The organism is Bradyrhizobium sp. GW821-FHT13H05, from assembly GCF_058804065.1.
Genome location: NZ_JBXAPO010000001.1, coordinates 230,687 through 459,043, shown reverse-complemented (window position 1 = coordinate 459,043; position 228,357 = coordinate 230,687). Strand labels below are relative to the sequence as shown.

The window sequence follows — 228,357 nt, the reverse complement described above, 5'->3', positions numbered from 1 at the left end:
GACGACGTCGAGCGCGAGCTCCTCGGGGAAGATGCCGAGCACGCGTGCCGCATGTTCCGGCTTCAGCTTCGACAGCACGACGGCGATGGTCTGCGGGTATTCGTTCTTGAGATAGTTGGCGAGGACCTCTTCCTGCACGTTGGAGAGCTTCTCCCACATGTTGCGCCCCGCGGGGCCGCGGATCTCGTCCATGATGCCGTTGACGCGCTCCGGCGGCAGGTACTGCTGGAGCAGGCGCTCGGTGGCGTCGAAATTGCCCATCAGCGCGCCCGAAGCCGACATGCGCGAGACGAATTCCAGCAGCATGTCCTCGACGGTGTCGACCTCGACGGTGCCGAGCGTCGACATCTCCAGCGAGAGCTGGCGCACCTCGTCGTCGTCGAGCAGGCCCCAGATCTTGCCGCCATATTGCTCACCGAGCGCCAGCATCAGGATCGCGGCGCGCCGCGGTCCGGACAATTGCTCGGCCCCCTTGCCGTTCTTGGCCCGGTCGCCGGCACGCTGGCCGAGAGTGGAGATGACGCTGGTGATGTCGTTCGAATTGGCGTTTTGCAATGCGGCGGCCATGTCAGGTCACTTCTCGATCATTTCGTGGGTTCGGTCAGCCATTGGCGGATGATGGCGACGGTTTCGTTGGGGTTGCGCTCGGCGAGCTCGCCGACGCGATGAACGGACTGGGCGTGGACCTGACCCTGCACGGTGGCGACGTCGATCGCGCTGGCGGCGCCGCTCGGCAGCAGCTGCTGGCCGGCCGGCGCGGCGTCATCGCTCGTGGACGGGCCGGTGAGAACGCCCGAGATCGCCGCGGCGACTTCGTCGGAAGCGAGGATGCGCTTGACCAGCGGGCGGATCACCATGAACAGCACGACCAGGCCGAGCAGCATCATCACGCCGAGCTCGACGAAGTACATGACGTCGTCCTTGGTGAACTGGAGCATGCCGAGGAAGCCGGAGGGCTCGCTGATCGGGGCGGTGGACGGCGCGTCGGCAAAGCGGAGGTTGACGACCTCGACCTGGTCGCCGCGCTTCTGGTCGAAGCCGATCGCCGAGCGCACCAGGGTGGCGATGCGGTCGAGCTGCTCCTTGGTGCGATCCGTGTAGGCGAGCTCGCCCTTGTCGTTCTTGGTGTAGATGCCGTCGACCAGCACGGCGACCGAGATGCGGTTGACCCGGCCGGCCTCGGTCACCTCGGTCTTGGTGGTGCGGGAGATCTCGTAATTGTTGGTCTCCTCGGTCTTCTTGCTCTGGTCCTTGGCCGCGACGCCGCTGTTCTGCTGGTTGCCGGGCAGCTCGTTGTTGACGGTGACCTGGCCGTTGTTGTCGGCGGTCATGCTGCTTTCTTCGCGGGTCTGGCTCGAACGCAGCACGCGGCCCTCGGGGTCGAACTTGTCCGAGGTCTGGGTGATCTTGTTGAAGTCGAAATCGGCGGAGAGCTGGACGCGGGCGCGGCCCGAGCCGACCACCGAGGAGACGATGTCCTCGACCTGCTTGCGGATGCGCTTCTCGAAGGCGGTACGGCGCTCGTCGCCGACCGCCTGCTCCGGATCGGTCGCAGCGCCGTCGGCGAGCAACGAGCCGGCCTCGTCCACGATCGAGACGCGCTGCGGCTTCAGCCCGTTGACGGCGGAGGCGACGAGATGGCGGATGGCGCGGATCTGCTGGGCTTCGAGCGCGCCCCGGACGCGGACCACGATCGAGGCCGACGGCTCCGGCGCCTCACGCGAGAACAGCGGGCGCTCCGGCAGCACGAGGTGGACGCGGGCGGCCTGGATGCGGTCGATGGCGCGGATGGTGCGGGCGAGCTCGCCTTCCAGCGCGCGCAGATGATTGATGTTCTGGACGAAAGAGGTGGTGCCGAGCGCGTCCGACTTGTCGAACACCTCGTAGCCGACGCCGCCGCCCTTGGGCAGGCCGCCCTCGGCGAGCTTCATCCGCAGGCGGGTGACCTTGTCCTTGGGCACCATGATGATGCTGCCTTCGTTGCGCAGCTCGAACTGGATGCCCTGACGTTCCAAGTCCTTGATAATACCGGAAGAATCTTCGACGCTGAGGTCGGTGAACAGCGTCGTCATCTGCGGCGTCGTGACCCGCATGATGACGAACGCGAAAAAGCCGATGAGCGCGGCGGTGACCGCGATCATCGCCCCGAACCGGGCGGCGCCGATACCTTTTAAGAAGTCCGCAAGACCTTGCAAGCAACCGCCCCGACAGATTCGATCCGCATTCCAGAGCGGTCGAGTGGGCAATTATTGCCTAGGTGATGGTTTCGATATGGTTAACGAAGGTTAAGAGCTCAGACAAAAGTCGCGTCATGAAAAAAATCGGCCTCGCAGGGCGAGGCCGATTTTCGTAAAAAGCCGCAGTTTTCCGGATCGCTTACTGGCGATATTGCTGGATGCGGGTGGTGCGAAGACCCGCCAGACCGTGCTGGTCGATGGAAAACTGCCAGGAGAGGAATTCGTCGACCGTCAGGGTATAACGGCTACAGGCCTCCTCGAGGGAGAGAAGTCCGCCACGCACAGCGGCGACGACTTCGGCCTTGCGGCGGATGACCCAGCGTTTGGTGCCGGGCGCGGGCAGATCTGCAATCGTCAGCGGACTGCCGTCCGGCCCGATGACGTATTTTACCCTCGGGCGATGGGGTTCTGTCATGGCGTACTCACAAACTCTCAACCACTGAACTCACGCCATGAACCTACGCGTGCCGGCTTAAAAATCCGCTAAGCCTAAGGCTTCAATACAATTCTCGTTGAAACTTGCGGGAACGCGACCGGCCCGAAGGGCTGAAAGCGCGTTTCAGCCGGCCGAGCGGGGCGGAAAGTAAATACTTTACTAACAAACAGAGCGTGCAAGCCGCGCTCGAGACGTGCGCGCGGGTCTCAATTGCTGCTGGTGGCGATGATGCTCTTCACCTGGCTCATCGTGTAGCTGGCGCCGTCGATGGTCAGCAGCGGCGGCGACTGGGTCAGGTCGACCGAGGACACCACGCCCTGCACCTGCGCGGCGATGCCGACATTGTTGTTCGCGACATCCTTGCCCGTGGCCGAGATCGTGTACTTGCCGTCGGGCCATTGCGTGCCGTCATTGCCCTGGCCGTTCCAGGTGAAGGGAACGTCGGTGCCGGCGCCGGCGGTATATTTGCCGGTGAACACGGTCTGGCCGGTGGAGTTGGCGACGGTGATGTCGACGGTCGCGTCGCTGGGCACGTTGAGATGCCAGGTCGCCGACGAATTCGTCATGGTCGCGGTGGTGCCGTCGACCAGCGCGGTCTTGCCGACGAAGCCCAGCGCCTGGGTCGCCTGCGTGGTCTGCTGCAGGGTGACGAGCTGGGACAGCGAATCGTTGGTCTTGAGCTGCTGCTCGACGCCGGCGAACTGCACCAGCTGCTGGGTGAACTGGTTGGTGTCGAGCGGGTCGAGCGGGTTCTGGTTCTGCAGCTGCGTCGTCAGCAGCGTCAGGAAGGTCTGGAAATTGCCGGCGAGCGTCGCGCCGGTGGACGAGCCCAGCGAGTTCGACGAGGACGACGATGAAGAAGACGTCTGCGTCGTGCCGGAGACGACGGATGGGGCGGTGGCGGCATTCGTGGTGGTCATATGCGAATACTCCTCACACTCTGATGTCGACGCCGCTGCTCGATCCGAGCATGCGGCCGTAGCCGCGCCCGACGGGCGCAGCGGCAACGGTCTCGTCCTCGCTGATGATCAGCCGGCGGGCATTGCCGCCATTGTCGTTGTTCTGGCCGGAGTTCTGGCCCGATGAATTCTGGTCGCGCAGGCTGAAGGAGAGCCCGTTGCTGCCGGTCTTGAGGCCGGCATCGTCGAGCGCGCGCTGCAATTGCGGCGCGTCCTGCCGCAGCATCTGCAGCGTCTCCGGCTTCTCGACGGTGAGATGCGAGGTGACCTGGCCGTTGCGGTCGACATTGATGCGGACGTCGATGCGGCCGAGGTCGAGCGGATCGAGGCTGATGTCGAAGCGGGTCTTGCCGGCGCGCGCGGCCGCCGCGATCTCGATCGGCACGGCGTTGATCGGCACGGCCGTGGAGGTGGCCGCGGTCGCGGTGAGCGTTGCGGTGGACGCTGTGGCGGCCGAGGTCGTATTGGTCACCGGCGCCTGCACGGCCGAGGCGGCCTGCGCGCTGGTGTCGGCCTGCGTCGCGACGGCTTGCGTGCCGGCATGGGCGTGCGTGGTCGCGGCACTGGGCGCAGCGTCAGCGGCGCCGGCCTTGGCGTCGGCCTTCGCATCGGTCGCGCCGGCATCGGCCTGCGGCTTGGCGGCTTGCGCATGAGCGGCGTTGGCGGGCGTTGCCGTTGCCTGCGCCGCGTTCGCCTGGCCCGCATCCTGGCCGATATTGGCGACGTCGGCCTGTCCTTGCGCGGTGGCGGCGGCCTTGAATGAGGTCTTTGGCGTGCCCTGGTCCACGGCGGCGAGCAGCCCGCCATTGGTCTTGGCCTCGGTCGCGGTCGCGTCGGTCGTGCCGGTGGCGGCATCGCCCAGCGTTCCCGTGGTGTCGGCAGCGACCTTCGCGCCGGCGGTCTTGGCACTCTTGTCGCCGGTCGTGGCCGTGTCGGTCTTGCCTGCGATCTGCGCCGCGGTGGAGGCGCTGGCGGCGATGCCGGCGGCAGCGATCGTCAGCGGGGAAGCAGCGGTATCCGTGGCCTGGTTTGCGGCCGCGTTCGGATCGACCGGCACGACGGGTGCGGCAACCACGACGCTGGGATCGGGCACGGCGGTCTGCGTCGGATCAATTTGCGCGGTCGCCGCGGCATCGACGGCGGCGAGCCCGTCGGTGGTCTTGTCGCCCTTGGTCTCGTCTGACTTGTCTGCCGATTTGGCGTCGGAGGTCTCGGACTTGTCCTTGGTCTTGCTGTCCGTCTTGGCCGCATCCTTGGCGGCATCCTTGGCCGGATCGGCCGCCGCGTCGTTGTTGGCGGGCGCGGATGTGTCGGTGTCGTCGCTCGCCCTGCTCTGCGAGGCGGAGTCGCTGGCGGAGGTGTCGCGCGTGCTCCGGTCGGACGCGGAGGAGGACGACGAGGAATCGCTCCGGCGCGGCGCGCTGTCCTGCGCCGAGGACGAGGCATTGTTGCTGATCGCCTGGGTGGTGCTGTCCACCAGCGAGCCGAAGGCGTCGTTGGTGGTGTCTTTCGAGCTCTGCGAGCGCGCAGGCTTTTGCTGCGTGCTCGAAACCTGCACGCTGGCAGCTAGATCTGACGACACACCGACCACAGGCGACCCCTTGGAAACATCTTCGGTCAAGGGGTAGCAAGGAGCGGGCCAGCCCCGCGCGAGAGTATTTTATAAAGCAAAATCAGTATCTTGAATGTTTCGGGCAGGGGTCCCGAAGCGGTCCGGGACACCGCCATTTCTGCCTCCCCGGCAAGAATTGCCCTAAGCGGGCCGCCCCCGTGATTGCTTCACCGGGATGCCCCCTATATTAAAGAGACCGCTCTCAGCCGCTTTCGACCGGGCCAGCCGCGCCTCTCGGGAACTGAAGTTCCCTGGAGCTGCTGATGTCCCGGCCAGAAGCAAATCGCGGATCGCCGAACGCCGCCGTCACACCTTGAAAGCCATGCTCAACAGTCTGGATCTCGAAGGCCGTCCCGAGGACACCAGGGTCGTCGTCGCCATGTCGGGCGGCGTCGATTCCTCGACGACGGCTGCGCTGCTCAAGGCTGGAGGCTATGACGTCGTCGGCATCACGCTCCAGCTCTACGACCATGGCGCCGCGACCCACCGCAAGGGCGCCTGCTGCGCCGGCCAGGACATCCACGACGCCCGCGACGTTGCCGCCAAGCTCGGCATTCCCCATTACGTGCTCGACTACGAGGACCGCTTTCGCGAGTCCGTCATCGACAATTTCGCCGACTCTTATGCTCTTGGTGAAACGCCGGTGCCGTGCATCGAGTGCAACCGCTCCGTCAAATTCCGCGACCTGCTGAAGACCGCGCGCGAGCTCGGCGCCCAGGCGCTCGCCACCGGCCATTACGTCGCCTCGCGCCGTCTCGCTAGTGGCTCGCGCGCGCTGGTCTGCGCCGCCGATGCCGACCGCGACCAGAGCTATTTCCTGTTCGCGACCACGCAGTCACAGCTCGACTATCTGCGCTTCCCGCTCGGCGACATGACCAAGCCCGAGACGCGCGAGCTCGCGCGCCGCTTCGGCCTGTCCGTCGCCGACAAGCACGACAGCCAGGACATCTGCTTCGTGCCGACGGGCCGCTACACCGACATCATCACCCGCCTGCGGCCGAACGCGATGGACCCCGGCGACATCGTCGATCTCGACGGCCGCGTGCTCGGCCAGCATCACGGCATCGCCAATTTCACCATCGGCCAGCGCCGCGGCCTCGGCATCGCCGCCTCCGCGCCGCTGTTCGTGGTGAAGCTGGAGGCCGCCAATCGCCGCGTCGTCGTCGGCCCGCGCGAGGCCTTGAAGATGCACCGCATCACCTTGCGCGACGTCAACTGGATCGGCGACGGCGATATCGATCGCGCCATCGGCAGTGGCCTCGAGATGTTCGTGCGCGTGCGCTCGACCCGCAGCCCCCAGCCGGCCTGGCTGCGCGGCGCTGATGGCCATTACGAGGTCGAGCTCGTCGCCGGCGAAGAGGGCGTCTCGCCCGGCCAGGCCTGCGTGTTCTACGACGCGCCTTCGGGGCAGGCGCGCGTGCTGGGCGGCGGTTTCATCCAGAGCGCGGCCGCCAAGGTCGCAAGCAGCACGGCAAGGCCGCTCGCTGAAGCCGTGCGCGGCTAAAAAAACTTCAGGGCAGGGCAGGGGGCATGGCAGCAGACATCTCGCGGGCCGGGGTCGAGAAGGCCTATGGCCGCTGGGCGCCGGTCTATGATCTCGTGTTCGGCAAGGTCTTCGATGCCGGACGGCAGTCCACCATCGCCGAGGCCGACCGCATCGGCGGCCGCATCCTCGATGTCGGCGTCGGCACCGGGCTCTCGCTCTCCGATTATTCGCGCACCACGAAGATCTGCGGCGTCGACATTTCCGAGCCGATGCTGCGCAAGGCGCAGGCGCGCGTGCGGAGCTTGCGCCTCTCCAATGTCGAAGTGCTCTCGGTGATGGACGCGAAGAATCTCGCCTTCCCCGAAAACTTCTTCGACGCGGTGGTCGCGCAATATGTCATCACCGCCGTGCCCGATCCCGAAGGCACGCTCGACGAGTTCGTGCGCGTGCTCAAGCGAGGGGGCGAACTGATCCTGGTCAACCACATCGGTGCCGAGAGCGGTGCGCGAAAACTGTTCGAGCTGGCCTTCGCCCCGATCGCCCGCCGCCTCGGCTGGCGCCCGGAATTCCCGTGGGACCGCCTCGTCAACTGGGCGGCAAAGCACGGCGGCGTCACGCTGACCGAGCGCAGGCCCATGCCGCCGATGGGGCATTTTTCGCTGATCCGCTACCGCAAATCGTGATCGCGCAGCGGGAACGCGGGACCTGATCCGCGCGTTTCCCTCCCATGCGCACCACATCAAACATCATCCTGGCCAGCCTCCTGATCGCCGCCTCCGGCAGTGCGATCGCGCAGGCCCCGCCCGCCCCGGCAACGCCGCCGCAAGCGACCGCGCCGCCCCAGACTCAGCGCGCCGCCGGCTGCGCGCCCTCGGACCGGCTGACGACCACGCCCGGCGGCACCACCACCACCGGCCAGTCCCGGGAACCGCTCGGCGACAAGCTGGCCAAATCCGACGGCGTACTCTGCCCGCCCTCGGGCGTTGACCCCGACATGCACGCCCCGGCCCCCGACACTGGCGGCAATACCCCTGTCATCCCGCCCCCCGGCAGCCCCGGCGGCGACCCGACCGTCCGGCCGAAATAGCTCTTTTTTCGCTCGTTCTTCCTTCGCCTCTCCCCGCCCGCGGGGAGAGGCCGGAGCGCATCGCAGATGCGATCCGGGTGAGGGGGACCCTCCACGAGTCCGGTCCAAAAGGACGGATTCCGGCGCCAAATCGGACCGAACAGAACCCGGCGACCTTGGCTTGACAGCCCGCCGCCCCCTTCCTTATATGCCGCGCGTTCGCGAGATCGGCCGTAACAGCCGTTCGCGACCCTGTGGCGGGGTAGCTCAGCTGGTTAGAGCACGGGAATCATAATCCTGGGGTCGGGGGTTCGAGTCCCTCTCCCGCTACCAATTCCCCCGATCCTCCTCCCCGACATCTCGGCAGAACTGGGGATGAAGCTTCCTCATCGGACAGATCCTCGACGGGTTTCGCTCAACTGTACCCATCTTACGGGCTCGCCCGAAAGTTGTGGATTATTGGCTCCGCGATCAGCTTCTACTTTTGGTAGCGACGATGTGTCGCTACCCTTGTCGGAGGAATTTTGAAAGCCATTGTGTGGATGCCATGGGTATTTCAAAAGGCGTCGCCTTCGAGATGACCGCTTTCATTCTGCTGTCGGTCGGTTCAGCTCACGCCTGTGACGTTTGGGTCCAGATTGGACCCAAAAAGGTCTGCCAGCAGCGCGTCGTCGATCCCACATTTCTGCTGGAGGGGAAAGACCTGCTGACTCTGCAGCGTCTTCAGACCACATCGGACGACAACAAGAAGAAACTGAACGCGATGCCGCCCAATGCGCTGTCGCCCAATGCGAAGTAGTTCGGATATTCGGAGGCGTTTGCATCTGGCACTCGCATCGTTTCTGCTGCTGAGCGGCTGCGGACTGCATTCGCCCGAGATCAGCGAAGCCTTCGATGGTCCAGGCGAACCCGAAGATCGAACCACCAATCCGAAGACGCCGCCGTTTTCGGCAACCATGCAGATCGAGTTCGAGATCAGAAAGAGGATCTACTGCGAGTTGAAGAAGGCCGTTCAGCACGTCAACGAATATCCGCAAACGCTGATCTATCGCGACGGCACGAAACAGACGCTACCTATGCTGCCGAAGGAATGGGTCGCGCTTACGAGCCTCAGCCTTCAAGTTGATGAATCGAGCGCGCTTTCACCGGGTGTGACCTACAATGAGACGCTGAGAAATGCGGCCGCGATCTTCGGGGTCGGCAGCGCAAATACGATCAGCGTCGGCCAGTCATTTAACTTAGGGTTCGGTGGGACGCTGTCATCGACCGCGACCCGGATTGATAAATTTAATCCCACCTATTCCATTGAATATCTAATGAAGAGGCCTACGGAGGAGAGTATCTGTCTCAACGACTACGCCTTCGCGAACCCGCCTCACAGTTCGCCGTTCCTAATCGAAAGCGATCTCGGTATCGACAAGTGGCTCATGGGCGCCATGCTCACGCAAAGCTTTCTACCGTCTCATCCGCCAATCAAGCTGGACCCATCGCGCGGGGCGCCTCCGGACGGCAAGAAAAAAGCCCTCCAAGGCAAAGGCGGAGCTGCCGATACCGGTGGTGGGGCGCAAAACACCCCGGCTGGAGCTAGCGACAAAGGCGGCGGCTCCCTGGGTCCGCTGTCCGTGTCGCTGGAGTTGAAGTTCGTCATCGTGTCCAATGGCAGCGTCACGCCGACCTGGAAGCTGCTTCAGGTCTCAGCGAATTCTAGCGGATCATTCTTTGCGACGGGTCGCACCCGCACCCATGACCTGATTATTACGATTGGTCCGCCGGACCAGAACACAACGAACGCCTATCTTGCGCAAACGATTGGAAGCGCTGTCGGCAATCGCGGTCTGTAGCGCGTCGCTTCAGTGTGTAGGATGGGTAGAGCACTTGCGAAACCCATCGTGCTTGTTCTCGAACGAGAGTTGATGGGCGCGCGTCGCTCCACCCATCCTACGGGCCTTTGATCATGGGGGAGGCTTACAAATGCCGACAATGACGTGGGACGAGGCGGTCCAGATCGTATTGAGTGAGGCCGGCGAAGCTCTTCACTATACGGAGATCACAGAGCGTATCATCGCAAAAGCCCTCCGCGGTGAGGAGGTGGGAGCGACGCCAGCGCAAACTGTCAATGCCACGATCAATAGCTCGCTAAATCGGCCAAACTCCCCGTATGTGCGTGTGAGGATGGGAGAGTTTGCACTGAGGAGCGAATTGAGCATTGAAGCCACTTCGAGTCCCACACTGGTGGTTGAAGAAGCTTCGACGGGCGCGCTCAAGGCATTCGGCATGTACTGGCGGCGCGAGTTAGTTATTTGGGCGCGCGGGACTCGCATGCTCGGAAGACAAAGCGGAGGTTCGTCGGATGTAGATTTTGGAAGTCAACAAGGTGTTTATCTCCTTCACGACCGCGACCGAGTAATCTACGTCGGTCGCGCTGACGATATGATGTTCGCTCGCCTCAAAGCTCATACTACCGACCGTCTCAGTGGTCGATGGGATCGATTTTCGTGGTTTGGTCTGCGAGCTGTCCAGCCTGACGGAATGCTATCGTCCGTCGCTGCGGACTGGAAACACCCTATCGTTCTGGAAACATTGGAGGCCCTCTTAATTGAGAGCCTTGAGCCACCACTGAATAGGCGGCGAGGGGACAATTTGTCCGCAATAGAATATTCGCAAGTCGAAGACCCTGATCTTGAAACGTTACGCAGACAAGATTTAGCCGCTCGCATTCTTGGTCAACGCTAGAGAGTTAGTGCGGCTCGGCGGTCGCGGATTTGAATGCTTTACCCGTCGGGCAAAACACCCGCCACCCCGTCAACCCCTCCTCACAAAAATATTCCACTTTACCGAAATTCGGAAATGTCGTATGTCTTGCCCATCCCGGCTCATCCTTGAGGGGCGATCGTACGTCGTCACGATGCGCGAGCCGGGCTTGCGGTGGACGCGGCAGCGTCGGCATGAACAGGTTGCGGGCAGGGCGGGTAGTCCCTGTGAGCCCGTGGCCGCGTGCGGACGACGGCGCTGCTGGGCTTCGTCTCGTCTGTAAGTTTCCGGCTTCGTCGACAGGGCCGGGAAAACTGCGGCGACATGGCAGGCCGTGCGTACGGCAAAACCGTGTGGTCCTGGCCGTCGTTGCTACGGTCAAGCTTTCGCGGAGGTGTGTGCGAGCCCAACCGGGCGGACAGCATCGTCAATTCGTGGAAGCGAGGGAGGCCAGAAGGAAAGTTCGGCTCCCGGGAGAGCACGGCATAAGCCGTCCGACCATCGCGCAGGGAAGGCCGGGTTTCGGCTGCCCTGTGTCTCCCCTGTGCATTGCGTGTGCATTCGTTCAGCGCAGGGGTCTTATGGGTGCCAGCCGGCGCCCGGTCTTCCCTGCGCCCTTTCTTTCGAGAGGGTGAAGCGAGAAGCATAGCTCGGGCAAATCATGCCGCGGGGATGCGCGCGCATGCCGATCGGATCGATGAATTTAGGCCACGGCGTTGTTGCGCTCCGGTCCCGATACACTCTCTGCGTTTGCCGGCCTTACATGCAAGCATGCTGCATCGGCATCGACGGAGGTGGTCGTTCCCCCAAAAATCTGCATCTATGCGCGCCGAGACGGCGCGGGATGCGGCCGCTCTTACGCCTCCGAAGCTGCTGCCGGGCCTTTGGAGATTTTGGCAATGGCTTTTCGGAGTGACGATATGAGCGGTTTGGTGATCTCTGGCGGCCGGGTGGTGGATCCCGCGAGCGGAATGGACGCCGTTGGCGATGTGGCGGTGGTGGACGGCAAGATCGCCGCGGTCGGCACGGGCCTCGGCGGCGCCGAGCGGGTGATCGACGCCACCGGCCTCGTGGTCGCCCCCGGCTTCATCGATCTGCACGCCCATGGCCAGTCGATCCCGGCCGACCGCATGCAAGCGTTCGACGGTGTCACGACGACGCTCGATCTGGAGGCCGGTGTGCTGCCGGTCGGGTCGTGGTATGAGCGCCAGGCCAGGAAGGGCCGCGTGCTGAACTATGGCGCCGCCACCAACTGGGCCTTTGCGCGCATCGGCGCGATGACGGGCTCCAATGCGGAGAGCTCGCTGGAGGCGTTCGGCAATGCCATGCGCGACCGCCGCTGGATGGACAATGTCGCAACCGATGCGGAGGTCTCAGGCGTCCTCGAGCGCCTGACGCGCGGCCTCAACGAAGGCGGCATCGGCATCGGCATCCTCAACGCCTATGCGCCGGGCGCCGGTGTGCAGGAGCTGACCGCGGTTTGCCAATTGGCCGCCGCCAAGGACGTGCCGACCTTCACCCATGTCGCCTTCATGTCGCGCATCGACCCCGAAAGCGCGGTGGAAGCCTATATCCGCCTGATCGGCTATGCCGGCGCCACCGGCGCGCATATGCACATCTGCCATTTCAACTCGTCGAGCAAGACCGACATCGAGCGCTGCCGCGTGCTGATCGCCAAGGCGCAGGCGCAGGGCCTGCCGATCACGGTCGAGGCTTACCCTTACGGCACCGGTTCGACCGTGCTGGCCGCCGCCTTCTTCAGCGATCCCCAATTCGTCGAGCGCAACGGCACCGGCTACGATTCGGTGCAGCGGGTGACCGACGGCTACCGCTTCCACGACCGCGAGGAGCTGCTCAAGGCACAGGCCGACGAGCCGTCTTCGCTGGTGCTCTGGCACATTCTCGACACCGAGAACAATGCGCATCACCGCGATCTCCTCGACATGTCGGTGCTGTATCCCGGCGGCGCGATCGCCTCCGACGCGATGCCGTGGACGACGTCGGACGGCAAGACCTACACCGGCGACGCCTGGCCGCTGCCCGATGACGCCACCTCGCATCCGCGCTCGGCCGGCTGCTTCACAAAGTTCATCCGCGAATGGGTGCGCGAGCGCAAGGCGGTGTCGCTGCTCGAAGGCGTGCGCAAATGCGCACTGATCCCGGCGGAGATTCTGTCGCAGAGCACGCCCGCGATGCGCGCCAAGGGCCGGCTTGCGAAGGACGCCGATGCCGATATCGTGGTGTTCGACTACGAGAAGCTCAGCGACCGCGCCACCTTCACCGCGATGAACCGGGCGTCCGAGGGCGTGCGGCATCTCGTCGTCAGCGGTCAGCCGCTGATCAGCGATGGTGTGCTGGACGTGGCGGCGCGGCCCGGAAAGCCGGTCCGCCGCCCCATCGTCGAGAGCTGATACATGCCGGTCCCCGTTCTCCTGGTCACGGGCTTTCTGGGGGCTGGCAAGACCACGGTCGTCAACCGTTTGCTGGCGAACGCAGAGGGGCGGCGGATCGCTGCCGTCGTCAATGATTTCGGCGCGATCAACATCGATGCGGAGCTGATCGCGGGCGCGAGCGACGGCGTGGTGAGCCTTGCCAATGGCTGCATCTGCTGCTCGCTCGAAGGCGATCTCTTGCGCACGCTTTCCACGCTGCTGCGGCGTGATCCGCGGCCGGAGTACATCGTCATCGAGACCAGCGGCGTCGCCGATCCCTCCGACATCGTACGCAATCTGTTGGACCCCGTGATCCTGCGCGAAGCGCCGCTGGAAACGGTGCTCTGCGTGATGGATGCCGCGACACCGTCGGCCACCCTGGATGATGCGTTGGTGCGCGCGCAGCTGCGCGTCGCCGATATCGTGGCCCTGAGCAAGCTGGATCTCGCGGACGAGGGGGCAGGTGGGCGGATGCGCGAGACCATCCGCGCGCTGCGCATCCCGGCCGTGGTCGTCGATGCGAAACACGGCGAGATCCCAGCCGCACTGCTGTTTCCCGCGAATGCCGATCGCGCGCCCACGCCACGTGAGCCGGGACCGAAACGACCGGCAGAGGAGCGCTTCGAGACGCTGAGCTGGACGTCGGACCAGCCAATCTCGCTGCCGCGCTTGCAACAGGCCATCGGCCGGCTGGCGCCAAAACTGGCGCGCGCCAAGGGCCTGTTCGAGACGGTCGAGCAGCCCGGGCGCTTGACGGTGTTCCAGTTCGCCGCCGGCCGCGCGACGCTGGCCCCCGGTGAGGTGCCGGCACCAGGCGCGCCGCGGGCAAGGATCGTCTTCATCGCCGAGCTCGGCGTGCTCTCGAAGGACGAGCTCGACGGGATCATGGAGGGGTGCGTTGGCTAAAACGATGTCGTCCAAAACCCCACCCGCCCCCACTGACGCCGCCGCGCGCCGCGCCGCCAAACCGACCATCGTCTATCCGGCCGGCACGATGCCCGGACCCGACCTGGCCGCGCTCGAGCAGGCTCGCCGCACGATGGTCAAAACACACGAGCTCATCGTCCCGCCGCGCGACGCCAGAACATTCCGCGTGGCGCGTGGCCAGTTCTTCCGCATCGTCAGCATCGAGGGCCCGCAGGTCGGTGACCTCAATCTCTGGAATGCGGACGATCTCTCCGAGCGCTTCTTCAGCGGCAAGACACGGGCACTCCATGGCACGCATGTCGGCGTCGGGGCCCGGCTCTGGAGCAGCATGCCCTACCTTCGGCCGATGGCGACCATCAGCCACGACACGCTCGGCTGGTATGGCTTTGACGAGGACGGCGCCGGAATTCATGATGTCATCGGCACGCGCTGCGATCCCTATACAAATCTCCTGTTGAACGGCGCAGCTTATGATTTCTGCTGCCATTCCAACCTGTCCCGCGCGCTTGCCGCCGAGCTGAAGATGGAGCCACGTGCGATCGAGCATCACGTCCACGATGTGCTCAACGTCTTCATGTGCACCGGATTCACGAAAGACACGCACCAGTATTTCATGAAGGCAAGTCCGGTTCGCCCCGGCGACTTCATCGAGTTTCTCGCGGAGATCGACCTGCTCGGCGCGCTGTCGGCCTGCCCCGGTGGAGACTGTAGCGCAACCCATTCCAGCGATGACGCGGCATGCCATGCGCTCAAGATTGAGATTTTCGAGCCGGATCGAACGACACTGAAGGACTGGAGCTGGCCGTCGCCAAGTGCGTATCACCGCCGCCACGGTGGGCATGGGCAAAGCTGAGCCTCAATCCTCCGTCGGCAATCCGTCGCCGTGCACGTACCACTCCGCGCGCGACGCCCATTGCACATGCCGGTCGGGCGTCGCGCCCAGCGGCTCGTCGAATGCGCCGGCGTGGATAATGGCCTCGCGTCCGCTGCGGGTGAGGTGCGGCATCGGGCTGCCGCAAGTCTTGCAGAACGCTGTCGCAAAGCTTCGCGCATGGGGCAGATCGAAGCGCGCGACGGACGCTTCGCCGCGCAGCCAGCGTAGCGCTTCCGCCTTCACGATCACCTCGCAGGAATGCGCGGTGCCGGTCGCCTTGCGGCAGCGCGAGCAATGGCAGTTGAGAAAGTGGTCGAACGGGCCCTCGATCTCGAACGCGACCTCGCCGCACAGGCAGCTCCCCCGGAATGCGGCCATGTCACTCTCCCTCCGGCCCGGCTGGTTGGCCGATCGCATTGAGCTCTCTATCAGACCCTTCCGGCCAGCAATTCTCAAGAGGGCATCGGCGGGTCCGACACGCTCACGCGAACTGCGCGAGGCCGTTCCCGACGGACCAGTTCTCCTTCGGCGCGTCGAGCACGTTGACGAACACGTCCTCGGGCCGGATGCCCGGGTTGTCACCGAGCAGCTCCGCGATCCGACGATACAGCGCCTTCTTCTGCTCTGGGGTGCGCGAGGCAAACACGGTGATCTGGATCAGCACGGCGTCGTCGCTGCGCTTGACGCCGTAGGCGTTGCCGCAGCGGAAGTTTGCGGGCGACAGCTCGCTGATGGTCATGAACTCGTCGCCTTCGGGCACGTTCAGCGCCTCGCGCATGGCGCGATAGAGGCCGTCGAGGATCGCCTGCCGGTAGGCGTCAGACTTTCCGGCGCGCATCGAGATGTGGAGGAGGGGCATGAGCGGATCCCTTTGCATGCGGGCGCGACCGGCCGAGGCGCATGCATCCGCCGGCCGTTCGGCCCATTGACGAAACGGGCTATCAATCCCGATTAGTTTTTGACACGATGTTTAGAAATCATGTTCTTGACGGTGTGTCAAATATCTTCAGAGGAGCAGAATTTGAGGCCGCGCGAATTCGACCACGACGATGTCCTGCGCATCGCGTTCGACCAGTTCTGGCGCAAGGGCGTGCGCGGCACCTCGCTGTCGGACATCGCGCGCGACGCCGGCGTCCAGCGCGGCAGCCTCTACAACGCCTTCGGCAGCAAGGAGGCTTTGTTCCTCCAGGCCTATGAGCGCTATGCGGGCGACTATCTTCTCGCCCTGCAGAAGGCGCTCAGCGCGGGCTCGTTGCGCAAGCGCCTCACCGCGTTCTTCGACCTGACCATCACGAACTTCCGCTCCGGCTCGCCGCCGCGCGGCTGCCCGACCACACGCGGATTGATGGAGCTCGGTGCGGCCGAAGGCGAGGGGCTCGATGACGACGCGCGCCAGGCCTTTGCGAACCTCGTGTCACGCATCACCGGGCTGGTTCAGGACGCGTTGTCGGCAGCCGCGACGCGCGGCGAGTTCAACGGCAACGCTGCCGCAGCAGCGCTGCACATCATTACGGTGACGCGCGGGCTCGCCGTGCTCGAACGCGCGTTCGGCGACGAGGCGCAGCTGCGCAAGATCGCCGCACACACGATCGATCTCGTGCTCGACAAGAAGGGCAGCTAGGTCATGTCGCGAAACGACGACCCCAGCGGTGGTGATCGCTGGAGCCGTCTGGAGGTTTCATGGAGGGCATCGAGCACTGCGCCGCCATGACGTGTCAATACAGCAAGACCGCTCTCGTTGCGAGTAGAACCCATCAAAGCATCAGCACAAGGCGAGTGCATTGACGGCCCGCGTTGTCGCAATCTCGATCTCGTTGCCGACGAACTGGCAGACGACTGACTCGAGCTCGCCGGGCTGCTTGCTGCGTGCCACCGCCAGCAGCCGCATCAGCTCCGCCTCGTCCTTCGACAGGCGCCGGCACGAGGGCGGCATGAAGCACAGCTCGCATGGCCGGCCGCTGCGCAGGATCCGGACGAGCGCAGCCGCGCGCGCAACCAGCAGCGGACTGTCTGCAACGCCCGGTGCTTCGTCGGCGAAACGATAGGCCGCTTCCCAGCAATCCGACGCGCCGGTCGTATAGGCCGCACCGATGAAGCGGAACAACGACAACGCGACGCGGCAAAAATCATCGTAGCTTTCGACGCTTCGCGGCGTCGAAAGCACGGCCTGGAGCGGGCAGAGCCGCGGCTGGCCGGCCTCCGGAGAAACCGGCACGGCGCCGCAAATATCCTGCGTCATGAACGATCCCGTCAGTGCAACGTAGGACTTCCGACAAGCCAGCTCTTCATCGCCATCATCCGATCGTGGTTCAGCGACTGGACGTGCCGGTCAGGCAGAATGAGGCCGGCCATGCGGAAGATCGTCGCAAGTCCCCTGACCGGCGCCAGCGCCCAATCCGCGCCCACCGGCGGCAGCCAGGCCTCGAACTGCTCGCGCGCGACATCGTCGCGCTCCTTCTGTGCTGCGGCGATCGCACGCAAAATGCCGTGCTCGCTCTCCGACATACGCGGACAAGTGGGGCAATGGACCTCGATGGCCGTATGTGCCGTGCACCCAAAGATCTCGATGATGGAGTCCAGCGACGGCACGGCATCGCCGACGCGAAAGTGGTCGTACACCTGCTGGATATCGGTTGCGGTCGGAACGGCGGTCCCACTGCGTGCCTTTGCCCGAAATCCCCAAATGAAGAGCCGCTCCGCCGCGCTCAGCGCTGGCAGTTCGAGGGGTCTTGCGTATGTCGATTGCTGCATTGAGCCTCTGGCCTTCGGCTGCACGCACGCCACATCCGGCGCAAAATCTCTGTGCGATCGTTCCGCCAGAGGCTCGCGCAAGTCAACGCTTCGAGGAGCGATATCGAGGTCTTCTAGATCTAAAGAGGTTGGATCTCGGATGCGGCTGGCCTCGCAAACCTGCCAAGTCGCGCGCGGCATGCCCGCCGCCTACTCACCCAATTTCGTGGGGCTTTGGCGAACCCGAATGCTTAAAGCTTTGCTAAGGCGTTCGGGATAAAATGGCATATCAGCCTTTACAATTTTGCGAGCCCCGATGATTTTCTCCCGCATCAGTTTCAAGCTGGTTCTGATTGTCGGCATCAGCCTCCTCGGCATGGTCGCGCTGGCGCCGATCTCGCTTTCGACCCTGCGCACACAGATGATCGCCGATCGCCAGGCCAAGACGCAGCACATGGTCGACGTTGGCTACGGCATTTTGGCGCACTACCAGAAGCTCGAGAGCGAGGGAAAATTGCCGCGCGAGCAGGCCCAGGCCGCCGCGGTGGCGCAGATCAAGAGCCTCCGCTACGACAAGGTCGAGTATTTCTGGCTCAACGACATGGCCGCGAAGATGATCATGCATCCGATCAAGCCCGAGCTTGACGGCAAGGATCTCTCCGACATGAAGGACCCCACGGGCAATCGCCTGTTCTCGGGTTTCGTTGACGTCGTCAACAAGCAGGGCGCGGGCTTCTACAGCTACCTCTGGCCGAAGCCCGGCTTCGACCAGCCGGTCGGGAAAATCTCCTATGTGAAGGGCTTTGCGCCCTGGGGCTGGATCATCGGCACCGGCATCTATCTTGACGACGTCGACGCCGTGTTCCGCCAGGATGCGATGACGTTTGCGCTGGTGGGGCTTGCCGTGCTCGTGCTCGTGCTCGGCGCCTCCTTCGTGATCGGCCGCAGCGTCACAAGGCCGCTCGCGAAGATCACCGCGCTGACCGAGCGCCTCGCCGCCGGCGACAGTGCCTTCGAGGTGCCCTATACCGATCGCAACAACGAGGTCGGTGCGCTTGCCAAGGCGCTCGCCGTGTTCAAGGACAATGCGTCGGCCGTGGGCCGGATGCACGCCGAGCAGCAGGAGGCGAAGCAGCGGGCCGACGACGAGAAGCGCAAGACGATGGCCGATCTCGCCGGCAAGTTCGAGGCGAGCGTGCAGGGCGTGGTCCGCGACGTCTTCGACGAAGCGCGCGCGATGCAGCAGGCGGCCCAGGGCATGTCGGAGACCGCGAACAAGGCGACCGACCGCGCGAGCCTGGTCGCAACCGCATGCCAGCAGGCTTCGAGCAACGTTCAGACGGTGGCTTCCGCCGCCGGCGAGCTGTCGTCCTCGATCACCGAGATCAGCCAGCGTGTCGCGCAGGCAGCAAACGTGGCCGACAGGGCCGCCGCCGACGGCCAGCGCACCAACGACACCGTGCAGGGGCTCGCCGCTTCCGCGCACAAGATCGGCGAGGTCATCGACCTCATCAACCAGATCGCCTCGCAGACCAACCTGCTCGCGCTCAACGCCACCATCGAGGCCGCGCGTGCCGGTGAGGCCGGCAAGGGCTTCGCGGTGGTCGCGAGCGAGGTCAAATCGCTGGCGAGCCAGACCGCGAAGGCGACCGACGAGATCGGCGCGCAGATCAACGCGATCCAGGCCGAGACCAATCAGGTCGTCGGCAACATCGAAAGCATCCGCGCCACCATCATGGAGGTCAACGAGATCTCCTCGTCGATCGCCGCCGCGGTCGAGGAGCAGGGCGCCGCGACCGCGGCCATCGCTCACAGCGTGCAGGAGGCGGCCTCCGGCACCGACCAGGTCTCGCAAAACATCTCCGGCGTCACCGAAGCGACCGCCGAGACCGGCCAGGCCGCCGGCCTCGTGCTGCAGTCGAGCGGCCGCCTGACCCAGAAGCTGCAATCGCTTCAGGACGAGGTCAGCACCTTCGTTGCCGGGGTGCGCGCGGCCTAGCGCAAGGAAATATTCACAGCCTCGCGAAAATGCGCCGCGATGTCGGCGCGTGTTGCGATCCAGACGCGGCCGTCGAGCCGCGCAAGCTCCGCGAGAATGGCTTTCACGGCGCGGAAGCGTGCGGGCCGGCCACATATACGCAAGTGAAATCCGATCGACAGCATCGAGGATTGGCCGCGCTCGGCCTCTCCGATCAAGGTCGCGAGGGCAGCGCTGACGTAGTTCGAAAAGTCCTCCGGCTGCACGAAGCCGTTCGGATGGAAGAACTTCATGTCGTTGGTGTCGAAGCCATAGGGCAGGATCAGGATCGATCCCTGCGGCGATCGGCTCCAATACGGCAGGTCGTCATCGAGCGCATTGCTGTCGTAAGCGAAGCCAAGCTCGGTCAGCAGGTCGCGCGTCCAGGCGCTCTGGCTGCCCCGGGTCATGAAGCCGACTGGCGTAACGCCGGTCGCGCGGGCAATGACGTCGCGCGTCTTCTCGATGTCGCGACGCTCGGTCTCGGCATCGCGATAGAGCGCGTGCGGCAGCCAGCGCCAGCCGTGCACGGCCGGCTCGTGCCCGGCTTCGACGACGGCGCGGGCAAGCTCCGGCACGCGCTCGACCGCGCGGCCGCACATCATGAAGGTCGAGCGGACATCGGCCTCAGCGAAGGCGTCGAGGAAGCGCCACAGGCCGGCGCGTAGGCCGTAGTCGAACACCTGTTCCTGCACGAGATCGCGGACACCAGGCGGCGACGTCGAGGCGACCTCGCCATAGCGTTCGGTCTCCGCGTCGCCCTGCTCGACGGCGAGCTCGGCGCCTTCCTCGAAGTTCACCACCAGCGAGACTGCGACGCGGGCGCCGTTGGGCCAGACGATATCCGGGCGTGTCCTTCCATATCCGCGAAGGTCGCGTTCGATCGGCATCGTCAGCGGCTCCCGATCTGGCGGCTGACGCCGCCGAAGATCTCGGCGCAGACGAGGCCGGTCAGCGTCACCAGCACGATCACGCCGGAGACGGCGGCCACGCGCACGTCGAGGCTGCCTTCGAGAATCGCCCAGAGTTTTATTGGCAGCACTTCGGTGCGCGCGTCGGCCAGGAACAGCGACACCGGAACGTTGTCGAACGAGGTCAGGAACGCGACAAAGCAGCTGGCGACGATGCCGCGGCGGATCAGCGGCAGCGTGATCCGGCGGAAGGTGTACCAGCGGCTGGCGCCCAGGCTGAGCGAGCAGGTGATCAGCACCGGATTGAGCTGCTGCACCGAGGCGCCGACCATTCTGATCACGAAAGGCACGCAGATGATGGTGTGGCCGAGCACCAGCGTCGCCGCCGACAGGCGGATGCCGAGCAGGTTGAACACCAGCAGCAGCGACAGGCCGAACGCCATCGCCGGCAGCACCATCGGCGACATGAACAACGCATCCAGTGCGCGTGCGATCTTCAGCCTGCTCCGGGCGAGGCCCAGCGCCGCCGCTCCGCCCAGCACCGCGGAGAGAACCGTCGCGGCCGCAGCAACCTTGAGGCTGGTCAGCGCGGGCTCAATGATCTCCTGCGATTGCAGCAGCTCGACATACCAGCGCAGCGACCAGCTCGGCGGCGGAAACTTCAGGGTGATGCCGCCGGTGAAGGAAATGATGACGACGACCAGCGTCGGCGCCAGTAGCAACAGCATGCCGAAGCCGGTGATCGCACCGATGACGGCCGAATAGACCCGATCGACGAGGCTACGCTGCATCGACGCCTCGCACGACGCGGCGGGACAGCGCGCCGATGGCAAAGACGATGCCGGTCACGGCGAGCGTGAAGATCAGCGACAGCGCGGCCGAGAACGGCCAGTCCTGCACGCCGACCGCCTGCTGGTAGATATAGGACGGCATCAGGATGATGCGACCGCCGCCGACCAGCGTCTGGGTGATGAAGGCGGTTGCGGCCGCGGCAAAGACCAGCAGCCAGCCGGCGATGGCCCCCGGCAGCGTCAGCGGCAGGATGACGGTGACGAAGATGCGGGCGCGGCTCGCACCCAGCCCTTCCGCCGCCCGCGTCAGATTGCCGTCGAGCCGCAGCAGGCTATTGATCACAGGTAGCGCCATCAGGGGCAACTGGATCTGGGTCAACGCCAGAACCATGCCCTCCCAGGTGTAGAGCAGCCGGGCCGGCGCTTGCCACAGCCCGAGCGACAGCATCGCCGAGTTGATGATGCCGTCGCGGCCGAGAATGACGATCCAGGCAAAGGTGCGCACCACCGTGCTGGTCAGCAGCGGCAGCATGATCAGGAACGTGATCAGGGTGCGCATGACCTGGCTGCTCGCGACATAAACCAGTGCGAGCGGGTAGGCGAGGATCAGCGTCGCCAACGCGACCTCCGCTCCCAGCAGCAGCGTGTCCGACAGCACTTTAAGGCTGAACGGATCGGCGAAGAAGCGCAGATATTGCACCGCCGACAGGTTCGAGAATTGTGGATCGCGGAACAGGCTGACCAGCACGAGCGCGGCCAGAGGCAGCACGAAGGCTGCGAAGAACAGCACTGCCAGCGGAACCACCGGCAGCAACTGTCTGGATGCGCTCGTGCTGGCCGGACTCATCTAGATCTTCACTTCCTTGCTGAAGCGGGTGATCCATTCGCCGCGCATCGCCTGGAATTTGGTCCAGTCGAGCAGGACATTGTTGGCGACGAGATCATCGACGCTCTTGGCGACGGTGAGGTTCGCGCCTGTCAGAGCCACCTTGCTGTTGGTCGGCATCATCACCCAGGGCGAGGCTTCGAGCCCCTTTTGCGTATCGACCGACATCACCGTGTCGAGATAGTCCAGCACCGCCTTCGAATCCTGGTTGTTTTTCACGATCTGTGCGCTGGTGCGGATCACGACGGCGCCAGACTTCGGCTTGGCGAAGGCGATGTCGACGCCCTTGGCGGCGAGCAGCGCCACGTTGTTCCAGAAATTGAATGCGATATCGATCTCGCCCTGCTGGAACAGTGCCGCCAGCGCACCGGGCGAGGCCGCGATCGCGCCGACATTCGGCAGCAGCTTCTTGACGGCGTCGAAGGCCGGCTCGATATTGGTCTCGGAGCCGCCGTTTAGTTTTGCGATCTCGACCATGAAAGCCGTGCCGAGGCTCGAGCCGAGCCCGGTGATGCCGACGCGGCCCTTGTATTCCGGCTTCCAGAGATCCTCCCACGAGGTCGGCGGCGTCGTGATTTTCTTCGGATTGTAGGCGATGCCGATCAGCTGACAGGTGATCACGGGCGCATAGCCGTCGGGATGACGGAATGCGCTTGGAATGTCGGCATACGACTTCGACTGCTCGACCGGGAATTTTTCCAGCACGCCGCTCGCGATCGCCGGGATCAGCGGGCCCTCGTCGAACAGCACCACGTCGAACGGCGGCGCATTGCGCGAGGCCTGGATCTTGCCGATCTGGTCGACACCCAGCAGAGGCGTGAAGGTGACACCGCCGTCGCTGGTCTTCTTGAAAGCCGGCCCGACCACGGCGCGGAAGGCCTCGTCAAAGCTGCCGGGATAGGTCGTCGCCACGATCGAGGAGGCGGCGCGCGATGATGTCGGCCATCCCAGGCTGGCTGCCGCCAGCGCGGCCGAACCTGAGGTGAGCAGCGATCTCCTGTTTAGGCTCATGTCAAACACTCCTTTGCTGATGGTCTGGACCGCCGTCGACCGGCGTGCTGAAGACGCTGACGCGCGAGGTGTCGGTGATCGCGAGCCAGGCCGCTTCTCCGGCTTGCGCTCTTGCGATGCCTGCGGCGCGGGCCTGGCTGATCTTCACGGCCTCGCCGCTCGCGGTGACGCCCTCGGTGACGCTGACGGCGCCGAGCGGCACGGTGGCGCGGATCGTGACGGGAATGGCGCCGGGTCGTTCAGCGCCGAATGCGATGTTCTCGGGCCGCACCGAGATCGTCACCGGCGTGCCGCGACGTCGCTGCACGGAGCGGCCGAGATCGATCTCGGGGCCAGCATCGAGCTGCACGCGGTCGGTCTCGGTCACCGTTCCGCGCAGGAGATTGGTGTGGCCGATGAAGCTCGAGATGAAGAGGCTTGCCGGGCGATCGTAGAGTGCGTCCGGGCTGTCGATCTGCTCGATCCGACCCTTGTTGAGCACGACGATGCGGTCGGCCATCGACAGCGCCTCTTCCTGGTCATGCGTGACGATGATGGAGGTGACGCCAAAGGTCTTCAAAAGGCTCTTGATCTCGATCTGCATGTCGAGACGCAGATTCTTGTCGAGCGCCGAGAACGGCTCGTCGAGCAGCACGAGGCCCGGATCGATCGCAAGTGCACGCGCCAGCGCCACGCGCTGCTGCTGTCCGCCGGACAACTCCCCCGGAAGCCTGCGCGCGTACGCGGCCATCTGCGCGAGCCCGAGCATCTGCTCGACCTTGGCGGCGACCACGTCCTTCGCCGTCTTGCGCGCCCGCAATCCGTAGGCGACGTTCTCGAACACGGTGAGATGCGGAAACAGCGCATAGTTCTGGAACACCATGCCGATGCGGCGGCGGTTGGCCGGGATGTGCTCGACCCGCGCGCCGTCGAAACGAACCTCGCCTTTCGACGGGCGCAGGAAGCCGGCGATGATCTGGAGCATCGTGGTCTTGCCGCAGCCGGACGGACCCAGCAGCGCGATCAGCTCGCCGGCTGCGACAGCGAGATTGATCTCGTCCAGCGCAACGGTCGCGCCGAAGGCATGGCCGATGCCCCTCAGATCCAGCGAATGTCCGCGCACGTCACTCAACGTCAGCTCCATCCTTCGCATTGTCTCAGCGCGAGGAGGGTTAGCAATCGCCGTGCCAGAGCGGGCTCTTCGTTAAGATCTTGTAGATGCTGGGTTAATTTTTAGGCGCCAAAAATTGGCGCCAATTTATTGGTTATATTGTAAACAGCCTTGTGGCCAGTTTGTGCAAAAAACGGGCTCCGGCAACATTCCAGAATCCTGTAAAAGCGAGACATGAAGCGAAGCCGCCCTCTCAAGCGCAAGCCAAAGCGTCCTGAGCCGAAACGCCCGGAGCCGGAAGCCGTCGACCTGCGCAGCATCGACGACGATCCGGTGGTGCAGGGCATTTTGACCGCGATCAGCCAGAAGCGGCTCAAGCCTGGCGCCAAGCTCGGCGAGGACAAGCTCGCCGCTGCGTTCGGCACCACGCGGATTCACATCCGCCAGGCGCTGTCCCATCTCGCTTCGCGCAAGGTGGTGATGCAGATCCCCAATCGCGGCGCGTTCGTGTACCGGCCGAGCTGGGAGGAGGCCCAGGATATTTTCGCCGCCCGTCGCCTCATCGAGACCGCCACCGTCGCTGCTGCGATCGATCGGCTGGATAAGGCCGGCAAGGCCGCGCTGAAGGCGCATATGGAGCTCGAAGCAAAGCACGATCGCAACGATCGCTGGGCCTCGCTGTCGCTCACGGCGGAATTCCACATCCTGGTCGCCAAGCTCGCGGGCAACAAAGTGCTGCTCGACATGTCGCGCGAGCTGATGCTGCGGACCTCGCTGGCGATCGCAACCTTCGAGCAGCCCGGCGAGCCGGACTGCTCGCCCGACGCGCATCCTGATATCGGCGCGTTGATCCTCGCCCGCGACAAGGCCGGCGCGATCCACGCCATGTATCATCACATCGAGGAGATGGAGCAGCGGATCAGGCCGAAGGAGGGCGAGGACGAGGTCGACGAGCTCACCGCGATCTTCCAGGAAATCGGCGCCCGCGCGCGGGCGGGCGGATAGCATGGCCGCACGCCGCATTCTCCTGATCAATCCGAACAGCAACGAGACGACGACCGCGATGATGGTCGCGATCGCGAAGTCTGTGGCCGGCGACGGCTTCGACATCGCCGGCGCCACGGCAACGCGCGCGCCGCAGATGATCGTGTCCGCGGAGGCGCTGGACGCGGCCGCGCCCGAGGTCGAGGAGATCGCGCGAGCCCGTCAAAGTTCCTGCGACGGCATCATCGTCTCGGCGTTCGGAGATCCCGGCCTCGCGGGAATCAAGGCAGCGATGAAACTGCCTGCGGTCGGCATCGGCGAGGCCTCGATGCTGGATGCCGCCGAAGAAGGCCGCCGCTTCGGCGTCGCAACCACGACGCCGCTATTGGAGGCGAAGATCGACGCATTGCCGGAGGCGCTGGGATTGCGTTCGCGTTACACCGGCACGCGCTTTGCCGCGGGCGATCCGCAAGAGCTGATGCGCGATCCGGCACAGCTGCGCGCAGCTCTTGCGGGCGCGGTCGAGGCCTGCATCACGCAGGACGGGGCGGAAGCGGTCATCATCGGCGGCGGGCCACTCGGCGAGGCCGCGCGCGAGCTTCAGCCGATGTTCACTGTCCCGGTCATCGCGCCGATCCCGTCTGCCGTGGCGCGGATTATTCGCCTCGTCGAAGCGCAATCGCCTTACTGATATTCCGGCCCGCGGCACCGGCCATCGCGACGGCTTCCTCTCCCTTGACGAGTGCGGCTAAAGTGAAGAAGCAGGATCATCGAACCTGCCGACCCGCGCCAGGGCCTCGCGGGCATGGAGACGCCGCATGTCGTTCAAAAAGCTCCTGATTGCCAATCGCGGCGAGATCGCCATCCGCATCGCGCGCGCGGCGGCCGACGCCGGCATTACGACGGTTGCGATCCATCCCGCTGACGATGCGTTGTCGCTGCATGTGCGTGTTGCCGACGACGCGGTCGAAATCCCCGGCCGCGGTGCGCGGGCCTATCTCGACATCGAGGCCGTGGTGAAGGCGGCGAAGGCTGCCTCCTGCGATGCCGTGCATCCCGGCTACGGCTTCCTGAGCGAGAATGCGGCGTTTGCGAAAGCCTGCGCTGATGCAGGCATCACCTTCGTCGGGCCGAAGGTGACCGCGCTCGAATTGTTCGGCGACAAGGTCGCGGCACGGCAACTGGCCAAGCGCTGCGGCGTGCCGATCATCGCCGGCACCAGCGGGCCGTCAAGCCTCGAGGAGATCACGGCGTTCTTCACCTCGCTCGGCGGCCATGCGGCGATTGTGATCAAGGCGATGGCCGGCGGTGGTGGCCGTGGCATGCGCGTGGTGGAGAACGCTGCCGATCTCGCCGAGGCCTATGCGCGCTGCCAGTCCGAGGCCAAGGCGGCATTCGGTTTCGACGGCGTCTATGCCGAGCGGCTGATCCGCCAGGCGCGCCATATCGAGGTGCAGATCATCGGCGACCGCCATGGCGCGATCTCCCATCTCTGGGAGCGCGAATGCACCATCCAGCGCCGGCACCAGAAGCTGGTCGAGGTGGCGCCGAGCCCCTCGCTGGGCGACAGCTTGCGCGGCCGCATCATCGAGGCGGCGAAGCAGCTTGCGACGGCGGCCTCTTACGACAATCTCGGCACCTTCGAGTTCCTGGTCGACGGCACGGCGGAGGACAGCTTTGCCTTCATCGAGGCCAATCCCCGGCTCCAGGTCGAGCACACCGTGACGGAGGAAGTGCTGGGCCTGGACCTCGTCCGTGCCCAGCTCGCGGTCGCCGCTGGGAGCACGCTGGCCTCGCTCGGCCTTGCGCAGGGATCGATCCCGAAGCCGCGCGGCTATGCCATGCAGCTCCGTGTCAACATGGAGACGCTGGACGAGACGGGCGCGACGCATCCGACCGGCGGCGTACTCGCGGTGTTCGAGCCGCCGTCGGGGCCCGGTGTTCGCGTCGATAGCTTTGGCTATGCCGGCTACAAGACCAGCGCCGCCTTTGACTCGCTGCTCGCAAAAGTCATCGTGCATACGCCGGGCGAGGCCTGGCACGACGTCGTCGCAAAAGCATCGCGCGCCTTGCGTGAGTTCCGGATCGACGGCGTTGTTACCAACGTCACGTTCCTCCAGGCGGTGCTGGCGCATCCCGATTTCAAAACCAACCGCATCGCGACCGATTTCATCGACCGCAATATTGGCAAGCTTGTGGAAGCGGCGGACGGTGCGGCCAAGCCGCTCTACTTTGCGGCGGCCGAGCGAAGTGGCGGCTACAGCGCTGAGGCCCACGTTACGCAGATCGTGCCCGAAGGTGCGGTGATGGTTGCCGCGCCCTTGCAAGGAACCATCGTCACCATCCAGGTGAAGGAAGGCGAGATCGTGCGCCCCGGCCAGCAGCTCGCCGTGATCGAGTCCATGAAGATGGAGCATCTCGTCATGGCCGAGCAGGGCGGCCGGGTCATGAGGCTCGTCGCGAGCGACGGCGTCACGCTGATGCATGGCGAAGCGATCATGTATCTCGAGCCCCTCGATGTCGCGGCTGACGCATCGGCTGCGGAAGCGGACATCGATCTCGACCACATCCGCCCCGATCTCGCCGAGCTGATCGCGCGCCAGGCCAACACCCTCGATGCGAACCGCCCGGCCTCGGTCGAGCGCCGCCGCAACACCAACCAGCGCACCGCGCGCGAGAACGTCGCCCAGCTCGTGGACGACGGCTCGTTCATGGAGTACGGCAGCCTTGCGATTGCGGCGCAGCGCCGCCGGCGCAAGCTCGACGACCTCATCAAGAACACGCCGGCCGATGGTCTCGTCATGGGCGTCGCCACGGTCAATGCCGGGAAGTTCGGACCTGAAGGTGGCCGCTGCATCGTGGTGGCCTATGACTACACCGTGCTCGCGGGCACGCAGGGCCATATGAACCACAAGAAGATCGACCGCATGCTGACGCTGGCGGAAGACTGGCGCGTGCCCCTGGTGTTTTACGCCGAAGGCGGCGGCGGCCGTCCGGGCGACACCGACCGGCTCGGCATGACCGGTCTCGACGGCCCGTCCTTCGTGCAATTCGCACGGCTCTCCGGTCTCGTGCCTATCATTGGCGTGGTCTCCGGCTATTGCTTCGCCGGCAATGCCGCGATGCTCGGCTGCTGTGACGTCATCATCGCCACCAAGAATGCCTCGATCGGCATGGGCGGCCCGGCAATGATCGAAGGTGGCGGGCTCGGCGTCTATCATCCGGCCGAAGTCGGTCCTGTTACGTTCCAGTCGCCGAACGGCGTCATCGACATCCTGGTCGAGGACGAGGAGGAAGCGACGTCCGTCGCGCAAAAATACCTGTCCTACTTCCAGGGCGCAGTGACGGAGTGGCAAGCCGCCGATCAGCGCCTGCTTCGCCGCGCGATCCCGGAGAATCGCCTGCGCGTCTACGACATCCGCAGCGTCATCGATCTCGTCGCCGACAAGGATAGCGTGCTGGAGCTGCGCCGTGACTACGGCGTCGGCATGATCACCGCGCTGATCCGCATCGAGGGAAAGCCGTTCGGCTTGATCGCCAACAATCCGCGCCATCTCGGCGGCGCGATCGATGCGGATGCCGGCGACAAGGCCGCGCGCTTCCTCCAGCTCTGCGACGCTTTCGACTTGCCCATCGTCTCGCTCTGCGACACGCCGGGCTTCATGGTCGGCCCGGAAGCGGAGAAGACCGCGATCGTCCGCCACGTCTCGCGCATGTTCGTGACGGGGGCGAGCATCACCGTGCCGCTGTTCGGCATCGTGCTGCGCAAGGGCTATGGGCTGGGTGCGCAGTCGATGATCGGCGGCGGTTTCCACGCCTCGTTCTTCACCGCGGCCTGGCCGACCGGCGAGTTCGGCGGCATGGGCCTGGAGGGCTATGTCCGCCTCGGCTTCCGCAAGGAGATGGAGGCGATCGCCGATCCTGAGGAGCGCGAGACCTATTACCGCAACAAGGTCGCCGAGCTCTATGCCAACGGCAAGGCGGTCTCGATTGCGTCCGTGTTCGAGATCGACAACGTGATCGATCCCGCCGAGACGCGGCGCTGGATCATGGCGGGGCTCCGTTCGGTGCCGAAGCCGCCGGCGCGGACGCAGAAGAAGCGGCCGTGTATCGATACGTGGTGAGGGCGGTGCAGCAATCTTAAGTCTCTCCGTCATTTCGGGGCGATGCGAAGCATCGAACCCGGAATCTCGAGATTCCGGGTTCGGCTCTTCGAGCCGCCCCGGAATGACAGCGAAATCGGTTCCCGATTGACATCCCCGCCTGTGGTGCCAGACTTTGCACAATAATACAGGGTGGAGACGTCCGCGATGGCCAGCCTTTCGGCCTCGAACCATGTCGCCCGTGTCTTGTCCGTCGCCAATCATGTGGCCGACGTCGACGCTTCGTCGCGGATCGCCAATTCCTGGCGGCGCTGCCTGATCAGTCACAAGCTCGATCCCGCCCGCCAGGGTCCGCCGCAGACGCTCACCGAGGCCGAGATCCGGCATGTCGCCGAGCCGATGGAGGAGACGATCCGGCTTGCGATGCCCGAGCTCGACGATCTCGCCCGCGTGCTGCGCGACGCCGGCTACTGCGTCAACCTGGCTGACACGAACGCGACCATGCTGTTCAGCCGCTTGCCGGGCGAAGCCGACGCCAGGATGTTCCTGGACTGGAAGATCTACACCGGCTCGAACTTCGCCGAGACCTTTGAGGGCACCAACGGGCTCGGCACTGCGCTCGCCGAAGAGAAGCCGATCCTGGTGCATCGCGACGAGCATTTCCGGGCGCAGTGGCACATGTTCTCCTGTGCCGTGGCGCCACTGTTCGACCAGGCCGGGCGGCTTGCGGGAGCCATCAACATCACCTCCTGCCGCGAGGATCTCGAGCGCGCCGCGCATCAGCTTGCGCTCGCGGTAACGATGAAAGCGACGCGGCGGATGGAGGGCGCGATCTTCCGCGGCCATTTCCGCAACGCCTGGATCGCCACCGTGCCGGGTGATGGCGGCAGCGGCCTGCTCGCCTATGACGACGACCGCCGCATCGTCGGCGCCTGCCGCTCCGCGCGTGCGCTGCTCGGCCTCACCGACGGCCTGATCGCCTCCGGCATCGATCTGTCGCGCTACATCAAGTTCGATCATCACGCTGCGCGCAGTGCCGACGATGTTGTCGAGCTGCGTCGCGCCGACGGTAGCCCGCTCGGCCAGGGCCATGTTGCCCCGCCGCTGCGCGCAAGGCCGTCCACGCAGCGTCGTGATGTCCCTGTTGACCGTTTCGACGCCCTGCATCGGCTTGCCGGCCGCGATCCCGGCTTGATTAGAAGCGTAAAACGGCTCAGGAGCGTCGGCGATCACAATCTGCCGGTGCTGCTGTGTGGCGAAACCGGTGTCGGCAAGGACGTGTTCGCCCGCGCCATCCACGCCGCGAGCAACCGGGCGCGCAACAATTACGTCGCACTGAATTGCGCGGCGATGCCGGAGAGCCTGATCGACGCCGAGCTGTTCGGCTACGAGGCCGGCGCTTTCACCGGCGCGCGGCGCGACGGCTCCAAGGGCCTGATCGTGCAAGCCGACGGCGGCACGTTGTTCCTCGACGAGATCGGCGACATGCCGATCGCGTTGCAGACGCGCCTGTTGCGCGTGCTGGAAAACCGTGAGGTCTGGCCGCTCGGCGCGCTCAAGCCGGTGCCGGTCGACATCCGCCTGATCAGCGCCACGCATCGCGATCTCGGTCGCATGGCGGAGGAGGGCGCGTTCCGCGCCGATCTCTATTTTCGTCTCCGCGGCATGGAGGTGAAGCTGCCGGCCCTGCGCGACCGCGCCGACCGGGACGACATTATCCGCCAGATCGCACGCGAGGAGGCGCCGGATTGCCGCCTGTCGGACGAAGCGTGGGTGTTGCTCGCGGCCTATCCATACCCCGGCAATATGCGCCAGCTCCGCCACGTGCTCAGGCTCGCCGGCTGCACGGTGGAGGACGGCGTCATCACCGATGCCGATCTCGATCTGCCGCCGTTTGGTGGACGTGCCCAGGAGCCCGATCTCGCGGCGGCCGAGCGCACGACGATCATCGATGCCCTGCGCAAGCATGGCGGCCGGGTGACGGAGGCAGCGCGAGCGTTGAAGCTGAGCCGTGCGACGCTGTATCGCAAGATCAAGGCGATGAAGATCGAGACTGCGCAGTAGCGCTCAGCTGCATGCGGCGAGTGTTCTTACCCTCTCCCCTTGTGGGAGAGGGTGGCTCGTCGCGAAGCGGCGAGACGGGTGAGGGGTATCTCTCCGCGATTCACCGCCATTTGTGTGTGCGGAGACATACCCCTCATCCGGCGCTTCGCGCCACCTTCTCCCACAAGGGGAGAAGGGAAAGGCACTGCCGATGTCTACACTTCACGAAAAATCGCTCCAGCTCAGGTGCCGCGAATCGAGGTCGCCGACTGTCACGGTGCCGCGGATTTCGCGAGGAACGTGGAAGCTGCTGCGCAGATACACCAGCGGCGCGGCCCCGTCGGAATGCGAGACGCCGCGCACCTCGCCGACGAAGATCGAATGCGTCTTCGTCTCGAACTCTTGCGCCAGCTCGCAATCGAAGGCCGCGACCGCATCCGTCAGCACCGGCGCGCCTGTGGCTCCCCGTGTCCATTGCCCGAACGCAAAGCGATCGTCGCCGTTCACGCCTTTCTGGCCGCTGAAGGTGAGCGCCAGCAGCGCGTGGTCCTCGTGCAGAAAGTTGATCGCGAAGGCGCCTTCCTCGCGGATGCGCTCATGCGCGCTGGCGTTGCGATTGACGCACACGATCAGGGACGGCGGATTGTCCGACAGCGAGCAGGCCGACGTCACCGTCAGGCCCGTGCGCTTGCCGTGCTCGGCGCCGACCGTGACCAGTGCGACCGCGCCGGCACATTGGCGCATCGCCTGCTTGAAATCCTTGGCGTCGAAAGGACTGGCGTCGACCGTCACGCGGAAATCTCCGAAACAGGTGCAGGTGCGGCACGTTCGCGCCGCACCCGCGCCTCCGTCAAGCGGCCTTCTTTGCGGAGCCGAGATGCTTCAGGCGCGGCATCACCTCGTTGCTGAGCAGCGAGAGCGAGTGGTGCCAGGCTTCGGCCTTGTGCTTGTAGTCGAAGCCGAACACCAGCAGCACGCCGAAGCCGCCGACCTCGTCGTAGATCTTCTCGATCTTCTCGGCGACGGTCGCGGGCGAACCGACGATCCAGTTCCGCTTGGCGCAATATTCGACCGTGACATCGCTGTCGGGCACGTCGGGTGCGTGCTTGAGATAGTCCTTGAAGCCGAAATGGCCGAGCAGGGGCAGGAAGTACTCGCTCATCATCCGGCCCATCATGTCGCCGGTCGAGAGCTTCCAGGCCTCCTCGTCGGTATCGGCAACGAAGACTTCGCGCACCAGCCGCCAGTCCTGGCGGTTCGGCTTGCGCCCGGTCTTGGCGGCACCGATCTCGACCGAATCCCAGTGGCTGCCGACATAGGCCGGATTGAGGTTGAGGCTCATCGGGATGAAGCCGCGCTCGCCGGCAAGCTTCAGCGTGTCCGAGTTCTTCGACAGCCCCGCAACGCCGATCGGCGGATGCGGCGCCTGCAACGGCTTGATGTGGGGCTTGAGGAAGTCGAACATCGTGTCCGGTTTGGTCACCGTCCAGAACTTGCCCTTGTAGGTCCAGGGCGCAGGGTCGGTCCACATCTTCAGGATGATCTCCAGCGCCTCGCGGGTCATGTCGCGGTTCTGCCCGCTCATGCCGTCGACGTTGAACATCGCCCAGTCGCTCGGCAGGCCGCTAGCCGCGACGCCGAAATTGAGCCGGCCCTCGGAGAGATGGTCGAGCATCGCGACGCGGTTGGCGAGCTCGGCCGGGTGGTGATAGGGCAGCAGGAAGCCGCCCGGCCCGATGCGGATATTCTTGGTCTGCATCAAGGCCTGCGCAATCAGAAGGTCCGGCGTGGGATTGGGTTCCCAGGGCGCGGTGTGGTGCTCGCCGACCCAGGCCTCCTGGTAGCCGAGCTGGTCGAGCCAGCGCATGACCTGCAGGTCCCAGTCGTTCCCTTCCTTCAGGCCGCACTCCGGCGGATGCGAAGGCATCGTGAAATAACCGATCTCCATGGGTTTCCTCTCCACAATTGACGCGTCTTGTTGCGCGGTTCACAGATGTGAGCGGAGACGCTTCAGCAAGCGCTGTGCCAGCAGCCCAGCGCCTTAGCCTTGCGAGAAAACGCTGGTTTGCGGCCACAATAGCCGATATCCCGGGGCGGAGTTTCGAGGCACCGTCTCATTGTCGTGAGACGGCGTCTTGCCGGTGAGACGAAGGATGCGCGCCACGATGACTGAACCCGCCTATGTCGCGGTGGACTGGGGCACCAGCAGCTTTCGGCTCTGGCTGGTTGATCGCGCCGGCCAGGTGCTGGCCGAGCGCCGCAGCGATGAGGGCATGCTGGCCGCGGCCAAGACCGGCTTCGCGGCCGTGCTGCAAGCGCATCTTGCCGCCCTCGAAGCACCCGATCATCTGCCGGTTCTCGTCTGCGGCATGGCCGGCGCCAAGACCGGCTGGGTCGAGGCAGGCTATGTCGACACGCCGGCGCCGCTCTCCGCGATCCTGAGGCAGGCCGTGCGGGTGCCGGGCCAAACACGCGACATCCGCATCCTGCCGGGTATCGCGCAGCGCGACGCCAGGGCGCCGGACGTGATGCGCGGCGAGGAGACGCAATTGCTCGGCGCGCTTGGCCTGGATGCCGCAGGCGAGACGCTGGTGTGCATGCCCGGAACGCATTCGAAATGGGTGCGCGTGAAGGGCGGCGGGGTCGAACATTTTTCCACCTTCATGACCGGCGAGCTCTTCAGCGTGGTCTCGCGCGAGACGATCTTGTCGCTCGCGGTCGCCGGCGCCGATGACGCCGATGACGTCGCGAGCTTCAAGGCTGCCGTCACTGCCGCATACGAGGCACCTGCTTTCGCCGCCAATCTCCTGTTTGGCGCGCGGTCGCGACAGCTCCTGTTCGGCGGCACGCCGTCCGCTGCGCGCGAAAGGCTGTCGGGTACCTTGATCGGCGTCGAACTCGCGGCAGGACTGTCCGGGACGTTACCGAAAGCGGGCGTCACGCTGATTGCGTCGGGACGGCTCGCGATGTTGTACCAGCTTGCCTTCGACGTGCTGTCGGTCGCGGTGACCCCGATCGATGCTGACGAAGCCGTTCGTCGCGGCCTGTCGATGGCGGCGGCCGCGATCTGGGCGAAATAGAAGGACTCCCGAGATGAGCATTCCCTTTCCGCCGATGAAGCGTCCGCTGGTCGCGATCCTGCGCGGCATCAAGCCGGAAGAAGCCGAGGCCATCGTCAGCGTGCTGATCGAGGCCGGCATGACCGCGATCGAGATTCCCCTGAATTCGCCCGACCCGTTCCGCTCCATCGCGACAGCCGTAAAGCTCGCGCCGGCCGGCGTGCTGATCGGCGCCGGCACGGTGCTGGCCACCGCAGATGTCGATCGCCTCAACGACGTCGGCGGCAAGCTGATGGTCTCGCCGAATGTGGATACGCAGGTGCTTACGCGCGCGCATCAATACGCCATGATCACATTGCCGGGCGTGTTCTCGCCGACCGAGGCGCTGCTGGCCGCACGCTCCGGCGCATCGGGCCTGAAATTCTTTCCGGCCAGCGTGCTCGGCGCATCCGGCATCGCCGCGATTCGCGCCGTGCTGCCGGCCGGTGTGATGATCGCCGCCGTCGGCGGCGTGTCCGACCAGAATTTTGCGGAGTACATCAAGGGCGGCGTCACCGCGTTCGGGCTCGGTTCCAGCCTCTACAAGCCCGGCATGTCGGCGGCCGACGTTGCCGCTCGCGCAAAGGTGACGATCGCGGCCTATGATCGGGCGATTGTGAAAGACTGATCAGGCAATAAACAAGCCGTGATGCCGTCACGGTCGCCTTCTATCCTATCTTGCGTGACTTGCGAGATCAGGAGACCGACATGGCGATCAACAACGTGGCCGATCTGTTCGTGGCAACGCTCGAACAGGCCGGCGTCAAGCGCATCTACGGCATCGTCGGCGACAGCCTGAATGCTTTTACGGAGGCGCTGCGTCGCCGCGGCACCATCGAATGGATCCATGTCCGGCATGAGGAGGTTGCGGCGTTCGCAGCCGCCGGTGAGGCCGAGATGACCGGGAGTCTCGCGGTTTGCGCCGGTTCCTGCGGTCCCGGCAATCTGCACCTCATCAACGGCCTGTTCGATGCGCATCGCAGCCGGGTTCCCGTGCTGGCGATCGCGGCGCAGATTCCCTCGGCCGAGATCGGTGGCGGCTATTTCCAGGAAACCCATCCGCAGAATCTTTTCCGCGAATGCAGCCATTATTGCGAGATGGTCTCGGATCCGAGCCAGCTGCCCTACGTGCTGGAGAACGCGATCCGCGCGGCCGTGGGCCTGCGCGGCGTCGCCGTCGTCGCCATGCCCGGCGACGTTGCCTTCCGCAGCCCGCCCAAGCGCGCGCTCTCCACGACGCGCGGGCTTGCGCTTGCTGCCCCGAAGGTCGTGCCGCAGGCCGATGAGCTGAAGGCGCTTGCGGACCTTCTGAACGGCGCCGAGCGCATCACCCTGTTCTGCGGCCGCGGCTGCGCCGGCGCGCATGCGCCGCTGATGCAGCTGGCCGAAGCGCTGAAGAGCCCGATCGTGCACGCGCTCGGCGGCAAGGAGCATGTCGAATACGAGAACCCTTATGATGTCGGCATGACCGGCTTCATCGGCTTCTCCTCGGGCTACGCCGCCATGCACGCCTGCGACGCACTGGTGATGCTGGGCACTGATTTTCCCTACAAGCAGTTCTTCCCTGCTGATGCGAAGATCGCCCAGATCGACATCCGTCCGGAAAATCTTGGCCGCCGCGCCAGGATCGACCTCGGCCTGGTCGGCGACGTCAAGCTCACCATCGAGGCGCTGCTGCCGCTGCTCAAGACAAAGACACAGCGCAAGCATCTGGACGACGCCATCGCGCATTACAAGAAGGCGCGCGAGGGCCTCGACTCGCTCGCCAAGGGCACGCCGGGAGCCAAGCCGATCCATCCGCAATATCTCGCAAAGGTCATCAGCGACCACGCCTCCGACGATGCCGTGTTCACCGCCGATGTCGGCACGCCCACGGTGTGGGCCGCGCGCTATCTCGATATGAACGGCCGCCGCCGGCTGGTCGGCTCCTTCGTGCACGGCTCGATGGCCAATGCGATGCCGCAGGCGATCGGCGCGCAGGCTTCGCAGCCCGGCCGTCAGGTCATCTCACTGTCCGGTGATGGCGGCTTCACCATGCTGATGGGCGATCTGATCACGCTGACGCAGATGAAGCTGCCGGTGAAGGTGGTCGTCTTCAACAACGGCGTGCTCGGCTTCGTCGCGCTGGAGATGAAGGCCGCCGGCTTCGTCGACACCAATGTCGATCTGGAGAATCCGGATTTCGCCGCGATGGCCCGTGCGATGGGGATCTTTGCGAAGCGCGTCGAGGACCCCGGCGAGCTTCCGGGCGCGATGAAGGAGATGCTGGCCCATAACGGGCCGGCGCTGCTCGACGTCGTCACCGCCAAGCAGGAGCTGTCGATGCCGCCGACCATCACGACCGAGCAGGTCAAGGGCTTCAGCCTGTGGGTGCTGCGTGCCGTGATGAGCGGCCGCGGCGACGAGGTCATCGATCTTGCGAAGACCAATCTGCTGTCGCGTTAGCCCCGCTTCGCCGACGGCGCGGGCAGCTGTTCGTGGCGGCGCTGGAAGCGCTGCCAGTGCAGCACGAGGCCGATCAGCAGGGCCGGGACGAAGCCGAGCGCGATCAGCCAGTGCGGCAGTTCTTTCGGCGAGATGAACGCGATGGCGATGTCGGAGATCAGCCAGAGCGCTGCGAACATCACCGCGAAATCGGTGCGCGGGCAGCGCAAATAGTAAAACACGGCGGTGATGATGATGGCGGGCCCGATGGCGATGCCGATCATCACCGCCGTCAGCTCCTTTGGCGTCAGCGCGTCGAGCACCATCGATGCCAGCAGCCAGAGCGCGGCGAACATGGCGACGATGTCGAGCGGATGCCGCAACCCAATACCTCTCGCGGGGAACGCGCTATCGTTGTGACCTGCGCCCCGGCCGTCAAGTAAAATACGCCTACTCCTCGTCGTTTCCAGGCATCTGGCGCAGCATGAAATGGCCGAAGGCGGTGGCGATCGGCTTGTCCGCATCGTCCTGCCAGGCGCGCGCCTCGAAGGCGACGATCCGGCGGCCCTGCTTCACGATCGACACATTGGCAAAGGTATCGAGCGCGCGGCCGGAGCGTAGGTAGTTGACCGTGAGTCCGATCGGCTTGGGCGGTGCGGCGGCGCCGAGCTCGCGCGCCACGCCGATGATCGCCGTGGTCTCGAGGAAGGCACCGGTCATGCCGCCATGGATCGCGGGCAGGATCGGATTGCCGATGATCTTTGGCGAGAACGGCATCGTCAGCGTGCCGTCGTCGTTGACGCGGATGCCGAGACAGCGCGCGAACGGACTGTGCGCGAACGGACCGTCCGGATCATCAGGCGCCTCCAGCATCGGGATGCTGCGCGCATCCATCCTGCGGTCGGCGAGCATGTTGGTGCGGTTGGCGCCGATCATGAAGCAGGCGGTTGCGGTTGCGACCGGATCGTCCTCGGACTCCTGATAGGCGGTGGAGCGCACGAAGGCGATCGAGCGCGTGGTGCGGTAGCAGACCGAATGCGCCTTGATGTCGAGGCCGGGTGTTGCCGGCTTCTGATAGTCGATACGCAGATCCAGGGTTGCGATCGCACTTGTGCCGTCGAGCGCGAGTTGCACCGCCATGCCGCAGCTTTCGTCCAGCATCGCGGTGACGACGCCGCCATGCAGCACGCCGGTCTCGGTGTCGCCGACGAAGACGGGACGATAGGGCAGGCTGGACCACGCTTCGCCGGGGGCGAAGCGGTCGAGCTGGAGCCCGCTGATATGGCCGTAGTCGGAACGGCGGCCCTTGATGGCCTCGGCGAGTTCCTCGAACGGGAGCGTGGCAGGTAGGCTGGTCGTCGATGAGCTGGACATGGCGATGTTCTAGACCAGTGCCGGGCGCCGCGCAAAACCCCGAATGGGCTTGGCGGGACGGTTTAACCTCGACAGGGCGGTCCGAAGCAACGATGGTGGGCGCTTCGTCCGTCCAATGCCCGCAAGGAGCGCCCATGACCGACCCTGAAACACCCGCGACCGGCCAGGGGCCCGTCATCATTTCGAGCTCCAGCTCCGAGCGGGCGCCGATCATCTATTTCGACGGCGCATCCTGCTTCGGCCATCACAACGGCGCGATCCAGATCGAGCTTGCCGCGAACCTGCTGATGCCGGTCGGCGCCGCCGTCCGGGTCGACGTGGTCCAGACTGCGCACTTGCGCTGTAGCGTGGCCGCGGCGCTTGCCTTGCGCGAAGCGCTCGACAAGGCGCTCGCGATGTACAAGCAGGGGCAGCAGCAGCCGGCCGAGGAGATCCCGACGGTGAAGAATTGAGATCCCGATTGACAGCCAACTGTCTTTGCGCCAATTTTTGTGCAGGTTGATACGACCTGCCGGTTGCCCCCTCCGTGGAATGGTGAACGTATCGAGCCCTTGATCGGCCCCCTTTGCCCGAGCGACCGGGTCAGCAACGCAACCACCTGACACTCCTGGATCGCTCATGCAGAGGACGAACCGATGCGCGATTTTCGCGATGCCAAGGCTATGGCGCAGACGCTGCGCCAATCCCTGACCACCAAGGATGTCACCATCAGCCACAGCGAGAGCCTGGAGCTGGTGTCGAAAATGCTGGGGGTTGCCGACTGGAACACATTGTCGGCGCTGCTTCAAAGCGAGCGCCGCGGCACGGTTGCGCCGATTGCGCAGATCAAAACGACAACGGCGTTCTATCCAGCCATTCCCTTGCGCGATCTCGTTCCATTTCCGAACGCGACCTACCCGCTGTTCGTGGGCCGCGAGAGGACCGTTCGGGCCTTGAACCAGGCCTTTGAAGGTGGGCGGGAGATCGTGGTGGCGATCCAGCGGGAGGCGGCCGTCGATGATCCCCGATTTTCCGATGTTTACGAGATCGGCATATTGTCCCAGCTGCTTGAGCTCGAAACGCTCCGCGATGGCACACTCAGGGTGCTGACCCGAGGTCTCCGGCGTGTCGCGCTACGCAGCTTTGCTGCTGAATCGGTCGCCTATCAGGCCGAGGTCGCTGACGTCGCCGAGGGAGCCACCCGCGATGCGCGGGATCTGATCAGAAGGATCTATCAGCGTTTCGAGGACTACACGGCGGCTCACGGAATCCTGGTGCCGGACATCTGGCTGTTCTTCGACCAGACCCGTGATCCCGGGCAGATTGCCGACACTGTCGCGACGCGGATGAAGTTGCCTATCAAGGACAAGTACGAGTTATTGGCAATGCTCGATCCCATGAAACGGCTCGAGCGGATCGAGGCGCTCCTCGACCAGTCGCAACGGCCGGTCTCGGTAGATTACGCGGCCACGAAACGGCGGGCGCTTGATCATGCTGACCGGCGCCGCCATCAATACGCGACGCTTGAGCATTTGCTGCTTGCTCTGACCGAGGATGCGAACGCGTCCGCCGTCATGCGCGACTGCGACGCCAATCTCGGCAAGCTGACGCAAAGCCTCGTGCAATATCTCGACAACGAACTCAAGCACACGGTGATCGAGACCGGAAGTGCCGAGCCCACGGCTGCGTTCAAGCGTGTCGATCAGCGCGCCGCGTTCCTTGCCCAGGAGGTTGGATATCCTGAAGTCACCGGCGTTAATGCGCTCGTTGCCTTGTTTGCAGAAACACGAAGTCCAGCGGCACGTCTGCTCGCAGAGCATGGCGTCTCGCGCGGGCGTGCTGACAAGGCGATCGGGCGCGGCGTTGGCAAAAGCGGTTAGTCGAGCCTAGCTCACATGCACCTTCGGCTTCTTCCCGCCGTTCCATTTGCCGTCGAGCGCGCGCTCGATCTGGGCGGCGAGTTGCAGGAGCAGGCCGTCATTGGCCTGCTTGGCGATGGCCTGGATGCCGAGCGGCAGGCCGTGGTCCTGCGCTGCCATCGGCATCGAGATCGCGGGCATGCCGCAGAGATTGGCGAGCGGCGTGAAGGCGAAGAAGCGCCAGAGATTGCCGAACCAGTCGAGCACATCAGGATTGTCGGAGATGGTGAGATATTCCTTCGTGCCGACCTTGGGTGTCGGCAGCGCGGTGATCGGCGTCAAGATCACGTCCCACTGCTCGAAGAACGCGCCGAAGCCGCGTGACGTCGTGTTAAATACGCCTTGCATCTTTGCACGCTCGGCAAAAGTCGTGTGGCGGCCGGCTTCCCAGATCCTGATGTTCATCGGCTCGATCAGGTCTTCCGGTGGCTTTTCCAGTCCGCGCGCGGCCAGCATGTTGGAGATCACCACGGCGAAGTTCGAGATGTAGCACATCGTCTGCGCGGCGAACGCGGCGCGGAAGTCGAGCTCGGGCAGCGCATAGTCGACGTGATGGCCGAGGCCTTCGAGGAAACGGCCGGTCTTCTCCAGCTCGGCGGCGATCTCCGGCGTCGCGGTGTAGTCGCCCCAGCTGTGCGACAGCGCGATGCGGAGCTTGCCTGGATCGCGCTTGATCATCTCCGAATAGGGCTGCGCCGTGGTCCAGAACGGCATGAACTCGCCGGGCGCCGGTCCCCTTGCGTGATCGACGAAGGCGGCGGTGTCGCGCACCGAGCGCGACTGGCAGCCCTGGATCGAGACGAGGCCGGTGAGGTCGGACATGTGCGGCGCCAGCGAGAACACGCCGCGCGAGACCTTCAGCCCGATATTGCCGTTGACCCCGGCGGGAATGCGGATCGAGCCGCCGCCGTCGGTCGCATGCGCGATCGGCATCACGCCGGCGGCAACCATCGCGGCGCTGCCAGCGGACGAGCCGCAGGTGGTGTAGTCGGTGTTCCAGGGATTGCGCGTGACATAGACGGCCGGATTGTCGGCCGAGCTGCACACGCCGAATTCCGGCGTCGTGGTGCGTCCGATCAGGTTGAGCCCGGCCTGGCGGAGCTTTCCGGTCAGGAACGTGTCGGCCGCGGCGCGATTGCCGCGCATCAGCAGCGAGCCCATCTCCTGGAGCCGGCCCTTCATGGTCGGTCCCAAATCCTTCATCAGGAAGGGCAGGCCGGCGAACGGACCGGCGAGGTTGGCGCCGTCCCTGGCAGGATCGGCGATCACGTCCTCGAACAGCTCGACCACGCCCGACAGCGCCGGATTGACCTTGGCCACGGCAGCGCTGGCCTGGCGCGCCAACTCCTTGGGCGTCAGCTCGCCCTTGCGGACGCGCGCCGCGAGGCCAACGCCATCGTGTTGCGTCCATTCATTCCAGCTCATCGGCAAAGTCATGAAGTCAAAATCCCCTCAAGGTGTGGCGTCACCTTTTTCGCAAGGGCCGGCGTGAATCAACTGAGCCGGCGCGAGGGGCAGGGTTGCGCCGGGCGGAGAGGTCGCACGATCCGGGATGTCGGGCTTATCAATCCGACAGTCGCGCAATCACCGCAACCGGTCCGCCGCCGGCCGGGCCCTGATGCTCGGCGCCGCCGGACACGTAGACCGCGCCGGTGCCGGCAAGGCCCGCGATCAGGCCACCGACCGCCGCGCGGGCGTGGCGCGTCGAGCTGATGTCGGTGTCCTCCAGCATGGTGTGGCGGAAACCGCGCACATTGCCGTTTGGTGAAGCCTCGGCCTTGGCGAAAATGTTGACGAGCTTGCGGCCCGGCTGCGGCGTCGTGCCAAGCCCAACGCTCGTCAACGCCGACATCACCGCCGCGGAATCGATCGCATCGTTCATCACCGCATGCCCGATCTCGAATTCGCTCGCTGACGAAGCCGAATTGCCGAGCACGATGACGACATTATGCATCAGCTCGATCCCGGACGAGGTCGACGCCACCTTCGAGAACAGATCGTAGCGCCGCAGCACGTCCTCGTCGCCGAGGTCGGGGCCGATCTCGCCGAGCGCGACCGCAACCCCGAGCGCGGAAGCCCCGCGCGAATAGGCCATCGAGCTGTAAGCGCTGGTCGTGGCCGTCTTGTTGCCGCGCGCGACTGCCGCCTCGACGCGGTCGCTGGTGAGCAGCGGGCATTTGATCTGCACGAAATGGACGTCGGCGGGATCGGTGATGCCTGCATCTTCCATCGCGGCTCTCACGGCCTTGGCCGTCTCCATGATCTGCGCGGAGCGGCCGAGCTCTTCGGGCAGGAAATCCCGGGTGTGCGCCATGCCGATGCCCAGTCGCTTGCCGGACATGCCTGCCGGTCGCTGCGGGACGTCCAGGCGCGTGAACACCGTAATATGCGGGCTGAGCACGCCTTCGGTGCCGCCGGACATCACGAAGGCGATGCGCTGCTCGACTGCTTCCGGTGAAAGGCCGAGCTTGGGCGCCAGCGCCGTGCACAGCGCGGCGACGGCATATTCCCGCGTGAAATCGTTGACGCCGCCATTGCCCTCGGTCTTGCCGAGGATCGCCAATATCGATGCCGGATCGATCGCGCCGGAAACGATCATGGCCATGAGGCCGGACACGTCGCCGGGTCCCCTGGTGGCAATCCTGACGACGCCGACGGATGAGGTACGCATTTCAGTCCCCGCTTGCCCCCGCGATCAAGCTCGCGCGTGACGGTCCAGGCTCATCCTCGCCCGATCCGGAAAAGTGCGGAGATTCGCTGCGTCCACGCACGGTTTTCGGCAACGCATTGATCTGGATCAATCGGGATGGACCGTACTCGTCCGGGTTCCAATGTTCAAGGCGGGTTAAGCAGACGCAAAGGATAGTCCGGCGCACCGTGAAATTGCAGGCGCACCGCATTTTCCCAAGGATATCGATATGCGCAAGAATCTTCCCGTCACCGACAAGGAATACGAGATCGGTGAAGACGTCTTCATCGTGTCGAAGACCGACGTCAAGGGACGACTGACCTATTTCAACGAGCAGTTCGTTGTGGCCTCGGGCTTCACGGAAGATGAACTACGGATGCAGCCGCACAACATCGTGCGCCATCCCGACATGCCGCCGGAGGCCTTCGAGGATCTCTGGAGCACCATCAAGGCGGGAAAGCCATGGGCCGGTGCGGTGAAGAACCGCCGCAAGAACGGCGACTATTACTGGGTCATGGCGAGCGCGACGCCGATCTGGGAAGGCGGCAGGATCAACGGCTACATGTCGATCCGCTCCAGGCTTCCGGTCGAGCAGCGCCGGGACGCCGAGCGCATCTACGCCCTGTACCGGGCGGGCAAGGCGCAAGGCTATCGTCTTCAAGCCGGAGTTGTCCGGCGCCGCTCGTTGTTCGACGTCCTCAAGGTCTTCAGCGGCACGCTGAAGGCGCGACTCGCGAGCCTCGTTGCCCTTCAATCGGTCTTCCTGGTCGTGATGGGCCTGGTCGGCCTGATGGCCGCCTATGACAGCAACAAGCGGTTGACGACCATCTACGAGGATCGAGCCGTCCCGCTCGCCCAGCTGTTCGAGATCAACGACCGCATGAAGGAAGCTTCCATCATGCTCTACCAGGCCGCGGTCGACGGCCGTGCGGGCAGGCCGGTGGCCGAGGTCGAAGGCAGGGTCCGCAAGAATTCCGAGGCGATCAACAAGGTATGGGCCGAGTATATCGCGACCTACCTCACTCCCGAGGAGAAAATTGCCGCGCAGGCATTCACCGAAAGACGCAAGGACTACCGCGACGTCGGCATCGACGCGGGTCTGCCGTTGCTCGCGGCCGGGAAATTCGACGAGCTGGCGACCCTCCAGGCCGGAAAGACCAGTGAGCTGTTCGCGCGCGCCAAGGCCGAGCTGGACAAGCTCGTCGCCATCCAGATCGACGTGGCGAAGTCCGAATATGACGCCGCCGAGCGCGGCTATCGCTTGATGCTCGGGGTGGCGCTCGGTCTCGTCGTGCTGGCGCTGGTCGCCTGCGCCTGGGGCGGCCTGCGCGCGATGCGGGCAATCACCGCGCCGCTGAAGCAGCTCAACGCGACCATGGACGGCATCGCGCAGGGCAAGTTCAACAATCGCATCGAGATCCAGCGCGACGACGAACTCGGCGCGGCGCTACGCAACATCCAGGCGATGCAGGCCAAGCTCGGCTTCGAACTCGTGGAGCGGATCGACCGGGCCAGGCTCGCCGATCAGGAGAAGTTCGGCGCCCTCAACGAAATGGCCAACACGGTCGAACGCGAGACGCTCGCGGCCGTCGATGCCGTCTCGGGGCAGATGGAGAAGATGGCCGAAAGCGCCGCGCTCATGAACGACAGTGCCGGCACGGTCAGGTCCAACAGCAGCAACGTCGCCGCAGCGGCCGAGCAGTCGCTTGCCAACGCACAGACCTTGAGCCAGGCCGCATCCCAGTTGAACGGCTCGATCGCCGAGATCGCCAAGCAGATCAGCTCGTCCCGCAGGCTGACGACCGACGCGGTCGAGAGTTCGGCCAAGGCCCAGACGTTGGTCGGAGCACTGTCGGATGCCGCGCACCGGGTCGGATCCGTCACCAGCCTGATCAGCGAAATCGCGGAGCAGACCAATCTGCTCGCCCTCAACGCCACGATCGAGGCGGCGCGGGCGGGAGAGGCCGGCCGGGGCTTTGCCGTCGTCGCCTCGGAGGTGAAGTCGCTCGCGGAGCAGACCACGAAAGCGACCAGCGAGATCGCGCAGCAGATCACCGAGATCCAGAACGTGACGCGCGATTCCGCGGATTCCATCGCGGCCATCGGCGAGGTCATCCGCGGCGTCGATGCGGTGTCCGCCGAGATCTCGGTGTCCATGGACAAGCAGAGCCAGATGACCGCCGAGATTTCGCGTACCGTGGCGGAGTCTTCGGAAGCCGCGCGCGAAGTGGCGTCACAGATCGTCGGTGTGTCCAGCGAGGCGGCAGAAACGGGGCGCAGGGCCTCGGAGATATCGCAAGGATCACTCGAAATTGCCGGCAAGATGGGCGACCTCAGGGAGACGCTGGTGCGGGTGGTCCGGACCTCGACGTCCGAGGTCAACCGGAGAATTGCCGGCCGCGCGCAGCTGGATCGCAGCGGCACCGTCGAGGCGGGCGGCCAGGTGCATCGGGTCCACGTCCGCGATCTCTCCGAGAGCGGCGCCGTTCTCGTCGAAGACGTTTCCGGCATCGATCTCCACCAGAACGTCGTCGTCGCCATCGATGACCTTCCCGCGCGGCTGAAAGGCGTCGTGGTCCGCAAGAACGATCGTGGCACGCTGGTGCGATTCGAGCTCGACGAAGCCGCCAACGAATTGATCCGCAGCGTCATGGGCACACGGCGCGCCGCGGCCTGAGGGATCGCGGGGACGGCGAAGGGCGGATTTGTCCCCTCGTCGGACGTGACGTCGTAGCCCTGCATTGCCCGGCGGGCAAAACACCCGCGACGGCTGTCAAGCCGCTTTGACAAAAATATTCCACTTTACCGAAATTCGGAAAGGGCGTATGTGTCGCCCATCCCGGCTCATCCTTGAGGGGCGATCGTACGTCGTCACGATATGCGAGCCGGGCTTGCGGTGGACGCGGCAGCGTCGTGCGCGAGAGGTGCGGGCAGGGCGGGTAGTCCCTGTGAGCCCGAAACCGCGTGCGGACGAGCGACGCTGAAAGCGTACGGCAAAACCGTGTGGTCCTGGCCGTCGTTGCTACGGTCAAGCTTTCGCGGAGGTGTGTGCGAGCCCAACCGGGCGGACAGCATCGTCAATTCGCGGAAGCGAGGGAGGCCAGAAGGAAAGTTCGGCTCCCGGGAGAGCACGGCATAAGCCGTCCGACCATCGCGCAGGGAAGGCCGAGTGATTGGCACCACCTGTATGCTGCTGTGCGGTTCTTCCTGCGTGTGCGTTTCGCGCAGCGGACCGCGGGTGCGAGGTCAGCACCCGGTCTTCCCTGCGCCCTCTTGGACAAGAGGGTGGAGAGACGAAGCAAAACTCGGGCGAAATCAGCCGCGAGGGCGCGAAGCTGTGTCTGCGATTCGAAATGCAAGCCAAAAGAGCGGCGTTTCCGCCTCATACTCCGTCATTGCGAGCGCAGCGAAGCAATCCAGACTGCCGCCGTGGAACGACTCTGGATTGCTTCGCTGCGCTCGCAATGACGATCCTGGAGGCACCGGTGCATCACACGCCAATCTCGTGCTTCGGACCCCGCGCATCCCCACGATTGTGGCGAGAACGCATCGGTTCAACAAAAAATCCTCTGTCGACGGTTGCGCGCCGCACCTTGATGAATCAACCTCGGTTGGTCCATAAGCGGCGTCCCGCTGCCGGTGGTTCGCCGCCGCGTCGCGTGCTTGGATAGAGGGATTCTCGCGTGGCAAATATCAACCAGAAAATTGCGCTGGAGCTTGGGGTACGGGCGGAGCAGGTCGAGGCGACGGTGGCGCTGCTCGACGGTGGCGCCACGGTTCCCTTCATCGCCCGCTACCGCAAGGAAGCGACCGGTGCGCTCGACGACGCGCAATTGCGCACCCTGGAGGAGCGCCTGGGCTATCTGCGCGAGCTCGAAGACCGCCGCAAGGCCATCCTCGAATCGGTCCGCGAGCAGGGCAAGCTCGATGCCGCGCTCGAAGCCACGATCATGGCCGCCGACAGCAAGGCGCGCCTGGAAGACATCTATCTGCCGTTCAAGCCGAAGCGCCGCACCAAGGCGGAAGTTGCCAAGGAAGCCGGCCTCGAGCCGCTCGCCAACCAGCTGATGGCGGAGCCCGGCAACGACCCCAAGGTCGTGGCAGAAAGCTATGTCAACGCCGAGAAGGGCGTTGCGGATGCTGCCGCCGCACTCGACGGCGCCCGCGCCATCCTGGTCGAACGCTTCGATGAGGACGCGGATTTGATTGGCGCGTTGCGCGAGGAGATGTGGACCAATGCGCGCATGGCCTCCAAGGTGCGGGACGGCAAGAAGACCGAAGGCGAGAAGTTCGCCGACTATTTCGAGTTCTCCGAGCCGCTGACAAAACTGCCGTCGCATAGAATCTTGGCGATGTTCCGCGGCGAGAAGGAAGAAATCCTCGATCTCCAGATCCAGGCCGAGGCCGAAGCGCCGCCACCGGGCGTGCCGAGCGCCTATGAGCTGAAGATCATGAAGCGGTTCGGCATCGCCGACCTCAAGCGCGCCGGCGACCGCTGGCTGGTCGACACCGTGCGCTGGGCCTGGCGCACCAAGATCCAGGTGCATCTCAACATCGACTTGCGGATGCGTCTCTGGAATGCGGCCGAGACCGAAGCCGTGCGCGTGTTCGCCTCGAACCTGCGCGACCTGCTGCTGGCGGCGCCCGCCGGCACCCGCGCCACCATGGGGCTCGATCCCGGCTACCGCACCGGCGTCAAGGTCGCCGTGACCGATGCGACCGGCAAGGTGGTCGATACCGCCGTGATCTATCCGCACGAGCCGCAGCGGCAGTGGAACGAGGCGCTCGCGATCCTCGGCAAGCTCGCGCTGAAGCATCGTGTCGAGCTGATCGCGATCGGCAACGGCACCGCCTCGCGCGAGACTGACAAGCTCGCGGGCGAGTTGGTCAAGGGCTTGCCCGACTTGAAGATGAACAAGATCGTGGTGTCGGAAGCCGGCGCGTCGGTCTATTCGGCCTCGGCCTTTGCCTCGGAGGAACTGCCCGGTCTCGACGTCACCTTGCGCGGCGCGGTCTCGATCGCGCGGCGGCTCCAGGATCCGCTCGCCGAGCTCGTCAAGATCGAGCCCAAGGCGATCGGTGTCGGCCAGTACCAGCACGATCTCGGCCAGGCCAAGCTCGCCAAATCGCTCGATGCCGTGGTCGAAGACTGCGTGAACGCGGTCGGCGTCGACGTCAACACCGCTTCCGCACCGCTTCTCGCGCGCGTGTCGGGCGTCGGCTCGGGTCTTGCCCAGAGCATCGTCGCGCATCGCGACGCCAACGGCCCGTTCAAGTCGCGCAAGGCGCTCAAGGAGGTGCCGCGGCTCGGCCCGAAGGCGTTCGAGCAGTGCGCGGGCTTTTTGCGCATCCTCGGCGGCGAGGACCCGCTCGACGCCTCCGGCGTGCATCCGGAAGCCTATCCTGTGGTGCGGCGGATTCTCAGCGCCACCAAGAGCGACATCAAGGCGCTGATCGGCAGCAGCGAGATCGTGCGCACGCTGAAGCCGAAGGATTTCGTCGACGAGACCTTCGGTCTGCCGACCGTCACCGACATTTTGAAAGAGTTGGAAAAGCCGGGCCGCGACCCGCGTCCGGCGTTCAAGGCCGCCGTGTTCAAGGAAGGCGTCGAGGAGATCAAGCATCTCCAGAAAGGCATGATCCTCGAGGGCACCGTGACCAACGTCGCCGCCTTCGGTGCCTTCGTGGACATCGGTGTGCACCAGGACGGGCTCGTCCACATCTCCGCGATGTCCAAGACCTACATCAAGGATCCGCGCGAGGTGGTGAAGCCCGGCGACATCGTCAAGGTCAAGGTGCTGGACTTCGAGGTCGCCCGCAAGCGCATCTCGCTGACGCTGCGCCTCGACGACGAGGTCGGCGCCAAGAAGGACGCCCCCGGCATGCAGCGTGACAACAGCCAGCGCAGCCAGGCCCGCATGACGTCTTCGGCGCCGCGCAAGCAGGAATCTTCCGGCGGCGGTGCGCTGGCCGAAGCGCTGCGCCGCGCAGCCGAGAAGAACAACGGCAAGCGGGCGTGATACCTTAACCTCTCTCCGGCCCCTCTGCGGGGAGAGGTCGGAATTCGCGCGAAGCGCGGATTCCGGGTGAGGGGCAACGCTTCCGCGGATCGCGCTGGTTGGCGCATGGAGGGCTCCATCCACGTCATTGCGAGCGCAGCGAAGCAATCCAGACTGCCTCCACCGAGACAGTCTGGATTGCTTCGTCGCAAGGGCTCCTCGCAATGACGTGGGGAGAGCGATGTCTCCCTAACACCCGCGTCAGAATCTGGCGCATTTGTAAGTTGAAGGAGGGAGCCCGTTCTCCTCATCTGATCGTCCTCGTGCGGCGCGGTGATCGCCGCACTGCAAGGAGGATGCTTCGATGAACAACAGGCTTCTCAAAGGCCTCACCGCGGTGACGATCGCCACGGCGATGGCGCTCGCTTCACCGGTGCTCGCCCGTGGCGGCGGTGGCGGAGGTCACGGCGGCGGCTTTGGCGGCGGTGGCCATTTCGGCGGCGGCGGCATGCACGCCGGTGGCTTTGGCGGCATGCATGTCGGCGGCATGGGCGGCGCGCGCTTTGCGCACGCGGCGATCGGGCCGCGCTTCGCCGGCGCGGGCTGGCACGGCCATCCCGGCTTCTTCCGTCACGGTCACTTCCGCCGTTTCGCCGTGTTCGGCGCGCCGTATTACTACGCCGGCTACAACGACGGTTGCTGGCGCAGGAGCCTGACGCCCTATGGGTGGCAATGGGTCAATGTGTGCGGAGACTATTGGTAGTCGCATCGCCGTACCGCACCATTGTCGCGATCGCCATCGGGCGGTTCCGCTCAGCCCCGGAACGGGATAGTCTGATGGCGATCGTCGCGCGGAGTTTGTCATGACCGGAGGTCACCGCCGCATTCTGGTCGTCGAAGACGATCCGGAAACCGCAGGCCAGCTCGTCGAGGAATTGACGACCTCTGGCTACGACGTCGATCTCGCCGCGACGGGGCGCGAAGCCCTCAGCCACGGCGCCGCGCGGGACTACGCCGTGATCACGATCGACCGCATGTTGCCCGACCTCGACGGCATCGCCGTGATGCGCCAGTTGCGCGACGACGGCATCGCGGCGCCCTTCCTGATCATCTCCGCGCTCGGCGAAGTCGACGACCGCGTCCGCGGCCTGCGCGCCGGCGGCGACGACTATCTGGTCAAGCCGTTTTCCTTCGTCGAGCTGCTGGCGCGGCTGGAGGCCCTCGGCCGCCGCAGCGAGACCATCGCCAAGGAGACCGTGCTGCGCGTCGGCGACCTCGCCATCGACCTGATCGCGCGCAACGCCAGTCGCCGTGGCCGCAAGATTCCGCTGCTGCCGCGCGAATTCCAGCTGCTCGAATATCTCGTCCGCAACGAGGGCCGCGTCGTCTCCCGCGCGATGCTGCTCCAGCACGTCTGGGACCTGCATTTCGATCCCTCCACCAACATCATCGACGTCTATGTCGGCCGAGTCCGCCGCAAGGTCGACGATGCGCAGGCCTATCCGCTGATCCATACCATCCGCGGCATCGGATATTGTCTCCGTGCTCCTGGCTAAGACGCTCCGCTCCTCGACCTTCCGCCTGGCGCTGATCGCGATCGCGGCGTTCGGGCTGATTGTCGCGGCCATCATGGCCTATGTCTATTTCGGCACGATCGCCTATGTGGAGAGCCGGGTCGGCGACGCCGGCGATCACGGCGGCTTCACCACCATGATCGAGCTCGCGATGGTCGCGGTCGCGCTCCTGCTTGCTGTGCTCGCTGGTCTCGCCGCCGTGCTGGTGACGCGCCGCACGGTCGGGCGGATCGAGGAGATCAACGCGACCAGCCGCGCCATCATGCTGTCAGGCCTCGACCGGCGCATACCCCTGCGCGGCAGCCACGACGAGTGGGACCGCGTCGCCGAAAACCTCAACCAGATGCTCGATCGCATCGAGACGCTGATGGGCGAGGTCAAGCAGGTCAGCGACAACGTCGCCCATGATCTGCGCACGCCGCTGACCCGGATGCGCGGCCGGCTGGAGAAGGCCTATCATCACGAGCGCAACAGCGAGGCCGACGCTGAGCTGATCGGCGACACCATCGCCGATCTCGATGCCGTGCTCGGCATGTTCGCCTCCATCACGCGGATCTCGGAGATCGAGACGCGCGCCCGCAGGAGCGCCTTTCGTGCGCTGAACCTGACTGAAATCGCCGGCGAGGTTGTCGAGCTTTACGACGCCGCGGCCGAGCAGGTCGCAACCCGCCTCAGCATCAGTGGCGACCGCGAGGTCGCGATCACCGGCGACCGCGACCTGCTGTTCGACGCCGTCGCCAATCTCGTCGACAACGCGATCAAGCACGGTCGGGCCGGCGGGCAGGTCACGGTGACTTGCCGCAGCGCCGGCGGCGGCGCTGACATCGCGATCGCCGACGATGGTCCCGGTATCCCCGCTGCGGAGCGCGACCACGTCTTCAAGCGCTTCTACCGGCTCGAGCAGAGCCGCTACACGCCGGGCAACGGCCTCGGCCTCAGTCTGGTCGCGGCGGTCGCACGCCTTCATGGCGCCGAGATCGCGCTGCATGACAATGCGCCGGGCCTGACGGTCCAGCTCCGGTTTCCGCCGCCTGCGCAGGGCGGCACCCAACTTGCATGATTGCACTGGTACCGAGTGGAAGTCCTGCAATGTCCCGTCTGCCAGACCTCGTCATCACCAATGCCCGCACGCGCAGCCGCGAGATCGTCGACATCGCCATCACCGACGGCGTGATCACCGCGATCGGAAGCCGGCTGGAAACCGGCGCGCAATCCTTCGTCGATGCCAAAGGCGGCCTGGTGACGCCGGCCTTCGTCAATCCGCATCTGCATCTCTGCAAGGTCTGGACCCTGCCGATGATGTCGGAGGCGGCACTCCAGGCCTATCAGGGCGGCGACATGAGCGAGGCGGCGAGGGCGATCGAGCTCGCCGCGGTGGTGAAGAGCAATTACGACGCCTCCTGGATCGTTCCGAACGCGCGCCGCGCGATGGCGCTTGCCGCGCTCCATGGCAACCTCCACATCCGCGCCTTCGCCGATGTCGACACCAAGGCCAGGCTCGAGGGCGTCAAGGCACTGCTCGCCATCCGCGAGGAGTTTCGCGGCATCGTCGACATCCAGGTCGTCGCCTTTCCGCAGGACGGCCTGCTTCGCGAGCCGGGCGCCGACGGCCTGATGCGCAAGGCGATGGCGCTCGGCGCCGACGTCGTCGGCGGCATTCCCTGGATCGAAGCCGATGAAGAGGACATGCGCCGCCACATCGACTTCTGCTTCGACCTCGCCGCCGAACACGGTGCCGATGTCTCGATGCTGCTGGACGATGTTGGCGATGCCGATATGCGCACGCTCGACATGATGGCGCGCGCGGTGATCGCCCGCGGCATCGAGGGCCGGGCGCTCGCCCATCACTGCCGGGCGATGGCGCTCTATCCCGAAAATTATCTGCGCGAGCTGATGGCGCTGCTCGGGAAGGCCCGCATCAGCGTCGTCAGCAATCCCCATAACGGCCCGCTGCATGCGCGGGTGAAGGAGCTGCTCGCGGCCGACATCAATGTCTGCCTCGGGCAGGACGATATTTCGGACGCCTATTATCCGCTTGGCCGCAACAACATGCTGGAGGTCGCCTTCCTGGCCTCGCATCTGTTGTGGATGACCGGGAAGAGCGAGCTCGAGACGCTCTACGACATGATCACCACGCGCGCCGCCACGGCGATGAACCTGGAGCGCTACGGCCTCGGGCTCGGATGCGCGGCGAATCTCGTCATCCTCGACCAGGGCGATGTCACCGAGGCGTTGCGTTTCCACACCCCGCCACGTGTCGTCATCAGCCATGGCCGCGTGGTCGACACCGCGCGCATGCGCGCGCTGGCGCAGGCCGCGCCCGGTGATTGATGTGCGCCGTCTAGAGCTCGATCACCCCGCGACGGGCCGCATGCGCCACCGCATCGGTGCGGCCGGTCGCATCCAGCTTGTCGAGCAGCGAGCCGACATGGAATTTCACGGTGTGCACGGAGATGCCGAGCTGGCGCGCGATCATCTTGTTGGAGGCGCCTTCGGCCATCAGCGCCAGCACGTCGAGCTCGCGCTGCGTCAGCGCGATGTCCGCCGGCATGCTGCGCGGATCGCGGGCGACGACCATTGCCGTGGCGCTCTCGCCGGGCGCGGCAAGGCGAAGCCCGGCGACATTGCCGAGCAGCGCCGCCAGCCGATCGGCCAGCGCAGGATCGTCGATCTCCAGCGACAGTACGATCTCGGTCGCCCTGTCCGCGCTCACGCCTCCGGCCTCTCGCCGACCGTGACCTTGAAGCTGACCGGTTCGCCGCCGCGGCGGACCGCAACATCGACCACCGCGCCGACGCTCGAAGGTCCCAGCGTCCGCGACAATGCACGCACGCCCGAGAGCTTCTGGTCGTTGACCGCGACGATCACGTCGCCCTGGCGGATGCCGGCCGCCGCCGAAGGCCCGGCCTTGTCGACATTCATCACCATCGCGCCGATGCCATCGTCGAGCCGCACCGGCTGCAGTCCGAGCCCGAGATATCCGCGCGCGATGCGGCCGCGTGCCTCGAGCTGCGGTGCGATGCGCTCGATCGTCGCCGTCGGGATCACCAGCACGCGCCGCGGTCCGAGCACGGCCATGCCGAAGGCGTCGCCCGAAGCATCGAGCGCGAGGCCGCCCTCCTGGCTCGGACGCAGGCGAACATCGAGCTCGATCCGCGCATCGATGTCGCCGCCGCGCAAGGAACGCCAGCTCTTGCCGGATGCCGAGACCATCCCGAGTGCCGCGCTCGGCGTCTCGCGATTGGTCGCGACCACCACCGACAACGCGCCGAGTGGCGGGATCGTCGCGGCGAGCTTGGCCGGCGCGACATCGGCATCCGTACGCAGCAGCGCGATATCGGTGGTGTGGTCGCGGCCCGCGATCGTGGCGGCGACCTGGCTGCCGTCGGGAAGGCCGATCTCGACCTCGCCCTCGTCGGCCAGCGTCTCATCTGCGGTGACGACCAGGCCGGATTTCCAGACAAAGCCGGTTGAGCGGGAGCGATGCGAATGCACGGAGACGATTGAGGGCGCGGTGCGCGCCACGACATCAGCGAGCGCGGACGACAGTGAGGACAGGGTCGAATCGGTCATGGCAGGCTCCTGTAAGCTGTCCTCAATCTGGGATGTCGCGGGCGATTGCGAAACTGGCCGGGTGGGCAGGACCGCGAGGGGCCTCCGGTGGCCGACGGCCGACGAACATGTGATTGGGAGCTGCTCACGGGAACGTGTAGCAACGGCGAAATTGCGCCGCACGGCCCAAAACGTTTCCAGTGAGCCCTGACCGATGACCATCGATCTCACCCGTCGCACCCTGCTTCGCCTCGCCGGCGCCACCTCGCTTGCGATGGCGGCTGCGGCCGCGGCGCGCGCCGAGGGTAACTTGCAGGGTACCGGGCCGACCTATGCCAGCCGTACGCCGATGCGGGTCGGCATGGTGACGCTGCGTGTCAAGAACCTCGACAAGGTCGCAGACTACTATCGCGACGTGATCGGACTGACGGTGATGGAGCGCTCGGCTGCCGCCGCAAGGCTCGGCACCGCCGGCATCACGTTGCTCGTGCTGGAGGCTCGTCCCGATGCCGAGATCGAGCCGCGCAATGCCGCCGGCCTCTACCACACCGCCTTCCTGATGCCGTCGCGAAAAGACCTCGCGCGCTGGCTGGTCGCAGCTGCCTCGCATCGTGTGCCGCTGTCGGGCTTTGCCGATCATCTCGTCAGCGAGTCCGTCTATCTCGACGACCCCGAAGGTAACGGCATCGAGGTCTATGCGGACCGCGATCCCTCGCAATGGCAGTGGAGCGAGGGCAGCGTGAAGATGGCGACCGACGAGCTCAACATCCCCGACCTGCTGTCACTGACGAACACGCGCGTGGCTGACTATGCCAAGGCGCCGGACGGACTGCGCGTCGGTCACATGCATCTGCGCGTCGGCGATCTCGCGCAGGCGCAGAGTTTTTACCACGGCGCGATCGGCCTCGATCCGACCCGCAGCCGCAACGGCGCGGCGTTCCTGTCGTCGGGCCGCTACCATCATCATCTCGGCATGAATGTCTGGCAAAGCCAGGGTGCCGGCCGGCGCGACGATCAGGCCACGGGTCTTGCCTGGTTCTCGCTGGTGACGGCGAAGCAGGATATCCTCGCCGCCCAGGAGGAGCGCCTGCGCAAGGGTGGTGCGCAGGTCACGACGCTTGCGGGTGGGGTGGAGGCAATCGATCCCTGGGGAACGCGGGTGCGGCTGCTCAGGGCGTGATCGAACGGGCTATTTCAGCCTGCCGCGCGTTCGACGACGGCTTCCTCGTCCGACCAATTCCATCGTCCGCCCCCGGCGCGCTTGGCCACGTAGAGGGCGCGGTCGACTCGTTCCAGCAGTTGCGGGGCCTTGCCTGCGGACACGGCACCGGTGCTGACGAGAATTCCGGCGCTCGCGCCGATGCGGATCGGAATGTCCGACAGCAGGAAGGGCATGGAGAGGTCAAGAATGGCCTGGCGCGCCAGCACGAGCGCTTCCTCGCGCCCGTCGTCGCCGATCGAGATTGGCTTGAGCATCATGAACTCGTCGCCGCCGAAGCGCGCGGCAAGACCGGTATTGCCGATGCAGAACGACAAGCGCTCCGCCACCTGCCGCAGCAGATCGTCACCGGCGTGATGGCCGTGGCGGTCGTTGACCGGCTTGAAGCCGTCGAGGTCGATGGCGATGATCGCGAAGTCGTCGCGCGTCTCCGCCAGGGCCTGGAGAAACGCGGCCCGGTTCGGCAGTCCCGTCAGGAAATCATGGGTCGCCTGCCGCGCCAGCCGATGCTTGGCCTCGAGGCGTTCGATGAAAGCGGCGCTGAGATGCTTTGAGGCTTCGCGCAAGGTCAGCCAGAAGAACATCAGCATGACCGCGCCGAGCTTGTAGGCGATCTCCGGCCGGAGCAGGCCGGCCGTGATGGTCGGCGTCAGCAGCACCGCGGCGGTGGTCAGGATGATCCAGGGGCGGATCGCCGCGCGTGAGACCATGCCGACGCAGAAGGACATCGAGAGCCCGAACGCGATCCAGGCGCCCGGCGCATCATCGAGCTGGAGCGCCCGATACGACAGCATGCCCAGCGCTAGGGCGAAGGCCGAGGCGCCCGCGCCATAGAGCCGTTCCCAGCACACCACGTCGGCATCGGAGAATTGCGCGGCGCGGGACTTGTAGCGAAACAGCGAGAAGATGCGGGCCGCTGCCGTGATGAAGATGAATGCCGTGATCACGGCGTAGCCGGTATCGCCGCTCATGACCGCCAGCGTCGCGGCGCCCGTCACGGAGGTGACGCCGATGGCGGACACCTGCGGCAGCGATGTGTACAGGAGATCGACGAGCTCGCGCCGGATGCGCGGATCGGGATGCAGGAACCTGGACAACAATGTGTGCGGCATGCCGGCACCATCGCCGCCACTCCCTAACAAGAAGTTCGGCGCGAGGCGCGACATGATGGCCGGGCGCGCAACGTCCTTAAGAAGTGGTCAATGCCCAACTTGCTGGCCATTTTTCTGCGTGTTAGCACCCAATTCGGGGCGCGCGGCGCCCGCTATTTCGGAGCGCTTCCTGGCATGTCCGATTTTCACGGTGTCTTCCCCTATCTCGTCTCGCCCGTCGATGCCGATGGTGCGGTACGCACGAACGTGCTCGCAAAGCTCTGCGACGACCTGATCGGTGCCGGCGTGCACGGGTTGACGCCGCTCGGCTCGACCGGCGAATTCGCCTATCTCAGCGTCGCGCAGCGGTCGGCGATCGTGCAGACCACGATCGAGGCGGCGAAGGGCCGCGTGCCCGTGGTGGCCGGCGTCGCCTCCACCTCGACGGCGGATGCGGTGGCACAGGCGAAGGCCTATCAGAAGCTCGGCGCCAACGGCATTCTGGCGATCCTGGAGGCCTATTTCCCGCTCGCCGACGCCCAGGTCGAATCCTACTTCCGCGCCATCGCGGACGCCGTGGACATTCCCGTCGTCATCTACACCAACCCGCAATTCCAGCGCTCCGACCTCACCCTCGACGTGATCGCGCGCCTCGCCGAGCATCCGCGCATCGGCTACATCAAGGATGCCTCGACCAACACCGGCCGGCTGCTCTCGATCATGAACCGCTGCGGCGATGCCCTGCGCGTGTTCTCGGCCTCGGCCCACATTCCGGCCGCGGTGATGCTGATCGGCGGCCTCGGCTGGATGGCGGGCCCGGCCTGCATCATCCCGCGCCAGAGTGTCGCGCTCTACGATCTCTGCAAGGCCGGCCGCTGGGACGAGGCCATGGCGCTCCAGCGCAGGCTCTGGCGCATCAACGAGGCCTTCGCCCGCTTCAACCTCGCGGCCTGCATCAAGGCCGGGCTCGCGATCCAGGGCTACGACGTCGGCGACCCCGTCCCGCCGCAGGCCGCGCTGACCGCCGATGCCCGCAAGGTCGTGGAAGCGGCGCTGCGGGAGCTGGGCTAGCCGTCACCGGGCATGACAAATCCATGGTCCCGCCGCCCAAAACCGCGGCTGGTACGCCCCCGGTCGATCCGCTAAAAGGCTGCCCGCAGTTTCGAAAAGACCCTGAGGACCCAGCGGAATGAACATTCTTCCCGGCAATTTGCGTTTCGGAGCGGGCCAGCCCGTCAAGCGTTTGGAAGACCAGCGGCTGCTGACCGGGAAGGGGCAGTTCATCGACGACAAGCCGCAAGACGGCGCGCTGTGGTTGCACGTGCTGCGCTCGCCGCATGCGCACGCCAGGATCGTTTCGATCGACACCAGTGCGGCGGCCGGCATGCCCGGCGTCACCGCGGTCTATACCGGTGCCGACCTCGTCAAGGACGACATCGGCACCATCCCGACCTTGAGCATCTTCAAGCGCCCCGACGGCAAGCCGATGACAGTGCCGCCGCGCCGGCTGCTCGCCCATGAGGTCGTGCGCTACACCGGCGAGGCGGTCGCGGCGGTGGTGGCGTCGTCACGTGCAGAGGCCCAGAGCGCGGCCGAGGCGATCGTGGTCGAGTACGATGTGCAGCCCGCGGTGGTCGATCCCGTCGAGGCGGTGAAGCCCGGCGCGCCCGTGGTGTGGCCCGACGCGCCCGATAACATCGTGGGCGCGATGAGCTATGGCGATACCGCCAAGGTCGACGAGGCCTTCGCCAAGGCCGCGCACACGGTCGAGCTCGACATCGTCAGCCAGCGTCTCGTGCCGTCCGCGATGGAGCCGCGCTCGACCATTGCCGAGATCGACCAGAAGACCGGCCGTCTCCTGCTGCACGTGCAGTCGCAGACGCCGGCCTCGACCCGCGACGTGCTGGCGGAAGCCGTGCTCAAGCGGCCCAAGGACAGCGTCCGCGTGCTGGTCGGCGACATCGGCGGCGGTTTCGGCCAGAAGACCAACCTCTACCCGGAAGACGGCATCGTCGCCTACGCCGCGACCAAGCTGAGCAAGAAGATCCGCTGGCGCGGCGACCGCACCGACGAATTCGTCGGCGGTACCCATGGCCGCGATCTCACCTCGACCGCGTCCTTCGCGCTCGACGAGAAGGGCAAGGTGCTGGCCTATCGCGTCAAATCGATCGGCTGCACCGGTGCGTACTCCTCGGGTGCGGCCAACATCATCCCGCTGGTGCTCGGGCCGTTCGTGCAGACCGGCGTCTACGATCTGCCGCTGGTGCATTTCGAGGTGAAGTCGGTGATGACCCACACCGCGCCCGTCGGCGCCTATCGCGGCGCGGGCCGCCCTGAAGCGGTGTTCATCGTCGAGCGCCTGTTCGACGCCGCCGCGCGAAAGATCGGCATGGATCCGCGCGCGATCCGCAAAGCCAACTACATCAAGCCGGCGCAGCTGCCCTATACCAACGCGGCCGGGCAGGTTTACGATTCCGGCGCCTTCGCCCACATGCTCGACCGCGCCGTCAAGCTTGCCGATTGGGACGGTTTTGCCGCGCGCAAGAAGGCCGCGAAGAAGAAGGGGCTGCTCTACGGCCGCGGGCTCACCTCCTACATCGAATGGACCGGCGGCCGCGCCCACACCGAGAAGGTCAGCCTGCACGCGACCTCGCAGGGCCGCGTCGTGCTGCATTCCGGCACCATGGCGATGGGGCAGGGGCTGCAGACCACCTACACCCAGATGATCTCCGACACGCTCGGCATCCCCATGGAGAAGATCGATGTCGTGCAAGGCGATACCGATCTCGCCATGGGCTTCGGCAGCGTCGGCTCACGCTCGCTGTTCGTCGGCGGCACGGCGGTGGCGGTCTCCTCCAATGACCTGATCCAGAAGGCGCGCGAGAAGGCGGCGAACGTGCTGGAGACCTCGATCGAGGACATCGAATATCAGGGCGGCATGCTCACGGTAGTCGGTACCGACCGTCGCATCAGCCTGTTCGATCTCGCCGAGAAGGAAGGCGGCGCCAAGCTCAGCGTCGATTCCGAAGGCGAGGTCGATGGTCCGAGCTGGCCGAACGGCACGCATATCTGCGAGGTCGAGATCGATCCGGAGACCGGCGTTTCCAAGGTCGTGCGCTACACCACCGTTGACGACGTCGGCGTTGCCGTGAACCCGATGCTGGTCACGGGGCAGATCCATGGCGGCGTCGCGCAGGGCATCGGCCAGGCGCTCTATGAGGGCGTCTCCTACGATGCCGACGGCCAGCTCCTCACCGCGAGCTATCAGGACTATTGCATCCCGCGCGCCGACGACGTGCCGCCGATCGTGGTGACGCTGGATGATTCCGCGCCCTGCCGTACCAACCCGCTGGGCGCCAAGGGCTGTGGCGAATCCGGCGCCATCGGCGGCCCGCCCTGTGTCACCAACGGCGTGATGGACGCGCTCGCCGAGCTCGGCATCACCCAGCTGAACACGCCCCTGACACCGCAGAAGATCTGGCAGGCGATCAGGGACGCGAAGGTGGGCTAAGACTTTCAATTACACCGTCATTGCGAGCGCAGCAAAGCAATCCAGAGTCCCTCCGCGGAAGCGGTCTGGATTGCTACGTCGCAAGGGCTCCTCGCAATGACGAAGGAGAGAGTCACAGTCCTTCAAATCCCCAGCATCATCTTCGCGATGATGTCGCGCTGGATCTCCGAGGTGCCGCCGAAGATCGTGTAGGCGCGCCCGTTGAGATATTCCGGCACCACTGTCAGCATATCCTCAGGCGTCGCCGGCGCATGGTTGAGCTTGTAGAGCGGGCGCATCGGCTCGACCGCGAGGGCGTCGTGGCCGATCACGTCGACGCCGAGCCGCGTTACGGCCTGCCGGATCTCGCTGTTGCGCAGCTTCAGGATCGACGACACCGCGCCGGGATTCTGCCCGGTCTGGAGCGCCGAGAGCACGCGGAGCTCGGTCATCTCCAGCGCGTCGATATCGACCTCGACCTCGGAGATGCGCGTCGCGATGTCAGGACTGTCGATCGCGCGGCCGGTCAGATCCGACTCGGCGAGCCCCGCGATCGCCTTCAACCCCTCGCGCAGCTTTGCCGATGCAATGCCCGAGCCGCGCTCGAACTCGAGCAGATATTTGCCGTAGGTCCAGCCCTTGCCTTCCTCGCCGACACGATTGGCCACGGGTACCCGCACATCGTCGAAGAACACCTGGTTGACCTCGTGGTCGCCGCCGATGGTCAGGATCGGGCGCGTCGTGATGCCAGGGGTCTTCATATCGATCAGGATGAAACTGATGCCGTCCTGCTGCCGCGGGCCGTCGCTGGTGCGCACCAGCGCGAACATGCGGTTGGCGTGGTGGGCATGCGTGGTCCAGATCTTGGTGCCGTTGATGATGTAGTCGTCGCCGTCGCGCACCGCGCGCGTTTTCAGCGAGGACAGGTCGGAGCCTGAGCCCGGCTCCGAATAGCCCTGGCACCAGTAATCCTCGCCGGAGAGAATCCGCGGCAGATAAAAGTTCTTCTGCTCGGGCGAGCCGAAGCCGATGATGACGGGGCCGACCATCTTCACGCCCATCACGTTGACATTCGGCACGCCGGCCCGCGCACTCTCGGTCTCGAAAATCCAGCGCTGCGCCGGTGTCCAGTCCGGCCCGCCATGTTCGACCGGCCAGCCCGGTGCGCCCCACCCCTGCCGGTGCAGCGCGCGCTGCCAAGCCATGCCGATGTCAGGGTCGGAGAACACCGACGGCGTCAGCGCGGTCGCGCGCTTCATCTCCTCGGTGAGGTTCCTGGCGATGAAGCCACGCACCTTGTCCTGGAACGCGCGCTCTTCGGCATTGAAGGATAGGTCCATGATGCGCTCCTTTGTCAGGCCGTGCGGCCAAGCTGGGCATGCCGGCCATAATGATGGGCGCTGCCGCCGAACAGTGTGTCGAAGGCGACCAGCCGCTTGAAATAGGCGCCGACCTCCAGCTCCTCGGTGACGCCCATGCCGCCGTGAAGCTGGATCGACTGCTCGCCGACGAAGCGCGCGCATTTCCCGATCTTGGCCTTCGCGCCTGACGCAGCCCGCGCGCGCTCGACCGACGGGCTGTCTGCCTTCAGCGCCGCCCGCAGCGCCATCGAGCGTGACTCGTCGACCTGCATCGCCATATCGGCGAGGCGGTGGCGGATCACCTGGTTGGCGGACAGCGGCCGGCCGAACTGCTTTCGGATCTTGGTGTACTCAAGCGTGGTGTCGAGCAGCGTCTGCATGATGCCGACAGCCTCCGCACCGAGCGCGGCCATGGCGCGATCGACCGCCCATTCGATTGCAGGCATGGCGTCGTGGCCGTCGCCGAGCAGGGCGTCCTCCGGCAGTTGCACGTCGGACAGTTCGACGTTGCAGGCCCGACCGCCGCCGAGGCGCTGATAGTCGTTGATGGCAACGCTTGGCGTCGTCGCCTGAAGCAGGAACAGGCCGATCCGCCCCGAAGGTCCCTGATGATCGTGGATATGCGCGGAGACGATGATCTCGTCGGCGGCGTGGCCGTCGAGCACCGCGATCTTGCTGCCGGACAGGCGCCAGCCCTGGGCCGTCCTGTTGGCGATGGTCGCGACCTTCGCCAGGTCGAAGCGCGCGGCGCGCTCGGAATGCGCAAAGGAAAGCTTGAGCGAGCCGTCGGCGACCCTGGGCAGCATCGCCTGTTTCTGCGCGGTGCTGCCGCATCGGTCGATCAGTGCAGCCCCGAGCACAACGGTCGCGACATAAGGCTCCGACACCAGCCCGCGGCCGAACGCTTCCATCAAGATGCCGATCTCGACCGCGCTGCCGCCGAGCCCGTCGAACTCCTCAGGAATAGGCAGCGCCAGCCAGCCGAGCTCGGCAAATTGCTTCCACACCGCGGGGCTGTATCCGAGCGGATCGTTCGCCATCCTGCGGCGATGGTCCGCATCGTAGCTCTCGGCCACGAAGCGCTCGGCGCTTTCGCGCAGCAGCCGTTGCTCGTCACTGAGATTGAGGTCCATGGCGTTACTCCGCAGCCGACGGTGGCTTGCGCACGGAGGGATGCAGGCCGGATGGATCGACGATCATGCCGAACTCCTGGAGATTGTGGGCGTGACAGAGCTGATGCAGCGCAAAGGCCTGGTCGATCGCGGCGGGTTGGCCCATCACGTCGACGGAGCGGTTCACCGCCTCCTTGGTCAGCTTCAGTGCGAAGGACGGCTTTGACGCGATTTTGCGCGCCAGCTCCAGCACTGACGCCGAGAGCTCCGCACGCGGCACGACCCGATTGACCATGCCGAGCTGATGCGCCTCCTGCGCGCTCCAGCTGTCGGCGGTGAACAGAAACTCCTTGGCCTTGCGCGGCCCGAGTTCCCAGGGATGCACGAACCATTCGACGCCGCAGACGCCCATGGTGACCACGGGATCGCAGAACTGCGCATCGTCGCTGGCGACGATGAGGTCGCAGGCCCAGGCCAGCATCAACCCGCCGGCGATGCACCTGCCGTGCACCTCGGCAATCGTCGGCTTGGCGAGATTGCGCCAGCGCCGCGTGATCTGGAGATATATTTCCTGCTCGCGTGCGAAGCGGCCATGGGCGTTGGCTTCCGCGAAGCCGCCCCAATTTCCGATCGGCGGAAAATCTGTGCCTGCTGCATTCTTGCCGCCCGGGCGAAGATCATGGCCCGAGGAGAAATGCGGACCGTTGCCGGCGAGGATGATCACCTTGACCGCATCGTCCTGCACCGCTTCGTCGAAGGCGGCGTTGAGGTCGTAGGTCATTTGCAGGTTCTGCGCGTTGCGCGCCTCGGGCCGGTTCATCACGATCCGGACAATCGCCGGCTCCGGCCGCTCCACGAGGATGGTCTCGAACGAGGACATGGCGCGCTCCCCTGTATTTTTCGTCTTGTTTGCTTCGAGTTGACTATGTCGCCCGCTGATAGGCAAGAGGCTTGCGTCAGTCGGCTGCTTTTCGCGCCTCGCCAAGGGCGCAAGATCGCTGGCGTCACGCGCGCGCAATCTGGTAGTTTGCGCCAGATTCCACCGGGAGAAATTTGATGCGCAAGATCCTGACCGTGCTGGCGGCGCTGGCCTCGCTGAGCCTGACCAATTGTGGCTACAACGCGATCCAGAGCGAGGACGAGCAGATCAAGGCCAACTGGTCCGAGGTCGTGAACCAGTATCAGCGCCGCGCCGATCTGGTGCCCAACCTCGTCAACTCGGTGAAGGGCTTTGCGCAGCAGGAGAAGGACGTGCTGCTCGGCGTGACCAATGCCCGCGCCAAGGTCGGCAGCATCCAGGCGACGCCGGAGGTGCTGAACGACCCGGCCGCTTTCCAGAAGTTCCAGGCCGCCCAGGGCGAGCTTTCCAGCGCGTTGTCACGGCTGCTGGTCGTCACCGAGAACTATCCTCAACTGAAATCGGACGCGCTGTTCAAGGATTTGATGTCGCAGCTCGAGGGCACCGAGAACCGCATCACGGTGGCGCGCAACCGCTACATCAAGTCGGTGCAGGAATATAACGTCACCGTCCGCTCGTTCCCGTCCAACCTTACCGCGATGATGTTCGGCTACAAGGAGAAGCCGAATTTCACGGTCGAGAACGAGAAGGAAATCTCGACCGCGCCGAAGGTCGATTTCAATCCTGCGCCAGCGCCGTCGAAGTAGGTGCGCGCCGTTTTGCGAATGCGCTTCGCCCCGCCCACCGCCGTCATTCCCCGCGTAAGCGGGGAATCCAGTACGCCGCGGCTTCACCGTGGTCCTCTGGCGTCTCTGGAATACTGGATCGCCCGGTCGAGCCGGGCGATGACAGCGGGGGCGTGGCGAGTGGTAGCCGTATTCGCACTCCTCCTCGCCTTCGCCTTCCCAGCCTTCGCCGACGTCGCCGTCCCGCAGCTCACCGGCCGTGTCGTCGACCAGACCGGCACGCTCTCCAGCGGCGATATCGCTTCGCTGACGCAAAAGCTGCGCGACTTCGAGACGCGCAAGGGCAGCCAGATCGCCGTCCTGATCGTGCCGACGACGGATCCGGAGACGATCGAGCAATTCTCGATCCGCGTCGCGGAGGCCTGGAAGGTCGGCCGCAAGAAGGTCGATGACGGCGCGATCCTCGTCGTGGCCAAGAACGACCGGCATTTGCGCATCGAGGTCGGCTACGGCCTCGAAGGCGCACTCACCGACGTCACCTCGCGGCGCATCATCGACGAGGTCATCACGCCGAAATTCAGGGACGGCGATTTCGCCGGCGGCATTTCCGCCGGCGCCGACCGGATGATCCGCATCATCGATGGCGAGCCGCTGCCGGTTCCCTCGCGCAGCGTGAATTTTGGCAATCTGGACGACATCGGCCCGCTTCTCCCGGTCACGCTGTTCGGCTCGCTCGTCATCGGCGGCTTCCTGCGCACGCTGCTCGGACGGTTGCTGGGCTCGGCCGCGACCGGCGGCCTGATCGCCGTGCTGGCGCTGCTCTTGATCGGATCGGGCGGGATTGCCTTGCTCGCCGGGATCATCGGCTTTGTCCTGTCCTTCATCGCCGATCTCTTCCCGGCGTCGACGGGACGATCGCGTGGCGGCTCGTGGTCGAGCGGCTCCTCGTCCGGCGGCTGGAGCAGCGGCTCGTCGTCCAGCGGCAGCTTCAGCGGCGGTGGTGGCAGCTTTGGTGGCGGTGGCGCCTCGGGGAGCTGGTAATCATGAGCCTCAAACGCATCACCCGGCATCTCCTGCAACATCATTGGCGTGCCAAGCGGGTGTTTCCGCAAGCCGTGCTGGCCCGCATCGAGCAGGCCATCCGTCAGGGCGAGGCCACGCATTCCGGCCAAATCCGCTTCGTCGTCGAAGGCGCGCTCGACGGCGGCCCGCTGTTCCGCAACCAGCCGGCGCGCGAGCGCGCGCTCGACGTGTTCTCGCAACTGCGGATCTGGGACACCGCACACAACAACGGCGTCCTGATCTATCTCCTGCTCGCCGACCGCGATGTCGAGATCATCGCCGACCGCGGTATCGACGCGAAGGTGGGTGCTGCGGGATGGGAAACCATCTGCCGCGCCATGGAGGCGGAGTTCAGATCGGGCCAGTTCGAGCACGGCGTGATCCGCGGCATCGCGGCGGTGTCGGGCGAACTTGCGAGGCACTTTCCGCCGGGCGGTCCGCATCGCAACGAGCTGCCGGATGCGCCAGTGGTGATGTAGCCTCGCTGGAGCCGCCCACTCCGTCATTGCGAGCGCAGCGAAGCAATCCAGAATCCCTCCGCGGAGACAGTCTGGATTGCTTCGTCGCAAGGGCTCCTCGCAATGACGGGGCTGGCGGTGGTGCTCAGCCCTTCAATCATCCAGCTTGTTCAAATCCCGCACCGACTGCATGATCGGCTCGAAATTCGAGCGCGCGTCCAGCGCGTCGAACAATTGCGCGGTGTCCTCCAGCAGGCCATGCGACCGCGCGATCGCGATGCGGACGTCCTCTTGCGGCGTGTCGGACAGCCGTCCATGGCCGGATAGCAAGATCTTTGAATCCAGTCCCTTCAGCCGCTCCAGCGACTGGATGTAGTCGGAGATGCTGCCCGAGCCGAACACGCCGCCCATCACGCCGCCGGGCATCAAGGTGTCGGCGGCGAACAGCAGGCCCTTGTCCTGGTCGAACAGCGTGATGCAGGCCGAGGTGTGGCCCGGCGTGTACATCACGTTGAGACGGAAATTGCCGAGGTCGATCAGATTGCCTTCCTCGAGCCAGATGTCGATGTTGATTGGAACGTTCGGCTCGTTGAACATCTTGCGCAGCATCGAGAAATCGTCGCGCAGCATGATCTTGTTGGCAGCGAGGCGATGGGCGGCGACGAAGGTGCGGCGCTCGTTGAAGTGCCAGGCGGCGCCGATATGATCGAGATGCTCGTGGCTCAGCACCACCATGTCGATCTTTTCCGGCGGACAGCCGGCGAAGGTGAGGCACTCGACCATCGCCGGATAGTTCGAGGACAGCCCGACATCGATCAGGATGGTGCGTGCCGAGCCGCGCACGAGATAGGCGTTGGCGGCGCGGTTGGTGAAGCGGATCTGGTAGACGTCGTCCGTCGCCTGGATCAGCGAGCAGATGTCGTTCTTCATCAGCACCGGAAAGGCCGTCGGCTTGCGGTCGCTCATGATTGCGCCGCCCGGTAGGTGACGGCGTTGGACGCGCGCAATCGTTTCGAAAGCGCATCCATCACCATCAGCGCGAACGCCGGCTGCTGGCTGACGAGGTAGACGAAGCGGGCGTGGTTGATCCGCATCACCTTCGTGTTCGGTACTGAGGCGATCGCGGTCGCCGAGCGCGCCGAGCCGTCGATCACGGCCATCTCGCCGAAGAACTCGCCCTTGCCGAGCTTGATGATGCTGGTCTTGCTGGTGCCGTTCATCTTGGCGATCTCGACCTCGCCGTCGAGCACGACGAACAGCTCGCGGCCGGTCGAGCCCTCCTCGAAGATGACGTCATCGACACCAAACACGTTGATGCATTTCTCGATCGTCATGGCACTCCCTGGCCTTCTGGCTGACGGGATGGGCCATGTTAGCCGGTGAGCCGTCACAGGCAAACAACCGGTTTGCCGGGCCCGTTGCTCCGCCGTTCATCTTCCCCCGATTACAATTTGTTTCACGCCCGCCACACCGGTTCCACTTTCCCGGCCCAATTCGGCCCCGGATGACTTCCTAAAATTTCGGTAAGCGGGTCCCGAGGTAAGGATTTCGCAAGCAATGAAAGTTACCAAAAGGTCAATCCAGACTGGAGTATTTGAGCCGTGAGCGAACCAATGGCTGAGCAGGCTGCCCAAGAGACCGGTGAACAGACGAGCGTCGTCGACGCCGCCGCGACCGCGCCGCAGGCCGTCGAGGCTGCCGGGATCGAGGCTCCCTCGATCGCCCCCGACCACGAGGCGCCGCCCAAGCCCGATCCGGTCAAGGTCGAGCCGCCAAAGATCGAGGCCAAGGTTGAGCCCAAAGCCGAGACCAAGCCCGAGCCGAAGCCCGGCAAGCTCATCGTCATGGCACCGTCAGAGCGCTCCTGGGACCGCGAAGAGTTTGCCCCGCACGTGAAGACGGACGAGCCGCGCGAGACCGGTGGCAAGCGCCGCCTGTCGGCGATGGCCGCCGTGGTGGCGATCGCCGCCAGCGTCGGCGCCATCAGCGGCGCGCTGGCGACCGCCGGGATGATGCACTTCGCGGCGCCCGCGCCGGCGCAGGTCGCTGACACCAGCGCACTGGATGCTTCTGTCGCCCGGATCGATGCCGATGTCGTCGCGCTGAAGGCGAATGTCGAGCACACCTCCAAGACCGGCCTTGGCCAGTTCAACCGGACCAACGACCGTCTCGACAAGCTCGAGAAGGCGCAAGCCGAGCCGATGGCCAAGATCGCAAAACTGTCCGAGACCGTGGACAAGCTCCGCGCCACCCCGCCGGCTGCCCCTGCGCAGGCCGCCGCCGCGGCGCCCAAGGAGACCACCGGCTCGATCGCACCGGCCCAGGTTGCGACCGCTGCCGCCGCACCGGCTCCGGCACCCGCCGCGCCCAGGACCGAGGTCGGCCGTCTGCCGACAATCGAGGGCTGGAGGCTGCGTAGCGCCGCCAATGGCGGTGCGCTGATCGAGGGCCGTGACGGCCTCTACGAAGTTTATCCCGGCGACCCCATCCCCGGGGTCGGTCGCGTCGATGCGATCCGCCGCCAGGACGGCCGCATGGTCGTCGTCACCAGCAAGGGTTTGATCGTCGGGCGCTGAGCTGTCGACATTCGACTTTCGAAGAGGCGCTTCACCACCATGTGAAGCGCCTTTTTGCTTGAATAGATATCCCCGCGCGGTGTTACCTCAGGCATGAGCCGCGTGTTGCGAATTCTCCTTGCTGTCGTCGTATTCATCGGCGGCGTCACGTCGCTTTTCGCCGCGGAGAACGCGCAGCTGACGCGCGGCACCGCGATCACCGATCCCGATGTCCTGCGCAAGCTCGACCAGAACGATGTGCTGACGATCTCGCGGCTGCTTTGGCCGGAGCGCAACGCGAACTTTCCGCTCACGACCGATCTGCTGTTCTCCTCGCTGCCGCAGCTTGCGCCAATTCCGCCGGCGATCGATGCGGAGTTCGATCGCTATGTCGCGCAGCAGAAGGCGACATGGCCGACGGAGACCATCGGCGTCGGCGAAGGTTTTGACCTGCAGTTGTTCGACCGGGCCAATCTTAAATCCCCCAAGACGCGTTTCGTCCTGACCGGCATCGTCAACCGCATGGACCGGGCCTATGTCTCGGAAGAGTCCTGCGGCGAGATCCGGCTGATCTACCGGTTGGCGCGCTTCGACGTCGGTCCGGATGGAGCCAAGACGGCGACGCGCCTGCCGATGACGTTCAACCTGGTGATGAAGGCGCGCGATGCGCGGCAGATGGATGCCAGCGGCCAGCCCGTCACTTGCGCCGAGGTCGCGCGGCGCTGGCTTGGCAATGGCGACTGGCAGGGGCTGATCGGTGGTGGCTTCTTCCCATACGATGCGATGCTCGACCGCATCGAGACCAATATCCAGATCTCCATTGCGCCGAAATCGGCGCTGCACGATTTCCGTTCGGACTATCTGCTCAAGGTGTTCAAGTACGACGCCGCCACAAAGACGTTCGAGGAATCGACGCTGGAGAACCAGATCGATCGTCACAGGATCATTGCCGACAATGATCTCCGGCACGATTTTAGGGACTGGCTGCTCGCGCCCGAGCATCTGCGCGAGTTCGATCGCGGCACGGTACTGATCCCCGAGAAATTTCTGGCCAAGGCCGCGGTGGTGCCGACGCCGGCGGGCCTCGATGCTTCGGCCTTGCAGCCGGAATTCGGCATGATGCAGGGAGAAGGCAAGGGCGATCCCGTCTTCACCGACAACGACGTGGTCGGTGCGCTGAAGCAGGCGGCTGCGCGCGGGGACATGCAGAACATCCGCTCGGTGGCGGGCTTCCAGCGCCGTCTCAACGACGTCACCTGCGCCGGCTGCCACCAGACCCGCGGCATCGGCGGCTTCCATTTTCCGGGCGTGGATTGGCTGGCGGACAAGCCGTCCAATTCCACCATCGTGCCGGCCTCGCCGCATTTTGTCGGCGACCAGGTCCGTCGCCGCGACATCCTGACCGCGTTCGCCGCGGGCAAACGCCCTGATTTCTCACGCGGATTTGCCAGCCGGCCGCAGACCCGCGGCAGCCGGGAGCTCGTCGGCACCGAATATCAGGACGGCTGGGGCGCGCATTGTTCTTTGCAGGATGCGGGATCGGAATCGGGCGACAGGAGTTTCATGTCATGGAGCTGTGCTAAAGGTCTCGCCTGTCAGGCTGCCGCGGCCTCGCGCCGCATCGGCATGTGCTTCATCAAGACGCGTTAGCAAGAAAACCGATTTGGATGACCCATGACGGATACAAGCGACGCCAACAAGGAGCGCAATCTCGAGATTGCGCGCAATGAGGAAGCCAAGCAGGTCGCCGGCAGCGTTCGCGTCAGCACCTGGGCAGTTGCGGTCGTGGTGATCGTCGGCGGGATCCTGTTCACGCTCGGCTGGCTGGCGCTGCGGTAGCGGCGCTCTCACTTCGTGTAGTTCGTCATCCGCTGTCCCGGCAGCAGCTCATAGGCCGGTTTCCAGCCGGGCAGTGCGGCCATGCGGCCGAGCCAGGCGTGGATGGCGGGATGGCTCACCGCGAAATCAAAACCGTGCTCGTCGCTCGGGTAGTGCAGATAAGCCATCATCGAGATGTCGGCGACCGTCGGCTCGGCACCGATCGCGAAGGTATTGTGCTGCAGATGGCCGTCGAGAATGCCGAGGAAGTCCTCGAGCCGCCGGCGGAAATGCTTCAGCACCTGCGGATCGTTCTTCTCGGTGAAGGCGCGCATGAAGCGGTAGGTCGCCATGTAGCCGGTGAGCTTGTGGTTGTCCCAGAACAGCCAGCGCAGCAGCTCGAAGTTTTCCTCCGCCGTCTCGGCGCCGAAACGGCCGTACTGATCGGCGAGCTTGAGCAGGAGCGGCGCGGTCTGCGTCATCTTCACGCCGTCGACCTCGAGCACGGGAATCTCGCCCATCTCGTTGACGGCCTTGCGCCACTCCGCCGTGCGCGTGACGCCGCGGCCAAAGTCGGTCCACACCGGCTCGAACGTCTCGCCGCAAAGCGTCAGCATCAGCGCCAGCTTGTAGCTGTTGCCGGATTCGGGGAAGTAGTGCAGGCGGTAGCTGGGCATGGGACCTCACGCGGCGGGATGCAGACGTGAGGTTATAGCGAGATCGTTCGACATCGTCATTGCGAGCGCAGCGAAGCAATCCAGAAATGCATCCGCGGTGGGATTCTGGATTGCTTCGTCGCTTCGTTCCTCGCAATGACGGAATGTGTGGCGCCGCCTTACCCCACAGCCCCCGACCCCCGCAGCTGCTTGATCGCCTGCTCGTCGTATCCCGCCCCGCGCAAAATCTCGTCACTGTGCTCGCCGACGCCGGGCGGTTTGCGTGGCTGCACCTTCCTGGCGCCGTCGATCCAGATCGGGCTGGAGATGGTCAGCATGGTGTCGTTCTCGAACGGCACCAGCACCTCGTTGTCGAGCATCTGCTTGTCGTTCGGGATGTCGTCGAGAATGCCGACGATGCCGAATACGAGGCCGTTGCCGTCGAGGATTTTTCGCCATTCGGCGAGATCCCTGGTCGCGAAGGTCTCGTCGAAAATCTTGATCAGCTCGACCGAGCGGGCGTGGCGGTCGGGTTTGGTGGCGAAGCGCGGATCGGTGATGAGGTCTTCGCGTCCCAGGCACTTGGCCAGCGTCGGAAACTGCTTCTCCTCGCTGAGCAGCGACAGGATCAGCCAGCGGCCGTCCTTGCACTGATAGTGATTGGCGACCGCGTTCAGCGCGCGCTCGCGCGGGCGCCGCTCGGCGAACTTGGCGCCGCAGAGCTTGGCCTGCGCCAGCACGCTCGCCGCCCACACGCCGTTCGCCATCAGATTGGAGGCGACATGCGAGCCCTTGCCGGTCTTCTCGCGCTGATACAACGCGGTGACGATGGCGCCATAGAACGCCATGGCGCAGGGATGGTCGCCCATGCCGGCGACCGAGCGGGCCGGCGTCGTGTCAGTGTCGGCGCGGACGAGGTCCATCAGGCCGGAGCGCGCCCAATAGGCGTTGCTGTCGAAGCCGGGCTTGTTGGCCTCCTCGCCCTTTTCGCCATAACCGGTGAACGAGGCGTAGATCAGCCGGTCGTTGAGATGGGCGAGATGGTCATAGGTGATGCCGAGCTTGGCGCGCACCGGCGGCGGCATGTTGGTGATGAAGACGTCGGCCTCCTCGACCAGCTTGTAGAGCACGGCCTGCGCCTCCGGCTTTGCGAGGTCGAGCGCGATGCTCTTCTTGTTGCGGGCCTCCAGCAGCCAGGCGAAATTGTGCTCGCTGCTCGGATAGCCTGGAATGTTGGGCAGATTGCGGTAGGGGTCGCCGGCGCCGGGCGGCTCGATCTTGACGACGTCGGCGCCGAAATCCGACAGCACGGTCGCAGCGGCAGGGGCGGCGATGAAGCTCGCGCAGTCCAGAACCTTGAGCCCTGCAAAAATGCCCTTTTCCATCGCGGCGTCGCTCCCTTGGTCTTGTTGTTTCCGCGCGCTGGAATTGGCGCGGGCCAGATCATGGAAGCATTAGACCGATGTTTTGCCGGGATGCAACGGCACCAGGCGCAGGGCTTCACTCCTCTCCCGCAAGCAAGGCGGCGTTGCCGCCGGCTGCGGCTGTGTTGATCGTCACGGTCTGCTCGGTCGCAAACCGCGCGAGATAATGCGGGCCGCCGGCCTTGGGGCCGGTTCCGGACAGGCCGTTGCCGCCGAATGGCTGCACGCCGACCACGGCGCCGATCATGTTACGGTTGACGTAGATGTTGCCGACCTGGACCCGGTCGATGATGGCCTCGACGGTGTCGTCGATGCGGGAGTGGACGCCGAGCGTGAGGCCGTAGCCGGTGCGCTCGATCGCTTGCAGCACGCGTTCGAGATTCTCGGCACGGTAGCGCACGACATGGAGGATCGGCCCGAAGACTTCCTCGGTGAGCTGGCCTGCGTCCTTGAGCTCGAAAATGTGGGGCGCGACGAAACAGCCCTGCGGCGCGGAGCCGGCAAAGTGCAGCCGCGCCTCGCTCTTCATCCGCACGATATGCGCATCGAGGCGCTGCTTGGCCTCCTGATCGATCACCGGGCCGACATGGGTCGCGACATCGTTTGCATCACCGATCTTCAGCTCCCGCGCTGCGCCCGCGATCATCTCGATCATGCGCTCGGCGACGTCCTCCTGCACGAACAGGAGCCGCAGCGCCGAGCAGCGCTGGCCGGCGGAACGGAACGCGGAGGTCACGACGTCGTCGGCGACCTGCTCGGGCAGCGCGGTGGCATCCGCGATCATGGCGTTGATGCCGCCGGTCTCCGCGATCAGCGGCACGATCGGCCCGTCCTTGGCGGCGAGCGTCCGGTTGATCGCCCGCGCGACCTCGGTCGAGCCGGTGAAGACGACACCGGCGATATCCCGGTGCGCGGTCAGGACCGCGCCGATGCTTCCGTCGCCGGTGACCAGATGCAGCGCGCTCTTTGGGATACCGGCCTCGTGCAGCAGGGCCACGGCCTCGCGCGCGATGCGCGGGGTCTGCTCGGCAGGCTTGGCCACCACGCTGTTGCCGGCCATCAGCGCCGCCGTGACCTGGCCGAGGAAGATCGCCAGCGGAAAATTCCACGGCGAGATCGCTGCGAACACGCCGCGGCCGCGCATGGCGAGCGCGTTGCTCTCGCCGGTCGGGCCGGGCATCGCCGTCTCGCCGCCGAACAATTTTCGGCCCTGCGCGGCATAGTAGCGGCAGAAGTCGGCGGCCTCGCGCAGCTCCGACAAGGCATCGTCGAGTGTCTTGCCGCCCTCGCGCTGCAAGAGCGCGATGAAACGGGCGCTGCGGCTCTCCAGGAGATGCGCGGCCTGCTCCAGCGCCGCCGCGCGCACCGCTGCAGGCGTCCGGCTCCAGGCGGCAAAGCCCGCGCGTGCCGCAGCGATTGCTGCATTGGCCTGATCCGGCATTGCTTCGGTGATCGGCTTGAGGTCAGCCGCCCCGGCCCTGACGTCGGTCAGCAACTGATCGAGCGCGGCGCGCGCGCCGAATTCGACGCCGCGCGAATTGCGCCGTTCCGGCCCGAACAGATCGCCCGGTAGCGGCATCTTGGGATGGGCCGCTTGTTGCGGCCGGACAATGGCATCCGCCGGACGCTGCAGCAGCGCCGTAACAGGCACGCGATAATCGGCGGCCTGCGCCACGAAGGAAGAGTTGGCGCCGTTCTCCAGCAGACGCCGCACCAGATAGGCAAGCAAATCGCGATGGCTGCCGACCGGCGCATAGGTGCGGTAGGCGATATCAGGATGATCCTTGGCGAGCTGCTCGTAGAGCGCTTCGCCCATGCCATGCAGGCGCTGGAATTCGAAACCGCTATTGTCCCCCGCCATTTCCAGCACGGTGGCGACCGTCAGCGCATTATGGGTTGCGAATTGCGGGAAGATGCGCGGCCGCAAGGCGAGCAGTTTTGCCGCGCAGGCGACGTAGTTCAGATCCGTCATCGCCTTGCGGGTGAACACGGGATAGCCGTCGAGCCCGCGCTCCTGCGCGCGCTTGATCTCGGTGTCCCAATAGGCGCCCTTGACCAGTCGCACCATCAGCTTGCGGTCATGCGCTCGCGCCAGCGCATCGACATAGTCGATCACCGCGCCGGCGCGCTTCTGATAGGCCTGGATCGCAAGCCCAAATCCGTCCCAGCCTTTGAGCGAGGCATCGGCGAGCGTCGCCGCGATCACGTCGAGCGACAGCTCCAGCCGGTCGGCCTCCTCGGCATCGATGGTGAAGTTGAGATCATGCGCCTTGGCGCGCTGCGCGAGGTCCAGCAGCAGCGGCACCAGTTCACGCATCACACGCTCGCGGCTGATCGCCTCGAAGCGCGGATGCAGCGCCGAGAGCTTGACGGAGATGCCGGGCCGGTCGGGCAGGGGATGGTTGCCTGCGGCCTTGCCGATCGTCAGAATCGCGCTCGCATAGGCGTCGAAATAGCGCTTGGCATCGGCGGCCGTACGCGCGCCTTCGCCGAGCATGTCGAAGGAGTAGCGCGTTTTCTGGCCGGAGCGCGGTTTCCCCCGCTCGAGCGCCTGCTCGATGGTCTCGCCCAGCACGAAATGATTGCCCATCAGCCGCATCGCCTGGCGAGTGGCGGTGCGCACCGCCGGCGCGCCGAGCCGCTTCACCAGGCGGCCGATGGTGCCGTCGGGCGTCTCGCCAGGCTGGATCACCCGCGCCGACAGGCCGAGCGCCCAGGCCGAGGCGTTGACCAGGAAGGCCGTGGACTTGGTCTCGTGACGGATGAAGTCGCCCTCGCCGAGCTTGTCCTCGATGAACTGGTCGGCGGTGCGGGCATCAGGCACGCGCAGCAGCGCTTCGGCCAGCACCATCAACGCCAGCCCTTCCTTGGTCGAGAGCGCGAACTCCCGCAGCATGTCCTCGACCCCACCGAACCGATCGTCGCGCTTGCGGATCGCCTCGATCAGCCGCGTTGCGGTGCGGTCGATCCGTGCCTCCTGTGCGGGAGCCAGATGCGAAGCCGGCAGGAGCCGCGCAGCGATCTCGGCATCATCGGGTGCGTAGAGGGCGGTGAAGGGAGGCGGAATGTTCGGCATGGCGTGTCCTGTGATCGAAACTCAGGATAAATCCCGCGGTACCGTAGTTCGATAGACAATTTAGCAAATTTGCCTTAGAAAATGAAGGCAGAGATCAATTTGGCCAAGTAAAATATGGAACTCGATCGGATCGACCGGAGAATCCTCTCGATTTTGCAGGAGGATGGGCGAATCGCCAATGTCGAACTCGCCGAACGCATCGGTCTGTCGCCGACGTCGATCGGCGAGCGGCTGAAGCGGTTGCAGCGCGAGGGCTTCGTCGAAGGCTACGGCGCGCGGCTCAATCCGCACCGGCTTGGCCTCGGTCTTCTGGTGTTTGTCGAGGTGCTGCTCGACAAGACCACGCCCGACAATTTCGAGCGCTTCGCGCGCGCGGTGAAACTCGCGCCTGAAGTGCTGGAGTGTCACATGGTTGCCGGCGGCTTCGACTATCTTGTGAAGGCGCGGCTTGCCGACATGACGGCGTATCGGCGCTTCCTCGGCGAGACCCTGCTGTCGATGCCGGGCGTGCGCGAGACGCGGACCTATGCGGTGATGGAGGAGATCAAGCGCGACGCACCGTTGCCGGTGGGCTAGGGAAGTGCCGTCGCGATTGTCATTGCTGTGGCGTTGAACGAGCGGTCTTCGCGGGAAAAATAGCTATCCGTGTGCAGTCGCAACGCCTGTCGTCGAATGCACTGGCCGTCTTCTAAATTTTCTTGGCCTCGCTCCCGGAGATGATCCGGGAGGCAGCGAAACGCTGGCGGGCTTATACTTTGAGGTTTTCTGCGGAAGTCTTGCCCCGGTTTGCGATCTCTTCGTATTCAACCGTCTGTCCCTCGTTGAGGGTGGACAGACCGGCCTTCTGCACTGCCGAGATATGCACGAACACATCCTTGCCCCCCGACGCAGGCTGGATAAATCCATAACCCTTCGTCGGGTTGAACCACTTGACCGTACCTTTAGCCATCACGACTTCTCCGCGGGTCTTCCTCCAAGATCTCGAACCGCCAGTCCCCGCCAACCGGCCGGTTCGGTCCTAACAGGATACGCGGATTGTGGCAGGCTTGGTAGCTCAAACCACATCAGCCTTTCGCCGAATTCCGCTCAACTTCGCGGCGTTTTTACCGGTTTTGCCCGTTTCGCGGTCAATTGGCCCGCACGTCGTCAATACGTCGTGGCCAGATAATCGACGATCTTGCCGACATCGGCATCGTCGATCGGCGCGCCGTAGACCTTGATCATCTTGGTCACCTCGGCCTGCCAGAAGCCCTTCTTGTCCTTCATCGGCGGCTGCGTGTTGATGTAGTCGGCCGAGTGGCAGGCGCTGCAATTGCCCTGCACCACCTCGAGATTGGGCCCGGGCTTGAACGCGGCGACCTCATCGGGCGTCTTGTAATTGACCGGCGCTGCAAGGGCTGAACCCACGACGGTGGCGAAGGCGAGTGAGACGGCGAGGAGAACGGTGCGCTGCATGATCATTCTCCCTCAGGCCACGCTGACGCGGACGGTTTCGACGACGTTGCGCAGATAACCCGCCGGGTTCCAGCGTGGCGTATCCGGCTGCGTCTCGCCGCCATTGCCGGTGGCGCGCACCTTCAGCTCGTAGGAGCCGGCCGCGAGCTTCAGCGGCAGCTTCCATTCGCGGAACGCGTATTTGCCGAGATCCTTGCCGAGATTGGCGCTGGTCCAGGTCTTGCCGCCATCGGTGGAGACCTGGACGTCCTTGATGCCCTTGCCGCCGTCGAAAGCGATGCCGCGCAATGTCGTGCGTCCCGCTTTCAGCTTGGCGCCGTCGGGCACGCTGGTGATGAAGGAGCGGATGGTGAAGCGGTTGATCGGGATCGTCGCCTTCGGCGCGGTGCCCGGCTCGACCGTGTTGTTGGGCGTATCGGGGATGCGATAGGCCGACTTCATCCAGAAGCCGTCATAGACGCTGTCGATGACGGTGATCTCGTTGAGGTGCTTGAGCCAGTAGGTGCCGTAATAGCCTGGCACGACCAGGCGCAGCGGAAAGCCGTTGAGGAACGGCAAATCCTCGCCGTTCATGCCATAGGCCAGCATCACCTCGCCGTCGGTGGCGTGATCGAGATCGAGCGCCTTGACGAAGTCGGGCGTCTTGTCGCTCACCGGGCCGTCCATGCCGCCGAACGTCACCTGCTTCGCACCGGCCTGCACGCCTGCCATCTCCAGCACGGTCTTCAGCGGCACGCCGCGCCAGCGTGCGCAGCCCATCGCGCCGTTGGCAAGCTGGCCGCCGGCAACGCGCGGTTCGACGAGGCCGCGGCTGTTGCCCGAGCACTGGTTGACGGCGACGATCTCCGTCGCCTTCATCTTCCTGATGTCCTTCAGCGATAGTTTGAGCGGCTTGTCGACCTTGCCCTTGACCTCCAGCGTGAACGTGTCGGGGTCGAGATTGTAGGGCAGGTCGGAGAGGTGGTAGCGCACGAAGAACGCGTTGTTCGGCGTGAGCGGGCCGTCGTTGAAGATCGCAAACGGCGTCTCGAGCTGTGGCGGCCGGCTGGTGAGCCCGATCATCGGCCGCTTCTGCGGATATTTCACCAGCGGCCGTTCGCCATTGGCGAAGGGAAGCGTGACGGTGTCGAGTGCCAGTGCCTTGGTCGAATTCAGTGTGGCCGCAAGCGCGGCAACGCCCGCTCCTTTGAGCAGGTCGCGTCGATCGAACATGTGGTCTCCTCCCGGAGCTTTTCGTTGGACCGCGGTCATCACCGCGATCCTCCGTCCATGTGTCTCAACCATTTGGATGAAGTCAATTCGTGCTTTCGCAGCAAGCCCATGCCGCTGCGTTGCAACAAGCCGGTGTTACGTTTGTAACGAGATTGAGCCGAGCCGTCGCCGCGGCCTCGGTGCACCTCTCCCGCATGCGGGAGAGGTCGGCGCGTAGCGCCGGGTGAGGGCTTTCTCCTCTTGGGGATTGTCCCTTCGCGGAGACACCCTCTCCCCAACCCTCTCCCGCAGGCGGGAGAGGGGGCGCACCTCTCGCCCGGCTTACGCCGCGACGCGTGCCCCGCGATCGACCAGTCCCGACAGCTTTCTCGTATCCGCAACCACGCGCACCGCCATCGGCTCGTCGCGGCCGCGGATTGCGACCTCCTGCTGCGGCAGCACGTCGTCGGCAAGGCCGGCGGTGCGGCGCACTTCCTCCGAGACGACGGCTTCGCAAGCCAGCGTCTTGGTCATGTCCTGCAGGCGGGCGGCGACGTTGACGGCATCGCCGAGCGCCGTGAAGACGATGTGATCGCGATAGCCAATGTCGCCGATGATGACCTCGCCGCCGTGGATGCCGATGCCGAAGCGGATCGGCTGGCGCAGATCATGGCTCAGGAGCTCGTTGAGCTCGTCGATATGCGTACCGATGCTGCTGGCCGCCTTCAGCGCCTGCCGGCAGGCTTCCTGCGGATCGGCCGACAGGCCGAACAGCGCCAGCATGCCGTCGCCGACGAACTGGTTCGGCTGGCCGCCATTTTCGATCACGGCCTGCGAGACCGCGCCGAGGAAGCGGTTGACGATGAAGACGGTGTCGAACGGCAGCCGCTTCTCGGCGAGCTGCGTCGAGCCGCGCATGTCCACGAACAGGCTGACAAGGTAGCGCTCCTGGCCGATTCTGGTGGATGTCGAGGCCTGCCCGTCCGCCGCATGCGTGTGGGGCGTGAAGAGCTGGAAGAAGGATAGGTCGGAGTCCGGCCGCAGCTGGCACGCAAGCCGGATCGAAGGATCGGCGGTGCCGACGCGGGCGAGCACGAAGGCCTCGCGCTGCGACGGCTCGGGCAGGGCGCCATGATCGCCGATGATGCGGATGCGGCAGGTCGAGCAGCGGGCGCGGCCGCCGCAGACGCTGGCATGCGGCAAATTGTGACGCAGGCTCGCTTCCAGCACGGAGAGGCCTTTGGGCACGCGCACCGTCTTGCCGTTGCCGTAGGACAGCGCGATCATGCCGCCGCGCCGTTCGCGCCAGGCGCGCACGCCGCGCGCTGCCAGCGCCAGCCCCAGCAGTCCGAGATAGCCAGCGGTGAGGCCACCGGTGATGCGGTCGAGCGTCGCGGCTTCCGCGGTGGTGCCGAGCTGGCGGCGGGTGAGGTTGTGCGTGCGCCATTCCCCGTCGTCGGCCTCGATTTCGACGCTGCGGCCGCCCTGGTAGACGCCGAGCAGCGCCAGGGTCGGGATCAGCACGGCGGCTGCGAGCAGATAAGGCGCCGCGCGCGCGAAGAACGGTTTGAGGCGAAGCCAGAAATAGATGCCGATGCAGCCATGGACCCAGGCGACGATCAGCAGGATCGTCATCGGCCAGATGCGGTTCGACGCGACGAAGAACAGATAGAGTTCCTGCGGATAGAGCTTCTGATGACCGTACAGTGTCTGGCCGAGCCGCACGCCGATCACATGCGCCATGACGAGCGCTGGGATGCTCAATCCCAGCACGAGCTGGAGCGGCTCGATGGTCCGCCAGCGGAACTGCCGGCGCTGATACAGCGCGTAGACACCGAGCCCCATGTGCGTGAGCGCGGCGGTGTAGAACACGATTGCGACGGGGAGGAACCGCCAGAACGTCGTATGATAATAGACCCCGATCTCCATGGCATCGACCGAGATGTTGCCGAGCGCGTGGTTGAGGAAATGGCTGACCACGTAAGCGAACAGGATGATTCCGCAGACCAGCCGCACCTGCCGCACGCTGGCAGCGCGGACGAGTTCGGGCATGTGGAGGGGAGCGGTGGCCATGATTCGGTTGTATCAGTTCATCAAGGAGAACAGCCAGCCTAGCGTTTAATTCCAGGGGTGGACAGGTTCGGCGATCACATGCCCGACAAGGTTACAAAACCGTAGGGTGGGCATCTGCGGCCCCCCAAGGGATGACGGCCCCGCATTGACTCCCCCTCCCAGGTTGGCGAAAAGCGCCGCCGTGACGACAGCTCCCGATATCACCACGCCCCCCGGCAGCGCCGCGCGCCGCCTTCTCGTCATGGCCGCGCTCGTCATTGCCGCGATGACGCTGTTGCGCATCGTCTACGCCTCCACGATCGAGCTGCGCACCGACGAGGCCTATTACTGGACGTGGTCCAAGGAAGCGGCGCTGAGCTTCCTCGATCATCCCCCCATGATCGCCTGGCTGATCCGCTTCGGTACCGCGATCTTCGGCGACACCCCGCTCGGCGTGCGCTTCGGCGGCATCGTCGCAATGCTGGTGACGCAACTGCTGCTCGCCGACATCGTCCGCCGCCTCACCCATGACGCTCGCGCGGTGATGTTCGCGGTGCTGATGCCGGAGGCCGCGCTCTATTACGGCCTGCTGATGGCCAAGGTCGCGCCCGATGTCGCCATGATCCCGTTTGCGGTGGCGATGGTGTGGTCGCTGGTGCGGCTTGCGCAGAGCGGCGACGGCCGCTGGTGGCTCGCGGCGGGACTGTTCGCGGGGTTGGCGATGCTGTCGAAATTCACCGCGATCATGTTCGTGCCAGCGGTGGCCGCATTTCTGCTGGTGCCGGATTGGCGCGGGCGCTGGTTGCGCAGTCCGTATCCTTACCTCGCGGTGCTGGTCGCGATCGCCATGTTCTCGCCGGTGCTGATCTGGAACGCGCAGCACGACTGGGCCTCGTTCCGTTTCCAGGGCGTGCGCGCCACCGCCAATTACGGCATCTCATGGCGCACCGTCGGCGACTATATCGGCCTGCAGTTCGGTCTCGTCGGCTTCGTGATGCTGCCGGTGGTGCTGTGGGGCCTTGTGATGACGGCATGGCGCGGTTATCGCGCGCGTGAGCCGGTCGCGATTTTGCTGTCGACCGCGGTGCTGGTGCCGTTTGCCTATTTCCTCTTCAAGTCGCTGACGCTCAGGGTCGGCGACACCTGGCCGATGTTCATGTGGCCAGTCGGCTTTGCCGCTGCAGCGGTGAACCTCGTCATGCTGTCGCGCGAAAACTGGTCGGCGTGGCTGATCCGGTCGAGCCTGTTCTGGGTCAGAACTGCGGTCGTCTCGGGCATCGCCTTCGTCGTCATCGTGTTCCTCTATTATGTCGCCGCGCCCTGGAATCTGCTCGGCAAGATCGATCCGATTGGTGCCGAAGCGGGCTACGAGCAGGTCGCGGCGCGCGCGCAGGCTGCGCTCGACGAGACCGGCGCGACGTGGATCGCGACCACGGACTACCGCACCTTTGCCATGATGCGCTGGCTGTTCCGAGGCCGCGTGCCCGTGATCGAGCTCAACGAGCGCGGCCGTTTCCAGGATTTCGGCGATCCCGGCATCGACCGGATCAAGGGCCACGCCGGCATCTATGTCGGGCGTGAGCCGGACGATCGTGCACCGGTGTGGGATTCGATCCCCGCCAGGCGCGAGCAGCTCGGCCAGGTCGAACGCCGCTGGCGCGGTGTGCTGACGGACATCTATGTGATTGAAAAGCTCACCGGCTGGACCCCGCAGCTGTCACCACCGAAGGACTCGCCGCTGTTCCAGTGGAAGGTGCTGGCGGGGGACTTCGAGAAGCGTGTGCTCGCCTAGCGCGGCAAGCTCCGACCTCTTCCCTTCTCCCCTTGTGGGAGAAGGTGGCGCGAAGCGCCGGATGAGGGGTATCTCTCCGCAAATTCAAGTGAGAGTTGGAATCGCGGAGAAATACCCCTCACCCGTCTCGCCGCTTTGCGGCGAGCCACCCTCTCCCACAAGGGGAGAGGGGCAGCGGCGCTGCTACTCCTCGTCATCCTTCTTCCGCAACAGATCCGTCGCGAGGTCCGACAGCTTCGGCGGTGGCAGCGCCGCGAACGGTAGTGGCCTTGTGACGTCGATGGCGGCAAGTCCCAGCCGCGCGGTCAACAGCCCGTTGAGGATTCCCTCACCGAGCCGCTGCGACAGTTTTGCCGCGATCCCGTGGCCGAGCATCTGCTGCACCAGGCTGTCGCTCGCGGCCATGCCGCCGGTGATGGCGAGGTGGGCGATGACGTGGCGGAGCAGGCGGATCATGCCGAGCGCGCCGGGCCGGCCGCCATAGAGAAAAGCGAGCTGGCGGATCAAACGTAGCGAGGCCACGAACACGAACATCACGTCGATCGCGGCGCGTGGGCTCACCGCTGTGACGATCGAGACTTTTTGCGCGGCTGACGACACCAGCCGCTTCGCCTCCGCATCCAGCGGCGACATCAATTCGCGCTCGGCAAGCCGGATCATGTCGGCGCCGTCGATGATCTCGCCGGTATGGCTCTCCAGCGTGGCGCGGGCGCGCGCCAGCTGCGGGTTCTGATGCGCGATCTTGAGCAGGTCCTGAACGATGACGCGGCTTTCCTTGCGATCATCGCTGGCAAGGACCTCGGCGGCGCGCTGATGCAGCTTCTCGATCGTTGCCAGGCGTGCCAGCCCATACGCCTCGCGCCCGATCACCACCGTGAGCGCGAGCGCGGTGACGAAAGCAAAGGCGAGGCCGACGAAGCCGAGGCTCTCGCTGCGCGCAAACAGATCTTCGATCAGATGGACCACGCCGAGCCCGACGCCGAGCAGCGTCAGCCCGGCGAGACCGGACCAGAACAATGTGCCCCAGGGAAAACCGCGCCGCGCCGCAAGCGCGGTTTGAACCGGCACCGGCAGCGTCGATGGATCGGGCTCCGGCGTGATCTGGATCGTGGCGCGGCCAAGCCGGCTGGTGTCGTCGGATTCGGTGACGACGACGCCGGGATCGTCAAGCCGGAACGTCGCCGGCCGCCGCGGCTGGGATCGGTCGTTCATGACAGCTTGTCTCCGATCAGGAACTGCAAGGCACGGTCGAGGCGGATGTGTGGCAGGGCCGGCTCGTTCGTTCCTTCGCGATCGAGCTTGGGCGGGCGGAAGCGCAGGAAACGGAAGTCGCTCTTCTCGGCGGCTTGCGTCGACAGCCCGCGGAACGCATCGGTGCCGTTGAACAGCGGTTCGGGATCCAAAGGCAAATCGCCCGGAAAGGTCGCCACTTCCGTGTTGCCGTCAAAAAACTCGCCGCCGGTGCTTTCGCCCGCAGCGGGCGTTCCCAGGATCGACGGCAATTTGTCGCGGCCATGCGCGACCTGCGCCTCGCGCGTGGCCCGGACAGCGGCGAGCGCCACGACGTCGATCTCCGCGCCGGTCGTTTCCGCGCGCGCGACGGCACGCGTCACCGCGCGGCGCAGTACGGCCTCGAGCCGGTCATGGCTGGAATGATGCAGATGGTCCGCCTTGGTCGCCGCGAACAGGATGCGGTCGATGCGAGGGCGGAACAGGCTGGAGAGAATCGTGCTGCGGCCGATGTTGAAGCAATCGAGAATGCCGGCAAGCGCGGCTTCGAGATCGTGCAGCGCCTCAGGCCCGGAGTTGAATGCGGCGAGCGCATCGGCCAGCACGATCTGGCGATCGAGCCTTGCGAAATGGTCGCGGAAGAACGGCCGCACCACCACGTCCTTGTAGGCCTCGTAGCGTCGCACCATCATCGCCCACAGCGATCCCTCAGGCGCCTGGCCGCCAGTGGGCACGTCGAGCGGCGCAAAGGTCAGTGCCGGCGAGCCTGCGAGATTGCCGGGCATCAGGAAGCGGCCGGGCGGCAACAGGCTCATCGCGAAACGTTCGTCGCGGCAGGCGCGCAAGTAATCGGTGAACAGCTTTGCGGCGGTCAGCGTGGCCTGCTCGTCCTCGCGCGCTTCGGGCTTGAGCGTCGCAAGATGCGCGTGCCATTCGGCGGCAACATGCGCACGCGGCGCCTCGCGCGAGAGCGCCAGGCTTTCGGCCGACCATTGCTCATAGCTCTTCTGAAGCAGCGGCAGGTCGAGCAGCCATTCGCCGGGATAGTCGACGATGTCGAGCGTCAGCGTGCGGTCCGCGCCGCTCTGGCGCTGGTAGTCGATGACGAGGCGCAGCTCGCTGATGTCGACCGTCGATTTCGGCCAAAGCCGTTCCTCGATCAGCGCGCGCAGATGGCTCTCATAGGCAAAGCGCGGCACGGCATCGTCGGGCTGCGGCGCCAGATTTGCCCGGGCGATCCGGCCCGAGGCATAGGCCTCGAACACCGGAAACCGGCCGCCGCGGGTGAGGCCATGGATCAGCGCGGTGATGAACACGGTCTTGCCGGCCCGCGACAGGCCGGTGACGCCGAGCCGCAACGTCGGGTTGAAAAAGTGCTCGCCATAGTCGAGCAGCGCCCGGGCCGACAGGCGCGCCTCTTCGACCATATCCTGGAAACTGAATGCCATATGAACGGGGATCTCGGGCGGGGGCGCATACGCAAAAAGGACTAATCACAAAAGTGGCAATTGCCTGAGGAAAATCAAGCTTCATACTTCCACCGCCTTTGTCGGTAAATCAGCCGATTGAACGACGCGCCGGTCCCGAAAGACCCATAGGAAAGGGCATTGTCTCAAGCCTTTGCGGATTGCCATGACCGTCTTCCAACTGAAACAGCTTGCATCCTCCTCCGTCCATGCCGCGGCCGACGCGGTCGGCTGGCACTACGACCGCGCCGAGCTGATCGCCGACGGTGTCATCCATGCGATCGGCGTGTTTTCCGGGACCATCGCCGCGACCGTTCTGGTGGTGCTCGCGGTGCTCTACGCCGATGCCACCGATATCGTCGGCGTCTCCATCTACGTCGCCGGCCTGCTGTCGATGCTGGTGCTGTCGGCGACCTATAATCTCTGGCCGGTGTCGCCGGTCAAATGGCTGCTGCGCCGCTTCGACCATTCCGCGATCTATCTGTTGATCGCGGCGACTTACACGCCGTTCATCCTGGAAGTGAAAGACAGCGTGTTCGCGCTGGTGCTGCTCATCTGCGTCTGGTGCGTCGCGATCGTTGGTATCGTGCTGAAGCTGCGCTATCCCGGCCGGTTCGACCGCGTGGCGGTCGGCATCTATCTCGCCATGGGCTGGAGCGGCGCGATGCTCTACGATTCCGTGGTCAAGGCGCTGCCCGCGCTGGTGCTGGGCTTCATCCTGGCCGGCGGCCTGCTCTACAGCTTCGGCGTGATCTTCCATGCCTGGCGGCGGCTGCGCTTCCAGAATGCGATCTGGCACGGCTTTGTCTTGGCCGGCGCGGCATGCCATTATACCGCGGTGCTCGACCTCGTGTTGAGCTGAGCAGGAACCGCGGCGCGAAATAAGCGGCGCGGCACAAGAACAAGAGGAGACGTCGCATGCAGGTGACCGGCAAGGTCGTGGTCGTCACGGGCGGCGCAAACGGCATCGGCAAGGCGCTGTGCGAGGCGTTTCACAAGGCAGGTGCGGCCAAGGTCGTCGTCGCCGACATGGATGCTGCCAATGCGAGGGCGGTCGCAGCCACCGTCGATGGTGCGGCCTTCAGATGCGATGTCGCGCAGGAAAAGGAGATCGCCCACGTCATCGAGGAGACCGAGAAGCAGTTCGGCCCCATCGCGCTGTTCTGCTCTAATGCCGGCATCGGCGGCGGCTTCGATCCGATGTCGGCCAATGCCGGCGGCGCCTCCGACGAGCCGTGGCAGCGCAGCTGGGCGATCCACGTGATGGCCCATGTCTATGCGGCGCGCCATCTCATCCCCCGCATGAAGACACGCGGCGGCGGCTATTTCCTCAACACGATTTCGGCCGCGGGCCTGTTGTCGCAAGTCGGCAGCCCGGCCTATTCGACGACGAAGCACGCCGCGGTCGGCTTTGCCGAGAATCTCGCGATCTCGCACAAGGCTGACAACATCAAGGTCTCGATCCTCTGCCCGCAGGGCGTCGACACCAACATGCTGCGCTCGATCCCGAAGGGTCCGCAATCCGGCGACGGCGATCTCACGCCGGAGCAGGTGGCGAAGGACGTGCTTGCCGGCCTCGAGCAGGAAACGTTTTTGATCCTGCCGCACCCCCAGGTGCTCGGCTATATGCGCAAGAAGACCGAGAATTACGATCGCTGGATCGGCGGCATGGCCAAGATCCAGGCGAAGATGCGGGACGAGTTCGGGAAGTAGTCGCCACACCCACCGCCGTCATTCCCCGCGACCCGGCTACGCCAAGGCTTCGCCGAGGTTTCGGTCTTAGGCGCGCCGAAGCTTTAGCGCAGGCGGCAAGCGGGGAATCCAGTACGCCGCGGCTTCTCGATTGAACCACTGCCCTCTCGGCGTACTGGATCGCCCGGTCAAGCCGGGCGATGACACCGAGAGTGCAGCTACGCCGCCGCTTCCGCCTCGTCCTCCACCCGGCTCTGCCTGAGCGCCCGCGCATAGAGCATCATCCCCTCGCGCACCGTGCGTTGCTCCGCCTCGCTCAACGCCGCCAGCGCGCCGCTCACCTGCTGCCGCCCGAACGCGTGCAGCGCCTCCAGCGTGCGCCGGCCCTTTGCCGTCAGCGACAGCAGCTTGCTGCGTGCATCTAGCTCGTCAGGCGTCTCCCTGAGCTCGCCGCAATCGATCAGCTTGCGCACCATGCGGCTGACGCTGGATTTCTCCAGCCGCAGGAAATCACCGAGCTCGCCTGAGGTCAGCGGGCCGCGGATGCCGATCTCCAGGATCGTGTGCACGGCCGAGGGCGGATAGTCGGATGCGGCCACCGTCGCGTCCATGAAGCCGAGTTCCCGCACCATCAGCCGCGAGGCGGCGCGGATGTCGTCGATCAACGCTAGCTCGGCCATCTTGACTCCCTGCATATAGTTGTACCATACAACTATATGCGTGCGACGACGCACGCAAGCGTTTTGGAGTGGCCCATGAACGGAACTTTGCCAACGGGCGAGCGGATGAGAGGCAAGGTCTGCCTCGTCACCGGCGGCGGCAGCGGCATCGGCCGCGCCACGGCGGTGCGGATGGCGTCCGAAGGCGCGGAAGCGATCGTCGTCGCGGGCCGGCGCGAGGCCGAGATCGAGGCCGCCGCTGCTGCGTGCCGCGAGCTTGGCGCGGACGCGATCGCGATCAAGACCGACATCACACGCGAAGACGACGTCGCGCGCCTCGTCCGCACCGCGATCGAACGTTGCGGCCGGCTCGATGTTGCCTTCAACAATGCCGGTTTCCAGGAGCGTCGCGCGCCGCTGGAGGAGCAGGGCACTGACATCTACGACAGCGTGTTCGACACCAATGTCCGGGCGCTGTTCCTGTGCCTGCGCCACCAGCTGCCGGCGATGCTGGCGCAGGGGCGCGGCAGCATCGTCGTCAACACCTCCGTCAGCGGCGTGCGCAATCCCAATCCGGGGTTTTCTCTTTATTCGGCCTCCAAGGCAGCCGCGATTTCGTTGACGCGCTCGGCGGCGATGGAAAACGCACCGCGCGGCATCCGCATCAACGCGATCGCACCGGGCCGCGTCGTCACCGACATGATGCTGCGCGCCGGTGTTGGAGATATCGCGACAGTGAGTGCAGGCCTGCCGCTGCGGCGGATGGGGAGCCCGGAGGAAGTCGCCGAGGCGGTGGTGTGGCTGTCGTCGGATGCGTCATCCTATGTGGTCGGGCACGTGCTCGCGGCGGATGGGGGATTTCTGGCGTCGTGATGTCGTAGCCCGGATGGAGCGCAGCGTAATCCGGGAATCGCGCTTGCGGAAAGACCGCCCCGGATTGCGCTTCGCTCCATCCGGGCTACGGCACCGTCAATGCTTCTGCCCGTACAACACCGGCACGGCCGAATCCACGACCACCTCGACGAGGCTGGTGCCCTCAAACGCCAGCCCGCGCTTCAGCGCTTCGCCTAGCTCCGCGGTCTTGCTCACCCGCACCGCGTGGCAGCCCATGCCTTCGGCCAGCCGGACGAAATCGATCCCCGGCAGCTCCAGTCCCGGCACGTTGCGCACTTGCATCACCTGGCTGAACGAGCGCATCGCGCCGTAGCCTGAATTGTTGATGACGACGATGGTGAGCGGTAGTTTTCGTTGCGCGGCGGTCCATAGCGCCTGGATCGAATACATCGCCGAGCCGTCGCCGATCAGGCACACGGTGCGCTGCTTCGGCTTGCCGAGCGCCATGCCGACGGCCGCGGGCAGGCTATAGCCGAGGCCGCCGCTCGACATCGTGTAAAAACTGTCCTGGCCGCGCATCGGCAGGAATTTTTGCATCGCCGGCCGGTGCGACGGCACTTCCTCGACCAGCGAGGCGCCATCCGGCATGGCCTGCGACAGCGAATGCAGCAGGAATTCGACCGGGAGCGGATCGGAGGCCTGCGGTGCCGGCGGCAGCGTGCGGCCCTTCGGCGTAGCGCGCTTGCTCTCGGGCAACATGTCGAGCAGCGTGCTCAGTGCGGGCTTCATCGTCGCGATGATGCTGGTGCCCACGGGTGTCACCGCGGCCGCATCGGGATCATCGGTGATCTGGAAAATCGTCGCGCCGCCATCGAAGATTGCGGCATGGCCTTCGACATGGAAGGTAAATACCGGCGCGCCGATGACGACGACGACATCGTGCTCGCGCAGCGCGTCGGACAGCTGCGCGGGCGACGCGTGCAAAAAGCCCGCGAATTGCGGATGACGTTCCGGGAACGAGCAGCGCGCCGAGAACGGACTGACCCAGACGCTCGCCTTGGCTTTCTCGGCGACGCGCACCATCAGGTCCACCGCGCCGGCACGATCGACGCCGGGGCCGACGATGAGGGCAGGGTGCTTGGCGGAGCCGAGCGCCGCGACCAGTGCCTTCATCGCTTCCGGCTCAGGCCCGATCTCGCGGCTGACGATCCGTGCCTCGATCGGCGCGGTCGCATGCGCCCAGTCGTCGATCGGGATCGACACGAAGGTCGGCCCGCATGGCGGCTGCATCGCGGTGTAATAGGCCCGCGCGATCGCGGCCGGGACGTCCTCGGGCCGCGCCGGCTCGACGCTGTACTTGACGTAGGGCCGCGGAAATTCCGAGGCGCGCTCGGCATAGAGGAAGGCCTGCAGCGGCAGGATCGAACGGGCCTGCTGTCCTGCGGTGATGACGAGTGGGGTCTGGTTGCGGTGCGCGGTGTAGATGTTGCCGAGCGCATTGCCGACGCCGGCCGCTGAATGCAGATTGACGAAACCGGCATTGCGCGTCGCCTGTGCGTAGCCGTCGGCCATGCCGACCGCGCTCGCTTCCTGCAGCGCCAGCACGTAGTCGATGTCGTCGGGCCAGTCGCTCAGGAACGGCAGCTCGGTCGAGCCGGGATTGCCGAAGACCTTCTTGATGCCGAAGGAGCGCAGCAGGTCGAGGGTCGCCTGCTTGACGGTGACGGACTTGCTGCCGGTCTTGCCGTTTTTGGACATTGGTTTCCGTCCCCTGTTGTTTGTCGGCGCCGCCAACCCCACCCGTCATTGCGAGGAGCCCTTGCGACGAAGCAATCCAGACTATCTCCGCGGAGGGATTCTGGATTGCCTCGCTGCGCTCGCACTGACGGGGAGGGTGCGGTAGCTCACCACACCGCCGTGCCCTTCATCGTCGGCTGCCCTTCCGCATTCGCGGTCCACAGCTCCAGGCCCGCCTCGGTCTCGTTGGCATTGATGGAGAACTCCGTGCCCTCGAACAGCGGCTGCACGCCGCGATAGGTAAATTTCTTCGGCGCCTTGCCGCCGCGCAGCTTCGCCGCCATCTCGATGATCAGCGCCGCCTGCAACGGGCCGTGGAAGATCAGGCCCGGATAGCCCTCAACCTTGGTGACGTAGTCGCGGTCGTAATGGATCCGATGGCCGTTGAAGGTCAGCGCAGAGTAACGGAACAGCAGCACAGGATCGGAGACATGGGTCTCGCGGTGCTGTGCCTTGGGCGGCGGAGGCGGGGCCTTGGTTGGCGCCGGTGCGCTGCTCGTGACGTCGCGATAGACGATGTCCTGCCGCTCCCGGATGGCGATGCCGCGCGGTGATGTAACGGTATGCTCGACCGAGACGAAGCACAGCGTGCCGGTCGATCCGGTCTTCACTTGCACGTCCGCAATGCGCGAGGTCCGCGTCGATTCATCGCCGACGCGCAGGGGCTGGATAAACTCGATCTCGCCGCCGGCCCACATCCGGCGCGGCAACGGCACCGGCGGCAGGAAGCCGCCGCGGGTCGGGTGGCCGTCGGGCCCTAACATCGACATCGGAAACACCGGCTGCGCCAGGCACCAGTGCACCGTGAACGGCGCGGCGTCGCCCTTTTTGGGCTCGCCCACGTCCTGGAACAGCGTCGCGCGCAGGCCCATGACGAGCTGCGCGGTGACGATGTCGGTGGCCTCCGTGCTGCGGCCGATCCATTGCCGCAGGTGATCGATGTCGAGCTTCTCGGTCATGACGCCTCGCTCTGTTACGTCTTGGGTCGTTCGCCAATGGCGGGCACCGCGCCGTAAGCGCGCGTCTCGCCGACAATGATCGGCGCCGGCGCGGGATAGCTGACACGGCCGTTCGGCGTATCCACCTCGATACGGCGCAGATGCGGATGGTTGGTGAGGTCGGCCATGGTGTTGACCTCGGCAAAGGCGATGTCCGCGTCCGACAGCCGCTTGAGCAGCTCATCGCGCGTCATCTTGCCGAAGGCGTCGGCCACCGTCGTGTCGGTGAAGTCGCGGTTGCGCACGCGCTCGACCATGTTGGCGACGCGGGGATCAGCGGGCAGATCGGGCTGGTCAATCACCTTCACGCACAGCGTCTTCCACTCGCGCTCGCTCTGGATCGAGATCAGGATGTCCTTGCCGTCCTTCGAGGTGAACACGCCGTAAGGCGCGATCGAGGGATGGCGCAGGCCCATGCGCTTGGGCGGATTGCCGGCTTCGGAGTTGAGCAGCGGCACGGTGCACCAGTCCGCCATCACGTCGAACATGGAGATGCGGATGTCCGCGCCTTTGCCGGTGCGGCCGCGCCCGATCAGCGCTTCCAGAATCGCGGCATGCGCGGTGGCGCCGGTCGCAACGTCCACGATCGACATGCCGACGCGCGAGGCGCCATCAGGGTTGCCGGTGATCGAGGCAAGCCCGCTCTCGGCCTGGATCAGCAGGTCGTAGGCCTTGCGGTGCGCATAGGGGCCCTCGTCGCCATAGCCGGTGATGGTGCAGGAGATCAGCTTCGGATAGTCCTGCAGCAGCCGTTCGCGCGAAAAGCCGAGCTTGTCCATCGAGCCGGGCTTGAGGTTCTGAATGAGCACGTCGGCGCTCGCGATCAGCTTCTCCAGCTCGGCGCAGCCTTCCTTGGTGGCGAGGTCGACCACCGCCGATTGCTTGCCGCGGTTGAGCCACACAAAATAGCTGCTCTGGCCCTTGGCCGCTGCGTCATAGCCGCGGGCGAAATCGCCCTCGGGCCGCTCGATCTTGATCACCTCCGCGCCCGCATCCGCCAGCCGCGAGGAGCAGAACGGCGCCGCCACCGCCTGCTCGACCGCAATCACCCTGATCCCGTCCAGTGCTCCCATGGCCGGGCCTCAGTACGAGCGGGGCATGCCGAGCACGTGCTCGGCGACAAAGGACAGCACGAGATTGGTCGAGATCGGCGCCACCTGATAGAGCCGCGTCTCGCGGAATTTACGCTCGACGTCGTATTCCTCGGCAAACCCAAAACCGCCATGGGTCTGGATGCAGGCATTCGCCGCCTCCCAGGACGCATCCGCCGCCAGCATTTTTGCCATGTTGGCCTCGGCGCCGCAGTCGAGCCCGGCTTCGTATTTGCGCGTGGCTTCCTTCACCATCAACTCGGCCGCGCGCATCGACGCGTAGGCCTTGGCGATCGGGAACTGGATGCCCTGGTTCTGGCCGATCGGCCGCCCGAAAACGCTGCGCTCCTTGGCGTAGTTCGTCGCCTTGGCGATGAACCATTTGGCGTCGCCGACGCATTCGGCGGCGATCAAAATGCGCTCGGCATTCATGCCGGAGAGGATGTAGCGAAAGCCCTTGCCTTCCTCGCCGATCAGGTTTTCCGCCGGCACCTTCATGTCGGTAAAGAACACTTCGGTGGTGGCATGGTTCATCATGGTGCGGATCGGGCGGATCTCGAGGCCCTTGTTCTTGGCCTCGCGCATGTCGACGATGAAGACCGAAAGGCCGTCGGTGCGCTTCTTGGCCTGCTCCTTCGGCGTGGTGCGCGCCAGCAGCACCATCAGGTCGGAATGTTCGGCGCGGCTGGTCCAGATCTTCTGGCCGTTGACGATGTAGCTGTCGTTGCCTTCCTTGCGCGCGAAGGTCTTCAGCGAGGAGGTGTCGGTGCCGCTGGTCGGCTCGGTGACGCCGAACGCCTGCAAGCGCAATTCGCCGCTGGCGATCTTAGGCAGGTATTTGGCCTTCTGCTCGTCATTGCCGTGCCGCAGCACGGTGCCCATCGTGTACATCTGGGCATGACAGCCGCCGCCGTTGCAGCCGGCGCGCTGGATCTCTTCGAGGATCGCGGCCGCCGCGGACAGCTTCAGGCCCGCGCCGCCATATTCCTCGGGGATCAGCACCGACAGATAGCCGGCTTGCGTCAGCGCGTCGACGAAGGCTTTTGGATAGGCCATCTCGCGATCGAGCTTGCGCCAATATTCGCCGGGAAACTGCGCGCACAGCTTTGCGACGGCGTCGCGGATGTCGGCGTGATCTTCGGTGTGGTGGTCTTCACTCATGGCGTTTCCAGTTCATAGCGGCTGTTAAGATAACGCCGGCCAATCCTCCGGCGTTGTGAAAACAACGCCAGCCCCCTATGCTCATTTGTTATAGCGTATGAAGTAGCCTTCCAGGATTGGCAAGCATGGATTTCCGGCAGCTCAGGACCTTCAGTTGCGTGGCGGAGCTCGGCAGTCTGAGCAAGGCCTCCGACACGTTGCGCGTGGCGCAGCCGGCGCTCTCCAGGCAGATCAAGCTTCTGGAGCACGAGCTGCGCGTCGAGCTGTTCACGCGCAACGGCCGCGGCATGGTGCTGACCGAGGCCGGCCGGCTTCTGCTCGCACGGACGTCGGGCATCGTGCGGCAGATCGACCAGATCCGCGATGATATCCAGTCCGCAAAAGGGCCGCCGTCCGGCCAGGTCGTGCTCGGCCTGGTTCCCACCGTCAGCTGCGTGCTGTCGGCGCGCTTTGCGCGGCGCTGCGTCGAAAAATATCCGGGCATCTCGCTGCGCATCGTCGAGAGCTACAGCGGGCATATCGTCGAATGGCTGCATCGCGGCGAGATGGATCTTGCCATCCTCTATGGCCGCTCCGCCGATCTGCATCTCAACGTGCAGAGCCTCGGTCGCGACAACATCGTCGCGGTCGGCCCGCGCGGCTGCGGCCTCGCGCGCAAGAAGAACGTCGACATCGGCTGGCTGCTGCGGCAGCGGCTGGTGCTGCCCAGTCACTCCCACGGCCTCCGTGCGCTGATCGAGCACGCCGCGGCCCAGCGCAAGATCAAGCTCAACGTCCAGCTCGAGGCGGATTCGTTCCGCGTGTTGACGAGCCTGGTCGAGGAAGGCCTCGGCTTCGCGCTGCTGCCGCCCTCGTCGGTCCATGGCGAGGTCGCGGACGGGCGGTTGGAAACCGCTGTGGTCTCGAAGCCGATGACACGCGAGCTCATTTTCGCCTCTCCGATCGACCGCCCGGCTTCGACGGCCTCACTCGCCGTCACCGCACTTTTGCGCGACGAGGTCGCCGCCTGCCGCAAGGAAGGCGTGTGGGACATCAAGTTGAGTTGACCCTTTTTTCGCCTCTCCCCGCTTGCGGGGAGAGGCCGGAATTTGCGCAGCAAATTCCGGGTGAGGGGGAGTCTCCGCGAGTCCAACTGTCACCGTCCCCGTGGAGACTCCCCCTCACCCCAACCCTCTCCCCGCAAGCGGGGCGAGGGGGCACGGCGAGCGCGTGGTGAATGCTTAGGACAGAAGGCCGCGAGCGACCCATCGCATGTTGTGCGAGCTGTCATGCCGGAATTTTATAGCTGGGCCAGGGGCGCTGCGAGCGTGACCCACACCTGCATCCACAATTCTCGTCATTGCGAGCGCAGCGAAGCAATCCAGGAATCTTTCCGCGGTGACAGTCTGGATTGCTTCGTCGCAAGGGCTCCTCGCAATGACGGAGGATAGAGTTCAGGCCGGAATCCTCACCGGCAGCGACTCATACCCCTTGATGAAGCTCGAATAGATCCGCTTGGGCTCGCCGACCACCTCGATGCGGTCGAACCGCTTCAGCATCTCCTCCCAGACGATCTTGAGCTGGAGCTCGGCGAGGCGCATGCCGACGCAGCGGTGGATGCCGAAGCCGAAGGAGAGGTGGGTGCGCGGGCGCGGCCGGTCGATGATGAAATCGTTCGGCTTCTCGAACATCTCCTCGTCGCGGTTGCCGGAGACGTACCACATCACGACGCGGTCGCCCTTCTTGATATGCTTGCCGCCGACCTCGGTATCCTGGAGCGCGGTGCGGCGCATATGCGCCAGTGGCGTCTGCCAGCGGATCACCTCGGGCACCATGGAATCGATCAGCTCCGGGTTGGTGCGCAGCTTGTCGAACTGGTCCGGGTTCTCGCTCAGCGCCAGCACCGAGCCGGACATGGTGTTGCGCGTGGTGTCGTTGCCGCCGACGATGAGCAGGATGATGTTGCCCATGAGGTTGTCGGGGTCCATGAAGCGCGTCGCGTCGTTATGGGCCATCAGCGACAAGAGATCATTGCGCGGGGCGGAGTTGACGCGCTCGTTCCACAGCTTGGACATGTAGGCGTAGCATTCGTCCATCTCGCGGCGGCGCTCTTCGGCCGACGCGACGATGCCGCTTTTGGGCAGCGCGGTCGCGACATCGGACCAGCGCGTCAGCTTGCGACGCTCGTCCCAGGGGAAGTCGAACAGCGTCGCCAGCATCTGCGTCGTGAGCTCGATCGAGACGCGCTCGACGAAATTGAAGGTCTCGTTGCGCGGCAGATTGTCGAGCACGGTCTGCGAGCGCTGGCGGATCAGCTTTGCCAGCTCGTCCAGATGGGTCGGCGTGAACATCGGCGAGACCGTCTTGCGCTGCGCCGAATGCTGCGGCTGGTCCATCGCGATGAAGCTCGGCCAGTCATAGCCCTGCGGCACGTCACGGATGCCGATGCCGCCAAGCGTCGAGTCCGACGAGAAGATGCCGTGACTGGTGTCGACATGCATGATGTCGTTGTATTTCACCACCGACCAGTACGGCTCGATCGGCGCATTGGTGCAGTAATGCACCGGCTCTTCCTTGCGCAGCCGCTCGAACCACGGCCACAGCGTGTCGTCCTGGAACAGCCGGGGCGCGCCGGGGTGGAACTGCACCAGCGGCGTCGCATAGGCCTCCTCGCGCGCCCTGCGCATGCGTTCGGCCTTGTCCACTTTCACCGGCGCTTGGATGTTCATGGTCGTGGCTCCAGTTGGCTCTTTCTTCGCCTCTCCCCGCTTGCGGGGAGAGGCCGGAATTCGGGCGAAGCTTGAATTCCGGGTGAGGGGGACTCTCCGCGAGTCCAATTCTCTCCGTCCCCGTGGAGACTCCCCCTCACCCCAACCCTCTCCCCGCAAGCGGGGAGAGGGGGAGTTCTTGTCTCACGCCGCAATCTTCACGGGCAAGGTTTCAAGTCCCTTGACGAAACTCGAATACACCCGCTTGGGTTCACCGACCACGTCGATATGGTCGAAACGCCTGAGGATCTCTTCCCAGATAATCTTGAGCTGGAGTTCGGCAAGCCGCAAGCCGACGCAGCGGTGGATGCCGAAACCAAACGAGAGATGCGTGCGCGGGCGGGCGCGGTCAATGATGAAATCGTAGGGCTTTTCGATTGCCTCCTCGTCGCGGTTGCCCGAGACGTACCACATCACGACCTTGTCACCTTTCTTGATCTGCTTGCCGCGGAACTCGAAGTCGGCGAGTGCGGTGCGGCGCATATGCGCCAGCGGCGTCTGCCAGCGGATCACTTCCGGCACGAAGCTGTCGAGCAGGGCCGGGTTCTCGCGCAGCTTGCGATACTGATCCGGATGCTGGCTCAGCGCGTAGATCGAGCCGGACATCGTATTGCGGGTGGTGTCGTTGCCGCCGACGATCAAAAGGATGAGATTGCCGAGGAAATTCTTCGCATCCATGTCGCGGGTCGCGGCCCCATGCGCCATCATCGAGAGCAGGTCGCTCTTCGGCGGCTGCTCGATGCGCTCCTTCCACAGCCGTGCGAAATAGCCCGCGCATTCCGTCAGCTCCGCCTGCCGTTCGTCTTCGGTCGCGACGAGCCCGTCGGGCCCGGGAATGGTGGTGGCGATGTCCGACCACCGCGTCAGCTTGCGGCGGTCCTCCCAGGGAAAGTCGAACAGCACCGCGAGCATCTGCGTGGTGAGCTCGATCGAGACGCGGTCGACCCAGTCGAACACCTCGCCGCGAGGGAGATTGTCCAGGCACTCGGCCGAGCGCTGGCGGATGTTGAGCGCGAGATTGTCCAGATGCGTCGGCGTGAACATCGGCGCCACGGTCTTGCGCTGCGCGGCATGGCGCGGCGGGTCCATCGAGATGAAGCTCTCGCGGCGCAAATCCGGATCGATGTCGCGGATGGTGATGCCGCCGAGCGCCGAGGCTGAGGAGAACACCGCATGGTTGGTTTCGATCTCCATGATGTCGTTGTAGCGCGTCACCGACCAGTACGGTCCGAACATCGAGTCCTTGCAATAGTGCACGGGATCTTCCCGGCGCAGGCGATCGAAATAGGGCCAGAACGTATCGGTCCTGAACAATTCAGGATCGCCCGGATCGAACTGCTCCAGCGGCAATGACGACGCGCGCTCGCGCAATGCGTCGAGTTTTGCCGCGCTCTCGATGGTCCCATGCATGACCGCTCTCCCTGACATGAACCGCGCGCCTTTTTATGAATTCTGCGCTGCGGTATTTGATTTGCAATTACAACCCGTTGTCCGCGCCGGAGCAAGGGAGAGTTTTGCCACATCCAACCTTTGAGCGTAGCCCGGATGGAGCGAAGCGTAATCCGGGATTCGGGCCGCCACGACGACTGTTCCGGATTGCGCTGCGCTCCATCCGCGCTACGAAGCGTGACCCGCCGCACGCCGCTCGACCTGAAATCATGCCAGAAATCGACCGAAATCGAGGTAAATCGAACCCGCCGATCTTGGGGATCGACCAACCTCTGATTTATAGTTTGATAGGATCAGGTCAGCATCCCGAGGTTGCCGCCGTGAACGACATGCAATGGGCCCCCATCGGCTCCGAACCCTTACCGCCGCCGCTGCCGCCGACCCGGGTCGATTTCACCGGCAACCGCTCATTGTTCCGCAAAATGGTCACCAAGGGTGCCATGCTGGAGCTGGTCACTTTCGGCTTCTACCGGTTCTGGCTGGTCACCGACATCCGCCGTCATTTGTGGTCGAACACCGCGGTCGACGGCGATGCTGCCGAATACACCGGACGGGCCAAGGAGCTTCTGGTCGGCTTCCTGTTCGCGCTCGCGATCCTGGTGCCGATCTATCTGGCCTATTTCCTCGTCGGCATCGAGTTCGAGCGCTGGCAGGGCTTTGCCTCGACGCCGCTGTTGATCAGCTTCTACGCCTTCGGCCAGTTCGCGATCTTTCGCGCGCGGCGCTATCGGCTGACCCGTACGGTCTGGCGAGGCGTGCGCTTCTGGATGGACGGCTCGGGCTGGGCCTATGCGTTCCGCGCGATGGCATGGGGCCTGCTGGTTTTCCTCACGCTCGGCCTGGCGCTGCCGTGGCGCGAGGCTTCGCTCGAACGCTACAAGATGCAGCATAGCCACTACGGCGATTTGCGCGGCGATTTCGAAGGCGACGGCTGGACGTTCTTCAAGCGCGCCTGGTGGCTGTGGCTGCTCAGCCCGATCGCGGTCATAATTTTCCCGCTTGCCCCGTTTGTCTATGCCGAGTTCAAGGCACGCGAATGGCGCTGGTGGCTCGATGGCATCCGCATCGGCAGCGTGAGCGTGTCCTCGGAGTTGCCGCATAACGCACTCTACGGCCTCTACTGGAAAGTGATCGGCTGGTGGATGCTGCTGAGCGTCCTGTTCGGGCTTTACATCGGCGGCGCGACCTGGCTGGTCAATGCGGCCGGCATGGCGCCTGGTGGCCCCGATGCAATCATGCGGAGCATTCCGCTTCTTGCGCTGATGGTGATCGGCTATCTTGCCCTGGCGCTTGCACTGAACGTCGTCATGCGCATGTATCTCCAGCACGATATCTGGGTGAAGGTGCTCGAGACGCTTCAGGTGCACGACATCGGCGCAGCGGCGGATGTGCAGGGGCGCGGCGATCTCGCCAGCGCGCTTGGCGAAGGCTTTGCCGATGGGCTCGATGTCGCAGGGTTCTAGGTCGTGACTGACATATCTGCCGAGGCGCCGGCGCAGTCCGCCAAGCCGACAATCTTCTTCGACGGCGTGTCGAGCCGCAGGCGGCAGGTCACGCTGACGCCCGCTGATGCGCTCGAGATCGTCGAAGAGGGCGGAACGCCTGTTCGCTGGGCCTATGACGATATCCGCCGCGCCGACAGTCCGGTCGGTGTCCTGCGTCTTTCCTCGACCTCTGCGCCGCCATTAGCGCGGCTCGAGATCCGCGACGTTGCGCTGGCCGCCGAGGTGGCCGCCCGCTGCGCCCGTCTCGACGAGCACCAGACCACTGGGCGTGGTGTCGCAAAAATCGTCGGCTGGTCCGTGGCCGCTGCGGTCTCCATCGTCTGCGTCGTGCTGTTCGGCGTGCCGCTCGCCGCTGATCGTCTGGCGCCGCTGGTGCCGAAACCGATCGAGCGGCGCATCGGCGATGCGTCCGAGGTCCAGGTGAAGACCATCTTCGGCCGCGCCTCCTGCAATGATCCGGCCGGTCAGGCGGCCTTTTCCAAGCTGGTCAACCGCCTGCGCGACGCCGCCGGCCTCGACGACGATGCCATGACGGCGGGCGTTCTGCCGAGCGCGATTCCGAATGCGTTCGCGCTGCCGGGTGGCAAGGTCTATGTGCTGAACGCCCTGATCGACAAGGCCGAAAGCCCCGACGAGCTCGCCGGCATCCTCGCCCACGAGCTCGGCCATCTCAAGCATCACGACAACATGCGCGGCCTGATCTACAACGGCGGCACCTCGTTCCTGATCGGCCTGTTGTTCGGCGACGTCACCGGCTCGTCCGCCGTGATCTTCGCCTCGCGCAGCGTGGTGGAAGCCTCCTATTCGCGCGAGGCCGAGACCGCCGCCGATACGTTTGCCATCGACGTCATGCACGCACTCGGCCGCTCGCCGAAGCCCGCGGCCGAGCTGATGTTCCGCATCACCGGCAAGGAAGGCGGCTCCGGCTTCACCATCCTCGCCAGCCATCCGCTGACGGAAGATCGCCTCGCCCGCATGACCAAGGAAGATCGCCCCGCCAGCGGCCCGCCGCTGCTGACGGACACGGAATGGCAGGCGCTGAAGGGGATTTGCGGCAGCGGGAAGGTGTGAGCGGGATCAGTTTTGAGTCGTAGCTATTGGCCGCGGGCTCGGTCCAGCCTCTCCCGCTTGCGGGAGAGGTCGGCGCGTCCCGGGCGATGCGAAGCATCGTCCCGCGCGCCGGGTGAGGGTTCTCTCTTCTAGGGGATTGTCCCGTTGCGGAGACACCCTCTCCCCAACCCTCTCCCGCAAGCGGGAGAGGGAGCGCACCGTCTTCGTTGCAGCATCGCGCTCTGAATTACCTCGTCCCGTAAGCGCGATCGCCGGCGTCGCCGAGGCCCGGGAGGATAAAGCCGTTCTCGTCGAGACCTTCGTCCACCGCGGCGGTCCAGATCGGTACGTCCGGATGCAAACCGCGCAGCCGCTCAAGACCTTCCGGCGCCGCGATCAGGCAGGCGAGACGAATGTCCTTGGCGCCGCGCTCCTTCAGCCGGTCAATGGCGGCCACGGCGGTATTGGCGGTCGCGACGACAGGCGTCACCACGATGGCGAGACGTTCGCTCAGATCGGACGGCGATTTGAAGAAATACTCCACCGCGGCAAAACTCTCGGGCTCGCGATAGAGCCCGATATGGGCGACGCGCGCGGTCGGCACCAGGTCCATCATGCCGTCGACGAAGGTGGTGCCGGCGCGCAGCATCGGCACGAACACAAGCTTCTTGCCGGCGATTTTTGCCGAGTGCATCGTCGCCAGCGGCGTCTCGATCACGGTATCGGCGAGCGGCAGGTCGCGCGTCACCTCGTAGCAGAGCAGCATGCCGATCTCCTTGATCAGCTCGCGGAACGACTTTGTCGAGATCGACTTGTCGCGGACCAGCGTCAGCTTGTGCTGCACCAGCGGATGATCGACGATCGTGACGCCTTCCATGATCGGATGCCTTTCTTCCTTCTCCCCTTGTGGGAGAAGGTGGCGCGAAGCGCCGGATGAGGGGTCTGCTTCCACGAACTCCAATGAGAGATGTGTCTGCGGAGACAACCCCTCACCCGCCTCGCTTCGCGAGGCACCCTCTCCCACAAGGGGAGAGGGTTTAGAAAACCGTGCCGTCGCTGATCACCTTGAGCGGCGGCGAACCATCGGGGCGGCGCGCAAAGGCGATGGCGCGGCCCGCGGCCCAGGTCCCGCCTTCCAGAATGCTGGCGAGCGGCAATGTCTCGGGCGTGCGGCCCAGCTTTGCGCGAACCAGTCCGGCAAGACGGTCCAGTAGCGCCACGGTGAGGGCGCGCCATTCCACGACGAGCAAAGAGTCCACCGCGTGAGCCCGCTCGGCGTCAGCAGCGTCGCGCAAGCGCAGCACCTCGTGATCGACGAACAGACCACCATTGCGGTATTCGGCGAGCCCGGTCAGGCCGTCAATGTCGGTGACCGTGAAGCCGGCGCGCTGGAGCGGCTCGATCAGCGAATAGCTCAGCCATTGCGACAGCTTGTGCAGGGGCACGAGGCCCGCGGTCGCGTCATTGGCCTTGATCGCCGGGTGGCGCCAGCAATCGCCGAGCGGAACGCCTGATAGCTCCAGCCGTGAGGGCCAGATCGGTCCGAGCTGGTTCAGCACCTCCGACAGGATGACGGGCGCGCTGATCGCGCCGCCCACAGCCTGCGCGGCAAGACGATCGAACAGACCGCCCGGCCGCGGCGTATCGCGGGTGCCGAATACCTCCGCGCGATCCTTCATCAGCCGGCCGAGCCGTTGCAGCAGATCCGTGCGGCCTTCGAGACCGAGCAGCGGATTGCTGTCCGTCACTTGAAACGCCGATGTGAGCGCAGCGAGCGGCAGCTTTGCGAGCACGTCCGCATCGACCCTGAAGGGCGCGCGTGGATCGCCGGAGAAGAGCCCGCTGGCGAACATGTCGAGGCTCGCGATCGCAAGCCCCTCGGATCGGCCGATTGCTTCCCCCGTTACAGCATCACGGTATCGCCACGCCGCCCCCGCGCCGGCATCGAGCAGCACGCTGACGATGGCGAGGTCGAACTCCGCCCGCGCCCGCGCGGCGCGATCCGGCCACGAGGCAGCATCCGCCAGCCGCGCCCAGCGGTCGACGCCGCCGAGCACAAAATGCCGCCACCGCGCGTGGAACGGCACCTCCAGCGTCGGATAGGCCTTTCGCGTCACCGCAAGCACGGCCTCCGCAACGCCGTCCATGCGGTCGAGATCGATGGTGAAATGGGTGAGCCCGCCGGCAAGGCCGATCTCGAGCATTTTTGCGGCACGCGCGCGAACCGCTCCTGCGCTGAGCAGGGAGCGGGCCTGTTGTTCCAAAACCTCAGCCATCGCGCGATCAGTATTTTTCCAGCGAGCGCCCGACCACGCCGTTCACGTCCTTTTCGGGCGCGATGTCGGTCGTGTAATAGCCCGCGGCCTTCTTCGCGGCCATTTCGACGTCGGCATCGGCCGGAATCAGTTCCGGCGGGATCGGCACGCGCTCGACGATGTCGATGCCCTGAGATGTCAGCGCGTCGTATTTCATGTCGCTCATCGACAGGAAGCGGTCGATGCGCTTCAGCCCGAGCCAGTGGATCGTGTCAGGCATCAATTGCTGGAAGCGCGCATCCTGGACGCCGGCGACGCATTCGGTGCGTTCGAAATAGGCGGCGGCCGCATCGCCACCGTCTTGGCGCTTGCGTGCGTTGTAAACCAGGAATTTGGTGACCTCGCCGAGCGCGCGGCCTTCCTTGCGGTTGTAGACGACGAGCCCGAGCCCGCCCTCCTGCGCGCCGCGCGCGGATTCCTCGATGCCATGGATCAAATAGGGACGGCAGGTGCAGATGTCGGAGCCGAACACGTCGGAGCCGTTGCACTCGTCATGCACGCGGCAGGTGATCTTGGTGCGATGATCAGGAAGTTTTGTCACGTCGCCGAACATGTACACCGTGGTGCCGCCGATCGGCGGCAGGAACACCTTCAGGTCCGGCCGGGTCACCAGCTCGGGGAACATGCCGGCGGTCTGCTCGAACAGCGTACGGCGCAGCTCGGTCTCGCCGGTCGCAAAGCGCGTCGCAAGGCCCGGCAGATACCAGACCGGATCGATCGCGATCTTCACCACCGAGACGCTGCCATTGGCGTGCACGACCTCGCCGTCGGCGCGCAGCCGCTTGGCTGCCAGTGCTTCGCGAATTTCAGGCAGGTCCAGCCGCGCCCGCGTGATCGCGATGCTCGGGCGGATGTCGACGCCTTCGGCGATGTCCTTGCCGAAGTTCTCCGCGACCAGATGTCCCCAGGGATCGAGCGCGACGATCTTTGCGGGATCGCGCCATTGCTCGAACGGCCCGATGGTCGCCGCCGGAAAGGTGTTGGTGAGATCGGGCCGGCGGATCGGATCGAGCGCGCCGGCGGAGACGGCGAGCGCGCGGTACATCGCATAGGAGCCGCCATGGCTGCCGATCACGTTGCGATCCCCGGCGCGCGACACCGTGCCGATGATCGGCCCGCGGGCGCGCGCGTCGGCTGCGCCCCAATGGATCGGGAAGGCGGCCTTCCGGCCCGGCTCCGGATGGGAGGTCAGGCGGATGTGATCGGTACGGTTCGCGCGGCTCATGTCCAGGCTCCCAAAAAGCCAATGGCCCGCCGCTCGGACGGGCCTGGCTCACTTGCGTTACCGGTGCCGAACACCGGCGACGCAAGCTCAATCAAACATATTGTAGCGGCGGACGGCGACAGACAAGTTAATCGTGCTGCGCCAGGCGGGCGATTATGGCCAAATTCCCGTCATCGCCGGGCTGGCCAGCTCGCCCGCATGCCGCGCCTTCGCCCCGGCCGAACCTTGCTGTTCGATCAGCGCGATACGTCTAAGGGTTTGAAATAGTTTCATTTTTAATTTTTTCAAGAGGGCGGCGCGCCGGTTGCGCCGCCGCGGTGCCGTGGGCTGGACCAGACCTGCATAATCAGACAAATCGTAGAGATCGCCTTTGCCCCGGAGCCCGCCATGTCCGCCGCCAGCTACATCGATCCCCGCAACGGAAAGCTCTATCCGCTGGACCCGCCGCGCTGGTGCTCGGACGAGCGCACGCCGCTTCTGGTGAGGCCGGGGGCAGGGATCTCGCGCGATGACATCGACAGTCGCACGCGTTCGCTCTGGCGCTACCGGGCGGCGCTGCCGGTCGAGATCACAAAGCCGATCACGCTCGGCGAAGGCTGTACGCCACTCGTGCAGCAGGACTGGGGCGACCTGCGCCCGCTCTTCAAGCTCGAATGGTTCAATCCCACGGGGAGCTTCAAGGACCGCGGCTCCGCGGTGATGCTGTCCTTCCTGCGGCAGATCGGCGTGGACGCCATTCTGGAAGACAGCTCCGGCAATGGCGGCTCGTCCATGGCGGGCTTGGGTGCCGCCGGCGGCATGCGCGTGAAGATTCTTGCGCCGGCCTCGACCTCGCCCGCCAAGATCGCGCAGGTTCGTGCTTACGGCGCGACGGTGCAACTCGTCGAAGGCCCGCGTGAAGAGTCGGAGGCCGAGGCGATCCGCCAGTCGAGCCAGACCTTTTACGCCAGCCACAATTGGCAGCCGTTCTTCCTCGAAGGCACCAAGTCGCTCGCCTATGAAATCTGGGAAGATCTCGGCTTTCGCGCGCCCGATAACGTCATCGTCCCCGTCGGCGCCGGCAGCAGCCTTTTGGGCTGTGCCTTTGGCTTTCGCGAGTTGTTGAAATCAGGCCAGATCGCAAAGCTGCCGCGCCTGTTCGCGGCACAGCCACAAAACTGCTCGCCGATCGATGCGAGCTTCAAGGCGGGCGTTGATACGCCTGTTGCGCGCGAGGTGAGCAAGACCATCGCCGAAGGCACCGCGATCAAGAATCCCCTGCGCCTGCGCGAGATCATCGCCGCTCTGCGCGAGAGCGGCGGCGGCACCGTTGCACTCACCGAGGACGAGATCATCGCCGCGCTGCGCCGCCTTGCACGCCAGGGACTGTTCGCCGAACCAACCAGCGCCAGCGCGGCTGCGGCGCTGGAGAAGCTGTCCGCTACCGGTGCCATCAAGGCAAGCGAGACCACGGTCGCCGTCCTCACCGGCACCGGCCTGAAGGCCGCAACCACCGTCGCCGATCTCGTGCAATAGGGCGCTGCGTTTTCCTCCCTCATTGCGAGCGGAGCGAAGCAATCCAGGGTCTTGCCGCGGAGGGATTCTGGATTGCTTCGCTCCGCTCGCAATGACGACCGGACTCACTCCTTCAGATCATTCACCCGCTTTACCCACGTCCTGACATCCGCGAGCACTTGCGGCAGCATCGCCTTGACCTCGGCCACGGTCATGCCGGGCTTGATGCGGGGATCGTAGAGCAGATTGAGGATGTACTGGTCGTAGACGTCGAAATAGCCCATCGAGACGTTGTCGTTGAACATGGTCCAGGGCACGCTGGTGGTGTCGTTGATCGGCCCGAGCGATTGCAGCAGCTCCTCATAGGCGCAGTCGAGGAAGGTGAAGTCGCCGTTGTCCACGGTGAGGATGACGTCGGAATGCTCGATCTCGAAATTGTCGTTCTTGCGGAAGCCGGACAGGCATTGCGGATCGAGCGAGGTGCGGATCTCGCGCGCCTTCTCCGCGCCGTAGAAGCTGGAGATGGTGCGAAACAGATCGCGGTCGCGCACCAGCTTTACCCGCACGTTTGCGGCTTCGCTGGTGTCGATCATGGCGATGTCGAGATGCTGCACGCGCTTGCCGATGTCGGCCACGACCTTGGCGAGCTGCGCCTTGCGGTCGGCGCGGTCGCTCTCGGCGAACACGCGCACCGGCCCGTCGAACTTGCGGATGCGGTCGACGCGGCCGGCGAGATGGTACTCGGCGCCGAAGGCCGTCTTCAGAAAGCCCTCGATGATCTCGCCGTCGGTGAAGCTTTTTTTCTCGATGCGCTGGCGCGCGGCGATCGCGGGCACTTCGCCCGCAACAGCCATGGTAGCGGTGTCAGGCGCGACTATGAGCGTTGCGAGCGCCAGAAGGGCGATGCGAAGGCAAAGCGAGGGCGGATTCAATGCACTCATCGTCACCCGACGCTGCCGTATTCGCGCCGCGCGCACAAGACCGCATATTCACGCGCCCTGCGGGTTCCCGCCTGCGCTCAGGCGCCTCTGCGCAGGCACTAGTTGTTCAGCACCACCACTGTCGTGCCGACCCCGACGCGGCCGTAGAGGTCGCTGACGTCGTCATTGGTCATGCGGAAGCAGCCCGAGGACACCGCCTGGCCGATCGTCTCCGGCTCGTTGGAGCCGTGGATGCGGTAGAGCGTCGAGCCCAGATACATCGCGCGGGCGCCGAGCGGGTTCTCGATGCCGCCCTTCATGTGACGCGGCAAATCGGGCCGGCGGGCCAGCATCTGCGACGGCGGCGTCCAGTCCGGCCATTCCTTCTTGGCGGTGATCTTGTGCACCCCGCCCCAGCGGAAGCCGTCGCGGCCGACGCCGATGCCGTAGCGCAGCGCCTGGCCGTTCTGGAGCACCAGATAGAGGCGGCGCTCGGTGGTGTTCACCACGATCGTGCCGGGGGCGTAGTTGCCGGAATAGTTGACGGTGGTGCGGGGGATCGGGCTGGAGCCGCCGCGGAAGAAGTTCGGGCCGCCGCCCATGATGTCACGCGAGTCGAACTCTTCGGCGAACACGCCGCCGGCGGTGGCCGTCAGCAGTGCGATGGCGGCAATCGGCGCGGCAAAAAACCGGATCATTGTTTCCCCCAGCAAAAAATCGATTCAACGAACGTCAGAGGCCATATTTGCGGGCGTTTCGCAAGCCACGGCCGCGTGAGGGAGCTCATCGTTAATGAATGCCGTTACCAAATCGGCAACTCCGCCAAATTGCTGGAAACCGTTAGCCAAGCCGGCGTGTCGCTGCGCGGGGCAGGGCAGCGATGCCGCCTATTGCTTTGACGAGACGAGCGAACAATGATTGATCGAATGGATCGCTGGACATAACCGGTTGCGGGAGCAAAAAGAATGAACGGTGCGGAAAGCCTGGTGCGGACGATGGTCAAGGGTGGGGTGGATGTCTGCTTCACCAACCCAGGCACCTCCGAGATGCATTTTGTCGCAGCGCTCGATCGCGTGCCGGGCATGCGCTGTGTGCTCGGCCTGTTCGAGGGCGTGGTGACGGGAGCAGCCGACGGCTATTACCGCATGAAGGGTACGCCGGCCTCGACCCTGCTGCATCTCGGCCCCGGACTCGCCAACGGTCTTGCCAATCTGCACAACGCCAAGAAGGCGAATTCCGGCATCGTCAACATCGTCGGCCAGCATGCCGTCTACCACATCGACTACAACGCACCGCTGACCTCCGACATCGAGGGCCTGGCACGGCCGATGTCGTCCTGGGTCCGGACCTCGCCGAACTCCAAATCGGTTGCCGCTGACGGCGCCGCGGCGATCGCCGCCGCCAAGAGCGCGCCGGGGCAGATCGCGACCCTGATCCTGCCCGCCGACACCGCCTGGAACGAGGCCGACGGCATCGCCGAGGTGCCGGCCGATCAGCAGCGCGCCAGCTATTCGCCGCAGGCGGTCGAGCAGGCCGCAAAAATCCTGCACGGTGACGGCGAGGGCACGCTGCTGCTGATGACCGGCAGCGCGCTCTCCGAGCAGGGGCTGGCGCTGGCCGAGCGCATCGCCAGCAAGACCGGCTGCACCGTGATGGGGCCGACCTTCCGCCCGAAGATGGCGCGCGGCCGCGGCCGCTATTCGATCGACCGCATCCACTATGTGATCGACCAGGCGCTGCCGATGCTGGCGAAGTTCCGCCATATCGTGCTGGTCGAGTCCGATGATCCCGTGGCGTTCTTCGCCTATCCGAACAAGCCGAGCATCCTCAAGCCCGAGGGCTGCGACGTGCATCGCATGACCGCCTGGGGCGAGAATTCGGTCGCAGCCCTCGAAGCGCTTGCCGGCGCCGTGAAGGCCAGCGCCAAGGACGTCAAGCCACAAGCCTTGCAGGAATTGGTCAAGCCGACCGGCGCGCTGACCCATGCCTCGATCGCTCAGGCGATCGCCTACGCGATCCCCGAGAATGCGATCATGGTCGACGAATCCCTCACCACTGGCCGCGCCTTCTTCCCGCCCACGGCAGCCGCCGCCCCGCACGACTGGCTCCAGAATATGGGCGGCTCGATCGGCTTCTCGACGCCGCTGTCGATCGGCGCCGCGATCGCCTGTCCGGACCGCAAGGTGATCTGCATGGTCGGCGACGGCAGCGCGATGTACACGATCCAGTCGCTGTGGACGCAGGCTAGAGAAAACCTCAACATCGTCACCATCGTGTTCGCCAACCGCATCTACCAGATCCTGCGCGGCGAGTTCGACAATGTCGGCGCCGGCGAGCCCGGCCAGCGCGCCAACGACATGCTCCGGCTTGACCGTCCGACGCTCGATTTCGTCGCGCTGGCCAAGGGCATGGGCGTGCCCGGCCGCGCCGTCACCAATGCGGACGAGTTCAACAAGGCGCTGGCCGAAGCCGTCGCCGAGCCGGGACCGCGGCTGATCGAAGTCCAGATGTAGGGTCTGGTCGTTCGCGCCGCGAATTCCGGCTCCCTTGTAGCCCGGATGGAGCCAACGGGTCGGCGCAAAGCGCCGCCCGATGACAGGCTCCGCGTAATCCGGGACATCGTGCATGTTGCGAGAACCCCGGATTGCGCTACGCTCCATCCGGGCTACTTGCGATTGAGCCCGGAGGCACGATGCAGACCGAGCTGAACAAGGTGATCGCGGCGCTCCGGGACTTCTACGCCCACGAAGGTTTCTTGTTCGAGAAGGACATCGGCGAGCGCGCGGTGACGCATCGCTTCGCCGTCTATCTGGAGCGGCAGTTCTCGGGCTGGGCGGTCGACTGCAATTACGACCGGCTCGGCGAGCGTACGCTGCATCTGCCGCACGGCACCATCATCTCGACCGACGATCATCTGGGCAAGTCGATCTATCCCGATGTCGTCGTGCATCAGCGCGAGATCCCGAACAACCTGCTCAGCGTCGAGATTCGCAATGCGAGCAACCACACGCCGGTGGAGCACGACCAGCACAAGCTGAAGGCGATGACCGATCCGCATGTCTGGTTCGCTTACTGGATCGGCGTGCTGCTGGTGCTGGACAAGCAGCATGTGACGATGTCGGAGGTCTATGTCAGCGGCAGCGTCGATGAGCCGCTGTCGCGCTGGTTCGCGACGCGGCTGGAGCAACTCGGTCTCGGCGCCGCGCGTTAGGGCGAGGCGGAAGCGTCCGGTCCCGGCGCTCCGGCCTTGATTGGCCTGCACAGGCCCCCTGGTCGTTTTTTCTCGCAATCGCGCATCGGACAGAAGCAATCCTCTTGCGACCAGCGCGCATTTGCAACGCGGTTCCATTGCCGCGAGCTCAGCCGAATAGCATTTATCGAGTGCTCTTCGGTGGCAGGTTTCCAAGCAACGTTCTGGCGAAAGGACGTTCGGGCCGCTTGCCGAACTTCAATGAGGATTCCTGCCGTGCGCTTCGTCCGATCTCTTCGCTTCCTCGCCGCGTCCGTTTTGGCCGCATCGGTGCTCATGAGTGCGAGCGGCGCGAGCGCCGGCGTTTGGCCGAACCGTACGATCAAGCTGATTGTGCCGTTTCCTCCCGGGGGCGCTGCTGATACCGTCGCGCGCGTCTACGCCGACAAGCTGAGCGAAGCGCTCAAGCAGCCTGTCGTGATCGAGAACAAGGCGGGCGCAGGTACCGCAATTGCTGCAGAAGCCGTCGCTGCCGCGGAGCCCGATGGCTACACCTTGTCCCTCGCTCCCGCCGGCCAGCTCACCATCCTGCCGCATATCAATAAGGAGATCAGGTACGATCCCTTCAGGAGCTTCGTGCCGGTGTCGAACCTGGCTACGGTCGCCTACGTGCTCGCAGCCAGCCCGGACACGCCAGTCTCGAACGCCAGGGACCTCATCGCTGCGGCGAACAGCGATCCCGGCAAATTCACCTACTCTTCCTGCGGTCCCGGAACGCTGTGCCATCTCAGTGGTGAACTCTTCCAGCGCCAAACCGGCACGAAGCTTCTGCATGTGCCGTTCAAGGGCAGCGCCCCGGCGGTCAACGCCTTGCTGGGCAACGTCGTGAATCTGTCGTTCGACACCCTCACCGTGCTCGCGCCACAGATCCGCGACGGCAAGATCAAGGGCCTTCTCGTCACCAGCCGCGAGCGCTCATCACAGCTACCTGACGTTCCCACCGCAGCCGAAGCCGGCGTGTCGGACTTCGTCGTCGATTCCTGGTTTGGCCTGGTCGCGCCCGCAGGGACCCCGGCTGAAATCATCCAGCGCTTGAATGCCGAAGTCGTGCGCATCGGAGCGCTATCAGATGTTCGAGCCCGCTTGGAGGCTCAGGGACTCCTCGTCACCACCTCAACGCCCGAGGGATTCGCCGACACCATCAAGGCCGACTACGGCCGCTGGGGCAAGGTGATCAAAGATTCGCGCGTAGAGGTTTTTTGAAGACCGATCGTGGGAGGGCTTGAGCAAGCGCCTCCTCCTTCGAGACGACCGCGGAGCCTGTCATCGGGCCGCGCTTTTCCCGGCGAGGGCGAGGTCTGCCAAAAGGCCGCTCGCACGACACGAGCGGCCCTTGCGTCATCGTCCGCGGCAGGCTCAGTGCAGCGGATCGCCCTGGCCGAGTGCGTAGGCCACGAGATCCTTCAGCGCGAAGCTGGAGCCGGTCACTGGCGTCCATTGCGGATCGAGTGACAGCACCGAGGAATGGTCACCGAACATCATGCCGAGGAAGACTTCGGCGACGATGCGGCCGCCGACGGGGCCGAGCTGCGGCGTCTTGACGGTCGCGGGTCCGCCGGTGGCGGGGATCGGGACGTCGGCCGCGAACTGCCGCGCCTCGGCCAGGATGTAGGCCCACAGCGGACAATTGCCGGCGAACACGCCATTCGCGATCGTCGCGATCTTGGTTTGCGGATCGCCCGCGCCGGGCTCGTCGACCGCTTTGCCGATGATGATCTCGTCGTCGGTCAGCGGCGTTAAATTCATCGCCCTGGCGACGGCCTGGCCCGAGGGCAGGCCGAGCCGCCAGCCGCGCTCGAGATTACGCAGCGCCAGCGACGCTGGATTGGACGCGACCTCCGGCGGCAGCTTGCGCAGCGGGTCCACCAGCGAGCTATCGATGCGATAGGCGAACTGCAGCCGCCGTTTGTTGTCGGGATTGGTGTCGTCGTCCTCGACGCCATAGGGGCGCGTGTCCAGATCGATGAAGCGGCCCCAGTCCATGGCGCGCCCCGGACCCATGGCACGGAAGCCGGTCAGCGCGTTCTTGTCGGGATTGTGGGGGTCGGGGAAGATCTGCAACAGCATGTTGGCCGCATCGTTCAGCCGGTAGCCGGGGCGGATCATGGAGTGCCCGAGCCGGTAGGCCGCGACCGAGAACTCGACCGGCATGAACGGATAGGTCTTCCAGTGGTAGTAGGCGAGCTTGCTGCGGTCGTAGCTGCCGTCAGTCTTCAACGTGTTCAGCACGTCCGCGTTGACGATGCGCGGCAGGAAGTCGTTCAGCGCGACGTATTGATAGTGGAAGCGGACGCGCTGCTGCACCTCTTCGAACGACAGGCTGTCATTGTCGTCGACCATGCGATTGTGAAAGCGCAGCATCAAGGCCTGGAACTGCGAGACGATGCTGTTCTCGTCGTTGCGGGGATCTCCGATCAGTGCGCGGCCCTTGAAGCGCGGCAGGTCGCTGGCGTCGGCGACGCCCGCGCCGGTCAGCTTCTCGCCGAGGCGGAATTTGTTGCCGTCATACATGTAAGGCTGGTCGTTCGGACCGCGGCCGTAGACATTGTCCAGATCGAACGACGGTGTGCGGAAGTCGACGAGCCCGTCGGGATCCTGTTGCTTGGTCAGCGAGCTCACCGGATCGAACGTGATGTCGTGGTCGATGAACTGGCCGAAATAGGTGTAGAGCGCCGGGATTCCGCTCTCCTCTGCGTCCGGTCCATCTTTCGGCCCGTCGAAGTCGGCGACCATCTTGTCGGCGAGCGCAGAAAGGTTAGCGACGTTGTCGGAATCCTTCGCGCCGAATTTTGCCGACGCAAGCTTGCGGAACATGCGGCCGAAGCGGCCCTGGGACAGCGGCGAACGCGTGACGTTCAATCCGCGCGGCGTAACGGCGTGTCGACTGCTCATTGAAATCACCTCCAGGAAAAATGGACGGAAAGTTACGACGGGCAACAACTAAAGCTAAAGTTGTTCGCAATAGAATATGCAGGCGACGCTAGATCAGGCGGTTGGGCGCCACAAGCGACCTACTTCACACATTGCGCGACATCGATGTTGTTCCGGGAGGGAGCGTTGCGGGCAAGCTGCGGCGGAGCTTTGCAAATTTTTCCCGATGGGATGACGGATAACATTCTCGTCATCGACGGGTGCAAACGGCTTCGTGCCGTTCAATTCGCCCGACTGTCGGCGAAGCGACAAACTTTCACGTAAGGAGCCTTCACGTAAAATGTGCGGCTTGAGAAGTATCGCGGCGCGCGGCGTGCGCGCGCCGCGACGTCGTCAGTCGTAGCGCTGCTGCGAGAAGGCATAGCGCGGATTGATACCGCAATAGGCGGACGTGCCCGAGGCGGTGGCCTGGCATTGCTGATAGCTCGCGAACTGGCAGTTGCCGGGATAGCCCCAGACGCGGCCTTGCAGGCAATATCTGTCGTTTGCGGCGTGGGCCTGGGCAGTCGGGAACGTCGCGGCGGTCAAGGCGGCGAATGATGCGAGAGTGAGGATGGTGCGACGCATTTCGGTCTCCTTCGAGGACGTCTGAATGAGGGAACACCAGCTCAGTCTGCGTGTTCCGGGACTTGGCCGACACTTTGTCGTGCTCGTCTTGGTGTCCGTACTGGGCACTGCGTTCGACATGCGCTTATGATGAAGCAGGCTGCGGCGAGCTATGTGATCTCGACCACAGTTGGCGACCGGGTTCGAGCCTATCGTGCGCAAACTTGCACGCGCCGATCCCGCGAGCCTACGCTTCGTCTCATTCGGATCAGGCCATTTTGGAGGTTTTGATGCAAAGGTCATTTTTGCTGGCTGCGACAGCAGCGCTGGCGCTTATCATGCAAACACCGCTCGCGCAGGCGCAGAGCGCACCAGCCGCCGGCGCAACCACTGCCCCCGCCGCGACAACCACTGCCCCCGCGGCGACAACCACCGCGCCGGCTGCGACGACCGCGCCGAGCGCGGCCCCCGACACCTCCGCTCCGTCATCCGATGCCAAGAAGAGCGCGTCGAAAAAGCCGGCGAAGAAAAAGATGACACGGCAGCAGGAGATCGATCATTCGGTCGACAGCGGCACCGTCCCCGCGCGCTACCGCAGTTCGGTGCCCAAGCAGTACCAGCAATATATTCCGTTCGAGAAGCAGTGACGGCTCGCACGGCGGCGTGACGAGGCGTCGCGCCGCCGTGCTGTCGAACTGGCCCTCTCCGAACGGAATCGGGCGATACATCCCTTGTGGCGGTCTATGTGCGCGGTGCTAGAGTAGGCCGAAGCCCGGGGGGAGTAATGAGTGACGACGTGAAGGATGCTGGCCTTGTGGCCATGATCAGCAGCATCCTGGGAGGCAACAAGCGCGCTGCGGACAGTATTGCTCCGCCGCCTCTGGCGGAAGTTCCGCCAACAGCGCCGTCGAGCGGATTTGAGGCGGTTGCGGCCGTCCCAGAAGCCATCCCGATCAAGCGCGAGGATGCGCCCGGCACGGCGCCGGCGGCTGTGCCGGCCGAGCCGCCCGCGAAAATCGCCACGACACCGGACGGCAAACGGCTATTGCCGGCGGAGGCGATTGCCGACCTCGTGCTCGGCGAGTTGCGCAAGCTGGAGGACTTTCCGGCGACCGGTGCCTCCGTAACGGTCTACGGTTACAGGCACTGGAATGCGATGATCACCTTCGCGCCGTTCTCGACCAGCTTCCACAACGCAACGCGGTTCCGCCAGGCCATGCCGGACCTCGTCTTCAAGCTCCGCCGTTTCGTCGAACTTGAGATATAGTCTGGCTCAATCACCGGCGGCGAGAACGCGCGCCGGTAGCCAGGACAGTTCGACAGGATCTTTGAATTGAGCGTCGCCTTTACCAAGGAAGAAAGCGCCGAGACCGCATCCGAGACGCTGCTGCCGGATCGCCCGATCTCGCCCCATCCGAACCTCGTGACGGAAGCGGGTCTGCAGGCGTTGCAGAGACAGCTTCAAGAGGCACGCGAAGCCTATGACGCCGCACAACGCATCGACGACGTCAACGAGAAGCGTCGGCAGTCGGCGGTGCCCCTGCGTGACGCCCGCTATCTGACCGACCGGCTGCGCACCGCGCAGGTGATTGCCGATCCGTCCTCGACCGACACGGTCGCCTTCGGCAGCACGGTGACCTTCAGCCGCGCCGATGGCCGCGTCCAAACCTATCGCATCGTCGGCGAGGACGAAGCGGATCCGAAGGCGGGATCGATCTCGTTCGTCGCGCCGGTCGCGAGGTCGCTGATGGGGAAGGCGGTCGGCGATGTCGTGGGAGCGGGGGCGCAGGAGATCGAGATTTTGTCGATCGGGTAGCCGGAGATCTGCGGAGGGTGATCAATTCGCCAGCGTGCAGTTCATAAGTCTGACCTGCCGATCGATGGTGGCCACAAGCAGCGCTGCAAACGATCGGGCGAGGGTATGCAGACCGGAAGGCGCCGAGCGGGCCCGTCGACGATGTGCGATTATTTACCCGGGTGAAATAAAATCAGCGCAGATATCGACGCCATCGGAGATGGCACAAGCCGCGCGCCCGGTTCAGAAACTATTGGAAGAGGATTTTCTCTAAACCATTGAAATCGCTAGGTAACATTGATTTTGCGCGGGATGGTGACGGTGATCTTGCGCATGATTCTCATGGTGAGCTCCTCGTTCTAGATTTTGTACTTCGAACCAGATTTGGGGTCAACTTGGCGACCATTCAATAATGACTGCGACCCCAGGAAGGGTCCAGCCGGGCAGGTTTGCGGAGCAGGAGTCTTTGTGGAACTTCTCGATCCGCACCGCCCGACTCCCTTTCTCGTATAGCTCGGCAGATGCTACCGGCGGCTTAACTATCCAGTTTTTGAGGCCCTCAAGGGCGAAATTCGACAGCACGCCCTTGGTCGGATGACGCAGCGCCATGGCATAGCAGCGATCCTCGGCGGAGATCAGCGAGCGTTCATAGATCGAGACGTGGGTTCGGATCTGTGAGATTTCGCACTCTACCCTCGCTTCGTACCGCAACCAGATACCGTCATATTCGGCTGTGATGCCGTCGGCCTCCTGCTTGAACTTTCCATTGGCCGGCATGGTTGCGAGCTTGTTGGTCTGCCACCAACTCTTGAAATCGACGACGTTGCGGCTTCCGAAACTGACCTTGAAGTCCATCCGCTCCAAAGCGGCCAGCACGTCGCCTGCTTTCACCTGTGCCGATCCTTCGAGCTGAAACGGCAGCTTTCCGGTCTTCGAGGGGCAGACCAGAGTGTAGTTGCGCGTCTCCTGCCACTCGAAGTGCTCCGCGATATCGCATGCGCGGATCGTCACGGACGAGGTGAAGTTCTCCCAGGTCTGCGAATGCGCGGACGCCCAATGGTCGAGCATGTCGTCAAGTGAGAAATTGACGAAGCTGTCGGCCTCCAGATTGTGCTCGCCGTAACAGCTCACCAGCGCGGATTGAGCGATCGAGCGCATTTGCGGTCGGTCCCCTTTGCCACTCTCTACCCAGGACTTCACGGATTCAAAGCTCATTTCCCGCAAGCCGAGACTGAAACTATCCCAACTGCTCTTGAAGATATTTCCGGTCTCGACGAATCCGTGATTGAGATCGCCCCGGACATCCTGCAACGCCTTTTGGGCTTCGCCCTGCAGATTGTGAACCCAGACGTATTCGAGAACATCCGAAACAACGATGTACACGAGGCCGGCGATCGCGACGATGTAGGCGATCTTGTCGAAGCTCCCCACCGCCTTGTCGATGAGGTCCTTCCACCAGACCTTGTTGGGGTCCGCAGCGAAGGGCTGCGACAGCGTGCTGTAGAGAAGCCAGAAGATCAGAGCGAAAATGAAATACGCTCGCGCCCGCCAGGCCGCGGCAAACGGCTTTACGACGCCTGCGCCAATCCCCATTGCGCCCCTCAATTTGCCGACAGTAATCACTAAATATGCTCCATCTGACACCGCCCGCACTGGTTGAGTCAATGCAGAATCCAACCTTGTCCGCAGCGATGGTCGCGCTGTCTTTGTAAGCAGCTTGGGCCGGGCATCCCCGCCGACAAATGCCGAGAGGGGAACGTGGTCGTTCAGGGAGCGCTGGGGCGGATGCAGGATGGGCGGTGGGGCATATACGGGGTTGCGCCTTGGCCTGCGCCCTGCGAAGGGGACACTCTCTGCGCCATTTGCCCTGAGGCCGGTGACATGACGTGGACCCAGATGCGGCCTAACCATCTGGTGACGTGCCCTCAGTCCGGATGATAGCATCATGCCACTGTTCATCCCGGGTCTTGTGTTGATATCGATGGTCTCCACTGTGCCCGCGCAACAAAGCCCGATGGTTGGATGAGACAGTTTCTGTCGGGAGCCTTGCCGTTCTACGCGCTGGCCGTACTGGCCGTGTGCATGTACCTCGTCCTGTACAAGACGAACCTTTTCGACTTGAACGCCATCGTCCAGGGCGCGACCGGTTCACCATGGTTTCCGGTCTTCATGTTCGTCTGCGTGCTGCTGGAGTCGGTCTTTCCGTATTTTGGCTATTTTCCCGGAACCGCCCTCATCCTGATGTCCGTGGCGCTCAATCCGAAGCCCGCAGATGTCTCCGTGTTCATCGTGGCGTGGCTGGCCATCATCGCGGGCGCGGTCTTGAGTTACGGACAGGCTCGTTTTTTCCGACCGTTGTTGCAGCGGGTCGCCTCAAAAGCGGCACTGAACCGGTGCGAGTCCCTGCTCGACGCCTACGGTCCTTACGCGCGCGTCGCCCTGTTCGTTCATCCCAACGCCTGCGCGATGTATTTCACCGCGCTCGGACTGCTCGGCCGGAGCCTGTCGCGCGAGCTCGCCTATCTCAGTGTGGGCGCAGCGGCCTCCGTGGGCATCCTGTTCGTCGTCGTGACCAGACTGGTGTCGTCCGTCGGGGCCACCGACGACGGCGAATTGCAGCTGCTGCTGGCGGCTGCGCTGGTCGCGATCGGGACACTGGTCGGGCTGTATGCGGCCTTGCGGCCGGCGCGGGCCGCTTGAGGTTCGAGGTGGCGTGCGAAGGTCGCCGGGCTCAGACGGTGGTGTGAGCCTTTCCTTGACGATACCATCATGCTCCTGTTTGCCCGACGGAGCAAGTTAATTTCGGAAAATTCGTAACCCATTGATCCGACTGAAATCGGCTACTGTGCATGGGGTTGTTTTCGACTTTTTTGATGGAGCCAAGCAAGACGCCCCAGTCCGACTACGCTCTTCGAGCTATGCCGGACACGCTTCGCCATCATTGGGCGTGGCTGCGCCACGCGAAGCCTTTTGGCGAAGCGTGGTGGGCGCACAAGGGATCGAACCTTGGACCTCTCCCGTGTGAACCACAATCCGTAGGCCCGAGCCAACCAAATCCGGCCATAGTTGAGATGTAAAAAATCCTTTAAATGAAGTGGGTTGCTCCCTTATGAGACCATAAGAGCCCATAGGTGACCTTACTACATTTTGTATGCCCCCGTTGTGCCCGCCGTGGATTTTCCCTTGGGGCACAAAAACGGGGGAGGTCTGAGACCCGGTTCTGTTCGAGGACTGACCGCCGTACTTGCGGGGCACCGGGCACAGAGAGAGGGAAGGATTCATGACGGAGCCGGCCAACCAGCTGACACTCACCGATGCGGTGATCCGCAACGCAACGCTGCCGCCAGGGAAGGCGCAGCATTATCTCCACGACGACAAGCTGCCCGGCCTCGCTTTGCGCATGCGCGCCACCGGCGGCCGGACCTGGGTCTACCTCTTCACCAAGCCGGGGGTGAGGGGGACCCAGCGCAAGACCCTCGGCGCGTGGCCCAAATATAATGAGAAGGCCGCGCGCAAGGCCGCCACCATCGCCGCAGGCGACGTCGTCAAGGGCTTGGACCCGAACGATGCGAAGCGCGAGGCGAGGCGGCAACAGGCAGCCGAAAAGCAACGCACCACGCTCGCGACGCTCATTGTTGAAGATGGTCCCTACCAGACGTCCTTGACCGAACGTCAAGTCGTCAACTGGAAGCCAGCAGTGTCGGCGCTGCGGCGCGGGCTCAAGGATCACGCCGAGAGCGGCGTGGGGGACCTGACGCGACGGCAGATCATGGCTGCGGTCGACAAGATTGCAAAGACCGGCAAGCGCGGCGCAGCCAAGGACTTGCGCAAGCACGTGCATACCTTCCTCGAATGGTGCGTCGGCGAAGGTTACGTCGAGCACAACGTGCTCTCCGGCTATCGCGCGCCCAAGGAAACCCGCGCCCAAAGGGTCGGACGCCGAACGAAGGGCCGCGCGCTGACCGATGAGGAAATCATCAAGGTCTGGGATGCATCCGGCAAGCTCGGCGCTTTCGGTCTCCTGGCACGCATGTGCCTGCTCGGTGGCCCGCGCCGCAGCGAGCCTACCATGATCGAGTGGCGAAAGCACATCATGGACGACCGCATCACCTTCGATGCGGCGTGGACCAAGATGGGGCTGCACCACGATATGCCGCGCACTCACCTAGTTGACGAGGTGCTCACGGCCGCGAAACATTTCCAGCGGGCAACCTCCGACTATGTCTTCCCGTCACCAAAGACTGGCGGCCAGATGTCCGGCTTCACCAAGATGGTCAACCGCCTGGTCAAGGAAGCAGGCGTCGCCAAGTTCACCATGCATGACTTAAGGCGCAGCTTGCGCACCATCATGTCACGCTGTGGCTACGATAACGAAATCCAGCGATTGTGTGTTGGACAAAAGCCCAGCGGAATCGATCAGGTCTACAATCACGACGAACAGTGGATCATCCGCAAGATGGCATTCGAAGCGGCCCACGACTACATTGCAGAGTTGGTCGGCGCGAAACGGGTCGGCAAAATCGTGCGCCTACAGCGGACGAATCCGCTTGACCCGATCAAGGCCGAGCTCCTCGGCCGGCTCCGTGAGCATTATGCGGCTGAGGCGTCCTAGTGGTCTTATCGTACATGGCCAGATAGTCGCGCACCGCATCGACACGATAGAGGGGGCGACCATCGACGTAACGCCATTTCAGCGGGTGGTTCGGATCGCGCCGCCATTGCTCCAGCGCGCCAGGCGTGCGCCGGATGACCGCGGCCGTCTCTAATGCCGTCAAATTGGAGCTACCGGGCAGAGCATCGACGTCGAACGTCGCGGGCGGCGGCATGCCACGGTTTTTGCGTGGCCGCTTCGTAGCGTGCAGCTTCTTGCCACCATCTGGCGCCCCTGATGCCTCGATCGGAGTCTTCCCGCCCATGCCTGCGTCCGAACCGTGACCCGCTGAGGCAATAGAAGCGCAGGCTTCTCCAGGAACAAAGAGGTCTAGAGCTTAAGCATAGCTGCCGGGTAGCTGTGGCGTGCAAAAAGGACGAATTGCATCCATTTGCCGAGAGGGATGGGGCTTGTAAGGGCGTCGCGGGGCCGATCGGTACCTAAATGTCAGAGAGACCTCGCATTAGGGAAGAGCTGCGCACAATCGATTATTGGAGCACCTGACTCTTAATCAGCGGGTCCCAGGTTCGAGCCCTGGTGCGCCCACCATTTAAATCAAGACCTTAGCGAGAGAAACCGTTTGAGAGCGCCGAACTAAAACGGTTTTTCAAACGGTGTTTTTGACAGCCGGTCGGCGAGCCCACTCTCGGCATTGTGATCTGCTCTACTCGTCGCGGCAGAGGCCAAGGCGACTAGAAAACCGCCTGACAGAATCGCTTCCTCAACTTTGGAGTGGGTCAGAGCCGCCCGACGTAGCCGGCATTTTCCCACTTCTGTTCAATGTCATCGCGACGCATTGGGGCAGCTGCACCACGCTGCCGTCGAAATAGTGCTTGAAGTCGACGTGAGCCCCCGTGTTGTCCGGACGATAAGCCACCATGCGGTCGTACAGGAGAACCGATCCTGCCTCGAAGCGCCGATAGCCTTCGTCACCGTCGGATCGGCGACCAGCTAGCTCACCGTGTCGGCCGGCTCGTTGAAGAATGTCCGGATGACTGGTTCCGCCATGCCGAAGCGTCCGATGCACCGGCTGGTCTTGACATATATATTAGATATATCTAAATTAGGTATCACTAAATCAAGGAGTGGCCAATGGCCTCCCGAGCCTTCGATCTAGGGAGTTTCGAAAAGCAGGCGGTTGAAGTCGCAGGCATTCTGCGCGTGCTCGCCAACGAGCGGCGGCTGATGATCCTGTGCAAGCTCGTCGAATGCGGCGAGGGCAACGCGGGTGCGCTCGCGGAAGCCGTGGGTTTGTCGCAATCGGCCCTCTCGCAGCACCTCGCAAAGATGCGCGAAGAGGGCCTTGTGACATTCCGGCGCGACAGCCAGACGCTCTGGTACCGCATCGCCGATCCGCGCATCGAGCAGCTCTTTGCCACGCTGCACAGGCTCTTTTGCAGGCCCGTCAAGGCGAAGAACTAATTCAGGAAAGTAGAGGAGTTCATCATGTCACTGTCCACAATCAAGCCAGCCGAGGCGCGCCGCCTGCTTGACGGCGGAGCCCTCCTGATCGACATCCGCGAAGTCGATGAGCACGCCCGCGAGAAAATCCCCGGCGCGCGGCACCTGCCGCTGTCGAAACTCGACGACGCCGACCTTGCCGTGCACCAGGGCAAGCCGGTCATCTTTCACTGCAAAAGCGGCGCGCGCACTCGGGCCAACGCGCAACGGCTCGTGGCGAAGCTCGGCGAAGCCTGCCAGGGCTTCATCGTTGAAGGCGGGCTCGACGCTTGGCGCAAGGCGGGCCTACTGGTCGTGAGCGACCGGCGCCAACCACTCGAGCTTCAGCGCCAGGTGCAGATTGGAGCCGGCGGTCTCGCTGTGGTGGGTACGCTGCTTGGCCTTCTGGTCTCGCCGTGGTTCTTCGCCGTGCCTGCCTTCGTCGGCACCGGGCTGATCACGGCCGGTGTCACCGGCTTTTGCGGCTTGGCTCGCATTCTGATGCGGGCGCCTTGGAACCGCGCCATCTACGGCTCATCTGCGCCGGTCGAGTGACGCTGCTTTGAAATGAGGGGGCGCTTCCGCGACGCTATCTGTGACCCTAGCCGCGCCCGGCATCGCCTCTGGCTCGTCGCCCGGCTTTTCGCTGGGCTGTTGGCGGCGGCTCGATCTTGGCCGTGCCGCTGCTCGTCTGGGGGCGCTACGTCGATGCCCCGAATAATCGTCGGACGGCCGGCAGCCATTCGCCGGTCATCGTGAACTCGAGCCCAAGCCGGGCGCCGCAAGCGATGGCCAGCATTGTCATGGGCGCCGACACCGCAAGCGTGGAGAAGGCAGTCAGGCCCTGACCGACGGTGCATCCCATCGACATGATGCCGCCGATGCCCATCAGCAGTGCGCCAATCATGTGACGTTTCAGTTCGCGTGCATCGTCGCAGGCTTCCCAGCGGAAGCCGCGCGCAAGCATTGCGGCTGCAAACGAGCCGGCGACGACGCCTGCTACGGAGCCTATGCTGAAATTCGCGCGCGCGCCGGAGAATGTCGCGACATAGAGGATGCTGTCGCCGAGCGGGGCGACGAAACTCAGCGAGCTCACGCGAGTGGGATCGAAGGCGTCATCCGTCAGCCACCCTGTCGCGAACCAGCCGAATGCGATCGCTCCGCCAACGGCGAGCCCCGAGGCGAACAGCCGCGGCGAGCGGATCAGCTTGCCGTCCGCGAGTGCCCAGAAGGCGAGCGCGATGGCGACGGAAGCGACCAAAAAGGCGTGCGTGGGGGGGCCGGAGCCGAGCAGTGACGTCAGGGTCTGATTGGTGCCCTCGGGCAGTCGCAGCGAGAGTGGCTCGATCAACAACACGCGCAACATCCCGGTCACGCCGCGCATGGTTGCCAGCGCCGAAATGCCGAGCACGAGAAAAACCACGACGGCGCGCAGGTCACCGCCGCCCACACGCACCAATGTGCCGAAGCCGCAGGTGCCGACCAGCGCCATACCGACGCCGAACATCAGCCCGCCGATGATCGCGCCACCGAAACCGATTGACGACGTCAGGTAGATCGACCGCGATAGATCGACGACGCCGAATGCGACCAGCGCCTGCGTCGCAGCCAGTGCGACGGCAGCGGCCAGGGCAAAAGACTTCAACCTGCGAAGATCGGATCCGAAATATGCATCTTCAAGCATGGCAAGCGTGCAGAAACGGCCCGCCCGGCCGGCGACGCCGAGCACGGCGCCAGCGGCAAGCCCGCACACGAATGCTATGGTTGAAGGGCTCAGCATTCCTCCCTGACTTCTTTGCTCTGTTTGTCAGGCAGTCTGCGCCAGGAGGGTGCGAAAATCCAGCGCGGAGAACTACCGGCGTCGGCGGCGCACCGGTTCGCAAAAGACATCGTAAACGGCGGTGAGAATCTTGCGGACATCCTCGTTGGCGAGACTGTAGTAGATCGTTTTGCCATCGCGGCGGGTCGTCACCAGCCGATCGAGCCTTAGCCGCGCAAGCTGCTGCGAGACCGTCGACTGCCGTTCACCCAGAAACTGCTCCAGCTCGGTTACGGACTTTTCGCCCTCGGCGAGGATGCAAAGCAGCAGCAATCGCGATTCGTGCGACAACGCTTTCAGCATGTCGCTCGCCTCTCGCGCCTTCTCGATCATCTGCTCGAGTTCGGCGGAACTCTCGATCTCCTTCAACTTTGGCAGCGGCATTGCGTCACAATCCTCAAAAACATCGGTTGGTCACGGCCGACCGGGCGCGCATCCCGGATTGGTCAGAATCCGGTCCAGCAGGCCGAAGAAGAAGGCCTCCCCCGGATAGCCGCGAATACGTCCGATCTCGCGACCCTCTTTTAACACGACGAAGGTCGGCGTGAAGGCGCCAGGATCGACGCCGGCGAGATCAACGGGCAGGGGGGCACCGCGATCAACGCGGCGCAACGGCGCCGCCTGCCCCTCCTCGGTCCTGGCGTAGATCGGCGCAATTTCGGCGTCAAAGCGCGCGCACCAGACGCAGCCGGCTCGCTCGAACATGATGAGCTCCTCGGCCTGCAAATCTGCCGTCGCCAGCACCGTGAAGGCGGCAACGGTTGCGAGCAATTGTGTGATCCGGCTCATCCTGGGCTGACAATCTCTGGACTTCTTCGCTCCTTTATATCATTAAATTCGCATATGTTCCAGGGATGAGGCGCCATGACTTTGGACGTCACGCTCGGCGCGGCCTTTGTCGCCGGCCTTTTATCATTTCTATCGCCTTGTATCCTGCCGCTGGTGCCGCCCTTTCTTTGTTACATGGCCGGCCTGTCGATCACGGTCCTGTCGGCCGACGATCGGCCGGATCTGCGGCCGCGGATCATGGCCTCGGCGCTGGCCTTTGTGGCGGGCTTTTCCCTGGTCTTTGTCGTGCTCGGCTCGACCGCATCGATGGCTGGCCGCTTCATCTCTGTTCATCTGTCGATGCTCGGTACGATCGCAGGTATCTTGATCATCATCATGGGCTTGCATTTTCTTGGCCTGTTCCGAATTCCGCTGCTCTATCGCAGCGCAACGATACAGGTCGAACGCCGGCCGGCAGGTCTGGCAGGGGCCTTCGTGATGGGGCTCGCCTTTGCGTTTGGCTGGACACCCTGCGCAGGTCCTATTCTGGCCGCGGTGCTGTTGATGGCGGGGGCCGAGGATACGGCGGGCAGGGGGGCGCTGCTGTTGTTGGCCTATTCGGCCGGGACCGGGATTCCGTTTCTGACTGCGGCTGCCTTCACCGGTCGCTTCGTGGCGATGCTTGGCCGCGCGCGTCGGTATTTGGGCGCAGTCGAAAAAGCCATGGGCGCCTTTCTGGTTGCGACCGGATTGATGTTCCTGACCGGGCTTATGCCTGCGATCTCGGAATGGTTGCTGGAGCGCTTTCCCGGTTTGACCAGCATCGGCTGACCTAGCCGAAGCGGAAATCCAGCAACTGCCCGTAGGATTGCAATTCGATCAGGTAGCGATGCACGAGCGGACCATCGCCGGCCATGGCGGCACCGGCGATCTCGCCGGCACTGGCGATGGCGCCGTCGATCAACCGGCGGAATTCGGGTTGCTCGGAAATCTCCGCGCTTGCCCAATCGTTGCAGCGCTGCAGGCGATCGCGAAAAGCGCTTGCGCCGGCAACCGTGTCCCCGGCCCGCGCGGTCGCAGGCTGCTCACCGAAGCGAGTTGCCGCAACGCGCAGCTTCTCCATCGCCGGCGCGATCTCAAAGACGCAATCGCCGAGATCGTAGAGTCCGGAATTGCGCCTGAGGTCATGGAACGACTGGCGGAGCGCGAGCAACTCGCGACCGGCTGCGGCATTGTCCCCGCTGCCGAGCTTATCACGCGCCGCCATAAGCCGTTCGCCGCCTTTGGCAAGGAATCCTGCCAACGCGGCCGGTTGGTACGATGGCGCGGATACGCCGGCGGCTCCGTCCTTAAGTTGCTTCCACGCGGCCGCCGCCTCGGCGGTCTCGACCTGCGCCAGCGCGATATTGTCGGTGCGCGTATAGCTCGCGGCGGCGCGCAGATTGGCCATGATTGGTTGGATCGCCGAGGCAAAGTCCTTCGGCTTGCTGTCCTCAGCGCCAATTCCGAAACCGCTCGAGGCAAGCCATGCCAGCAGGACGATGATGCAGCGCAAGATGAGAAATCCTTGTCACATTCGCGTATTCGAATATCATAATGAAAATGACCTATGCGCAAGATGTCCCAGGACACGAATTTCTGATGTCGCTCAGCAGGCCGACACGGCGCAGTTTTTTCGCATGGACATCCGGTGCGGTTCTGGCTGCGGGCTGCGGCGAGGCGAGGGCCGAACCGGCGCCGGGGGATGACGGCCTCTATCACGAGCCGTGGTTCCTGGAGAGCTTCCTCGATCTGCGTGAGGATCTCGAGGGCGCTGCCGCAAACGGCAAGCGCCTCGCCGTCATGTGGGAGCTGCGCGGCTGCCCTTACTGCCGCGAGACCCATCTGGTGAACTTTGCCGATACGGCGATCACGACCTACATCCGCGACAACTTCGAGGTGTTGCAGCTCAACCTGATCGGCTCCCGCAAAGTTACCGATTTCGACCGCCAGGAACTGTCCGAGAAGGATCTCGCCCAGAAATACGGGATCAGGTTCACCCCGACGTTCCAGTTCTTCCCCCCAACGTCCAGCGGCATCGAGGCGAAGGCGGCGATGGCGCGCGAGGTCGCCCGGGCGCCGGGATATCTCAAGCCACCGCATTTTCTGGCGATGTTTCGCTTCGTGCGGGAGCGCGCGTACGAGCGCGGCTCGTTCCGGGATTTTCTTACCACAAACGGCTAGCCGACGGCGCGCGCGAATTCGACTTGACGTCGTCGGTTATATGAACATATCATCATAAATGAATTTGATGGATCGTGAGTCCATCGCAATCAAGGCGGGCGTCACCTCGCCATCAAGGGTAGGGAACATGCGGCGCTCGCTTGCGGCTGCGTTTGCACTGTGTGTGTCGGCCGGCGGCGCTGTCGCTCAGGAGCCGATCAAGCTTGACGTCATCCAGGACTCGCTGCCGAATTCTTTGACCGGCGCACCCGGCAGTCCTGAAGCTGGGAAAAAGGTGTTCCTCACGCGCACGCTTGGCAACTGCCTGGCTTGCCATCAGGTCACCAGCCTGAAGTCCGAAGAATTTCACGGCGAATTCGGTCCGTCGCTCGACGGTGTCGCCGGCCGCTACACTGAGGCGCAATTGCGCCTCATCGTCGCCGATCCCAAGCGCATCTTCACCGATACGGTCATGCCCGCGTTCTTCAAGAACGACGGATTGAGCCGGGTGCGCCCGGAATTCGACGGCAAATCCATTCTGACGGCCGCGCAGGTCGAGGACGTTGTCGCTTTTCTCAAAATGCTGAACTGACGGCGAGGAGGATCAGGCATGACGGCAATCAACAGACGGCAGGCATTCGCGCTCGGGGGTGGCTTCGTCGCGCTGACCTTGATGCCGATGACAGCGGGCGCCGAGGTGACGAATGACGCGGCGAAGTGGATCGAGAAATTCGCGGGCGGCAAGGAGCCGGCCAAGGGCAAGATCTCACTCGATTTGCCCGAGATCGCGGAGAACGGCAACACCGTGCCGCTGTCGATCAGCGTCGACAGTCCGATGACCGCGGAGTCCTATGTCAAGGAGGTCATGATCATTGCCGACGGTAACCCGAATGCGGGGGTGGCCACGCTGTCCTTTACGCCGCTATCGGGCAAGGCAGAAGCCTCGATCCGGATCCGGCTCGCGGGCACCCAGAACGTGATTGCAATCGCGAAGATGAGCGATGGCGCGCTGTTCACGGAGCAGAAGACCGTGAAGGTGACAATCGGCGGCTGCGGCGGCTAGGGGCAAGGAGAAGAACGATGGCAGATAAACCGCGTATCAAGCTTCCGAAGGAAGCGACCAAGGGCGAGGTCATCCAGATCAAGACCTTGGTCTCGCATGTGATGGAATCGGGGCAGCGCAAGGACGCGCAGGGCAAGACCATTCCGCGCAAGATCATCAACGCGTTCGCCTGCGAGTTCAACGGCAAGCCGGTCTTTGCATGCGCGTTGGAGCCCGCGATATCGGCCAATCCCTACATCCAGTTCGATGCGAAGGTGGACGAGGCCGGAACGTTCAAGTTCTTGTGGACCGACGACGACGGCACGGTGATCACGGCTGAAGAGAAGATCGTGCTCAAGGCGTGAGGCGCGTGGAGCTTCGAGGGAGGGTACCGATGCTGCCACGCTCTATTCGGCTCGCCACAGCGGTCGTCGCTTTCGCGTCGGTCGCGGGCGCGGTCTCGGCCCAGGAGGCCGAGCGCAAGGGTATCCCGGCGCCGCCCGGACACGTCTTCAAGACCATCATCTCTGGCTACGAGTTCCGCAGCAAGGAGACGCGCGCGCTGCAGGACGACGACCTCGAAAATCCCGGCTTCCTCGCCGTGGAGCGCGCCGCCGACGTCTGGAAGAAGGTCGAAGGCAGCGAGGGCAAGTCCTGCATGAGCTGTCACGGCGAGGCCGAGACGAGCATGAAGGGCGTCGGCGCCGCCATGCCGAAATGGGACGACAAATTGAAGAAGCCGGTCAATCTCGAGCAGCGTATCAACATCTGCCGGAGCGAACACATGAAGGCTGAGCCCTGGGAATTCAAATCTCAGGAACTGACCGACATGACGACCTTCGTGCGCTACCAGTCGCACGGCATGCCGGTGACGGTGAGGACGGACGGACCGATGTCGCCATGGTTCGAACGCGGCAAGAAGATCTACTACACACGCTACGGCCAGCTCGATCTTGCGTGCGAATCCTGCCACGAGCGCAACAACGGCAAATTCATGCGGGCCGATTTGCTGAGTCAGGGCCAATCCAACGGTTTTCCCACCTACCGGCTGCGCGACCAGCGCCTGGTGCCTCTGCATGAGCGCTTCGAGGGCTGCATGTTCGACGTGCGTGCGACGCCGTTCAAGCCGCTGTCGGACGAGTTTACCGCGCTCGAGCTCTATGTGGCCTGGCGCGGCATCGGGCTGCCGGTCGAAACGCCCTCGGTGCGCAATTGAACGATGAGCCTGCAGGACCCTGACGCATGATTTCTCGCCGTGAGTTCATTCAGGTTGCTGCCGCAGCCGCCACCCTTGCAGCCGGCGCGGGCGGAAGCCTGACCCGAGCGTTTGCCCAGCAGCGCCTGACCGAGAAGGAGTTGCTGGCGTTCGAACCGCTCGGCAACGTCACGCTGGTGCATGTGACCGACATTCACGGTCAGCTCGTGCCGCTCTATTTCCGCGAGCCCTCGACCAATCTCGGTGTGGGCGGGGCGAAGGGGCTTCCTCCGCATGTCACCGGCAAGGAGTTTCTCGCCCGCTTCGGCATCGCGCCCGGCTCGTCGGCGGCATACGCGCTGACGTCGGAGAATTTCGAGGCGCTGGCGAAGACCTATGGCCGGATCGGCGGCCTTGATCGGGCCGCGACCGTGATCAAGGCGATCCGTGCCGAACGCGGCGACAAGGTCGCGCTGCTCGACGGTGGCGACACCTGGCAGGGCTCGTGGTCATCGTTGAAGACGCGCGGTCAGGACATGATCGATTGCATGGCCTTGCTCAAGCCGGATGCGATGACCGGGCATTGGGAATTCACCTACGGTACCGAGCGCGTCAAACAGGCGATCGAGAGCCTCGCTTTTCCGTTCCTCGGCCTCAATATTCGCGACACCGAATGGAACGAAGCCGCCTTCGATGCCGCGACGGTGATCGAGCGTGGAGGCGTCAAAATCGCGGTGCTGGGTCAGGCCTTTCCCTATACGCCGGTTGCCAATCCGCGCTGGATGATCCCGAACTGGTCCTTCGGCGTGCGCGAGGAGGACGTCCAGGCGCAGGTCGACAAGGCGCGCAAGGGCGGCGCGCAGCTCGTCGTGCTACTCTCGCACAACGGCTTCGATGTCGATCGTAAGCTCGCAAGCCGCGTCAAGGGCATCGACGTCATTTTGACAGGGCACACCCACGACGCGCTGCCCGAAGCTGTCAAGGTTGGCAAGACCCTGCTGATCGCGTCGGGCTCGTCGGGTAAATTTGTGTCGCGGCTCGATCTCGACGTCCGCGATGGCGAGGTCAAGGCCTACAGCTACAAGCTCATTCCGCTGTTCTCCGACGTGATCACCGCAGATGCCGAGATGGCTGCGAAGATCGCCGAGGTGCGCAAGCCGTTCGCGGCGGACCTTGCCAAGGTGCTCGGCAGGACCGAATCGCTGCTCTACCGGCGCGGCAACTTCAACGGCACGTTCGACGACCTGATCTGCCAGGCGTTGTTGCAGGAGCGCGATGCCGAGATCGCGCTGTCGCCGGGCTTCCGATGGGGCGCCAGCGTGCTGCCGGGACAGGACATCACGTTCGAGGACGTCACGAATGCGACGGCCATCACCTATCCGGCGGTCTATCGGATGGGGATGACGGGGGCGCGCCTGAAAGAGATCATCGAGGACGTCGCCGACAATCTCTTCAACGTCGATCCCTACTATCAGCAGGGCGGCGATATGGTGCGGATCGGTGGGCTTTCCTACGCAATTGATGTCGCAAGGCCGCAAGGTCAGCGCATCTCCGATATGCGGCTGGTCAAGACTGGCGCGCCGGTCGAGCCGTCCAGAGAATATCAGGTCGCTGGCTGGGCCAGCGTCAACGAGGCCACCGAAGGCCCTCCGATCTGGGAGGTCGTCGCAAATTATCTGACGCGACACAAAACGGTTCGTCTTGAACCCAACCGAGCAGTCAAAGTGACCGGAGCGTGAGATCGATGTCGAAGATCGATAGTCCAAGGCACTCCCGACGCAGCTTCCTTGCCGCCGGTGCCGGCGTTGCAGCCTCGATGCTCGCACGACCTGCCAGCGCCGGCGGAAATCCGGCCAACCAGCCGCCCAACGTGCCGGAATGGACGAGGGCGCTCGGCGAGGGAGTTGCCGTGCGTCCATACGGCAAGCCGTCCAAATTCGAAAAGGACGTCATCCGACGCGACGTCGAGTGGCTGACGGCATCGCGTGAATCGTCCGTCAGCTTCACTCCGCTGCACGAGCTCGAGGGCATCATCACGCCCAACGGCCTCTGCTTCGAGCGGCATCACGGCGGCATCGCCGAGGTCGATCCCGCCGACCACCGTCTGATGATCCATGGGCTGGTGGAACGTCCGCTGATCCTGACGCTCGACGAGTTGAAGCGTTATCCACGCGTCAACCGCATCCACTTCATGGAATGCGCGGCGAATTCCGGCATGGAATGGCGCGGCGCCCAGCTCAATGGCTGCCAGTTCACCCATGGCATGATCCATTGCGTGCAGTACACCGGCGTCTCGCTGCGCACGCTGCTGGAGGAAGCTGGCCTCAAGAGCAACGGCAAATGGCTCTTGGTCGAAGGCGCGGATGCCGCTGCGATGGATCGCAGCCTGCCGATCGAGAAGGCGCTCGACGATTGCATCATCGCCTACAAAATGAATGGCGAGGCACTTTATCCCGAGCAGGGCTATCCGATGCGCCTCGTCGTACCGGGCTGGCAGGGCAATCTCTGGGTCAAGTGGCTGCGCCGCATCAAGGTCGGCGACCAGCCATGGCACACCCGGGAAGAAACGTCGAAATATACGGATCTGATGCCCAACGGCAAGGCGCGCCGCTTCACCTGGGCGATGGACGCCAAGTCGGTCATCACCAGCCCGAGCCCGCAGGCGCCGATCAAGCACGGCAAAGGCTTCACCGTCATTTCCGGCTTGGCCTGGAGCGGCAACGGCAAGGTCAAGCGCGTGGATGTCTCGCTCGACGGCGGGCGCAATTGGTGGCCTGCGCGGCTCGACGGTCCCGTCCTCAACAAGGCGCTGACGCGCTTCTATTACGAATTCGATTGGAACGGTGAGCCTCTGCTGCTGCAGTCGCGTGTGCAGGACGAGACCGGCTACGTGCAGCCGAGCAAGGCGGAGCTGCGCAAAATACGCGGCGTCAACTCCATCTATCACAACAATGGCATCCAGAGCTGGCATGTCCAGGTCAATGGTGAGGTCGAGAATGTCGAAGTCGCCTAAGTTCATTTCGGCGGCGCTACTCGTTTGTGCGATGAGCGTGCCGGCGACCGCGCAACAGAAGTCGGACGTCAAATCCGGCCCGCGCTATCAGATCGGACGTACGCCGACTGCGGAGGAGATCCGCGGCTGGGATATTGATGTGCGTCCGGACGGACAGGGGCTGCCGACAGGAAAGGGTACGGTGGCGCAGGGCGAGAAACTGTTCATGGACAATTGTTCATCCTGCCATGGCGAGTTCGGCGAAGGCAACGGCCGCTGGCCGGTGCTTGCCGGTGGCAAGGGATCGTTGACGAGCGACAACCCGGTCAAGACGGTCGGGTCCTACTGGCCCTATGCATCGACCGTGTTCGACTACGTCCGTCACGCCATGCCCTATGGCAATGCGGAGTCGCTCTCGGTCGACGAAGACTACGCGTTGGTCGCTTACGTTCTCTACTTGAACGACGTCATCACTGACCAGAACTTCGAACTGAACAACAAGAACCTTGCCACGATCAAGATGCCGAACGAGCAGGGATTCGTGATGGACGATCGTGCCACGACCGAGAAATCGTTCTGGCAGAAGGACCCCTGCATGAAGGATTGCATCGCGCCGGTGAAGATCACCGCGCGCGCCGCCGTCATCGACGTGACGCCCGAGGATACCAAGAACGGGAAGTCGCGGGGCGTGGAATGAGCCGCGGTGGGGCGAGTCGCCGCGCCCTGTTTCGCGCTCTCGCCGCCGGTTTCGTCTTGGCGAGCTGTGGCATGTCGGTCCATGCTGCCGAGCAGCACCGGCTCGCACTGCAGATCAGCGACCAAGATCCTGCGAAAATGCGGGCCGTTCTTGACATTGCTGCGAACGTCTCGCGCCACTATTCGGGACAGGGCGAGGAGGTCGAGATCGTCGTGATCGCGTTCAATGGCGGCCTCGACATGCTGCTCGAAGACCGTTCGCCGGTAAGAGAGCGCCTGGCGAACTTCCTGAGGTCGATGCCAAATGTGAGCTTCATCGCCTGCGGCAATAGTCTGGAGACGCTCGCGGCGAAGGAGGGCAGGACCCCGCCGCTGCTGGAGGGCGTCAGCGTCACCCAGGTCGGCGTTGCAGCCCTGATGGGTCTTGCGGAAAAGAACTGGACGATCGTCCGTCCTTAGGGAGATCGCCGTCGATGCGTTGGTTGGTGGGACTGGTGACCTTGCTTGCTCTCGGCTCAGCAGCCGGTGCCGCCGAGCAGGAGCTGGAATTGTCGGTCGGTGGCCGCGTAACTCTCGCGACCCTGCGCACACCGGCATTGATCAGGCCGGATACGCCGCTGGTCGTGATGACCCATGGCACACTTGCGCACAAGGACATGGAGACGATCCAGGGCCTGGCGAAGGCATTGGAGCAGCGCGGCATCGCCTCGCTCGCCCACACGCTGTCACTCGGGTTGGACCGCCGCAAGGGCATGTATGACTGTGCCGCGCGGCATGACTATGTCGCGGACGATACGGTTGCGGAAATCGGCGCCTGGGTGGCCCGCGCACAGAATATGTCAAGCCGGGTCTATGCTCTCGGCCACTCGCGGGGCGGTAACCAGCTCGCGCGCTATCTGGCACACGAACCTGCGCCAGTCTTGGCCGCGCTGCTGCTGGCGCCGGCGACGGCCGGAGGGGAGGCGGGCCAGCGGGCGTCCTATGCCCAGAGTTACGGGAAGGCGCTTGAGCCGTTCCTGGAGCAGGCCACGAAAGCCGTCGCGGTGGGGCGTGGCCGAGAGTGGATGGACGTGCCCGGCTTCGCCTATTGCCGCAACGCCGTGGTGACGGCGCGAGCCTTTGCGTCCTTCTGTGGCCCCGACCCCGGTCAGGATACCACCGCACTCGTTGCGCAATCGAAGCTGCCTGTGCTCGTGCTGGCGGCGACCAAGGATTCGGTGGTGCCCGACGTGACGGCTTCATTCGCAAAGCTTGCCGAATCGAGCAGCGGCAGGGTGCAGCTTGAGAAGATCGAGGACGCCGACCATTTCTTCCGCGACCTATTCGCGGAAGATGCGGCCGATCGCATCGCTGAGTTCATCAAACAGAGATATTGAGAAGGGGGCATCATGCGACGTCGATCCATGCTTCGTGCGAGTCTTGCTGGACTACTTGGTGCTTTTGCGTTGGGTAGGGCGGCCAAGGCGAGCGACGTCGTCGCGCGGCAGCGCGTCGTGTATCATCTGGCAGATGTCGAACGCGTCGTCTTCGTTCTGGGCAATCTCCAGAACCACGTTGATGGCGTCGGCGGACCCGGCAAGGCGGACATTAGGCTGGTCGTTCACGGACCGGCGCTACGCGCCTTTCATGCCCTCGCTGCCGAAGATCACACCGTCTCCATGATGCAGAAGCTGGTTGGGGACGGTGTCGGATTCGATGCCTGTGCCAACACCATGAAGGCGCAAGGCGTGAAGCTGGAGGATCTTACGCCGGGTTTCGTGGTAGCCGAGAGGGGGGGAGTGGTTCGGCTCGCCGAACTGCAACAGCAGGGATACGCCTATCTGCGTCCCTGAGCGCGTGAGCCGTTTCGACCCAGCGCGTTGCGTGACGAGTGGGCCTTGATTTGGCTCATATGGCGAAACCACGAAATCGGTAGATTCCCGGTTTCGAGACAGAGCTGAGGCGGCGGTGGTTACAGCAGTCATCGATCTACTGGCTGAGGACTGGCTATCGTGGCTCGGTGGTCTGCTCGTGGGCGGCTTGTTCGGCTTCTTTGCCCAGCGCAGCCGTTTTTGTTTGCGCGCCGCCGCCGTCGAATTCGTCCGCGGGCAGGGCGGGCCGCGTCTTGCGGTCTGGCTGTTGAGCTTCGCAGCGGCTCTGGTGGGCACACAGGCCCTCGTCGCTTTCGGCCGGCTCGACGTCTCCGAAGCGCGTCAGCTCGCACAGCAGGGCAGCATCTCCGGTGCCCTGGCCGGCGGGGTGATGTTCGGCTGTGGCATGATCCTGGCGCGCGGTTGCGCCAGCCGGCTTCTGGTGCTGTCGGCTAACGGCAATCTGAGGGCGCTGCTGTCCGGCCTGGTGTTTGCGGTAACAGCGCAGGCCTCCTATCGCGGCCTGCTGTCCCCCGCGCGCGAATGGTGGACCAATTTGTGGCTGGTGGATGGCGGTCCATCGCGCGACTTCATCGCTGTGTTCGGTGGCGGTACGCCCGAAAAGCTCGGATTCGGTGCGATGTGGCTGATTGCGGGTCTCGCCTTCGCCGTTCGGTGCAAGTTGTCGCGCCGCATGATCCTCTCCGCCCTCGCAGCCGGCACGGCGGTCGTTGCCGGCTGGCTCTTCACCTACCAGCTTGCGCAGGCCTCGTTCGCGCCGGTAATGCTGAAAAGTCTCACCTTCAGCGGCCCGTCAGCGGAGCTGCTGATGCTGGTGCTGAACAGCTCGCGACCGCGGCCCGATTTCGATCTCGGCATCATCCCGGGCGTTTTCCTCGGCTCGTTCATCGCTGCGGCAATGGCGCACGAACTGCGGCTCGAAGGATTCTCAGACGGTCTCGGCATGCGGCGCTATCTGTTTGGCGCGGTGCTGATGGGATTCGGCGCGATGCTGGCTGGCGGCTGCGCGGTCGGCGCCGGCGTAACCGGCGCCTCGGTGTTCGCGCTCACCGCCTGGCTCGTGCTCGGCGGGATGTGGCTCGGAGCTGGATTGACCGATCTGCTCGTCGATCGCGCGGGCGCGTCGACTGCGCATCAGGCGGCTAAATCTACTGCGACGAGCGCGTGATCCATCCGCGCGAATGCATGCCGAGGCTGCGGACGAGGTCTTGGCGTTGCCGTACCAGCCGCCGGCATGGCCGGCGCGACCATCCGCACATGACCCCTGCAGGCGCACAGCACGCCTCGATCGAATGTGTTGTTGCGAAAGTGCGGCGCGACGCTGGCACCGGACAAAAAAACGGCGGGCAAGACCGGCCAAAGAGACCGTGGTGCGGCACGGAACGAAAACATCTTTTAATATTCGAATGTAAGAATATACTGATGGCGATGTTTGGTTGGCCAAGACACATGGGTCTCATGGCGTTCCGAGTCCGATGACGCACGATTACGAGTTCGTTCGAATCCCGATGACAACTCAATGAGTCGCTCAACATAGGAGACGATAGTATGAAGCGGGTTTTGGTCGCCATCGTGTTGGCAGCCTCGTCTACGAGTGCTGCGCGTGCACAGGATGTCACCGCGGGAGCTGCCGCCTTCAGGAAATGCGCGAGCTGCCACGATGTGGGCTTGACGGCGAAGAATAAGGTTGGGCCGATCCTCAACGGCCTCGACGGCCGCAAGTCGGGATCGGTCGCCGGCTATAACTATTCGGAAGCGAATAAGAACTCCGGCATCACCTGGAACGAGGAAAGTTTTCTCGACTACATCAAGGATCCTAAGGCGAAAATACCGAACACGAAGATGACGTTTGCCGGCCTCAAGAATGAGGCGGAGGCAAAGAATCTGTGGGCCTTTCTCCAGCAGCACGACGCTGACGGTAAGACCAAGTGAGCGGGGGCGCTCTTGTCAGCGTGACGAGGCGGCATATCCCCGTATGACCCGTACGACTACGGGTGCACCCCTCTCTCGGCGGCCCGATTGCCTGGACTTCACATTGACTTAATGCCTGTTCGAATAAGGTGTCGAATTGCCTTCAGGGGGATTCGTAATGAGCCGCGTTCTGGGCTATTTCAAATTGCAAACCCGGGTTACGGCGGCCTTGGCGCTTTCCGCGACCGGTACGGCGTTGCTGGTGCTGGTCGGAGTTCTGTGGGTCATCGCCGACATTGTCGATCGGGCGGACGAGCGCGAATTGCGTTCGCATTACGATGCGCTGCAATCACAACTCGTGCAAGAAGCAAATCGCGCCGCGGCCATGAGCGCGGTCGTGGCCGCGATCCCGCAAGTAGGGGACGCGATGGCGCACGGTGACCGCGAGACGCTGAAGAGCATGTTCGTTGCCGGATTCTCCGGGCTCAAGGCCTCGTACAACGTCGAACAATTCCAGTTCCACACATCTCCGGCGACATCGTTTCTCCGGGTTCATCAGCCTGAGAAGTTCGGCGACGACCTTTCCTCCTTCCGAAGGACCGTGGTGGAGGCCAATGGCAAGAACGTCACGATCGTCGGTCTGGAAGGCGGTTTGGCCGGATTGGGCATCCGCGGTGTGGTGCCGCTGAAGTCGGCCGATCGTCATGTCGGGTCGATCGAATTTGGTCTGTCTTTCGGGCAGCAGTTCTTCGAACAGTTCAAGAAGGCCCGCGGGGTGGATATTGCGTTTCACCTAGCCAACAAAGAGAGCTTCGGTACCTTTGGCTCCACGCTCGGCGGCAAGACCTTCTTCGACGCGGCCGGCTATCGCGGGGCCGCCGACGGAAAATTTGCGATGCATAAAGGCGATCTTGCGGGCGTTCCGGTTGCGGCGCTGGTTGGTCCGATCCTGGATTTTTCAGGACAGTCAATCGGAGCGGTCGAGATCGTCATGGACAATTCCCTCTATGTCGGGCTCGTGAGGCGTGCGCAGGGCCTCGCTGTTGCCACCGCGGTGGCGGCGACGCTGATTGCGTGTATCGTTGGATGGTTGCTCGGACGAGGTATTTCCCGACCGATCCTGACCATAACGAGCGCCATGCGGCGACTCGCAGATGGACACCACGACATCGAGATTCCCAATCGCGCACGTCGCGATGAGGTCGGTCAGATGGCGCACGCGGTCGAGGTCTTCAAGAGCAACGCGATTCGGGTCGCCGGGCTCAGGGCCGAGCAGGAGCGAGCAAAGCAGGAAGCCGAGCAGGAGAGAAGGGCAACCTTCGCGCGGCTCGCCGATCGATTCGAGGCAAGTGTACAGAGTGTTGCGACGGTCGTTACCACGTCGGCGCGGGAAATGAAGCTAACGGCACAATCGATGTCGGCGACCGCAGCGCGAGCGAAGCAGCAATCGCATGCGGTGGCTTCCGCTTCGGAGGAGACTTCTGCAAGCGTCCAGACCGTCGCCGCGGCAGCCGAGGAGCTTTCCTCGTCGATCGCCGAGATTACCCGTCAAGTTAATCATTCATCCGCCATCATCGATCGAGCGGCTGATGAGCGGGAGCGCACGCGCGTTACAGTCGAAGGCCTTGCGGCGGCGGCTCAAAAGATCGGTGAGGTCATAGAACTCATTAACGGCATCGCAAGCCAGACCAACCTGCTGGCGCTGAACGCGACGATCGAAGCGGCGCGTGCCGGCGAGATGGGCAGAGGCTTCGCGGTCGTTGCAAGTGAGGTGAAGACGCTTGCCAGTCAGACCGCCAAGGCGACGGAAGAGATTGGCAGTCAGATCACCGTGATACAGAAGGAGACGGCGCTCGCGGTCGAGGCGATCCAGTCCATCTCGCGCACCATTACCGAAGTGAGCAACATCTCGACATCAATTGGCCAGGCCGTGACGGAGCAGGGTGTTGCCACCAAGGAGATTGCGCAGAGTGTCCAAGTCGCAGCCTCCGGCACAGATCAGGTGACCCGCGATATCGCGAGTGTGAGCTCGTCCGTCGCCGATGCCGGTACGTCAGCCGACGACGTCTTGACCGTGGCGGACCGGGTAGCAACGCAATCGAGCATTTTGCGCGATGAGGTTCAGCAATTCCTGACCTCCATCAGGGCGGCATGATGGCGCGCGATAGCGCAACCATGCAATGAATGCCATCGATAATGCCGTGCGTGACGATTGAAACCGCCGCGCCGGCCGCCGCCGTGATATCCGCGAGACGGTCCGGCGTGATTGCAGGGATCGCGCTGTCCTCGCGTGAGTGAAGAAGAGTTCAAGCGCTCGACGAAATCAAGAGCAGTGAAGACGCGCGGGCCTGCTTGAGGGACGATTTCTCCAGCGACGCCCCTGGTCAAGGCAGCCCAGGACATCCCGGATTGAAGATGGGTTGTGGTTCACGTCTTTTCCGAGTCGGATTCCCACGGAGCTCAATCGGTTCAGTCGACGCCGTCGACGAGCAATCGCGCAGTCGCGGACCACGCTATTCGCTGTAGGGGTCCTGAAGTTGGGGAAGCCGCTGCTCCCGAGCTTTGCCCGCGCACGACCGCTGCGATATGCGCCTCGGCGAAGGTTGATCGCGGTCAACTCGCGAACCAACGCAAACTCGCCGTCTTTGCCTCCATCAGCGGCGCATATGACTCTAGCGGAGTTGGTGACTAAGTCACATACAGGAGGTCGCCGCTACGCTAGACCCTGTTGTACCAGGCACGAAGCGCTCTTGGAGCGGGCAACATCGCTGGCTTGCCTGCCCTTGGAGGAGGCATGACGAAGCTCTGTCGTCATGTTCGCACCATCTCGCCTGCGCCCATCTCAGCATTCCTGAAGAGAGGAGTTTGCAGCCATGTCCTATCCGATTGATACGGCGATCGTCCCAAAGGTCGCGGCCTTTTTCGATCCGGACACGAGCACCATCAGCTACGTCGTGACAGATCCAGAATCGTCGTCATGCGCGGTCATCGATCCTGTGCTCGACATCGACTACGCCGCAGGCCGCATCGGCTACAAGTCGGCCAATGCCATCATCGACCATATCCGCCTGAATCAGCTCACGGTCGAGTGGCTGATCGAAACTCATGTGCACGCCGACCATCTGTCGGCCGCGCCCTATATTCAGACGAATCTGGGCGGAAGGCTCGGCATCGGTGAACACATCACCACCGTTCAAGAGACGTTCGGAAAGGTGTTCAACGAAGGTACCCAGTTCCGTCGTGACGGCAGCCAGTTCGATCGTCTCTTCAAGGACGGGGATACGTATCAGATCGGGGCGATGACCGCGTTTGTCTTGCATACCCCGGGACATACGCCGGCGTGTACGACCCACGTGATCGGCGATGCAGCCTTCGTCGGCGACACGCTGTTCATGCCGGACGGCGGAACGGCGCGCGCAGACTTTCCGGGCGGCGACGCCCGCCTTTTGTACCGCTCCATTCGCAAGCTGCTCGATACGCTCCCCGGCGAAATGCGTCTCTTCATGTGCCACGACTACGGCCCTAACGGGCGCGAGATCAGGTGGGAGACCAGTGTCGGCGAGGAGCGCGCGTGCAACATCCACGTGCGCGACGGCTTCACCGAAGAGTCGTTCGTGGCCATGCGCGAATCCCGTGACAGGACGCTCGCGATGCCGCGGCTGATCGTCCCGTCGCTTCAGGTCAACATGCGTGCCGGGCAATTGCCTGAGCCGGATGACAGCGGAAAGACGTTTCTGAAAGTGCCGGTCAATGCGCTTTGAAGCGCAGCGATGCGCGCGGGAAGTGACGGATGGAGAAAGCCATGGACGTCAAGAATGTTACGGACGAGTTGAGCGTCGCGGCGCAGATCTTGCCGCACGACGTCGCGGCCCTGAAGGCGGCCGGGTTCCGCTCCATCATCTGCAATCGTCCTGATGGTGAAGCAGCCGATCAACCGTTAGCACGGGAAATCGAAGCGTCGGCGTCCGCTAGCGGTCTGGATTTCGTTCATCTGCCGGTTGCCTCGGGCAAGATGGCGGATGAAGACGCCGTCAAGTTCGAAAAGCTCTTGAAGAGCCTGCCAAAGCCGATCCTGGCCTATTGTCGCACAGGCACGCGATCGGTGTCGTTGTGGTGCCTCGCGAGTGCGAACACGCAGCCCCTTCCCACGCTGCTCGCGGCCAGCAAGGCCGCCGGCTACGACATGTCCGGAATCGTGCGCAGAATAGCCAACGGCGGACGTACGCCGACGCATCTGCCCGACGCGAGCCACGACATCGTGATTGTCGGTGCCGGCGCCGCCGGCATCGCATGCGCCTCAAGTCTCCTGGCGCGAAAGGCCGATCTGGATATCGCTGTCATTGATCCCGCCGATATCCACTACTATCAACCGGGCTGGACGATGGTTGGCGCGGGCATCTTCGATGCGGCCGTCACGGCCCATACCATGGCGTCGGTAATACCGTCAGGGGTAACCTGGATCAAGGCGGCGGTGACCGCGTTCGAGCCCGCCGAGAACGCGGTCATCCTCGAGGGCTGCAGGGTCGTCAGGTACAGGCGGCTCGTCGTGTGCCCGGGCCTGAAACTCGATTGGCAGAAAGTCTCCGGCCTGGTCGAGACGCTCGGTCGCAATGGCGTGACCTCGAACTACCGGTTCGATCTTGCTCCCTATACCTGGCAATTGGTGCGGTCGCTGAAAACGGGGCGTGCAGTCTTCTCGCAGCCTCCGATGCCGATCAAATGCGCCGGGGCTCCCCAGAAGGCAATGTATCTGTCTGCGGATCATTGGTATCGCAACGATCGTCTGCGCGACATCGACGTCGAATTCTACAATGCCGGGGCCGTCCTGTTCGGCGTCGCAGATTACGTGCCGGCATTGATGAACTACGTGAAGAGATACGATGCCGGACTGAACTTCCATCACAACCTGCTTGCAGTCGATGGCCCAGGAAGAAAGGCCTATTTCACGAAGTCGCCGCCCGGCGAGGCGCCCAGGACGGTCGAAGTCGAGTTCGACATGCTTCACGTCACGCCGCCGCAATGCGCTCCGGATTTCATCCGCGTCAGTCCGCTCGCCGATGCCGGTGGATGGGTCGATGTCGACCATGGAACCTTGCGGCACAAGACCTTCGCCAACGTCTGGTCGCTCGGCGATGTCTGTTCGGCCCCGAACGCCAAGACGGCCGCTGCGGCGCGCAAGCAGGCGCCGATCGTGGCGGAAAACGTCTGCGTCGACATGGGAGTTCGAACCAAACAGGCGATCTATGATGGCTACGGATCCTGTCCGCTTACGGTCGAGCGGGGCAAGATCGTTCTGGCCGAGTTCGGCTATGGCGGAAAGCTGCTGCCAAGTTTCCCTTCGTTCCTGCTGAACGGCATGAAACCGACGAGGCGGGCGTGGTGGCTGAAGGAGCGAATCCTGCCGCCGATCTACTGGCATGCAATGCTCAAAGGAAAGGAGTGGATGGCCACTCCTCGCGTCCGGTAGGCGGCTCATGGTGCTCCAAGACACGCTTGCGGTCGGTTCGGGAGCGCTCGTCGGTTTCGTACTCGGGTTGATCGGCGGAGGCGGATCGATCCTTGCCGTGCCGCTGCTGGTGTACGTCGTGGGCGTGCGCTCGGCACATGTCGCGATCGGGACAAGCGCGGTCGCGGTCGCACTCAGCGCACTGTCGAGCCTCGCCGGCCACGCGCGGGCGGGCAATGTGCGGTGGCCGTGTGCGGTCGTCTTTGCAGCCTGTGGCGTGGCCGGCGCGAGCCTTGGCTCCACGATCGGGAAATCCGTCGACGGTCAGCGGCTCCTGACGCTTTTCGGCATCTTGATGATCGTGATTGCGTTGCTCATGTTCAGGAAGCCGAAGGCCACGGTGATAGAATTCGCGCCACTTTCGACGAAAAATGCCTCAAACCTTGCGCCGCGGCTAATGGCCTTTGGAACCGGCACCGGTCTGCTCGCTGGGTTCTTCGGCATCGGCGGCGGTTTCCTGGTCGTTCCTGGGCTGATGGCCGGCGCGAGAATGCCGCTTCTGGCCGCGATCGGCTCGTCTCTCGTCTCAGTGTCAGCCTTCGGATTCACCACCGCATTCAACTATGCCCTTTCCGGCTTCATCGATTGGAGACTCGTGCTCCTGTTCGTCATCGGCGGCGTGGCCGGAAGCCTGATCGGGGGCCGGATCGCCGGCCGCCTGGCGGGCCACAAGCGAACCCTCTCCCTCGTGTTTGCAACGATCGTGGCGAGCGTTGGCGTTTACGTGACGGCGCGCGGCATTCTTGGTTGAGGAGATCGTTTCCCACATGACAGCAATTGACTTGGCGCGTCTCCAATTCGCATTCGTGGTTTCGTTCCACATCATCTTTCCCGCCGTCACAATCGGCCTTGCGAGCTATCTTTCTGTTCTCGAGGCATTTTGGCTCCGCACGGGACGCAACGTCTATCTTGCGACGTTCAACTATTGGCTGAAGATATTCGCGACCGTGTTCGGAATGGGCGTCGTCTCCGGCATCGTCATGAGCTATCAGTTTGGCACGAACTGGAGCGTCTTCTCGGACAAGACCGGGCCCGTGCTGGGCCCGCTGATGGGCTACGAGGTGCTCTCGGCGTTCTTTCTCGAGGCCGGCTTCCTCGGCGTCATGTTGTTTGGTCTCAATCGCGTGGGGCCCCGTCTGCACTTCTTCGCAACGCTCATGGTCGCGATCGGCACGCTGTTCTCGGCGTTTTGGATCCTGTCGGCGAATAGTTGGATGCAGACGCCGGCCGGCTTCATCGTCAACGCGAATGGTCAGTTCGTTCCGGACAATTGGTGGAAGGTCATTTTCAATCCGTCATTTCCCTATCGCCTGGTTCATATGGTCCTGGCCGCCTATCTCACGACGGCCTTCGTCGTGGGCGGTGTCGGCGCGTTTCATCTGCTGCGGAACGACAAGAACCGCCCCGCCAGGCTGATGTTCTCGATGGCCATGTGGGTGGCCGCGATCGTGACGCCATTGCAGATCGTCGCCGGCGACCTGCACGGGTTGAACACGCTCGAGCACCAGCCGGCCAAGATCGCCGCGATGGAGGGGCACTATGAGACGCGCTCCGGCGCGCCCCTGTTGCTGTTCGGCTGGCCGGACAACGAACTCGGCCTGACCCGCAATGCAATCGAGCTTCCTAATCTTGGAAGCCTGATTCTGACGCACGATTGGAACGGCACGATCCTGGGCTTGAAGCACTGGCCCAAGTCGGAATGGCCAAATGCACCGCTGATCTTCTGGAGCTTTCGCGTGATGGTCGGGCTCGGCTTGGCGATGCTGGGAGTGGGGCTCTGGAGTCTGATGGCGCGCTGGCGAACGGGTCTTTCCAGGGCGCGGTGGCTGCAACGTGCGGCGGTGGCAATGGCTCCCTCGGGATTTGTCGCCGTTCTCGCAGGCTGGATCACCACCGAGGCCGGACGGCAGCCCTACACGGTCTATCGGCTCCTAAGGACCACCGACAGCGCGTCGCCAATCGCGTCCTCAGCAGTCGGCGCTTCCCTAATCGCCTTCGTGGTCGTCTATTTCGCGGTGTTCGGGGCCGGAGTGTTCTATGTGCTCCGCCAAATGCACCTGCCGCCCGAGGATCGGGAAATGGCCCCGAGCCCCGCGGAACCGATCCATGCGGCCGGATTGATGCCCGGCGCGGCGCAATCGCTGGCCGAGGCAGCCTCAACGGGGAAGGGACGCCAATGACGCTCGACTTCCCGCTGATTTGGGGATTTCTGATCGCGTTCGCGATTCTCGCCTACGTCATTCTTGATGGGTTCGATCTCGGCGTCGGCATCCTTTTTCTGACGTTCGCGAGAGGCCGCGAGCGTGACGTCGTGATGAACTCCGTCGCGCCAGTCTGGGACGGTAACGAGACATGGCTTGTGCTGGGCGGAGGAGGACTATTCGCGGCGTTTCCGCTGGCCTATGCGCTTATTCTGCCGGCCTTGTATGCGCCCGTTCTGGCCATGCTGCTGGGTCTCGTGCTTCGCGGTGTCGCCTTCGAATTTCGCTGGAAGGCCGGACGAGGCAGAGTCCTTTGGGATTTTGCGTTCGCTGGCGGATCGCTGCTCGCAAGCTTCGCGCAGGGCATCATGCTCGGATCTCTGATCCAGGGAATTCGGGTCGCAAACCGCGAATACGCCGGAGGCTGGTCCGACTGGCTGTCGCCGTTCAGCCTGACGACCGGATTGGCCCTGAGCACCGGATATGCTCTGCTCGGTGCTTGCTGGCTTATCATGAAGACGGAAGGGCATGTTCAACGCAGAGCCTACGGCCTGTCATGGGTGCTGGCCCTCGCACTGCTGTTCTGCGTCGCGACCGTCTCATTGTGGACGCCGTTCATCAATCCGGCCTACCTCAGCCGGTGGATGAGCTTTCCCGCGCTGCTCTATGTGATCCCGGTGCCGATTCTGACGCTCGTCGTTGGCGGCGGTCTCCTTCTTGCCGTTCATGACCGGCGCGAGACGCAACCCTTCGTGCTTGCGCTGGTGCTGTTCGCTCTCTGCTACGCCGGTCTGGGCATCAGCATCTATCCAGCCATTGTGCCGCCCGATGTTACTCTTTGGCAGGCGGCGGCGCCGGAGAAGAGCCTTGCTTTCCTCCTTGTCGGTGCCGTCGTTCTTTTGCCGATCATCCTCGTCTATACGAGCTATTCGTATTGGGTATTCCGCGGAAAGACAGACGCGGAAGGCTATCATTGATGGCTGGCCGCCCGCTTCATGAGCGATTGCTTTGGTTCGTGATGTTGTGGGCGAGCGGTGTCCTCTGTGTCGTTGCTGTGGGACTTCTTGTCCATAGGATGATTCCGACCTGAGAGCAGGCGAGCAGCGATCCAATGTCGAGGGAGAACCCTTGGCACCTGGAAGGAGCCTGTCATGACGGCAATTGGGGCTCGTAGCGCGCATCCACAGTGTGTTTGCTGGAGCCTTCGGCAGATGGTCGATTCCATCAACCTTGTGATCACGATGACTTTGCCGGAGGTAAACGCCGGCGCCGAACGCCACCTGTCATTGGCCCTGCTGCGCGCGGCTTCGGCGCAGCGTTTCGGTCGGCGTCGTCGCAGAAATATCTCGAGCTCCCGGGCCCGGCCAGCAAACCCGTTGCTGGTTGGCTTGAGCCAGTGCCCCCGCAATTCGAACTGGCGACTCAAGCGTGCGGTCCGCCTATCGAGCTAGCGGCCCGCATTCTCTCCCGTCAACGTCTTGAGGAAGGCGACGAGAGCCGCCTTCTCCTCATTGTTGAGGCCGAGCGGCCGGACAATCTTGCTGCGTCCATCGAAGGCAATTCCGCCGGCATCGTAGAAATCGACGACTTCCTCGAGTGAAACGAGCGATCCGTCATGCATATAGGGATACGTGACTGCAACATCGCGCAGGCTCGGCGTCTTGTAGGCCCACTTGTCGTCGGTGTTTAGCGTCACCTCGAACCGCCCAAGGTCACTCTGCGGCCGGGCGCCAACGGACGCGATGTCGGCACGCTTGACTTTCGTGATCACGCCTGGCGCGAGCTCGACTTCGAGCATGCTCGAACCCCCGAGGTGGGTGGCGCGAAAGCCGATACCGGTTGCGTGGAACTCGAAATCCGTAAACAGCGCGAAGCGCTCGCCGATGGTATGGCAAAGGCCGCAGCGCGCCTTGCCAACGAAGAGGTCATAACCATGCCTTTCGACTGCCGTCAGCGCAGCGTCGTCGTTGCCGAATTTCCATCGGTCGAAGCGCGAATTGCCGGACAGGAGGGTGCGCTGGTACGCGGCGAGAACCTCACCCACCGACTGCATGTCGGCGCCGCGGTCTCCAAACGCCTCCTTGAACAAGGACGCGTAGTCGTCAAGCTCCAGGATGCGCTTGATTGCGTATCCAACCGACGGATTGGCCATCTCGGCAGGAGAGAGCAGGGGCGACCACGCCTGCGCCGGAAGATCGGGCTCTCGGCCGTCATGAAAGAGCTCCTTCTGATAGACCACGTTCAACAGACTCGGGGCATTGCGCCGAAGGCTCTGGCCCTGAAATCCGACCGCGGTGGCCGATTGCGTCGAGGCGAAGGCTTGCGCCGGAATGTGGCACATGGCGCAGGAAAGCGTGCTGTTGAACGACAGGCGCCGGTCAAAGAACAATTTCCGGCCAAGCGCCACCTTGAGCCTGTCGAGATGCTGAAGAGCCGGGGCCTGTGGAAGCCCCAGCGGCACTGCGATCTCCCAGCCGGCCCGGTCAAGACGGCCGCCATTGGCGGGCAAGAGCAATTGCGCGGCCGCGACAACGATCGGCGTGGCCCATACAAGGGCGAGAAAGCGGTTGCTCATGATCGCTGTCGCATATGGCGCATCTCAGCTCTTGCCGCGGTCCTCTTCAAGCAACAGAGTGCGGATATCGTTCAGGGTCACCTCGGGATCGATATAGCCCGTCGTGTAGATCTCGCGCACCCACCCCTTGGGGTCGATCAGATAGATCTTCAGCATGTGCAGGATATCGCCGGTGCGCTGGCCCGTCTCATCGACCTCATGCGCGATGGTAAGGCCCATGCCGGCCAAAATGGGGTTGAGGAAGCGCTCCGACCAGGTGGTCAGGAAAAACCACGGGGAGCGCGGCGTGCTCATGGCCTTATAGAAGGCAAGCAGCTCCGGCGTGTCTACCGACGGATCCAGACTCAGGAAGACCAGGCGTACGCGCCCGCGCAGGACAGGGTTCTTTTCAATTTCCTGATGGATCGCCTCGAAGGCGGACCAGGCCGCTGGGCAGCCCTGCGGATCGCGGCATGTACCGTAGAAGAACGAAAACAGCGTGACAGAGCCGGTCGTATAGAAGGAAAGTCGACGCGGCCTCCAGACGCTGTCTTCGATCACCCAGCCGGATGGCACCTCGGAAATGCGCTCAAGCCGGTAAGTTCCAGGCGCAGGAAAAAGAGCGGCCGTTGCGCCCTGTCCCGCCTCCGCCGCGCAGAGAAGAGCTGCGAGCATGAGGACGAGGGCGCAACCGGCCGCATGGCGGCACCGCGGCAAGGTCAAACGCATTTGGCCACCAATTTCGCTGGTGTTCGACTAGTCGAGCGCCGCCGCACTGGTCTTGCCCGAGAACTTCATATGATGCGCGCGGCCAAGCTTCAGTTCGTGGAAGTCGACGGTAAAGCGGTGAATAAGCTCACTTCCGTCCCAATCATACGCCTTGAGGAACTGTTCGTTATCAGGGCCCTTCTTGTCCCAGTTCGCTAGCAGCGAGGTCGTGAAGTAGACGCGCCTGCCGTCGTAACTCTGGGACACCATGTTGACCTGATTGCCGATCTTCTTGCTGTAGATCTCCTTTGGCGCGGTGGGGTTCGTCAGATCGAAGAGACGCGCCGTGCCATCCATGAAGGTATTGACCCAGAGACGCTTGGCGTCGGCGGAGATCGAGATGTCGACCGGCAGCGGCACCTTTGCGGGATCGCCTATCGTTGCCACGTCCTTCGCCTGCCACTCTCCCTTGTCGTTCTGACTGATGAGCCACAGCTTCGATGTGAGCGCCGTTGCGGTGATGGCCCAGTTGTCTTGCGGCTTGAGCGACCATCGGATCTCGAGCGGCGCGCCGGGCACCTCGAAGATCGTCTTGGGCCGCATGGCCTTGAGGTCCCACATGACCATGGTCTTGCCGAAGTTCTTCATAGCTGCCTGGTCGCTCACCAGGGTGCCGAGATCCATCATGTAGTTGGTCCAGCCGGTGAAGCTCGACGTCAGCAGGGCGTTCTTCGCCGGGTTGATGCCGATGTCATAGCCGTATCCGTCGCCGCCATCCGTGGTCGGCATTGGATAGGTGGCGACATACTCGCCGTCGTTGGAATAGGTGACGAGCGCCGTCACGCCATCATGCGTCTTGGCGTTCGACAACGCTTGGATCAGCATGCGCCCCGGTGTCGCATAGAATGTGTGAGGCCCGACAAAGCCGGTCCTGGCTACGAAATCCGAGACCGTCTTGATCAGCTTGGGCTTGGCCGGGTCGATAAGGTCGAAGATGAAGATCTTATTGTCATCAAGTCGTCCGGCCCAGAGATAGCGGCGATCATCCGTCAGCCCCATGTGATGGGCCTCGCCGCGCCCGCCGACACTCACCGCATGGATGACCTTGCCATATGTCGGCGACGTCGAGTCGACGCTGATGGTAACGAGCTTGTCCGATTCGTCGCCCATGCCGATCTCGCCCAGGGTCCAGACATGCAGATACTGTTCCTGGCCACGAACAAGCGCTGAGATAAACGGCGAATTGCAGGTCTCGTCGGCGCGCACGGCCGCCGCGCCAGTCGCTAACAAGAGGGCAAGTGCGCAGCCCCCCAACATCAAAGCGTTTCTCATTTGGTTTCCTCCGATTTTTTGTCGACTAGGGTTTTGCAGAGTGGCGTCTTGAATGCGCCGTTTGGGCTCTGCACCGTGACTGCGTTTGCGGGCGCCGACCCCACCTTGGATGGCAACAATCTCCAACTGTCGGTCATGTGATCCGATGGCTCATCCGGGCGGCCACGGATCGCGGCTCACGTCGTCCCGAATACCGTCGCGGGCACGGCTCAGATCGTGAAGCGAAGAACTGCGATCACACCAACGCTGCCCCAGACAAGCGTATTCAGAAACATCCGCAGGATCTGGCGGTTGTCGCTATGCTCGTTGAGGCCGACCGCATCGCAGATGAGGTTGCCGGGCAGCAGGAACAGCCACGTCATGCCGAGCCTCCCGACCTTGCCGCGTATTGGAAGCACTCCGCCCGCCGTGGCGGGAAGGCATGACGGCGTCGCGCAGCACAGCAAGTTGCGCCGGTGATCGCTCCGATCGGTCTTTCGATCTCGTGGACGTACCGGGCCATTTGCATCCTCCGAAACGAGGCGAACATCCTACGTCGCACAGAGCCGCGCGTATGTAACTTAGTCACCAAACCTCGAGGTGACGCGAGGCCAGCCTGTGCGTCGCTCTCAAGGCTGGTGGGCGAGGCGCAAGAGGGCGGCGCGATTTGCGACATCGATGGTGCCGCGGGATGTCTTGATCCAGCCGCGCCGCTGGAATTCGTTGATCTGACGGCTTATCACCTCGCGCGCGCTGCCAAGTTCGTTGGCAAGCTCTTGATGGGTTGCCGACACCTGACCGTTTGCCGATCCCAGCTCGATGAGCTTCTGTGCCAACCGCACGTCGATGCGAGAGAACGCCAGTTCTTCAATGACGCGAAACAGGTGAGAGATGCGGTGATTGAACCCGCTGAACACGAACTCGCGAAATTCACGGGACGTCGCAATCGTTTCATCGAAGACAGAGCGAGAGACCAAGAGAGCGCGAAGTTTTGTCTCGGCGATGCCCTCCGCCTGATGCTCCTCGTAGTCCATCAGAAAAGCAGTTGTGAGTGCGCAGCTTTCACCAGCCACGACCCGATAGAGCACGATCTCGCGGCCCTTCTCGGAGGTTTGCTGGACACGCAGAACGCCATCCAGCAACAGCACAAAATACTCCGGCGGCTGACCAGGACCGAAGATGCGGCTGCCTGCGGAAAATTCGACGGTCAGGCTCGAACTGAGCAGGCGTGAGGTCACCCTCGTTGGCAATTGGCGCAATCCCGGAAGACAAGCCAACGGATCGTGGGCAACCGACACGCCCCGCCGATCGCGACCAAGTGTTGTTACCATATTACCGTAACTGCCAGCGCTGGTCGTCATTCCGCCCTCGCTTTTCACTTTCATATATTATATAATGATGGACTGTAATATATTTCTTTGTATATTGATAGGGCGGGAGGCGCTGTCGGACGAACTTTCCCAGCAAAGCATCATCACGGTCGCGGGAGCGAGCTGCGCGTCCGGAATATTGGAGCGGGGTTCCAGCAGGGAGCGGCATGCGGGCAATCGGGAACCGGACCACGCGCCGTCGGAGCTAAGTTGAAGCCAATGAACCGGCTGGGCGCGACGCCGCCCGGCCCCAACCAACAAGACAGGGAATTGAAATGACCGAGGACGCGGGCCCGAGTTTTAGCAACGGCATCTACGCCGCCGTCATCATCGGCAGCGTTGCTCCGGAGTTTACTGCGCGGACAACGCTCGGGCAGCGGGCGCTTTCAGATTATCGCGGCAGATGGCTGGTGCTGTTCTCACACCCCGCCGACTTCACGCCTGTCTGCACGAGCGAATTCGTATCCTTCAGCAAGTGCTACGCCGAATTTCAGGATCTGCATTGTGACCTGCTGGCCCTGTCCGTCGATAGTCTTTCATCTCATGTGGCCTGGGTGCGCTCGATCAAGGATCGGTTTGGTGTAACCGTGCCATTTCCAATCGCGGAGGATCCGTCAATGGCGGTGGCTCGCGCGTATGGCATGCTGCTTCCGGGCGCGCAGGATAGCTCCACGGTGCGCGCAACCTTTGTTATCGACCCCAGCGGGGTCGTGCGGGCGATCAGCTGGTATCCGATGAACGTTGGTCGGTCGGTGGCCGAGATCCTCAGACTGGTGGAGGCGCTTCAAATCTCGGACTCGGATGCAGTGCTGACGCCGGAAGGTTGGACGCGCGGCGAGCCCGTGCTCGACGCTGCACCATTGAATGTCGAAGATGCGATCACGCATCAGCCGAGCCAAGACGCGCCTGACTGGTACTTTCGCCTCCGGGGCGGAGCCGCTCGACCATGAGCTGCGGTCGTCTTCGCCTGGCCGTACGACAATGGAGCAGACGTGCCGACTAAAGCCATTTCCGACAAGGTTGAACTCGCTGTCGAGCTCCTCAAGAGTTTGGCCAACACGCATCGCCTGCGGATTGTATACGCTTTGCTGGACGGCGAGCGCTCCGTTGGCGAGCTTGAGCAGAGGCTGGGCATCCGCCAACCGTCGCTGTCGCAGCAGTTGGGCGAGCTCCGTGAAGCAGGATTGATTTCGGCGCGACGGGCGGCAAAGCTGGTGTTCTACCGACTGGCGGATGAGCGCGCCGTCGCGCTCATTGCCGCTGTTCGTACCATCCTCGAAACCAATGCGAGGCCGAATCTGGTGGCTCCGATCCGCGCTCCGCTCAGCGCAACGAACGCGGCGGCCCAATTCGCCAAGGTTGTTCCGGCCAGGCCGCGATGAATTGCGTGGCCGCGCAACTCAGGGCCCGGCATGGAGATGGCCCCGCTTCACCCAGTATGTGGTTCCGCCGACCGATCGCAGGATGCGTTGGAATCCGCATGGATTCCTGATCCACGTCCCTGGACCATAACTGCCGTGCTCGTCGTGGAGGTCTCCGGCCAATACCAGGATTTCCTTACCCCCCGGCAATCGGCCTCTGGCTGCACGGCACCGGCCGTCAGCCGCTCCAGCGCGACGCTTTCCGCACCGGCAATGTCATGCAGCTTCAATCTGCGAAAGCCGGCGCATTCGCTTGGCGACCATGCGGCCTTCGTCGTCTCGGTGACGGTCCGGTCTTTCTCACTTGGCGACATCTGCCTGAGTTTCACAAAGATGGTGCAGCCAGGCGCAGTGCGCGGCGCGTGCCGGCTGAGTGGTGGGTTGCGGACATAGGTTCCGGTCGGATAGTCGCCATGCTCGTCGGAGAATACGCCGTTTAGCACCAGATACTCCTCGCCGAGCGTATGATCATGCGCCGGAAATGAACTCGACGGAGCATAGCGGACGAGCGAGGTCGCCTGCGCAACCTCTCCGCCAATGCGATCGAGCATGCGTCGTTCGACGCCAGCTTGTGGCGAGGCAATCCACGGCATTTCATCGGTCAACAGGACGACGCGCCGCGAGAAATCTGCATTGATAATTTCGCTTTGCATTGCGGCCTCCTGCAGCTTCCCTTGGAATGGCGCGGCACCGTATTCGGGCGAGGCGAATGAGAGGCGCCGGCACCTCCCATCGATAAATTTCACCGAAAGCCTTGTTCAGCGCCGCTGCGGTCCCGGCCCAACTCGTCAAACGCGCGCAGCAGCCGAGCAACGCTGCCGGCGAGCAATCGGATGGGAGATTTTCGAGCCAAGCCGGCTCGGGAGCATGCCCCGAGCCGGCTTCGCCGCTAGTCTGCGTCGTAGATCCGGATTTCGGGGTTTGCCTTCAGCAAAGGCTTCAACGCCGTAACCACGTCCTTGTTGAACAGATCGCTCTTCAGATAGGCTTGGGCGTCTTCGCCGCTCTTGAACTCATGGAGCACCTGGACATCATCGTCGCGAACGAGAAGACGCTTCGCAACGGCCCCACGGATGTTGGCCAGAAACGGCCCCTTGTATTTGGTGTAGACCCCGGCTGCCGCCGCGCGATCCTGGTTGTCGATCTTGAGCGTGATTTCGAGATAGGCTTCTTTGGCGAGTGCCATGCTGGTCGTCCCTTCGATTGCGAGAGCGGCTGTTGCCGCGATCAGTGCCGTACGTATCGTTCTCCGCATTCCCCTGCACTCCTGCGTCTGGTTGGTTGAGCGTTGAGCGTCCAACAAACGGAACACTCTGACCTCCGGCTCAAAGCTAAGCCCCAAGTCGCAAATAGATAAATTCTATTTATCTATCTGATTAATTCAGGTAGCCTATTTCCGAAACCAATCAGGACTCCAGCGCTGTGAACCTTCAGCAGCTGCGTTATGCGCGAGCCCTTGCCGATTGCGGAACCTTCGTCGATGCCGCTCACCATTGCGCCGTCACTCAGCCAACCCTTTCCAACGGCATCGCGCTGCTCGAGGACGAGCTTGGCGAGCGCCTTTTCGAAAGGACGACGCGAAGCGTTCGCCTGACCGAGTTTGGACAGCTCATTCTGCCCAGCATTATCGACGTGTTGACTGCGCAGGAAGCGCTTGTTGCCAAGGCGCGCAACCTCACCCGGCCGCAACGGAGCCTGATGCGAATTGGCGTCTCGCCAATCCTCGGCGTCAAGCTGATCGATCTGATTATCGAACCGTTTCGGCGTTCGAATGCCGAAGTTGATGTGGTCTTCCGGGAGATGAATCTCGCCGAAATGATCAAACTGCTCGATCAAGGACAGCTCGAAATAGTCTTCGGTCCGGTTGATCTCGAAACCTCGGCGCGCGCAGAATGGAATATGTCGCTGCTCTATCAGGAGCCGCTTCTTTTCGTGCCATCCAGTGCGACTAGAAACGACTTGGCTCGCCAATCAATTGTGACTCTCAAGAGCCTGTGCGACGAGACTTTCGTGATGGTGCCCGATACGTGCGGCCTGGCGCGTGCGACGAGAGCGATCTTTCGGCGGCATCGCTACGAGCTGAAGGAGTATCCGGGCGAAGCGATGAGTTATGCGGTCCTGCAGGAATGGGCCCAGCTCGGCATTGGCGCTGCGATTCTTCCGCGTTCAAAGGTTGCTGACGCCGGCCCGCAGATCACCGGCAAGGATGGCGCCTTGCTCACGATCGCCTACCATGCCATCTGGCGAAAACAGGCGATTCAACGCAAAGAGATTGCCAAGCTGGTTGCATATCTGCAAGACACGGCTCCTTCGATCATCGCAGGCCTCGACGGGGTCTTCAGCACTTCCGGGGCCGAGGCCGGCAAGCCATTTCGGAAGCGAATTCGCTCGCGCGAGCTGGACCGGCCGTGAGGTCGCCACCCCGCTCGATGCCAGGGCCGGCGTTGACATTCCGAGATTCTCGCCTCGGATGGTCGTGCAAGAGCAGTGGAGCGGCACAGCTTTCATTCGCGCGCCTCCGATCACGTGTTTGCGGAGGACGAGGCGCGAGATGCGGCAGCGGCCGGACCGGAATATCCACTATTGCGCGCTTCCCTCGTCCAGGACCGATTCACCGATGTTGACGGAAGCAGCGGCTGCCGCAGGCTTTCCTTCCCAAGTGCAGCCTGCCTTCATGGCGACCGGCCGCTCCCCTCGCCACGATCAATCGAGCGCCGTTCAATTCCCTGCCGGTTGACCGAGCGCCTCGGCGCGGGCCTCGTCGCGTTCACTTACGCTGAGGCATGCCCGCCGGAACGATCGTATGAACGATCGACTAATCCAAGGCTTCGTAGTCATGCAGGCCAATCGTTGCGTAGAGCTCCGCTCGCGTCTGCATCCGCTCGACGATCCTGTGCGTTCCGCCATCGCGCGCAATCGCAGCGTAGAGCTCTGCAGGGCCTTGTTTGCCACGCGTAGCGTGGAGACCGGCCAGATCACCATCGCATGGCCCATCGCCTCGCATAAAGCGCAGAGCAATGTCAGCAGCATATCCATGTCCTCCTGATCCGCATCTGCGTGATTGGTGTAGCAGACTTTTCGTCCTTGCCGCTCATGCCTCCGCCCCGAACCATGATCGGTCTGGGGCAATCAGATATCGTAGACGTCTCCAGCAAGATAGAAATCAAGAGCGCGGGTATGGCTGCTAGGTAGCTGCGGCGTACAAATGGGACGGATCGTAGGCGCTTAGTATCCTTGCAACGACAATCGATATGTTGTCGCGTCCGCCATTTGAGAGCGCTAATCCGAGCTCCGACGCGATAGACGACCTGCGTCAGGCATCGAGGCGCGTTCCTTTCGAGTTAAAAAGTGAGTTTGCGAACGGCTGAGGCTGAAGCTGTGGTTTAGCGGCGGCTTCTCAGGTCTCCAAAAAACGGTGTCAGCGCCAAGGAGAGGCCGGTCGGAAGATCGTCAGTATGGTCGACCGCGATGATGGCTCAACCGGCCAGCGCCGGCAGCGCCCGCCGCCTAGCGTATCAGACGTGTGCAAATTGTCAGGCGTTGACCTTGGCGGGGCGCCTGGTGGTCACGCCATCCTGTGCCATGGCGGATATGGCGTTGGCGAGGAATGGAATGAGAAGTTGATGGGGAGATTCACGTACCGTGCTACCCAGTCGCTGTGCGCGGCCGTTTTGCGCGTGTGCTTGTTGACGCGCGCCGACGGCAAAAAGATAGGCCCATACGGCCTTCTCGCGACTTAACGTTGGCAAGACGCGTCGAAACGCATCAATCATATCGTGCGCGATCGGATCGTGAAACTCGCGCACAATGCGCCTGCAGCGCTCGTCAGCGGCGAGAGTGACCTCCGCCACCATCTGAAGATAGTACGAGCTCTGGCCTTTTTTCTGAAAGAATTGCGGAAGGGGAGTTGCAAAAATATCGAGTACATCCTCGATGGTCGGCTTGGCCTTATCGCGAAACAGATCCACGAGCTTTTCGCGGCGATACTTCGTGCTCACTTCGGTGCGACGGCTAAAAACGGCTCGATACAATCCTTCCTTAGTCTTGAAATGATAGTGGATCAGGGATTGTGCGACTTTCGCCCTCTCGCTGATGAGTCGCATGCTCGCGCCTTCGTAACCGAAGGTACCAAAAACCTGCTCGGCCGCATCCAAAATACCTTCGTTCGTCGACACCCGTGACCTCCTTCAACGCGCCGGCAGTTCAACGGCCCTGATTCGGCGCGCGCACGTCCGCGCGCCTCGACCATTCTACTTGCGTCGACGGCGGCGCGCCAGACCGGGAGGGCGCGATTCGAGAATGCGCGAGCTGAAATGAGGGGCCGGTCGCCCACCCTCGACCACGCCTCGCACCATCGCCTCTCGACCTTTGGGCGTCAAAGGCGCATTCTTGTGGACGTTCATCTGGTCTCTCCTTGGAACACTGAAGCTTCGCAACCTCAGTTTCCTCGGTTCAGACCAGATGGACAACCTCCTGAGAGACCAAAGCTAACCCACCCTCCTAAGCTACGAAGCAGCCCGCTTCCTCTTCGCATTCAGCGCGGACGCCACGCGGCTCACCGGCGGCTTGCCGAGCACGCCGCTCATCTCGTTTGTCGCCGCCAGCAGCCGGTCCATGTCGACGCCGGTCCAGATGCCCATGCCCTAGAGCATGTAGACCACATCCTCGGTCGCGACATTGCCGGTCGCGCCCGGCGCGTAGGGACAGCCACCGAGCCCGCCGGCGGCAGCATCGATGACGCGGACGCCCTCCTCCAGGCCGGCATAGAGATTGGCGAGCGCCTGGCCGTGCGTGTCATGGAAATGCATCGCGAGCTTGACCGGGGGAATGTTGGCAGCAACCGCGCGCAGCATCTCTTTCGCCTTATCAGGCGTGCCGACGCCGATGGTGTCACCGAGCGAGATCTCGTAGCAACCGAGCTCCCACAGCGTGCTGGCAAGATCGGCGATGGCCTTCGGCTTGATCTCGCCGTCGAACGGGCAGCCGAGCACGCAGGAGATATAGCCGCGCACCTTCACGCCGTCGGCCCAGGCGCGCGCCAGCACAGGCTCGAAGCGCTCGATAGACTCCGCGACCGTGCAGTTGATGTTGGCCCGCGAAAAGCCCTCGGAGGCCGCAGCGAACACGGAGACGACTTTTGCACCCGCGGCGCGCGCGGCGTCGTAGCCCTTCGCGTTTGGCACCAGCGCGTGAAACTCGGCGCCGGTCACATGGGTCACGCCGCGCAGCACGGCATCCGAGCTTGCCATCTGCGGGATCGCCTTGGGCGAGACGAAGGCTCCGACCTCCACCGTATCGAGGCCGGCTGCGACCAGCGCCTCGATGAACGCGATGCGGGCCTCGACGCTGACGGGGGTCTTCTCGTTGTGGAGGCCGTCGCGCGGCCCCATTTCGATGATGCGGACCGGATCGCTCATGTCACTCACCGGAAGCCTCGACCACGGCGAGTTCGACGCCCTCCTGCACGATGTCGCCGACCTTGCACTTGAAGGATGTCAAGACGCCGGCACAGGGCGCGCACAGCGTCTGCTCCATCTTCATGACTTCCAGGGTGAAGATCGGCGCGCCCTTCTCGAGCTTGGCGCCCCCCTCGGCCAGAACGGCGACGACGGTGCCGGGCAATGGCGCTGCGATCTTGTCCGCGCCAGTCTGCTCCTCGGTCTCGCCGATAGACTGGACGTGGACAAGCGTTGAGCCCGCCCATCCAGATCCAAAACGTTCGCTCAACGGCCGAAGAAGAGCATTTTGCGAGCCTCCTCGGCTGTGGCTAGGTCGCCACCTAGCTTCTGGACGATCCACTTCGCCTTGTCGACGAGTTCCCCGTTGCCGATGGTTTTCTTACCGCGCTCGACGAACGAAGTGTCTTCCATTCCAATCCGGACGTGCCCTCCCAAGATAAAGGATTGCGCAAGCATCGGGTATGCTCGGCGACCAACGCCGAACCCCGTCCAGACAATATCTCTCGGCAGACGAGCCTTTGCGAAGCTCATGGTCTCCGTATCTGCAGCGAAGCCGTACTGAACTCCGAGCACCAGAGATGCCATAGCTGGCAGCCGCAGCGTTCCGGCGCCGATCAGTGCGTGAGCCAATTCGATGTCCGAGGAGTTAAACAACTCGAGCTCGGGCATCGCTCCGCTGTCGTAAATGACCTCAGCCATTGTCTTGATGTTTTCCGGCGTGTTGATCACAACTTCGCTGCCGAAAAGCATGGTGTTTAGATCGAGCGTGGCAATGTCCGGACGCAAGGCGGCGATGTGCTCCACTCGACGCAGAGGGGGCATAGCGCTTGTACGCGGTCCAGGCACACCCGGGTTTTCCTCGCTCGGATGGTATCGCCCGCCTGGCCCAGCCGTGAGATTGATAATCACAGCCGAGTTTCTTGCCCTAATTCGCTCGACGACCTCCTGATAATGGGCGAGTTCGACCGAGGGGCGGCCGTCTGGATGACGAACATGAATGTGGACGATCGCCGCTCCGGCCGCCGCCGCCTCCAGTGATGAATCGGCAATGTCCTGTGGCGAGACCGGCAGCGCGGAGTTCTGTTCAGGCGTTGCGAGACTGCCCGTGACCGCGCATGTAAGAATTGTCGGCATAACTCGGCTTCTCCCTTCTCTGGCTAGTCGCAGACCCCAACTCCTAGTCTTCCCTCATTCGGGCGAGCCCCTCGAGCGCGAAGCCAAAGGCCAGTTGGCGATGCATCTCCTCTCGGGTCGCTTGCGACAGCAACATTCTCGAAAAGCGACGAACGAGCGGTGGTTGCTTGAGTAGCGTGCGCGCCCACTCCCATGCCCGCGGCAGCAATTGATCGCGGGGGAGGATTTCATTCACAAGACCGCAATCCTTTGCGTCCTGTGCATTCAGCACTTGCCCGGTCATCAGGAAGTAACGCGCGCGATTTGATCCCATCAGCATCGGGAATACGACATGCATTCCGTCGCCTGGCACCATTCCGCCCTGGAAATGCGCCGAGTCTTGAATGGTCGCATCTTCAGAGGCCAGAACAATGTCCGCCAGCAACGGCACTTCCGCGTGACGCGTTGCGTATCCGTTTATCGCGCTGATGATTGGCACCTCGATGTTCAGAAGGTTCATAATCAAATTCTTGCCTTCCTTCTGCATCGGGTCCCATGCTGACGCCTTCAATGCCCGACGAGACGGATCTCCGCCGAACGGAACGGTCGGGCCGATAAAACCGTCGCCGGTACCCGTCATGATGATGATCTCGTTCTCAGGATCGCGCCCTATCTCGAGAAAGACCCCCTCTAGATCGTGATGGGCTCCCAGGAGCGACCATTGCATTGGTCCACCATCTGTATGGAACTGAATTTCGAGGATGCCGCCCTCGCGGCGCATCTTCACTGTCCCGTATTTATCGAAGTATTCCTCGAACTTCCGCATGCCACTGCTCCTCGTTCCGGCGCATCGCCGCCTGACTGATCGATCAGTTCAAGCAAGACTTTGAACGGGATGTCAAGGACGATGTCCTCTTGACACTGATTGATCGATCAGTCAGACGGCTGGTGTCGACTTTTCCGGTCTTCAGAACTGCACAAGGCGCTTTGAGTCCCAACGGGCGGGAAATCTTCCCTAGAAGCTCGAGAGCAGATGAAGGGGTCGATCCGTGGAAAGAGCTTATGGCTGATGATTTCATTCTCGAAACCCGCGGACTCACCAAGCAATTCGCGGGCTTTTTCGCGGTACGTGAGGTCTCGCTCAAGGTACGTCGTGGCACCATTCACGCGTTGATCGGTCCGAATGGTGCGGGAAAGACGACGTGCTTCAATCTTCTGACCAAATTCCTGAAACCGTCCACCGGTACTATCCTGTATAAGGGCCAAGATATTACCGCGATGGCGCCCGCCGATGTCGCGCGCTTGGGCCTTGTGCGGTCGTTCCAGATTTCGGCGGTGTTTCCTCATTTGACCGGCCTGGAGAACGTGCGCGTCGCCCTTCAACGTCATCGCGGATCATCATTCGATTTCTGGCGCTCCAAGCACGTGCTCAGTTGCCACGATGGACGCGCACTTGAACTGCTTAGCGACGTCGGTTTGAGCGAATTCGCCAATACGCCCGCGGTCGAGATGCCCTACGGGCGCAGGCGCGCGCTGGAGATTGCAACGACGCTCGCACTCGACCCGGAAATGATGCTGCTGGACGAGCCGATGGCCGGCATGGGCCACGAGGACATCGATAAGATCGCCGCACTCATCAAGCGCATCTCGGCGAAATACACCATCCTGATGGTCGAGCATAATTTGAGCGTCGTCGCCAATATCTCCGACATCATCACCGTTTTGACGCGCGGCCAGATGCTCGCGCAAGGCAACTACGGCGATCTCTCCAAGGACGAGCGCGTCAAGGAAGCCTACTTGGGAGCCGGTCATGCTTGATGCTGCGATCGCCGAGGCGCAGGCCACAAAGGCGGGATCGACCGGCGACAAGATCCTCCGGGTTCGCAACCTGGAAGCCTGGTATGGCTAGTCCCACATTCTCCATGGGATCAATTTCGAAGTGAACGCGGGCGAGGTCGTGACCCTGCTCGGACGCAACAGCGCCGGCAAGACCACTACGCTGAAGTCGATCATGGGCATCATTGCCAAGCGCAGCGGTTCGATCCAATTTAACAATCAGGATGTTATCCGCGCGACCGCTGACAAGATCGCGCGCCTGGGCTTAGCCTTTTGTCCAGAGGAACGAGGCGTCTTCGCAAGCCTCGATGTGCGCGAAAACCTCCTGCTGCCGCCGGTCGTGCGGCAGGGTGGCTTGCCGCTCGGACAGATCTTCGAGCTGTTCCCGAACCTGAAGGAACGTCTCAGCAGCCAAGGCACGAAACTCTCCGGTGGCGAGCAGCAGATGCTCGCGATCGCACGCATTCTGCGCACCGGCGCGAGATTCTTGATGCTGGACGAGCCAACAGAAGGATTGGCGCCGGTCATCATCCAGCAGATCGGCCGCACCATCGCGCGGCTGAAGAGGGAAGGGTTCACTATCCTTTTGGGCGAGCAGAACTTCCGTTTCGCCTCCACCGTCGCGGATCGTCACTATATCGTCGAACACGGCAAGATCATCGACGGTTTTTCCAACTCAGAGCTCGCCACCGTCATGGACAAGCTACACAAGTATCTCGGTGTCTAATCCGCTCGCGTCGAAAATACCGCGATTGAGTCCCATCATTGTTCCGAACCGGTTTTAGGATGCATTCCCAGCATGCAGGCTCTTTTCGCACAGCTACTGGTGGGACTGATCAACGGCTCGTTCTACGCGCTGCTCAGCCTCGGGCTTGCCGTGATCTTCGGCATGCTCAACATCATCAACTTCGCCCACGGTGCACTCTACATGATGGGCGCGTTCTGCACCTATTTCCTGCTGAATCTCGTCGGTCTGAACTACTGGTGGGCGCTGTTGATCGCGCCGATCCTGGTCGGCATTTTCGGCATGATCCTGGAGCGGACCATGCTGCAATGGCTGACCGGGCTCGATCACCTTTACGGACTGCTGCTGACCTTCGGCATCGCGCTGATCGTGCAGGGCGTGTTCCAGAACTATTTCGGTTCCTCCGGCATGCCCTACGCCATTCCGGATCAGCTGAAGGGCGGCATCAATCTCGGCTTCATGTTCCTGCCGATCTATCGCGCCTGGGTCGTCATCTTCTCGCTGGTCATCTGTATCGCGACCTGGTTCCTGATCGAGAAGACGCGGCTCGGCGCTTACCTGCGCGCCGCGACTGAAAACCCGACGCTGGTGCGCGCCTTTGGCGTCAACGTGCCGCGCATGATCACGCTGACTTACGGTCTCGGCGTCGGCCTGGCCGCGCTTGCCGGCGTGCTCTCGGCACCGATCAACCAGGTGCGGCCGCTGATGGGCGCCGACCTCATCATCGTCGTGTTCGCCGTGGTGGTGATCGGCGGCATGGGATCGATCATGGGCTCGATCATCACCGGCTTTGCGCTCGGTGTGATCGAGGGCATGACCAAATATTTCTACCCCGAGGCCTCCAACACCGTCGTGTTCGTGCTGATGGTGCTGGTGCTCTTGGTGAAGCCAACGGGATTGACGGGAAGGGCCGCCTGATATGACAGCCTTGACGGACGACACGCTGCCGGTGCCCCCGCGCGCTATTCGCGACGAGATGATCGTGTTCGTGGTGATGGCACTGCTGCTGGCCGCAGTGCCATTCAGCGGCATCTACCCGTTCTTCGTGATGCAGGCGCTTTGCTTCGCGTTGCTCGCCTGTGCCTTCAACCTTCTGATCGGCTATGGCGGCCTGTTGTCGTTCGGACATGCGATGTTCCTCGGCACCGCCGGCTATTGCAGCGCGCATGCGTTGAAAGTGTGGGCGCTGCCGCCCGAGCTCGGCATCCTCGTCGGCGTCGCCGGCGCCTTCGTCCTCTCGCTCATCACCGGCTATATCTCGATCCGCCGCCAGGGCATCTATTTCTCGATGATCACGCTGGCGCTGTCGCAGCTGCTCTACTTCATCTACCTCCAGGCGCCGTTCACCCATGGTGAGGACGGCATCCAGGGCATTCCGCAAGGGCACATGTTCGGCGTGTTCGATCTCTCGAAGCCGACCGTGCTCTATTACGTCGTGCTGGTCAACTTCCTCGCCGGCTTCCTGCTGCTCTACCGCATCATCAATTCGCCGTTCGGCGAGGTCTTGAAGGCGATCCGCGAGAACGAGCCGCGCGCGATCTCGCTGGGTTACCGGACCGACCAGTACAAGTTCCTGGCTTTCGTCCTCTCGGGCACGCTGGCCGGTTTTGCCGGATCGCTGAAGGTGTTCGTGGCGCAGAATGCCTCGCTCACCGACGTGCATTGGTCGATGTCGGGCGAGGTCGTGCTGATGACGCTGGTCGGCGGCCTCGGCACCATCTTCGGTCCCGTGGTCGGCGCCTTCGCGATCATCGCCATGCAGCAATATCTCGCGGGCTTCGGCCAGTGGGTGACGGTGATCCAGGGCTCGATCTTCGTGATCTGCGTGTTGACGTTCCGGCGTGGCGTGGTCGGTGAGATCGCAAATCGACTGCGAATAAGCCTATGACGCCCTGGGCGCAATTGCTGGCATTCACGCTCTATGCGCCGGAGCATTGAGGCATGCGCCGCGCGCAATTGACACTGATCGATCAGTCGATCAAAACTACGCAGGGCGTGAAACGCGGTTGAACGGGAGGAGATGAAATGGCCAAGCGGTTTATCGACATTTCAATCGCAATTGAGAATGATGCGCACTCGGATCCTTCAGGCTATGAGTTCAACATCGAGTATGTTGACCACAAGGCGACAGTTCCCGTTCTGACGAAGCGGTACGAAGGGCTTGAGCCGTCCATGCTTCCCCATGGTGAGGGTTGGGCGATCGAGAAAGTTCGCCTGTCGACGCACAACGGTACCCATGTTGACGCGCCGTGGCATTACGCATCCGTGATGGAGGATGGCAGTCGGACGGCCACGATCGACGAACTCCCTCTTGAATGGTTCTTTGGCGATGGAGTGAAGCTCGACTTGAGACATCTCGAAGATGGTTCGATAGCGACGGCCGCTGATATTGAGAAAGAGCTGGATCGCATCGGTTATGCGCTCAAGCCTGGCGATATCGTTCTTGTCAACACGGCTGCAGGCGCGCGCTATGGTCAGAAAGACTATGCGACGCGCGGATTCGGTATGGGCCGCGAGGCGACGCTCTTCTTGACTTCGCACGGCATTCGCGTGGCGGGTACGGATGCCTGGTCATGGGACGTGCCTCGGAAGTACGCGGTCGAGCGCTACGCGCAGGACCGCGACGCGTCGAAGATCCTCGAAGGCCACCGAGCTGGTACAAAGGTCGCGTTCTGCCATATGGAAAAGCTCCATAACTTGGAAAGCCTACCAAGCCATGGCTTTCAGGTCTCCTGTTTCCCAGTAAAAATCCGCGCGGCGTCGGCCGGATGGACCAGGGCGGTCGCCATTGTCGACGAGGCATCCGCGTGAGTTAACAATCAACGTACAGAGGGCGGTCGGAAATAAGAGAAACTCGCGGGGGAGCTGACTCCAAACATGAGATTACTCTCGCTTCGGCAAATGCTGGCGCGCGATTAGCGCGATCGCCCCGTGCGCGTTCCTGTTGGCCAGCCCCGAATATGCAAGTGCGAACTAGCGATCTCATGCGTTCTGATTTTGTTGCAGCTCAAATCGGAATGCCCGTGTTTGCTTCGAACCTAACATCGGCATTTGGAGGGTCTCCGTGGAATTCGATCTGTCCCCTGAACAAGAAACGGTACGCGACGCAATTGCCAAAGTCTGTGAACAATTCGACGACGACTACTGGCTAAAGCGAGACAAGGATGGGCGCTTTCCCAACGAACTTCATAAATCCCTGGCGCAAGGCGGATGGCTAGGTATCTGCATGCCCGAGGAATACGGCGGAGCCGGCCTCGGGATCACAGAAGCGGCTATCATGATGCAGGCCATCTCGGAATCCGGCGCGGGGATGACGGGTGCGTCTGCGGTTCATATGAATATCTTTGGCCTAAACCCGGTTGTCGTGTTTGGCACAGACGAACAGAAGCGTAGGACGTTGCCGCCGCTAATCGCTGGACAGGAGCGCGCCTGCTTTGCGATTACGGAGCCCAATACCGGGCTGGACACGACGCAGCTCAAGACCCGTGCGGAACGGCGTGGAGACCGATACATCGTAAACGGCCAAAAGGTCTGGATATCGACCGCTCAGGTCGCTCACAAAATGCTTCTTTTGGCCCGCACGACACCCATCGAGAACGTTAGCCGTAAGACGGAGGGTCTTAGCCTGTTCTATACAAATCTCGATCGCAGGCGCGTCGAGGTTCGCGAGATCGAAAAGATGGGAAGAAAAGCTGTCGATTCAAATCAGGTTTTCTTCGACAATCTTGAAGTGCCTGAGGACGACCGCATCGGTGAAGAAGGCAAGGGGTTCGAGTATATTCTGCACGGCCTCAACCCCGAGCGCATTCTCATCGCTTCGGAAGCTGTGGGCCTGGGTCTCGCAGCGCTGGGCCGTGCCACGCAATACGCCAAAGAACGTGTTGTGTTTGGTCGCCCAATCGGGGCGAACCAAGGCATTCAGCACCCATTGGCGGTGAACTGGATGGAACTGCAAGCCGCTCGGCTCATGATCATGAATGCGGCAACGCGGTACGACCGTGGCAAGCCGTGCGGTGCGGAAGCGAACGCTGCAAAGTTTCTTGCCGCCGAGGCCGGCTTAAAGGCTTGTCAGCAGGCGGTTATGACGCACGGAGGCTTTGGCTATGCCAAAGAGTATCACGTCGAGCGATACCTACGCGAAGTCATGATTCCTCGAATCGCGCCTGTCAGCCCGCAACTAATCATGTGTTTCATCGCCGAGAAGGTGCTCGGGCTTCCGAAGTCCTACTGAGAAGCTCTGCCCCGGGCTCCAAGGGCGGGACAGAAGTTGCGAGCAGAACTGTTGCTCTCTACCCTTCGGCGATTCCTCTCCCGCGTCATTGCATCTTAAGAAGTCGTCGAGCGTTCCCGTTGTAGATCTTATCCTTATCCTCCGCGCATAGCGCGACCCGCTCCATCCAATCCACGCCCACCTTGTTCGACGCAAAAGGCCAGTCGACCGAAAACATTATTCGGTCGATGCCTATTTCTTGTATGCAACAAAGCAATGCGGGATCGGAGAAAAAGCCGCTCGTCGTAACGTAGAAATGATCACTGAAGTAACGACGAAACTGTTTCATCGGACTTTCGCGTGAAAGCGTTTCGTCTATCCGGTTGATCAGGAAGGGAATCGTTTCACCTAGATGGCCGAGGATGATTTTCAGTCCAGGATAGGCGTCAAGCGCCCCGCTTAGGACGAGACGAATTGCCTGTGTACCGGTTTCGATGGTGTAACCCCACGCTGCGCGCGCAAACGTCGGGTGAGACTGCGCGTAGCTACCAAAATAAGCTTCGAGTACCGCGGGATGCGGATCGGCTGGATGCAAATAGAGCGGCACATCAAGCGCCGCCGCGGTCTCGAGGAGTGGCCAGAACTGCTTATCGTCAATAAAGCGGCCATCCGACAGCCCGTGGATCATTGCGCCTTTAAAGCCGAGGCTCTTGACCGCCCGCTCGAGCTCTCGTGCGGCTTTTTCGGGTACGGTAGTCGGGACCGATGCAAAGGCCGCGAAACGGGAGGCTTGCGTATCCACGATCGCGGCCAATCTATCGTTCACGCGCTCAGCGAGCTCCAACGCGACCGTCGCGGGAGCCCGCTGAAGTCCGGCAGGGGCATGTGAAAGGACCTGGATGTCGATGCCTGCCTCGTCCATCTCCTGCACGCGAACCGACGCAAGATCTTTGAGCTTTTGCAGCAGCGGAGACTTTGGAAACCCGAACAAGTCGGCAATCTCACTATCCACGTAGTGCTCTTCGAGCGCAATTATCGTCCGGCCATTTTTGGTCATGGTGATCCGCCACGCTTAGTGGGTTACAGATGTAACCGATCGACTGTCGGAATTCAGTGTAGCGCGAAACGCGCCTCCCGAACTTGACACTGATCGATCAGTCAGTCAAGAATTGGGTGCACGCCGCGCGCGGCAGGTGGTGCGCCCTGTGCCAGCTTCGACTCTATCATTCGCTTAGGCTGGGTAATGCTGACAAGAAATCCGGCCGATCAGCCATGAAAGACCGCCGAAGGGGACCGTGAATGGATATCAAGATTCGAGAGAATGCTGGTCATTCGATTCGCGCTGGCATCGGCGAGCCTTTGCGACGAACGGAAGATTTTCGTCTGATCACCGGCGCGGGCTTGTACGGAGATGATCAGGCTGTTGCAGGGCAGTTGTACGCCTTTATGGTTCGTTCGCCGCATGCGCACGCCAAGATCATAAGCATCGACACCGAAGCTGCCAAGAGCGCCGAGGGAGTCGTCGAGATACTCACCCATGCCGACTATGCCTCTTCAGGATTCAATCCGTTCCCAGTCGCGCCCAAGGCGAGAACGCCGCCTGACATAGATCTTAAAAACACTAACGGTCGGCCGGTCTATGTCCCGCCATTCTTTCCGTTGGCCGCCGATCGGGTGCGCTATGTCGGAGAGGGTGTTGTATGGATAGTGGCGACATCGATCAATGCCGCGAAGTCGGCAGCGGAGTTGATCGATATCGAATATGAAGCGCTGCGCGCTGTGACAGATGGGCGAGCCGCGGCAGAACCGGACGCCGAAATTCTCTGGCCTCACATGTCCAGCAACGTCGTTCTGGATGCCGAGGTCGGTTTTTCTGGAGCGGTGGCGGAAGCATTCTCGCGTTCAGCCCACGTCGTCCGGCTCGAGGCTTTCGTTCCTCGCGTTACGGGCGTTCCGATGGAGCCGCGCAACGCGCTGGCGACCTTTGAGCGCCGAACCGGAAAGGTCACTCTTCACGCCGGAGGCGGAAGCGTTCATCGGTCAAAAGATGCTCTCATGCACATGCTCCGCCTGACCGAGGACCAAGTCCGTGTACTGGCGCGTGACGTCGGCGGTAACTTTGGTACGAGGAATTACCCCTATCCCGAGTTTATCCTTGCTGCGTGGTCTGCGCGGCGACTCGATCGTCCGGTGAAGTGGACGTGCGAGAGGAGCGAATCCTTCGTCAGTGATCATGCAGGACGTGACCTCGCCGTATCGGCCGAGCTCGCGCTCGACAAGGAAGGAAGCTTTCTGGCGCTGCGGTCGTCCAACCTAAGTAATGTTGGCGCATATCCGTTGTCGTTCGTGCCCCTGACGAAAGGCACAGAGTTGATGTCGAGCCTTTATCACATTCCTGTCACGTACGCTCGGGCTCGCGCCGTTTGCACCAATTCGTCGCCGACCGTGCCCTACCGGAGCGCCGGCCGCCCTGAAGTCATGTTCGTAATGGAGCGTTTGATCGACTTGGCAGCACGGCAGTGCGGCTTCGACAGGATCGCCATCAGACGAAAGAACCTTATTCCGTCATCGGCGATGCCCTACACGAATCCGTACGGCATGACATATGACAGTGGCGATTATCCGAAAGTATTTGACCAAGCTCTAAGCATAGCGGATCTAGACGGTTTCACTTCGCGAAGAAAGCATTCGCGGTCGCTTGGACGGAGACGCGGACTTGGGTTCGGATGTTATATCGAATCAGCGAGCGGATTTCCGCAAGAGCGCGCAGTAATAACTGTGAATCCGGATGATCGCGTCTCCGTAGCCATCGGTACGCTGTCGGCTGGCCAGGGGCATGCCACGAGCTTCGCTCAGGTGGTGACGGAGATGCTGGGGGTCTCGCATGACGCGGTGAACGTTGTTACCGGAGACACGGATGTCGTCAAAATCGGTGGCGGATCCCATTCCGGCCGCTCGATGCGACACGCCGCGACGCTCATTTCGCAGGGCTCCAAGGAAATCATCGAAAAGGCGAAGCACGTCGCGGCGATGATGCTTCAAGTCAACTCGGAAAGGGTGGTGTTCGAAGCCGGTCAGTTCAAAACACCTGGTTCTGCCCACTCCCTGCATCTGTTCGAGATCGCGCGAGCCATGGCTGAAAATGCAGAGCTTCCCGCGGATCTCAGGGGAATTCTGACGGCGACGGCTGACGTCACTTCCCTGATTGGATCGTTTCCTTATGGAGCGCATGCCTGCGAAGTCGAGATCGATATCGAAACAGGAGTAGTCGCGTTGGCGCGCTACATAGCCGTTGATGATGTCGGTCGCGCCGTCAATCCAATGATTCTCCACGGCCAGGCGCATGGCGGTATCGCGCAAGGCGTCGGCGAAGCCTTGATGGAAGTCTGCGCATATGACGGTTCCGGTCAGTTGATGACCGGCTCCTTCATGGACTACGCGATGCCGCGTGCAAGCGATTTGCCGAGTCTTGAGACTGCGATCAGCGAAGTGCCTTCAACGACACACCCTCTTGGCCTGAGGGGAGGAGGTGAGGGCGGCGCTACGCCGACGCTCGGTGTAATAGCAAACGCTGTCGTCGATGCGCTGAAGGAATTCGGTGTCGAGCATATTGAACTTCCCATAACGTCTGAAAAAATCTGGTCCGTAATCAGCTCTGCGTCCAACGCGCCAAGGTCTCTTTGATATGAACAAGGTCTATCCCGACGCGAAGTCGGCCCTCGACGGTTTTCTGAAACACAACATGATGATCATGTCGGGAGGTTTCGGCCTCTGCGGCATCGCCGAGGAGCTGTCGGACGCGATCCGCGAGTCCGGCGTCAAGGGCCTGACGGTGGTCTCCAACAATGCCGGCGTCGACGGTATCGGCCTCAGCCGCCTGCTGGAAACCCGTCAGATCAAGAAGATGATCTCGTCCTATGTCGGCGAGAACAAGCTGTTCGCCCAGCAATTCCTCGCCGGCGAGCTGGAACTCGAATTCAATCCGCAGGGCACGCTGGCCGAGCGCATCCGCGCCGGCGGCGCCGGCATTCCGGGCTTTTACACCAAGACCGGCGTCGGCACGCTGATCGCCGAAGGCAAGGAAGTGAAGGAATTCGACGGCGAGAAGTATCTGATGGAGCGCGGCCTGTTCGCCGACCTCGCCATCGTCCATGCCTGGAAGGGCGACACCGCCGGCAACCTGATCTACCGCAAGACCGCGCGCAACTTTAACCCGATGATGGCGACCGCCGCCAAGATCACGGTGGCCGAGGTCGAGCACCTGGTTCCGGCCGGCGAACTCAATCCCGACCACATCCACACGCCCGGCATTTTCGTGAAGCGCATTGTCGAGGTCGGCACGGCCAAGAAGCGCATCGAATTCCGCAACACCCGCCCGCGTACCGCGGCCTAAGATCAGGAGAGTCACATGGCCTGGACCCGTGAACAGATGGCTGCGCGCGCCGCGATGGAACTGCGTGACGGCTACTACGTCAATCTCGGCATCGGCATCCCGACGCTGGTCTCGAACTACATCCCCGACGGCGTCGATGTCAGCCTCCAGAGCGAGAACGGCATGCTCGGCATGGGCCCGTTCCCCTATGAGGGCGAGGAAGATGCCGACCTCATCAATGCCGGCAAGCAGACCGTGAGCGAGCTGCCCTCGACCTCGTATTTCTCGAGCGCGGATTCCTTCGGCATGATCCGCGGCGGCCACATGGACCTGTCGATCCTCGGCGCCATGCAGGTGGCCCAGAACGGCGATCTCGCCAACTGGATGATCCCCGGCAAGATGGTCAAGGGCATGGGCGGCGCGATGGATCTCGTCGCCGGCGTCAAGCGCGTCGTCGTGGTGATGGAGCACTCGGCCAAGGACGGCTCCAAGCTCCTGAAGAAGTGCAATTTGCCGCTGACCGGCGAGCGCGTGGTCGACATGGTCGTCACTGATTTGGCCGTCTTCACCATCGACAAGCACGGCGACGGAGGCATGGCCTTGATTGAGCTCGCCGACGGCGTCTCCCTCGACGAGGTCAAGGCCAAGACCGAAGCCGAATTCCGTGTCGCGCTGAAAAATACTTAGGGCATGACCTCATTGATTGTTCATGTATCAGCCACTGCCTCACCCGAGGAGCTCAATACGGCGTGAACGCCCGCGCGTCCGACTACCTAACGTTGGCCTGGAGCCAACTGCCGACGCGGCTCGCGATCTCTTCGTTGCCGTGCTCAATAATAAAAACATGGCCGTGTCCTGGCATTCCCCAGTCTCGGCCAAGAAGTGTGTGATCTACTGCTATTACGCGTGCCGTTTCTACGCTCAAGACATTCGGAACGGTCCGGTCGTTTTCCGCCGCCAAAAACAGAACAGGAAATCGCTTCCAGACATCAAGACGCCCCCGGTCAATCTTGAGTTCGTCGTTCGCAGCAACGGCGGCGTTTCGAATGCGCGGACTCATGGGTAAAAGCGAATTGAAGTAAGCCTCGAACGAGTCCTTTGGAAAGTGTTCACTGTTGGCGAAAATCGCTCGGGCGGCGTCTCGCGATATGGGCACGAGCTTATCGAGTGGAACAGGAGGTATGGGTGGCGAGATATTCTCAACCGAAACCGGAGCCAGTGCGACCATCGCCCGTACCAGCTCGGGTCTCTTTTCTGCGAGCTTGAACAAAATTCCAGCGCCAATGCTGTGGCCCATTAAAATCGCCGGCCCCGTTTTATCCAACAGAGCGATCAGCGCCTCCTCGACGTCGCCCGATCCAACATTGGGGGATTCGGCCCAATACCCAGACCGCCCGATCCCCGGCAAATCGACGACGTAGACGGTCCACCCATCCTGGTTGAACTGTTGCGCCCAACCAGGCCGGCCTTCCGGTGACGAGGTCCAGGCTACGCCGGTATGGCGGCCACCATGGACCATAATGAGGGGGGCTGGCCTTTCCGTCTTACCTGCGGCCGGGGTCCAGCGCTGAACGTACATCTGATAGGGCGGCGCGTTGACGTAGAAATCGGAAACGATCGCTTGCGCGAGAACGGGGCTCGCAGCACTTGATATGGCAATCAACATGCTCAACCCCTGCAAGAGTGATAAGCCTCTTCCAATGATTGATCGATGGCCAGAGTGCGTGGCGCGCCTCGCCGGCCGAACAAGACGCGTGAACGTGTTGCCACATTGAAACGACATCCGACTTCCTCCCAATGGAACGCACAACGCGCTCCGTTCATTATCTTGCCACTTCTGTAGATAAAAAATTATTGACTGACTGACCGATCAGTGTCAATTGTTGCCGATAAGACGGGGCGCGAAATGGTCAGATTTCTGCCGATCGATAAAGACAAGCTCGACGCGGAACAGTCGGTCGTCTATTCGCGCATACTCGCAGGCCCACGGGGAAGGGTGACCGGTCCCTTCACAGTGTTGCTCCATAACGCGAATCTTGCCGCACGTGTTGAGGCGCTGGGCCTGCACATCCGGTATGAAAGCGGTATCCCAGATTCGTTGCGCGAGCTGGCGATCTGCACGGTCGCAGCACATTGGCAAGCGTCGTATGAGTGGCACGTCCATGCTCCGCTGGCCGTCGCGAAAGGTGTTGCTGAAGAGGCCTTGAATGCAATTAGCGAAAGGCGTCGTCCCCCATTTCGAGACAGTGAACAATCGGCAGTCTATGACTACGTCAGAACACTGCTAGGCGACGGTCGCGTTGCGGATGAAATCTACCAGCGGACTAGCGAAACCTTGGGTCCGAAAGGGGTGATCGATTTGACCGCTCTAGTCGGGTACTACACTTTGCTCGCTTTCACGCTGAACGCCTTTGAGGTGGCCTTGCCGGGTGGGGCTGTTGTGCCCTGGGAAGATGGCAACAAAGCCGCCTCCCGCTGAGCGCCAGGAACAGAGGGCAATGTCCCAGGAATTGGGCCAGAGCGTCACTCCGACGCAAGGCAATGTGTGATTTCACAGCCCGGCCGGATGCACCTCTTGAAAGCCGTTCGACCGCGCCGACGTGACCTAATCCATTTCAGGGAGATTACCCCGGTGCCGTCTCGCGATACGATCCTGGATGCAGCTGAACAAGTGTTTGGCACGCGGGGATACAACGGTTCGAGCATGCGTCTGATCAGTGAACAGGCAAAGGTCGCGCAATCGCTCCTGCATTATCACTTTAAGACAAAGGAACTCCTTTACGCGGCGGTCTTCAGTCGACGTTCTGCAGTCAGCACCCGCTACCGAAGGGAGAGGATCGCAGAGCTATTTGGAAAGAAGTCGGATGTCACGCTGAAGGAAATACTGGAGATTTTCGCGACGCCTCTCCCCCAGTTCTTTCGCAAGAACAGCAATAGCGCATACTATCTCAAAATGGTCGCCGAGGTGACGCTCGCGACGGACGAGCGCTCCAGGCGGATAGTTCGCGAATTCCATGATCCGATAGGGCACGATATGATCGACGCGTTTCGACGCGTTCTTCCGGACATCACGCAGGAAACTGCCGTATGGGCCTACCTTTTCGCCGTCGGTGCTCGTCAGCAGGCACATGCCCCGAATGGCCGGGCCGAAAGATTGGGGAGTACCGTCCGCGAGTCGCCTCACGTCTTGCTCATCCCATTTCTCGCCGAAGGAATATCGGCGATGTCAAAAGGTCTCGGCGAAACAACGCCAGCCAGTAAGGCGAAACGCGCAACAGATGCCAATCCACCTATCGCTTCCCGCTGACGAAGCGTAAGCTTCGTGCAGATCATTTTGTCTCGAGGCCAAGACGGCGAATGAAGTCGCCATTCAGCTCGTAAGCGGCAACAGCGTTGGTGCGGAACTGCTCGCCCGGGATGTAGGTCGTGAGCCCGCCGATTGCACTGACGCTGCGCTGCACCGTCTCACTCTTCACTGCCTTCTCGCAAGCTGACTCCAGTCGGGTCCGAACAGGAAGTGGCAGCCCCTTCGGAGCATAAATTCCCTGGAGATTGGGGGACATCGGTTGCGAACTGCCGGCCTCCTTCGCGGTTGGTACGTCCGGGTAATTTGGATGCCGCCGGTCTGCAAACACAACGAGCGGCCGAACTGCTTGTCCGCGAATCGAAGCAAGGGCGATCGAGCCCAAGTCGACCTCGGCTCTGAGAAGATTGGGAAGCATCTGAGAGTCTCCGCGGAACGGTATGGGCTGAAGCTCGATGTGAACACCGAGAGCAAAGCTCTCGGCCGCAAGATGAGGGAACGAGCCCGTACCTGCATGCCCGAAAGTTAGCTTGCCGGGCGAGGCCTTTGCTGCGGCGATAAGATCACTGATGTTCTTGATCGGCGAGCTATCAGGTACTGCAAGCGCATATACGTTCTCGAAGTAAGCGCAGATGAAATCGAAGGAGCGGACATCGAAGCGCACGCCGCTTACGACGAATGGACCGATCGTTATGGGAGTTACGGGACCAGCTCCGAGAGTGTAGCCGTCCGCCGCGGCTCCGCTGAGAGCATTGAATCCGATCGTTCCCACTGCGCCGTCGCGGTTGAGGACAACCACGGTCTGACCCAGTTCTTCCGACATTCCCTTCGCAACCGTCCTGGCGACAAGGTCGCCGCCGCCGCCGGCGGCCCAGGGCATGATCATATCGATGTTGCGCGCCGGCCATTCTTGAGCTTGCGCAGAGGTGAAAACGGCGCACAGGCTCATCACAACCAGAAAGGCGGTTTTCAAGACACGTTCCTCCACCAACGAAGACCCCTCAAAGGCCTTTTTCTGCACGCCAACGAAGTTCAATGGTGCATCCATCGGCAAGTCGCTCGTCGCTCTAGGCGAATCGCGTTCAAATGCCCTGATCGGATTCACAATCTTTCAGACAGCTTGACACTGATCGATCAGTCAGTCAACAAGGCCGTCTCAAGACGGAAAGTCTGACCGCAGCGAAAATCCAGCATGCGGCACATTGTCATCGAGGAGGGAAAACATGGTGAAACGACGCGGCTGCCAGCCGATCGGGCTGATTTCAGTGGCATTTGTCCTTCTTTGCGCATCAGCATCCGCTCAGGAGCGGACCGCTAAGATTGGCGTGATGAATGATATGTCGGGTCTTTACTCGGACATCGGCGGTGCGAACGCTGTAGCCGCTGTCAAACTGGCCATTGAAGACTCTGGTCTCACTGCAAAGGGCTGGAGCATCGAAGTCTTGAGCGGGGATCATCAGAATAAGCCGGACATAGGAATGAATATCGGCCGACAATGGATCGACAATCAAAAGGTTGATGCAATTGCGGACACCCCAAATTCTGGCGTGGCACTCGCCATCAGCGGCCTCGCCAGAGAGAGAAACATTGTGCACATCGTCTCGGGCGCCGGGACGACGGATTTAACAGGCAAAGCGTGCACTCCCAATACGGTTGCTTTCACCTACGACACCTACATGCTGGCCAATGGCACTGGCAAAGCTCTCACCAAGCTCGGCTTCGATACGTGGTTCTTTCTGACCGCGGACTATGCTTTCGGCCATGCTTTGGAGCGCGATGCGGCAATTGCCATCAAAGCAAATGGCGGAAAAGTGCTTGGCTCCGTCAAGCACCCACTCAATACGCCGGACTTCTCATCGTTTCTGCTGCAAGCACAGGCTTCGCAGGCCAAAGTGATCGGCCTCAATAATGCGGGCGGTGACACTACCAACGCGATCAAACAAGCTATCGAGTTTGGCATCGAGGCGGGAGGCCAGAAAATTGCGCCTGGTGTTCTCTTCATCAACGACGTGCATTCGCTTGGTCTCAAGGCGGCGCAGGGCTTGGTGTTCACGGCATCGTTTTATTGGGACATGAATGAAAAGACGCGCGAATGGTCCAAACGATTCGAGAAGGTATCAGCGAAGGGGACAATGCCCGCGATGACCTCGGCAGGTGTGTATGCAGGCGTACTGCACTACCTTAGAGCGTTGGAAGCCATGGGCGAGAACCCGCACGATGGCGCTAAGGTCGTCGCTAAGATGAAGGAGATCCCGGCCGACGATCCCTTATTCGGTAAGGGACCGCTTCGTATCGATGGTCGCCGCATGATCCCGGCTTACTTGTTTGAAGTAAAAAAGCCGGAAGAGTCTAAGTATCCGTGGGACTATTATAAGCTACTTGCCACGATCGATCCCGAAGACGCGGCCAAACCGCTCGAATTGAGTGAGTGCCCTCTCGTAAAGAAGTAGCGCATGAGATGCGGCTGATGGCGCGGTCGCATCTGCCTTATCTCTCATACATTCCAGGCCGAACAACCAAGGAGGTTTGATCGTGGGCATGACTATGACCGGTGAGGTCTCACTTGCGGCACCGCGCGAGGCCGTGTGGACCAAATTGAATGATCCTCAAGTGCTTAAGGCTTGCATCCCCGGGTGTGAGGATCTGGAAAGAACCGAAGACAACGGCTTTCGCGCCATCGCCAAAATGAAAGTCGGGCCAGTTTCCGCTAGATTCAAGGGCCGAGTGACGCTCACAGACCTCGATCCGCCAAATGGCTACAAGATAACCGGCGAGGGCGAAGGTGGTGTTGCCGGTTTTGCAAAGGGCTCGGCGAGGGTGAGATTAGCGGAGGCCGATGGCAATACCCTATTGCATTATAGCGTAGAGGCCCAGATCGGCGGAAAACTGGCTCAGCTTGGACAGCGATTGATCAGCGGCTCGGCTAAAAAACTAGCCGACGAGTTTTTTGCAAATTTCGCGCAGGCGGTGCGATGTTAGCGCGCACTGTCATACGAAATCTGCTGATCATAATTCGTCAGATCCGTGGAACGTCGCGAGAAGCATGCATCCGCCCAAGCAAGAGGGCGCGGCCCAACGTTTCATTTGTTGGTTTCGTCTCTTGGTAATCGTAAGCCGAACGGCAGGCGTGTGACGCGCGCGATTTCGTCATCCGCTTATGGGCGATTCCAATAAGGCTCATGCTGGCGAGGTCGACGGCACGCCCAGCACAACCGCCCCGATCACGAAGGACAATTGTATGCCTCCTTACGACGGCAAGGCGGCGACTTGGCGCTTTCCCAGGACGCATAGCTCAGGGCATCGATGTCATTGTTTCCGGCCATTCCCACGTGCTGAAGATCAACAAAGTCGACAGCTTGCTTTACGTGAATCCCGGCAGCGCCGGACGTCGGCGCTTCAAACTGCCGATCACCCTTGCGAGCCTTGAAGTCAGGCCCGACGGACTGAAACCGATCATCCACGATCTTGAGGTCAGATAGGCCGCGCTGCGGCACGTCCAGTCAGGCGAAGCTTTCAGCCCCATCTTGGCGCTGGGCTAATCCGCATCCATTGGCAGCGTCAGATGGGCAGATCGAGCTGAGGTTCGATACCGTCGTCCCCCTGCGTTTGCAGCAAGGACAGGGACACGCCCAGCAGGCGCACCGATTTCGGGAAAGGCATCTCGGTATGCAGCAGGGCGATCACCAAGTTCTCCAAGTCGTCCCGGCTCGATACGACTGTTGGAACCGACCGGATCCGCGTGATGATCTCGAAATCGAAGAACTTGATCTTGAGCGTCACGGTCCGTCCTCGGTTTCCGATGCTCTCACAGTAGCGCCAGACCTTGTCGATCGGCGGCCGGAGCTCGGCGGCCATGGCGTCGAAAGTCATGAGATCGGCCGAGAACGTATTGTCCGCGCCGATGGACTTGCGAATACGATTGGCGCGGAGGGGACGGTGGTCGACGCCGCGCGAGATCCAGTAGTAATAGGCGCCGGACTTGCCGAAGTTGGCGTTCATGAATTCGAGCGTCTGGTTGCGAACGTCCATTCCGGTGAAGATGCCGAGGCCGTTCATCTTCGCGCTCGTCGACGGACCATGCCGTGGAATTTGCCGACCGGCAGCGACTCCGCCCATCTCGGGAGAGATGACGTACCGGTCGTTCGGCTTCCTGTGATCCGAAGCGAGCTTCGACAGAAACTTGTTGTAGCTGATGCCGGCCGAAGCGTTCAGACCCGTCTCGGCCTTGATCTTCTCGCGGATCCGACGTGCCACGTCGCGGGCGAGGGGTATGCCCTGCAGGTTTTCGGTGACGTCAAGATAAGCCTTGTCCAGCGACAGCGGTGCGATGATCGGCGTGTACTCCGAGAAGATGTCGCGGATTTGTCGGCTGATCGCTTTGTAGACCTCGAAGCGCGGTTTCACGAAGATCAGGTCCGGACATTGCCTCTTGGCGGTGACGGACGCCATCGCGGAGCGGACTCCGAACTTGCGAGCCTCGTAGCTTCCGCTGCTACCACACCGCGTTCCGCTGCGCCGCCGACCGCGACCGGCTTGCCTAGAAGAGCCGGATTGTCCCGCTGCGTGACCGACGCGTAGAAGGCGTCCATGTCGATGTGGATGATCTTGCGGATAGAAAAGCCGGCGCCGGGTCGGCTGTGGGCCGGTGGGAACCTTGTCAGAGGTCACTTCAAAGCTGTGCGCAGTTGGTGAATGTAACGGCTTAATGCGAAGTAGCCGCCCGAACGCGTCTTAACATGATGACTGCCACGCTCCCTAGGAGAGCACCTGAGGCTAAGACCAAACGAATAGTGATGGGCTCTGATAGGAGAACGGCCCCGCCAAATGCGGCGAGCGCCGGTACCAGAAGCTGTACGGCGGAGGCGTGCGTGATGGGGAGTTTTCGCAAAGCGGCGTACCAGATCGCATAGCCTAGCCCGGACGCTATTGCTCCAGATGCAACGGCGAGCAAAAGGCCTTCAGTCGTAACGGAGAAGTCCTTTAGAAAAACTGCGTTGACGATGAGCGCCAGCGGTACGCAACCGATAAAGCTCACGGCATTTGAATCGATTGGATCGACCATACTCCTGCCCGAGAGAGAGAAGAGGCCCCAAGCTGTCCCCGACGAAATCATATAAATGGCGCCCATCGGCTCGGGCGCCGACATTCCGGGTGAGACAAGATATGCGAGCCCAAAGATAGCAACGCCAAAAGCGACCCAAGACGTCGTTGGAAGTCGCTCGCCTTGCCATAGAGCAAATCCGATCATGGTGATCTGAACAGAGCCGAACAGGACGAGCGCTCCGACGCCGGTGCTTATCCGAGTATAAGCAAGCGAGAAAAAAATGATATATGCGAATAGTGAGACAACCGATGAGATGCAACGGGTATTGAGGCGCGGTATTCGCCGCTGACTAAGAACGGTCAGCACCGTCAACGTTACTGCTGCCGCTGTAATGCGAACTGTCGCAAAGCTTGAAGCGTCAATGAGGTGGGGCGCAAGTGCCAAGCGGCACAAGATCGAGTTCGCCGCGAAGCAGAAGAGCGCAACTACTGTCAATGACGCTGTTGCAGGGTCGAACACGGTAGCGACCCCTCGCTAAGCGAGATGTTCAGGAAACGTGAACAGCATTGGATGAACCTCAGGAGGCGCGGTCGAGGCGGTTGCGCATTGCGCTTTCAGCTGCAATCGCATATCCGGCATCAGCATGTCTTATGATTCCGATAGCGGTGTCGTTGTCCATGACTCGAGAGAGTCGCGCCGAAGCATCTTCGGTGCCCGTCGCGATCGTTGTGACTCCGGCGGATTGTCCCCAGTTGCCAAGGCCATGTACGGCAACGAGATCCGCGCCCGATGCACAGTTGAGCAACGCATTCAGCAATGGCCAATCGGAAATGGCGTCTGATCCGTCGGCCATATTCTCGGTTTCCCGATGCGGCAAGGATGCCGAACCGGAATCCAAATGATCGCGCGTAAAAGCAACAGGGGCTCTCAAGGCTCCACGGTTGACCAACTCGTTTACGGCCAAGGCGAGCCGCTTGCGTTCGCCATGCCCCAGCCAGCCGATGCGTGCGGGTAAACCCGTGAATTGGACATGGTCGCGAGCAGTCCTGATCCAACCGCAAAGCCGATGATCTGCCGGGAAAAGGTCGAGCGCCAGATCGTCGATGAGACGAATGTCGGAAGGATCGCCTGAAGCCGCAACCCAACGAAACGGACCAATGCCTTCGCAAAATAGCGGCCTTATGTAGAGTTCAATAAAAGAGCCGAACTGGAAGGCGTCTGATACACCAGCTTCAAGTGCATGCTTGCGGAGATTATTTCCGTACTCGAACACAATGGCGCCCCGATCTCTAAGCGCGATCATGGCTTTGACGTGCTTGGCGATTGTCAGCAGCGACCTCTGTTTAAGGTCGTGCGGGGCAGTTTCGCGGAGCGACTGGGTTTCGGCGACGCTTAGACCCTCGGGCACATATCCGCGCACCGGATCGCAGATCGTCTGATCGGTGACGATGTCGGGCGTTATACCTCGGGCGATCAAGTCCGCGAGTACGGTTGCAACGTTTCCGACCAGCCCAATGGAGATACCCTGCCGTGAACCCCGCGCCAGATTTGCCCATTCCAGCGCCTCGTCAAGGCTGTACGAGATGCGTTCACAATAGCCCGTCGCAACGCGACGATTGATCCGTTCAGGATCAGCCTCGACCGCGATAATGGTGGCCCCTGCGAGCTTGCCCGCCAGAGGCTGCGCGCCACTCATGCCGCCGCATCCTCCCGTCACGATCAGTCGGCCTGCCAGGCTTCCGTCAAAATGACGCCGCGCGACCGCGCTGAACGTCTCAAAGGTACCTTGGAGAATTCCCTGGCTTCCAATGTACTGCCAGGCAGCCGCCGTCATTCCCGGCATAACCGTCAGGCCCTTAGCCTCCAGAGCGCGAAAATCATCGTCGCCGGCCCAAGCCCCAACCACGTTTCCGTTCGCCATGAGGACGAGAGGCGTCGTCCCCTGCGACGGAAACACACCGGCCGGTTTGCCCGATTGCATAACCAGAGTCTGGTCTTCCTCAAGCCGCATAAGGGCGGCGACCGCTCTGTCGAAACTCTCCCAATCGCGCGCTGCTTTTGCCCACGACATGTAAATAACGAGGTCCGCCGGGTTTTCGGCATTCTCAAGATTATTCTCAAGGAGGCGCAGGATGGTCTCCTGCCGCCAGCCTTTGCATCGCAGCTCAGTGCCGCGCATCGCAGTTATAGGCATGCGTCTGTTCGAGCCCATCGGCCACCTGTCCGTCACGTTTGAGTGTTGTTTACGTTCAAAGCAATGTTCTGGTCGGCATCGACGCGGCAAACCGTCTGGTACAGGGCAGCGCACCCAGCCTCCAACTGACCTTGATCGGTCCATTCCTCCGGACAGTGGCTCTTGCCGTCGCGGCTGGGCACGAAGATCATGGCGACCGGAGCGATACGTGCGAGAAACGCTGCGTCATGTCCGGCCCCGCTTGCCATCGTTCGGGTCGAAAGACCGAGATCCGTAGCTAAATCCGCGATATGGCCGCGCAGGCGTTTGTCGCACGCCGCAGGCCTGGATTCCGATAATTTGACAAACTGCTCACGCCTGACATTGGCAGCAACGGCAGCTTCTTGGCTGGTGCGATCGATGGCTTTGACAAAGTCTGCCAACGGACCTGGTTCTTCGCACCTGGCCTCGATGACCAGGCGTGCACGTGAAGGCACAACGTTCGCCGCATTCGGCTCACACTGGATGACGCCCGTCGTTGCAATGAAGTAAGGGCTTCCTGTCCGCTTTTCGGCTTCGCTCCGAACCGCCGTGATCGTTGCAGCGGCAGCGACCAGAGCATCTCGCCGCAGGCCGACCGGAGTGGTGCCAGCATGGTCGGCGCTTCCCGAAAAAATCACCTCTACTCTGACGATACCCACGATCGAGGTGATAATCCCCAGGTCGGTATGGGTGGCTTCAAGCACTTTCCCCTGCTCAATGTGAAGTTCGAGAAAAGCCCTGATGTCCCGGCGGTGGGGAGAGCTGAGCCTGCGGGGGTCGCCACCCATCCGCAGAATGGCATCACCAAGAGCTTCGCCGTCAGGCTCTTTGAGAGCCAGCATGGATGGTTGCAGTTGCCGGACCATCGCACGACTTCCAACGCAAGAAACACCGTATTCGCTTGGCTCCTCACTGAGAAAATCCACCAGTTCGATAGAGCTGCGTGGCTGCACGCCGTGTTCGCGAAGCATGCGGACAACCTCGAGGCCGGTAAGAACCCCGGCAATTCCGTCGAACCGACCGCCCGAGGGAACGGTATCGCTATGCGACCCGATAAGAATGGTACCAGCGCCTGGGTTCGTCCCCTCAAGGCGTCCGATCAAGTTGCCGCCCTCGTCGATGTGTGTTGAAAGGCCCGCCGCTTCGAAACGTCGGACAAGCCACGCGCGCCCTTCGAGAAACCGTGGCGTGAAGCATCGCCGTGTGTAGGGCTTGTCTGGGTCCGTCAATGCGGCCAGAGCCATCACGTCGCTCCAGAGGCGCTCACTGTCGACGCGAATATTCGTAGAAGCACTCACGAGCAGTTCACCACGGTTCGGTAAGAACGAGCCTGCTTCAAAGGGATCCCAAACCCGCGATGCGTCGCCGCGTGGTCCGCTGAAGCGGTCTCGTGATCAGGGTTCATTGCAGATAGGCAAGAAGCTCTGCTCCAAGCGCCTTCTCGACTTTCGGAAACACCGCGGGATCAAGCGCGCCCTTGCCGACAGGCAGGTTGGACCGATGCGCGCTTATGATCGCGACTTCTCGGCCGACGGACATCCTCGAAATTGCGATGGGGTCGCCCGTATGCAAGTCCAGCGAGCCAACATGGTCCGGGAATGTCGCAACTCTTTGCCCGTCGCGATCCGCGAACATGAACTCGTTGTACACGCCCAGTGTCACATCGCTCGCACCCTGGCGAACCACCACGCGTCCGACATCGAAGCCGGCGCTATAGCTGACGTCATTTGAGACAACTTTACCTGCGGCCAGAAGCTCGCCTTTGACGAAGTCGACGGTCTTCTGGACGCGACCAGCTCCCTTTGCGGACAGCATGGCATGACCAAGCTCGATCTGAAACGTAATCGCGCCTGCAGCGCCATTGGCGCGCACGAACGATGCGGTCATCGGCCCGCGCGCCGCCGCGATGAGGCCCCCGTTCAGTATCGAGGCCTGTCGCATCAGGCCGGAGGTCGAAAGGATGTCACCTTTCGCGACGACGCTAATGGGACTGCCCTTCGGCTGGCCGCCACTTGAACAAACCTGAATGATTGGGATATCAGGACGAGACGCAAGGCCCAGGCCGCCCATCTCGACGGTTGGGTGACCGCGCCCGTTTGCTGCGGCATCCACGTAAGGAATTCCCAGGGTTGCCGCCACAAGCCAGGCGTTGATACCCGGCACGTGGCCACAGATGACCCCGGCGGGCTTGCTGCCGATTTCGGCAGCCAGTCGATTTGCGGCTTCGGCGTAATCACGCAAAGCCAGTCTTGGTTCGGCGTATCCGGGAGCTCCCACCGAGGTCGACGTGATGATGATCGCGTCATCCGCGAGCTCATCGAGCGAGATCAGTTCGACCTCCGCCAGGCCGAGCGCGAGCTGGCCAGCAAGGTCATGGCGTTCAAGCATGCTATCGACACCGCTGCCGCCCGCTGACAGAAAAAGTCCGGAGATCAAGGCCGGTTGGAGGTCGGTCTCGGTTAGCTTTCGCTTCATCGTTATTCTCCGAAAGGGATTGGCTATTGTGGGCCTGCGGGGCGCATATCAGGCGTGGTGCGCATCAGAAACGCCAAGATATGTATCGAAAATGCTGGAATCGTTTTTGAGTGCGGCGGGCGAACCGCGATACACGGTCTTGCCCGATGCAAGGACGCAAACATCGTCCGCGACGTCGAGCGCGCGCCCCGTGTTTTGCTCAACGAGCAGAACGGTAATGCCTTTCGCGCGAAGCTTGAGAAGCGCGTCGAGACATATCTCGACATTCTTCGGCATAAGACCCAGGGATAACTCATCGACCATGAGCAGTTTGGGGTGAGCCATCAGGGCGCGTCCAATCGCCAGCATTTGCTGTTCGCCGCCCGACATCAGACCGGATTGTTGGTTGCGCCGTTCCGCAAGTCGCGGAAAAAGTTCGAACACCTCATCCATCGTCTGCCTTTCGAGCGACGTCGGATAGGAATAGCCGCCGACAACAAGATTCTCGCGAACAGTCAGATCGCGAAAGAGCAATCGGCCCTCAGGAACGACTGTGATGCCGAGGCGCGCGCGCTTGACAGCTGGCAGCCGTACGAGGTCTTCGCCCTTCCAGGTTATCTGGCCTGCCTGAACGGTGACGTGACCCATGATCGCCATGATCAGGGAGGTCTTGCCGGCGCCGTTCGGGCCGAGAAGTGCCGTCAGCTTTCCTTCTTCCATTTTCAGGGAAAAGCCCTCGACGGCGCGAATTCGGCCGTATCCGCACGAGACGTCCGACAGCTCAAGCATGCTCGTCCCTTGTTTCCCCGATATAGGCGTCTCTCACTTCCGGCAGATTGATGACCACCTCGCTCGGTCCCTCAGCGAGGATGCTTCCTCGGTTGAGAACCGCGAGGCGGCTCGAAATCCGCAGGATCTCGGCGAGGTTGTGCTCGACCAGGACGACGGTGAGCCCGCCCTTGTTGAGTTCGACGATGGTGGCGGCCAAGGCCGAAGCTTCGCGTTGGTTGAGGCCAGCCAAGGGCTCGTCGAGAAAAATAATCTCAGGATCCAGCGCCAGAGCGCGCGCAACCTCGAGACGCTTCAATTGTCCAAGCGGCAGCTCGGTGGGATTGCGATCGCGTACGTCGGCAAGACCGAGCCGATCAAGTATCGCCAGGGCAATCTTGAGCTCGTGCTCTCTGCGGAACTCAAACAGGGAGCTCAAAGCTGAAGCGGTGCGTCGCTTGCCCGCCGCGAGCGCGACATTCTCAATCACGCTTAATCGCGCGAACGGGCGAACGATCTGGTGCGTGCGCACCAAGCCCGCGCGTACCCGCTGATCGGTCGGGAGACCGGTGATATCGAGGCCCCGCAGCCGTATGCGACCTCGCTGGGGACGCAGGACGCCTGTGAGCAGATTGATGAATGTAGTTTTGCCGGCGCCGTTGGGACCGATCAGTCCAAGCAGTTCGCCCTTTTCGACCGAAAGGCTCGCTCCGTCCACAGCGTTAATGCCACCGAACGCTATCCCGAGGTCGCTTGCTTGCAACAGGCTCATGAGCGGGCACCGCGCAAGCGAAACAGTGATGTGGCAAGGCCGGACAATCCACTCGGACCGTACATCATAACGACAATCAGAAGCGCTCCGTAGAGAAGAAGCCGATAATCGCCCGCGAACCGGAAGACTTCCGGGAACAGCGTCAGAAGAATGGCCCCACAGATGACCCCAAAGGTGGATCCGATGCCGCCGACAACAACCATGCAGAGTGCAAGCACCGAGACACCAAATCCAAACGTATCTGGCACAATGAAGCGGACAAAATTCGTGTATAGGCCGCCGGCAAGCCCGGCCAGGGCGGTCCCGATCCCGAAGGCGACCAGCTTGTACCGTCCGACATTGATGCCGATCGCGCGCGCCGCATCGTCGTCCGAAGCAACGGCCTGAAACGCGAAGCCGGTCCAATTGCGGCCAAGATAAAAGCTGAGGCCAGCCGTCAAAGCCGCTGCCGTGAGAACAAGGATCGCGTCGCCGGTCTCCCCGAATCCCGATGCGGGGATGCCCGAAAGCCCAAGTTCTCCGCCCACAATCGACAGCTTGCGCACAACACCAAGAAAGAGGAAGCCGACCGCCATCGTTGTGATGGCCAGAAAGTCGTCTTTTACGCGCAGCGAGGCAAGGCCGACGGCCACGCCGACCGCGCCCGCAATGATCGCGCTCAACAGCAACGCGAAAAGGAGCGGAACACCCGCGAGCAGAAGCAGCGCCGTGGCGTACGCGCCAATCCCGTAGAAGGCTGCATGGCCAAGACTCACCTGGCCGCAGAAGCCGGTAATGATGTTGAGACTCAAAGCGAGGATGATGTTGATGCCCGCGATTGTCACCAATCCTACGATGTAGCTGCTCATGCGCCGCCCCTTACGCCAAGGCCCTGCGGCCGGATCATGAGAATGACGATCAATACGATTGCAGCGATCGCATCTCGGTCCAGATAGTCGCCGACTGCGACGGTGCCGAATGATTCCGCGACGCCCAGCAACAGGCTCGCGATGAGCGCGCCTCGTGTGCTTCCGAGCCCACCAAGCACGATGATGGCCAGAGCCTTGTAGCTCACCACGGCGCCAAAGGATGGCTCGACGAAATTGTTCAGCAACGCGACCAGCACGCCGGCGATGCCCGCGATCGCTGAGCCAATTGCGAAATTCGTGTAGCGCACCGTGAGGACGTTCACGCCGAAACTTGTGGCCATCCGCGGATTTGCTTCGGTGGCACGCCAGGCGATGCCGATCCGGGTTCGTTCAAGAAAGATATACAAGAGCCCCAGGAGAACGGCCGTCGTGAGGACGAGCGCTATCTGCGTCTCATTGAGGGCGATGCCGAAGATATTCTTTGTAGCGAGCGAGTACGGGTTGTAGCGAAAAGGGATACCGTTTTCACCAAATGCAATGCGGAAACCGTCTTCCATGATCAGGAGCACACCCAGCGACGCGATAAGTGCGACGAAGGGCGGATGTTTCAGAAGAGGCTGATAGATCAGCCTGTAGATCAGAATACCGGCAAGCACGCTCAGCAGAATGGCAGCCGGAAACGCAAGCCAGAGGGAGCCCGTGGCATTGGCGATAACGATTCCAATGAATGCACCCAACGTAAATATCGCAGCGTGCGCAATGTGTAGAATTCGGAGAAGCCCGTAGACCATCGTAAGACCCATGGCCATGAGGGCATACATGCATCCATTGATGAGGCCGGTCACAAGGAGGTCGATATAGTACAAGTCAGATCCTCGAGATCGTTGGCGTAAGGCGGGGTGCCGGCGGCGGATGTATGCGTGATGGGGAACGGAGGAGCCGCTCTTTGGAAAGCCCCTCCGTTCAGTTCATCGCTAGTTGAATGCGCCTTCGCTGATGTCGGAGAAGTAGGCAAACTTGCCGTCCTTGATGACGATCACGGGCATCGACATCACGATTTCGCGCTGGCCATCGAAATTGCTGAGCTTGCCATGCATCGCCGGGAAATCCTTGGTCGCTGCAAGGGCGTCGCGTACTTTCGCCGGGTCGATGCTGCCGGCGCGCTTGATCGCTTCGGCGGCGAGGGTGATCGCCGTGTAGACTGATGCGGCCGTGCTTTCGGCGTCGTCCCCATGACGAGATTTCAACTCCGCCATGAATGACTTAAAGGACGCCGACGGGTTGTCACGGTTGAGGGCGTTGACGATGTAGATGCCTTCCGCCGCGGGCCCTGCAATATCGATGAACGTTTGCGAGTCGAACGCCTGGGCGGCGACCATTGGCACCGTCACGCCGGCGGCGCGTAGCTGCGCGACCAGAGGGCCGCCGGTGAAGGCGTAGCCCGTGAGATACAGCGCATCGGGATTGTCACGTTTCACGCCGGCGACGATGGATCCAAACTGACGATCCTTCGGGGAATAGGTGTACTCGTTCAGGATTTCGAGGCCGAGCTTGGAGGCTGCGGGCTTGAAGCCCGCAAGAAGCGAGACCCCGAAGTCGTTGTTGATGCTGACAACCGATATGCGCTTGGCTTTCAGCTTGTCGGCGAGGAATGATGCGGCCGCCCTTCCTTGCGGAGGCGCCAGCTGGAACGTACGAAATACGTAGTCACCAGCCTTCGTCACATCGGGATGCACCGCATAGGCGGCGATATACGGAATGTGAGTTTCCTGGAAAACAGTGGCCGCAGCACGCGTCGGCTCGGAATAGCTTCCCGAAATGGCGAACTGCGTATGATCTTCGCCGATCATCTTCTTTGCGAGAACGACGGCCTGGGAGCCCTGCGCCTGATCGTCGTAAACCTTCAGCGCAATCTTTTCGCCCAGTACGCCACCCGCCTTGTTGAGGTCGTCCACGGCGATCTCGGCCGCAATGCGGGCGGACTTGCCGTCCGCTGCAGCAAAACCCGTCAGCGGTGCGAGCAGGCCAAAATTGATCTCATCGGCCGCTGCGGGCCACGCTCCCGAGGAGCTCACCAACGTCACCAGCGCAGCACTGCATGCATAGAGAAGCTTCATTGCTTCGATTCCCTCTGTGGCCAAATGTTAGACAGTTGAAGTCAGCTAACGGAATCGCTAAGGCATGAGCCCCGGCAGAGGGATTCGCGGTAATATAGTGAGTTCACCGCCCCGCTAAATCAGACCCCGTCCTGCAACACATGTCGCGGGGAACAGAGTGTCTTAGCGATGTCACATGTTAAAATATCATTGAGTGACGCGAGGCATAAATTTTGCTGAAGCCGCTAGATCAGACCGCGCATTGACACATTGGCCTCGTTGACCCGCTTCATCAGCAGCTCCAGGAAGCGATTCGCATTCTCGGAGGGCGTAGAGCCCGCACGCCGGATCAGCGACAGGCAGCGATTGATCTCGGGCTCGATGATACTATTGACCTGAATTTTGTTGGCCTTTGCCCGTTTATGGATTGCGCTGATTGGAAGGATTGTGGCCCAATCGTCGGAATCCACCAAGTTTAGCGTCATGGCCATCGAGTCCACCTCGAAAAGTGGTGCCAAGCTGAGCCCCGCCTCATTAAAGGCGCGGTCAATGAGGCCTCGCAATCCGTGCCGTACCGACGGCAATATGAGCCTCAAATGCCGGATATCTGCCGCTTTCACGGGCCCCGGCGGAAGCACGCCCAGGCGCGGATTTGTTATGACGACCATGGAATCACGCGCGAGGGGGGTGACAATCAGTCCGGATTGTCTTGCTTCCGTGTCCACAATGGCAAAGTCGAGGAGCGCCTGAACGGTCCATCGACGCAAGCTTTCATTGAATCCTTCCGTAAGCCGCAGGTTGCAGCTGTTTGAAAGCTGCATCCAGTCGGAAATTGTTCCAGACACAGTTTGAGCAAGAAGGCTCTCGTCATCGAGCACGGGCAGCACACCAAATCGTATCGGTGGCAGTTCCCTGAGCCCGATCTCACGAATCTGAAGACGTGCTTCCGCGAGGTCGGACAGAACAGGCTCGCACAATCGTCGCAGCGCTATTGCGCGCTTGGTTGGCGCAACGCCATGAGCGGTACGAACGAATAACGCATGTCCGATGGAGCGCTCGAGTTTTTTCAACGTGTTGCTGAGAGCAGGCTGCGACACGCCGAGATCGGCCGCCGCCCGGCTAATATTTCCCCGATCATAGGCGATATCGAACGTCCGCAACTCGCGGAGCGATAAGGGATCATCCCCGTCACCGCTCGCGGACCCGGTTCGCCTTTCGGATCGCGGCAGACGTTCCGGCGCCGTATGAGACTGCGTCCGTACCCAGTCGAGGGCGGCGCGCAATTCGTCATTGAATAATTCTGCGATGGCGCCGATCAAAAGTCGGTCCGCATTGCCGACCCGCTTGATCCGCCACACCATGCCGCCGGTTTGGCAACCAACATAGGAGAGTTGGAAACGCTGCTGGAAGGCAAAGCCGGGAATGCAACTCAGCGGCATGATCACGGCCGTAGCCGGATTGGAAAACTGCATTTCCAGCTGGTCTATGGCCACGTCCTCGGCGGCAAGGGAGATGCCGGCAGACTTCGCGAATTCGTCGCCAAGCGCTGCGATTGACGGTGGGAACTTGGGCATCACGAAACGCAACTGCCCTGCCAACGTGCCCAGCTCGGATACCGAAACTTTTCCCGAATTTAATGCACTTTCGCCGCGCCGCGAAATGAGACCCCAATCGTCGCGAACCTCAAGCGGGTCGAACATATCCCGGCTATCCCGCGCCTCTGCGACAGCGCCGACCTCGTCGTTTGTCGACACCGGGCCGCCGAGAAAGTCGATCAATCTGAGCTTAACGTGCGGATGTCTCTTTCCCAACGCATACGCAACGGTCTGCAGTGTGCCGGCCAGCAAACTCCCGCGTGGGGCAACAGGCGCGGCCAATGCAATTCTTACGGCGTCCTCATCCAGCGATGAGCGGATATATCGCGAGATGAACTCGACTTCGGCTATGACGTCGCGCGCCAGCCGATAGAGGTGCTCGCCTGCGGGCGTCGGCAGGACGCCGGAATGTGTTCGCTTGCACAAGCCGGCGCCAAGCTCATGTTCCAACTTGCTAATTTGCATGCTGACATTGGATTGAACCGTCCCAAGTTGCTCGCCGGCAGACGCGAGATTTCCGTAATCACACACTTTCAGAAAGTAGGAGAGCTGCCGGATTTCCATTGGGTCTCCCAGAATCCGAGCGCCTTCTTGAGCGCGGCAGGGCGGAGTTCAATGATAGTTATGCCATCCATCGCAAGCAAGTATTGGTGCGGCCGCTCCCCGACCGCGATGATCACGCATCGATCTATCGCTCGGCGGAGATTTAAGTGGCGCGCAATATTAAGGCTCAACGCGGAAACGAATTGCGTTGCCGGGGATGGCGGCAGGAGACCATTCTGCGCATGCTCGAGAATAATCTCGAGAATGCGGAGATTCCGGAAGCTCTCATCGTCTATACGGGCGCCCGAGCGACGCGAGATTGGGAGTCCTACGACCGGATCGTGGGCTCTTTGAAGTCGCTGGCCGACGACGAAACTCTGATCATCCAATCAGGCAAACCGATCTTCCGTCACCGTACGCACGAACGCGCGCCCCGCGTGGTGATGGCAAACGGCAACGTTCTCGGCCGTTGGGCGGATGACCGCAACTATTATGAATTGCAGCGCAAAGGACTGACATTCTATCCGGGAATGACGGCCGCCGCTTGGCAATATATCGGGAGCCAAGGGATCATCCAGGGCACGTACCAGTCTTTCATGGGCGCCGGTGAGCAGAATTTCGGCGGAGACCTGGCCGGTCGTGTCATCTTGACCGCGGGATGTGGCGGCATGGGAGGCGCACAGCCGCTTGCCGGCAAACTGGCGGGGGCAGCCATCCTTTGCGTTGACCCGAACGCTCAGAATATCCGTCGGCGCGTGGATATCGGTTATTGCGATCGAATGACCGAAAGCGTGGATGAGGCCATCCGGCTGATCGAAGAAGCGCGACGTTCCAAGGCCGCTCTTTCGGTGGGCTTGGTCGGAAATGCCGCCGATATCCATCCTCTTCTCCTAGCGCGCGGCTTTCAGCCGGACATCGTTACCGACCAGGTCAACACCGATCCGTACCGGGGATACATCCCGAGTGGCATGACCCCGGATGAAGCCTTCCAGGCCATGCAGACGGATCCCGAAGGGACGGCCAAGCGCGGTCAGGAATCGCTCGTGAAGCAAGTCGAGGCGATGCTGGAATTCAAGCGTCGCGGAGCGATCGTATTTGAGTACGGCAATGACTTACGCGAGCGGGCTGCCAACGCCGGGCTCACGGAGGCGTTGGAAATGGGGAGCTTCATCACGCTCTTCATTCGGCCGCTCTTTTGCGAGGGCAAGGGCCCGTTCCGGTGGTTGGCTGCCACAGGCAATAGCAAAGACATCGCGTATGTCGACGAACTGGTGCGGCGAACATTTCCCGAGAACAAAGCCATCAGCCGCTGGATCTCGCTCGCGCAGAAATACATGCCCACGGAAGGGTTGCCTGCGCGCATCGGCTGGCTCGGCTACGGCGAGCGCAGCAAACTCGCGCGATTGGTGAATGCGGCGGTCGCCAACGGTGAGCTGTCCGGTCCTATCGCGTTCACGCGCGATCATCTCGATTCCGGTTCGGTCGCATATCCGCTGCGCGAGACCGAACACATGCCGGACGGCAGCGATTTTATCTCCGACTGGCCTATTCTTAACGCGCTGCTCGCGTGTTCAGGCGGAGCGGATCTCGTCGCCGTTCATTCGCACGGCAATCGCTGGCAAAGCGCCGGGCAAACGGTCGTCGCCGATGGCAGCAAGCTCGCCGAAGCCCGCATCACCGCGGTGATGGACGGCGACACGGCAATGGGTATCGTTCGTCACGCGGAGGCCGGTGTCGAGAGAGCGCGGGAAGCGCGTACCGGTCACGGACTGAAGCCCTAGGGGAGGTCGTCCCGATGAATGCTCCTGTAGGCCAAGAGATTGGACGACGTCTCACCCGCGACGATGTTGAGGCTGCGGTTCTCGGCGGTCTGCTTTTGTCGGCTGGCGGTAGCGGCGGTTCTGGCATCGCGCGCAATCGGTTTATCGGCGAAATGGCGCTCGCCTATAGCGGTGTGAGGCTCGTGCAAGCCGAAGAGCTCTCTGCGAAGGACCTCGCCATTGTCACGAGCGGCATCGGAGCGCCCGCTTCGTCGAAGCCGCGCACCGAGCCGCGTCACGCGGTCGAAAGTGCGCGCCTCCTGATCGATGACACCAAGTGCCCGGTGGCGGCCGTCATGCCCGCTCACGTTCCCGGCATGAATGCCTGGCTCGTTGCTTCTGCGCTCGGAATCGGCCTTCTCGACGCGGCGACGAATGGGCGTGGGCATCCGACGCCGAAGTTAGGGGCTATGGGGCTCGCCTCAAGTCCCGATGTCGCGATCACGCAGGCCGCCGTTGGGGGAGGTCAGGGAAAGCCGTCTCTCTCGCTGGTCGCGCGCGGCAATCTTTCAGCAACGTCGGAGATCATGCGCAACGCCGCGGTGTCCAATGGCGGTCTCATCCTGGCGAGCCGCGGGCCTTTCGCGGTCGATTGGATACGCCAACGAGGTGCGGCGGGAGCGCTCAGCTTTCAGATCGATCTGGGCCGCATGATCGTTGACGCGGCGTCCTCGTCGAGGTCCGTGCTCGATGCCATCGCGGATTTTCTGAAGGGTGAGATTTTGGCCGTTGGACGTGTCACGACAAACAACGTCGCCTTTGACGGCGCTTTCGACGTTGGCCATATCGACATCGTCGCAGGACGCATCGTTCGTCTCGGCGTGTGCAACGAGTACATGTACGCCGATGGCGTCGATGGTCGCGCGTATACGTTTCCCGACCTCATCGCGACTGTTGACCCCAAGACCGGTATCGCGCTCGAAGTTTCCGAGCTGAAAGAGGGCGTTGATGTTGCCGTCGTCGCAGCTCGAAAGGAAGCGTTTCCGCTGGGATCGGGGGTTTTGGACCCCGCAGCCTATGACGAGATCGAACAGGCCATGAATGTCGATCTCAAGAGCTACGCGCTTCACGAGACGCCAACTGCAACTTCCAAAGCGAGGGTTTGAAAATGATCACACTTTACGACAGCAGGCTTTCCGGAAATGCCTGGAAGGTAAGAATTCTCCTCGGCAATCTGGGAATTCCCCTCAAGCGCGTTACGTTCGCGCTGCCCGAAGGCAAGACCTATTTGCCGGAGTTTCTCGCCAAGAACCCGCAGGGCAAAATCCCCGTGGTCGAGCTCGATAATGGGGAGACCCTTTTCGAGTCGAATGCCATCCTGATGTATTTCGCCACCGGCACCCCGTTCTTGCCGGAGGACAAGCTTTCCAGGGCGCGCGTTGCGCAGTGGATGTTCTTTGAGCAAGCTGAGGTGATGCTGAACCTGGCGCATCCCCGCTTCTTCATCGGCATCAAGAAGGCGAAGGAAGCCAACATCGAACTCATCAAGCAACGCTGGGAAGCCGGTTACAAATCGCTCCAGATCATGGACGACCATCTGGCCAAGACAAAGTTCTTCGTCGACGGCAAGTATTCGATCGCGGACATCGCTCTCTATCCTTATGCGAGCGTGGCTCACGAGGGCGAGTTCGACATGAAGCGCTTCCCCAACGTCCTGGCATGGTTCGAGCGCATTCGCGAGCAGCCGGGATACAAGCCGCTGTTTGAAGACTGATCCCACGATCACGGAGCCCGCATCTCGCATCACGCTTCATGTCGAACATGATGCGCTGCAGCTCGTACGAATATGAGGCCAGTCATGTCCGGCAGAGATCTCCCGTTGAGGGAAACGCTCACAGCCACTCATTGGGGCACCTACTATGTCAGCGAAGCCGGCGGCCGTATCCAAAAGGTGCGGCCGTGGGAGAAGGATTCCGATCCTTCTCCTATCGGCCAATCTTTCGTCGGCGCGGTGGACGGCCAGCTCCGCGTGGGCCGCCCGTCCATCCGGCGCGGCTGGCTGGAGGGGCGTGGCTTGTCCCCCCGAGGGCGCCGTGGCGCAGACTCGTTCGTCCATGTTTCCTGGAACGAGGCGCTCAACCTCGTCGCTTCGGAGCTCAAGCGGGTCATTTCAACGTACGGCAACAGCTCGATCTTCGGCGGATCATATGGCTGGGCGAGCGCCGGTCGCTTTCACCACGCCCAAAGCCAGATACACCGCTTTCTCGGTCTCATCGGCGGCTATACCAATTCGGCGCTGACCTATTCATCGGCAGCCGGAGAGGTTATTCTCCCCCATATCATTGGGAGTATGGACGGCCTCGTCGGTCAACATTCGACGTGGGATGGCATTGCCGAAGAAGGAAGACTGGTCGTCGCGTTCGGCGGGCTGCCACGACGCAACGCACAGGTGCAGGCCGGAGGGCTCGGCCAGCACGAAGCGTTCGACGCCATCAAGCGAGCCTCCGCGCGTGGCGTTCGGTTCGTTACTTTGTCGCCCACGAGGGAGGATTGTCCCGAAGCAGCTGGTTGCGAATGGGTACCATTACGGCCGGGAACCGATGTTGCGGTCATGCTCGGCATGGCTCACGTGTTGATTTCTGAGAATTTGCACGATTCCGAATTCCTCCAGACCCATTGCGTTGGCTTCGATGCGGTCCGCGATTACGTACTCGGACATACAGACGGCGTGGCAAAGACGCCCAGCTGGGCAGGCTCTCTCTCCGGTCTCGATCCCGAGCGCATTGCATCGCTGGCAAGGGCAATGGCCGCCGCGCGCACCATGATTATGGTGAACTGGGCCATCCAGCGTGCAGACTACGGAGAGCAACCTTACTGGATGGCCGTGACGTTGGCGGCGCTGCTCGGCCAGATCGGACTGAAGGGTGGAGGTTTTGGCTTCGGTTACTCCTGCACCAACGGTGCGGGACGTCCGGATATGGGCTTTCGCTGGCCGTCCCTTCCGCAGGGACAAAATCCAGTCACGACATTCATCCCAGTGGCGCGCATCACCGATATGCTGCTCAATCCAGGGCAACCATTCGAGTTTAACGGCCAATCACTGACCTATCCCGATATCCGCTTGATCTATTGGGCTGGCGGCAATCCCTTTCATCACCATCAGGATCTGAATCGTCTGGTCGAGGCCTGGCAACGTCCCGACACGATCATCGTGAACGAGCCATACTGGACCGCCGCCGCAAAACACGCGGACATCGTGCTGCCGGTTACCACCACGCTCGAACGCAACGATCTGGCGTTTGCCAACCGGGAAAACTTGATCGTTGCCATGAAGCAGGTCATCGCGCCCGTGGGCGAGGCTCGCGATGATTTCGCAATCTTCTCTGGCCTGGCGACGCGCCTTGGAAACGAACAGTCCTTTACGCAGGGACGCACGGCTTTCGCGTGGATCGAAGCCATGTATGCCGAGGCAAAGGACAATGCCGCAGCTCGCGCTATCGAGCTCCCTCCCTTCGCGGAGTTCTGGGAGACAGGCTATGCTGAGGTCAAACGGGCGATCAACTCACACACACTTCTGGAAGCCTTCCGCGAGTATCCCGAATACCAGCCTTTGCGAACGCCCTCCGGCCGGATCGAACTGTTCTCCGAGAAAATCGCGTCCTTTGGCTACGATGACTGCCCGGGACATGCGGCTTGGTTCGAACCAAAGGAATGGCTCGGCAGCTCGATGGCCGATCACTATCCGTTACACCTTTTGTCGCCGCAGCCGGCCGACAAGCTTCACAGCCAATATGATCACGGCTCGGTGAGCCGGAACGGCAAAATTGGAGGGCGAGCTCCGTTGAGGATCCATCCCAGTGACGCTGCCGAGAGAGGACTGAAGAGCGGCGACGTCGCGAAGGTCTTTAACGAACGCGGGGCCTGTCTTGCCGGTGTCGTCCTGACCGACGCCTTGCTGCCACGCGTTGTCCAGCTGCCTACGGGAGCTTGGTTTGATCCTTCGGACCCGAATGTCCCTGCATCAATCGAAAAGCACGGCAATCCCAACGTTCTCACGCCGGATCGCGGGACCTCGCGCTTAGCTCAGGGGCCGAGCTGCAATTCGACGCTCGTACAAGTGGTGCGATTCGATCGAGCGCCGCCAGAAATAACGGCATTTCAACCGCCGGCGATGTCGCCAAATCTCCTCGAAAACGGAACAATCCCATGAGTGATTTCGATCTGGTTGTAACCGGGCGTGTGGTCTTGGCAGACCGCGTCCTTGATAAGGGTTACGTGGCTATCCGGGGAGGGGTGGTTGAGCGCGTTGGATCCGGCGCGGCGCCATCAGCGACCGAGCGGCAAGACTTCGGTAATGCCTACGTCATGCCCGGCGCTATCGACGCCCAGGTGCATTCGAAGTCGCAGCTCAACCAAGAAGACTTCGTCTGGTCAACTCGAGCCGCAGCGGCCGGTGGCGTCACTACGGTCGTCGATATGCCATACGATGCCGGTTTCCTTGTCTGCACGGGCGACCGGGTGCGCCAAAAGATCGCGGAAGCCGGGGCGCAAGCGCGAGTCGATTATGCGCTCTATGGAACGATTGCGCCAGAAGACGGCGCGAAGCATATCGCGGCAATGGTGGAGGCGGGCGCATGCGCCTTTAAGTTCTCCACGTTTAACACGGATTCAAAGCGTTTCCCGCGTATCGCGCCGCAGGTCCTTTACGAATGCTTTGTCGAAATCGGCAAGCATGGGCTCGCCGCGGGCGTGCACAACGAAAATGACGAGATGGTGCGAGCCGCGATCGCGGCTGTCGAGGCGTCCGGCATCACAGACTACCGCGCCCATGGCTTGTCGCGCCCCCCTGTGACGGAAACCCTCGCGATGGCGGAGGTCTATGAGCTTGGTGCACAGGCCGCTTGTTCCGCCCATGTTGTGCATTGCTCCGTCGGGCGTGGGTACGACCTCTGCGAGAGTTACCGCCGACAAGGGGTCGACGCGACTGTCGAAGCCTGCATCCACTATCTGACGCTTGACGAGGAAAACGATGTCGCCCGGCTTGTCGGCAAGGCAAAGATCAATCCGCCAATCCGGCCGCGCGCCGAAGTCGAGGCGCTCTGGCGACACCTGGCCGGTGGCAACATTACCGTCGTTTCGACCGATCATGTGTCGTGGTCGGAAGATCGCAAGAACGATCCCAACATGCTGAAGAACTCCTCCGGCGCGCCGGGGCTCGAAGTTCTGTACGCCCTGCTTATGAAGGGATTGACTGAGCGAAATCTTGACGTCAGTCACGCCGCCAGGCTGCTCGCGGCCAACCCCGCCCGCCTCTTCCGCATCGGCCATCGTAAGGGAGCGATCGGACTCGGCCGGGACGCGGACCTCGTGGTCATGGCGCACGATCCTCGTCGCTATGATCCTTCCGCTTCAGGCCATAATTATGTGACCTGGAGCCCTTACGAAGGAATGGAGCTGCCTTATCGCCCGGTCGCGACATATTTGCGCGGGCGGGCCATTTTCGACGGCAAGACCGTGAAGTCCGAGGCCGGCGAAGGCCGCTTCGTCAGGCCGAGCCCAGCGTCGCCACATCCTATTCCTATGTAGATCATCAAGATTCACGAATTGAATTTCGTAGCGGGGGTAAAGTTGGAAGACGAAGTGTCTGCCAGGTCGAATAGCGTCACAGAGCCGCATTCGGCTCTCAGTCCGCGGATTATCCTTACGACGCGTTTGCGAGCTACGCGGACGACCCTGACGTCGAATTCGTCCGTGCGGTGAGGGACATGTTGGCGGGATTCGATCAGCGCCCCGAACTACCGCCTGAGTACGCCCGCAAGATCCAACTCTGCATGTCAATCGGCTTGCAAATTTTGCATGCCGAATGACAGTTTCAGTCTAGGCACGCATATCCCGCTGCAAACTAAGAGACATGCAAAAGGTTCGGTGACGAGCAAATACATCCATACGCTTGACACCGCGCTCATCATGGCCGCGGACACGATCTCGGGCTACATTCAGGGCCTCCTTGACGGCATTGAGTTCAAGCAGACCGCCTACGCATTGGACCGCGATTCACGAAACGCCGCCCCGGCCCGTTTCCTTAAGAGGGCCTCAGGTTGTGAGCAAGAGGTGGCCGAGGAGGAGCGCCGTTTAGCAGCATAATCCAGAGACGCAATGCGAGGTCATGAACGGCCGGTTCTGGCGCAAAGCTGCCGTTCACGGGCTTGTCTGTTCCTGGGTGGATTGTGTTGCAAAGCTCCCTTTGAGCGAATCGCGAACCATGGTTCCGTTGGTGGAGACGGCATCGGCGGGAGCGGCGCATGATGAGGCGGCGGCAAGAAGGACAGGGACAGTTTTTTATATTTGTTTGATCTCGACAAGGTTGTTCCGCCCGATCATCTGGTGTAGCAGATCAACGGTTTGCTCGATCTAAGCTGGGTGCACAAGGAGTTGGCGCCTTATTACTTGTACACAGGTCAGCCTTCGATTGACCTGGTGCTGATGATCCGGATGCTGATCATTGGCTACGTGCTTGCGCTCCGCTCGGAGCGCCGGCTATGCGCTGACGTTCAGGTCAACCTTGCCTACAGGTGTTCTGCAAGCTCGGCATTAAGGACAGGATCCCCGATCATTCTATATTCTGCCGTGCGCGGCACGAACGTTTCCGGGAGAGCGACGCTCTGCGTCGGGTCTTCGAGGGTGTAGTGACAATGTGCATTGCGATCGGGCTGGTTGGGGGCGAAGCGTTCCCGATCGATGCGAGCCTGATCAAGGCGGATGTAGACAAGAAGAAGCGGATGCCTGGCGACCAGCCGATTGCGTGGCCGAAGGCAGAGGAGGGATCCCATGCAGTTCGCGAGCGCCTCGCCGCGCTAGATATCGCCCGCGGCGATGAGGACGGTTTTGGAGATGCTGGCGGTGCAGGTAAAGGCGCGATCGAAAGTCTCGCTTACCGATCCGCAAGTGACGCGGGTTGCGAGGCCAGGCCTGGCCCATTCTTTGCCTGGCTCCATCAAACCGGATTGTCCCTCTTCTTCAACTCGACAAGAATCTGGCGAACGGGCTTGTCACCGTTATTGGTCGCGCGGTGCGTTCTGCGATCCTCTGCTGCCTCATCGACATAGATAAACGTGACGTCGCCATCCCGTCTTTCCCGCTGATCGATCGAGTCGCGATGCGGATAGTCGATGCGCAGCCGATTGTTGTCCGTGACATCGACGAACAACCAATCCCGCTTGTGAGTATGCAACTTCGTAGACTGGCCAGGCTGCAGTGCAAAGTCCCAGACGCGGACGGATTCATTCTCGAAGAGGAGCTTCGTCCCAACCCATTCGTCGTCAGCAACGGATATGTTTTTATTATCCATGTTTTATCTCCTCGTTGGTGACGCTTGTATCGCCGGAGTTTGGTGGTTCTGGTGCCATATCACGTCCGATCGGCGCATTCTGCTAAACTGCAAAACACTACCCTGGTGAGGACATTTCCGAGTTCAATCGTATCCTGAACCGCCAGTAGTGATCATGAAAAGGTATCGAACGGTTATTGCGCGTATCAGTACCTTGCGAACACTTCCAGAAAGCGCACGCGGCCTTTGCATTTAAGACATTCGGAATGCCAAGCATGCCCAGCCCGTGCAAAAACCCAGGGAAGGTAGCAATATCCTTGTGCGAATCGCTTACGCATTACGTCAGGTGACGGCCACGACCTACGAATGGCCTCAAGCTCACACTAGCGTGGAGCCGCGGCAGCCAGACCGTCGCGGAACGGGAGGAGCATGTCGTAAGCCATTTGGTGAAACGGCGTTGGCACCGACAGCAACCGGCCGAGGCGCGCCACCTCGCCGCTCAAGCCCTCTAGTTCGAGTTTCCGGCCGGCATCCAGGTCCACGCGCATCGACGCGATGGCGTTGAACGGGAACGTTTTCAGGTACGCAAGCGTGGTCTCCGCCGCTTTGGCGGGAATGTTGGCCCCGGCAACGCGCCCGACGTCGATCACTTCGCTGATGGCTTGCTTGACATACTTCAGGATTCCGTCGTCGTGATACACGACGCCTGCCGGGAGCCGCGTGAGGCAGTTGATCGCGCTCCCCGTCGCAACGCCGATGAATTTTGCCAGAGTACAGACTGGATGTCTGTGGCATGCGAGGCATCGACCCCAACGCTCGACCAGGTCTCCAGCAGCCCTTTTACGACATCTGGTATGTCAGCGTCAGGATTGCCGAGAACAATGCGCTCGATACCACCATAAGCCACCGAAGCCGCGCCGGAGAGCTTGGCGACGGGATAAACCGACCCCACTGCAAGTTGCTCCGCGGGTACGAAACGTTGGAGCGTTTCCATGGCGTTCACGCCGTTTGGAATACCCACCAAAGCACCACCAGGCTTGAGCGCCGGGAGCGCGCTTTTCGCGGCCGCTTCGAGGTCATATAGCTTGACGGAGAGGATGACCACGTCGACTGGGCCGGCCAAACGGGGATCGGCAGCGACCTTCAATGTGGGAACACTGAACGACAACCTACCTTGGACGGACAGCGCGGACTTGTCGAGCTCCGCCACACGAGCGCCCCGTGCTATATAAATGACGTCGGCCCCGCCCTTTTGGAGCCACCCGCCGTATAAGAGGCCGATTGCACCGGCACCCATGACCGCGACACGCATGCTGTTCATCTCCAAAATAATGAGCCGGAACCCTGCGTCGGGACGCCACGCAGTTGGATTTAGGGCGGATGCCCAAAAGTGGCGTGTTCTTTGCTTTGATTGAAGGTAATCTTGCGCCCGGGGCCACCGCAAGTTTGCATCCGTTCGCCGTGTTCGTAACTACGGTACTAAAACTTGGATCGTTCGTTGATGCGTTCAATGGCTTCGACGTCTATCGAGTTTGGCTCGCCGAGCCGGACTGTCGGCTTGGCCGACGCGCACCAGCTTGGCGTCGGTAGCGCGGTTGGCACACCCTCCATCGATCAAATCAGGGAGCAACTCAAATCGATCGTCGATGCCCCACCCTTCGCAAACCAGAACAAGATACGGCGGTTCCTGAGCTACATCGTCGAGCAAACGCTTGCGGGAAACGAACGTAAGCTCAAGCAATACAGCATCGCGACCGAGGCGCTCGGACGCGAGGCTTCTTTCGACCCCGAGCTCGACCCAATTGTCCGGTTGGAAGCGGGAAAGATGCGCAAAGCCCTCGAGGTTTATTATCTCAGCGAAGGAGCGTCCGATCAGGTGCGGATCCTTGTCGGATGATAGCCCACAGCCTGTTCGAGCAACTGACCGTCGAGCTTGCGCGCTATAACGACTTTTCCGTAGCCCTGCCCGAGGGCGCCGAGGCTACGATGCAATTCGGGACTAGCCCTTATGCGCTAGCCAACGAATACGACGCACGATTTGTGGTGACGAGCGGGGCCTCGCAAACCGGCAATATATACGTCCTCTGAAAGAACGACTCGATTATCCTATTGAAATGCCTGAACGCAGATTTTTGAAAACGACTCGTTTTGGACGATAAGAACGACTCAATAGGCTGATTTCCATTTCTGGAACGACTCGATCGCTCAAATCATTGCAATCAATGAGAAATTTGGTTTGCGCTTTCCTTCGTGCCGCCGTTGGAAATGGTCCTATCGCATGTCGGTTAGGCGCGCGGCCCGCGCGCCGAGGACTATGCCGCCTTCGTACTTTGCCTGCCGAAAACCGCACTTCTCGACGGCGCCCGTGCGGCGGGGTTCGGCCGCGACGCGATTCTGTTCGATCTTGCCGAAGGCATTAACGTGAGATCTTTCAGCAGGCGTTGAGCGAAGAACGTCGCGCCTATTACGTCTCCTCTCTGGGACCCATCACCGATCGGAATTTTCGCCAGTAACCAAGTGCGCTGCCGGCTTTTGGCCAGATGGTCCGCGGACTGCTGGCGGAGGAAGAGCGCAATTTCGCGCGAATTCCCAACTTAGCTCAACTCGATATTCCCGTGCAGATCATCTGGGGCGACCGGGATCCTTATCTTCGAACGAGCTACGCTCGGCATCTACGGGATAAGTTCAAGACGACGGAATTGCACGTCGTCAACGCCGGACATTGGGTGCAGCTCGGTGCGGCGCCAGCCGTCGCTGGCATCAATCTCTGACAGCAAGATGTGATTACCATGCCTAACAGCATTGAAGTGAGTGGACCGTCATGAGGTCAATTCTAATCACTGGGGCGGGCACGGGCTTGGGTCGAGGCGCCGCAATTGGCCTGGCACGCCTGATCGGGTTGTGAGAGTGAGAGGAGTCTCCGACGGACCCCTGACTAGCTGCAAATCCGATGGCGTAACGCGACGACGCCGCTTCTGTAGGCCTTGGTTTCAAGCAGATGAAGGCGGACATCGCAATTCAGCCCGTCGAAGAAGCCGATGCCTTTGCCAATCAGGACCGGCAAGATCGAGTAGCGGATTTCGTCGGCAATGGCCGATCGCACGCAATCGCCGGCCAGCTTTCCTCCGCCTGACACCCAGATCTCGCGGTAGCGCGGCCGTAGATGGGTCTCGAAAAACGTCTCAAGGTCACCGCTGTGAAAACTGACCGTCGATCGCTTACGGGAAAGATCGCGGCTGGTCAGCACGAAGACGGGCTTCTCGCCATAGGCCCAGCCGAGGCCTTTTTCCTCGAAACCAAGCGCGGTCAGATAGGTCCGCGATCCCATGACATAGCAGTCGATAGCGTCGAGGAAGGCGCGGATTTCGTCAGGACCGAGCTCTTCGCCGCCCGCGAACTCATCCTTCGTCTCCATCCAGTCGACGATGCCATCTTCTCGCGCGATGAAGCTGTCCAGGCTCGCCGCCATATGAATCGTCACCCGGCTTTCGTGCGTCGTCATCGATCATTCCTTCGGCAACAGCGAGGCCAAGGCGCCTGCCAGGGCCAACCGACAATCCTTGTTCCAAGGCGGCGCGAAGCGCTTCGCTGCGTCGGCTTCGGCGTCGATGAAGCGCGGTGATCGCGACACCTCGTCAATCTGCCGCGTCTCGAACCAGCTAATGCCCCAGCCTCGCGCCTGCGCGGCTCCGGCCAGCTCTTCGCGGAACATAACGCCATCCGCGCGCGCATTCGCCCAAGGGTTTTCGATGCGCTCCGCCACGGTCGCCGGCAATGTCGGTATGGCGCGCAGGGCGATGTAGCCGATCGTACAGCCCAGCCGCTGTCCCAGGGCGTCCAACACCTGCGCCGAATGCAGCCTTGCCGATAAGCGCACCGTTTCCACCATTGCGACCGCATCGGCAAGCGCGAGGCGTCGGCTCTCGTCGTGGTGCGGGAGCCCCGGCAAACCATCATCCTTGAGATCTACTCTGCACCGGTCGAGTACCAGGCCTGACGAGTCGATCGTCACCAGCATGGCCCAGCCGGCATGGTCCGACACTCCGACGCTGGCATGGTTCGCGCTCATCTCAACACTCTCAGAGGAAACAGGTAAAACATAAATAAACAATCATTTATAAATCGATGGCGAGAACGAAGCTACGGTCCGACGAGTCCCTTCTGACGCCGCCATGCCGGCGCTGTTCAGCAAGGGGCCTCGCGAGTTCACCTTGCCGACGTTGCGAAGGCCGTGGGGCTATCGCTGGCCACGCTTGTCCAGCGCTTTGGGAGCAAACAGGGGATCGTCCTCGCGGCGCTGGAGTTGACCAACCGCCGCAACTTCGCCGCGCTCGATCTTCTGCCGCCCGACACGGGGGCGGAAGCCGTGATCCGGATCTTCGTCGATCGCACGCCCGGCCTTCAGTATGAAAATTTGCTGAGCGATCAGCTGCTTTGGCTGCGGGAAAGTATGGCGGATTCGAACATGAACGCGTTGACCCGCGACAATTTCGAGAAATTCCGGCGCGCAGTTGCCGATCGCATGCCGCCACTTTCCAATCCCACCGCCGACGCCGTGCTGCTGGTGGAGGCACACTGGCACGGTTCCATGACCCAAATACTATCATCGAACTTGCACAGCGCAGCGAGCGGAATCCCGGGAGCAAGACCCTGCTTGGCGCGGCCGATCTGCTACGCCCTGATATCCCGTGGGTGGCAATCAGAGCGCTCCTCTCAAGGGGAGAAGTCGCAGTCGAGATGTCGCATGAGAAATCCAGCGATTGGCGTCGCAATATCCGAGTGACGGATCTGAGTAAGTTCTTGCAGCGTGCTTCTGGGTTAGCGCGGACCAGCCGCTGTCGGCGCAATAGCTGGAAGCTCGTCTCGACAAGCGTCCTTATCAGACCTCGGTATCTCGATTAACGACACGCAGGCCGCATCGCCAACCCGGATCATGCGCTGCGTGGCCATGAGGTTTGCGTGGTTTTAAGGCCCCTTCGCGCTGGCTCGTTAAACCTCGTCAGGATCAAGCTCCATCCAGGTCACGGTGTTTCCATTCAGTGCCTCGGCAATGGCGAAATTCACCATCGGCTGGTCGGCAGATACCCCGTGCCAATGGCGTATGTTCGGCGGGATCCAGACGACATCGCCAGGACCGACCTCCTCTCGCGGGCCGCCTTCCTTTTGCACCCAGCTCCGGCCATGGGCGGCTTCGTTCGACCGTGGTGTTGCACGCGTCAACAGCCGTTTGGCGGCCGGCGTTCCGGAGCCCACCGAAGCAGGGAGCAGGCTCCGCTCGACTACGCGCTCCCTGCGCTCGATGCCGAGCCAAAGGGGAGCCGAAGCACCGAATTTGGTCCAACGAGGCGTATCAACTCGGCGCTGCTGGTGACGCCCATCTTCTTCATCACATTCGCCCGATGGACGTCGACGGTCTTTGGGCAGATGTCGAGCGCCACGGCGATCTCCTTGCTGGTCCGCCCATCCAGCAGGCCATGGAGAACTTCCTGTTCCCGGCCGGATAGCTGTTCGATCAGCCGACGGATTTTAAGGTCGACTACGCGCCTGGCGTGGCGCTCTCCGGCAAGGCGCATGGCACGCTGGACCGAAGCCAGGAACTTGTCGGGATTGAACGGCTTTTGGATGAAGTCGATCGCACCCGCCTGTATGGCGTTGACCGCCGCGGGAATATCACCATGAGCGGTAAGAAAGATCAGCGGAAAATCGTGCCCTACTTCCGATATCCGATTTTGCAATTCCAGACCGCTCATCTCCGGCATTCGAAGGTCGACGACGGCACAGGCCGCGCCGTCAAATCTGCCGAGGGCCTCGAGAAATGCCGAGGCTGACGAGAAGGCGCGGGATCGAATCTTCACCGAGTCCAGAAGCCAAGCGAGGGCATCGGTCACGTCCTTCTCGTCGTCGACGAGAAAAACCTCCACGCTGGTCGAGTTGGAGCCGATCATGGATCGCACCACGCTGGAAGTGTAAAGCGAAAGGTCGCGCTTGCGCCGCGATGCGAGGCATAGCGCAACGAGCCACCATGCGATTCGACAATCGTGCGACTGATCATCAGACCCATACCGAGCCCGGAGGGTTTAGTGGTGACATAGGGATCGCAAAGCCGCGCGATAAGGCCCTCGGGAACGCCCGGGCCGTTGTCGGAGACGTCAACGTTGAGCATTTGACGGGATCGGCCTGCAAGGCTCGGTTCGCCAGCCCTGCATTCCGGCCTCTGGCTCGTCGGGCCCAATCCTCAGTGGCCGGCAGCATAGCGGCGACCGGTCCGTATCGCTGTCCCACGAATGCAATATGGCGTGCCTAATAGTCAAGTAGACTTGACTATTTTAGATTCAGGGCGGAAAAGTAGTGAGACAACTTTCAAACGATCCAGCAGGAGAGCGGCATGGATGACGATTGGTTCAAGCGGTATGAGAAGCTGAGGTTGAGCCGGCCTCATCCGAACGTTCTCAAGATCGAGATGAACCGTCCGGAGCGTTTGAATGCGACCGACGAGCAGATGCACCTCGAGCTGGTCAAGATCTGGCGTGACGCCGACGAGGATCCTGCCGTTAACGCGATCATACTCACCGGCGTCGGAAAGGCCTTTTCCGCCGGCGGCGACTTCGAGATGCTGAAGGGTAATATCAACGAGTTCGATCAGAGGGCCGCGCGCTGGAAGCAATCGAAGGACCTCGTCTACAATATGATCAATTGTTCAAAGCCCATCATCAGTGCGATCCGGGGACCGGCCGTGGGGGCAGGGCTCACCTGCGGCATGCTCGCCGACATTCCTATCGCCACCAAAACCGCAAAGATTGTCGACGGTCACGCGCGACTGGGCGTCGCAGCCGGAGACCACGCGGCTATCATCTGGCCGCTTCTCTGCGGCATGGCGAAATCAAAGTATTATCTGCTGCTCTGCGAGGCGATGTCAGGCGAAGAAGCCGAGCGTATCGGGCTCGTTGCCCTCGCTGTGGAAGACGCAGACCTAGAAACCAAGTCCCTTGAAATTGCGGTCAAGCTGGCCGAAGGCGCGCAGACTGCCATTCGCTGGACCAAATACGCGCTCAACAACTGGCTCAGAATGGCGGGTCCCACCTTTGATACGTCTCTCGCGCTCGAATTCATGGGGTTCGGCGGCTCGGAGGTAAAAGAGGGTCTCGCCGGCCATCTGGAGAAGCGACCTCCCAATTTCAGTCGCCAATCACCGATCTGACCCCCGCGAGCTTTGGGTAGGCCTTCTTGATGATTTTGAACAAAGAGTTCGTCTCCAACAGTCAAGGATTGGTTGCGGCAGTCAAAGAGAAACGCCTCTGGGATCGGCACGGCAAGATGGCAGCGTTCGGCGCGCGGAGCGACGGCGGGGTGAACCGGCAGGCCCTTTCGCGTGAAGACGGCCTGGCGCGTTTGTTACTCAAGGGCTGGGCCGAAGAAGCGGGCTATACCTGCTTTGTAGATGCCATCGGAAATTTCTTCGTTCGACGGGAAGGACTCGATCCAAGCCTGTCTCCGATCTTGACGGGGAGCCATCTCGACAGTCAGCCGGCCGGTGGAAGGTTTGACGGTGCGTCGGGCGTGCTGGCGGGTCTCGAGGCATTGCAGGCCATGGATGCCGTCGGTATCAGAACCAGGCGCGCGATTGAGGTCGTATCCTGGACAAACGAGGAGGGATCGCGTTTCGCTCCGGGTGTCATGGGCTCAGCAGTTTTCGCAGGCCAGTCCAGCCTGGCAGATGTTCTGCCCTTGAAAGACCCGAAGGGCGTCGTGCTTGAGGACGCCCTTGCTGACGTGATGAGCATGATGGAAACGGTAGAACGCCGACAAATCGGCTTTCCCGTCGCCGCATATCTCGAATTGCATATCGAGCAAGGGCCAATTCTGGAGAGTTCCGGAACGACCATCGGCGTCGTTACGGGTATCCAGGGAACGAAGTGGTTTGAGATCGAAGTTGCGGGCGCCGAAGCCCATGCAGGGACGACCCGGTCCCGGATGCGGAAAGATGCACTGAAGGCTACGGTGTCAATCATAGCCGCGATCGAGGATCAACTCGCCGACGACGCAGACATTTTGCGATTCACCATCGGCCGTCTGTCGGTCGAACCGAATTCACCTAATACGGTTCCCTCGCGTGTTGTTTTCTCGGTCGACTTACGCCACCCTGATGCGGCGACGCTAAAATCCGCGAGTGAAGCCATACGGGCGGTCTGCCGCGGGTTCTCGGGATCATGCAGCATTTCTCTGCGTGAGACTGTCAATATGGATCCGATCAGCTTCGATACCGGCCTTGTCGATCTTCTTGACAGGGCAGCCGGAGCGCTCGGGCTCCCGAGCAGGCGACTGATTTCGGGCGCCTTTCATGATGCGAAGTCGATGCATGCGGTCAGTCCCAACGCGATGGTCTTCATTCCCTGCGCAGGAGGCGTCAGTCACAGCCCAAACGAAAGCGCGACCGCCGCCGACATTGCCGCGGGCACCAGAGTCTTGGCTTTGACGCTGGCAACATTGGCCAATCAGCCAAATGATCACTTTAAAGAGTGATGATGGAGCATTCGGGGAGGACGGTGTGAACATCGGCAACGAGCAGGATCTGTTGATTCACGACGCGCGCATCTACACGATGGACCCGCGTGATGCGATTGCGGAAGCGGTACTGATCAGCAAAGGCAGAATAGCCGCGATTGGGTCGAAGAATGATGTCGAGCAGGTTACCCCGCGAACCAGCCGCCGGCTGAATGCGCAGGGCGCCTCGATTGTGCCCGGTCTGTTGGACACCCATCCGCATTTGCTGCATTACGGGTCTTTGGAAGAGCCGCTGATCAAAATCTGGGACTGCCGAAACCACGAAGAGATCATTGCGAAGATAGCTGATCGGGCACGGCGCGAGCCTGAAGCCGAATGGCTGCAGGCGACTCCCGTCGGAGAGCCCCATTTCTTTCACCGCCGCTCGTATAAGGACCTCACGGAAGGGCTGTTGCCTGGCCGTCTGGCATTGGACAAGGCCAGCAGCAAGCATCCGATCGTCATTCAGGCGTGGGGACCGGTGCGGCCGAGCTGTATGTCGTTCAATTCGCTTGCGCTGCGCGAACTGGGAATCACGCGCGAGTCACCGGACAGAATCGGGAATGTCTGGATTGAAAAGGATGCTGACGGCGAGCCGACCGGCCGCGTTACGGGTTCCATCAACAACTACTATTGCTACGACGATTACGGGCAGCAGCTCTGGCGCGGAATTCCATTCCTGAAGAATGAATTTCTTGTTCCGGGGACGCAGACCGCCATCGGGCAGTTCCACCAGCAGGGTGTGACTGGGGTCTACGAAAACCACATGATGGACAAGGTTCTGATCGATGCCTACCGAAAGCTTCGCAAGGACGGCCTGCTTGAGATGAGGGTTCTCGCCTCGCAAGAGGCCGAGGCGTATGGAATGCCCTGGAGCAAGCCCAGGGAAATGCCAGACTTCATCCGGAGGCTCGAGAACGCCGCTGCCTCGATCGAGCTGGACGATCCGCTGTTCCGCTTTAATGGCGTCAGCCTGATGTGGGATGGGTATTGCTATGGCGGAGCCCAAATGATGCGGGCACCGTACTTGAATGTGTATGGCTGCGTCACTCACGGTCAGCGTCACATTACGCCGGAGAAGGCCGAATACGTCATGCGGTTTGCGGCCGAACGCCAACTCAGGCTGAACATTCTATCGATGGGCACGCAATCGCATGACGAGATACTCGAAATGGTTGAGGGCGTTGCCCGCGAATACGACGTCGCTTCGCTCAACTGGGTTCTTGTCCATGCTACGACGATTGAGGCCGACCAGATCAGGCGCTTCAAGAAGCTGAATTTCTGTCACACGACGTCGATGACATTCTGCTGGGGCGAAGGCGAACTCATGCGGAGGTCGATGGGATCGAAGGTTTTGCCGGATATCATCCCGCTGAGAAGGTTTCTCGATGCCAAGATGCCGGTGGGCGGCGGCAGTGACTGGGGACCCAAGAACGCCTGGGAGCAAATCCAGCTATCGCTGACTCACGAGTTCGGAGAATCCGGTTACCGGAATGTCGGCCCAAGTCAGAGCATCTCCCGAATTGAAGCCATCGCGATGATGACCAGGGATGCGGCCCGGGTAATGCGCTGGGACGACATCGGATATCTTGCCCCGGATATGCAGGCCGATCTCGCCATCATCGATCAGGATCCGGTCAATTGCGCGGTCGACGACCTGAAGAAAACTCACGTTTTGCAAACGCTGTTTGGCGGGAAGGCGGTTCATGATACCGGGGCGCTGACCGCGAAATAAGATGCCGGATACTCAGAAGGTTGCAGGCGTATTTACCCAAAGAACCTTCGTCATGATTTTCCCGATGTTTCGATATCCGTGCGGCAGATTTGACCGGAAAAAGAAACTGGTCCCTTCTTTGCAAATATACCAGGTCCCGTCGACCTGCAGCTCCAACTGCCCCTGCAGGACGTAGCCGATCTCTTCGCCCTCATGGGTGTAGACGCCGTCGGTGTGGCCACCGGGCTCGACGCAGTGAACATTGGCTTCGAGAAGAGACGTTCGAGATGCCGCGATAAGCCTCTCGAGCAGTATTCCCGGGCCTTGGCCGAAAGGCCCGGTGCGGATGACGGGCCTGTTGTCGGCATGTACGAGCTGCACCGGCCCCTCGGGCTCCAGAGGCCCGGTAAAAAGCTGGGGAATATTGATACCGAGCGCTCCGACGATCCTGTGCAGCATTGCAAGAGATGGCCGGACCTTATCGTTCTCGACTTTCGATAAAAAACTTTCGGAGCAGTCAAGTGTCGCGGCCAACTCACGAAGCCTCAACCCTTTGACTAGGCGCGCATGCTTGAGCCGCAAGCCGATTTCCATATCGACGACTTCATCCCCGCCTGAGCGAGATGGGGCCGCCGCCTTTCGCCGCGGCGCAGATGCGGCCATCCGTTTCTTTGGCGGGCGCGCTTTGGGATTCGGCTTCATTTCGAAATCAGGGCCTTTGCTGCGATCGTTGACGGAGGCCAGAATATCATCAAGAAACGCCTCCGGATCAAGCATTAACTGATTGGAAAGTCGACTTGACAATAAGTCATGTATCATTTCATTGTGTCCGCAGTGGTGGATGAGCGCGGCAGCCCGCTTTGTTCGGAGTGTGTGTTCGGTCTGGAGCTTGAAACGATGCTGATACCGGATTTCCTCTGGAACAACGAACAGCGGCGCGAAGACAAACTAGCGCTGGTTTGCGGGCCCCGCCGGCAGACCTATGGTCAGCTCGCTTCACGCGTGCGGCGGATGGCGAGTGCCTTGGGTGGACTCGGAATCCGTCCGAAGGAGCACGTGGCCGTCCTCTCCTCGAATTCGGCAGAACACGTCGAGATCGTATTTGCTATTGCCTCGATCGGGGCGACTTGGGTCCCATTGAACACACGCCTCTCGGCAGCGGAGCTTTCATTCATCATCGAGAATTCCGCGGCGGTAGCGGTTGTCTACAGTACCGACCTGCTGCCGACCGTCGAGCAGATCGACCGCAAGGTCGGAGATGTCCGCTGCTGGATATCCATCGGGGATAAGCCTGCCATCGGGCATGATTACGAATGGCTGATGCAGGAGGGATCGGACACGCCCAGCAGGGCACAGGTCTCGCCCGACGACCTCTTCACCGTGATGTACACGAGCGGTACGACGGGTCGTCCGAAGGGTGTGATGCTTCCGCACCGCAGCTTTTTCCTAGGCACGATTTACAGCTCGTTGGCGCTGAAAGCGCTCGAAACGGACGTCAAGCTGCAGGCCGTTCCGCAATTCCATGCGGGCGGACAGATCTATCAGCTCACCTATTTTGCAACCGGGTCTACAATAGTGATCCTGCCGCGTTGGGATGCCGACAACGTCTTCGATCTCATCGAGCGCGAGCAGGTGACGATCGGAAGCTTCGTTCCTTCCATGTTGATGATGCTGCTCGAAGAGCCACGCATCCGACGGACCGACTTCAGCAAGTTGCAGCGTATCGTCTACGGCGCTGCGCCTATCCCGGAGGACCGACTCTCGCTTGCGATGGAGCTGACGGGGGCAGGCTTCCAGCAGACCTATGGCCAGACCGAATCCGGGGTGCTGGTTAGCGTGCTGGACGAGGCCGATCACAGGCTCGGTTTGCAGTCTGACAGGGCGCTGCTTCGTTCTTGCGGCCGGCAGATGGTGGGCTATGAGCTCCGTGTCGTCGACGACGACGCGCAGCCGTGTGCCGACGGTCAGGTCGGCGAGATCGCCATCAAATCCGAAAGCTTGATGACCGGCTACTGGAAGCGGCCGGATGCGACGGCGAAATCCTTGAAGGACGGATGGCTTTATACCGGAGATCTCGCATACCGCGCTCCCAGCGGGCATTTTTTCATCGTCGACAGAAAAACCGACATGATTATCTCCGGCGGCGAGAACGTCTATCCGATCGAGGTCGAGAACGTGATTTCGGGTCATCCCGATGTCCTGGACGTGGCGGTGATTGGCGTGCCGGATTCGCGCTGGGGCGAGGCGGTGAAAGCGGTTGTCGTGGCGCGCGTCGGCTCATCTCCCGCGCCTGAAGCGATTATTGAATTTTGCCGAGGCAAGCTTGGAGGGTTCAAAATTCCGAAGAGCGTCGATTTCGCCGAAATCATTCCGCGAAACGCCTCCGGCAAGATCACGAAGAACCCAATCAGGGAAAAGTATTGGGAAGGGCGCACACGCAAGGTCTAACCGCGGCCACTTCGGATCAATTAGTTTTTCAAACGACAGAAAACGGGGGCGGGAAATGGGGAACTTCAGGATCTCACATTCTGGGTGGGTGGCGATCGCGCTTTCGGCGATGCTTTCGGCCGTGAGCGCGTCTCAAGCGCAGGTCAAGATCGGTGTTACCTTGTCGACCACCGGTCCCGCAGCTTCGCTGGGAATTCCGGAGAAGAACACGCTTCAGCTCGTTGCGGCGACGCCGGACGCCAAAAACTTCGAATTCATTTTCCTGGATGATGCATCGGACACGACGGCAGCGCGGCGCAACGTTGAAAAACTGACTACGGAAAGCAATGTCGACGCAATCATCGGATCCTCGACCAGCCCGAACTCGCTCGCAATGCTCGAGGTTGCCAGCAAGGCCGGTACACCGATGATCAGCGTCGCGGCGGCGAGCCGCATCATCGCGCCCATGGACGCCGATCGGAAGTGGATATTCAAGACGGCATTCGGCAGCCTGTATATGGCCGACGTGGCCGTGAAGCACATGAAGAAGACGGGTGTGAAAACCCTGGCGTTCATAGGCTATAACGACGCGTACGGCGAGGATTGGTGGAACGCGGTCAAGGAATCCAGTGCCAAGGACGGCGTCGAGATTGTTGCCAACGAGCGCTACAATCCGACCGACACTTCGGTCGCAGCGCAAATACTAAAGATCGTCGCCGCCAAACCCGATGCGATCCTGATCGGTGCGTCTGGCACACCCGCGGTGCTTCCGCAGGCTGCCTTGCTGGACCGCGGCTACAAGGGCAAGGTCTATCAGAACCAAGGCGTTATCAATGCGGACTACCTGAGGCTCGGCGGCAAGACCGTGGAAGGTACGTTCCTTCCTTCGAGCCCCGCGATGGTTGCCAAGGATCTGCCGGAATCAAGCCCGGCCAAGGTCCCGGCGGTCACTTACGCCAAGCTTTACGAGGACAAGTACGGTCCCGGTACGTTGTCCGGTCTCGGTGCGAACGCTTACGACGCCTGGCTCGTCATTCAAAATGCCGCGGCGGCTGCGGAAAAGTCTGCAAAGCCCGGCACTGCTGAATTCAGGAGAGCGCTTCGCGATGCGATCGAAAGCGCCAAGGATGTCAAAGCAACCGGTGGTCTGATCAATATGACCGGCGACGATCACTTCGGCTTCAGCATGGATGCGCCGGTCGTCATCACTGTCAAGGACGGCAATTGGGCCTTGGCAAAGTAGTTCCTCCCAGGCCTGGCCTTCCACGTTGGTGAAGATGCGGGAGGCAATTTCTTTCTTGACCTGGATCGCAATTTATCGGTCGCCGGAGTGTTTTCTTTCGTTATGAGAAGTTTCCAAAGATGACATCTGAGATATTTGTGCTGCTGGGCCAGGACGGACTAACGAACGGCGCGATTTACGCGCTCTTGGCATTGTCGCTGGTGCTGGTTTACTCGGTGACGCGCATCGTTTTTGTACCCCAGGGCGAATTTGTCACCTATGGCGCAATGACACTGGCAAGCATTCAGTTCGGCGGCGTTCCGGGAACGCTGTGGATTCTCTGTGGCCTGAGTACGGTGGTCGCAGCCCTTGAATGCATTTCGATGCTTCGCCTCCGGCGGCTGTCCGGATTACCGAGAACGTTGGCTGTTTATCTGATGGCGCCCGGGGCCCTCGCTGCCCTCTGCTGGCTGGCGCCGCTGAAAACCTTTCCACTTCCAATACAGGCGCTTCTGACGGTCGCGATCGTGGTTCCGATTGGGCCCTTGATCTACCGCTTGTTCTTTCAACCCTTAGCAGGCGCCTCGATTCTCGTCCTTCTGATCGCCGCCGTTGCGGTTCACCTTGCCATGGTCGGGCTGGGGCTACTGGCATTCGGGGCCGAAGGTGTGCGTACGGCTTCATTTGCGAGCGGCCGGCTCGAAATCGGCTGGCTGGACATGTCTGCCCAGGCGCTCTGGGTCATTGCGGCCAGCATTGCGCTGATCATCCTGCTTTATCTATTCTTCGAGCACTCGATGCTGGGTAAGGCACTCAGGGCGACGGCCGCCAATCGGGTAGGGGCGCGGATCGTCGGTATCAGGACAAGACTGTCAGGAACAATATGCCTGGCGCTTGCCGCCTCGATAGGCACGCTGTCGGGAATCCTCGTCTCGCCGATCTCGACGGTCTACTACAACTCTGGTTTGCTGATCGCGCTCAAGGGTTTCGTGGGCGCAATCGTGGGCGGCCTGATGAGTTACCCCTTGGCCGCCGCCGGCGCGCTTTTTGTCGGCTTGCTTGAAGCTTACGCATCCTTTGCGGCAAGCGCATTCAAGGAGGTGATCGTCTTCACCGTAATCATTCCCGTTCTACTGTGGAGGTCGATGGCGACCGTGCACCTCGAAGAGGCGGATGAGGAATGAAAAATCCACGAATCCTTATCTGTGTTGCGGTTGCGGCCCTGGTGCTGGTGCCGTTCGTGCTGCCAAAATTCTACGTCATCCAGTTCAACTACATTGGACTGTCGAGCATTGTCGTTCTCGGTCTCGTCCTGATCACGGGAATTGCCGGGCTTACGTCCTTCGGCCAGGCCGCGTTCGTCGGCCTCGGCGCATACACGACGGCATATCTGACAACGGCGTTCTCGGTCTCACCTTGGATTGGGCTGTTGGCCGGATTGATCGTAGCTGCCGCCGCTGCCTTCGCCATTGGCTTGGTCACGCTGAGACTTTCGGGGCACTATCTTCCCTTGAGCACGATCGCGTGGAGCATCAGCCTGTTTTATCTCTTCGGAAATATCGAGGGGCTCGGCGGGCATACGGGCATCAGCGGAATTCCGGCGGTCTCCCTTGTGGGATTCAATTTTGAATCAGCAGCGTCTTTCTATTTTCTTATTTGGGCCGTCGTCCTTTTGCTCATCCTGTTTTTGAAGAATTTGCTCGATTCCCGGCAGGGCCGGGCGGTGCGCGCGCTCAAGGGAGCGGCCACGATGGCAGAGAGCTTCGGCGTCGATACCAGCCACCTCAAGACCGTCATCTTCGTTTACTCGGCGGTTTTTGCCGCCATCGCCGGCTGGCTCTACGCCCATCTGCTGCGCTTCGTAAACCCGACACCTTTCGGGCTGGAGGCCGGAATCGAATACCTGTTCATGGCTGTCATCGGAGGCGCGAACTTCGTTTGGGGTGCGATCGTTGGTGCGAGCTTCCTCACGCTTCTCAAGCAATGGCTCCAAGATATCCTTCCACAAATTCTCGGCCGGTCCGGCAATTTTGAAACCATCATCTTCGGCGTGTTTGTCGCAACCTTGCTGCAGTTTACACGGACGGGAATTGCCGGATTTTTTGCGAGGTGGTTCCCTGCAGCGCGAAAGACCGCGGATTTGACCGGCTGCAAGAAGCTGGATCGGCGAGAAAGAGCCAAGCCGGGCGAAACGATCATGGAGGTCGCTTCGATTACGAAGAAGTTCGGCGGGCTGCTTGCCGTCAATGGCCCATCGTTCTGCGTCCGGGCGGGTGAAATCGTCGGGCTGATCGGTCCCAACGGCGCCGGCAAGAGCACGATGTTCAACGTGATTACCGGCGTACTGTCTCCCTCGAGCGGTCAGGTCCGTTTTCGAGGGCAGCGGATCGATACACTTGCGTCGCGAAAGATCTCCCGTTTGGGACTGGCGCGAACATTCCAGCACGTCCAGCTCGTGAAGAAGATGAGCGTTCTGGAGAACGTCATGATAGGCGCCCACCTTCGGGGGAGCAGCAATGTCCTGAAGTCCTCCTTGCGACTCAATCGCGCGGAAGAGGCGAGTTTCTATCATGAGGCCATGAACCAGCTAGAGCGGGTAGGGTTGAGCGACGTCGCGTTTCAGGCGGCCGGTAACGTCTCGCTCGGACAGCAGCGCATCATAGAGATTGCCCGCGCCTTGTGTGCCGATCCGACGCTGCTTCTCCTCGACGAGCCGGCGGCGGGTTTGCGCTACAAGGAAAAGATCGCACTGGCCGGGCTGCTGGACAGGCTGCGTGACGAAGGAATGAGCATCCTGCTTGTCGAGCACGACATGGATTTTGTCATGGGACTTGTCGATCGCCTGGTCGTGATGGATTTTGGCCAGAAAATTGCTGAGGGTATGCCGAAGGATATACAAACGAACCCGAAGGTTCTTGAAGCCTATCTTGGGGGCGTCGAATGAGCACACTTCTTGAGATCGAAAAACTTTCGGTTTCGTATGGGCTGGTAGAGGCCCTTCATCGTCCGAGCTTTATCGTTGGCGAAAGACAAATCGTGACGGTGATTGGCCCAAACGGAGCGGGTAAATCGACCTTGCTGAACGCCATCGCGGCACTGCAACCAAGTGAAGGCCGGATCAAGTTCCTTGGGAGGCCGATCGAGGATCTAGAAGCCGAGGAGCGCGTCGAGCGGGGGATCTGCCTGGTTCCGGAAAAGCGAGAGTTGTTCCCTTCGATGACCGTGCTGGACAACCTCGTCCTGGGGGCGTTCCTTCCGTCCCGACGGGGCGAGAATGTCGGCAAGGCTCTGGAGCAGGTCTACCTGAAATTCCCGCGTCTGCGCGAGCGGAAGACACAGCTTGCTGCGACATTGTCAGGCGGCGAACAGCAGATGTTGGCGCTCGGACGCGCGCTGATGTCACGGCCGAAGCTGCTGCTGCTGGACGAGCCAAGCCTCGGGCTGGCTCCTCGCATCGTCGGGGAAATATTTGAGATCATCGCAGCGTTGAAGGCGGCTGGTGTCTCTATTTTGCTCGTAGAGCAAAATGCGCGCGTGGCGTTGAGCATCGCGGATTATGGATATGTTCTTGAGACCGGCGATCTCGTTCTCGAAGGGCCGGCCACGGAACTTGCCGGCAATCCTCGAATTCAGGAGACGTATCTGGGCCGCAGCTATGGTGAGCGCGATCAATCCAAACGTGAAGCTTCAAGTGACCGCCGAACCCACGGAGTATTGCCATGAAGCAAAAAATCGGCAGCAGGCCGTTCCCGAAGACTATGGGCGTGGTTTGTCAGGCAGGCAAAGGAACTGTTGCCGTACGTTCCAATGCATTGATTTGATCAGGGGCTGTGATCTACGACGATGGTTGCTGCTGGAACTGCTTTCGCCATCCATAACGTGTCATGCCCTGTGACTTATAAATCGAGAGTACCATGGGCACGAGCAGCACCAACAGACCGCCGGCGGCGTGGACCACGAGTTGAATTCCCGCTTCGCGAAGATTGGCTTGCGGCAAAGCCGTCTCTCCAGCCAAGCGGGCTGCGTAATTGATCAAATCCATTTTCAGCAGCAGGACTATGGTGGCGAAGACGGTGAACAGCAGTTTGACCAGAACCCAATAGTGCCGAAACAAGCCCCATGCGGTACCCAACGCCTGGATGAGACCGGTCAGCAGGGAAGCAAACGCCAGCGGAACGACGACGAAACGGGCGATCGATGGCATCGCCAGATAGGCCGCGCGCACCATTTGTTCATCCTGGTCAGTCACACCGGTGACGGCGAGGGCCAGGAATGCGGCGATCGCACCGAGCAAGCCAACCGAGGAAGTGACGTGCAAGGTAAGTGCGAATTGGCGCAGGCGAGGGCTCATGATCAGCCGCCACCCTCTTGCGCGGCGCTGTGACCAAGGCCGCCGATGATGGACGGCATGTGGTGGCGAAATCCGCTGCCCCCGTGAATCAGGACCACAAGCAGCAGGGCCACGCCGGCGATCGCAATTGCGGACACTTTCAGCCAACGTGGCGCGCCGGGATAGGACGGCTGACCAGCCATTTGGGTTTCCTTCCGTCCGCCATTTTGAAGGCGGACATGATATGCGATAAGAGACATAACGTTCGGAATCAGGTCAACGAACAACCCAATTCGAATGTCCGTTATCGAACAATTTGCTCGATCTGACCGGGAATAATGCGGAGATGGCAAAGAAGCCGATTGACCGCCGCGTCGCTCGGACGAGGACGACGCTGCAACAGGCTCATATTTCTTTGATCCTAGAAAAGGGCTACGACGCCATCACTGTCGACGACATCTGCAACGCAGCGAACGTCGGTCGATCAACGTTCTATGCCCACTACACTAGCAAGGACGATTTACGACGTAGCGGCCTCGATCACCTACGCAAGGAACTCGTCGATCGGCAGAAGGAAACTCTGGCGAAATCGGGAAATATCAGGGATCGAAGCTTGAGCTTCAGTCTGGCCATGTTCGAACATGCCCGCGATCATATTGATCTTTACAGGGCTTTAGTTGGCGGCCGCGGCGGGGCGATCGCTCTCGGTACTATTCGCCAGATACTCTTCGATCTGATACGCAATGAGCTTGCGGCAACTGTTGACGAGAAGTCCGAGGACATTATTCCGCGCGAACTGGTCGTCCAATATGTCGTTGGTTCCTTCATGGCTGTGATGACTTGGTGGCTCGATGGTGGCGCAAAGCTGTCGCCCCAGCGGATTGACGTGATGTTTCGGCGCTTGGCGACCGAGGGCATCATGCTATCGTATGCCTGAAGGCGACTTCGCTTTTTCTAAAAACTCATGGTAGATCAATGTATTAATGGCCTTAAAGGTGATCGTCAGAGGCACCAATCACAGCTTAAATGTCTACGATAAGTGAATGTCGGTATCGGTGGTGGCGTCTCCGGGATTTGAACCCGTGACATTTTTGGTCCAATCGCAAATCCCGCCGCGCGCAACTTTTCATACGACATGGCGACCGAAACTACGATCGGAGCATTACGGGCCAAGGCACCGGCGAAGTGCAGCGTTACTTTGCTTATAACTTTGATCGGCTTTCCAGTCGCTTGTTCGATGCTAACGGGGTCGCTGCGGTGAGTAGGTGACCTGATATTCCGGCGCGAAATGTTTCTGTTCAATGTTGAGCCTGATGAGAGCTCAATTCGCTGAATGCGAGGTTGTGGAGTCCGAACCCTGCCAATCTGTCGATCGCAGTCACAGCCATGGGCTCGTCGTCTTCATCCTAGCCGATCGTGCGTCTTGGCACGTCCTTCTTCCTGCCTGTTGTCGTCTGCTCTTGGTTCGTTAAAAAATGGGGTAAGGCGCCCTGAATTCTGCAAATGGAACCTGAGTTTTTTGCCAAGCAGCTTGGCTGTCGATGCCTTCGAAGTGCAACCTCATGCAAACCAGCAGACGATCGCGAAGTTCCGCTTGACAGCGTTATTAAAATAATCATTATAAAATAATCGTTTTAATACGTGAGGTAACACATGGTTCGAACGAGATCCTACAACGAGGTCGAGGTGCTTACCGGCGCGATGCATGCATTTCGGAGAAAGGGCTATTCCGGCGTCTCCATCCCGGAACTCGAGGTCGCGACAGGCCTGAGCGCTGGTAGCATCTACAACAGCTTCGGTGACAAGAACGGAATCTTTATCGCGGCGTTCTCGCACTACCTGAAGGGAGTGCTCGAAAGGCGCGTCGCCGAGTATGCGAAGCCCGCTGCCGGATTGTCCGGTCTGCGCAAGTTGTTTCTTTCCCTGCTGCGCGAGCCCAACGGCGAAACGTTCGGGTGCCTTATTACCAACTCCGCGATCGAGTTCGGCACCGACGGCAACGCCGCAGCCAACGCCGTCCTCAGGGGCTTCGAGATTTTGGAACGGGCTTTCGTCGAACGACTGGAGGCCGCGAAAGCGTCCCAGAAGCTCGGGAACAGCCTGGATCCGAAGGTCGCGGCGATAAGACTGCTCGCCCTGTATCAGGGCGTGCTGGTCCTGGTTCGCGGCGGTTATGATCTGAAGATGGTCAGGCGCGCGATCGATCTCGAATTCGACGGTCTGGAGGGAGGCTTCCGTGACGCCTGAGTCTTTGTGGGATCGCTACGCGAGCATCTGGTCGTCCGAGCCGTCCGTCCGCGCGAGCGAACTGGGGGCCTGTCTCGCCGACGCGTGCAGCTATTGCGACGCTAACGGTTTGATCGAAGGTCGCGACGCGCTGTCGGCGTACATGGGCGGATTTCAGCAGAACGTGAAGGGCGGGAAATTCGAGATCCTCTCGGTCATCCACCATCACGACCGAATGCTCGCCGAGTGGAGGCTGTTGGGCCCGGACGGTGTCGTGCTGCAGACCGGAAGAAGCTTCGCGATAGTGGCTGGCGACGGACGGCTACGGAGCATCACGGGATTCTTCGATCCCGCGAAAGAGGCCAGCGCGGGATGAGCGGAAGCACGTCCAAGGCGATCGCCGAAGAGGTTGCGCACGAACTGCAGAACCTGGGCCCCATCAGCGTAACGAGACTCTTCGCCGGCTCGGGACTGAGCCTCGAGGGGATCCAGTTCGGATTCGTCACGAAGGGCGTCCGCTACCTGCGGATGGACGAGGCGAGTCGCGGTAGATGCGCGGCGCTCGGTTGTCAGCCCTTCTCCTACGTAACGCGGGCGCGGCGAATCACTATCGAGAGCCACCATCAGGCGCCGGTGGAAGCCATGGACGAGCCAACGGTGCTCCGCGAATGGGTTACACAAGCGCATGTGGAGGCCGGCCAAGGCGCAAGCCGCGGTCGCCACGCTATGCGCCCAAAAGTTCAAGAAGGACCAGACGTCATGAAGCAGATTCAATTTTCGACTACCGGAACACCGGAGGAGGTCGTCCAATACGCCGATACGCAGACGCCGTCCGGGCCACGTTCCGACGAAGTGCTTGTCAAGGTTCTGGCGTTTCCGATCAACCCGGCGGATCTGCTGACGATGCAGGGCATCTATCCCAGATTAGACGCGAGCACGCAGGCCATCGGCAACGAAGCGGTCGGCGAGATTATCGCGATCGGCAAGGACGTGGAGGATTTAGAGCCCGGCAACCGGGTGATCCTTCTCTCGCTCAACAATTGGCGCGAGTACCGGCTGGTCAAGGCGCCCGAAGTGGTCAGGGTGTCACCGGACGGCGATTTGATGCAGCAATCGGGACTCAAGGTGAACCCGGCGACCGCGAGCATGCTGCTCGGCGATTTCGTAGAACTCCAGACTGGCGACTGGATTGTCCAGAATGCCGCAAACTCCAGCGTCGGCCGGGCCGCTATTCAACTAGCCCGTCTTTCGGGTATCAAGACCGTGAATGTCGTTCGGCGGTCCGACGTGATCGATGAGCTGAAGGCTCTGGGCGGCGACGTGGTCCTGCTGGACGGCGAAGATTTAGCCGAATGCATCGGAGCCGCCACGAAAAAGGCGCCAATCCGGTTGGGAATCGACAGCGTTGGGGGACAAGCGACGAACCGTATCGCTTCGTGTCTCGAGCCAGGGGCGACGCTTGTGATCTACGGCGCAATGAGCGGCGAACTCGCCGCGATAGCTCCCGGCACGATCGTGTTCAAGGACTTGCGGGTCCGCGGATTCTGGTTGTCCAAACGTCTTCAAAGCGCGCCGCGCGACGTGATTGACACTCTCTATCGCGGCTTGGACGAACTTTCCGTTAGCGGCCGGCTGGTAGCGAAGATCGATTCCGTCTTTCGAGCCGACGATATCAAGGGCGCGGTCGTAAGGGCCTCGCAAGCCGGTATCGATGGCAAAGTCATCGTGACGTTCAACTGACACGGCGCGAGGTCTCATGAACGACGTGGAGGTCGGCTCGGTTCGGGCAAATGGCGTTATTTTTCACTATCTCGCCACGGGTCGCGGTCCATTGCTCCTGTGTCTCCACGGGTTTCCGGATCACGCTTACTCCTTCCATCATCAACTGAACTACTTTTCCGCATTGGGTTATCGGGTCGTCGCCCCATTCATGCGCGGATATACCCCGACTGAGACACCCAAGGACGCCACGTTCTACACGGCCGACCTCGCGCACGACGTCGTCGAATTGGTACGATCACTCGGCGCAAAACGCGCGACCCTGCTTGGCCACGATTGGGGCGCGCACGCCGCCTACGCTGCAGCCGTACTGGCGCCCGATCTGTTCGACCGCATCGTGACGTTAGCAGTACCATATGGATCAGGATTCCGGTCGGCGTTAGTCGCGTCGGCGGAACAGCAAAGGCGCTCTTGGTACATATTCTTTTTCCAGATGCCCTTCGCCGAAGCAGCCGTTGCGCACGACAACTTCGATTTGATCGAACGCCTTTGGAACGACTGGTCGCCGGGTTGGGCGTTACCTCCGGACGAGATGTCGAAGATCCGCACGACGTTCGCCTCGCCGGGCGTGATCGATGCTGCGCTCGCCTACTACCGTAGCGCGCTCGGGGCGGCATCGGTGCCCAACAAGAACGCGGAGCTCCAGCGTCGTATAGGGGCAGAAGCGATCCGCGTGCCGTGTCTCTACCTTCACGGTGACCGAGACGGGTGCATCGGGTATTCGGCGGCCGCAAGCATGGCCGAGTTGTTTACGAACGGTCTTGATCGTCGGCTTGTGACTGGCGTTGGGCATTTCCTGCACCTGGAAAAGCCGAACGAGGTGAACGAGATGATCGCCGCATACCTCAAGGATACCCCCCGACATGGGTGACCTGGCGCCGAGAACAAACAAGGCCATTGTACTAGCCACAAGGTCCTCCGACCGGCCTCTCGGGGACCAGCTCCGTTTGGAGAGTCGTACATTTGCGCCGAAACCGGATGAGGTGCCTGAGGCGGCGCTAGCGTTCTCGTCAAAGTTCTGGATCGGCGCTTGGTCAGCTATTGGTTCACGCTCGGCCTCGACGTCCTTCTCGAGTTCGATGCGTCGAACGTGGACTCACGGCGATCGCGCGACCTTCAGTTAGTCGGTCGCCTTGCGTGGCACATCTCCTTGGCGACGAATAGCCGATTCAAGCGTGTTCGACAGAAGGCAGGCGATGGTCATAGGCCCGACGCCGCCTGGTACTGGCGTGATGGCCGACGCGACGGAAACTGCATCTTGATAATCGACGTCCCCGACCAGACCACCTGCTTTCCCGTCTTCAGACTGGGGAAGTCGATTGATCCCGACATCAAGCACGATGGCGCCCGGCTTAATCCAGTCTTGTTTGATCATTCGGGGAACACCCACGGCCGCAACCAAGATGTCTGCGCCGCGACAGACCGAACTTAGATCTGCCGTCTTCGAGTGAGCCAACGTCACCGTACAATTTCGTGCGAGAAGCATCTGAGCGATCGGCTTGCCAACGATATTGGAACGCCCGACGATCACCGCTGATAAGCCGGTAAGGTCTTGTCGAACGCTGTCGAGCAGATACATGCATCCAACAGGCGTGCAGGGTGCGAATCCGGCGAGTCCGAGGGACAGCCGACCTACATTGACGGGATGAAAGCCGTCCACGTCCTTGTCGGGATCGATCGCACCCATGACGCGATGGGTGTCTATGCTCTTGGGAAGCGGCAATTGGACCAGGATCCCATCTACCGCGGTATCGGCGTTAAGTTGCGACACGAGCGCCAAAAGCTCGCTCTCAGGCGTGTCCGAGCTGAGTTTGTGTTCAAAAGAACGCATGCCGACTTCCACGCACATCGTGGCCTTCGATCGGACGTAGACCGCGCTGGCCGGATCATCCCCTACCAGAACCACGGCGAGGCCCGGAGGCCGCATGCCCTTGCGGGCGTGAGCGACTATCTCCCTGGCCAGCCTCATGCGGAGCTCGGCCGCAATCTTCCGTCCATCGATTACGATAGCGGTCATCTCTCAATCCCTGAATACAACTGTCTTGTGGCCGTTCACGATGATGCGTCCGGCTAGATGCCAGGTTATTGCCCTAGCGAGAACGCGCTGCTCGATATCCCTGCCTTTTCGAGTCAAGTTTTCGGGTGAATCCTGATGGCTGATTCGTTCCACGTCCTGCTCGATGATGGGGCCCTCGTCCAGATCCGCGGTCACATAATGTGCAGTGGCGCCGATTAGCTTGACACCGCGTGCATGCGCCTGGTGGTACGGTTTCGCGCCCTTGAAGCCTGGAAGGAACGAATGATGGATGTTGATGCAACGGCCTGACAGCTTGGCCGCGAACCCGTCCGAGAGGATCTGCATATATCGCGCAAGCACGACGAGATCGGCTTCTGCCGTGCGGATCAATTCCCATATCTGTGCCTCCTGCTCCATCTTTGTCGCTTTGGTGACCGGAAGATAGTGAAAGGGGACGCCGTCGAAATCGAGATGCGCGTAGGTTTCTCGGGGATGATTGGAGATGATGCCGACGAGATCCATCATGATTTCTCCGGTCCGCCATCTGTAGAGGACGTCGGACAAGCAGTGGTCCAACTTGGAGGTAAGCAAGACGACCCGTTGCCGGCGTTCCGTGCCCCGGATGTTGAACTTCATGCCGAACCTTTCGGCTACGTCTCTGAAGCTTTCGGCCAGGATTTCTGCGGAGCCTTCGCCAGACATTGCGAACCGGACGCGCATGAAAAACAGCGCAGTGTCAGGATCATTGTACTGATGAGCCTCCGTGATATTGCAGCCGGTTTCCAGAAGCTTGGCTGAAACTCCGGCGACGATTCCCGGCCGATCGGCGCAGGATAGTGACAGTATGGCTTCGTTCAGCATCCAAGTTGGTTTCCTGTTGGATCTTCGGGGCGGTTCTTAGTCGGGGCGTCGATGGACGGCCAGGCCGTGGACGGCAGCGGAAGTCTCGAGCCAATGACAAAAACTGCCAACCATGCTCCGTGTAACGGCGATGTCGAAGGTGGGAGCGTCGTCGACCTTCCATAAACTCACGCCTACATGAGCGATGTTAGTCGCGGCCGCACGCCCGACCGAGAATGCCTCGGGCGAGAGGTCGATTTGGACCCCTTTCTCCAGCGTCGAAAGCAACGCGGGCCCGGAAAGCCGAAGAACGCCGAACGCATGTGACTGGTCTACGACGGAGGCCAAGCTTGCCAATTCAACTCGAAGGCGTTCAAAAAAATCACTTGTGGCGCCCTCGAAAACGGCAAGCCATTTGCCGCTTCCCGTTCCAACGAAGGATACACGGTCGAATCTGCATCTCACGGGAGCGTCGGCCAATTCTATGCCGAAACTGAGTTTGACCTTTTGTATGAGGTCGTGGGCTTTTCCTCGACGGGTCATGACGGTTGCCATGCCGAGCCCCAAGCGTTCGATAGCAGCAACGCCGTCGCCGGAACCTGCAGGACGCAGACCGTCGAAGGCGCGCGAAATTGCGAGTTCATACACGGAGGCGTCTCCCTTCCGGATCTACGAAAAGCGGTGACACCACTTCGACTGCGATCTCCTCGGATCGTATTGGGTCGTATGCGAGTACGCGTTCGCCCAGCCGGTCCGGTCCGCGGACCAGTAGGCCGAGGCCGATCCAATGGTCCAGAGAGGGACTGAATGCGGTTGAGGTCATGTACCCTTGGTCATTCAGAGGGGATTTTGCAGCTCCCATCGCGAAGAAATGAGCGCCATTTCTCAGTCTGCGGTGGCGATCGACCGGCTTGAACCCGATAAGGGTCGGCCGGTCGAGATCAATGAGGGCTGGCCGTTGCGACATCGTCCGGCCGATATAGTCCTTGTCGGCAGACATCATCCGTCCCATGCCGAGATCACGGGCGACGGTGTGGCCGTTCAGCTCGGCGCCCGCAGCGTGTCCCTTTTCGATACGCATGACCGACAATGCTTCAGTGCCGTACGGACAGACACCGAGCTTGGAGCCGAGCTCCATCAACCTCACGATCAATGAACCACCGAAACCCGACGGCACGGCGATCTCGTATGCGAGTTCTCCGGAAAACGAAATTCGAAACAAGCGCGTCGGGACCGGTCCTAGTTGAAACTCTGCGCAGGAAAGATAAGGAAAGGCATTGTTCGAAAGGTCGGCCTTGTCCCCGAACAGCTTCTGCAGAAGCTCGCGCGAGCGCGGTCCGGCCACGGAATACTGCGCCCATTGCTCGGTGACCGAGACCATCTGAACGTCGAGATCCGGCCAAAGGACCTGATGGCAGAACTCCAGGTGCTGCATCACCTTGCCGGCATTGGCGGTGGTCGTCGACATCACATATTCATCGGCGGAAAGCCGTGCTGCGGTGCCGTCGTCCATCACGAAGCCGTCCTCACGCAGCATCACGCCGTAGCGGACTTTTCCCACGCCAAGGGTCGAAAATTTATTGATGTAGACCCGATCGAGTAAGCTGCCGACGTCCGGTCCCATCAAGGCGATCTTGCCGAGGGTCGATACGTCGCAGATGCCCACCGATGAACGGGTCGCGTTCACTTCGCGGGTGACGCTTTGCAGCCAGTCGGCGTCACCTGATTGATTGAACCATTGGGCGCGAAGCCACTGGCCGACTTCGACGAACGTGGCTCCCGACGATGCGGCCCATTGGTGTCCTGACGTCAGCCGGATTGGCTTGAAATTCTTGCCGCTATGCGGACCGGCAAACGCTCCGATCGCCACCGGAACCTGGGGCGGCCTGGCGCGAGTGGTCCCGACACTAGAAATCTTCTGCCCGGTCAGTTCAGCCATCAAAGCGAGACCGGTTATATTCGATGTCTTGCCTTGATCTGTCGCCATCCCGAGCGTCGTGTACCGTTTGAGGTGTTCGACTGACCGAAATCCCTCGCGCTCGGCGATCGCGATATCATCGGCGGTGACGTCATTCTGAAAATCGACGAATGCCTTGCCAGTTCCTTCGGTGACCCGCCAAAGCGCTTCCACGTTGCCGCAATCAAAGCCAGCACTGGGCAGCTTTGACTGCTCCGAGACCCAACCGGAGCGAAGCGCCGTGTCGCGACCTGCCGTTTGTCCGTCGGAAATTGCTTCCGAAAGGATCCAGTTGCCCGCAGCGGCTCCTGCGGCTGTCATGCCCTTTGGAAGGCCGCCTGGTACAAAGGCGACCTTTTCTTCCGACCAGACGGGTTTCGCTCCGAGATGGTTGGTGAGGCCGATGTTCGGATTCCAACCGCCTGAAATAGCAAGTGCGTCCGCAGGTACTTCCATCCGCCGGCCGTTGGCGTGAACCACAACGATCGACTCCAGGGCCTGCTTTCCGATGGCGCGCACCACGCGACTGCCGACATGGATCGGAACGTCCCGAACTAGCGATCGGACCCGGTCGGAAACTTCGGATCGCGCGTCGATAACGCATTCAACCGAAATGCCGGCACGCCTGAAATCGGATGCAGTCCGCCATCCGTCGTCGCAGGTAGTGAAAATTGCAACGTTGGTGCCCGGTATCGCAGCGAACCGGTTGAGGTAGGAGCGCATGGCGGACGCCAGCATGACCCCCGGAACATCGTTGCCGGCAAACGGAATAGGGCGTTCGATCGCGCCGGTGGCGAGGATACTTTCGTCGGCGACGATGCTCCACATCCGTTGCCGCGGCGTAAAGGCGGGAGGCACCGGAAGATGATCCGCCACCCGCTCGATGGCGCCGAATTCGCCGTCGTACATGCCAAATATTGCCGTCCTCCGCATGATCCGGACATTTGGCATAGCAGTGAGCTCGGCCTCGACCGCCGCCTTCCATTGAAGGCCGGGCATGTCGTCGATCAGGTGGGTTTCGGACAGGAGCCGGCCGCCAAGAGCAAAATCCTCGTCGGCCAAAATCACCTTCGCGCCCGCGCGGCCCGCCGTTAGTGCGGCAGTCAGGCCGGCTGGACCGCCGCCGATCACCAGGAGGTCGCAGAACGCGTAGGCCTTCTCGTATCGGTCCGGGTCCGCGGCGCCGCTGAGGCGACCGAGGCCCGCTGATTTGCGAATGAGCGGCTCGTAGACTTTTTCCCAGAAAGCCGCGGGCCACATGAAAGTCTTGTAGTAGAAGCCGGCGCCTATGATCGGACCGGCCAACTGGTTGATTGCATGAATGTCGAAGCCAAGCGTCGGCCAGCGATTCTGGCTCCGCGCTTCCAGCCCGTCATACAACTCGGCAGTCGTAGCCTTGGTGTTCGGTTCGCATCTTGCGCCGGAGCGGAGTTTGACCAGGGCATTTGGCTCTTCCGGACCGGCGCTAAGGATGCCGCGCGGACGATGATACTTGAAAGAGCGTCCTACCAAGGTCACGCCGTTAGCGACCAATGCAGAGGCAAGCGTGTCACCGGCAAAGCCGTGCATAGATCTACCATCGAACGAGAATTTCAAAGGCTTGGACCGGTCGATATGCCCACCTGTCGAAAGGCGCCTGTGGCCGCTCATCGGAATGCTTCCGGGCGCGCGAACTGGACCGAGGCAATTTCGTGGTTGCGAGTGTCGCGTTCGACGATGATCCAGGAGCGGCAACCGGCTCCGTGATACCAGTGCTCTTGATGCAGCCCTGCCGGATTGTCTCGGAGATATACGTAGTCGAACATTGGACCATCGATGTCATTGCCGCCATCTGCAGGCCGTTTCATCTTGGCGTCGCCTAGATAGCTGAACTCCCCCGAGTCCCGCGATCCGCAGTAAGGACATTTGATGCGCATGCTGCCTCAGTGAAGGTTCGGTTGGGCACCCTGGCCCTTTTCGTCGAGGACGCGGCCCGAGCGAAACCGGCCAAGACCCAGTTCCGCTGCAGCGGGATGCGGCGAGTCGGTCGCTATGAGGTGCGCGAAGGCGAAGCCGGACCCCGGCGTCGCCTTGAATCCGCCGTAGCACCAACCGGCATTCAGATAGAGTCCTTCGGTGGGCATGCGATCGATGATGGGCGATCCGTCCATCGACATGTCCATAAGACCGCCCCAGCTGCGCAGCACGCGCGCGCGCCCGATAGCGGGCATCAGCGCCATGCCGCCTTCGCAGACGTCCTCCACGACTGGCAGGTTGCCCCGCTGGGCGTATGAATTGTATCCGTCGATGTCGCCGCCAAACACCAAGCCGCCTTTGTCCGACTGGCTGAGGTAGAAATGACCTGCACCGAAGGTGATCACGCCGGGTATGACCGGCTTAAGCCCTTCGGAAACGAATGCCTGAAGGACGTGGCTTTCGATCGGCAGCCGCAGGCCGGCCAACGCCGCTACGCGCGAAGTATTGCCCGCCACAACGATTGCGACCTTCTTCGCCCTGATCGCGCCACGGGTGGTGCCAACCCCCGTCACACGTCCGCCCGACGACGAAATGCCGGTCACTTCGCAGTTCTGGATGATGTCGACGCCACGCTCGCTCGCCGCGCGGGCATAGCCCCACGCGACGGCGTCGTGGCGCACGGTTCCGCCCCTCCGTTGAAGAAGGCCGCCCTGGATTGGAAAGCGCGCCGCATCGTAGTTCAAGAACGGATACAGCTTTCGGACGCCGTCCTGATCGAGGAGTTCCGCGTCTATCCCATGGATGCGCATTGCATTGCCGCGTCGCGCGTAACCATCGCGCTGGCCGTCGGAATGGAAGAGGTTCAGTACGCCGCGCTGACTGACCATGGCATTGTAGTTGATGTCCTGTTCCAGCCCCTCCCACAGGCTCATTGACAGCTCGTAAAGCGGGATGTTTCCAGACAGCAGGTAGTTCGAGCGGATTATCGTGGTGTTGCGGCCGACGTTGCCGCCGCCGATCCAGGCCCTCTCGAGCACGGCAATGTTTGCGCGACGGTGATGTTTTGCGAGGTAATACGCGGTCGCCAGTCCGTGGCCGCCGCCGCCGATTATGACGATATCATATTCGGCCTTCGGTGACGCGTCGCGCCATTGCGGCCTTTTGCCGGTACCGCCGGAGAGGGCATCCTTGAGTAGCGATAGGATCGAATAACGCATTGGAGTGTGTCGCTCCTGGACGGAGACGGACTATCGCAACAACCAATGTTGGGTTATACGCCAGAAGCGACACTCATCGTTCCAAGAACGACAAACGCAGAAAATGTCTCGTCCGCATCGCTTCGGCCTTCTCCTCATAGACGATTTCGCGCTGATGTCGTTCGCATCCGCAGTCGAACCGCTGCGGGCTGCAAACGTACTCGCGGGTAGGACGCTATATGAGTGGTTGCTGGTCTCGGTGAAAGGAAACAAGGTGCTGTCTTCCGGCAGGCTTTCCTCGTCTTCGGACTGCACGATCCAGGATAGTCCTCGTTTTGACTCGGTACTTATCTTCGCAGGCGGCAATCCGGCCTCCTTTAGCGAACCGAAGACCCTCGCATGGCTGCGCCGGTTGGCGCGATCGGGTTGTGCGGTAGGCGGCGTTTCCGGCGGTCCCTTCATTCTTGCCAGGGCGGGACTCCTGGACGGATTCAGATGCACGATCCACTGGGAGCATCTGCCGGCATTCACTGAAGCGTTTCCCGACATCGCAGCGACAGGAGCGCTATTCGAGATCGATCGGAACCGGCTAACCTGCGGTGGCGGCGTAGCGGCGCTGGACATGATGCATGAAATCATTCGCCGGGATCACGGGGAGACGCTGGCCGCACGGGTCAGTGACTGGTACTTGCAGACGGCCGTCCGTGTTGGCGATAGCACGCAACGCATTGCCTTACGGCACCGGCTTGGAACCAGTAATCGGGCCGTAATTTCGGCAGTAGGCATGATGGAGAGGCAGCTTGCCAAGCCGCTACCAAGGGACGTTCTTGCAAATGCAGTGAAAGTATCGGTACGACAGCTTGAGCGGCTATTCGTGGGTCACGTCGGCATGACCATCAGTCAACAATATATGTCCTTGCGCCTAACGAGGGCGCGGACACTTTTGCGTCAAACTACTCTGCCGCTGACGCAGATAGGTGCCGAATGCGGCTTTTCGAACTCGAGCCACTTCGCCAAATCTTATCGGACGAAGTTTGGCGTCTCTCCTTCGAAGGATCGGGCGTCAGGCGGAGCCGGGAAGAAACGACAAAGGCTTAGGCGATAGGATGTACGCGATTTAGATGGCGGGACAGGAAGCGGTTACGCATGAAGGACGATATCGAAGAAATCCTGACGGGTTCGAATGCGCCTAGAACCGGCAAGAGGAGCCTCGAACGCGCAATTGGCGTTCAAGTGCGAGAATTGCGGCGCAGCGCCGATCTGTCGATAGCAGATCTTGCGGCGTCGGCGGACATGTCGCCAGGCATGCTTTCGAAGATAGAAAACGGTCAAATCTCGGCTTCGCTGTCCTCCCTCGAAGCGCTCTCGACCGCGCTTGCCGTGCCGATCACGACGCTCTTTGCGGCCCACGAAGACCGACGCGATTGCTCGTTTGTCAGGGCCGGGCAAGGAGTTCAGATCGAGCGTCGCGGCACTAAGGCGGGGCACGTCTATAATCTGCTTGGGCACAGCCTCCGCGGAGAGGTTGTACTGGAGCCTTACCTGATCACCTTGAGAGAGGACGCGGTACCGTACACCGGCTTTCAGCACGACGGTGTCGAGCTGATTTACATGCTCAGCGGCGAAGTAACCTATCGCCACGCAGATCAAGATTATCATCTGAAGCCAGGCGACGCGTTGATGTTCGACTCGGGCGCACTGCATGGCCCCGAACGCCTGATTTCCCTTCCGGCGACCTATCTCTCGATCATCGTTTACCCACGCACCGGGCGCTGAGATATACAAAAGTTACTTTTCTAGTTGACACAGTCAATTTAGTCATATTACCTGACAGGATACAAGGTTTCCTGTGAGGAATTATGTGTGGAATTGCGGGTCTTTACCTGAAGAATGCCAAATTCGAGCCGCAGCTCGGTGCGCTGCTTTCGCAGATGCTTGCCGTCCTCACGGACCGTGGCCCTGACAGCACTGGCTTCGCGATCTACGGAGGCGGTTCAGCCAAGGATCTGAAGGTGACGGTCCGGGCGGACGACTGCGGTAAACTCAGAAATGCAGTGGCTGCCATCCAAGAGAAATTTGGCGCCCTTCGGCATGTCTACCGGTCCAATCACGCGGTTCTCTCGGTTTCGCCTGAGACGGTTCCGGCCCTGCAATCCTTCGTTGCTGAACGGGACGACGCAGTCGAAGTGGTCGGCTACGGCTCACGCATGGAAATCTACAAAGAGGTTGGGCTCCCAACCAAGGTATCCGAACGTTTCGATTTGGCGGGAATGGCCGGCACGCATGGCGTAGGTCATACGCGAATGGCGACCGAGTCTGCAGTCACCACGCGCGGAGCCCACCCGTTCTCGACCGGACGCGACCAGTGCCTCGTTCACAATGGCTCGCTTTCGAACCACAATGCCCTTCGGCGCGAGCTGAAGCGGAACGGGATTAAATTCGCGACGGAAAACGACACGGAAGTTGCC

209 protein-coding genes, 1 tRNA gene and 11 pseudogenes (2 of these 221 only partly in view) are annotated in these 228,357 nt (G+C 62.4%); 119 read left to right on the top strand and 102 right to left on the bottom strand.

Annotated elements, in window-relative coordinates; genetic code table 11:
• The 5 genes from fliG to AC1RR3_RS02135 form a co-directional block, all read right to left on the bottom strand.
• A protein-coding gene (fliG, locus tag AC1RR3_RS02155) for a flagellar motor switch protein FliG (RefSeq protein WP_492818875.1) crosses the window boundary here: on the bottom strand, nt 1-567 show its 5' portion. 531 nt of this gene lie to the left of the window's left edge; the window shows 567 of its 1,098 coding nt (coding positions 1-567); it begins with the start codon at nt 565-567; its stop codon lies off the left edge, out of view.
• A gap of 17 nt (nt 568-584) precedes the next feature.
• On the bottom strand, nt 585-2,195 hold the full coding sequence (gene fliF / locus AC1RR3_RS02150) for a flagellar basal-body MS-ring/collar protein FliF (RefSeq protein WP_492818873.1): 1,611 nt from the start codon (nt 2,193-2,195) through the stop codon (nt 585-587).
• A gap of 181 nt (nt 2,196-2,376) precedes the next feature.
• Nucleotides 2,377-2,652, bottom strand: a complete 276-nt coding sequence (gene sciP, locus AC1RR3_RS02145) for a CtrA inhibitor SciP (RefSeq protein ID WP_002714638.1) — start codon at nt 2,650-2,652, stop codon at nt 2,377-2,379.
• A gap of 227 nt (nt 2,653-2,879) precedes the next feature.
• The gene (locus AC1RR3_RS02140) at nt 2,880-3,593 is read right to left on the bottom strand and encodes a flagellar hook assembly protein FlgD (RefSeq protein WP_492818871.1); all 714 of its coding nucleotides are present in this window, start codon (nt 3,591-3,593) and stop codon (nt 2,880-2,882) included.
• Between the two features lie 13 nt (nt 3,594-3,606).
• Complete coding sequence (locus AC1RR3_RS02135; RefSeq protein ID WP_492819774.1) at nt 3,607-5,223, bottom strand: flagellar hook-length control protein FliK; 1,617 nt, start codon at nt 5,221-5,223, stop codon at nt 3,607-3,609.
• Between the two features lie 343 nt (nt 5,224-5,566).
• Between AC1RR3_RS02135 and mnmA the strand changes: the two genes are divergently transcribed.
• The 10 genes from mnmA (at nt 5,567) to AC1RR3_RS02085 (ending at nt 14,759) form a co-directional block, all read left to right on the top strand.
• A complete protein-coding gene (mnmA, locus tag AC1RR3_RS02130) occupies nt 5,567-6,748 on the top strand; it encodes a tRNA 2-thiouridine(34) synthase MnmA (RefSeq protein WP_492818869.1) in 1,182 nt (393 codons plus the stop codon).
• Nucleotides 6,749-6,774: 26 nt separating this feature from the next.
• Nucleotides 6,775-7,413, top strand: coding sequence for a class I SAM-dependent methyltransferase (locus AC1RR3_RS02125; RefSeq protein WP_492818867.1), 639 nt, complete (start codon nt 6,775-6,777; stop codon nt 7,411-7,413).
• A 44-nt stretch (nt 7,414-7,457) separates the two neighbouring features.
• Nucleotides 7,458-7,817 carry a hypothetical protein gene (locus AC1RR3_RS02120; protein WP_492818865.1) on the top strand — a complete coding sequence of 120 codons (360 nt, stop codon included), beginning with the start codon at nt 7,458-7,460 and terminating at the stop codon, nt 7,815-7,817.
• A gap of 235 nt (nt 7,818-8,052) precedes the next feature.
• Nucleotides 8,053-8,129: transfer RNA gene (locus AC1RR3_RS02115), tRNA-Met, on the top strand.
• A gap of 205 nt (nt 8,130-8,334) precedes the next feature.
• Nucleotides 8,335-8,595: a hypothetical protein gene (locus AC1RR3_RS02110; RefSeq protein ID WP_492818863.1), complete on the top strand. Its 261-nt coding sequence runs from the start codon at nt 8,335-8,337 to the stop codon at nt 8,593-8,595.
• Between the two features lie 19 nt (nt 8,596-8,614).
• Nucleotides 8,615-9,637, top strand: coding sequence for a hypothetical protein (locus tag AC1RR3_RS02105; RefSeq protein WP_492818861.1), 1,023 nt, complete (start codon nt 8,615-8,617; stop codon nt 9,635-9,637).
• A 130-nt stretch (nt 9,638-9,767) separates the two neighbouring features.
• On the top strand, nt 9,768-10,529 hold the full coding sequence (locus tag AC1RR3_RS02100; protein WP_492818859.1) for an HTH domain-containing protein: 762 nt from the start codon (nt 9,768-9,770) through the stop codon (nt 10,527-10,529).
• A 917-nt stretch (nt 10,530-11,446) separates the two neighbouring features.
• On the top strand, nt 11,447-12,958 hold the full coding sequence (locus tag AC1RR3_RS02095) for an amidohydrolase family protein (protein WP_492818857.1): 1,512 nt from the start codon (nt 11,447-11,449) through the stop codon (nt 12,956-12,958).
• Between the two features lie 3 nt (nt 12,959-12,961).
• The gene (locus AC1RR3_RS02090) at nt 12,962-13,885 is read left to right on the top strand and encodes a CobW family GTP-binding protein (RefSeq protein WP_492818855.1); all 924 of its coding nucleotides are present in this window, start codon (nt 12,962-12,964) and stop codon (nt 13,883-13,885) included.
• A gap of 4 nt (nt 13,886-13,889) precedes the next feature.
• The gene (locus AC1RR3_RS02085; protein ID WP_492818853.1) at nt 13,890-14,759 is read left to right on the top strand and encodes an urea carboxylase-associated family protein; all 870 of its coding nucleotides are present in this window, start codon (nt 13,890-13,892) and stop codon (nt 14,757-14,759) included.
• 3 nt (nt 14,760-14,762) lie between these two features.
• Here AC1RR3_RS02085 and AC1RR3_RS02080 read toward each other — a convergent pair whose 3' ends face one another.
• Both AC1RR3_RS02080 and AC1RR3_RS02075 read right to left on the bottom strand, forming a co-directional pair.
• A complete protein-coding gene (locus tag AC1RR3_RS02080; RefSeq protein ID WP_492818851.1) occupies nt 14,763-15,158 on the bottom strand; it encodes a GFA family protein in 396 nt (131 codons plus the stop codon).
• A gap of 103 nt (nt 15,159-15,261) precedes the next feature.
• On the bottom strand, nt 15,262-15,639 hold the full coding sequence (locus AC1RR3_RS02075; protein ID WP_492818849.1) for a tautomerase family protein: 378 nt from the start codon (nt 15,637-15,639) through the stop codon (nt 15,262-15,264).
• Nucleotides 15,640-15,801: 162 nt separating this feature from the next.
• On the opposite strand from AC1RR3_RS02075, the gene AC1RR3_RS02070 reads away from it, so the two are divergent.
• On the top strand, nt 15,802-16,401 hold the full coding sequence (locus AC1RR3_RS02070; protein ID WP_492818847.1) for a TetR/AcrR family transcriptional regulator: 600 nt from the start codon (nt 15,802-15,804) through the stop codon (nt 16,399-16,401).
• A 141-nt stretch (nt 16,402-16,542) separates the two neighbouring features.
• Here the strand turns inward: AC1RR3_RS02070 and AC1RR3_RS02065 are convergent, their stop codons facing one another.
• Entirely contained in the window at nt 16,543-17,019 is a 477-nt protein-coding gene (locus AC1RR3_RS02065; RefSeq protein ID WP_492818845.1) for a hypothetical protein, read from the bottom strand.
• An 11-nt stretch (nt 17,020-17,030) separates the two neighbouring features.
• Nucleotides 17,031-17,711 (bottom strand): hypothetical protein, encoded by a 681-nt coding sequence (locus AC1RR3_RS02060; RefSeq protein WP_492818843.1) that lies wholly within the window; start codon nt 17,709-17,711, stop codon nt 17,031-17,033.
• Nucleotides 17,712-17,826: 115 nt separating this feature from the next.
• Here AC1RR3_RS02060 and AC1RR3_RS02055 point away from each other — a divergent pair, with 115 nt between their 5' ends.
• Nucleotides 17,827-19,509 (top strand): methyl-accepting chemotaxis protein, encoded by a 1,683-nt coding sequence (locus AC1RR3_RS02055; protein WP_492818841.1) that lies wholly within the window; start codon nt 17,827-17,829, stop codon nt 19,507-19,509.
• On the opposite strand, the gene AC1RR3_RS02050 is transcribed toward AC1RR3_RS02055, so the two are convergent.
• The 5 genes from AC1RR3_RS02050 to AC1RR3_RS02030 are packed head-to-tail and all read right to left on the bottom strand — an operon-like array spanning nt 19,506 to nt 24,249.
• Nucleotides 19,506-20,417, bottom strand: coding sequence for a polysaccharide deacetylase family protein (locus AC1RR3_RS02050; RefSeq protein WP_492818839.1), 912 nt, complete (start codon nt 20,415-20,417; stop codon nt 19,506-19,508). The two genes, AC1RR3_RS02055 and AC1RR3_RS02050, sit on opposite strands and share 4 nt — an antisense overlap.
• Before the next feature lie 2 nt (nt 20,418-20,419).
• Nucleotides 20,420-21,229, bottom strand: coding sequence for an ABC transporter permease (locus AC1RR3_RS02045; RefSeq protein ID WP_492818837.1), 810 nt, complete (start codon nt 21,227-21,229; stop codon nt 20,420-20,422).
• Nucleotides 21,219-22,076, bottom strand: coding sequence for an ABC transporter permease (locus AC1RR3_RS02040; protein WP_492818835.1), 858 nt, complete (start codon nt 22,074-22,076; stop codon nt 21,219-21,221). The genes AC1RR3_RS02045 and AC1RR3_RS02040 overlap by 11 nt, the downstream gene beginning before the upstream one ends.
• On the bottom strand, nt 22,077-23,126 hold the full coding sequence (locus AC1RR3_RS02035) for an extracellular solute-binding protein (protein ID WP_492818833.1): 1,050 nt from the start codon (nt 23,124-23,126) through the stop codon (nt 22,077-22,079).
• Between the two features lies 1 nt (nt 23,127).
• Nucleotides 23,128-24,249 (bottom strand): ABC transporter ATP-binding protein, encoded by a 1,122-nt coding sequence (locus tag AC1RR3_RS02030; RefSeq protein WP_492818831.1) that lies wholly within the window; start codon nt 24,247-24,249, stop codon nt 23,128-23,130.
• Nucleotides 24,250-24,450: 201 nt separating this feature from the next.
• Between AC1RR3_RS02030 and AC1RR3_RS02025 the strand changes: the two genes are divergently transcribed.
• The 4 genes from AC1RR3_RS02025 (at nt 24,451) to AC1RR3_RS02010 (ending at nt 31,367) form a co-directional block, all read left to right on the top strand.
• Nucleotides 24,451-25,221: a GntR family transcriptional regulator gene (locus AC1RR3_RS02025; protein ID WP_492818829.1), complete on the top strand. Its 771-nt coding sequence runs from the start codon at nt 24,451-24,453 to the stop codon at nt 25,219-25,221.
• A 1-nt stretch (nt 25,222) separates the two neighbouring features.
• Nucleotides 25,223-25,891: an aspartate/glutamate racemase family protein gene (locus tag AC1RR3_RS02020; protein ID WP_492818827.1), complete on the top strand. Its 669-nt coding sequence runs from the start codon at nt 25,223-25,225 to the stop codon at nt 25,889-25,891.
• A 127-nt stretch (nt 25,892-26,018) separates the two neighbouring features.
• Nucleotides 26,019-29,324 (top strand): acetyl-CoA carboxylase family protein, encoded by a 3,306-nt coding sequence (locus AC1RR3_RS02015; RefSeq protein WP_492818825.1) that lies wholly within the window; start codon nt 26,019-26,021, stop codon nt 29,322-29,324.
• A gap of 186 nt (nt 29,325-29,510) precedes the next feature.
• Nucleotides 29,511-31,367 (top strand): sigma-54-dependent Fis family transcriptional regulator, encoded by a 1,857-nt coding sequence (locus tag AC1RR3_RS02010; RefSeq protein WP_492818823.1) that lies wholly within the window; start codon nt 29,511-29,513, stop codon nt 31,365-31,367.
• A gap of 201 nt (nt 31,368-31,568) precedes the next feature.
• Here AC1RR3_RS02010 and AC1RR3_RS02005 read toward each other — a convergent pair whose 3' ends face one another.
• Nucleotides 31,569-32,138: a flavin reductase family protein gene (locus tag AC1RR3_RS02005; protein WP_492818821.1), complete on the bottom strand. Its 570-nt coding sequence runs from the start codon at nt 32,136-32,138 to the stop codon at nt 31,569-31,571.
• Nucleotides 32,139-32,196: 58 nt separating this feature from the next.
• Nucleotides 32,197-33,294: an LLM class flavin-dependent oxidoreductase gene (locus AC1RR3_RS02000; protein WP_492818819.1), complete on the bottom strand. Its 1,098-nt coding sequence runs from the start codon at nt 33,292-33,294 to the stop codon at nt 32,197-32,199.
• Nucleotides 33,295-33,511: 217 nt separating this feature from the next.
• Between AC1RR3_RS02000 and AC1RR3_RS01995 the strand changes: the two genes are divergently transcribed.
• From AC1RR3_RS01995 to poxB, 3 genes are all read left to right on the top strand, one after another.
• The gene (locus AC1RR3_RS01995; protein ID WP_492818817.1) at nt 33,512-34,426 is read left to right on the top strand and encodes a 2-dehydro-3-deoxygalactonokinase; all 915 of its coding nucleotides are present in this window, start codon (nt 33,512-33,514) and stop codon (nt 34,424-34,426) included.
• A gap of 13 nt (nt 34,427-34,439) precedes the next feature.
• A complete protein-coding gene (locus AC1RR3_RS01990) occupies nt 34,440-35,072 on the top strand; it encodes a 2-dehydro-3-deoxy-6-phosphogalactonate aldolase (protein ID WP_492818815.1) in 633 nt (210 codons plus the stop codon).
• Nucleotides 35,073-35,152: 80 nt separating this feature from the next.
• Nucleotides 35,153-36,889, top strand: coding sequence for a ubiquinone-dependent pyruvate dehydrogenase (poxB, locus tag AC1RR3_RS01985; protein WP_492818813.1), 1,737 nt, complete (start codon nt 35,153-35,155; stop codon nt 36,887-36,889).
• On the opposite strand, the gene AC1RR3_RS01980 is transcribed toward poxB, so the two are convergent.
• Nucleotides 36,886-37,251 carry a hypothetical protein gene (locus AC1RR3_RS01980; RefSeq protein WP_492818811.1) on the bottom strand — a complete coding sequence of 122 codons (366 nt, stop codon included), beginning with the start codon at nt 37,249-37,251 and terminating at the stop codon, nt 36,886-36,888. The genes poxB and AC1RR3_RS01980 overlap by 4 nt on opposite strands.
• A 67-nt stretch (nt 37,252-37,318) precedes the next feature.
• Entirely contained in the window at nt 37,319-38,242 is a 924-nt protein-coding gene (locus AC1RR3_RS01975) for a PaaI family thioesterase (protein ID WP_492818809.1), read from the bottom strand.
• A gap of 134 nt (nt 38,243-38,376) precedes the next feature.
• Here AC1RR3_RS01975 and AC1RR3_RS01970 point away from each other — a divergent pair, with 134 nt between their 5' ends.
• Nucleotides 38,377-38,694 carry a hypothetical protein gene (locus AC1RR3_RS01970; protein WP_492818807.1) on the top strand — a complete coding sequence of 106 codons (318 nt, stop codon included), beginning with the start codon at nt 38,377-38,379 and terminating at the stop codon, nt 38,692-38,694.
• A 183-nt stretch (nt 38,695-38,877) separates the two neighbouring features.
• Nucleotides 38,878-40,101: an LON peptidase substrate-binding domain-containing protein gene (locus tag AC1RR3_RS01965; RefSeq protein WP_492818805.1), complete on the top strand. Its 1,224-nt coding sequence runs from the start codon at nt 38,878-38,880 to the stop codon at nt 40,099-40,101.
• A gap of 6 nt (nt 40,102-40,107) precedes the next feature.
• Here the strand turns inward: AC1RR3_RS01965 and AC1RR3_RS01960 are convergent, their stop codons facing one another.
• Both AC1RR3_RS01960 and atzD read right to left on the bottom strand, forming a co-directional pair.
• Nucleotides 40,108-41,577, bottom strand: coding sequence for an amidase (locus tag AC1RR3_RS01960; protein ID WP_492818803.1), 1,470 nt, complete (start codon nt 41,575-41,577; stop codon nt 40,108-40,110).
• A gap of 127 nt (nt 41,578-41,704) precedes the next feature.
• A complete protein-coding gene (atzD, locus tag AC1RR3_RS01955; RefSeq protein WP_492818801.1) occupies nt 41,705-42,811 on the bottom strand; it encodes a cyanuric acid amidohydrolase in 1,107 nt (368 codons plus the stop codon).
• Nucleotides 42,812-43,058: 247 nt separating this feature from the next.
• Here atzD and AC1RR3_RS01950 point away from each other — a divergent pair, with 247 nt between their 5' ends.
• From AC1RR3_RS01950 to AC1RR3_RS01925, 6 genes are all read left to right on the top strand, one after another.
• Entirely contained in the window at nt 43,059-45,506 is a 2,448-nt protein-coding gene (locus AC1RR3_RS01950; RefSeq protein WP_492818799.1) for a methyl-accepting chemotaxis protein, read from the top strand.
• Nucleotides 45,507-46,512: 1,006 nt separating this feature from the next.
• Nucleotides 46,513-48,849: a Tex family protein gene (locus AC1RR3_RS01945; protein ID WP_492818797.1), complete on the top strand. Its 2,337-nt coding sequence runs from the start codon at nt 46,513-46,515 to the stop codon at nt 48,847-48,849.
• A 343-nt stretch (nt 48,850-49,192) separates the two neighbouring features.
• Nucleotides 49,193-49,591, top strand: a complete 399-nt coding sequence (locus tag AC1RR3_RS01940) for a hypothetical protein (protein WP_492818795.1) — start codon at nt 49,193-49,195, stop codon at nt 49,589-49,591.
• A 100-nt stretch (nt 49,592-49,691) separates the two neighbouring features.
• Nucleotides 49,692-50,384 (top strand): response regulator transcription factor, encoded by a 693-nt coding sequence (locus tag AC1RR3_RS01935; protein WP_492818793.1) that lies wholly within the window; start codon nt 49,692-49,694, stop codon nt 50,382-50,384.
• The gene (locus AC1RR3_RS01930; RefSeq protein ID WP_492818791.1) at nt 50,371-51,462 is read left to right on the top strand and encodes a sensor histidine kinase; all 1,092 of its coding nucleotides are present in this window, start codon (nt 50,371-50,373) and stop codon (nt 51,460-51,462) included. The genes AC1RR3_RS01935 and AC1RR3_RS01930 overlap by 14 nt, the downstream gene beginning before the upstream one ends.
• A 29-nt stretch (nt 51,463-51,491) precedes the next feature.
• Complete coding sequence (locus AC1RR3_RS01925) at nt 51,492-52,733, top strand: amidohydrolase family protein (RefSeq protein ID WP_492818789.1); 1,242 nt, start codon at nt 51,492-51,494, stop codon at nt 52,731-52,733.
• Nucleotides 52,734-52,743: 10 nt separating this feature from the next.
• On the opposite strand, the gene AC1RR3_RS01920 is transcribed toward AC1RR3_RS01925, so the two are convergent.
• Both AC1RR3_RS01920 and AC1RR3_RS01915 read right to left on the bottom strand, forming a co-directional pair.
• Nucleotides 52,744-53,115, bottom strand: a complete 372-nt coding sequence (locus AC1RR3_RS01920) for a response regulator transcription factor (protein ID WP_492818787.1) — start codon at nt 53,113-53,115, stop codon at nt 52,744-52,746.
• A complete protein-coding gene (locus AC1RR3_RS01915; RefSeq protein WP_492818785.1) occupies nt 53,112-53,975 on the bottom strand; it encodes a S1C family serine protease in 864 nt (287 codons plus the stop codon). The genes AC1RR3_RS01920 and AC1RR3_RS01915 overlap by 4 nt, the downstream gene beginning before the upstream one ends.
• A 193-nt stretch (nt 53,976-54,168) precedes the next feature.
• Here AC1RR3_RS01915 and AC1RR3_RS01910 point away from each other — a divergent pair, with 193 nt between their 5' ends.
• A complete protein-coding gene (locus AC1RR3_RS01910) occupies nt 54,169-55,134 on the top strand; it encodes a VOC family protein (RefSeq protein ID WP_492818783.1) in 966 nt (321 codons plus the stop codon).
• A gap of 14 nt (nt 55,135-55,148) precedes the next feature.
• Here AC1RR3_RS01910 and AC1RR3_RS01905 read toward each other — a convergent pair whose 3' ends face one another.
• Nucleotides 55,149-56,285, bottom strand: a complete 1,137-nt coding sequence (locus AC1RR3_RS01905) for a diguanylate cyclase domain-containing protein (protein WP_492818781.1) — start codon at nt 56,283-56,285, stop codon at nt 55,149-55,151.
• 174 nt (nt 56,286-56,459) lie between these two features.
• On the opposite strand from AC1RR3_RS01905, the gene AC1RR3_RS01900 reads away from it, so the two are divergent.
• Nucleotides 56,460-57,335: a dihydrodipicolinate synthase family protein gene (locus tag AC1RR3_RS01900; RefSeq protein ID WP_492818779.1), complete on the top strand. Its 876-nt coding sequence runs from the start codon at nt 56,460-56,462 to the stop codon at nt 57,333-57,335.
• Nucleotides 57,336-57,453: 118 nt separating this feature from the next.
• Entirely contained in the window at nt 57,454-59,775 is a 2,322-nt protein-coding gene (locus AC1RR3_RS01895) for a xanthine dehydrogenase family protein molybdopterin-binding subunit (RefSeq protein ID WP_492818777.1), read from the top strand.
• A gap of 122 nt (nt 59,776-59,897) precedes the next feature.
• On the opposite strand, the gene AC1RR3_RS01890 is transcribed toward AC1RR3_RS01895, so the two are convergent.
• The 3 genes from AC1RR3_RS01890 to AC1RR3_RS01880 are packed head-to-tail and all read right to left on the bottom strand — an operon-like array spanning nt 59,898 to nt 63,107.
• A complete protein-coding gene (locus AC1RR3_RS01890) occupies nt 59,898-61,094 on the bottom strand; it encodes an acyl-CoA dehydrogenase family protein (protein WP_492818775.1) in 1,197 nt (398 codons plus the stop codon).
• Between the two features lie 14 nt (nt 61,095-61,108).
• The gene (locus tag AC1RR3_RS01885) at nt 61,109-62,248 is read right to left on the bottom strand and encodes an acyl-CoA dehydrogenase family protein (RefSeq protein ID WP_492818773.1); all 1,140 of its coding nucleotides are present in this window, start codon (nt 62,246-62,248) and stop codon (nt 61,109-61,111) included.
• 4 nt (nt 62,249-62,252) lie between these two features.
• Nucleotides 62,253-63,107, bottom strand: a complete 855-nt coding sequence (locus tag AC1RR3_RS01880) for an enoyl-CoA hydratase (RefSeq protein ID WP_492818771.1) — start codon at nt 63,105-63,107, stop codon at nt 62,253-62,255.
• 176 nt (nt 63,108-63,283) lie between these two features.
• Here AC1RR3_RS01880 and AC1RR3_RS01875 point away from each other — a divergent pair, with 176 nt between their 5' ends.
• From AC1RR3_RS01875 to AC1RR3_RS01865, 3 genes are all read left to right on the top strand, one after another.
• Nucleotides 63,284-63,892: a LemA family protein gene (locus AC1RR3_RS01875; protein WP_492818769.1), complete on the top strand. Its 609-nt coding sequence runs from the start codon at nt 63,284-63,286 to the stop codon at nt 63,890-63,892.
• Nucleotides 63,893-64,030: 138 nt separating this feature from the next.
• Nucleotides 64,031-64,912, top strand: coding sequence for a TPM domain-containing protein (locus AC1RR3_RS01870; RefSeq protein ID WP_492818767.1), 882 nt, complete (start codon nt 64,031-64,033; stop codon nt 64,910-64,912).
• A gap of 2 nt (nt 64,913-64,914) precedes the next feature.
• Nucleotides 64,915-65,412, top strand: coding sequence for a TPM domain-containing protein (locus AC1RR3_RS01865; protein ID WP_492818765.1), 498 nt, complete (start codon nt 64,915-64,917; stop codon nt 65,410-65,412).
• 132 nt (nt 65,413-65,544) lie between these two features.
• Here the strand turns inward: AC1RR3_RS01865 and AC1RR3_RS01860 are convergent, their stop codons facing one another.
• Complete coding sequence (locus AC1RR3_RS01860; protein WP_492818763.1) at nt 65,545-66,357, bottom strand: MBL fold metallo-hydrolase; 813 nt, start codon at nt 66,355-66,357, stop codon at nt 65,545-65,547.
• Nucleotides 66,354-66,725: a Crp/Fnr family transcriptional regulator gene (locus AC1RR3_RS01855; protein WP_492818761.1), complete on the bottom strand. Its 372-nt coding sequence runs from the start codon at nt 66,723-66,725 to the stop codon at nt 66,354-66,356. The genes AC1RR3_RS01860 and AC1RR3_RS01855 overlap by 4 nt, the downstream gene beginning before the upstream one ends.
• Before the next feature lie 279 nt (nt 66,726-67,004).
• Here AC1RR3_RS01855 and AC1RR3_RS01850 point away from each other — a divergent pair, with 279 nt between their 5' ends.
• From AC1RR3_RS01850 to AC1RR3_RS01840, 3 genes are all read left to right on the top strand, one after another.
• Entirely contained in the window at nt 67,005-67,967 is a 963-nt protein-coding gene (locus AC1RR3_RS01850; protein WP_492818759.1) for a hypothetical protein, read from the top strand.
• Nucleotides 67,968-68,060: 93 nt separating this feature from the next.
• Nucleotides 68,061-69,596: a hypothetical protein gene (locus AC1RR3_RS01845; RefSeq protein ID WP_492818757.1), complete on the top strand. Its 1,536-nt coding sequence runs from the start codon at nt 68,061-68,063 to the stop codon at nt 69,594-69,596.
• A gap of 24 nt (nt 69,597-69,620) precedes the next feature.
• Nucleotides 69,621-69,785, top strand: a complete 165-nt coding sequence (locus AC1RR3_RS01840) for a hypothetical protein (protein WP_492818755.1) — start codon at nt 69,621-69,623, stop codon at nt 69,783-69,785.
• Nucleotides 69,786-69,793: 8 nt separating this feature from the next.
• Here AC1RR3_RS01840 and AC1RR3_RS01835 read toward each other — a convergent pair whose 3' ends face one another.
• From AC1RR3_RS01835 to putA, 3 genes are all read right to left on the bottom strand, one after another.
• On the bottom strand, nt 69,794-70,441 hold the full coding sequence (locus AC1RR3_RS01835) for a glutathione S-transferase family protein (protein WP_492818753.1): 648 nt from the start codon (nt 70,439-70,441) through the stop codon (nt 69,794-69,796).
• Between the two features lie 158 nt (nt 70,442-70,599).
• Entirely contained in the window at nt 70,600-71,805 is a 1,206-nt protein-coding gene (locus AC1RR3_RS01830; protein ID WP_492818751.1) for a CaiB/BaiF CoA transferase family protein, read from the bottom strand.
• A 115-nt stretch (nt 71,806-71,920) separates the two neighbouring features.
• Entirely contained in the window at nt 71,921-74,920 is a 3,000-nt protein-coding gene (putA, locus tag AC1RR3_RS01825; protein ID WP_492818749.1) for a bifunctional proline dehydrogenase/L-glutamate gamma-semialdehyde dehydrogenase PutA, read from the bottom strand.
• A gap of 114 nt (nt 74,921-75,034) precedes the next feature.
• Between putA and AC1RR3_RS01820 the strand changes: the two genes are divergently transcribed.
• Nucleotides 75,035-75,496, top strand: coding sequence for an Lrp/AsnC ligand binding domain-containing protein (locus AC1RR3_RS01820; RefSeq protein ID WP_122401136.1), 462 nt, complete (start codon nt 75,035-75,037; stop codon nt 75,494-75,496).
• Between the two features lie 172 nt (nt 75,497-75,668).
• On the opposite strand, the gene AC1RR3_RS01815 is transcribed toward AC1RR3_RS01820, so the two are convergent.
• The 4 genes from AC1RR3_RS01815 to AC1RR3_RS01800 form a co-directional block, all read right to left on the bottom strand.
• On the bottom strand, nt 75,669-75,869 hold the full coding sequence (locus tag AC1RR3_RS01815; RefSeq protein WP_008563500.1) for a cold-shock protein: 201 nt from the start codon (nt 75,867-75,869) through the stop codon (nt 75,669-75,671).
• Nucleotides 75,870-76,066: 197 nt separating this feature from the next.
• Entirely contained in the window at nt 76,067-76,375 is a 309-nt protein-coding gene (sorB, locus tag AC1RR3_RS01810; RefSeq protein WP_492818743.1) for a SorB family sulfite dehydrogenase c-type cytochrome subunit, read from the bottom strand.
• Between the two features lie 12 nt (nt 76,376-76,387).
• On the bottom strand, nt 76,388-77,587 hold the full coding sequence (sorA, locus tag AC1RR3_RS01805; protein ID WP_492818741.1) for a SorA family sulfite dehydrogenase catalytic subunit: 1,200 nt from the start codon (nt 77,585-77,587) through the stop codon (nt 76,388-76,390).
• A 321-nt stretch (nt 77,588-77,908) separates the two neighbouring features.
• Nucleotides 77,909-79,639 carry an adenylate/guanylate cyclase domain-containing protein gene (locus AC1RR3_RS01800; protein ID WP_492818739.1) on the bottom strand — a complete coding sequence of 577 codons (1,731 nt, stop codon included), beginning with the start codon at nt 79,637-79,639 and terminating at the stop codon, nt 77,909-77,911.
• 241 nt (nt 79,640-79,880) lie between these two features.
• Here AC1RR3_RS01800 and AC1RR3_RS01795 point away from each other — a divergent pair, with 241 nt between their 5' ends.
• Nucleotides 79,881-81,410, top strand: coding sequence for a glycosyltransferase family 39 protein (locus tag AC1RR3_RS01795; protein ID WP_492819772.1), 1,530 nt, complete (start codon nt 79,881-79,883; stop codon nt 81,408-81,410).
• A 183-nt stretch (nt 81,411-81,593) separates the two neighbouring features.
• Here the strand turns inward: AC1RR3_RS01795 and AC1RR3_RS01790 are convergent, their stop codons facing one another.
• Together AC1RR3_RS01790 and AC1RR3_RS01785 are read right to left on the bottom strand one after the other, a co-directional pair.
• A complete protein-coding gene (locus AC1RR3_RS01790) occupies nt 81,594-82,622 on the bottom strand; it encodes a YcjF family protein (protein WP_492818737.1) in 1,029 nt (342 codons plus the stop codon).
• Nucleotides 82,619-84,088, bottom strand: coding sequence for a YcjX family GTP-binding protein (locus tag AC1RR3_RS01785; RefSeq protein WP_492818735.1), 1,470 nt, complete (start codon nt 84,086-84,088; stop codon nt 82,619-82,621). The genes AC1RR3_RS01790 and AC1RR3_RS01785 overlap by 4 nt, the downstream gene beginning before the upstream one ends.
• Before the next feature lie 184 nt (nt 84,089-84,272).
• Between AC1RR3_RS01785 and trhA the strand changes: the two genes are divergently transcribed.
• Both trhA and AC1RR3_RS01775 read left to right on the top strand, forming a co-directional pair.
• Nucleotides 84,273-84,968, top strand: a complete 696-nt coding sequence (gene trhA, locus AC1RR3_RS01780) for a PAQR family membrane homeostasis protein TrhA (RefSeq protein WP_492818733.1) — start codon at nt 84,273-84,275, stop codon at nt 84,966-84,968.
• Nucleotides 84,969-85,024: 56 nt separating this feature from the next.
• Nucleotides 85,025-85,819, top strand: coding sequence for an SDR family oxidoreductase (locus tag AC1RR3_RS01775; RefSeq protein ID WP_492818731.1), 795 nt, complete (start codon nt 85,025-85,027; stop codon nt 85,817-85,819).
• Between the two features lie 197 nt (nt 85,820-86,016).
• On the opposite strand, the gene AC1RR3_RS01770 is transcribed toward AC1RR3_RS01775, so the two are convergent.
• Nucleotides 86,017-86,478: a MarR family winged helix-turn-helix transcriptional regulator gene (locus tag AC1RR3_RS01770; RefSeq protein WP_492818729.1), complete on the bottom strand. Its 462-nt coding sequence runs from the start codon at nt 86,476-86,478 to the stop codon at nt 86,017-86,019.
• Nucleotides 86,479-86,553: 75 nt separating this feature from the next.
• Here AC1RR3_RS01770 and AC1RR3_RS01765 point away from each other — a divergent pair, with 75 nt between their 5' ends.
• Nucleotides 86,554-87,330 carry an SDR family NAD(P)-dependent oxidoreductase gene (locus AC1RR3_RS01765; RefSeq protein WP_492818727.1) on the top strand — a complete coding sequence of 259 codons (777 nt, stop codon included), beginning with the start codon at nt 86,554-86,556 and terminating at the stop codon, nt 87,328-87,330.
• Between the two features lie 96 nt (nt 87,331-87,426).
• Here the strand turns inward: AC1RR3_RS01765 and mdlC are convergent, their stop codons facing one another.
• From mdlC to AC1RR3_RS01745, 4 genes are all read right to left on the bottom strand, one after another.
• The gene (mdlC, locus tag AC1RR3_RS01760; RefSeq protein WP_492818725.1) at nt 87,427-89,049 is read right to left on the bottom strand and encodes a benzoylformate decarboxylase; all 1,623 of its coding nucleotides are present in this window, start codon (nt 89,047-89,049) and stop codon (nt 87,427-87,429) included.
• A 146-nt stretch (nt 89,050-89,195) separates the two neighbouring features.
• Nucleotides 89,196-90,047, bottom strand: a complete 852-nt coding sequence (locus AC1RR3_RS01755; RefSeq protein ID WP_492818723.1) for an HTD2 family dehydratase — start codon at nt 90,045-90,047, stop codon at nt 89,196-89,198.
• Between the two features lie 14 nt (nt 90,048-90,061).
• Complete coding sequence (locus tag AC1RR3_RS01750) at nt 90,062-91,159, bottom strand: CaiB/BaiF CoA transferase family protein (RefSeq protein WP_492818721.1); 1,098 nt, start codon at nt 91,157-91,159, stop codon at nt 90,062-90,064.
• A gap of 9 nt (nt 91,160-91,168) precedes the next feature.
• Nucleotides 91,169-92,338, bottom strand: coding sequence for an acyl-CoA dehydrogenase family protein (locus AC1RR3_RS01745; protein WP_492818719.1), 1,170 nt, complete (start codon nt 92,336-92,338; stop codon nt 91,169-91,171).
• Between the two features lie 125 nt (nt 92,339-92,463).
• Between AC1RR3_RS01745 and AC1RR3_RS01740 the strand changes: the two genes are divergently transcribed.
• Nucleotides 92,464-93,384, top strand: a complete 921-nt coding sequence (locus AC1RR3_RS01740; RefSeq protein ID WP_492818717.1) for a LysR family transcriptional regulator — start codon at nt 92,464-92,466, stop codon at nt 93,382-93,384.
• 387 nt (nt 93,385-93,771) lie between these two features.
• On the opposite strand, the gene AC1RR3_RS01735 is transcribed toward AC1RR3_RS01740, so the two are convergent.
• Both AC1RR3_RS01735 and AC1RR3_RS01730 read right to left on the bottom strand, forming a co-directional pair.
• Nucleotides 93,772-95,046 (bottom strand): cytochrome P450, encoded by a 1,275-nt coding sequence (locus AC1RR3_RS01735; RefSeq protein ID WP_492818715.1) that lies wholly within the window; start codon nt 95,044-95,046, stop codon nt 93,772-93,774.
• Nucleotides 95,047-95,229: 183 nt separating this feature from the next.
• Entirely contained in the window at nt 95,230-96,495 is a 1,266-nt protein-coding gene (locus AC1RR3_RS01730; RefSeq protein ID WP_492818713.1) for a cytochrome P450, read from the bottom strand.
• Nucleotides 96,496-96,854: 359 nt separating this feature from the next.
• On the opposite strand from AC1RR3_RS01730, the gene AC1RR3_RS01725 reads away from it, so the two are divergent.
• Both AC1RR3_RS01725 and AC1RR3_RS01720 read left to right on the top strand, forming a co-directional pair.
• Nucleotides 96,855-97,997, top strand: coding sequence for a YjgN family protein (locus AC1RR3_RS01725; RefSeq protein ID WP_492818711.1), 1,143 nt, complete (start codon nt 96,855-96,857; stop codon nt 97,995-97,997).
• A 3-nt stretch (nt 97,998-98,000) separates the two neighbouring features.
• On the top strand, nt 98,001-99,110 hold the full coding sequence (locus AC1RR3_RS01720; protein ID WP_492818709.1) for a M48 family metallopeptidase: 1,110 nt from the start codon (nt 98,001-98,003) through the stop codon (nt 99,108-99,110).
• 226 nt (nt 99,111-99,336) lie between these two features.
• On the opposite strand, the gene upp is transcribed toward AC1RR3_RS01720, so the two are convergent.
• The 4 genes from upp to AC1RR3_RS01700 all read right to left on the bottom strand — a co-directional run bounded on the left by upp (nt 99,337) and on the right by AC1RR3_RS01700 (nt 102,983).
• Complete coding sequence (upp, locus tag AC1RR3_RS01715; RefSeq protein ID WP_492818707.1) at nt 99,337-99,966, bottom strand: uracil phosphoribosyltransferase; 630 nt, start codon at nt 99,964-99,966, stop codon at nt 99,337-99,339.
• A gap of 160 nt (nt 99,967-100,126) precedes the next feature.
• Nucleotides 100,127-101,365: a URC4/urg3 family protein gene (locus AC1RR3_RS01710; protein WP_492818705.1), complete on the bottom strand. Its 1,239-nt coding sequence runs from the start codon at nt 101,363-101,365 to the stop codon at nt 100,127-100,129.
• Between the two features lie 7 nt (nt 101,366-101,372).
• Nucleotides 101,373-102,629 (bottom strand): GTP cyclohydrolase II, encoded by a 1,257-nt coding sequence (locus AC1RR3_RS01705; protein WP_492818703.1) that lies wholly within the window; start codon nt 102,627-102,629, stop codon nt 101,373-101,375.
• Between the two features lie 153 nt (nt 102,630-102,782).
• Nucleotides 102,783-102,983 carry a hypothetical protein gene (locus AC1RR3_RS01700; RefSeq protein ID WP_492818701.1) on the bottom strand — a complete coding sequence of 67 codons (201 nt, stop codon included), beginning with the start codon at nt 102,981-102,983 and terminating at the stop codon, nt 102,783-102,785.
• A gap of 33 nt (nt 102,984-103,016) precedes the next feature.
• Between AC1RR3_RS01700 and AC1RR3_RS01695 the strand changes: the two genes are divergently transcribed.
• Nucleotides 103,017-104,144 (top strand): threonine synthase, encoded by a 1,128-nt coding sequence (locus AC1RR3_RS01695; protein ID WP_492818699.1) that lies wholly within the window; start codon nt 103,017-103,019, stop codon nt 104,142-104,144.
• Between the two features lie 104 nt (nt 104,145-104,248).
• Here the strand turns inward: AC1RR3_RS01695 and AC1RR3_RS01690 are convergent, their stop codons facing one another.
• Together AC1RR3_RS01690 and AC1RR3_RS01685 are read right to left on the bottom strand one after the other, a co-directional pair.
• Nucleotides 104,249-105,064: a DUF2927 domain-containing protein gene (locus tag AC1RR3_RS01690; protein WP_492818697.1), complete on the bottom strand. Its 816-nt coding sequence runs from the start codon at nt 105,062-105,064 to the stop codon at nt 104,249-104,251.
• A gap of 98 nt (nt 105,065-105,162) precedes the next feature.
• Nucleotides 105,163-105,741 (bottom strand): L,D-transpeptidase, encoded by a 579-nt coding sequence (locus AC1RR3_RS01685; protein WP_492818695.1) that lies wholly within the window; start codon nt 105,739-105,741, stop codon nt 105,163-105,165.
• A 267-nt stretch (nt 105,742-106,008) separates the two neighbouring features.
• Between AC1RR3_RS01685 and AC1RR3_RS01680 the strand changes: the two genes are divergently transcribed.
• The 3 genes from AC1RR3_RS01680 (at nt 106,009) to AC1RR3_RS01670 (ending at nt 109,496) form a co-directional block, all read left to right on the top strand.
• Nucleotides 106,009-107,556: an acetolactate synthase large subunit gene (locus AC1RR3_RS01680; protein ID WP_492818693.1), complete on the top strand. Its 1,548-nt coding sequence runs from the start codon at nt 106,009-106,011 to the stop codon at nt 107,554-107,556.
• Between the two features lie 179 nt (nt 107,557-107,735).
• A complete protein-coding gene (locus AC1RR3_RS01675; protein WP_492818691.1) occupies nt 107,736-108,254 on the top strand; it encodes a hypothetical protein in 519 nt (172 codons plus the stop codon).
• A 255-nt stretch (nt 108,255-108,509) separates the two neighbouring features.
• Nucleotides 108,510-109,496, top strand: coding sequence for a Bug family tripartite tricarboxylate transporter substrate binding protein (locus AC1RR3_RS01670; protein WP_492818689.1), 987 nt, complete (start codon nt 108,510-108,512; stop codon nt 109,494-109,496).
• Between the two features lie 153 nt (nt 109,497-109,649).
• Here the strand turns inward: AC1RR3_RS01670 and AC1RR3_RS01665 are convergent, their stop codons facing one another.
• On the bottom strand, nt 109,650-111,185 hold the full coding sequence (locus AC1RR3_RS01665) for a peroxidase family protein (protein ID WP_492818687.1): 1,536 nt from the start codon (nt 111,183-111,185) through the stop codon (nt 109,650-109,652).
• A gap of 372 nt (nt 111,186-111,557) precedes the next feature.
• Nucleotides 111,558-111,791, bottom strand: coding sequence for a DUF3551 domain-containing protein (locus AC1RR3_RS01660; protein ID WP_492818685.1), 234 nt, complete (start codon nt 111,789-111,791; stop codon nt 111,558-111,560).
• A gap of 269 nt (nt 111,792-112,060) precedes the next feature.
• Between AC1RR3_RS01660 and AC1RR3_RS01655 the strand changes: the two genes are divergently transcribed.
• From AC1RR3_RS01655 to greA, 3 genes are all read left to right on the top strand, one after another.
• On the top strand, nt 112,061-112,417 hold the full coding sequence (locus AC1RR3_RS01655; protein WP_492818683.1) for a hypothetical protein: 357 nt from the start codon (nt 112,061-112,063) through the stop codon (nt 112,415-112,417).
• Between the two features lie 137 nt (nt 112,418-112,554).
• A complete protein-coding gene (locus AC1RR3_RS01650) occupies nt 112,555-113,037 on the top strand; it encodes a hypothetical protein (protein WP_492818681.1) in 483 nt (160 codons plus the stop codon).
• A 66-nt stretch (nt 113,038-113,103) separates the two neighbouring features.
• Complete coding sequence (gene greA, locus AC1RR3_RS01645; RefSeq protein ID WP_492818679.1) at nt 113,104-113,586, top strand: transcription elongation factor GreA; 483 nt, start codon at nt 113,104-113,106, stop codon at nt 113,584-113,586.
• A 369-nt stretch (nt 113,587-113,955) separates the two neighbouring features.
• Here the strand turns inward: greA and AC1RR3_RS01640 are convergent, their stop codons facing one another.
• The gene (locus tag AC1RR3_RS01640; RefSeq protein WP_492818677.1) at nt 113,956-115,158 is read right to left on the bottom strand and encodes a hypothetical protein; all 1,203 of its coding nucleotides are present in this window, start codon (nt 115,156-115,158) and stop codon (nt 113,956-113,958) included.
• Between the two features lie 429 nt (nt 115,159-115,587).
• Here AC1RR3_RS01640 and AC1RR3_RS01635 point away from each other — a divergent pair, with 429 nt between their 5' ends.
• The 4 genes from AC1RR3_RS01635 (at nt 115,588) to AC1RR3_RS01620 (ending at nt 120,211) form a co-directional block, all read left to right on the top strand.
• A complete protein-coding gene (locus AC1RR3_RS01635) occupies nt 115,588-116,265 on the top strand; it encodes a hypothetical protein (protein ID WP_492818675.1) in 678 nt (225 codons plus the stop codon).
• Between the two features lie 580 nt (nt 116,266-116,845).
• Nucleotides 116,846-118,177 (top strand): tyrosine-type recombinase/integrase, encoded by a 1,332-nt coding sequence (locus AC1RR3_RS01630; protein WP_492818673.1) that lies wholly within the window; start codon nt 116,846-116,848, stop codon nt 118,175-118,177.
• Nucleotides 118,178-119,308: 1,131 nt separating this feature from the next.
• The gene (locus AC1RR3_RS01625; RefSeq protein WP_492818671.1) at nt 119,309-119,638 is read left to right on the top strand and encodes an ArsR/SmtB family transcription factor; all 330 of its coding nucleotides are present in this window, start codon (nt 119,309-119,311) and stop codon (nt 119,636-119,638) included.
• A gap of 24 nt (nt 119,639-119,662) precedes the next feature.
• A complete protein-coding gene (locus AC1RR3_RS01620) occupies nt 119,663-120,211 on the top strand; it encodes a rhodanese family protein (protein WP_492818669.1) in 549 nt (182 codons plus the stop codon).
• Nucleotides 120,212-120,356: 145 nt separating this feature from the next.
• Here AC1RR3_RS01620 and AC1RR3_RS01615 read toward each other — a convergent pair whose 3' ends face one another.
• The 3 genes from AC1RR3_RS01615 to AC1RR3_RS01605 form a co-directional block, all read right to left on the bottom strand.
• The gene (locus AC1RR3_RS01615) at nt 120,357-121,436 is read right to left on the bottom strand and encodes a YeeE/YedE family protein (protein ID WP_492818667.1); all 1,080 of its coding nucleotides are present in this window, start codon (nt 121,434-121,436) and stop codon (nt 120,357-120,359) included.
• Between the two features lie 72 nt (nt 121,437-121,508).
• Entirely contained in the window at nt 121,509-121,859 is a 351-nt protein-coding gene (locus AC1RR3_RS01610) for an ArsR/SmtB family transcription factor (protein ID WP_492818665.1), read from the bottom strand.
• A gap of 30 nt (nt 121,860-121,889) precedes the next feature.
• Entirely contained in the window at nt 121,890-122,264 is a 375-nt protein-coding gene (locus AC1RR3_RS01605) for a thioredoxin (protein ID WP_492818663.1), read from the bottom strand.
• Nucleotides 122,265-122,339: 75 nt separating this feature from the next.
• Between AC1RR3_RS01605 and AC1RR3_RS01600 the strand changes: the two genes are divergently transcribed.
• Nucleotides 122,340-123,074 carry a cytochrome c biogenesis CcdA family protein gene (locus AC1RR3_RS01600; RefSeq protein WP_492818661.1) on the top strand — a complete coding sequence of 245 codons (735 nt, stop codon included), beginning with the start codon at nt 122,340-122,342 and terminating at the stop codon, nt 123,072-123,074.
• 1 nt (nt 123,075) lies between these two features.
• Here AC1RR3_RS01600 and AC1RR3_RS01595 read toward each other — a convergent pair whose 3' ends face one another.
• The gene (locus AC1RR3_RS01595) at nt 123,076-123,693 is read right to left on the bottom strand and encodes a hypothetical protein (protein ID WP_492818659.1); all 618 of its coding nucleotides are present in this window, start codon (nt 123,691-123,693) and stop codon (nt 123,076-123,078) included.
• A gap of 191 nt (nt 123,694-123,884) precedes the next feature.
• Between AC1RR3_RS01595 and AC1RR3_RS01590 the strand changes: the two genes are divergently transcribed.
• From AC1RR3_RS01590 to cydB, 19 genes are all read left to right on the top strand, one after another.
• Nucleotides 123,885-124,466 carry a SoxW family protein gene (locus AC1RR3_RS01590; RefSeq protein WP_492818657.1) on the top strand — a complete coding sequence of 194 codons (582 nt, stop codon included), beginning with the start codon at nt 123,885-123,887 and terminating at the stop codon, nt 124,464-124,466.
• A gap of 127 nt (nt 124,467-124,593) precedes the next feature.
• The gene (gene soxX, locus AC1RR3_RS01585) at nt 124,594-125,037 is read left to right on the top strand and encodes a sulfur oxidation c-type cytochrome SoxX (protein WP_492819770.1); all 444 of its coding nucleotides are present in this window, start codon (nt 124,594-124,596) and stop codon (nt 125,035-125,037) included.
• Nucleotides 125,038-125,055: 18 nt separating this feature from the next.
• Entirely contained in the window at nt 125,056-125,508 is a 453-nt protein-coding gene (gene soxY / locus AC1RR3_RS01580) for a thiosulfate oxidation carrier protein SoxY (RefSeq protein WP_492818655.1), read from the top strand.
• 17 nt (nt 125,509-125,525) lie between these two features.
• The gene (soxZ, locus tag AC1RR3_RS01575) at nt 125,526-125,852 is read left to right on the top strand and encodes a thiosulfate oxidation carrier complex protein SoxZ (protein ID WP_492818653.1); all 327 of its coding nucleotides are present in this window, start codon (nt 125,526-125,528) and stop codon (nt 125,850-125,852) included.
• 29 nt (nt 125,853-125,881) lie between these two features.
• Nucleotides 125,882-126,703 (top strand): sulfur oxidation c-type cytochrome SoxA, encoded by an 822-nt coding sequence (gene soxA / locus AC1RR3_RS01570; RefSeq protein WP_492818651.1) that lies wholly within the window; start codon nt 125,882-125,884, stop codon nt 126,701-126,703.
• Between the two features lie 26 nt (nt 126,704-126,729).
• Nucleotides 126,730-128,421 (top strand): thiosulfohydrolase SoxB, encoded by a 1,692-nt coding sequence (gene soxB, locus AC1RR3_RS01565; protein ID WP_492818649.1) that lies wholly within the window; start codon nt 126,730-126,732, stop codon nt 128,419-128,421.
• 5 nt (nt 128,422-128,426) lie between these two features.
• Nucleotides 128,427-129,695 carry a sulfite dehydrogenase gene (soxC, locus tag AC1RR3_RS01560; protein WP_492818647.1) on the top strand — a complete coding sequence of 423 codons (1,269 nt, stop codon included), beginning with the start codon at nt 128,427-128,429 and terminating at the stop codon, nt 129,693-129,695.
• Nucleotides 129,679-130,371, top strand: coding sequence for a c-type cytochrome (locus tag AC1RR3_RS01555; protein WP_492818645.1), 693 nt, complete (start codon nt 129,679-129,681; stop codon nt 130,369-130,371). Before soxC ends, AC1RR3_RS01555 begins: the two co-directional genes overlap by 17 nt.
• Before the next feature lie 71 nt (nt 130,372-130,442).
• The gene (locus AC1RR3_RS01550; RefSeq protein ID WP_492818643.1) at nt 130,443-130,829 is read left to right on the top strand and encodes a DsrE family protein; all 387 of its coding nucleotides are present in this window, start codon (nt 130,443-130,445) and stop codon (nt 130,827-130,829) included.
• A gap of 14 nt (nt 130,830-130,843) precedes the next feature.
• The gene (locus AC1RR3_RS01545; RefSeq protein ID WP_492818641.1) at nt 130,844-131,746 is read left to right on the top strand and encodes an alpha/beta hydrolase; all 903 of its coding nucleotides are present in this window, start codon (nt 130,844-130,846) and stop codon (nt 131,744-131,746) included.
• Nucleotides 131,747-131,758: 12 nt separating this feature from the next.
• Nucleotides 131,759-132,202, top strand: coding sequence for a DsrE family protein (locus AC1RR3_RS01540; protein WP_492818639.1), 444 nt, complete (start codon nt 131,759-131,761; stop codon nt 132,200-132,202).
• A 115-nt stretch (nt 132,203-132,317) separates the two neighbouring features.
• The gene (locus tag AC1RR3_RS01535) at nt 132,318-133,409 is read left to right on the top strand and encodes a YeeE/YedE family protein (RefSeq protein WP_492818637.1); all 1,092 of its coding nucleotides are present in this window, start codon (nt 132,318-132,320) and stop codon (nt 133,407-133,409) included.
• A 380-nt stretch (nt 133,410-133,789) separates the two neighbouring features.
• Nucleotides 133,790-134,173 (top strand): c-type cytochrome, encoded by a 384-nt coding sequence (locus tag AC1RR3_RS01530; RefSeq protein WP_492818635.1) that lies wholly within the window; start codon nt 133,790-133,792, stop codon nt 134,171-134,173.
• Nucleotides 134,174-134,330: 157 nt separating this feature from the next.
• A complete protein-coding gene (locus AC1RR3_RS01525; RefSeq protein ID WP_492818633.1) occupies nt 134,331-136,307 on the top strand; it encodes a methyl-accepting chemotaxis protein in 1,977 nt (658 codons plus the stop codon).
• A 718-nt stretch (nt 136,308-137,025) separates the two neighbouring features.
• Nucleotides 137,026-137,913, top strand: coding sequence for an MBL fold metallo-hydrolase (locus AC1RR3_RS01520; protein WP_492818631.1), 888 nt, complete (start codon nt 137,026-137,028; stop codon nt 137,911-137,913).
• Nucleotides 137,914-137,954: 41 nt separating this feature from the next.
• Complete coding sequence (locus AC1RR3_RS01515; RefSeq protein ID WP_492818629.1) at nt 137,955-139,619, top strand: bifunctional protein tyrosine phosphatase family protein/NAD(P)/FAD-dependent oxidoreductase; 1,665 nt, start codon at nt 137,955-137,957, stop codon at nt 139,617-139,619.
• Between the two features lie 7 nt (nt 139,620-139,626).
• Nucleotides 139,627-140,409 (top strand): sulfite exporter TauE/SafE family protein, encoded by a 783-nt coding sequence (locus AC1RR3_RS01510; protein ID WP_492818627.1) that lies wholly within the window; start codon nt 139,627-139,629, stop codon nt 140,407-140,409.
• Nucleotides 140,410-140,413: 4 nt separating this feature from the next.
• Complete coding sequence (locus tag AC1RR3_RS01505; protein ID WP_492819768.1) at nt 140,414-141,838, top strand: cytochrome ubiquinol oxidase subunit I; 1,425 nt, start codon at nt 140,414-140,416, stop codon at nt 141,836-141,838.
• Nucleotides 141,835-142,836: a cytochrome d ubiquinol oxidase subunit II gene (gene cydB / locus AC1RR3_RS01500; RefSeq protein WP_492818625.1), complete on the top strand. Its 1,002-nt coding sequence runs from the start codon at nt 141,835-141,837 to the stop codon at nt 142,834-142,836. Before AC1RR3_RS01505 ends, cydB begins: the two co-directional genes overlap by 4 nt.
• Before the next feature lie 470 nt (nt 142,837-143,306).
• Here cydB and AC1RR3_RS01495 read toward each other — a convergent pair whose 3' ends face one another.
• From AC1RR3_RS01495 to AC1RR3_RS01475, 5 genes are all read right to left on the bottom strand, one after another.
• Nucleotides 143,307-144,434: a cytochrome-c peroxidase gene (locus AC1RR3_RS01495; protein WP_492818623.1), complete on the bottom strand. Its 1,128-nt coding sequence runs from the start codon at nt 144,432-144,434 to the stop codon at nt 143,307-143,309.
• A gap of 24 nt (nt 144,435-144,458) precedes the next feature.
• The gene (locus tag AC1RR3_RS01490) at nt 144,459-145,142 is read right to left on the bottom strand and encodes an SCO family protein (protein WP_492818621.1); all 684 of its coding nucleotides are present in this window, start codon (nt 145,140-145,142) and stop codon (nt 144,459-144,461) included.
• A gap of 27 nt (nt 145,143-145,169) precedes the next feature.
• Nucleotides 145,170-146,453 (bottom strand): methanethiol oxidase, encoded by a 1,284-nt coding sequence (mtoX, locus tag AC1RR3_RS01485; protein ID WP_492818619.1) that lies wholly within the window; start codon nt 146,451-146,453, stop codon nt 145,170-145,172.
• A gap of 209 nt (nt 146,454-146,662) precedes the next feature.
• A complete protein-coding gene (locus AC1RR3_RS01480) occupies nt 146,663-146,815 on the bottom strand; it encodes a hypothetical protein (protein ID WP_492818617.1) in 153 nt (50 codons plus the stop codon).
• A 246-nt stretch (nt 146,816-147,061) separates the two neighbouring features.
• Nucleotides 147,062-147,730, bottom strand: coding sequence for a Crp/Fnr family transcriptional regulator (locus AC1RR3_RS01475; protein ID WP_492819766.1), 669 nt, complete (start codon nt 147,728-147,730; stop codon nt 147,062-147,064).
• A 347-nt stretch (nt 147,731-148,077) separates the two neighbouring features.
• Here AC1RR3_RS01475 and AC1RR3_RS01470 point away from each other — a divergent pair, with 347 nt between their 5' ends.
• On the top strand, nt 148,078-148,752 hold the full coding sequence (locus AC1RR3_RS01470; protein ID WP_492818615.1) for a peroxiredoxin: 675 nt from the start codon (nt 148,078-148,080) through the stop codon (nt 148,750-148,752).
• A gap of 42 nt (nt 148,753-148,794) precedes the next feature.
• A pseudogene (locus tag AC1RR3_RS01465) lies at nt 148,795-149,076 on the top strand (ArsR/SmtB family transcription factor); the annotation flags it as partial.
• A 126-nt stretch (nt 149,077-149,202) separates the two neighbouring features.
• Here AC1RR3_RS01465 and AC1RR3_RS01460 read toward each other — a convergent pair.
• From AC1RR3_RS01460 to AC1RR3_RS01450, 3 genes and pseudogenes are all read right to left on the bottom strand, one after another.
• Complete coding sequence (locus AC1RR3_RS01460; protein WP_492818613.1) at nt 149,203-149,346, bottom strand: cupin domain-containing protein; 144 nt, start codon at nt 149,344-149,346, stop codon at nt 149,203-149,205.
• 200 nt (nt 149,347-149,546) lie between these two features.
• A pseudogene (locus AC1RR3_RS01455) lies at nt 149,547-149,876 on the bottom strand (cupin domain-containing protein); the annotation flags it as partial.
• 236 nt (nt 149,877-150,112) lie between these two features.
• On the bottom strand, nt 150,113-150,409 hold the full coding sequence (locus AC1RR3_RS01450; RefSeq protein WP_492818611.1) for a hypothetical protein: 297 nt from the start codon (nt 150,407-150,409) through the stop codon (nt 150,113-150,115).
• A 236-nt stretch (nt 150,410-150,645) separates the two neighbouring features.
• On the opposite strand from AC1RR3_RS01450, the gene AC1RR3_RS01445 reads away from it, so the two are divergent.
• Complete coding sequence (locus AC1RR3_RS01445; protein WP_492818609.1) at nt 150,646-151,635, top strand: LysR family transcriptional regulator; 990 nt, start codon at nt 150,646-150,648, stop codon at nt 151,633-151,635.
• Between the two features lie 403 nt (nt 151,636-152,038).
• Here the strand turns inward: AC1RR3_RS01445 and AC1RR3_RS01440 are convergent.
• The 7 genes and pseudogenes from AC1RR3_RS01440 to AC1RR3_RS01410 form a co-directional block, all read right to left on the bottom strand.
• Nucleotides 152,039-152,223 (bottom strand): annotated as a pseudogene (locus AC1RR3_RS01440) (methylisocitrate lyase); the annotation flags it as partial.
• Nucleotides 152,224-152,229: 6 nt separating this feature from the next.
• A pseudogene (gene eutB / locus AC1RR3_RS01435) lies at nt 152,230-152,307 on the bottom strand (ethanolamine ammonia-lyase subunit EutB); the annotation flags it as partial.
• 449 nt (nt 152,308-152,756) lie between these two features.
• Nucleotides 152,757-153,398, bottom strand: coding sequence for a TetR/AcrR family transcriptional regulator (locus AC1RR3_RS01430; RefSeq protein ID WP_492818607.1), 642 nt, complete (start codon nt 153,396-153,398; stop codon nt 152,757-152,759).
• Nucleotides 153,399-153,728: 330 nt separating this feature from the next.
• Nucleotides 153,729-154,640, bottom strand: a pseudogene (locus AC1RR3_RS01425) (hydroxymethylglutaryl-CoA lyase).
• A gap of 1 nt (nt 154,641) precedes the next feature.
• Nucleotides 154,642-154,890: pseudogene (locus AC1RR3_RS01420) on the bottom strand (acyl-CoA carboxylase biotin carboxyl carrier protein subunit); the annotation flags it as partial.
• A gap of 56 nt (nt 154,891-154,946) precedes the next feature.
• Complete coding sequence (locus AC1RR3_RS01415; protein ID WP_492818605.1) at nt 154,947-155,816, bottom strand: beta-keto acid cleavage family enzyme; 870 nt, start codon at nt 155,814-155,816, stop codon at nt 154,947-154,949.
• 43 nt (nt 155,817-155,859) lie between these two features.
• Nucleotides 155,860-156,621: an enoyl-CoA hydratase/isomerase family protein gene (locus tag AC1RR3_RS01410; RefSeq protein ID WP_492818603.1), complete on the bottom strand. Its 762-nt coding sequence runs from the start codon at nt 156,619-156,621 to the stop codon at nt 155,860-155,862.
• 236 nt (nt 156,622-156,857) lie between these two features.
• Between AC1RR3_RS01410 and AC1RR3_RS01405 the strand changes: the two genes are divergently transcribed.
• The 6 genes and pseudogenes from AC1RR3_RS01405 (at nt 156,858) to AC1RR3_RS01380 (ending at nt 162,607) form a co-directional block, all read left to right on the top strand.
• On the top strand, nt 156,858-157,613 hold the full coding sequence (locus tag AC1RR3_RS01405; protein ID WP_492818601.1) for an ABC transporter ATP-binding protein: 756 nt from the start codon (nt 156,858-156,860) through the stop codon (nt 157,611-157,613).
• Nucleotides 157,606-158,358 (top strand): annotated as a pseudogene (locus tag AC1RR3_RS01400) (ABC transporter ATP-binding protein). The gene AC1RR3_RS01405 and the pseudogene AC1RR3_RS01400 overlap by 8 nt, the downstream one beginning before the upstream one ends.
• A gap of 72 nt (nt 158,359-158,430) precedes the next feature.
• The gene (locus tag AC1RR3_RS01395; protein WP_492818599.1) at nt 158,431-159,294 is read left to right on the top strand and encodes a branched-chain amino acid ABC transporter permease; all 864 of its coding nucleotides are present in this window, start codon (nt 158,431-158,433) and stop codon (nt 159,292-159,294) included.
• A gap of 1 nt (nt 159,295) precedes the next feature.
• A complete protein-coding gene (locus AC1RR3_RS01390) occupies nt 159,296-160,264 on the top strand; it encodes a branched-chain amino acid ABC transporter permease (RefSeq protein ID WP_492818597.1) in 969 nt (322 codons plus the stop codon).
• Nucleotides 160,265-160,401: 137 nt separating this feature from the next.
• Nucleotides 160,402-161,187: a cyclase family protein gene (locus tag AC1RR3_RS01385; protein ID WP_492818595.1), complete on the top strand. Its 786-nt coding sequence runs from the start codon at nt 160,402-160,404 to the stop codon at nt 161,185-161,187.
• A 253-nt stretch (nt 161,188-161,440) separates the two neighbouring features.
• Nucleotides 161,441-162,607 (top strand): acyl-CoA dehydrogenase family protein, encoded by a 1,167-nt coding sequence (locus tag AC1RR3_RS01380; RefSeq protein ID WP_492818593.1) that lies wholly within the window; start codon nt 161,441-161,443, stop codon nt 162,605-162,607.
• Between the two features lie 85 nt (nt 162,608-162,692).
• Here AC1RR3_RS01380 and AC1RR3_RS01375 read toward each other — a convergent pair whose 3' ends face one another.
• A complete protein-coding gene (locus AC1RR3_RS01375; protein WP_492818591.1) occupies nt 162,693-163,643 on the bottom strand; it encodes an amidohydrolase family protein in 951 nt (316 codons plus the stop codon).
• Between the two features lie 242 nt (nt 163,644-163,885).
• Between AC1RR3_RS01375 and AC1RR3_RS01370 the strand changes: the two genes are divergently transcribed.
• Genes AC1RR3_RS01370 through AC1RR3_RS01360 form a run of 3 tightly spaced genes read left to right on the top strand, consistent with a single transcriptional unit; the run spans nt 163,886 to nt 167,645 of the window.
• Nucleotides 163,886-166,270, top strand: a complete 2,385-nt coding sequence (locus tag AC1RR3_RS01370) for a xanthine dehydrogenase family protein molybdopterin-binding subunit (RefSeq protein ID WP_492818589.1) — start codon at nt 163,886-163,888, stop codon at nt 166,268-166,270.
• 1 nt (nt 166,271) lies between these two features.
• On the top strand, nt 166,272-166,979 hold the full coding sequence (locus AC1RR3_RS01365) for a CoA transferase subunit A (protein WP_492818587.1): 708 nt from the start codon (nt 166,272-166,274) through the stop codon (nt 166,977-166,979).
• A gap of 15 nt (nt 166,980-166,994) precedes the next feature.
• Nucleotides 166,995-167,645, top strand: a complete 651-nt coding sequence (locus tag AC1RR3_RS01360) for a 3-oxoacid CoA-transferase subunit B (protein WP_492818585.1) — start codon at nt 166,995-166,997, stop codon at nt 167,643-167,645.
• A gap of 82 nt (nt 167,646-167,727) precedes the next feature.
• Here AC1RR3_RS01360 and AC1RR3_RS01355 read toward each other — a convergent pair whose 3' ends face one another.
• Nucleotides 167,728-168,624, bottom strand: coding sequence for an alpha/beta fold hydrolase (locus AC1RR3_RS01355; protein WP_492818583.1), 897 nt, complete (start codon nt 168,622-168,624; stop codon nt 167,728-167,730).
• 240 nt (nt 168,625-168,864) lie between these two features.
• Between AC1RR3_RS01355 and AC1RR3_RS01350 the strand changes: the two genes are divergently transcribed.
• Both AC1RR3_RS01350 and AC1RR3_RS01345 read left to right on the top strand, forming a co-directional pair.
• Nucleotides 168,865-169,437, top strand: coding sequence for a carboxymuconolactone decarboxylase family protein (locus AC1RR3_RS01350; protein WP_492818581.1), 573 nt, complete (start codon nt 168,865-168,867; stop codon nt 169,435-169,437).
• 153 nt (nt 169,438-169,590) lie between these two features.
• Nucleotides 169,591-170,265, top strand: coding sequence for a TetR/AcrR family transcriptional regulator (locus tag AC1RR3_RS01345; RefSeq protein ID WP_492818579.1), 675 nt, complete (start codon nt 169,591-169,593; stop codon nt 170,263-170,265).
• 22 nt (nt 170,266-170,287) lie between these two features.
• Here the strand turns inward: AC1RR3_RS01345 and AC1RR3_RS01340 are convergent, their stop codons facing one another.
• A complete protein-coding gene (locus AC1RR3_RS01340) occupies nt 170,288-171,298 on the bottom strand; it encodes a Bug family tripartite tricarboxylate transporter substrate binding protein (RefSeq protein ID WP_492818577.1) in 1,011 nt (336 codons plus the stop codon).
• Nucleotides 171,299-171,485: 187 nt separating this feature from the next.
• On the opposite strand from AC1RR3_RS01340, the gene AC1RR3_RS01335 reads away from it, so the two are divergent.
• The 3 genes from AC1RR3_RS01335 (at nt 171,486) to AC1RR3_RS01325 (ending at nt 173,741) form a co-directional block, all read left to right on the top strand.
• Nucleotides 171,486-172,712, top strand: a complete 1,227-nt coding sequence (locus tag AC1RR3_RS01335; RefSeq protein WP_492818575.1) for an ABC transporter substrate-binding protein — start codon at nt 171,486-171,488, stop codon at nt 172,710-172,712.
• Nucleotides 172,713-172,794: 82 nt separating this feature from the next.
• Complete coding sequence (locus AC1RR3_RS01330) at nt 172,795-173,241, top strand: SRPBCC family protein (protein WP_492818573.1); 447 nt, start codon at nt 172,795-172,797, stop codon at nt 173,239-173,241.
• Between the two features lie 200 nt (nt 173,242-173,441).
• Nucleotides 173,442-173,741, top strand: coding sequence for a metallophosphoesterase family protein (locus AC1RR3_RS01325; protein WP_492818571.1), 300 nt, complete (start codon nt 173,442-173,444; stop codon nt 173,739-173,741).
• A 79-nt stretch (nt 173,742-173,820) separates the two neighbouring features.
• Here the strand turns inward: AC1RR3_RS01325 and dinB are convergent.
• The 11 genes and pseudogenes from dinB to AC1RR3_RS01270 all read right to left on the bottom strand — a co-directional run bounded on the left by dinB (nt 173,821) and on the right by AC1RR3_RS01270 (nt 186,618).
• Nucleotides 173,821-174,851 (bottom strand): annotated as a pseudogene (gene dinB / locus AC1RR3_RS01320) (DNA polymerase IV).
• 113 nt (nt 174,852-174,964) lie between these two features.
• On the bottom strand, nt 174,965-175,825 hold the full coding sequence (locus tag AC1RR3_RS01315; RefSeq protein ID WP_492818569.1) for a DMT family transporter: 861 nt from the start codon (nt 175,823-175,825) through the stop codon (nt 174,965-174,967).
• Between the two features lie 58 nt (nt 175,826-175,883).
• Nucleotides 175,884-177,518 carry an S-methyl thiourocanate hydratase gene (locus AC1RR3_RS01310; RefSeq protein ID WP_492818567.1) on the bottom strand — a complete coding sequence of 545 codons (1,635 nt, stop codon included), beginning with the start codon at nt 177,516-177,518 and terminating at the stop codon, nt 175,884-175,886.
• 14 nt (nt 177,519-177,532) lie between these two features.
• Complete coding sequence (gene ertE / locus AC1RR3_RS01305; protein WP_492818565.1) at nt 177,533-178,819, bottom strand: N-carbamyl-l-glutamate amidohydrolase ErtE; 1,287 nt, start codon at nt 178,817-178,819, stop codon at nt 177,533-177,535.
• A 103-nt stretch (nt 178,820-178,922) separates the two neighbouring features.
• On the bottom strand, nt 178,923-179,996 hold the full coding sequence (locus AC1RR3_RS01300) for an S-methyl thiohydantoin desulfurase (RefSeq protein WP_492818563.1): 1,074 nt from the start codon (nt 179,994-179,996) through the stop codon (nt 178,923-178,925).
• A 48-nt stretch (nt 179,997-180,044) separates the two neighbouring features.
• Nucleotides 180,045-180,764: an ABC transporter ATP-binding protein gene (locus AC1RR3_RS01295; protein ID WP_492818561.1), complete on the bottom strand. Its 720-nt coding sequence runs from the start codon at nt 180,762-180,764 to the stop codon at nt 180,045-180,047.
• Nucleotides 180,757-181,515 (bottom strand): ABC transporter ATP-binding protein, encoded by a 759-nt coding sequence (locus AC1RR3_RS01290; protein ID WP_492818559.1) that lies wholly within the window; start codon nt 181,513-181,515, stop codon nt 180,757-180,759. The genes AC1RR3_RS01295 and AC1RR3_RS01290 overlap by 8 nt, the downstream gene beginning before the upstream one ends.
• Complete coding sequence (locus AC1RR3_RS01285; RefSeq protein ID WP_492818557.1) at nt 181,512-182,363, bottom strand: branched-chain amino acid ABC transporter permease; 852 nt, start codon at nt 182,361-182,363, stop codon at nt 181,512-181,514. Before AC1RR3_RS01285 ends, AC1RR3_RS01290 begins: the two co-directional genes overlap by 4 nt.
• Nucleotides 182,360-183,229: a branched-chain amino acid ABC transporter permease gene (locus AC1RR3_RS01280; RefSeq protein ID WP_492818555.1), complete on the bottom strand. Its 870-nt coding sequence runs from the start codon at nt 183,227-183,229 to the stop codon at nt 182,360-182,362. The genes AC1RR3_RS01285 and AC1RR3_RS01280 overlap by 4 nt, the downstream gene beginning before the upstream one ends.
• A gap of 108 nt (nt 183,230-183,337) precedes the next feature.
• Nucleotides 183,338-184,480, bottom strand: coding sequence for an ABC transporter substrate-binding protein (locus tag AC1RR3_RS01275; RefSeq protein ID WP_492818553.1), 1,143 nt, complete (start codon nt 184,478-184,480; stop codon nt 183,338-183,340).
• A 224-nt stretch (nt 184,481-184,704) separates the two neighbouring features.
• Nucleotides 184,705-186,618, bottom strand: a complete 1,914-nt coding sequence (locus AC1RR3_RS01270) for a LysR family transcriptional regulator (RefSeq protein WP_492818551.1) — start codon at nt 186,616-186,618, stop codon at nt 184,705-184,707.
• 146 nt (nt 186,619-186,764) lie between these two features.
• On the opposite strand from AC1RR3_RS01270, the gene AC1RR3_RS01265 reads away from it, so the two are divergent.
• The 7 genes and pseudogenes from AC1RR3_RS01265 to AC1RR3_RS01235 form a co-directional block, all read left to right on the top strand.
• Nucleotides 186,765-188,378 carry an S-methyl thiourocanate hydratase gene (locus AC1RR3_RS01265; protein WP_492818549.1) on the top strand — a complete coding sequence of 538 codons (1,614 nt, stop codon included), beginning with the start codon at nt 186,765-186,767 and terminating at the stop codon, nt 188,376-188,378.
• A gap of 14 nt (nt 188,379-188,392) precedes the next feature.
• Nucleotides 188,393-189,523, top strand: coding sequence for an S-methyl thiohydantoin desulfurase (locus tag AC1RR3_RS01260; RefSeq protein WP_492818547.1), 1,131 nt, complete (start codon nt 188,393-188,395; stop codon nt 189,521-189,523).
• A 2-nt stretch (nt 189,524-189,525) separates the two neighbouring features.
• Nucleotides 189,526-190,131: a glutathione S-transferase family protein gene (locus AC1RR3_RS01255; protein ID WP_492818545.1), complete on the top strand. Its 606-nt coding sequence runs from the start codon at nt 189,526-189,528 to the stop codon at nt 190,129-190,131.
• Nucleotides 190,132-190,215: 84 nt separating this feature from the next.
• Nucleotides 190,216-192,567, top strand: coding sequence for a molybdopterin guanine dinucleotide-containing S/N-oxide reductase (locus AC1RR3_RS01250; protein WP_492818543.1), 2,352 nt, complete (start codon nt 190,216-190,218; stop codon nt 192,565-192,567).
• On the top strand, nt 192,564-193,943 hold the full coding sequence (gene ertD / locus AC1RR3_RS01245; RefSeq protein WP_492818541.1) for a hydantoin-5-propionate amidohydrolase: 1,380 nt from the start codon (nt 192,564-192,566) through the stop codon (nt 193,941-193,943). The genes AC1RR3_RS01250 and ertD overlap by 4 nt, the downstream gene beginning before the upstream one ends.
• Nucleotides 193,944-194,267: 324 nt before the next feature.
• Nucleotides 194,268-194,501 (top strand): annotated as a pseudogene (locus AC1RR3_RS01240) (integrase); the annotation flags it as partial.
• A 158-nt stretch (nt 194,502-194,659) separates the two neighbouring features.
• Nucleotides 194,660-195,346, top strand: a pseudogene (locus tag AC1RR3_RS01235) (transposase); the annotation flags it as partial.
• A gap of 5 nt (nt 195,347-195,351) precedes the next feature.
• Here AC1RR3_RS01235 and AC1RR3_RS01230 read toward each other — a convergent pair.
• The 3 genes from AC1RR3_RS01230 to AC1RR3_RS01220 form a co-directional block, all read right to left on the bottom strand.
• The gene (locus tag AC1RR3_RS01230) at nt 195,352-195,705 is read right to left on the bottom strand and encodes a cupin domain-containing protein (protein ID WP_492819812.1); all 354 of its coding nucleotides are present in this window, start codon (nt 195,703-195,705) and stop codon (nt 195,352-195,354) included.
• A gap of 362 nt (nt 195,706-196,067) precedes the next feature.
• Nucleotides 196,068-196,418 (bottom strand): ketopantoate reductase family protein, encoded by a 351-nt coding sequence (locus tag AC1RR3_RS01225; RefSeq protein ID WP_492819764.1) that lies wholly within the window; start codon nt 196,416-196,418, stop codon nt 196,068-196,070.
• On the bottom strand, nt 196,361-196,996 hold the full coding sequence (locus tag AC1RR3_RS01220; RefSeq protein WP_492818539.1) for a ketopantoate reductase family protein: 636 nt from the start codon (nt 196,994-196,996) through the stop codon (nt 196,361-196,363). Before AC1RR3_RS01220 ends, AC1RR3_RS01225 begins: the two co-directional genes overlap by 58 nt.
• Before the next feature lie 246 nt (nt 196,997-197,242).
• Between AC1RR3_RS01220 and AC1RR3_RS01215 the strand changes: the two genes are divergently transcribed.
• From AC1RR3_RS01215 to AC1RR3_RS01205, 3 genes are all read left to right on the top strand, one after another.
• On the top strand, nt 197,243-197,581 hold the full coding sequence (locus AC1RR3_RS01215) for a hypothetical protein (protein ID WP_492818537.1): 339 nt from the start codon (nt 197,243-197,245) through the stop codon (nt 197,579-197,581).
• A complete protein-coding gene (locus tag AC1RR3_RS01210; RefSeq protein WP_492818535.1) occupies nt 197,578-197,772 on the top strand; it encodes a hypothetical protein in 195 nt (64 codons plus the stop codon). Before AC1RR3_RS01215 ends, AC1RR3_RS01210 begins: the two co-directional genes overlap by 4 nt.
• A 452-nt stretch (nt 197,773-198,224) precedes the next feature.
• Nucleotides 198,225-198,455 (top strand): alpha/beta fold hydrolase, encoded by a 231-nt coding sequence (locus AC1RR3_RS01205; protein ID WP_492818533.1) that lies wholly within the window; start codon nt 198,225-198,227, stop codon nt 198,453-198,455.
• Between the two features lie 164 nt (nt 198,456-198,619).
• Here AC1RR3_RS01205 and AC1RR3_RS01200 read toward each other — a convergent pair whose 3' ends face one another.
• Both AC1RR3_RS01200 and AC1RR3_RS01195 read right to left on the bottom strand, forming a co-directional pair.
• Complete coding sequence (locus tag AC1RR3_RS01200; protein ID WP_492818531.1) at nt 198,620-199,186, bottom strand: dihydrofolate reductase family protein; 567 nt, start codon at nt 199,184-199,186, stop codon at nt 198,620-198,622.
• A gap of 3 nt (nt 199,187-199,189) precedes the next feature.
• Nucleotides 199,190-199,753 (bottom strand): hypothetical protein, encoded by a 564-nt coding sequence (locus AC1RR3_RS01195; RefSeq protein WP_492818529.1) that lies wholly within the window; start codon nt 199,751-199,753, stop codon nt 199,190-199,192.
• Between the two features lie 129 nt (nt 199,754-199,882).
• Between AC1RR3_RS01195 and AC1RR3_RS01190 the strand changes: the two are divergent.
• Nucleotides 199,883-200,467: pseudogene (locus tag AC1RR3_RS01190) on the top strand (TetR/AcrR family transcriptional regulator); the annotation flags it as partial.
• 496 nt (nt 200,468-200,963) lie between these two features.
• Here AC1RR3_RS01190 and AC1RR3_RS01185 read toward each other — a convergent pair.
• Nucleotides 200,964-201,629: a response regulator transcription factor gene (locus AC1RR3_RS01185; protein WP_492818527.1), complete on the bottom strand. Its 666-nt coding sequence runs from the start codon at nt 201,627-201,629 to the stop codon at nt 200,964-200,966.
• A complete protein-coding gene (locus AC1RR3_RS01180) occupies nt 201,626-201,847 on the bottom strand; it encodes an ATP-binding protein (protein WP_492818525.1) in 222 nt (73 codons plus the stop codon). Before AC1RR3_RS01180 ends, AC1RR3_RS01185 begins: the two co-directional genes overlap by 4 nt.
• A gap of 222 nt (nt 201,848-202,069) precedes the next feature.
• Between AC1RR3_RS01180 and AC1RR3_RS01175 the strand changes: the two genes are divergently transcribed.
• The 3 genes from AC1RR3_RS01175 to AC1RR3_RS01165 are packed head-to-tail and all read left to right on the top strand — an operon-like array spanning nt 202,070 to nt 205,960.
• Nucleotides 202,070-202,882 carry an enoyl-CoA hydratase/isomerase family protein gene (locus tag AC1RR3_RS01175; protein WP_492818523.1) on the top strand — a complete coding sequence of 271 codons (813 nt, stop codon included), beginning with the start codon at nt 202,070-202,072 and terminating at the stop codon, nt 202,880-202,882.
• A gap of 29 nt (nt 202,883-202,911) precedes the next feature.
• Nucleotides 202,912-204,204, top strand: coding sequence for a Zn-dependent hydrolase (locus AC1RR3_RS01170; RefSeq protein ID WP_492819762.1), 1,293 nt, complete (start codon nt 202,912-202,914; stop codon nt 204,202-204,204).
• A 25-nt stretch (nt 204,205-204,229) separates the two neighbouring features.
• Complete coding sequence (locus tag AC1RR3_RS01165) at nt 204,230-205,960, top strand: amidohydrolase (protein ID WP_492818521.1); 1,731 nt, start codon at nt 204,230-204,232, stop codon at nt 205,958-205,960.
• Nucleotides 205,961-205,972: 12 nt separating this feature from the next.
• Here AC1RR3_RS01165 and AC1RR3_RS01160 read toward each other — a convergent pair whose 3' ends face one another.
• On the bottom strand, nt 205,973-206,716 hold the full coding sequence (locus AC1RR3_RS01160) for a cupin domain-containing protein (protein WP_492818519.1): 744 nt from the start codon (nt 206,714-206,716) through the stop codon (nt 205,973-205,975).
• A 33-nt stretch (nt 206,717-206,749) separates the two neighbouring features.
• Here AC1RR3_RS01160 and AC1RR3_RS01155 point away from each other — a divergent pair, with 33 nt between their 5' ends.
• From AC1RR3_RS01155 to AC1RR3_RS01135, 5 genes are all read left to right on the top strand, one after another.
• Nucleotides 206,750-208,387: a long-chain-fatty-acid--CoA ligase gene (locus AC1RR3_RS01155; protein WP_492818517.1), complete on the top strand. Its 1,638-nt coding sequence runs from the start codon at nt 206,750-206,752 to the stop codon at nt 208,385-208,387.
• A gap of 88 nt (nt 208,388-208,475) precedes the next feature.
• Nucleotides 208,476-209,609, top strand: coding sequence for an ABC transporter substrate-binding protein (locus AC1RR3_RS01150; RefSeq protein ID WP_492818515.1), 1,134 nt, complete (start codon nt 208,476-208,478; stop codon nt 209,607-209,609).
• A 119-nt stretch (nt 209,610-209,728) separates the two neighbouring features.
• Complete coding sequence (locus AC1RR3_RS01145; RefSeq protein WP_492818513.1) at nt 209,729-210,772, top strand: branched-chain amino acid ABC transporter permease; 1,044 nt, start codon at nt 209,729-209,731, stop codon at nt 210,770-210,772.
• Nucleotides 210,769-212,532 carry a branched-chain amino acid ABC transporter ATP-binding protein/permease gene (locus tag AC1RR3_RS01140; protein ID WP_492818511.1) on the top strand — a complete coding sequence of 588 codons (1,764 nt, stop codon included), beginning with the start codon at nt 210,769-210,771 and terminating at the stop codon, nt 212,530-212,532. The genes AC1RR3_RS01145 and AC1RR3_RS01140 overlap by 4 nt, the downstream gene beginning before the upstream one ends.
• Entirely contained in the window at nt 212,529-213,311 is a 783-nt protein-coding gene (locus AC1RR3_RS01135) for an ABC transporter ATP-binding protein (RefSeq protein WP_492818509.1), read from the top strand. Before AC1RR3_RS01140 ends, AC1RR3_RS01135 begins: the two co-directional genes overlap by 4 nt.
• Nucleotides 213,312-213,423: 112 nt before the next feature.
• Here the strand turns inward: AC1RR3_RS01135 and AC1RR3_RS01130 are convergent, their stop codons facing one another.
• On the bottom strand, nt 213,424-213,939 hold the full coding sequence (locus AC1RR3_RS01130; protein WP_492818507.1) for a hypothetical protein: 516 nt from the start codon (nt 213,937-213,939) through the stop codon (nt 213,424-213,426).
• 2 nt (nt 213,940-213,941) lie between these two features.
• On the bottom strand, nt 213,942-214,121 hold the full coding sequence (locus tag AC1RR3_RS01125; protein WP_492818505.1) for a hypothetical protein: 180 nt from the start codon (nt 214,119-214,121) through the stop codon (nt 213,942-213,944).
• A gap of 143 nt (nt 214,122-214,264) precedes the next feature.
• Here AC1RR3_RS01125 and AC1RR3_RS01120 point away from each other — a divergent pair, with 143 nt between their 5' ends.
• The 5 genes from AC1RR3_RS01120 to AC1RR3_RS01100 all read left to right on the top strand — a co-directional run bounded on the left by AC1RR3_RS01120 (nt 214,265) and on the right by AC1RR3_RS01100 (nt 218,794).
• Entirely contained in the window at nt 214,265-214,855 is a 591-nt protein-coding gene (locus AC1RR3_RS01120; protein WP_492818503.1) for a TetR/AcrR family transcriptional regulator, read from the top strand.
• Between the two features lie 749 nt (nt 214,856-215,604).
• A complete protein-coding gene (locus AC1RR3_RS01115) occupies nt 215,605-216,165 on the top strand; it encodes a TetR/AcrR family transcriptional regulator (RefSeq protein WP_492818501.1) in 561 nt (186 codons plus the stop codon).
• A complete protein-coding gene (locus tag AC1RR3_RS01110; protein WP_492818499.1) occupies nt 216,155-216,520 on the top strand; it encodes a nuclear transport factor 2 family protein in 366 nt (121 codons plus the stop codon). Before AC1RR3_RS01115 ends, AC1RR3_RS01110 begins: the two co-directional genes overlap by 11 nt.
• Entirely contained in the window at nt 216,517-217,884 is a 1,368-nt protein-coding gene (locus tag AC1RR3_RS01105) for a zinc-binding dehydrogenase (protein ID WP_492818497.1), read from the top strand. The genes AC1RR3_RS01110 and AC1RR3_RS01105 overlap by 4 nt, the downstream gene beginning before the upstream one ends.
• A 16-nt stretch (nt 217,885-217,900) precedes the next feature.
• Nucleotides 217,901-218,794: an alpha/beta fold hydrolase gene (locus AC1RR3_RS01100; RefSeq protein ID WP_492818495.1), complete on the top strand. Its 894-nt coding sequence runs from the start codon at nt 217,901-217,903 to the stop codon at nt 218,792-218,794.
• Nucleotides 218,795-219,043: 249 nt separating this feature from the next.
• Here the strand turns inward: AC1RR3_RS01100 and folD are convergent, their stop codons facing one another.
• From folD to AC1RR3_RS01070, 6 genes are read right to left on the bottom strand one after another with little or no spacing between them, the layout of a single operon-like run.
• A complete protein-coding gene (gene folD, locus AC1RR3_RS01095; protein WP_492818493.1) occupies nt 219,044-219,940 on the bottom strand; it encodes a bifunctional methylenetetrahydrofolate dehydrogenase/methenyltetrahydrofolate cyclohydrolase FolD in 897 nt (298 codons plus the stop codon).
• Between the two features lie 3 nt (nt 219,941-219,943).
• Nucleotides 219,944-220,801: a formyltetrahydrofolate deformylase gene (purU, locus tag AC1RR3_RS01090; protein WP_492818491.1), complete on the bottom strand. Its 858-nt coding sequence runs from the start codon at nt 220,799-220,801 to the stop codon at nt 219,944-219,946.
• Between the two features lie 36 nt (nt 220,802-220,837).
• Nucleotides 220,838-221,428 carry a sarcosine oxidase subunit gamma gene (locus AC1RR3_RS01085; protein ID WP_492818489.1) on the bottom strand — a complete coding sequence of 197 codons (591 nt, stop codon included), beginning with the start codon at nt 221,426-221,428 and terminating at the stop codon, nt 220,838-220,840.
• Nucleotides 221,421-224,387: a sarcosine oxidase subunit alpha family protein gene (locus tag AC1RR3_RS01080; protein ID WP_492818487.1), complete on the bottom strand. Its 2,967-nt coding sequence runs from the start codon at nt 224,385-224,387 to the stop codon at nt 221,421-221,423. Before AC1RR3_RS01080 ends, AC1RR3_RS01085 begins: the two co-directional genes overlap by 8 nt.
• The gene (locus AC1RR3_RS01075) at nt 224,384-224,653 is read right to left on the bottom strand and encodes a sarcosine oxidase subunit delta (protein WP_492818485.1); all 270 of its coding nucleotides are present in this window, start codon (nt 224,651-224,653) and stop codon (nt 224,384-224,386) included. The genes AC1RR3_RS01080 and AC1RR3_RS01075 overlap by 4 nt, the downstream gene beginning before the upstream one ends.
• Before the next feature lie 6 nt (nt 224,654-224,659).
• Nucleotides 224,660-225,910, bottom strand: a complete 1,251-nt coding sequence (locus AC1RR3_RS01070; RefSeq protein ID WP_492818483.1) for a sarcosine oxidase subunit beta family protein — start codon at nt 225,908-225,910, stop codon at nt 224,660-224,662.
• Nucleotides 225,911-226,013: 103 nt separating this feature from the next.
• On the opposite strand from AC1RR3_RS01070, the gene AC1RR3_RS01065 reads away from it, so the two are divergent.
• From AC1RR3_RS01065 to AC1RR3_RS01055, 3 genes are all read left to right on the top strand, one after another.
• Nucleotides 226,014-226,994, top strand: a complete 981-nt coding sequence (locus AC1RR3_RS01065; RefSeq protein ID WP_492818481.1) for a GlxA family transcriptional regulator — start codon at nt 226,014-226,016, stop codon at nt 226,992-226,994.
• A gap of 41 nt (nt 226,995-227,035) precedes the next feature.
• Complete coding sequence (locus tag AC1RR3_RS01060; protein ID WP_492818479.1) at nt 227,036-227,665, top strand: helix-turn-helix domain-containing protein; 630 nt, start codon at nt 227,036-227,038, stop codon at nt 227,663-227,665.
• Between the two features lie 83 nt (nt 227,666-227,748).
• Nucleotides 227,749-228,357, top strand: the 5' portion of a protein-coding gene (locus AC1RR3_RS01055; protein ID WP_492818477.1) for a class II glutamine amidotransferase. The gene runs 282 nt beyond the window's last position; 609 of the gene's 891 nt are visible here — the first part of the coding sequence; it begins with the start codon at nt 227,749-227,751; the stop codon falls past the right edge of the window.

Coding starts and splice junctions, on each gene's coding strand:
- AC1RR3_RS01740 (WP_492818717.1), top strand. CDS start 92,464: ATGGATTTCCGGCAGCTCAGGACCTTCAGTTGCGTGGCGGAGCTCGGC.
- AC1RR3_RS02090 (WP_492818855.1), top strand. CDS start 12,962: ATGCCGGTCCCCGTTCTCCTGGTCACGGGCTTTCTGGGGGCTGGCAAG.
- AC1RR3_RS01195 (WP_492818529.1), bottom strand. CDS start 199,753: ATGAGCGCGAACCATGCCAGCGTCGGAGTGTCGGACCATGCCGGCTGG.
- AC1RR3_RS01130 (WP_492818507.1), bottom strand. CDS start 213,939: ATGAGCCCTCGCCTGCGCCAATTCGCACTTACCTTGCACGTCACTTCC.
- AC1RR3_RS01170 (WP_492819762.1), top strand. CDS start 202,912: ATGATTTTGAACAAAGAGTTCGTCTCCAACAGTCAAGGATTGGTTGCG.
- AC1RR3_RS01525 (WP_492818633.1), top strand. CDS start 134,331: ATGAGCCGCGTTCTGGGCTATTTCAAATTGCAAACCCGGGTTACGGCG.
- AC1RR3_RS01175 (WP_492818523.1), top strand. CDS start 202,070: ATGGATGACGATTGGTTCAAGCGGTATGAGAAGCTGAGGTTGAGCCGG.
- AC1RR3_RS01605 (WP_492818663.1), bottom strand. CDS start 122,264: ATGAGCCGGATCACACAATTGCTCGCAACCGTTGCCGCCTTCACGGTG.
- AC1RR3_RS01230 (WP_492819812.1), bottom strand. CDS start 195,705: ATGGATAATAAAAACATATCCGTTGCTGACGACGAATGGGTTGGGACG.
- AC1RR3_RS01635 (WP_492818675.1), top strand. CDS start 115,588: ATGAGACAGTTTCTGTCGGGAGCCTTGCCGTTCTACGCGCTGGCCGTA.
- AC1RR3_RS01855 (WP_492818761.1), bottom strand. CDS start 66,725: ATGACGATCGAGAAATGCATCAACGTGTTTGGTGTCGATGACGTCATC.
- AC1RR3_RS01800 (WP_492818739.1), bottom strand. CDS start 79,639: ATGGCCACCGCTCCCCTCCACATGCCCGAACTCGTCCGCGCTGCCAGC.
- AC1RR3_RS01935 (WP_492818793.1), top strand. CDS start 49,692: ATGACCGGAGGTCACCGCCGCATTCTGGTCGTCGAAGACGATCCGGAA.
- AC1RR3_RS01875 (WP_492818769.1), top strand. CDS start 63,284: ATGCGCAAGATCCTGACCGTGCTGGCGGCGCTGGCCTCGCTGAGCCTG.
- atzD (WP_492818801.1), bottom strand. CDS start 42,811: ATGCGTACCTCATCCGTCGGCGTCGTCAGGATTGCCACCAGGGGACCC.
- AC1RR3_RS01295 (WP_492818561.1), bottom strand. CDS start 180,764: ATGCTTGAGCTGTCGGACGTCTCGTGCGGATACGGCCGAATTCGCGCC.
- AC1RR3_RS01105 (WP_492818497.1), top strand. CDS start 216,517: ATGAGCGGAAGCACGTCCAAGGCGATCGCCGAAGAGGTTGCGCACGAA.
- AC1RR3_RS01750 (WP_492818721.1), bottom strand. CDS start 91,159: ATGGGAGCACTGGACGGGATCAGGGTGATTGCGGTCGAGCAGGCGGTG.
- AC1RR3_RS01080 (WP_492818487.1), bottom strand. CDS start 224,387: ATGAGCGGCCACAGGCGCCTTTCGACAGGTGGGCATATCGACCGGTCC.
- AC1RR3_RS01680 (WP_492818693.1), top strand. CDS start 106,009: ATGAACGGTGCGGAAAGCCTGGTGCGGACGATGGTCAAGGGTGGGGTG.
- soxC (WP_492818647.1), top strand. CDS start 128,427: ATGTCGAAGATCGATAGTCCAAGGCACTCCCGACGCAGCTTCCTTGCC.
- AC1RR3_RS01155 (WP_492818517.1), top strand. CDS start 206,750: ATGTATCATTTCATTGTGTCCGCAGTGGTGGATGAGCGCGGCAGCCCG.
- AC1RR3_RS01950 (WP_492818799.1), top strand. CDS start 43,059: ATGCGCAAGAATCTTCCCGTCACCGACAAGGAATACGAGATCGGTGAA.
- AC1RR3_RS01770 (WP_492818729.1), bottom strand. CDS start 86,478: ATGGCCGAGCTAGCGTTGATCGACGACATCCGCGCCGCCTCGCGGCTG.
- AC1RR3_RS01375 (WP_492818591.1), bottom strand. CDS start 163,643: ATGACCAAAAATGGCCGGACGATAATTGCGCTCGAAGAGCACTACGTG.
- AC1RR3_RS01210 (WP_492818535.1), top strand. CDS start 197,578: ATGATAGCCCACAGCCTGTTCGAGCAACTGACCGTCGAGCTTGCGCGC.
- AC1RR3_RS02080 (WP_492818851.1), bottom strand. CDS start 15,158: ATGGCCGCATTCCGGGGGAGCTGCCTGTGCGGCGAGGTCGCGTTCGAG.
- AC1RR3_RS01695 (WP_492818699.1), top strand. CDS start 103,017: ATGTCCGCCGCCAGCTACATCGATCCCCGCAACGGAAAGCTCTATCCG.
- AC1RR3_RS01960 (WP_492818803.1), bottom strand. CDS start 41,577: ATGACTTTGCCGATGAGCTGGAATGAATGGACGCAACACGATGGCGTT.
- AC1RR3_RS01470 (WP_492818615.1), top strand. CDS start 148,078: ATGACCGAGGACGCGGGCCCGAGTTTTAGCAACGGCATCTACGCCGCC.
- AC1RR3_RS01555 (WP_492818645.1), top strand. CDS start 129,679: ATGTCGAAGTCGCCTAAGTTCATTTCGGCGGCGCTACTCGTTTGTGCG.
- AC1RR3_RS02040 (WP_492818835.1), bottom strand. CDS start 22,076: ATGAGTCCGGCCAGCACGAGCGCATCCAGACAGTTGCTGCCGGTGGTT.
- AC1RR3_RS01145 (WP_492818513.1), top strand. CDS start 209,729: ATGACATCTGAGATATTTGTGCTGCTGGGCCAGGACGGACTAACGAAC.
- AC1RR3_RS01185 (WP_492818527.1), bottom strand. CDS start 201,629: ATGATCGGCTCCAACTCGACCAGCGTGGAGGTTTTTCTCGTCGACGAC.
- AC1RR3_RS01325 (WP_492818571.1), top strand. CDS start 173,442: ATGCTGGCGAGGTCGACGGCACGCCCAGCACAACCGCCCCGATCACGA.
- AC1RR3_RS01865 (WP_492818765.1), top strand. CDS start 64,915: ATGAGCCTCAAACGCATCACCCGGCATCTCCTGCAACATCATTGGCGT.
- sorB (WP_492818743.1), bottom strand. CDS start 76,375: ATGCAGCGCACCGTTCTCCTCGCCGTCTCACTCGCCTTCGCCACCGTC.
- AC1RR3_RS01390 (WP_492818597.1), top strand. CDS start 159,296: ATGACAGCCTTGACGGACGACACGCTGCCGGTGCCCCCGCGCGCTATT.
- AC1RR3_RS01995 (WP_492818817.1), top strand. CDS start 33,512: ATGACTGAACCCGCCTATGTCGCGGTGGACTGGGGCACCAGCAGCTTT.
- AC1RR3_RS01820 (WP_122401136.1), top strand. CDS start 75,035: ATGGAACTCGATCGGATCGACCGGAGAATCCTCTCGATTTTGCAGGAG.
- AC1RR3_RS02035 (WP_492818833.1), bottom strand. CDS start 23,126: ATGAGCCTAAACAGGAGATCGCTGCTCACCTCAGGTTCGGCCGCGCTG.
- soxY (WP_492818655.1), top strand. CDS start 125,056: ATGACGGCAATCAACAGACGGCAGGCATTCGCGCTCGGGGGTGGCTTC.
- AC1RR3_RS01990 (WP_492818815.1), top strand. CDS start 34,440: ATGAGCATTCCCTTTCCGCCGATGAAGCGTCCGCTGGTCGCGATCCTG.
- AC1RR3_RS01205 (WP_492818533.1), top strand. CDS start 198,225: ATGGTCCGCGGACTGCTGGCGGAGGAAGAGCGCAATTTCGCGCGAATT.
- AC1RR3_RS01640 (WP_492818677.1), bottom strand. CDS start 115,158: ATGGGGATTGGCGCAGGCGTCGTAAAGCCGTTTGCCGCGGCCTGGCGG.
- AC1RR3_RS01270 (WP_492818551.1), bottom strand. CDS start 186,618: ATGGAAATCCGGCAGCTCTCCTACTTTCTGAAAGTGTGTGATTACGGA.
- mnmA (WP_492818869.1), top strand. CDS start 5,567: ATGCTCAACAGTCTGGATCTCGAAGGCCGTCCCGAGGACACCAGGGTC.
- AC1RR3_RS01705 (WP_492818703.1), bottom strand. CDS start 102,629: ATGAGCCGCGCGAACCGTACCGATCACATCCGCCTGACCTCCCATCCG.
- AC1RR3_RS01355 (WP_492818583.1), bottom strand. CDS start 168,624: ATGTTGATTGCCATATCAAGTGCTGCGAGCCCCGTTCTCGCGCAAGCG.
- AC1RR3_RS02065 (WP_492818845.1), bottom strand. CDS start 17,019: ATGACGCAGGATATTTGCGGCGCCGTGCCGGTTTCTCCGGAGGCCGGC.
- AC1RR3_RS01795 (WP_492819772.1), top strand. CDS start 79,881: ATGGCCGCGCTCGTCATTGCCGCGATGACGCTGTTGCGCATCGTCTAC.
- sciP (WP_002714638.1), bottom strand. CDS start 2,652: ATGACAGAACCCCATCGCCCGAGGGTAAAATACGTCATCGGGCCGGAC.
- AC1RR3_RS01665 (WP_492818687.1), bottom strand. CDS start 111,185: ATGAGCAGTCGACACGCCGTTACGCCGCGCGGATTGAACGTCACGCGT.
- AC1RR3_RS01940 (WP_492818795.1), top strand. CDS start 49,193: ATGAACAACAGGCTTCTCAAAGGCCTCACCGCGGTGACGATCGCCACG.
- AC1RR3_RS01755 (WP_492818723.1), bottom strand. CDS start 90,047: ATGACCGAGAAGCTCGACATCGATCACCTGCGGCAATGGATCGGCCGC.
- AC1RR3_RS01300 (WP_492818563.1), bottom strand. CDS start 179,996: ATGAAGCGAAAGCTAACCGAGACCGACCTCCAACCGGCCTTGATCTCC.
- AC1RR3_RS02095 (WP_492818857.1), top strand. CDS start 11,447: ATGGCTTTTCGGAGTGACGATATGAGCGGTTTGGTGATCTCTGGCGGC.
- AC1RR3_RS01885 (WP_492818773.1), bottom strand. CDS start 62,248: ATGGACCTCAATCTCAGTGACGAGCAACGGCTGCTGCGCGAAAGCGCC.
- AC1RR3_RS01970 (WP_492818807.1), top strand. CDS start 38,377: ATGACCGACCCTGAAACACCCGCGACCGGCCAGGGGCCCGTCATCATT.
- AC1RR3_RS02140 (WP_492818871.1), bottom strand. CDS start 3,593: ATGACCACCACGAATGCCGCCACCGCCCCATCCGTCGTCTCCGGCACG.
- purU (WP_492818491.1), bottom strand. CDS start 220,801: ATGCTGAACGAAGCCATACTGTCACTATCCTGCGCCGATCGGCCGGGA.
- AC1RR3_RS01850 (WP_492818759.1), top strand. CDS start 67,005: ATGGCTGAGCAGGCTGCCCAAGAGACCGGTGAACAGACGAGCGTCGTC.
- AC1RR3_RS01900 (WP_492818779.1), top strand. CDS start 56,460: ATGTCCGATTTTCACGGTGTCTTCCCCTATCTCGTCTCGCCCGTCGAT.
- AC1RR3_RS01480 (WP_492818617.1), bottom strand. CDS start 146,815: ATGACGTGGCTGTTCCTGCTGCCCGGCAACCTCATCTGCGATGCGGTC.
- AC1RR3_RS01860 (WP_492818763.1), bottom strand. CDS start 66,357: ATGAGCGACCGCAAGCCGACGGCCTTTCCGGTGCTGATGAAGAACGAC.
- AC1RR3_RS02025 (WP_492818829.1), top strand. CDS start 24,451: ATGAAGCGAAGCCGCCCTCTCAAGCGCAAGCCAAAGCGTCCTGAGCCG.
- AC1RR3_RS01745 (WP_492818719.1), bottom strand. CDS start 92,338: ATGAGTGAAGACCACCACACCGAAGATCACGCCGACATCCGCGACGCC.
- AC1RR3_RS02060 (WP_492818843.1), bottom strand. CDS start 17,711: ATGCCGCGCGCGACTTGGCAGGTTTGCGAGGCCAGCCGCATCCGAGAT.
- AC1RR3_RS01410 (WP_492818603.1), bottom strand. CDS start 156,621: ATGCGGAAGTTCGAGGAATACTTCGATAAATACGGGACAGTGAAGATG.
- AC1RR3_RS02050 (WP_492818839.1), bottom strand. CDS start 20,417: ATGCCGATCGAACGCGACCTTCGCGGATATGGAAGGACACGCCCGGAT.
- AC1RR3_RS02125 (WP_492818867.1), top strand. CDS start 6,775: ATGGCAGCAGACATCTCGCGGGCCGGGGTCGAGAAGGCCTATGGCCGC.
- AC1RR3_RS01125 (WP_492818505.1), bottom strand. CDS start 214,121: ATGGCTGGTCAGCCGTCCTATCCCGGCGCGCCACGTTGGCTGAAAGTG.
- AC1RR3_RS01180 (WP_492818525.1), bottom strand. CDS start 201,847: ATGCTCAACGTTGACGTCTCCGACAACGGCCCGGGCGTTCCCGAGGGC.
- AC1RR3_RS01285 (WP_492818557.1), bottom strand. CDS start 182,363: ATGAGCAGCTACATCGTAGGATTGGTGACAATCGCGGGCATCAACATC.
- AC1RR3_RS01765 (WP_492818727.1), top strand. CDS start 86,554: ATGAACGGAACTTTGCCAACGGGCGAGCGGATGAGAGGCAAGGTCTGC.
- AC1RR3_RS01350 (WP_492818581.1), top strand. CDS start 168,865: ATGGTCAGATTTCTGCCGATCGATAAAGACAAGCTCGACGCGGAACAG.
- AC1RR3_RS01710 (WP_492818705.1), bottom strand. CDS start 101,365: ATGGCTGAGGTTTTGGAACAACAGGCCCGCTCCCTGCTCAGCGCAGGA.
- soxZ (WP_492818653.1), top strand. CDS start 125,526: ATGGCAGATAAACCGCGTATCAAGCTTCCGAAGGAAGCGACCAAGGGC.
- AC1RR3_RS01870 (WP_492818767.1), top strand. CDS start 64,031: ATGACAGCGGGGGCGTGGCGAGTGGTAGCCGTATTCGCACTCCTCCTC.
- AC1RR3_RS01880 (WP_492818771.1), bottom strand. CDS start 63,107: ATGTCCTCGTTCGAGACCATCCTCGTGGAGCGGCCGGAGCCGGCGATT.
- AC1RR3_RS01835 (WP_492818753.1), bottom strand. CDS start 70,441: ATGCCCAGCTACCGCCTGCACTACTTCCCCGAATCCGGCAACAGCTAC.
- AC1RR3_RS01075 (WP_492818485.1), bottom strand. CDS start 224,653: ATGCGCATCAAATGTCCTTACTGCGGATCGCGGGACTCGGGGGAGTTC.
- AC1RR3_RS01735 (WP_492818715.1), bottom strand. CDS start 95,046: ATGAACATCCAAGCGCCGGTGAAAGTGGACAAGGCCGAACGCATGCGC.
- AC1RR3_RS02010 (WP_492818823.1), top strand. CDS start 29,511: ATGGCCAGCCTTTCGGCCTCGAACCATGTCGCCCGTGTCTTGTCCGTC.
- AC1RR3_RS02075 (WP_492818849.1), bottom strand. CDS start 15,639: ATGCCCCTCCTCCACATCTCGATGCGCGCCGGAAAGTCTGACGCCTAC.
- AC1RR3_RS01100 (WP_492818495.1), top strand. CDS start 217,901: ATGAACGACGTGGAGGTCGGCTCGGTTCGGGCAAATGGCGTTATTTTT.
- mtoX (WP_492818619.1), bottom strand. CDS start 146,453: ATGAGAAACGCTTTGATGTTGGGGGGCTGCGCACTTGCCCTCTTGTTA.
- AC1RR3_RS01630 (WP_492818673.1), top strand. CDS start 116,846: ATGACGGAGCCGGCCAACCAGCTGACACTCACCGATGCGGTGATCCGC.
- AC1RR3_RS01620 (WP_492818669.1), top strand. CDS start 119,663: ATGTCACTGTCCACAATCAAGCCAGCCGAGGCGCGCCGCCTGCTTGAC.
- AC1RR3_RS01905 (WP_492818781.1), bottom strand. CDS start 56,285: ATGCCGCACACATTGTTGTCCAGGTTCCTGCATCCCGATCCGCGCATC.
- soxA (WP_492818651.1), top strand. CDS start 125,882: ATGCTGCCACGCTCTATTCGGCTCGCCACAGCGGTCGTCGCTTTCGCG.
- folD (WP_492818493.1), bottom strand. CDS start 219,940: ATGACCGCTATCGTAATCGATGGACGGAAGATTGCGGCCGAGCTCCGC.
- AC1RR3_RS01160 (WP_492818519.1), bottom strand. CDS start 206,716: ATGCTTGATCCGGAGGCGTTTCTTGATGATATTCTGGCCTCCGTCAAC.
- AC1RR3_RS01200 (WP_492818531.1), bottom strand. CDS start 199,186: ATGACGACGCACGAAAGCCGGGTGACGATTCATATGGCGGCGAGCCTG.
- soxX (WP_492819770.1), top strand. CDS start 124,594: ATGCGGCGCTCGCTTGCGGCTGCGTTTGCACTGTGTGTGTCGGCCGGC.
- AC1RR3_RS01415 (WP_492818605.1), bottom strand. CDS start 155,816: ATGCCGACAATTCTTACATGCGCGGTCACGGGCAGTCTCGCAACGCCT.
- AC1RR3_RS01895 (WP_492818777.1), top strand. CDS start 57,454: ATGAACATTCTTCCCGGCAATTTGCGTTTCGGAGCGGGCCAGCCCGTC.
- AC1RR3_RS02015 (WP_492818825.1), top strand. CDS start 26,019: ATGTCGTTCAAAAAGCTCCTGATTGCCAATCGCGGCGAGATCGCCATC.
- AC1RR3_RS01140 (WP_492818511.1), top strand. CDS start 210,769: ATGAAAAATCCACGAATCCTTATCTGTGTTGCGGTTGCGGCCCTGGTG.
- AC1RR3_RS01610 (WP_492818665.1), bottom strand. CDS start 121,859: ATGCCGCTGCCAAAGTTGAAGGAGATCGAGAGTTCCGCCGAACTCGAG.
- AC1RR3_RS01550 (WP_492818643.1), top strand. CDS start 130,443: ATGTCGGTCCATGCTGCCGAGCAGCACCGGCTCGCACTGCAGATCAGC.
- AC1RR3_RS02085 (WP_492818853.1), top strand. CDS start 13,890: ATGTCGTCCAAAACCCCACCCGCCCCCACTGACGCCGCCGCGCGCCGC.
- AC1RR3_RS01685 (WP_492818695.1), bottom strand. CDS start 105,741: ATGATCCGGTTTTTTGCCGCGCCGATTGCCGCCATCGCACTGCTGACG.
- cydB (WP_492818625.1), top strand. CDS start 141,835: ATGACGCTCGACTTCCCGCTGATTTGGGGATTTCTGATCGCGTTCGCG.
- AC1RR3_RS02100 (WP_492818859.1), top strand. CDS start 9,768: ATGCCGACAATGACGTGGGACGAGGCGGTCCAGATCGTATTGAGTGAG.
- AC1RR3_RS01530 (WP_492818635.1), top strand. CDS start 133,790: ATGAAGCGGGTTTTGGTCGCCATCGTGTTGGCAGCCTCGTCTACGAGT.
- AC1RR3_RS01490 (WP_492818621.1), bottom strand. CDS start 145,142: ATGCGTTTGACCTTGCCGCGGTGCCGCCATGCGGCCGGTTGCGCCCTC.
- AC1RR3_RS02055 (WP_492818841.1), top strand. CDS start 17,827: ATGATTTTCTCCCGCATCAGTTTCAAGCTGGTTCTGATTGTCGGCATC.
- AC1RR3_RS01840 (WP_492818755.1), top strand. CDS start 69,621: ATGACGGATACAAGCGACGCCAACAAGGAGCGCAATCTCGAGATTGCG.
- AC1RR3_RS01360 (WP_492818585.1), top strand. CDS start 166,995: ATGGCCTGGACCCGTGAACAGATGGCTGCGCGCGCCGCGATGGAACTG.
- putA (WP_492818749.1), bottom strand. CDS start 74,920: ATGCCGAACATTCCGCCTCCCTTCACCGCCCTCTACGCACCCGATGAT.
- AC1RR3_RS01790 (WP_492818737.1), bottom strand. CDS start 82,622: ATGAACGACCGATCCCAGCCGCGGCGGCCGGCGACGTTCCGGCTTGAC.
- AC1RR3_RS01260 (WP_492818547.1), top strand. CDS start 188,393: ATGAATGCTCCTGTAGGCCAAGAGATTGGACGACGTCTCACCCGCGAC.
- AC1RR3_RS01385 (WP_492818595.1), top strand. CDS start 160,402: ATGGCCAAGCGGTTTATCGACATTTCAATCGCAATTGAGAATGATGCG.
- AC1RR3_RS01510 (WP_492818627.1), top strand. CDS start 139,627: ATGGTGCTCCAAGACACGCTTGCGGTCGGTTCGGGAGCGCTCGTCGGT.
- AC1RR3_RS01815 (WP_008563500.1), bottom strand. CDS start 75,869: ATGGCTAAAGGTACGGTCAAGTGGTTCAACCCGACGAAGGGTTATGGA.
- AC1RR3_RS01120 (WP_492818503.1), top strand. CDS start 214,265: ATGGCAAAGAAGCCGATTGACCGCCGCGTCGCTCGGACGAGGACGACG.
- AC1RR3_RS01925 (WP_492818789.1), top strand. CDS start 51,492: ATGTCCCGTCTGCCAGACCTCGTCATCACCAATGCCCGCACGCGCAGC.
- AC1RR3_RS01520 (WP_492818631.1), top strand. CDS start 137,026: ATGTCCTATCCGATTGATACGGCGATCGTCCCAAAGGTCGCGGCCTTT.
- AC1RR3_RS01365 (WP_492818587.1), top strand. CDS start 166,272: ATGAACAAGGTCTATCCCGACGCGAAGTCGGCCCTCGACGGTTTTCTG.
- sorA (WP_492818741.1), bottom strand. CDS start 77,587: ATGTTCGATCGACGCGACCTGCTCAAAGGAGCGGGCGTTGCCGCGCTT.
- AC1RR3_RS01395 (WP_492818599.1), top strand. CDS start 158,431: ATGCAGGCTCTTTTCGCACAGCTACTGGTGGGACTGATCAACGGCTCG.
- AC1RR3_RS01600 (WP_492818661.1), top strand. CDS start 122,340: ATGACTTTGGACGTCACGCTCGGCGCGGCCTTTGTCGCCGGCCTTTTA.
- AC1RR3_RS02030 (WP_492818831.1), bottom strand. CDS start 24,249: ATGGAGCTGACGTTGAGTGACGTGCGCGGACATTCGCTGGATCTGAGG.
- AC1RR3_RS01625 (WP_492818671.1), top strand. CDS start 119,309: ATGGCCTCCCGAGCCTTCGATCTAGGGAGTTTCGAAAAGCAGGCGGTT.
- AC1RR3_RS01830 (WP_492818751.1), bottom strand. CDS start 71,805: ATGGAAAAGGGCATTTTTGCAGGGCTCAAGGTTCTGGACTGCGCGAGC.
- mdlC (WP_492818725.1), bottom strand. CDS start 89,049: ATGTCCAAAAACGGCAAGACCGGCAGCAAGTCCGTCACCGTCAAGCAG.
- AC1RR3_RS01370 (WP_492818589.1), top strand. CDS start 163,886: ATGGATATCAAGATTCGAGAGAATGCTGGTCATTCGATTCGCGCTGGC.
- AC1RR3_RS01310 (WP_492818567.1), bottom strand. CDS start 177,518: ATGGGCTCGAACAGACGCATGCCTATAACTGCGATGCGCGGCACTGAG.
- AC1RR3_RS01660 (WP_492818685.1), bottom strand. CDS start 111,791: ATGCGTCGCACCATCCTCACTCTCGCATCATTCGCCGCCTTGACCGCC.
- AC1RR3_RS01135 (WP_492818509.1), top strand. CDS start 212,529: ATGAGCACACTTCTTGAGATCGAAAAACTTTCGGTTTCGTATGGGCTG.
- AC1RR3_RS01675 (WP_492818691.1), top strand. CDS start 107,736: ATGCAGACCGAGCTGAACAAGGTGATCGCGGCGCTCCGGGACTTCTAC.
- AC1RR3_RS01495 (WP_492818623.1), bottom strand. CDS start 144,434: ATGAGCAACCGCTTTCTCGCCCTTGTATGGGCCACGCCGATCGTTGTC.
- AC1RR3_RS01890 (WP_492818775.1), bottom strand. CDS start 61,094: ATGGACCTATCCTTCAATGCCGAAGAGCGCGCGTTCCAGGACAAGGTG.
- AC1RR3_RS01730 (WP_492818713.1), bottom strand. CDS start 96,495: ATGCATGGGACCATCGAGAGCGCGGCAAAACTCGACGCATTGCGCGAG.
- AC1RR3_RS01910 (WP_492818783.1), top strand. CDS start 54,169: ATGACCATCGATCTCACCCGTCGCACCCTGCTTCGCCTCGCCGGCGCC.
- AC1RR3_RS01515 (WP_492818629.1), top strand. CDS start 137,955: ATGGACGTCAAGAATGTTACGGACGAGTTGAGCGTCGCGGCGCAGATC.
- AC1RR3_RS01250 (WP_492818543.1), top strand. CDS start 190,216: ATGTCCGGCAGAGATCTCCCGTTGAGGGAAACGCTCACAGCCACTCAT.
- AC1RR3_RS01070 (WP_492818483.1), bottom strand. CDS start 225,910: ATGCGTTATTCGATCCTATCGCTACTCAAGGATGCCCTCTCCGGCGGT.
- AC1RR3_RS02120 (WP_492818865.1), top strand. CDS start 7,458: ATGCGCACCACATCAAACATCATCCTGGCCAGCCTCCTGATCGCCGCC.
- AC1RR3_RS01450 (WP_492818611.1), bottom strand. CDS start 150,409: ATGGCACTCGCCAAAGAAGCCTATCTCGAAATCACGCTCAAGATCGAC.
- ertD (WP_492818541.1), top strand. CDS start 192,564: ATGAGTGATTTCGATCTGGTTGTAACCGGGCGTGTGGTCTTGGCAGAC.
- AC1RR3_RS01220 (WP_492818539.1), bottom strand. CDS start 196,996: ATGCGTGTCGCGGTCATGGGTGCCGGTGCAATCGGCCTCTTATACGGC.
- AC1RR3_RS01595 (WP_492818659.1), bottom strand. CDS start 123,693: ATGGCCAATCTGCGCGCCGCCGCGAGCTATACGCGCACCGACAATATC.
- AC1RR3_RS01775 (WP_492818731.1), top strand. CDS start 85,025: ATGCAGGTGACCGGCAAGGTCGTGGTCGTCACGGGCGGCGCAAACGGC.
- AC1RR3_RS01255 (WP_492818545.1), top strand. CDS start 189,526: ATGATCACACTTTACGACAGCAGGCTTTCCGGAAATGCCTGGAAGGTA.
- AC1RR3_RS01275 (WP_492818553.1), bottom strand. CDS start 184,480: ATGAAGCTTCTCTATGCATGCAGTGCTGCGCTGGTGACGTTGGTGAGC.
- AC1RR3_RS01650 (WP_492818681.1), top strand. CDS start 112,555: ATGAGTGACGACGTGAAGGATGCTGGCCTTGTGGCCATGATCAGCAGC.
- AC1RR3_RS01615 (WP_492818667.1), bottom strand. CDS start 121,436: ATGCTGAGCCCTTCAACCATAGCATTCGTGTGCGGGCTTGCCGCTGGC.
- AC1RR3_RS01590 (WP_492818657.1), top strand. CDS start 123,885: ATGTCGCTCAGCAGGCCGACACGGCGCAGTTTTTTCGCATGGACATCC.
- AC1RR3_RS01540 (WP_492818639.1), top strand. CDS start 131,759: ATGCGACGTCGATCCATGCTTCGTGCGAGTCTTGCTGGACTACTTGGT.
- AC1RR3_RS01065 (WP_492818481.1), top strand. CDS start 226,014: ATGTCTCGTCCGCATCGCTTCGGCCTTCTCCTCATAGACGATTTCGCG.
- AC1RR3_RS01290 (WP_492818559.1), bottom strand. CDS start 181,515: ATGAGCCTGTTGCAAGCAAGCGACCTCGGGATAGCGTTCGGTGGCATT.
- trhA (WP_492818733.1), top strand. CDS start 84,273: ATGACCGTCTTCCAACTGAAACAGCTTGCATCCTCCTCCGTCCATGCC.
- AC1RR3_RS01975 (WP_492818809.1), bottom strand. CDS start 38,242: ATGTCCAGCTCATCGACGACCAGCCTACCTGCCACGCTCCCGTTCGAG.
- AC1RR3_RS01405 (WP_492818601.1), top strand. CDS start 156,858: ATGGCTGATGATTTCATTCTCGAAACCCGCGGACTCACCAAGCAATTC.
- AC1RR3_RS01655 (WP_492818683.1), top strand. CDS start 112,061: ATGCAAAGGTCATTTTTGCTGGCTGCGACAGCAGCGCTGGCGCTTATC.
- AC1RR3_RS01335 (WP_492818575.1), top strand. CDS start 171,486: ATGGTGAAACGACGCGGCTGCCAGCCGATCGGGCTGATTTCAGTGGCA.
- AC1RR3_RS01785 (WP_492818735.1), bottom strand. CDS start 84,088: ATGGCATTCAGTTTCCAGGATATGGTCGAAGAGGCGCGCCTGTCGGCC.
- AC1RR3_RS01965 (WP_492818805.1), top strand. CDS start 38,878: ATGCGCGATTTTCGCGATGCCAAGGCTATGGCGCAGACGCTGCGCCAA.
- AC1RR3_RS02000 (WP_492818819.1), bottom strand. CDS start 33,294: ATGGAGATCGGTTATTTCACGATGCCTTCGCATCCGCCGGAGTGCGGC.
- AC1RR3_RS01845 (WP_492818757.1), top strand. CDS start 68,061: ATGAGCCGCGTGTTGCGAATTCTCCTTGCTGTCGTCGTATTCATCGGC.
- AC1RR3_RS01545 (WP_492818641.1), top strand. CDS start 130,844: ATGCGTTGGTTGGTGGGACTGGTGACCTTGCTTGCTCTCGGCTCAGCA.
- AC1RR3_RS02020 (WP_492818827.1), top strand. CDS start 25,223: ATGGCCGCACGCCGCATTCTCCTGATCAATCCGAACAGCAACGAGACG.
- AC1RR3_RS01690 (WP_492818697.1), bottom strand. CDS start 105,064: ATGAGTGCATTGAATCCGCCCTCGCTTTGCCTTCGCATCGCCCTTCTG.
- soxB (WP_492818649.1), top strand. CDS start 126,730: ATGATTTCTCGCCGTGAGTTCATTCAGGTTGCTGCCGCAGCCGCCACC.
- upp (WP_492818707.1), bottom strand. CDS start 99,966: ATGGAAGGCGTCACGATCGTCGATCATCCGCTGGTGCAGCACAAGCTG.
- poxB (WP_492818813.1), top strand. CDS start 35,153: ATGGCGATCAACAACGTGGCCGATCTGTTCGTGGCAACGCTCGAACAG.
- AC1RR3_RS01060 (WP_492818479.1), top strand. CDS start 227,036: ATGAAGGACGATATCGAAGAAATCCTGACGGGTTCGAATGCGCCTAGA.
- AC1RR3_RS02045 (WP_492818837.1), bottom strand. CDS start 21,229: ATGCAGCGTAGCCTCGTCGATCGGGTCTATTCGGCCGTCATCGGTGCG.
- AC1RR3_RS01915 (WP_492818785.1), bottom strand. CDS start 53,975: ATGACCGATTCGACCCTGTCCTCACTGTCGTCCGCGCTCGCTGATGTC.